This is a genomic window from Gordonia sp. 11cp (genome assembly GCF_057767225.1).
Genome location: NZ_CM173437.1, coordinates 2,123,426 through 2,354,111, shown reverse-complemented (window position 1 = coordinate 2,354,111; position 230,686 = coordinate 2,123,426). Strand labels below are relative to the sequence as shown.

Annotated in this window: 217 protein-coding genes, 6 tRNA genes, 1 other RNA gene and 2 pseudogenes (2 of these 226 cut by a window edge); 111 read left to right on the top strand and 115 right to left on the bottom strand. The window is 67.3% G+C overall.

The genetic code is table 11. The features are described 5' to 3' along the window. Positions 1-689 carry the 3' portion of a Clp protease N-terminal domain-containing protein gene (locus AC3B6C_RS10465; RefSeq protein WP_488375933.1) on the top strand. The gene continues 79 nt to the left of window position 1, outside the view, so the window shows 689 of its 768 coding nt (coding positions 80-768); the start codon falls outside the window, past its left edge; the stop codon is at positions 687-689. A gap of 9 nt (positions 690-698) precedes the next feature. On the opposite strand, the gene AC3B6C_RS10460 is transcribed toward AC3B6C_RS10465, so the two are convergent. Then, a complete protein-coding gene (locus AC3B6C_RS10460; RefSeq protein ID WP_014925193.1) occupies positions 699-1,196 on the bottom strand; it encodes a DUF5709 domain-containing protein in 498 nt (165 codons plus the stop codon). A gap of 133 nt (positions 1,197-1,329) precedes the next feature. Between AC3B6C_RS10460 and AC3B6C_RS10455 the strand changes: the two genes are divergently transcribed. After that, entirely contained in the window at positions 1,330-1,911 is a 582-nt protein-coding gene (locus AC3B6C_RS10455; RefSeq protein ID WP_197282825.1) for a hypothetical protein, read from the top strand. Between the two features lie 4 nt (positions 1,912-1,915). On the opposite strand, the gene AC3B6C_RS10450 is transcribed toward AC3B6C_RS10455, so the two are convergent. Further along, positions 1,916-2,341: a DoxX family protein gene (locus AC3B6C_RS10450; protein ID WP_010844821.1), complete on the bottom strand. Its 426-nt coding sequence runs from the start codon at positions 2,339-2,341 to the stop codon at positions 1,916-1,918. A 222-nt stretch (positions 2,342-2,563) separates the two neighbouring features. On the opposite strand from AC3B6C_RS10450, the gene AC3B6C_RS10445 reads away from it, so the two are divergent. Next, positions 2,564-3,931, top strand: a complete 1,368-nt coding sequence (locus AC3B6C_RS10445) for a M1 family metallopeptidase (RefSeq protein WP_014925191.1) — start codon at positions 2,564-2,566, stop codon at positions 3,929-3,931. Positions 3,932-3,939: 8 nt separating this feature from the next. Continuing rightward, on the top strand, positions 3,940-5,217 hold the full coding sequence (locus AC3B6C_RS10440) for a polysaccharide biosynthesis protein (RefSeq protein WP_488375932.1): 1,278 nt from the start codon (positions 3,940-3,942) through the stop codon (positions 5,215-5,217). Positions 5,218-5,328: 111 nt separating this feature from the next. On the opposite strand, the gene AC3B6C_RS10435 is transcribed toward AC3B6C_RS10440, so the two are convergent. Further along, the gene (locus tag AC3B6C_RS10435) at positions 5,329-6,183 is read right to left on the bottom strand and encodes a glycosyltransferase family 2 protein (protein ID WP_488375931.1); all 855 of its coding nucleotides are present in this window, start codon (positions 6,181-6,183) and stop codon (positions 5,329-5,331) included. A gap of 91 nt (positions 6,184-6,274) precedes the next feature. Here AC3B6C_RS10435 and AC3B6C_RS10430 point away from each other — a divergent pair, with 91 nt between their 5' ends. The 5 genes from AC3B6C_RS10430 to AC3B6C_RS10410 all read left to right on the top strand — a co-directional run bounded on the left by AC3B6C_RS10430 (position 6,275) and on the right by AC3B6C_RS10410 (position 9,904). Further along, positions 6,275-6,976 carry a glycosyltransferase family 2 protein gene (locus tag AC3B6C_RS10430; RefSeq protein WP_010844817.1) on the top strand — a complete coding sequence of 234 codons (702 nt, stop codon included), beginning with the start codon at positions 6,275-6,277 and terminating at the stop codon, positions 6,974-6,976. Between the two features lie 7 nt (positions 6,977-6,983). Continuing rightward, on the top strand, positions 6,984-7,337 hold the full coding sequence (locus AC3B6C_RS10425; RefSeq protein ID WP_010844816.1) for a DUF2304 domain-containing protein: 354 nt from the start codon (positions 6,984-6,986) through the stop codon (positions 7,335-7,337). Between the two features lie 94 nt (positions 7,338-7,431). Continuing rightward, complete coding sequence (locus tag AC3B6C_RS10420) at positions 7,432-7,974, top strand: EXLDI protein (RefSeq protein WP_055476986.1); 543 nt, start codon at positions 7,432-7,434, stop codon at positions 7,972-7,974. A gap of 170 nt (positions 7,975-8,144) precedes the next feature. Next, positions 8,145-9,101, top strand: a complete 957-nt coding sequence (locus tag AC3B6C_RS10415; RefSeq protein ID WP_488375930.1) for an ABC transporter ATP-binding protein — start codon at positions 8,145-8,147, stop codon at positions 9,099-9,101. An 8-nt stretch (positions 9,102-9,109) separates the two neighbouring features. Continuing rightward, entirely contained in the window at positions 9,110-9,904 is a 795-nt protein-coding gene (locus AC3B6C_RS10410; protein WP_010844813.1) for an ABC transporter permease, read from the top strand. A 59-nt stretch (positions 9,905-9,963) separates the two neighbouring features. On the opposite strand, the gene AC3B6C_RS10405 is transcribed toward AC3B6C_RS10410, so the two are convergent. Then, positions 9,964-10,581, bottom strand: a complete 618-nt coding sequence (locus tag AC3B6C_RS10405; RefSeq protein ID WP_488375929.1) for a dTDP-4-dehydrorhamnose 3,5-epimerase family protein — start codon at positions 10,579-10,581, stop codon at positions 9,964-9,966. Positions 10,582-10,596: 15 nt separating this feature from the next. Continuing rightward, positions 10,597-11,472, bottom strand: a complete 876-nt coding sequence (rfbA, locus tag AC3B6C_RS10400) for a glucose-1-phosphate thymidylyltransferase RfbA (RefSeq protein ID WP_014925184.1) — start codon at positions 11,470-11,472, stop codon at positions 10,597-10,599. Positions 11,473-11,603: 131 nt separating this feature from the next. Between rfbA and rfbB the strand changes: the two genes are divergently transcribed. Continuing rightward, complete coding sequence (rfbB, locus tag AC3B6C_RS10395; protein WP_488358558.1) at positions 11,604-12,608, top strand: dTDP-glucose 4,6-dehydratase; 1,005 nt, start codon at positions 11,604-11,606, stop codon at positions 12,606-12,608. Between the two features lie 48 nt (positions 12,609-12,656). Then, positions 12,657-13,676: a UDP-glucose 4-epimerase GalE gene (gene galE, locus AC3B6C_RS10390; RefSeq protein WP_488375928.1), complete on the top strand. Its 1,020-nt coding sequence runs from the start codon at positions 12,657-12,659 to the stop codon at positions 13,674-13,676. A 15-nt stretch (positions 13,677-13,691) separates the two neighbouring features. Here the strand turns inward: galE and AC3B6C_RS10385 are convergent, their stop codons facing one another. The 4 genes from AC3B6C_RS10385 to AC3B6C_RS10370 form a co-directional block, all read right to left on the bottom strand. Continuing rightward, positions 13,692-14,528 carry an MBL fold metallo-hydrolase gene (locus tag AC3B6C_RS10385; protein WP_488375927.1) on the bottom strand — a complete coding sequence of 279 codons (837 nt, stop codon included), beginning with the start codon at positions 14,526-14,528 and terminating at the stop codon, positions 13,692-13,694. A 362-nt stretch (positions 14,529-14,890) separates the two neighbouring features. After that, positions 14,891-16,966 (bottom strand): DUF6541 family protein, encoded by a 2,076-nt coding sequence (locus tag AC3B6C_RS10380; protein ID WP_488375926.1) that lies wholly within the window; start codon positions 16,964-16,966, stop codon positions 14,891-14,893. Positions 16,967-17,084: 118 nt separating this feature from the next. Beyond that, entirely contained in the window at positions 17,085-18,350 is a 1,266-nt protein-coding gene (locus AC3B6C_RS10375) for an MFS transporter (RefSeq protein ID WP_488375925.1), read from the bottom strand. Continuing rightward, positions 18,347-19,012 (bottom strand): GntR family transcriptional regulator, encoded by a 666-nt coding sequence (locus AC3B6C_RS10370; RefSeq protein ID WP_014925178.1) that lies wholly within the window; start codon positions 19,010-19,012, stop codon positions 18,347-18,349. Before AC3B6C_RS10370 ends, AC3B6C_RS10375 begins: the two co-directional genes overlap by 4 nt. A gap of 269 nt (positions 19,013-19,281) precedes the next feature. On the opposite strand from AC3B6C_RS10370, the gene AC3B6C_RS10365 reads away from it, so the two are divergent. After that, complete coding sequence (locus AC3B6C_RS10365) at positions 19,282-20,478, top strand: NAD(P)-dependent malic enzyme (protein ID WP_014925177.1); 1,197 nt, start codon at positions 19,282-19,284, stop codon at positions 20,476-20,478. A gap of 119 nt (positions 20,479-20,597) precedes the next feature. On the opposite strand, the gene AC3B6C_RS10360 is transcribed toward AC3B6C_RS10365, so the two are convergent. From AC3B6C_RS10360 to AC3B6C_RS10335, 6 genes are read right to left on the bottom strand one after another with little or no spacing between them, the layout of a single operon-like run. Beyond that, complete coding sequence (locus tag AC3B6C_RS10360) at positions 20,598-21,713, bottom strand: TIGR03364 family FAD-dependent oxidoreductase (protein ID WP_488375924.1); 1,116 nt, start codon at positions 21,711-21,713, stop codon at positions 20,598-20,600. 37 nt (positions 21,714-21,750) lie between these two features. Continuing rightward, entirely contained in the window at positions 21,751-22,764 is a 1,014-nt protein-coding gene (locus AC3B6C_RS10355; protein WP_488375923.1) for a zinc-binding dehydrogenase, read from the bottom strand. Then, positions 22,740-24,335: a phosphonate ABC transporter, permease protein PhnE gene (gene phnE / locus AC3B6C_RS10350; RefSeq protein WP_488375922.1), complete on the bottom strand. Its 1,596-nt coding sequence runs from the start codon at positions 24,333-24,335 to the stop codon at positions 22,740-22,742. The genes AC3B6C_RS10355 and phnE overlap by 25 nt, the downstream gene beginning before the upstream one ends. Next, on the bottom strand, positions 24,332-25,141 hold the full coding sequence (locus tag AC3B6C_RS10345; RefSeq protein WP_488375921.1) for a phosphonate ABC transporter ATP-binding protein: 810 nt from the start codon (positions 25,139-25,141) through the stop codon (positions 24,332-24,334). The genes phnE and AC3B6C_RS10345 overlap by 4 nt, the downstream gene beginning before the upstream one ends. A 1-nt stretch (position 25,142) precedes the next feature. Continuing rightward, entirely contained in the window at positions 25,143-26,108 is a 966-nt protein-coding gene (locus tag AC3B6C_RS10340) for a phosphate/phosphite/phosphonate ABC transporter substrate-binding protein (protein WP_010844224.1), read from the bottom strand. Between the two features lie 47 nt (positions 26,109-26,155). Beyond that, a complete protein-coding gene (locus AC3B6C_RS10335) occupies positions 26,156-26,899 on the bottom strand; it encodes a phosphonatase-like hydrolase (protein ID WP_488375920.1) in 744 nt (247 codons plus the stop codon). A gap of 107 nt (positions 26,900-27,006) precedes the next feature. Here AC3B6C_RS10335 and AC3B6C_RS10330 point away from each other — a divergent pair, with 107 nt between their 5' ends. Next, positions 27,007-27,723, top strand: a complete 717-nt coding sequence (locus AC3B6C_RS10330) for a GntR family transcriptional regulator (protein ID WP_044505748.1) — start codon at positions 27,007-27,009, stop codon at positions 27,721-27,723. Here the strand turns inward: AC3B6C_RS10330 and AC3B6C_RS10325 are convergent, their stop codons facing one another. The 5 genes from AC3B6C_RS10325 to AC3B6C_RS10305 all read right to left on the bottom strand — a co-directional run bounded on the left by AC3B6C_RS10325 (position 27,724) and on the right by AC3B6C_RS10305 (position 32,294). Further along, complete coding sequence (locus AC3B6C_RS10325) at positions 27,724-28,395, bottom strand: VOC family protein (RefSeq protein WP_010844227.1); 672 nt, start codon at positions 28,393-28,395, stop codon at positions 27,724-27,726. It abuts the gene before it with no gap. A 50-nt stretch (positions 28,396-28,445) separates the two neighbouring features. Continuing rightward, the gene (locus AC3B6C_RS10320; protein WP_488375919.1) at positions 28,446-29,153 is read right to left on the bottom strand and encodes a hypothetical protein; all 708 of its coding nucleotides are present in this window, start codon (positions 29,151-29,153) and stop codon (positions 28,446-28,448) included. Between the two features lie 6 nt (positions 29,154-29,159). Further along, positions 29,160-29,633 carry an enoyl-CoA hydratase gene (locus AC3B6C_RS10315; protein WP_488375918.1) on the bottom strand — a complete coding sequence of 158 codons (474 nt, stop codon included), beginning with the start codon at positions 29,631-29,633 and terminating at the stop codon, positions 29,160-29,162. Between the two features lie 1,074 nt (positions 29,634-30,707). Further along, positions 30,708-31,895 carry a hypothetical protein gene (locus tag AC3B6C_RS10310; RefSeq protein WP_488375917.1) on the bottom strand — a complete coding sequence of 396 codons (1,188 nt, stop codon included), beginning with the start codon at positions 31,893-31,895 and terminating at the stop codon, positions 30,708-30,710. Between the two features lie 45 nt (positions 31,896-31,940). After that, entirely contained in the window at positions 31,941-32,294 is a 354-nt protein-coding gene (locus AC3B6C_RS10305) for a DUF8176 domain-containing protein (RefSeq protein WP_231632825.1), read from the bottom strand. 740 nt (positions 32,295-33,034) lie between these two features. Between AC3B6C_RS10305 and AC3B6C_RS10300 the strand changes: the two genes are divergently transcribed. The 4 genes from AC3B6C_RS10300 to AC3B6C_RS10285 all read left to right on the top strand — a co-directional run bounded on the left by AC3B6C_RS10300 (position 33,035) and on the right by AC3B6C_RS10285 (position 36,011). Next, on the top strand, positions 33,035-33,616 hold the full coding sequence (locus tag AC3B6C_RS10300) for an ASCH domain-containing protein (protein ID WP_055477202.1): 582 nt from the start codon (positions 33,035-33,037) through the stop codon (positions 33,614-33,616). A gap of 50 nt (positions 33,617-33,666) precedes the next feature. Next, complete coding sequence (locus AC3B6C_RS10295) at positions 33,667-34,518, top strand: esterase/lipase family protein (RefSeq protein ID WP_488375916.1); 852 nt, start codon at positions 33,667-33,669, stop codon at positions 34,516-34,518. A 102-nt stretch (positions 34,519-34,620) separates the two neighbouring features. After that, a tRNA-Thr gene (locus tag AC3B6C_RS10290) sits at positions 34,621-34,696 on the top strand. A 157-nt stretch (positions 34,697-34,853) separates the two neighbouring features. Next, positions 34,854-36,011 (top strand): hypothetical protein, encoded by a 1,158-nt coding sequence (locus tag AC3B6C_RS10285; protein ID WP_488375915.1) that lies wholly within the window; start codon positions 34,854-34,856, stop codon positions 36,009-36,011. Between the two features lie 22 nt (positions 36,012-36,033). Here the strand turns inward: AC3B6C_RS10285 and AC3B6C_RS10280 are convergent, their stop codons facing one another. Together AC3B6C_RS10280 and AC3B6C_RS10275 are read right to left on the bottom strand one after the other, a co-directional pair. Further along, positions 36,034-36,801, bottom strand: a complete 768-nt coding sequence (locus AC3B6C_RS10280; protein WP_488375914.1) for a phytanoyl-CoA dioxygenase family protein — start codon at positions 36,799-36,801, stop codon at positions 36,034-36,036. 248 nt (positions 36,802-37,049) lie between these two features. After that, positions 37,050-37,613 carry a TetR/AcrR family transcriptional regulator gene (locus AC3B6C_RS10275; RefSeq protein ID WP_010844235.1) on the bottom strand — a complete coding sequence of 188 codons (564 nt, stop codon included), beginning with the start codon at positions 37,611-37,613 and terminating at the stop codon, positions 37,050-37,052. 150 nt (positions 37,614-37,763) lie between these two features. Between AC3B6C_RS10275 and AC3B6C_RS10270 the strand changes: the two genes are divergently transcribed. Beyond that, positions 37,764-38,606 (top strand): alpha/beta fold hydrolase, encoded by an 843-nt coding sequence (locus tag AC3B6C_RS10270; protein ID WP_488375913.1) that lies wholly within the window; start codon positions 37,764-37,766, stop codon positions 38,604-38,606. A gap of 93 nt (positions 38,607-38,699) precedes the next feature. Here AC3B6C_RS10270 and AC3B6C_RS10265 read toward each other — a convergent pair whose 3' ends face one another. From AC3B6C_RS10265 to AC3B6C_RS10250, 4 genes are all read right to left on the bottom strand, one after another. Then, on the bottom strand, positions 38,700-38,876 hold the full coding sequence (locus tag AC3B6C_RS10265) for a hypothetical protein (protein WP_488375912.1): 177 nt from the start codon (positions 38,874-38,876) through the stop codon (positions 38,700-38,702). Positions 38,877-38,979: 103 nt separating this feature from the next. Further along, positions 38,980-39,501 (bottom strand): SRPBCC family protein, encoded by a 522-nt coding sequence (locus AC3B6C_RS10260; protein WP_488375911.1) that lies wholly within the window; start codon positions 39,499-39,501, stop codon positions 38,980-38,982. Next, on the bottom strand, positions 39,498-39,887 hold the full coding sequence (locus AC3B6C_RS10255; RefSeq protein ID WP_488358551.1) for an ArsR/SmtB family transcription factor: 390 nt from the start codon (positions 39,885-39,887) through the stop codon (positions 39,498-39,500). The genes AC3B6C_RS10260 and AC3B6C_RS10255 overlap by 4 nt, the downstream gene beginning before the upstream one ends. 78 nt (positions 39,888-39,965) lie before the next feature. After that, positions 39,966-41,252, bottom strand: coding sequence for a DNA polymerase III subunit delta' (locus tag AC3B6C_RS10250; protein ID WP_010844240.1), 1,287 nt, complete (start codon positions 41,250-41,252; stop codon positions 39,966-39,968). Between the two features lie 172 nt (positions 41,253-41,424). Here AC3B6C_RS10250 and AC3B6C_RS10245 point away from each other — a divergent pair, with 172 nt between their 5' ends. Beyond that, on the top strand, positions 41,425-42,885 hold the full coding sequence (locus AC3B6C_RS10245) for an adenylate/guanylate cyclase domain-containing protein (protein ID WP_010844241.1): 1,461 nt from the start codon (positions 41,425-41,427) through the stop codon (positions 42,883-42,885). Between the two features lie 55 nt (positions 42,886-42,940). Here AC3B6C_RS10245 and topA read toward each other — a convergent pair whose 3' ends face one another. From topA to AC3B6C_RS10230, 3 genes are all read right to left on the bottom strand, one after another. Then, complete coding sequence (gene topA / locus AC3B6C_RS10240; protein ID WP_488375910.1) at positions 42,941-46,000, bottom strand: type I DNA topoisomerase; 3,060 nt, start codon at positions 45,998-46,000, stop codon at positions 42,941-42,943. Positions 46,001-46,185: 185 nt separating this feature from the next. Beyond that, a complete protein-coding gene (locus tag AC3B6C_RS10235; protein WP_010844243.1) occupies positions 46,186-46,770 on the bottom strand; it encodes a hypothetical protein in 585 nt (194 codons plus the stop codon). Positions 46,771-46,953: 183 nt separating this feature from the next. Beyond that, positions 46,954-47,157 (bottom strand): cold-shock protein, encoded by a 204-nt coding sequence (locus tag AC3B6C_RS10230; protein WP_004022110.1) that lies wholly within the window; start codon positions 47,155-47,157, stop codon positions 46,954-46,956. A gap of 335 nt (positions 47,158-47,492) precedes the next feature. On the opposite strand from AC3B6C_RS10230, the gene AC3B6C_RS10225 reads away from it, so the two are divergent. Then, entirely contained in the window at positions 47,493-49,820 is a 2,328-nt protein-coding gene (locus AC3B6C_RS10225; protein ID WP_014925150.1) for a DEAD/DEAH box helicase, read from the top strand. Next, positions 49,813-50,364, top strand: a complete 552-nt coding sequence (locus tag AC3B6C_RS10220) for a hypothetical protein (RefSeq protein ID WP_035718080.1) — start codon at positions 49,813-49,815, stop codon at positions 50,362-50,364. The genes AC3B6C_RS10225 and AC3B6C_RS10220 overlap by 8 nt, the downstream gene beginning before the upstream one ends. 34 nt (positions 50,365-50,398) lie before the next feature. Here the strand turns inward: AC3B6C_RS10220 and AC3B6C_RS10215 are convergent, their stop codons facing one another. The 7 genes and pseudogenes from AC3B6C_RS10215 to AC3B6C_RS10185 form a co-directional block, all read right to left on the bottom strand. Beyond that, positions 50,399-50,770, bottom strand: coding sequence for an Rv3654c family TadE-like protein (locus AC3B6C_RS10215; RefSeq protein WP_488375909.1), 372 nt, complete (start codon positions 50,768-50,770; stop codon positions 50,399-50,401). Then, a complete protein-coding gene (locus AC3B6C_RS10210; protein WP_488375908.1) occupies positions 50,767-51,159 on the bottom strand; it encodes a TadE family type IV pilus minor pilin in 393 nt (130 codons plus the stop codon). The genes AC3B6C_RS10215 and AC3B6C_RS10210 overlap by 4 nt, the downstream gene beginning before the upstream one ends. Then, entirely contained in the window at positions 51,159-51,419 is a 261-nt protein-coding gene (locus tag AC3B6C_RS10205; RefSeq protein WP_010844247.1) for a DUF4244 domain-containing protein, read from the bottom strand. Before AC3B6C_RS10205 ends, AC3B6C_RS10210 begins: the two co-directional genes overlap by 1 nt. A 148-nt stretch (positions 51,420-51,567) precedes the next feature. Continuing rightward, positions 51,568-51,942 carry a VOC family protein gene (locus tag AC3B6C_RS10200; RefSeq protein WP_488375906.1) on the bottom strand — a complete coding sequence of 125 codons (375 nt, stop codon included), beginning with the start codon at positions 51,940-51,942 and terminating at the stop codon, positions 51,568-51,570. A gap of 34 nt (positions 51,943-51,976) precedes the next feature. After that, positions 51,977-52,579 (bottom strand): type II secretion system F family protein, encoded by a 603-nt coding sequence (locus tag AC3B6C_RS10195; protein ID WP_488358759.1) that lies wholly within the window; start codon positions 52,577-52,579, stop codon positions 51,977-51,979. Positions 52,580-52,590: 11 nt separating this feature from the next. Next, positions 52,591-53,445 carry a type II secretion system F family protein gene (locus AC3B6C_RS10190; RefSeq protein WP_488375905.1) on the bottom strand — a complete coding sequence of 285 codons (855 nt, stop codon included), beginning with the start codon at positions 53,443-53,445 and terminating at the stop codon, positions 52,591-52,593. After that, a pseudogene (locus tag AC3B6C_RS10185) lies at positions 53,442-53,636 on the bottom strand (TadA family conjugal transfer-associated ATPase); the annotation flags it as partial. The pseudogene AC3B6C_RS10185 and the gene AC3B6C_RS10190, both read right to left, overlap by 4 nt. A gap of 168 nt (positions 53,637-53,804) precedes the next feature. Here AC3B6C_RS10185 and AC3B6C_RS10180 point away from each other — a divergent pair. The 10 genes from AC3B6C_RS10180 (at position 53,805) to AC3B6C_RS10135 (ending at position 65,438) form a co-directional block, all read left to right on the top strand. Next, on the top strand, positions 53,805-54,536 hold the full coding sequence (locus tag AC3B6C_RS10180) for a hypothetical protein (RefSeq protein ID WP_455410505.1): 732 nt from the start codon (positions 53,805-53,807) through the stop codon (positions 54,534-54,536). Positions 54,537-54,600: 64 nt separating this feature from the next. Then, a complete protein-coding gene (locus AC3B6C_RS10175) occupies positions 54,601-55,839 on the top strand; it encodes an ImmA/IrrE family metallo-endopeptidase (RefSeq protein ID WP_455410506.1) in 1,239 nt (412 codons plus the stop codon). Positions 55,840-55,848: 9 nt separating this feature from the next. Beyond that, the gene (locus AC3B6C_RS10170; protein ID WP_455410507.1) at positions 55,849-57,060 is read left to right on the top strand and encodes a tyrosine-type recombinase/integrase; all 1,212 of its coding nucleotides are present in this window, start codon (positions 55,849-55,851) and stop codon (positions 57,058-57,060) included. Beyond that, positions 57,041-59,362 (top strand): tyrosine-type recombinase/integrase, encoded by a 2,322-nt coding sequence (locus tag AC3B6C_RS10165; protein WP_488375903.1) that lies wholly within the window; start codon positions 57,041-57,043, stop codon positions 59,360-59,362. Before AC3B6C_RS10170 ends, AC3B6C_RS10165 begins: the two co-directional genes overlap by 20 nt. Continuing rightward, entirely contained in the window at positions 59,359-59,757 is a 399-nt protein-coding gene (locus tag AC3B6C_RS10160; RefSeq protein ID WP_488375902.1) for a DUF6262 family protein, read from the top strand. Before AC3B6C_RS10165 ends, AC3B6C_RS10160 begins: the two co-directional genes overlap by 4 nt. Before the next feature lie 212 nt (positions 59,758-59,969). Continuing rightward, positions 59,970-60,200, top strand: a complete 231-nt coding sequence (locus tag AC3B6C_RS10155) for a hypothetical protein (RefSeq protein WP_455410509.1) — start codon at positions 59,970-59,972, stop codon at positions 60,198-60,200. Beyond that, the gene (locus tag AC3B6C_RS10150) at positions 60,197-61,138 is read left to right on the top strand and encodes a DNA-methyltransferase (RefSeq protein ID WP_455410510.1); all 942 of its coding nucleotides are present in this window, start codon (positions 60,197-60,199) and stop codon (positions 61,136-61,138) included. Before AC3B6C_RS10155 ends, AC3B6C_RS10150 begins: the two co-directional genes overlap by 4 nt. Positions 61,139-61,174: 36 nt before the next feature. Next, positions 61,175-63,028 carry an AAA family ATPase gene (locus AC3B6C_RS10145; protein WP_488375901.1) on the top strand — a complete coding sequence of 618 codons (1,854 nt, stop codon included), beginning with the start codon at positions 61,175-61,177 and terminating at the stop codon, positions 63,026-63,028. A gap of 1 nt (position 63,029) precedes the next feature. Next, the gene (locus AC3B6C_RS10140) at positions 63,030-64,232 is read left to right on the top strand and encodes an McrC family protein (protein WP_455410512.1); all 1,203 of its coding nucleotides are present in this window, start codon (positions 63,030-63,032) and stop codon (positions 64,230-64,232) included. 60 nt (positions 64,233-64,292) lie between these two features. Then, the gene (locus AC3B6C_RS10135) at positions 64,293-65,438 is read left to right on the top strand and encodes a hypothetical protein (RefSeq protein ID WP_455410513.1); all 1,146 of its coding nucleotides are present in this window, start codon (positions 64,293-64,295) and stop codon (positions 65,436-65,438) included. A 478-nt stretch (positions 65,439-65,916) separates the two neighbouring features. On the opposite strand, the gene AC3B6C_RS10130 is transcribed toward AC3B6C_RS10135, so the two are convergent. From AC3B6C_RS10130 to AC3B6C_RS10120, 3 genes are all read right to left on the bottom strand, one after another. Next, on the bottom strand, positions 65,917-66,999 hold the full coding sequence (locus AC3B6C_RS10130) for a TadA family conjugal transfer-associated ATPase (protein WP_488375900.1): 1,083 nt from the start codon (positions 66,997-66,999) through the stop codon (positions 65,917-65,919). Continuing rightward, complete coding sequence (ssd, locus tag AC3B6C_RS10125; RefSeq protein ID WP_488375899.1) at positions 66,996-68,057, bottom strand: septum site-determining protein Ssd; 1,062 nt, start codon at positions 68,055-68,057, stop codon at positions 66,996-66,998. Before ssd ends, AC3B6C_RS10130 begins: the two co-directional genes overlap by 4 nt. A 952-nt stretch (positions 68,058-69,009) precedes the next feature. Next, complete coding sequence (locus tag AC3B6C_RS10120; RefSeq protein ID WP_010844253.1) at positions 69,010-69,765, bottom strand: hypothetical protein; 756 nt, start codon at positions 69,763-69,765, stop codon at positions 69,010-69,012. 404 nt (positions 69,766-70,169) lie between these two features. Between AC3B6C_RS10120 and acs the strand changes: the two genes are divergently transcribed. The 3 genes from acs (at position 70,170) to AC3B6C_RS10105 (ending at position 73,861) form a co-directional block, all read left to right on the top strand. Further along, positions 70,170-72,110, top strand: a complete 1,941-nt coding sequence (acs, locus tag AC3B6C_RS10115; protein WP_055476951.1) for an acetate--CoA ligase — start codon at positions 70,170-70,172, stop codon at positions 72,108-72,110. Positions 72,111-72,286: 176 nt separating this feature from the next. After that, on the top strand, positions 72,287-72,793 hold the full coding sequence (locus AC3B6C_RS10110) for a phage holin family protein (RefSeq protein WP_014925140.1): 507 nt from the start codon (positions 72,287-72,289) through the stop codon (positions 72,791-72,793). A 3-nt stretch (positions 72,794-72,796) separates the two neighbouring features. Next, complete coding sequence (locus AC3B6C_RS10105) at positions 72,797-73,861, top strand: alpha/beta fold hydrolase (RefSeq protein WP_488375898.1); 1,065 nt, start codon at positions 72,797-72,799, stop codon at positions 73,859-73,861. On the opposite strand, the gene AC3B6C_RS10100 is transcribed toward AC3B6C_RS10105, so the two are convergent. From AC3B6C_RS10100 to nth, 4 genes are read right to left on the bottom strand one after another with little or no spacing between them, the layout of a single operon-like run. Continuing rightward, the gene (locus AC3B6C_RS10100) at positions 73,776-74,969 is read right to left on the bottom strand and encodes a MarP family serine protease (protein ID WP_010844257.1); all 1,194 of its coding nucleotides are present in this window, start codon (positions 74,967-74,969) and stop codon (positions 73,776-73,778) included. The two genes, AC3B6C_RS10105 and AC3B6C_RS10100, sit on opposite strands and share 86 nt — an antisense overlap. Continuing rightward, positions 74,966-75,802, bottom strand: a complete 837-nt coding sequence (locus AC3B6C_RS10095; RefSeq protein ID WP_488375897.1) for an NUDIX hydrolase — start codon at positions 75,800-75,802, stop codon at positions 74,966-74,968. The genes AC3B6C_RS10100 and AC3B6C_RS10095 overlap by 4 nt, the downstream gene beginning before the upstream one ends. Then, on the bottom strand, positions 75,799-76,530 hold the full coding sequence (locus AC3B6C_RS10090) for a TlpA family protein disulfide reductase (RefSeq protein WP_010844259.1): 732 nt from the start codon (positions 76,528-76,530) through the stop codon (positions 75,799-75,801). The genes AC3B6C_RS10095 and AC3B6C_RS10090 overlap by 4 nt, the downstream gene beginning before the upstream one ends. Then, positions 76,527-77,216, bottom strand: coding sequence for an endonuclease III (nth, locus tag AC3B6C_RS10085; RefSeq protein WP_488376246.1), 690 nt, complete (start codon positions 77,214-77,216; stop codon positions 76,527-76,529). The genes AC3B6C_RS10090 and nth overlap by 4 nt, the downstream gene beginning before the upstream one ends. A 332-nt stretch (positions 77,217-77,548) precedes the next feature. Here nth and AC3B6C_RS10080 point away from each other — a divergent pair, with 332 nt between their 5' ends. Together AC3B6C_RS10080 and AC3B6C_RS10075 are read left to right on the top strand one after the other, a co-directional pair. Next, complete coding sequence (locus tag AC3B6C_RS10080; protein WP_014925136.1) at positions 77,549-77,812, top strand: hypothetical protein; 264 nt, start codon at positions 77,549-77,551, stop codon at positions 77,810-77,812. A gap of 183 nt (positions 77,813-77,995) precedes the next feature. Next, positions 77,996-78,670 carry a Crp/Fnr family transcriptional regulator gene (locus AC3B6C_RS10075; protein ID WP_004022089.1) on the top strand — a complete coding sequence of 225 codons (675 nt, stop codon included), beginning with the start codon at positions 77,996-77,998 and terminating at the stop codon, positions 78,668-78,670. Between the two features lie 103 nt (positions 78,671-78,773). On the opposite strand, the gene AC3B6C_RS10070 is transcribed toward AC3B6C_RS10075, so the two are convergent. The 7 genes from AC3B6C_RS10070 to sp36 form a co-directional block, all read right to left on the bottom strand. Continuing rightward, positions 78,774-79,595 (bottom strand): MBL fold metallo-hydrolase, encoded by an 822-nt coding sequence (locus AC3B6C_RS10070; RefSeq protein ID WP_010844262.1) that lies wholly within the window; start codon positions 79,593-79,595, stop codon positions 78,774-78,776. Between the two features lie 78 nt (positions 79,596-79,673). Beyond that, on the bottom strand, positions 79,674-80,816 hold the full coding sequence (locus tag AC3B6C_RS10065; RefSeq protein WP_488375896.1) for a flotillin family protein: 1,143 nt from the start codon (positions 80,814-80,816) through the stop codon (positions 79,674-79,676). Positions 80,817-80,990: 174 nt separating this feature from the next. After that, positions 80,991-81,221, bottom strand: coding sequence for a hypothetical protein (locus AC3B6C_RS10060; protein ID WP_010844264.1), 231 nt, complete (start codon positions 81,219-81,221; stop codon positions 80,991-80,993). A 38-nt stretch (positions 81,222-81,259) separates the two neighbouring features. After that, positions 81,260-82,510: an MFS transporter gene (locus tag AC3B6C_RS10055; RefSeq protein WP_488375895.1), complete on the bottom strand. Its 1,251-nt coding sequence runs from the start codon at positions 82,508-82,510 to the stop codon at positions 81,260-81,262. Between the two features lie 60 nt (positions 82,511-82,570). After that, on the bottom strand, positions 82,571-83,332 hold the full coding sequence (locus AC3B6C_RS10050) for a TSUP family transporter (RefSeq protein WP_488375894.1): 762 nt from the start codon (positions 83,330-83,332) through the stop codon (positions 82,571-82,573). A gap of 8 nt (positions 83,333-83,340) precedes the next feature. Further along, positions 83,341-83,814 (bottom strand): RidA family protein, encoded by a 474-nt coding sequence (locus AC3B6C_RS10045; RefSeq protein ID WP_101821005.1) that lies wholly within the window; start codon positions 83,812-83,814, stop codon positions 83,341-83,343. Positions 83,815-83,816: 2 nt separating this feature from the next. Continuing rightward, on the bottom strand, positions 83,817-83,981 hold the full coding sequence (sp36, locus tag AC3B6C_RS10040; protein WP_004022081.1) for a Sp36 family protein: 165 nt from the start codon (positions 83,979-83,981) through the stop codon (positions 83,817-83,819). Between the two features lie 43 nt (positions 83,982-84,024). Between sp36 and bagA the strand changes: the two genes are divergently transcribed. Together bagA and bagB are read left to right on the top strand one after the other, a co-directional pair. Further along, entirely contained in the window at positions 84,025-85,122 is a 1,098-nt protein-coding gene (gene bagA / locus AC3B6C_RS10035; RefSeq protein WP_004022080.1) for an ATPase BagA, read from the top strand. After that, the gene (gene bagB, locus AC3B6C_RS10030; protein ID WP_004022079.1) at positions 85,122-86,216 is read left to right on the top strand and encodes an ArsA family ATPase; all 1,095 of its coding nucleotides are present in this window, start codon (positions 85,122-85,124) and stop codon (positions 86,214-86,216) included. The genes bagA and bagB overlap by 1 nt, the downstream gene beginning before the upstream one ends. An 18-nt stretch (positions 86,217-86,234) precedes the next feature. On the opposite strand, the gene AC3B6C_RS10025 is transcribed toward bagB, so the two are convergent. After that, on the bottom strand, positions 86,235-86,543 hold the full coding sequence (locus tag AC3B6C_RS10025; protein WP_004022078.1) for a WhiB family transcriptional regulator: 309 nt from the start codon (positions 86,541-86,543) through the stop codon (positions 86,235-86,237). Between the two features lie 312 nt (positions 86,544-86,855). Between AC3B6C_RS10025 and AC3B6C_RS10020 the strand changes: the two genes are divergently transcribed. The 4 genes from AC3B6C_RS10020 (at position 86,856) to AC3B6C_RS10005 (ending at position 91,308) form a co-directional block, all read left to right on the top strand. Continuing rightward, positions 86,856-89,303 carry a penicillin-binding protein gene (locus AC3B6C_RS10020; protein ID WP_488375893.1) on the top strand — a complete coding sequence of 816 codons (2,448 nt, stop codon included), beginning with the start codon at positions 86,856-86,858 and terminating at the stop codon, positions 89,301-89,303. Between the two features lie 84 nt (positions 89,304-89,387). Next, positions 89,388-90,395 carry a metallophosphoesterase gene (locus AC3B6C_RS10015; protein WP_055476958.1) on the top strand — a complete coding sequence of 336 codons (1,008 nt, stop codon included), beginning with the start codon at positions 89,388-89,390 and terminating at the stop codon, positions 90,393-90,395. Beyond that, positions 90,392-91,117: a haloacid dehalogenase type II gene (locus tag AC3B6C_RS10010; protein ID WP_488375892.1), complete on the top strand. Its 726-nt coding sequence runs from the start codon at positions 90,392-90,394 to the stop codon at positions 91,115-91,117. Before AC3B6C_RS10015 ends, AC3B6C_RS10010 begins: the two co-directional genes overlap by 4 nt. Continuing rightward, complete coding sequence (locus AC3B6C_RS10005) at positions 91,114-91,308, top strand: hypothetical protein (protein WP_010844121.1); 195 nt, start codon at positions 91,114-91,116, stop codon at positions 91,306-91,308. The genes AC3B6C_RS10010 and AC3B6C_RS10005 overlap by 4 nt, the downstream gene beginning before the upstream one ends. Positions 91,309-91,378: 70 nt before the next feature. On the opposite strand, the gene AC3B6C_RS10000 is transcribed toward AC3B6C_RS10005, so the two are convergent. Further along, positions 91,379-91,452 (bottom strand) — tRNA-Pro (locus tag AC3B6C_RS10000). Positions 91,453-91,652: 200 nt separating this feature from the next. Between AC3B6C_RS10000 and AC3B6C_RS09995 the strand changes: the two genes are divergently transcribed. Both AC3B6C_RS09995 and AC3B6C_RS09990 read left to right on the top strand, forming a co-directional pair. Then, positions 91,653-92,078 (top strand): DUF7144 family membrane protein, encoded by a 426-nt coding sequence (locus AC3B6C_RS09995; RefSeq protein WP_010844120.1) that lies wholly within the window; start codon positions 91,653-91,655, stop codon positions 92,076-92,078. Positions 92,079-92,228: 150 nt separating this feature from the next. Continuing rightward, entirely contained in the window at positions 92,229-92,843 is a 615-nt protein-coding gene (locus tag AC3B6C_RS09990; RefSeq protein WP_488375891.1) for a lipocalin family protein, read from the top strand. 64 nt (positions 92,844-92,907) lie between these two features. Here AC3B6C_RS09990 and AC3B6C_RS09985 read toward each other — a convergent pair whose 3' ends face one another. Next, positions 92,908-93,351, bottom strand: coding sequence for a helix-turn-helix transcriptional regulator (locus AC3B6C_RS09985; RefSeq protein WP_010844118.1), 444 nt, complete (start codon positions 93,349-93,351; stop codon positions 92,908-92,910). Between the two features lie 212 nt (positions 93,352-93,563). On the opposite strand from AC3B6C_RS09985, the gene AC3B6C_RS09980 reads away from it, so the two are divergent. After that, entirely contained in the window at positions 93,564-94,631 is a 1,068-nt protein-coding gene (locus tag AC3B6C_RS09980; RefSeq protein ID WP_488375890.1) for an acyl-CoA dehydrogenase family protein, read from the top strand. Between the two features lie 15 nt (positions 94,632-94,646). On the opposite strand, the gene AC3B6C_RS09975 is transcribed toward AC3B6C_RS09980, so the two are convergent. The 3 genes from AC3B6C_RS09975 to AC3B6C_RS09965 form a co-directional block, all read right to left on the bottom strand. Next, positions 94,647-96,029, bottom strand: coding sequence for a M20/M25/M40 family metallo-hydrolase (locus AC3B6C_RS09975; protein ID WP_488375889.1), 1,383 nt, complete (start codon positions 96,027-96,029; stop codon positions 94,647-94,649). Positions 96,030-96,073: 44 nt separating this feature from the next. Then, entirely contained in the window at positions 96,074-97,465 is a 1,392-nt protein-coding gene (locus AC3B6C_RS09970) for a DUF2252 domain-containing protein (RefSeq protein ID WP_488375888.1), read from the bottom strand. Between the two features lie 117 nt (positions 97,466-97,582). Further along, positions 97,583-99,079 carry a serine/threonine-protein kinase gene (locus AC3B6C_RS09965; RefSeq protein WP_488375887.1) on the bottom strand — a complete coding sequence of 499 codons (1,497 nt, stop codon included), beginning with the start codon at positions 99,077-99,079 and terminating at the stop codon, positions 97,583-97,585. A 182-nt stretch (positions 99,080-99,261) separates the two neighbouring features. On the opposite strand from AC3B6C_RS09965, the gene AC3B6C_RS09960 reads away from it, so the two are divergent. Then, positions 99,262-99,801 (top strand): hypothetical protein, encoded by a 540-nt coding sequence (locus AC3B6C_RS09960; protein WP_055476964.1) that lies wholly within the window; start codon positions 99,262-99,264, stop codon positions 99,799-99,801. Positions 99,802-99,884: 83 nt separating this feature from the next. Here the strand turns inward: AC3B6C_RS09960 and AC3B6C_RS09955 are convergent, their stop codons facing one another. The 5 genes from AC3B6C_RS09955 to AC3B6C_RS09935 all read right to left on the bottom strand — a co-directional run bounded on the left by AC3B6C_RS09955 (position 99,885) and on the right by AC3B6C_RS09935 (position 105,129). After that, complete coding sequence (locus AC3B6C_RS09955; RefSeq protein WP_010844112.1) at positions 99,885-100,364, bottom strand: Dps family protein; 480 nt, start codon at positions 100,362-100,364, stop codon at positions 99,885-99,887. Positions 100,365-100,580: 216 nt separating this feature from the next. Further along, entirely contained in the window at positions 100,581-101,315 is a 735-nt protein-coding gene (locus AC3B6C_RS09950; RefSeq protein WP_488375886.1) for a hypothetical protein, read from the bottom strand. 64 nt (positions 101,316-101,379) lie between these two features. Then, a complete protein-coding gene (locus AC3B6C_RS09945) occupies positions 101,380-102,669 on the bottom strand; it encodes a lipase family protein (protein WP_488375885.1) in 1,290 nt (429 codons plus the stop codon). A gap of 529 nt (positions 102,670-103,198) precedes the next feature. Then, entirely contained in the window at positions 103,199-104,593 is a 1,395-nt protein-coding gene (locus tag AC3B6C_RS09940) for a GntP family permease (protein WP_488375884.1), read from the bottom strand. 2 nt (positions 104,594-104,595) lie between these two features. Next, complete coding sequence (locus tag AC3B6C_RS09935; RefSeq protein ID WP_488375883.1) at positions 104,596-105,129, bottom strand: gluconokinase; 534 nt, start codon at positions 105,127-105,129, stop codon at positions 104,596-104,598. A gap of 124 nt (positions 105,130-105,253) precedes the next feature. On the opposite strand from AC3B6C_RS09935, the gene AC3B6C_RS09930 reads away from it, so the two are divergent. Beyond that, positions 105,254-105,976, top strand: a complete 723-nt coding sequence (locus tag AC3B6C_RS09930) for a FadR/GntR family transcriptional regulator (protein ID WP_488375882.1) — start codon at positions 105,254-105,256, stop codon at positions 105,974-105,976. A 6-nt stretch (positions 105,977-105,982) separates the two neighbouring features. On the opposite strand, the gene AC3B6C_RS09925 is transcribed toward AC3B6C_RS09930, so the two are convergent. Next, complete coding sequence (locus tag AC3B6C_RS09925; protein ID WP_010844104.1) at positions 105,983-107,008, bottom strand: aspartate-semialdehyde dehydrogenase; 1,026 nt, start codon at positions 107,006-107,008, stop codon at positions 105,983-105,985. 2 nt (positions 107,009-107,010) lie between these two features. After that, positions 107,011-108,276, bottom strand: coding sequence for an aspartate kinase (locus AC3B6C_RS09920; RefSeq protein ID WP_010844103.1), 1,266 nt, complete (start codon positions 108,274-108,276; stop codon positions 107,011-107,013). Positions 108,277-108,424: 148 nt separating this feature from the next. Between AC3B6C_RS09920 and AC3B6C_RS09915 the strand changes: the two genes are divergently transcribed. After that, a complete protein-coding gene (locus tag AC3B6C_RS09915; RefSeq protein WP_488375881.1) occupies positions 108,425-109,774 on the top strand; it encodes a hypothetical protein in 1,350 nt (449 codons plus the stop codon). Positions 109,775-109,826: 52 nt separating this feature from the next. Here AC3B6C_RS09915 and AC3B6C_RS09910 read toward each other — a convergent pair whose 3' ends face one another. The 7 genes from AC3B6C_RS09910 to AC3B6C_RS09880 form a co-directional block, all read right to left on the bottom strand. Next, positions 109,827-111,239 carry an MFS transporter gene (locus AC3B6C_RS09910; RefSeq protein WP_488375880.1) on the bottom strand — a complete coding sequence of 471 codons (1,413 nt, stop codon included), beginning with the start codon at positions 111,237-111,239 and terminating at the stop codon, positions 109,827-109,829. Between the two features lie 45 nt (positions 111,240-111,284). Continuing rightward, positions 111,285-112,517, bottom strand: a complete 1,233-nt coding sequence (locus AC3B6C_RS09905) for an acyl-CoA dehydrogenase family protein (protein ID WP_488375879.1) — start codon at positions 112,515-112,517, stop codon at positions 111,285-111,287. Positions 112,518-112,560: 43 nt separating this feature from the next. Continuing rightward, the gene (locus AC3B6C_RS09900; RefSeq protein WP_488375878.1) at positions 112,561-113,340 is read right to left on the bottom strand and encodes an SDR family NAD(P)-dependent oxidoreductase; all 780 of its coding nucleotides are present in this window, start codon (positions 113,338-113,340) and stop codon (positions 112,561-112,563) included. Then, positions 113,337-114,377: a phosphotransferase family protein gene (locus tag AC3B6C_RS09895; protein ID WP_488375877.1), complete on the bottom strand. Its 1,041-nt coding sequence runs from the start codon at positions 114,375-114,377 to the stop codon at positions 113,337-113,339. The genes AC3B6C_RS09900 and AC3B6C_RS09895 overlap by 4 nt, the downstream gene beginning before the upstream one ends. 158 nt (positions 114,378-114,535) lie before the next feature. After that, positions 114,536-115,198 (bottom strand): TetR family transcriptional regulator, encoded by a 663-nt coding sequence (locus tag AC3B6C_RS09890; protein ID WP_488375876.1) that lies wholly within the window; start codon positions 115,196-115,198, stop codon positions 114,536-114,538. A gap of 34 nt (positions 115,199-115,232) precedes the next feature. Then, positions 115,233-115,922 (bottom strand): type 1 periplasmic-binding domain-containing protein, encoded by a 690-nt coding sequence (locus AC3B6C_RS09885; protein ID WP_488375875.1) that lies wholly within the window; start codon positions 115,920-115,922, stop codon positions 115,233-115,235. Then, positions 115,919-117,265, bottom strand: a complete 1,347-nt coding sequence (locus AC3B6C_RS09880) for a phenylacetate--CoA ligase family protein (RefSeq protein WP_488375874.1) — start codon at positions 117,263-117,265, stop codon at positions 115,919-115,921. The genes AC3B6C_RS09885 and AC3B6C_RS09880 overlap by 4 nt, the downstream gene beginning before the upstream one ends. A 163-nt stretch (positions 117,266-117,428) precedes the next feature. On the opposite strand from AC3B6C_RS09880, the gene AC3B6C_RS09875 reads away from it, so the two are divergent. Further along, a complete protein-coding gene (locus AC3B6C_RS09875) occupies positions 117,429-118,169 on the top strand; it encodes an SDR family NAD(P)-dependent oxidoreductase (RefSeq protein ID WP_488375872.1) in 741 nt (246 codons plus the stop codon). Positions 118,170-118,206: 37 nt separating this feature from the next. Here the strand turns inward: AC3B6C_RS09875 and AC3B6C_RS09870 are convergent, their stop codons facing one another. Continuing rightward, positions 118,207-118,869 (bottom strand): TetR/AcrR family transcriptional regulator, encoded by a 663-nt coding sequence (locus tag AC3B6C_RS09870; protein ID WP_488375871.1) that lies wholly within the window; start codon positions 118,867-118,869, stop codon positions 118,207-118,209. Positions 118,870-118,991: 122 nt separating this feature from the next. Here AC3B6C_RS09870 and AC3B6C_RS09865 point away from each other — a divergent pair, with 122 nt between their 5' ends. Genes AC3B6C_RS09865 through AC3B6C_RS09855 form a run of 3 tightly spaced genes read left to right on the top strand, consistent with a single transcriptional unit; the run spans position 118,992 to position 122,145 of the window. Then, the gene (locus AC3B6C_RS09865; protein WP_488376245.1) at positions 118,992-120,584 is read left to right on the top strand and encodes an MFS transporter; all 1,593 of its coding nucleotides are present in this window, start codon (positions 118,992-118,994) and stop codon (positions 120,582-120,584) included. 29 nt (positions 120,585-120,613) lie between these two features. Next, a complete protein-coding gene (locus tag AC3B6C_RS09860) occupies positions 120,614-121,195 on the top strand; it encodes a nitroreductase family protein (protein WP_488375870.1) in 582 nt (193 codons plus the stop codon). Positions 121,196-121,254: 59 nt separating this feature from the next. Next, on the top strand, positions 121,255-122,145 hold the full coding sequence (locus AC3B6C_RS09855; RefSeq protein ID WP_488375869.1) for a glycoside hydrolase family 16 protein: 891 nt from the start codon (positions 121,255-121,257) through the stop codon (positions 122,143-122,145). 166 nt (positions 122,146-122,311) lie between these two features. Here AC3B6C_RS09855 and AC3B6C_RS09850 read toward each other — a convergent pair whose 3' ends face one another. Beyond that, positions 122,312-123,715, bottom strand: a complete 1,404-nt coding sequence (locus AC3B6C_RS09850) for an MFS transporter (protein WP_488375868.1) — start codon at positions 123,713-123,715, stop codon at positions 122,312-122,314. Between the two features lie 360 nt (positions 123,716-124,075). Here AC3B6C_RS09850 and leuA point away from each other — a divergent pair, with 360 nt between their 5' ends. From leuA to AC3B6C_RS09820, 6 genes are all read left to right on the top strand, one after another. Further along, positions 124,076-125,926 carry a 2-isopropylmalate synthase gene (gene leuA / locus AC3B6C_RS09845; protein WP_035718024.1) on the top strand — a complete coding sequence of 617 codons (1,851 nt, stop codon included), beginning with the start codon at positions 124,076-124,078 and terminating at the stop codon, positions 125,924-125,926. A 105-nt stretch (positions 125,927-126,031) separates the two neighbouring features. Next, on the top strand, positions 126,032-127,051 hold the full coding sequence (locus tag AC3B6C_RS09840) for an LLM class flavin-dependent oxidoreductase (protein WP_488375867.1): 1,020 nt from the start codon (positions 126,032-126,034) through the stop codon (positions 127,049-127,051). Positions 127,052-127,197: 146 nt separating this feature from the next. Next, entirely contained in the window at positions 127,198-127,518 is a 321-nt protein-coding gene (locus AC3B6C_RS09835) for a putative quinol monooxygenase (RefSeq protein ID WP_010844094.1), read from the top strand. Between the two features lie 169 nt (positions 127,519-127,687). Next, the gene (locus tag AC3B6C_RS09830; protein ID WP_488358540.1) at positions 127,688-128,881 is read left to right on the top strand and encodes a thiolase family protein; all 1,194 of its coding nucleotides are present in this window, start codon (positions 127,688-127,690) and stop codon (positions 128,879-128,881) included. Continuing rightward, positions 128,874-129,542: a TetR/AcrR family transcriptional regulator gene (locus AC3B6C_RS09825; RefSeq protein WP_055476272.1), complete on the top strand. Its 669-nt coding sequence runs from the start codon at positions 128,874-128,876 to the stop codon at positions 129,540-129,542. The genes AC3B6C_RS09830 and AC3B6C_RS09825 overlap by 8 nt, the downstream gene beginning before the upstream one ends. Before the next feature lie 47 nt (positions 129,543-129,589). After that, entirely contained in the window at positions 129,590-130,741 is a 1,152-nt protein-coding gene (locus AC3B6C_RS09820) for an acyl-CoA dehydrogenase family protein (RefSeq protein ID WP_488375866.1), read from the top strand. Positions 130,742-130,823: 82 nt separating this feature from the next. Here the strand turns inward: AC3B6C_RS09820 and AC3B6C_RS09815 are convergent, their stop codons facing one another. Continuing rightward, positions 130,824-131,705: a LysR family transcriptional regulator gene (locus tag AC3B6C_RS09815; protein WP_014925105.1), complete on the bottom strand. Its 882-nt coding sequence runs from the start codon at positions 131,703-131,705 to the stop codon at positions 130,824-130,826. 71 nt (positions 131,706-131,776) lie between these two features. On the opposite strand from AC3B6C_RS09815, the gene trxA reads away from it, so the two are divergent. Continuing rightward, positions 131,777-132,139 carry a thioredoxin gene (gene trxA / locus AC3B6C_RS09810; protein WP_010844089.1) on the top strand — a complete coding sequence of 121 codons (363 nt, stop codon included), beginning with the start codon at positions 131,777-131,779 and terminating at the stop codon, positions 132,137-132,139. An 83-nt stretch (positions 132,140-132,222) separates the two neighbouring features. Then, positions 132,223-133,218 (top strand): EamA family transporter, encoded by a 996-nt coding sequence (locus AC3B6C_RS09805; protein ID WP_488375865.1) that lies wholly within the window; start codon positions 132,223-132,225, stop codon positions 133,216-133,218. Here AC3B6C_RS09805 and AC3B6C_RS09800 read toward each other — a convergent pair. Further along, positions 133,207-134,298, bottom strand: coding sequence for an alpha/beta hydrolase (locus AC3B6C_RS09800; RefSeq protein ID WP_014925103.1), 1,092 nt, complete (start codon positions 134,296-134,298; stop codon positions 133,207-133,209). The two genes, AC3B6C_RS09805 and AC3B6C_RS09800, sit on opposite strands and share 12 nt — an antisense overlap. A 75-nt stretch (positions 134,299-134,373) precedes the next feature. Here AC3B6C_RS09800 and AC3B6C_RS09795 point away from each other — a divergent pair, with 75 nt between their 5' ends. Next, entirely contained in the window at positions 134,374-135,675 is a 1,302-nt protein-coding gene (locus AC3B6C_RS09795; protein ID WP_488375864.1) for a MurT ligase domain-containing protein, read from the top strand. Continuing rightward, positions 135,672-136,394: a type 1 glutamine amidotransferase gene (locus AC3B6C_RS09790; RefSeq protein ID WP_010844085.1), complete on the top strand. Its 723-nt coding sequence runs from the start codon at positions 135,672-135,674 to the stop codon at positions 136,392-136,394. Before AC3B6C_RS09795 ends, AC3B6C_RS09790 begins: the two co-directional genes overlap by 4 nt. A 120-nt stretch (positions 136,395-136,514) precedes the next feature. Here the strand turns inward: AC3B6C_RS09790 and AC3B6C_RS09785 are convergent, their stop codons facing one another. The 8 genes from AC3B6C_RS09785 to AC3B6C_RS09750 all read right to left on the bottom strand — a co-directional run bounded on the left by AC3B6C_RS09785 (position 136,515) and on the right by AC3B6C_RS09750 (position 142,331). After that, entirely contained in the window at positions 136,515-137,237 is a 723-nt protein-coding gene (locus AC3B6C_RS09785) for a uracil-DNA glycosylase (protein ID WP_488358535.1), read from the bottom strand. A gap of 13 nt (positions 137,238-137,250) precedes the next feature. After that, on the bottom strand, positions 137,251-137,793 hold the full coding sequence (locus tag AC3B6C_RS09780) for a uridine kinase family protein (protein WP_010844083.1): 543 nt from the start codon (positions 137,791-137,793) through the stop codon (positions 137,251-137,253). Between the two features lie 14 nt (positions 137,794-137,807). Continuing rightward, positions 137,808-139,439 carry an alpha/beta fold hydrolase gene (locus AC3B6C_RS09775; RefSeq protein WP_488375863.1) on the bottom strand — a complete coding sequence of 544 codons (1,632 nt, stop codon included), beginning with the start codon at positions 139,437-139,439 and terminating at the stop codon, positions 137,808-137,810. A 42-nt stretch (positions 139,440-139,481) separates the two neighbouring features. Then, positions 139,482-140,093, bottom strand: a complete 612-nt coding sequence (recR, locus tag AC3B6C_RS09770) for a recombination mediator RecR (RefSeq protein WP_010844081.1) — start codon at positions 140,091-140,093, stop codon at positions 139,482-139,484. A gap of 66 nt (positions 140,094-140,159) precedes the next feature. Continuing rightward, a complete protein-coding gene (locus AC3B6C_RS09765) occupies positions 140,160-140,576 on the bottom strand; it encodes a YbaB/EbfC family nucleoid-associated protein (RefSeq protein WP_197282795.1) in 417 nt (138 codons plus the stop codon). Further along, entirely contained in the window at positions 140,554-140,883 is a 330-nt protein-coding gene (locus AC3B6C_RS09760) for a hypothetical protein (protein WP_010844079.1), read from the bottom strand. Before AC3B6C_RS09760 ends, AC3B6C_RS09765 begins: the two co-directional genes overlap by 23 nt. Before the next feature lie 26 nt (positions 140,884-140,909). Then, positions 140,910-141,875 (bottom strand): pseudouridine synthase, encoded by a 966-nt coding sequence (locus AC3B6C_RS09755; protein WP_488375862.1) that lies wholly within the window; start codon positions 141,873-141,875, stop codon positions 140,910-140,912. An 18-nt stretch (positions 141,876-141,893) separates the two neighbouring features. Beyond that, complete coding sequence (locus tag AC3B6C_RS09750; RefSeq protein ID WP_488375861.1) at positions 141,894-142,331, bottom strand: SRPBCC family protein; 438 nt, start codon at positions 142,329-142,331, stop codon at positions 141,894-141,896. An 81-nt stretch (positions 142,332-142,412) separates the two neighbouring features. On the opposite strand from AC3B6C_RS09750, the gene AC3B6C_RS09745 reads away from it, so the two are divergent. From AC3B6C_RS09745 to AC3B6C_RS09735, 3 genes are all read left to right on the top strand, one after another. Further along, positions 142,413-143,795, top strand: a complete 1,383-nt coding sequence (locus AC3B6C_RS09745) for an FAD-binding oxidoreductase (RefSeq protein ID WP_488376243.1) — start codon at positions 142,413-142,415, stop codon at positions 143,793-143,795. Then, positions 143,792-145,114, top strand: a complete 1,323-nt coding sequence (locus tag AC3B6C_RS09740; RefSeq protein WP_014925095.1) for a class I SAM-dependent methyltransferase — start codon at positions 143,792-143,794, stop codon at positions 145,112-145,114. The genes AC3B6C_RS09745 and AC3B6C_RS09740 overlap by 4 nt, the downstream gene beginning before the upstream one ends. 199 nt (positions 145,115-145,313) lie before the next feature. Then, a complete protein-coding gene (locus tag AC3B6C_RS09735; protein WP_488375799.1) occupies positions 145,314-146,399 on the top strand; it encodes an IS110 family RNA-guided transposase in 1,086 nt (361 codons plus the stop codon). 493 nt (positions 146,400-146,892) lie between these two features. Here AC3B6C_RS09735 and AC3B6C_RS09730 read toward each other — a convergent pair whose 3' ends face one another. The 6 genes from AC3B6C_RS09730 to AC3B6C_RS09705 all read right to left on the bottom strand — a co-directional run bounded on the left by AC3B6C_RS09730 (position 146,893) and on the right by AC3B6C_RS09705 (position 153,569). After that, positions 146,893-147,684 (bottom strand): M15 family metallopeptidase, encoded by a 792-nt coding sequence (locus AC3B6C_RS09730; protein WP_488375860.1) that lies wholly within the window; start codon positions 147,682-147,684, stop codon positions 146,893-146,895. A gap of 54 nt (positions 147,685-147,738) precedes the next feature. After that, positions 147,739-150,219, bottom strand: coding sequence for a DNA polymerase III subunit gamma and tau (locus tag AC3B6C_RS09725; RefSeq protein ID WP_488375859.1), 2,481 nt, complete (start codon positions 150,217-150,219; stop codon positions 147,739-147,741). A gap of 43 nt (positions 150,220-150,262) precedes the next feature. Continuing rightward, positions 150,263-151,756 (bottom strand): glycosyltransferase 87 family protein, encoded by a 1,494-nt coding sequence (locus tag AC3B6C_RS09720; protein WP_488375858.1) that lies wholly within the window; start codon positions 151,754-151,756, stop codon positions 150,263-150,265. A 153-nt stretch (positions 151,757-151,909) separates the two neighbouring features. After that, positions 151,910-153,184 carry an aspartate aminotransferase type Ic gene (locus AC3B6C_RS09715; protein WP_488375857.1) on the bottom strand — a complete coding sequence of 425 codons (1,275 nt, stop codon included), beginning with the start codon at positions 153,182-153,184 and terminating at the stop codon, positions 151,910-151,912. Positions 153,185-153,254: 70 nt separating this feature from the next. Next, an RNA gene (gene ffs, locus AC3B6C_RS09710) (signal recognition particle sRNA small type) lies at positions 153,255-153,349 on the bottom strand. A gap of 131 nt (positions 153,350-153,480) precedes the next feature. After that, a tRNA-Ser gene (locus AC3B6C_RS09705) sits at positions 153,481-153,569 on the bottom strand. A gap of 78 nt (positions 153,570-153,647) precedes the next feature. On the opposite strand from AC3B6C_RS09705, the gene AC3B6C_RS09700 reads away from it, so the two are divergent. Beyond that, on the top strand, positions 153,648-154,496 hold the full coding sequence (locus tag AC3B6C_RS09700; protein WP_488375856.1) for an NmrA/HSCARG family protein: 849 nt from the start codon (positions 153,648-153,650) through the stop codon (positions 154,494-154,496). Positions 154,497-154,514: 18 nt separating this feature from the next. Here the strand turns inward: AC3B6C_RS09700 and AC3B6C_RS09695 are convergent, their stop codons facing one another. Next, positions 154,515-155,600: a DNA polymerase domain-containing protein gene (locus AC3B6C_RS09695; RefSeq protein ID WP_035718298.1), complete on the bottom strand. Its 1,086-nt coding sequence runs from the start codon at positions 155,598-155,600 to the stop codon at positions 154,515-154,517. A 2-nt stretch (positions 155,601-155,602) separates the two neighbouring features. Continuing rightward, a complete protein-coding gene (locus tag AC3B6C_RS09690) occupies positions 155,603-156,655 on the bottom strand; it encodes an ATP-dependent DNA ligase (RefSeq protein ID WP_010844762.1) in 1,053 nt (350 codons plus the stop codon). A 135-nt stretch (positions 156,656-156,790) separates the two neighbouring features. Here AC3B6C_RS09690 and gluQRS point away from each other — a divergent pair, with 135 nt between their 5' ends. Then, complete coding sequence (gene gluQRS / locus AC3B6C_RS09685) at positions 156,791-157,699, top strand: tRNA glutamyl-Q(34) synthetase GluQRS (protein WP_488375855.1); 909 nt, start codon at positions 156,791-156,793, stop codon at positions 157,697-157,699. 114 nt (positions 157,700-157,813) lie between these two features. Here the strand turns inward: gluQRS and AC3B6C_RS09680 are convergent, their stop codons facing one another. Then, positions 157,814-158,827: a hemolysin family protein gene (locus AC3B6C_RS09680; protein ID WP_488375854.1), complete on the bottom strand. Its 1,014-nt coding sequence runs from the start codon at positions 158,825-158,827 to the stop codon at positions 157,814-157,816. After that, positions 158,820-160,268: a hemolysin family protein gene (locus tag AC3B6C_RS09675; protein WP_488375853.1), complete on the bottom strand. Its 1,449-nt coding sequence runs from the start codon at positions 160,266-160,268 to the stop codon at positions 158,820-158,822. The genes AC3B6C_RS09680 and AC3B6C_RS09675 overlap by 8 nt, the downstream gene beginning before the upstream one ends. A 265-nt stretch (positions 160,269-160,533) precedes the next feature. On the opposite strand from AC3B6C_RS09675, the gene AC3B6C_RS09670 reads away from it, so the two are divergent. From AC3B6C_RS09670 to AC3B6C_RS09655, 4 genes are all read left to right on the top strand, one after another. Next, entirely contained in the window at positions 160,534-161,193 is a 660-nt protein-coding gene (locus AC3B6C_RS09670) for a class II aldolase/adducin family protein (RefSeq protein WP_488375852.1), read from the top strand. Beyond that, positions 161,190-162,146: a carbohydrate kinase family protein gene (locus tag AC3B6C_RS09665; RefSeq protein ID WP_488375851.1), complete on the top strand. Its 957-nt coding sequence runs from the start codon at positions 161,190-161,192 to the stop codon at positions 162,144-162,146. The genes AC3B6C_RS09670 and AC3B6C_RS09665 overlap by 4 nt, the downstream gene beginning before the upstream one ends. Positions 162,147-162,196: 50 nt before the next feature. Then, positions 162,197-162,907: an SDR family NAD(P)-dependent oxidoreductase gene (locus AC3B6C_RS09660; protein WP_488376242.1), complete on the top strand. Its 711-nt coding sequence runs from the start codon at positions 162,197-162,199 to the stop codon at positions 162,905-162,907. 129 nt (positions 162,908-163,036) lie between these two features. Then, the gene (locus AC3B6C_RS09655) at positions 163,037-164,707 is read left to right on the top strand and encodes an HNH endonuclease signature motif containing protein (RefSeq protein WP_488375850.1); all 1,671 of its coding nucleotides are present in this window, start codon (positions 163,037-163,039) and stop codon (positions 164,705-164,707) included. A 39-nt stretch (positions 164,708-164,746) separates the two neighbouring features. On the opposite strand, the gene tgt is transcribed toward AC3B6C_RS09655, so the two are convergent. Continuing rightward, the gene (gene tgt / locus AC3B6C_RS09650) at positions 164,747-166,021 is read right to left on the bottom strand and encodes a tRNA guanosine(34) transglycosylase Tgt (RefSeq protein WP_488375849.1); all 1,275 of its coding nucleotides are present in this window, start codon (positions 166,019-166,021) and stop codon (positions 164,747-164,749) included. 91 nt (positions 166,022-166,112) lie between these two features. Between tgt and AC3B6C_RS09645 the strand changes: the two genes are divergently transcribed. From AC3B6C_RS09645 to gad, 3 genes are all read left to right on the top strand, one after another. Next, entirely contained in the window at positions 166,113-166,619 is a 507-nt protein-coding gene (locus AC3B6C_RS09645) for a hypothetical protein (protein ID WP_488375848.1), read from the top strand. 78 nt (positions 166,620-166,697) lie between these two features. Continuing rightward, positions 166,698-167,462 (top strand): MerR family transcriptional regulator, encoded by a 765-nt coding sequence (locus tag AC3B6C_RS09640; protein ID WP_055476055.1) that lies wholly within the window; start codon positions 166,698-166,700, stop codon positions 167,460-167,462. A gap of 45 nt (positions 167,463-167,507) precedes the next feature. After that, on the top strand, positions 167,508-168,932 hold the full coding sequence (gene gad, locus AC3B6C_RS09635) for a glutamate decarboxylase (protein WP_488375846.1): 1,425 nt from the start codon (positions 167,508-167,510) through the stop codon (positions 168,930-168,932). Between the two features lies 1 nt (position 168,933). On the opposite strand, the gene AC3B6C_RS09630 is transcribed toward gad, so the two are convergent. Further along, positions 168,934-170,247, bottom strand: a complete 1,314-nt coding sequence (locus AC3B6C_RS09630) for a UDP-N-acetylmuramoyl-tripeptide--D-alanyl-D-alanine ligase (protein WP_488375844.1) — start codon at positions 170,245-170,247, stop codon at positions 168,934-168,936. A 78-nt stretch (positions 170,248-170,325) separates the two neighbouring features. Here AC3B6C_RS09630 and AC3B6C_RS09625 point away from each other — a divergent pair, with 78 nt between their 5' ends. The 18 genes from AC3B6C_RS09625 (at position 170,326) to AC3B6C_RS09540 (ending at position 190,143) form a co-directional block, all read left to right on the top strand. After that, positions 170,326-171,402, top strand: a complete 1,077-nt coding sequence (locus tag AC3B6C_RS09625) for a D-alanine--D-alanine ligase family protein (protein WP_488375843.1) — start codon at positions 170,326-170,328, stop codon at positions 171,400-171,402. Between the two features lie 84 nt (positions 171,403-171,486). Continuing rightward, a complete protein-coding gene (locus AC3B6C_RS09620) occupies positions 171,487-171,894 on the top strand; it encodes a hypothetical protein (protein WP_014925076.1) in 408 nt (135 codons plus the stop codon). 160 nt (positions 171,895-172,054) lie between these two features. After that, positions 172,055-172,459 carry an NADH-quinone oxidoreductase subunit A gene (locus AC3B6C_RS09615; protein ID WP_010844709.1) on the top strand — a complete coding sequence of 135 codons (405 nt, stop codon included), beginning with the start codon at positions 172,055-172,057 and terminating at the stop codon, positions 172,457-172,459. Positions 172,460-172,499: 40 nt separating this feature from the next. Continuing rightward, positions 172,500-173,054, top strand: a complete 555-nt coding sequence (locus AC3B6C_RS09610; RefSeq protein WP_010844710.1) for a NuoB/complex I 20 kDa subunit family protein — start codon at positions 172,500-172,502, stop codon at positions 173,052-173,054. Then, entirely contained in the window at positions 173,051-173,758 is a 708-nt protein-coding gene (locus AC3B6C_RS09605) for an NADH-quinone oxidoreductase subunit C (RefSeq protein WP_488375841.1), read from the top strand. The genes AC3B6C_RS09610 and AC3B6C_RS09605 overlap by 4 nt, the downstream gene beginning before the upstream one ends. Beyond that, positions 173,758-175,071 (top strand): NADH dehydrogenase (quinone) subunit D, encoded by a 1,314-nt coding sequence (gene nuoD / locus AC3B6C_RS09600; protein WP_010844712.1) that lies wholly within the window; start codon positions 173,758-173,760, stop codon positions 175,069-175,071. Before AC3B6C_RS09605 ends, nuoD begins: the two co-directional genes overlap by 1 nt. Continuing rightward, positions 175,068-177,083 (top strand): NADH-quinone oxidoreductase subunit NuoF, encoded by a 2,016-nt coding sequence (gene nuoF, locus AC3B6C_RS09595; RefSeq protein ID WP_488375839.1) that lies wholly within the window; start codon positions 175,068-175,070, stop codon positions 177,081-177,083. The genes nuoD and nuoF overlap by 4 nt, the downstream gene beginning before the upstream one ends. Next, a complete protein-coding gene (locus tag AC3B6C_RS09590; RefSeq protein WP_488375838.1) occupies positions 177,080-179,506 on the top strand; it encodes an NADH-quinone oxidoreductase subunit G in 2,427 nt (808 codons plus the stop codon). Before nuoF ends, AC3B6C_RS09590 begins: the two co-directional genes overlap by 4 nt. Then, positions 179,503-180,837, top strand: a complete 1,335-nt coding sequence (gene nuoH, locus AC3B6C_RS09585; protein ID WP_010844715.1) for an NADH-quinone oxidoreductase subunit NuoH — start codon at positions 179,503-179,505, stop codon at positions 180,835-180,837. The genes AC3B6C_RS09590 and nuoH overlap by 4 nt, the downstream gene beginning before the upstream one ends. After that, entirely contained in the window at positions 180,830-181,393 is a 564-nt protein-coding gene (gene nuoI / locus AC3B6C_RS09580; protein ID WP_055476067.1) for an NADH-quinone oxidoreductase subunit NuoI, read from the top strand. The genes nuoH and nuoI overlap by 8 nt, the downstream gene beginning before the upstream one ends. Next, a complete protein-coding gene (locus AC3B6C_RS09575; RefSeq protein ID WP_010844717.1) occupies positions 181,390-182,178 on the top strand; it encodes an NADH-quinone oxidoreductase subunit J in 789 nt (262 codons plus the stop codon). The genes nuoI and AC3B6C_RS09575 overlap by 4 nt, the downstream gene beginning before the upstream one ends. Beyond that, entirely contained in the window at positions 182,175-182,474 is a 300-nt protein-coding gene (nuoK, locus tag AC3B6C_RS09570; protein ID WP_010844718.1) for an NADH-quinone oxidoreductase subunit NuoK, read from the top strand. Before AC3B6C_RS09575 ends, nuoK begins: the two co-directional genes overlap by 4 nt. A 10-nt stretch (positions 182,475-182,484) precedes the next feature. Then, a complete protein-coding gene (nuoL, locus tag AC3B6C_RS09565; RefSeq protein WP_488375836.1) occupies positions 182,485-184,398 on the top strand; it encodes an NADH-quinone oxidoreductase subunit L in 1,914 nt (637 codons plus the stop codon). Further along, positions 184,395-185,999, top strand: coding sequence for an NADH-quinone oxidoreductase subunit M (locus AC3B6C_RS09560; protein ID WP_488375835.1), 1,605 nt, complete (start codon positions 184,395-184,397; stop codon positions 185,997-185,999). Before nuoL ends, AC3B6C_RS09560 begins: the two co-directional genes overlap by 4 nt. Next, positions 185,999-187,783, top strand: a complete 1,785-nt coding sequence (gene nuoN / locus AC3B6C_RS09555) for an NADH-quinone oxidoreductase subunit NuoN (RefSeq protein ID WP_488375834.1) — start codon at positions 185,999-186,001, stop codon at positions 187,781-187,783. Before AC3B6C_RS09560 ends, nuoN begins: the two co-directional genes overlap by 1 nt. Before the next feature lie 187 nt (positions 187,784-187,970). After that, on the top strand, positions 187,971-188,321 hold the full coding sequence (locus tag AC3B6C_RS09550) for a hypothetical protein (protein WP_488375833.1): 351 nt from the start codon (positions 187,971-187,973) through the stop codon (positions 188,319-188,321). After that, positions 188,318-189,613, top strand: coding sequence for a phage head morphogenesis protein (locus AC3B6C_RS09545; protein ID WP_488375832.1), 1,296 nt, complete (start codon positions 188,318-188,320; stop codon positions 189,611-189,613). The genes AC3B6C_RS09550 and AC3B6C_RS09545 overlap by 4 nt, the downstream gene beginning before the upstream one ends. Before the next feature lie 35 nt (positions 189,614-189,648). After that, the gene (locus tag AC3B6C_RS09540; protein ID WP_488375831.1) at positions 189,649-190,143 is read left to right on the top strand and encodes an LpqN/LpqT family lipoprotein; all 495 of its coding nucleotides are present in this window, start codon (positions 189,649-189,651) and stop codon (positions 190,141-190,143) included. Positions 190,144-191,320: 1,177 nt separating this feature from the next. Here AC3B6C_RS09540 and AC3B6C_RS09535 read toward each other — a convergent pair. Both AC3B6C_RS09535 and AC3B6C_RS09530 read right to left on the bottom strand, forming a co-directional pair. Next, positions 191,321-191,642: pseudogene (locus AC3B6C_RS09535) on the bottom strand (HNH endonuclease); the annotation flags it as partial. A 225-nt stretch (positions 191,643-191,867) separates the two neighbouring features. Continuing rightward, on the bottom strand, positions 191,868-192,710 hold the full coding sequence (locus tag AC3B6C_RS09530) for an alpha/beta fold hydrolase (protein WP_488375830.1): 843 nt from the start codon (positions 192,708-192,710) through the stop codon (positions 191,868-191,870). A 55-nt stretch (positions 192,711-192,765) separates the two neighbouring features. Between AC3B6C_RS09530 and AC3B6C_RS09525 the strand changes: the two genes are divergently transcribed. The 3 genes from AC3B6C_RS09525 to AC3B6C_RS09515 all read left to right on the top strand — a co-directional run bounded on the left by AC3B6C_RS09525 (position 192,766) and on the right by AC3B6C_RS09515 (position 196,438). Continuing rightward, the gene (locus AC3B6C_RS09525; RefSeq protein WP_014925067.1) at positions 192,766-193,644 is read left to right on the top strand and encodes a LysR family transcriptional regulator; all 879 of its coding nucleotides are present in this window, start codon (positions 192,766-192,768) and stop codon (positions 193,642-193,644) included. Further along, positions 193,641-194,597 carry a serine hydrolase gene (locus tag AC3B6C_RS09520; RefSeq protein ID WP_488375829.1) on the top strand — a complete coding sequence of 319 codons (957 nt, stop codon included), beginning with the start codon at positions 193,641-193,643 and terminating at the stop codon, positions 194,595-194,597. The genes AC3B6C_RS09525 and AC3B6C_RS09520 overlap by 4 nt, the downstream gene beginning before the upstream one ends. 68 nt (positions 194,598-194,665) lie before the next feature. After that, positions 194,666-196,438, top strand: a complete 1,773-nt coding sequence (locus AC3B6C_RS09515; RefSeq protein ID WP_488375828.1) for a penicillin-binding transpeptidase domain-containing protein — start codon at positions 194,666-194,668, stop codon at positions 196,436-196,438. A 70-nt stretch (positions 196,439-196,508) separates the two neighbouring features. Here the strand turns inward: AC3B6C_RS09515 and AC3B6C_RS09510 are convergent, their stop codons facing one another. Then, entirely contained in the window at positions 196,509-198,107 is a 1,599-nt protein-coding gene (locus tag AC3B6C_RS09510; protein WP_488375827.1) for an alkaline phosphatase D family protein, read from the bottom strand. 132 nt (positions 198,108-198,239) lie between these two features. Here AC3B6C_RS09510 and AC3B6C_RS09505 point away from each other — a divergent pair, with 132 nt between their 5' ends. From AC3B6C_RS09505 to AC3B6C_RS09490, 4 genes are all read left to right on the top strand, one after another. Beyond that, on the top strand, positions 198,240-198,464 hold the full coding sequence (locus AC3B6C_RS09505; protein ID WP_010843269.1) for an amphi-Trp domain-containing protein: 225 nt from the start codon (positions 198,240-198,242) through the stop codon (positions 198,462-198,464). A gap of 146 nt (positions 198,465-198,610) precedes the next feature. Then, on the top strand, positions 198,611-199,129 hold the full coding sequence (locus AC3B6C_RS09500) for an OsmC family protein (RefSeq protein WP_488375826.1): 519 nt from the start codon (positions 198,611-198,613) through the stop codon (positions 199,127-199,129). Between the two features lie 132 nt (positions 199,130-199,261). Then, positions 199,262-199,678: a DUF3761 domain-containing protein gene (locus tag AC3B6C_RS09495; protein WP_488376241.1), complete on the top strand. Its 417-nt coding sequence runs from the start codon at positions 199,262-199,264 to the stop codon at positions 199,676-199,678. 22 nt (positions 199,679-199,700) lie between these two features. Beyond that, positions 199,701-200,426: a GNAT family N-acetyltransferase gene (locus AC3B6C_RS09490; RefSeq protein WP_488375825.1), complete on the top strand. Its 726-nt coding sequence runs from the start codon at positions 199,701-199,703 to the stop codon at positions 200,424-200,426. 19 nt (positions 200,427-200,445) lie between these two features. Here the strand turns inward: AC3B6C_RS09490 and AC3B6C_RS09485 are convergent, their stop codons facing one another. Beyond that, a complete protein-coding gene (locus AC3B6C_RS09485; protein WP_488375824.1) occupies positions 200,446-201,402 on the bottom strand; it encodes a hypothetical protein in 957 nt (318 codons plus the stop codon). Between the two features lie 151 nt (positions 201,403-201,553). On the opposite strand from AC3B6C_RS09485, the gene AC3B6C_RS09480 reads away from it, so the two are divergent. Continuing rightward, positions 201,554-203,305, top strand: a complete 1,752-nt coding sequence (locus AC3B6C_RS09480) for a DUF3556 domain-containing protein (RefSeq protein ID WP_488375823.1) — start codon at positions 201,554-201,556, stop codon at positions 203,303-203,305. Positions 203,306-203,332: 27 nt separating this feature from the next. On the opposite strand, the gene AC3B6C_RS09475 is transcribed toward AC3B6C_RS09480, so the two are convergent. Further along, positions 203,333-204,292, bottom strand: a complete 960-nt coding sequence (locus AC3B6C_RS09475; protein WP_488375822.1) for a DMT family transporter — start codon at positions 204,290-204,292, stop codon at positions 203,333-203,335. Between the two features lie 36 nt (positions 204,293-204,328). Here AC3B6C_RS09475 and AC3B6C_RS09470 point away from each other — a divergent pair, with 36 nt between their 5' ends. The 3 genes from AC3B6C_RS09470 (at position 204,329) to AC3B6C_RS09460 (ending at position 207,313) form a co-directional block, all read left to right on the top strand. Beyond that, positions 204,329-204,925, top strand: coding sequence for a TetR/AcrR family transcriptional regulator (locus AC3B6C_RS09470; RefSeq protein WP_044505695.1), 597 nt, complete (start codon positions 204,329-204,331; stop codon positions 204,923-204,925). 101 nt (positions 204,926-205,026) lie between these two features. Then, entirely contained in the window at positions 205,027-205,503 is a 477-nt protein-coding gene (locus AC3B6C_RS09465; protein WP_044507520.1) for a hypothetical protein, read from the top strand. 73 nt (positions 205,504-205,576) lie between these two features. Next, the gene (locus AC3B6C_RS09460; RefSeq protein ID WP_488375821.1) at positions 205,577-207,313 is read left to right on the top strand and encodes a SulP family inorganic anion transporter; all 1,737 of its coding nucleotides are present in this window, start codon (positions 205,577-205,579) and stop codon (positions 207,311-207,313) included. A gap of 22 nt (positions 207,314-207,335) precedes the next feature. On the opposite strand, the gene AC3B6C_RS09455 is transcribed toward AC3B6C_RS09460, so the two are convergent. From AC3B6C_RS09455 to AC3B6C_RS09440, 4 genes are all read right to left on the bottom strand, one after another. Further along, complete coding sequence (locus AC3B6C_RS09455; RefSeq protein ID WP_488375820.1) at positions 207,336-208,661, bottom strand: PucR family transcriptional regulator; 1,326 nt, start codon at positions 208,659-208,661, stop codon at positions 207,336-207,338. Next, entirely contained in the window at positions 208,658-210,079 is a 1,422-nt protein-coding gene (locus tag AC3B6C_RS09450; protein WP_488375819.1) for a phytoene desaturase family protein, read from the bottom strand. The genes AC3B6C_RS09455 and AC3B6C_RS09450 overlap by 4 nt, the downstream gene beginning before the upstream one ends. Next, positions 210,076-211,938, bottom strand: a complete 1,863-nt coding sequence (locus tag AC3B6C_RS09445) for a DUF3556 domain-containing protein (protein ID WP_488375818.1) — start codon at positions 211,936-211,938, stop codon at positions 210,076-210,078. The genes AC3B6C_RS09450 and AC3B6C_RS09445 overlap by 4 nt, the downstream gene beginning before the upstream one ends. A 121-nt stretch (positions 211,939-212,059) precedes the next feature. After that, the gene (locus AC3B6C_RS09440) at positions 212,060-213,526 is read right to left on the bottom strand and encodes a class I adenylate-forming enzyme family protein (protein WP_488375817.1); all 1,467 of its coding nucleotides are present in this window, start codon (positions 213,524-213,526) and stop codon (positions 212,060-212,062) included. A gap of 273 nt (positions 213,527-213,799) precedes the next feature. On the opposite strand from AC3B6C_RS09440, the gene AC3B6C_RS09435 reads away from it, so the two are divergent. Continuing rightward, positions 213,800-215,302 (top strand): sigma factor-like helix-turn-helix DNA-binding protein, encoded by a 1,503-nt coding sequence (locus AC3B6C_RS09435; RefSeq protein WP_488375816.1) that lies wholly within the window; start codon positions 213,800-213,802, stop codon positions 215,300-215,302. A gap of 16 nt (positions 215,303-215,318) precedes the next feature. On the opposite strand, the gene AC3B6C_RS09430 is transcribed toward AC3B6C_RS09435, so the two are convergent. Next, the gene (locus AC3B6C_RS09430; protein ID WP_488375814.1) at positions 215,319-216,005 is read right to left on the bottom strand and encodes an AMP-binding protein; all 687 of its coding nucleotides are present in this window, start codon (positions 216,003-216,005) and stop codon (positions 215,319-215,321) included. A gap of 294 nt (positions 216,006-216,299) precedes the next feature. On the opposite strand from AC3B6C_RS09430, the gene AC3B6C_RS09425 reads away from it, so the two are divergent. Both AC3B6C_RS09425 and AC3B6C_RS09420 read left to right on the top strand, forming a co-directional pair. Then, entirely contained in the window at positions 216,300-216,968 is a 669-nt protein-coding gene (locus AC3B6C_RS09425) for an MspA family porin (protein WP_055476106.1), read from the top strand. A 47-nt stretch (positions 216,969-217,015) separates the two neighbouring features. Next, on the top strand, positions 217,016-217,696 hold the full coding sequence (locus tag AC3B6C_RS09420; protein WP_488375813.1) for an MspA family porin: 681 nt from the start codon (positions 217,016-217,018) through the stop codon (positions 217,694-217,696). Between the two features lie 65 nt (positions 217,697-217,761). On the opposite strand, the gene AC3B6C_RS09415 is transcribed toward AC3B6C_RS09420, so the two are convergent. The 5 genes from AC3B6C_RS09415 to AC3B6C_RS09395 form a co-directional block, all read right to left on the bottom strand. After that, a tRNA-Ser gene (locus AC3B6C_RS09415) sits at positions 217,762-217,849 on the bottom strand. A gap of 77 nt (positions 217,850-217,926) precedes the next feature. Then, entirely contained in the window at positions 217,927-218,136 is a 210-nt protein-coding gene (locus AC3B6C_RS09410; protein ID WP_010843246.1) for a CsbD family protein, read from the bottom strand. A 171-nt stretch (positions 218,137-218,307) separates the two neighbouring features. Beyond that, positions 218,308-218,577, bottom strand: coding sequence for a hypothetical protein (locus tag AC3B6C_RS09405; RefSeq protein ID WP_488375812.1), 270 nt, complete (start codon positions 218,575-218,577; stop codon positions 218,308-218,310). Positions 218,578-218,699: 122 nt separating this feature from the next. Beyond that, on the bottom strand, positions 218,700-219,164 hold the full coding sequence (locus AC3B6C_RS09400; RefSeq protein ID WP_193748601.1) for a nucleoside deaminase: 465 nt from the start codon (positions 219,162-219,164) through the stop codon (positions 218,700-218,702). 19 nt (positions 219,165-219,183) lie between these two features. After that, positions 219,184-219,726 (bottom strand): tRNA adenosine deaminase-associated protein, encoded by a 543-nt coding sequence (locus AC3B6C_RS09395; RefSeq protein WP_014925043.1) that lies wholly within the window; start codon positions 219,724-219,726, stop codon positions 219,184-219,186. Positions 219,727-219,804: 78 nt separating this feature from the next. On the opposite strand from AC3B6C_RS09395, the gene AC3B6C_RS09390 reads away from it, so the two are divergent. Further along, the gene (locus tag AC3B6C_RS09390; RefSeq protein ID WP_488375811.1) at positions 219,805-220,779 is read left to right on the top strand and encodes a prephenate dehydrogenase; all 975 of its coding nucleotides are present in this window, start codon (positions 219,805-219,807) and stop codon (positions 220,777-220,779) included. Between the two features lie 13 nt (positions 220,780-220,792). On the opposite strand, the gene AC3B6C_RS09385 is transcribed toward AC3B6C_RS09390, so the two are convergent. Both AC3B6C_RS09385 and AC3B6C_RS09380 read right to left on the bottom strand, forming a co-directional pair. Beyond that, positions 220,793-221,347: a putative glycolipid-binding domain-containing protein gene (locus AC3B6C_RS09385; protein WP_010843241.1), complete on the bottom strand. Its 555-nt coding sequence runs from the start codon at positions 221,345-221,347 to the stop codon at positions 220,793-220,795. 161 nt (positions 221,348-221,508) lie between these two features. Further along, positions 221,509-222,291 (bottom strand): hypothetical protein, encoded by a 783-nt coding sequence (locus tag AC3B6C_RS09380; RefSeq protein ID WP_014925041.1) that lies wholly within the window; start codon positions 222,289-222,291, stop codon positions 221,509-221,511. A gap of 571 nt (positions 222,292-222,862) precedes the next feature. Here AC3B6C_RS09380 and helR point away from each other — a divergent pair. Then, positions 222,863-225,010, top strand: a complete 2,148-nt coding sequence (helR, locus tag AC3B6C_RS09375; RefSeq protein ID WP_488375810.1) for an RNA polymerase recycling motor ATPase HelR — start codon at positions 222,863-222,865, stop codon at positions 225,008-225,010. A gap of 223 nt (positions 225,011-225,233) precedes the next feature. Here helR and AC3B6C_RS09370 read toward each other — a convergent pair. Beyond that, positions 225,234-225,309: transfer RNA gene (locus tag AC3B6C_RS09370), tRNA-Arg, on the bottom strand. A gap of 53 nt (positions 225,310-225,362) precedes the next feature. Then, a tRNA-Ser gene (locus AC3B6C_RS09365) sits at positions 225,363-225,454 on the bottom strand. 118 nt (positions 225,455-225,572) lie between these two features. Here AC3B6C_RS09365 and hisC point away from each other — a divergent pair. Beyond that, the gene (hisC, locus tag AC3B6C_RS09360) at positions 225,573-226,640 is read left to right on the top strand and encodes a histidinol-phosphate transaminase (RefSeq protein WP_488375808.1); all 1,068 of its coding nucleotides are present in this window, start codon (positions 225,573-225,575) and stop codon (positions 226,638-226,640) included. A 31-nt stretch (positions 226,641-226,671) separates the two neighbouring features. Here the strand turns inward: hisC and AC3B6C_RS09355 are convergent, their stop codons facing one another. Then, positions 226,672-227,649, bottom strand: coding sequence for an alpha/beta hydrolase (locus tag AC3B6C_RS09355; protein ID WP_488358518.1), 978 nt, complete (start codon positions 227,647-227,649; stop codon positions 226,672-226,674). 190 nt (positions 227,650-227,839) lie between these two features. Between AC3B6C_RS09355 and AC3B6C_RS09350 the strand changes: the two genes are divergently transcribed. Further along, positions 227,840-228,349 (top strand): acyl-CoA thioesterase, encoded by a 510-nt coding sequence (locus tag AC3B6C_RS09350; RefSeq protein ID WP_488375807.1) that lies wholly within the window; start codon positions 227,840-227,842, stop codon positions 228,347-228,349. Here the strand turns inward: AC3B6C_RS09350 and AC3B6C_RS09345 are convergent. After that, positions 228,323-229,570, bottom strand: a complete 1,248-nt coding sequence (locus AC3B6C_RS09345; RefSeq protein ID WP_014925036.1) for a hypothetical protein — start codon at positions 229,568-229,570, stop codon at positions 228,323-228,325. The two genes, AC3B6C_RS09350 and AC3B6C_RS09345, sit on opposite strands and share 27 nt — an antisense overlap. A gap of 152 nt (positions 229,571-229,722) precedes the next feature. Between AC3B6C_RS09345 and AC3B6C_RS09340 the strand changes: the two genes are divergently transcribed. Continuing rightward, on the top strand, positions 229,723-230,686 hold the 5' portion of the coding sequence (locus AC3B6C_RS09340) for a magnesium transporter CorA family protein (protein ID WP_488375806.1). It continues 125 nt past the right edge of the window; the window shows 964 of its 1,089 coding nt (coding positions 1-964); it begins with the start codon at positions 229,723-229,725; its stop codon lies beyond the right edge, outside the window.

The following is a 230,686-nucleotide window of genomic DNA, read 5'->3' as shown; positions in this document are numbered from 1 at the left end:
AGTTGTCCGACGCCGTGGTCGCGGCGCAGCACCTGGGCGACGTCGCAGACAGTCTCATCGGGCACTTCGTCGACCAGGCCCGTCGTTCCGGGGCGTCGTGGACCGCGATCGGCGCCAGCATGGGCGTGAGCAAGCAAGCCGCTCAGAAACGCTTCGTCGATCGCGTGTCGCCGGTGAGCGGGACCGAGGCAGCGGCGGCGGACAACCCGTTCTCGCGCTTCACCCCGCGCGCGGCGAACGTGCTGATGACCGCGAACGCGGCCGCCGCCGCCGACCGGGCCGAGCACGTGACCCCGGCACACATCGCACAATCCCTGACCGCCGAACCGAAGTCCCTCGTGTTCGTCGTCCTGCAGGAGCTGGGCGTCGGCATCGACGCATGGCGCACCGCCGTCGCCCCGCTGATCCCCGCGACGCGCGAGATCGCCGACGACGAGGCGACCAGCGTGGTGCCTTACGACGATGCGGCCAAGGCCGTCCTGGAGGCCACCGTCGGTGTCGCCCTCGACCTCGGGCACAACTACATCGGCACCGAGCATCTCCTGCTCGGATTCTTCGCCGACCCGGCACTGGCCGACGTGATGACCGGGCTGGGACTCACGGCCGACGCCATCCGCGCGACGATCGTCGACGCGCTGGCTCAGGTGCTGGAAGGGTTGCCGTCGACCGACCGGGCCGACGAGGCCTGATCCGGCCGATCAGTCCGGGGTGTCGGAGATGTAGTGCACGGCAGCCTCTTCGGCAGAGGCGCCGGCGCCGTCGATCCCGGCGTCCTCGGCGAACGCCTCGGACTCGGTGTCGATTCCCGACCCGGCATCCGGCGCGATCAGTCGACCGGCACGCCGGTCCCCGACCTCGTCATCCTCCTCGAACTCGTCGTCCCGGTCGGAATCGTGTGCGCGCCAATCGGTCCGGGAACGCTCCTCGGCGGTGATCTCATCGAGCGGGTCGACCGCCCCGACGTCGGGCTCCTCCTCGGCCAGTCGCTCGTCGAGCGTCTCGCCCTCGGCCTGCTCGCGTGACGTCAGCCCGTGGACGGCACCCTTGGGCACACGGTCGGGAGGCGAGTACCCCTCGTCGAGGACGTCGTCGACGCCGCGGTCGACCAGAGTGTCCTCCGGCTGGAGCTGATCGTCCTCGTCCAGGCTGTACTCGCCGTCCGAGCCCTCCGGGGTACTACCGATGTCGTCCTTCATCCTTGCCACGATGCCAGTCCGCCGGAAGTCGCGCCAGGACGACCCCGGGCGGTGAGACGCGGCGGGTCGTCACCGGGCCGGGGTCGGCCCCTTTCGGCCGAATCGCCGATGCCGGGGTACGGGATCGGCGACAATGTCGAGGGTGATCGAGGAAATGCAGGCCGAGGCCCAGGCGCTGCTCTCGGCCGGTGAATACGACCACGCGCTGGCCGAGTTCTCCGTGCTCCGCGAGATCAGGTCGCGCCGCGAGGGACCGTATTCGGTGATGTACCTGTCCAACCTGCACGACTGCGTCCGGTGTATGTCGCATCTCATGCTGTGGTCCGACGCGAGCCACCTGTGTCGCGAGTTGCACGGCAAGTACGTGCGCACACACGGCCGGGCCGGGTCCGACACGGTCGATGTCGCGAAACACTGGGCCTGGGCGCTCGTGCACCTCCACGACTACCCACCGGCCGTGCGGCTGTACCTGCTCACCGCCGATGCGCTCTGGGATTCCGACCCCGGACAGGCGCAGCGTCTCCTCGGCGCGGCGGTGATCCACCGGCACGACACCGATCCCCTCGCCCTGCTCTCACCCGGCCTCATCGACGGCGTCGGTCTCCGGCACGCCGACGAGGAACGCGAGACGATCGCACGCCTGGTGGCCGCCCTCGCCGACACCGGTGCGGTGTCGACGAGTACGGCCACCATCGACGGCCTGGCCTTCGCCTGAGGCCTCAGACGACGTCGCGGCGTCGTCGTCGCATGATGTAGCTGTCGGCACCCATCCGGCCGGCCGAGGTGTAGCCGACCGCCAGCAGCCCCGCGATCAGTGCGAGCGGCCACTCGTAACCGCCGTCCATGTTCCAGAACCCGGCGTCCCAGTGCACGAACACGATCGCGCCGATCATGTCCGCGATCAGCAGGGTCGCGACGATCGGCAACAGCAGCCCGAGGATCAGCAGGATGCCGCCGATCAGCTCGACCCAGGTGGCGTAATACGCCGCCAGCTCCGGGTACGGCACGTCCATCCCGCCGGGGCCGAAAGCCGTCTTGGTGGCGTCCATGCCTTGCGTGAACAGCTTCTGCCAGCCGTGGGCGATGAAGATGATGCCGAGTATCAGGCGCGCGAGAAACTGCGCCACACTACCGAATCCGCTCATTCCGCACTCCTCGAATCGATCGGGCGGGCCGGCTGTGCCGCCGCCAGGTACTCTCTCAGTGTCCGGGACAGCATCGCCCCGTCGCGGGTGAACTGCCGAATCGAGACATCACCACCCAACCGCAACCGCTTCGTGACCGGTCGCAGCGCGTCGTCGACGCGACCCGTCGAGGCGCACCACCGCACGTCGGCCCGCCGGGGCAGAACGGAGTAGGAGTCGAGAGTGCCGGGAAAGTTTGGGCTGGGTTCGCGAGGCAACTCCGGGCAACCCGTGCTGGGAGCACCCGCCGACGTCCTCGACCCGTACCTGCCCGACAACGGCAATCTCGGTTATCGGATCTCCCGATACGACCTGGAACTCGAGTACAAGGTGGCGAGCAATCGGCTCGAGGGCACCGCGGTCCTGACCGCGACGTCGTACGCCGAGCTCAAGAGATTCACCCTCGATCTGGCCGGCTCGCTCTCGGTGCAGCGGGTGTCGGTCAACGACAAGCGCGCCCGCTATTCCCACCGCCGCCACAAGCTGACCATCACCCCGGACAGTCCCCTCCCCCCGGGTGGTGCCATGACCATCACGGTCCGCTACCACGGCAGTCCCCACCCGATCCGCGGTCCTTGGGGTGAGGTCGGCTGGGAGGAACTGACCGACGGCGCGCTCTGCGCGAACCAGCCCAACGGGGCGGCGTCGTGGTTCCCGTGCGACGACCACCCGAGCGCCAAGGCGCCATACCGGATCTCGATCACCACCGACAGCCCCTACCACGCTCTGGCGAACGGCGTCCTGGAGTCCAAGCGTGTCCGCGCCGCACACACCACCTGGGTCTACGAGCAGGTGGAGCCGATGCCCACCTACCTGGCGTCGATCCAGATCGGTCAGTACAAACAGATTTCGTTGGCGTCCAAGCCGATTCCGGTCGCGGGTCTCATTCCCGCGCGGCTCGAGGAGAACTTCGGCGTCGACTTCGGCCGACAGACCGAGATGGTCTCGGCGTTCGTCGAGATGTTCGGACCATACCCATTCCCCCGGTACACCGTCGTGGTGACCGACGACGACCTCGAGATCCCCATCGAGGCACAGAGTTTCTCCACCTTCGGCGCCAACCACTGTGACGGCAGCCGGCACGCGGAGCGGCTGATCGCTCACGAACTGGCACATCAGTGGTTCGGCAACTCGGTGACCGCGGCCCGATGGCGAGACATCTGGCTCCACGAGGGTTTCGCCTGTTACGCGGAGTGGCTGTGGAGCCAGCACTCCGGCGGCCGAAGCGCCGACGAGTGGGCGCGCCACTACTACCAGAAACTCGAATCGTCGCCGGTGCGTGTGCCACTCGCCGATCCGGGTCCGCGCAAGATGTTCGACGACTGGATCTACAAGCGCGGCGCACTCACACTGCACGCCTTGCGGCTGACCATCGGTGACGGGGATTTCTTCGCACTGCTGCAACGGTGGACCGACAAGTACCGCTACGGGTCGGTGACCACCGAGGACTTCATGGCGCTCGCCGCGACCCATTCGTCGAAGCCGCTCAAGGGACTCTGGGACGAGTGGCTGTTCACTCCCGAACTGCCGCCGTTCCCCGGTCCTTCCTGACTCGTTCGATGACAACCGATCCGACGACGCCGGGTCCTCAGGCGGGGCCCGCGAGCCCGCCCGGTGACACCGATGCGGCGTCGCTGGGACGGGTCACGATCGCGACCGGCGTCGCGGCCGCGTCGGGGTACATCGTCCTGCTGCTGGCGGCCCGCCATCTCGGCGCCGTCGGTTATGGCGTGTTCGCGGTGTTCTGGGCTGCCTATGGTCTGGTTACCGGCGCGCAGAACGGCCAGCTGCAGGAGACGACGCGCGCGGTCCGGACCGCCGAGTCGGAGGGGCACGCCCGGTCGCGGCCGCTGCTGGTGAACACGGGCATCGGACTGGGCCTGGCCGTTCTCGTCATCGCGACGTCACCGCTGTGGAGCGCGCGCGTGTTCACCGACGATCGCGGATTGTCGGTGCTGCTGCTCGCCGTCGGCGTGGCGAGCTTCGCGGTGTACGCGCACCTGTGCGGCGCGTTGTCGGGACGGTTGAACTGGTCGTCGTTCGCGGCGTTGCTGTCGGTCGATGCGCTGATCCGGCTCGCCGGTGCCGGGATCGCGGTGGCGGCCGGCTGGGGCACCACCGCGTTCCTCGTCGTCACCGTCATCGGATCGGTGTCGTGGTGCGTGTTGCTTGCGACGTCGGCGTCGGCCCGCCGCGCGATCGGCGTCGCCGGCGACATCCCGCCGCGGCGTCTGGCGGTCAACACCCTGACCGCGATGGCCGCGGCCGCCGCGAGCGCCGTACTCGTCATGGGTTTTCCGGTCCTCATCAACCTGACCACCGATCTGCACGGCGGGCCCGACGCCGACGAGACCCGGACGATCGGCGCGCTGGTCCTCGCCGTCACCCTCACCCGCGCACCACTGCTGGTGCCGCTCAACAGCTTTCAGGGCGTTCTGATCTCCCGATTCGTCGACCGCCGGGATCGTCGCCTCGCCTCCCTCGGTACGCCACTCGGGATCGTCGCGGTCGTCGGCGGCGTGGGGGTCCTCGGCGCGTGGCTGGTGGGTCCGTGGTTGCTCAGGTCGGTGTTCGGCGCCGATTTCGATCTCGACGGGCTGGTCGTGGCGATGCTGACACTCGGGGCGACCTGCCTGGCACTGCTGACGGTGACCGGCGCCGCCGCGATCGCCGCCGGCGCCCACCGCTGGTACGCGGCCGGATGGTGGGTGTCGACCCTCGTGGCCGTGGCCGTGTTGCTACTGCCGTTCGACGTCGCGACCCGGACCTGTCTCGCCCTCGTCGTCGGCCCGGTCATCGGTCTCGGAGTGCATCTGGTCGGGGTACTGCGGGCCTGACCGACCCACCTCCTGCTCCCTCATCCGAAAGAGCGACCCACCCCCTGCTCCCTGAGGAGCGCCCGGAGCCTGCGGAGGGCGCGTCACGAAGGGTCCCCGCAGCTCCCACCCCTAGCTCCCGGACGGACCCCGCAGCCGGCCGATGCCCGCGCCCACGCGGGCCGAGAGATGGTTGAGCCGCGAAGTGGCGTGCCATCGCGCGGCGCGCGCCGCCTTCGGCCAGCCGCGCGCGGCGCAGCGCTCGGCTTCCTCGGCGAAGAACCGGTTCTCCTCGGCGAATCGCCGGCCGTCGACGGCCTGCACCGAACTCACCGAGGCGCTGTGCCTGCGGTAGGAGAAGACCACCTCGGGGTCGTAGACGAGCGATCCGCCGGCGCCGGCCAGGTCCACGAGCAGCGCAAGGTCGAGGACGATCTCCAGTCCCGGACGGAACCCGACCTCTCGTACCGCGGCGGTCCGCCACAGCAGGGACGGGAAATAGGTCCAGTTGCCGTGGTACAGCGTCGTCGCGAGCCGTTCCCCTGCCAGAACGGTCGCCCGCGGCGGCGCGAGAACCGACTTGATCCGATCGCCCAGAGGTGTGACGGGCTGCCCGTTCTCATCGATGACGTCGACGCCGGGCGCGATGACCGCGGCGTCGGGGTGGTGACGGGCCAGCGTTCGGACGGTGGACAGGTAGTCCCGGTGCATGAGGTCGTCGCAGCCCATGACGACGAACCAGTCGGCGGTCACCAGGTCGACGCACCGCCGGAAGTTCCCGTTCACGCCGAGGTTGGTCTCGTTGCGCAGGTAGTGGACCCGGGCATCCCCGAGCGAATCCAGCCACCGTCGCGGCGTCGGATCGGGATGACAATCGTCGACGACCACCAGGCGCAACTCCGGGTCGTCCTGCTCGAGAACACTGGTCACGGCCTGTTGAAACTGGGCGACGTCGCCGTAGAACGGCATCATCACGTCGATCGTCACCGGACAAGACTAACCGGGTCCGAAGCCTCCGCCGCGCACGAGGCGTGCCGGACGACAGGCGCCACGCGCATGCGGGTTAGGGTTGTTGACCATGGCCGACCCCACCACCAACGCCGACGTGTGGCTGGTGGTACCCGTTTTCAACGAGGGCCAGGTGATCCGCGAGGTGGCGACCAAGGCCCGCGAGACGTTCCCCAACATCGTCTGCGTCGACGACGGCAGTTCGGACAATTCGGCCGACGAGATCCGCGCCGCGGGCGTACACCTGGTGCGGCACCCCGTGAACCTCGGCCAGGGCGCCGCCATCCAGACCGGCGTCGAGTACGCGCGCCGCCGGCCGGGGGCCCGGTTCTTCGTGACCTTCGATGCCGATGGGCAGCATCAGGTCGACGACGTGTCGGCGATGATCGAGCGGCTGCGGCGCGAGCCCGTCGACATCATCGTCGGGACGCGGTTCGCCGACGGTCGCAGTGAGTCGGTTCCGCTTCTTCGCCGAATGGCGTTGCGCACCATCGTGTTCCTGAGTCCGCGCACACGCCGCCTCGGACTGTCCGACGCGCACAACGGACTTCGGGCCTTCAACAAGACCGTGGCCGATCAGCTCGATCTCTTGATGAGCGGGATGAGCCACGCATCGGAGTTCATCGCGCTCATCGATCATCACCGGTGGCGGGTGGCCGAGCAACCGGTCACGATCCTCTACACCGACTATTCGCGGGCGAAGGGGCAGTCGCTGATCAACGGGGTCAACATCGTCGCCGACGGCCTGTTCCACACGCGGATGAGGAAGTGATGTCACGATGATCTGGTTCCAGGTCCTCGCGATCCTCGGCCTGATCGCGCTCGTCGGCTTCTTCGTCGTGAACCGCGGCACCGCCCGCGCTTCGGCGGGTGTGAAGCTGCTGTTCGTCGCGTTCATCGGCTTCGGCGTCTACGCGATGCTGCGTCAGGACGATGTCACGTGGGTCGCCAACAAGATCGGCATCCAGCGCGGCCTCGACCTGGTGCTGTTCCTGTTGGTCATCGCATTCGCGTTCACGACGGTGTCGACCTACCTACGATTCCGCGATCTAGAGGTCAAGTACGCACGGCTGGCCCGCGCGATCGCGCTGCAGGACGCCGAGCGTGAGAACCGCGGCGGAACGGGCGACTAGCCTCCGACCGTCATCCGCTGGCCGCTCCACCATCGGCCGTACATATTTCGAGACCACCCTTGCATCTACGTATACATCTACTCATAGTTAGCGCATGCCGAACAAGACCATCTACGTCTCCGACGAGGACATCAAGGTCCTCGAACGCGCCCAACAGGTGTCGGGAGGCAATCTCTCCGGCGCGGTCGTGGAGGCATTGCGCGCCTACGTACGAGCAGCGGACTACCGCGACGCCGGGTACGAGGAAGTGGTTCTCCGGGACGGCCCCGACGGCGTCCGCCGCAAACGGTTCTTCGGCAGACTCCTCGCCGAAGAGACCGAGTACGACGAGACCACCGGCAACGCAACCAAATTGAGCTCCTACGAGGGCCGGACCGGAAAGATCGTCCTCGCGGTCCACCACGTCGACTGGGCGAATTACGGGGTGACACATCGACAGAAGACCGGTAACTGGCTCAAGGACCTGACCGGACTGCCCAGCGTCCGCAGTCTGTTCACCGCCGACCTGCCCGACTGGGGAGACTACCGCGTCGACATCGTCGACACCGCCGAGCAACTCAAACCACTTGTGCCCGAACGTTTCTACGCACGAACCGCGGCAGCCCTACGACCCGAGGTCGAAGACCTGGACGTGTGACCCCCTCCCGACAGCCCTTCTAGAGCCCTTTCCAGAACAACCGAGAACCTCCGGCGACGTCCACCAGGGACGTTCGTCTACCAAAACATGCATATATGCGCATGTCTTTATCTGTTCCGCAGTCGTCACCACCACCACCACCACCACCACCGATACAAGGAGCCTCGACCATGACACCAACGGCCATCAGCGCGGTGGGACTCACCAAGTCCTTCGGCGACCACACAGTCCTCGACGGCATCGATCTCCGGGTACCCGCCGGCAGCGTGTTCGCACTACTCGGTCCCAACGGTTCGGGAAAGACGACCACGGTCAAGATCCTGTCCACGTTGTCGCAGCAGGACGCCGGGGACGTGGAGATCGCCGGCCTCGATCCGCGTACCGACCGCGCGGAGATCTGCGCACAGATCGGCCTGACCGGGCAGTTCGCCGCGGTCGACACGTTGCTGACCGGACGCGAGAACCTCACCATGGTCGCCCGGTTGCGACACCTCTCGAAGACCGCAACCCGCGAACGCGTCGACCGGTTACTCGACGACTTCGACCTCACCGAGGCCGCGGACCGCCGGGTCGCCGACTACTCCGGCGGCATGACCAGACGCCTCGACCTGGCCATGACACTGGTGGGCGAACCGTCGATCATCTTTCTCGACGAGCCGACGACCGGCCTCGATCCACGGTCCCGCCGGGCGGTCTGGGACACCGTCCGCGGCCTCGTCGCCGGTGGCACCACCATCTTCCTCACCACGCAGTACCTCGAGGAGGCAGACCATCTCGCCGACCGGATCGCCGTGCTCGACCGAGGCCGAATCGTGGCCGAGGGCACGGCGGCGGAACTGAAGCGACTCGTCCCGGGCGGGTACATCCGAATCGACTTCACCGACGCCGACGACCTCGAGCGGGCACGGGCGCAGTTCCCGTCGGCGATCGACACGCCGGGCGAGAACACCCTCGCGGTACCCGGTGGCGCCGGCATCGGCGCCGTCCGGGACGTCCTGGCCACCCTCGACCAGGCTCGCATCGACGCCGCCGGGATCTCCGTTCACACACCTGATCTCGACGACGTGTTCCTCACCATCACCGGCCGCACCGCCGCGACCGCCACCGCCACCGCCACCGCCAACTAGGAGAAGTCATGACCACCACCCTCGACCACACCTTGTCCGACTCCGCGGTGATGGTGCGCCGCAACCTGATCCGGTTGCGGCGCTACCCCACCATGATGTTCTCGACCATCGCCATGCCGGTCGTGATCCTGCTGATGATGACCTACTTCTTCGGCGGCGCCATCGAGAGCGCGCTCGCCGCAGACGGACCGCTCGACGGCAAGTACATCAACTATCTGCTGCCCGGCCTCCTGCTCTTCGTGCCGTCGTTCCTGACGGTGGCGGTGGCCGTCTCGGTCAACCAGGACGTCACCGAGGGGATCATCAACCGGTTGCGATCGCTGGCCACACCGCCGACGGCGATCCTGGCGGGGCACTTCGTCGGCGCGCTCATCCAGGGCATCGTCGCAGTCGTCTTCCTGCTCGCCGTCGCCTTCGCGCTGGGCTTCCGTGCCGACGCAAGCCTTCTCGACTGGTTCGCCGCCGGCGGTCTGCTCCTGCTGCTGACGGCGGGACTCGTGTGGATCGCGGTCGCGATGGGGGTGGTGGCGCCGAATCCGGAGAGCGCCAGCAACATGCCACTGCCGCTGCTCTTCCTGCCCTACCTGGGCAGTGGGCTGGTCCCGACCGACAGCATGCCGAACGGAGTCCGTCAGTTCGCCGAATACCAGCCGTTCAGCCCCATCGCCGACACACTGCGCGGACTTCTCATGGGTCTCGACATCAGCGATCGCTGGCCGTGGGCGCTGGGGTGGTGCCTGCTGTTCCTGGTCGTCGGCTACGTCTGGGCCGTCACCGCGTTCCGGCGGTCGACGACCGGCTGAGTGCCACCGACCCCGTCACGTGTACGGCTCAGCCGTACACGTTTCGGCGTGTGGATGCCTCAGTCGCGTCGCGAGCGGAGGTAGTCGGCCACCTCGTCGTAACGCGGGAGCAGACCCGACTCACGGGCCTCCGAGAGACCCGGCGCGGCGGTGTCCTTCGGGGAGAGTTCGAATTCCAGCGGTGAACCGTCGCGCGCCTGCGTCGGCCACTCGATGTCGAGTTCGGGGTCGAGCGGGTTGATGCCGTGTTCGCCGGTCGGGTTGTATCCGGTGGAGCAGAGGTAGGTCACGGTCGAGTTGTCGGCGAGTGAGCAGAACGCGTGTCCGAGGCCTTCGGAGAGGTAGACCGCTCGACGGTCGACATCGTCGAGCAGGACGGTGTCGTAGGCGCCGAAGGTGGGTGAGCCGACGCGGATGTCGACGATGACATCGAGGATCGCGCCGGCGGGGCAGGTGACGTATTTCGCCTGTCCCGGTGGGACGTCGGCGAAGTGGACACCGCGGAGCACGCCGGCGGCGGAGACCGAGAGGTTCACCTGCGCGAGGTCGAAGCGGTGACCGATGGCCTCGGCGAGGACATCGGCTTTGAACGCCTCGGCGAACAACCCTCGGGCATCACCGTGTTGGACCGGGGTGAACTCCCAGGCGCCCTCGACGGCGAGTGGGCGGACCTTCATAAGAAGCCTTTCACGTCAAAAACCCTTGCCTCGCGCAAGGAGTTCCAGCAGATAGTCACCGTAACCGGACTTGCGCAGTTTGTCGGCCCGAGCCCGCAGCTCGTCGTCGTCGAGATAGCCCTGCCGCCACGCTATCTCCTCCGGGACAGCGATTTTCAGACCCTGCCGCTGCTCGACGGTGCGCACGAAGTTGCCGGCGTCGAGGAGGCTGTCGAACGTCCCGGTGTCGAGCCAGGCCGTTCCCCGCGGCAGGACGGTGACCGACAACTTGCCGCGTTCCAGGTAGTGCGCGTTGACGTCGGTGATCTCGTACTCGCCGCGGGCGCTGGGCTTCAGATCGCGGGCGATGTCGACGACGTCGTTGTCGTAGAAGTACAGACCCGGAACCGCGAAGTTCGACTTCGGTTGTGCCGGCTTCTCTTCCAGCGAGATCGCGGTGCCGTCGGCGTCGAAGTCGACCACGCCGTAGGCCTCCGGGTTGGCGACCCAGTACGCGAACACCGCACCGCCGTCGACGTTCTCGAAACCCTGCAACCGGCTGCCGAGCCCGGGTCCGTAGAAGATGTTGTCGCCGAGGACGAGTGCGACCGACTCGGTGCCGATGTGATCGGCGCCGAGAACGAAGGCCTGGGCGAGGCCGTCCGGCGAGGGCTGGGTCTTGTAGGTGAGGTCGATGCCGAACTGGTCGCCGTTGCCGAGCAGGTTCTCGAACGCCGGGGCGTCGTGCGGGGTGGTGATGATCAGGATGTCGCGGATCCCGGCCAGCATGAGCGTCGAGAGCGGGTAGTAGATCATCGGCTTGTCATAGACCGGGACGAGCTGCTTGCTCACCCCCTGTGTGATGGGGTGCAGCCGCGTGCCCGTACCGCCGGCCAGGATGATCCCTCTCATGGCGATCAGGGTAATGCCCGACGCCCTCGGCGACGGCATGCGAGTCGAGCCGCCGCGCGCTGACCCGAGGCGGGGCGCCGGCTGCTCGGTAGAGTGATTGCGACCATCGACCTCGACGAAAGGCGTCGCACGTGCGTGTTCTCGTGACCGGGGGTGCCGGGTTCATCGGCGCCAACTTCGTGCTGCGCACCCTGGACACCCGCCCCGACACCTCGATCCGGGTTCTGGACAAACTCACCTACGCCGCTAACCCCGACACCCTCGCGCCGGTCGCCGACCGCGTCGAACTCGTCGAAGGCGACATCACCGACGCCGCCCTGGTCGACCGCCTCGTCGCCGAGACCGACCTCGTCGTGCACTTCGCCGCCGAATCCCACAACGACAACTCCCTGGCCGACCCCTCGGCCTTCGTCTCCACCAACCTCGTGGGCACCTACACCCTGCTCGAAGCCGTCCGCGCCCACCGGGTGCGTTACCACCACATCAGCACCGACGAGGTCTACGGCGACCTCGACCTCGACGACCCCGCCCGCTTCACCGAGACCACCGCCTACAACCCCTCGAGCCCCTACTCCTCGACCAAAGCCGGCTCCGACCTGCTCGTACGCGCCTGGGTGCGGTCCTTCGGCGTGGCCGCGACCATCTCCAACTGCTCCAACAACTACGGCCCCTACCAGCACATCGAGAAGTTCATCCCCCGCCAGATCACCAACGTGCTCTCCGGAGTACGCCCCAAGCTCTACGGCGACGGCCGCAACATCCGCGACTGGATCCACGTCGACGACCACAACGACGCCGTGTGGACCATCATCGACCGCGGCCGCATCGGCGAGACATACCTCATCGGCGCCGACGGCGAAGTCGACAACCGCACCGTCGTGGAAACCATCCTCGAACTCCTCGACCAACCCACCGACGCCTTCGACTTCGTCACCGACCGCCCCGGCCACGACCGCCGCTACGCCATCGACTCCACCCGCCTGCGCACCGAACTCGGCTGGACCCCCGCCTACCTCGACTTCCGCGCCGGCCTGGCCGCCACCATCGACTGGTACCGCGACCACCCCGCCTGGTGGCAACCCGCCAAAGAAGCAGTCGAACAGAAATACGCCACCACCGAACGCGTCACCGGCTGACACGACACGCCTGGCCCGTTCTCAGGGTCGCCGCCTACGGTGGTCGTCATGCGCGTACTCGTGAGCGGAGGCGCGGGCTACATAGGCTCGCACACCGTCATCCAATTGATCTCGGCCGGACACGACGTGGTCATCGTCGACGATTTCAGCAATGCCAAGCCGACTGTCGTCGGCCGGCTCGAGGCGTTGACCGGGCGTTCCATCCCGGTGCACGCCTTCGACCTCGCAGACGTCGACAAGACCGAACACTTCTTCGCCCACGAGGACATCGACGCGGTGATCCATTTCGCCGGTTACAAGGCGGTCGGCGAATCCGTGGCGAAGCCGCTCGACTACTACCAGAACAATCTCGGCACGACGTTCGCGCTGCTCCGCGCGATGGAGCGCCACGACGTGCACACACTCGTGTTCTCGTCGTCGGCGACGGTCTACGGCGCCGAGCCCGAGCTGCCGATGACCGAGGATCTGCCCACGTCGGCGACCAGTCCGTACGGCTGGACCAAGGTGATGATCGAGCAGATCCTGCGCGACATCGCCGCGAGTTCGGAGGTGTGGCGCATCGCGGCGCTGCGCTACTTCAATCCCGTCGGTGCACACCCGAGCGGACAGATCGGTGAGGACCCGTCGGGCATCCCCAACAACCTCATGCCCTTCGTCGCGCAGGTCGCGGTCGGCCGGCGCGAAAAGCTGGCGGTGTTCGGCGACGATTACGACACCCCGGACGGCACGGGCGTACGCGACTACATCCATGTCGACGACCTGGCCGCCGGGCACGTCGCGGCGCTCGACCGTATCAGCAACGGCCAGACCGGCATGTCGACCTGGAATCTCGGTACCGGCCAGGGCGTTTCGGTCTTGCAGGTCGTGCACGCCTTCGAGGAGGCCAGCGGACGGCCGATCCCCTACGAGGTGGCCCCGCGACGCGCCGGCGACATCGCCGCCTCCTACGCCGATCCGAGCCGTGCGAACGCCGACCTGAACTGGCATGCCACCAAGACCATCGACGATATGTGCGCAGACACCTGGCGGTGGCAGTCGGGCAATCCGTCGGGGTACCCCGACGCCTGAACCGGCCGTTGAGCCTCAGGCCGGCGCGTGCGGATCGTCGGGGTCGACGATGCCATCGGTGACCCAGCCGATGTAGTGCGCGGCGGATGTCTCGACCACCTCCCGTGCACCTTTCTCCACGACGACACCGAACGCGTCGTAGAGGCGGTCGAACCGGAGTTCGCCGACGCGGTCGGCGATCCCGCGCACGAGTCGCGGTGACAGCGGGATCATGTTCGGGTAGCTGCGCATGAAGGTCACCATGCCCGGTTGCATCACGCCCTTGATGGTGTCGCCGGTCAGCAGCGCTCCCCGGCCGCCTGCGGCGTCGGGCACATGCAACACCGCGCTCCCGGGGAAGTGGCCGCCGCACCGGACGAGCCGGACCCCGCCGAGGACCTCGACAGAGTCGGACCAGAAGCGCACGACGGGGTCGGGCCGGGTCACCCACCTCCGGTCGAAGTCGTTGTAGTACACCGGGACCCGACCGAATCGATGACTGAGGGAGATGCTCGCGCCGACGAGGTGGGGATGGCTCGCGGCGATGGCGGCGACGCCGCCGTGGGCGTCGAGCCAGTCCACCAGCGAGGGCCCGAGGAAACCCGGTGGCTCCCAGAGGATGTTGCCCTCGGAGGTGGTGACGAGCAGGGCGCGCTGACCGATCCCGACGGACGGCCGCACCGACAGCGCGGTGAGTCCGGGTTCCACATCGTCGGCGGTCAGAGCGTTGTCGGCGGTCTCGTCGAGTGGGGCCCAGCTCGGCCCGCTGACGGGGAGCCATTGCCGGTCGTCGTCGCAGATCGGACACATCGCGGGCGGCGTCTCGCCCGGAGGGAACTCGTTGGCGCAGAAGACACACATCCAGGGCCGCATGCCCCGACGCTAGCCCCTGCTCGTGGGGCGAACGGGTGAATGGCCGCGTCTCTCCTCCGGCCCTGAGGGGGGGGTGACGGCCTCCTGCTCCCTGAGGTGCGAGCTACGGCCTCCTGCTCCCTGAGGTGCGAGCGACGGCCTCCTGCTCCCTGAGGTGCGAGCGACGGCCTCCTGCTCCCTGAGGTGCGAGCGAAGCGAGCCTCGAAGGGTCCGGTGACTAGCCTCACCAGGCCCTTCGAGGCTCGTCGCTTGCGCTCCTCGCACCTCAGGGAGCAGGGGGTCTCGTCGCTTACGCTCCTCGCACCTCAGGGGGCGGGGGGGCCGATGGGTCCGTCGTTCTTTCGGGGGGCAGCAGCAGCCGATCAGGGGGCGGGCGGCGGGTAGACCAGGTCGTTCACGCGGTAGATCACCGCGTCGCCGCGACGGAACACCTCGGTCAATCCGGGTGCGCCGTGTTGCCGCAGCGCCAGGAACGGGTCTCCCTGGTGTCCGCGAGCCGGGTCGGGCATACCGCGCTGGAACTCCCAGTAGCTCGGCGGCGAGTCGATCACGTAGTGCACGTTCATGTCTCGCACGATCTGATCGATCGCCGGGTCGGCGCCGATCTCCGACACGCCCCAGAACAGGTCGCGCTGCCGCTCGGAGAACTCGTTGGCCCGATAGAAGGGGAACATCGGCGTGACACCGGTGACGGGGTACAACCAGCCGGTGCCCTGGTCGAGGTTGTTGAGGACGAGTACGTCCTGGGCGTCGGGCTGTGCGGCCAGCCACTCATAGGCGGCGAGGTCGTCGGGGCCTACGTACTTACCGCCCCGCTCCTTCGACGCGATCTGCGCATTCGGCGGATACCGGACGACGGCGGCACCGGCGATCAGCGCCAGCAACACCACGTACGTCGCGGCCACCAGCCAGCGCGCCTTCGCCGACGTTGCCCCGCCCGGTTCCGGATCGCCGGTGTCATCAGATGCCACACGGCGTCGGACGAGCCCGGCGACGCCGAGCGCCAGTGCGCCGAGCGCGACACCCGCGGCCGCGGCCGAGATGATCGCTACGACGAACGTGAGGCGATGCGGCGAGTTGTAGAAGTAGCCGCCGATCACCCCGAGCGGATATGACAGCGGACCGAGGGACACCATTGCGTTGGCCGTGACCAGCGCGAACACGAACCAGGCGACCAAGCCGGCCCAGCACCGCAACCAGGCGAGCGCGATCAGACCGAGCAGGGTGACCGCGATGAGCGGCCAGACCGGGAAGTGCTCGAGCTCGAGCGGAATGGTCCCGTTGAACGCCCCCTTGACCAGCCCGTCGAGAACTCCGATCGTGTCCTCACGGAAATCGAAGAACGGCAGTTCGTTGGTGTCGGCGACCCGGATGGTGCCCAGCACCACCGGTGCGATCAGGACCAGCGTCGCCACCGCCGTGACGGCCAGGGTCGCGAGATCGCGCAGACGCCCGGCGACCGGACGCCAGAGACCTTCACACAGCCACCAGAGGCCGACGATCACGCCGACGACGATCAGGGCGGACGGGTGGGTGGCGGTCACACCGGCGACGGCCAGCGCTGCCGGCAGCACGCGCGATCGGTCCGACACCACGCTCATCACGAGTACGGCAGCAACCGGCGCCAGGCTCACGCCCACGGCGTTGGGCACGGAGGTCAGCTGCACCTCGACATACGGCAGTGACGGGAACAGCGCACTCAGCGCTCCCGCGGTGCCCGCGATGAGGGCGGCCGAGTCGACGTCGTACCGGTGCCGCGCGAACCAGTACGCCAGGGACGCGACGCCGAGCGGCACGGTGACCGCCAGCACCGCAGGCGAATACGTGTTGTAGAGCTCCACCGGGTCGGCGCCGGTCAGCGGAAAGAGCAATGCCCCGAGCGCATGCCAGGTGTTGGGGTAGTAGTTGAAGCCCTGGGTGTCGTAGTTCATCAGCTCGCCCATGCGCATGGCCGAACCGATGCCGGTCTCGTGAATCCAGCGCAGAGAGCTGGCGTGCCACAACGAATCCCACACCTGCGAGATGTTGCCGAGACCGGCGAAGGCGGTCGTCGCGACCGGTCGGATGCAGGTGACGGCGATGACGAGTCCGCCGAGCCCGAGACCCGCGGCGACCCGCACCGTCGCGGTCCGTCCCACACGGGGTCCGGCGGTGTCGGGCGCCGGCGCCAGCCGCTCACCCCAGCGGGTGACCAGCAGCGCCGAGTAGATCCAGCCGGCCCCGACCGCGAACACCAGGCCCACGAGCGCCGACACGGCGTTCCATTCGAAGCCGACGATCGAATACAGCACCGTCAGGATGGAGACCAGGGCGAACGTGATGGGCGGGCCCGCGGCCAGTGCCACGGGCCACGGGAGATTCATCCGCCGGCCGACGAACGCGCCGGGCAGGATCAGCACGAGCGCGGACACGACGACGACCCATGCACCAAGCATCATCGCCCGCGCCTTTCCACACTCACCCGCTGCACTCCCCATCGCACCCGCGGCCGCACTGCCCGGGTGTGCCTGACCAAACTCCCAGCAGGTTACCGGGTGGCCGCGCCGGGCCGTCGTGTCACCGTGCCCGGACGGCTCCGGTTCTATCGGTCGCCGCAACCGCCGCACCATGTGCGGCGTCGTCGACCGAACCCCAGCGTCGATGTCCGAGGAGGGCGACGATCAGGCTTCCGGCCGCGGCCACGGCACCGAAACCGAACATGACCGGGTAGGTGATAGTGACCCAGCTCTCCGAGATCCAGGCCAGCACGGCCGGAACCCCGAAGCCGAGGTAGGTCACGCCGTAGAAGACGGCGGTGAGCCCGGCCAGATCGTCGGGTCCGGCGATTCGCTGCACCTCCAGCAGGCCGACGATCATCGCCATGCCATAGCCGCACCCCAGCAGCGTCGCCGCGGCCAGCGACACCCAGACCGTCAGCACGTGGGCCGCGACCGCGGCGAGGATCATGCCGGCGACGAGCACGACGAGCGCGACGATCACGCCCCGCGGACTGCCCGGCACGTCGATTCGGCGGCCGAGGGACTGGATGGCGAATCCCGCGCTGAGACCGAGCACACAGCACAGCCCCGCGAAGGCGATGGGCGCGCCCGCGGTCCGCGCCGACATCAGTGCCGGGATCACGGCGTACGCCGAGGCGGCGGCTCCGAAGACCCACGGCGCGAGCGGCACCACGACGAACAGGAAGCGTCGGTGGCCCGCGGCCGGGATGCGCAGGTCGTCGCGCAACCGTCCCGGCGATACCTGCCGTGGCCGCGTCTCCGGCACCAGTGCAACGAGATTCGCGGCGATCACCGCGACCGCGATGTTCACCAGGTACGGGAGCACATGCGGCCATGGCCCCCATTGCGCCAGCACGCCGGCCACCCCCGCGCCGACACCGAACCCGGCGGTGAGGCTCATGGCCGCGCGACTCGCGCCGGCACCCGTTCGCGCGCCGTCGCGGTCGGAGAGTTCCTTGATCCAGCTCCCGCCCACGGCCATCGAGAGCCCCAGGGCGATGCCACTGCACACCCGTCCGGCAGTGAGCAGTGCCACCGACTCCGACCCTGCAGCGAGCAGCCCCGACCCCACTGCCGCGAACAGCGGGGCGGGCAGCATCAGCGGGCGGCGGCCCAGCCGGTCCGACAACGGACCGCCGATCAGCAGCGCGGGCACGATGCCGAGGACATAGGCGAAGAGCAGTGCGTCGACCACCACAGGCGACAGATCGGTGATCTGTCGGTACATCACCAGCAGCGGGGTGAACTCGTTGCCGCCCCACGCGGTGGCGAACACGGCGAGCGCGACGGCCGGCCACCCGAAGCGCGCGCGATCGGCGCTCACGCCGGCGCCCCGGGAAGGTCGTGCCCGGGGAGATCGTGAACCGCGACGAGATGCCCGGCGAGCAGCTCGTCGAATCGGTCGGCGTCGGCCGCCTCGATGGCGCCGAGGAGCGCGCTGTGGTCGTCGAGGATTCGCTCGGCGACGCCCGCGTCCCGGTGAACCGAGGCCGTCGTCATCCGACGATGCCGCTCCCCCAACGTCACGTAGAAGGCCGAGAGCAACGGATTGTCGCCGGCTGCGGCGATCAACTGATGGAACTCGGCGTCGATGCGCGAGAACTCCTGGATGTCGGCGGCGTCGGCCCGGCGATGTGCGGCCAGGTTGTCGCGCAGCCGGGCCGCCAGTCCGATGACCGCTGCCGGCCGCGCGACGACAGACCGCACCGCGTGCCGTTCGAGGAGCAGACGCGCGTCGACGACGTCCCGGATCTCGCGCTCGCCGATCGGCACCACGAGCGCACCGCGCTTCGGGTAGAGACGCATCCAGCCTTCCGTCTCCAGGCGCAAGAATGCCTCCCGCACCGGAGTACGGCTCACCGCGCACCTCGCGGCGATCTCACCCTCACTGATCAGCTCACCGCCGGCGATCTCGTTTGTGAGAATTTGCTCTTTGACCTCGGCATATACCCGCTCAGCAGCGGATTCGGAAGTCGCATGCAACATAGACACAAGTTGTACCTTACCAATGATCATTGTGTGCCTCACCTGGCCCGACCCACCTTCCGTCCCGATCCCAGACGGTGAGACACTTAATCCGGCCGTAACGAGCGTCACCCCGCTCACACGCGCCCGGCCCGCCTCCGCTGAGCGCACCTCGCTCGCGTCGATGCGGATCACTTCTAGCTCGCGGGCAGCGTGGCCGGCGAGACGATGCAACCCGCACATTTCGCGGCATTCCAGGAGGACCCGTGACGAGCACGGAGGACACACGTATGGGTGAGACCCCCTACACCGAACCCACAATCGCCGATCACCCCATCACCGACGAAGAGATCTTCTTGGCCCACGTCGGCGGCAAGCTCTCGGTGGAGCTGCGCGCCCCCATCGACACGCAGCGCGACCTGTCGATCGCCTACACCCCGGGTGTGGCCCAGGTGTCGCGCGCGATCGACACCGACGCCACTCTGGTGAACAAGTACACCTGGACCGACCGTCTGGTGGCCGTGGTCAGCGACGGTTCGGCGGTTCTGGGACTCGGCGACATCGGCCCCCGCGCCTCGCTGCCCGTCATGGAGGGCAAGTCCGCACTGTTCCGCAGCTTCGCCGGACTCAACTCGATCCCCATCGTCCTCGACACCCAGGATCCCGACGAGATCGTCGAAACCCTCATCCGGCTCCGCCCGAGCTTCGGGGCCGTGAACCTCGAGGACATCTCCGCGCCGCGCTGCTTCGAGATCGAGCGTCGCGTCATCGAAGCGCTCGACTGTCCGGTCATGCACGACGACCAGCACGGCACCGCGATCGTCGTCCTCGCCGCCCTCAAGGGCGCGACGACCCACCTCGGCCGCGACCTCGCCGGCCTGAAGGTCGTGATCTCCGGAGCCGGAGCCGCCGGCGTCGCCTGCGCGAACATCCTTCTGGCAGTCGGTATCTCCGATGTCGTCGTGCTCGATTCCAAGGGCATCGTGTCCCAGGGACGTGACGGACTCAACGAGTCGAAGTCCGAGCTGGCCTCCCGCACCAACCCGCGCGGGCTGACCGGCGGCGCGGTCGAGGCCCTCGCCGGCGCCGACGTCTTCATCGGCGTCTCCGCGGGCCTGATCCCCGAACCACTCATCGCCTCGATGAACGACGACTCGATCGTCTTCGCGCTGTCGAACCCCGACCCGGAGATCCACCCGGAGGCCGCGGCCAAGTACGCCGCGATCGTCGCGACCGGTCGCAGCGACTTCCCGAACCAGATCAACAACGTGCTCGCCTTCCCCGGCGTCTTCAAGGGCGCGCTGGACGCCGGCGCACGCCGCATCAGCGAGGGCATGAAGATCGCTGCGGCCGAGGCCATCTTCTCGGTCGTCGCCGACGACCTGCGCGCCGACCGAATCGTGCCCAGCCCGCTCGACGACCGGGTCGCCCCGGCCGTCGCAGCAGCGGTCGCCGACGTCGCCCGCGCCGAGGGGCACTGCTCCTAGGCGAGGCCTCACCCACCCGAGACCGCCCCTGAAAGCCGCCCTTCACAAGCGACCCGACGCCATATAGCCGCCGGTCGCCCGCTGACGGGTGGTTTCCAGGCGCTTTCGGTGCGGGCCGGTCACCAGCCCATCAGCCCCGCCGACTCTTCGGCGATGGCCGGGCCGAGGGTCATCCCGCGGCCACCGGGGCCGGTGACCGCCCACACCCCGTCACCGATCGATTCCCGGCACACGATCCGATCGGGTTCGGTGCACTGGCTGTAGACACCGGCCCAGCGACGCTGGATTCGGGGTAGCGGACGGCCCAGCAGGCCCTCGGTCACCTCGACGAGGTGACCATACGGATCCTCGTCGACGTCGAAGGTGAACGGTTCTACGTACTCGTGGGTGTCGCCGATCGTCAGTCCACCGTGAAGGCGTTGGACGCAGAGCAACTGCATGCCGTTCGCCGCGGCCGTCGGACGTTGGGGTTCGGTTCGACGCAGCTCCTCGAGAGCGGGCCCCGCGAACCCCGGGTAGTACCGCAGGCTGTCGCCGTCGGCGATCGACGTCGTGAGGCTCGGTCCGAGTGGGGCCGTCTGCATCATCTGCAGTCGGACCCGGCGCACCGGCAACTCGCCGAACACCTCACGGAGCAGTCCTCGGTGAGTTGCGCCCGGGCACAACACGACACAGTCCCCGGCATGAACGATCCCGGTGTCATCACGGACCGAGGTGCCGGTGATCCCGCGTACCTCGACTCCCGGGACGAATGTGTATCGTCCGGACTTCTCGAGTCGAGATCGCATGGCGGGCATCGCTTGCCGGGATTCGACGGCGGCGTCGGATGCACAGTGCAGTCCGGCGAGGTAATTCCCCTGTAGCGCGGGGTTCTTCTCCGCGACCTCGAACCGTCGGAGCAAGGTGAACCCGCGGCGCTGCGCATCGTCGCGAGCGACGACCTCTTCGGCGACGGCGACCTCGGCTTCGGTGCGCAACAGAGTGATCGAACCGTTCGCCCGGAATCCGACCTCCGGGACCTGCGCACCGATCTGCTCCCACAGGACGCGGGAGCGCAGTGCGATGTCCAGTTCGGGAGCCGACCGCCCGGAGACCCAGACGAGCCCGAAGTTGCGGACGGTGGCGCCCCGCGCGTCGAGTTCGCGGTCGAGGTGGATCACCTCGTGCCCGCGTTCGACGGCCATCCAGGCGTGTGCGGTTCCGATGATCCCGGCACCGACGATGATCACGCGCATGTGTTCTGATCTCCTCTTCGACTGATGTTCTGCCGCGTCACGGCGCAACCGCGACGCGTAGCGCGGTGCCCGGCGCTGGTTGCAGGGCGTGCTCGATCTGTTCGAGCGGAAGCGGTGAGGTCACCAACTCCGACCACGGGTGTCGATCGGCGGTTCGCCCGAGGAAGTCGACCGCCTCGTGCAGGTGACGTGGTTCGTAGTTGTGGACCCCGGTGAGGGTCCACCAGCGCCGGACCACCTGCTCTGGATCGACGTTCAGGGACGGCCCCGGGGTGACCGAACCGGCCAGGACGAGGGTTCCGGCGATCTCCAGCCGCGACAGCCCATCGCGGAGGAAGTCCGAGGATCCGGTGAAGTCCAGCACGACGTCGACGTTCTCGCCGTCGTCAGCACATGCACCGAAACGGATCGCCTGGGTGACGCGCGCGACGTCGCGGTCGGCGATCCGGACCTCGGCGCCGCGGACGGCGCAGACCGCCGCCGCCGTCGTCCCGAGCATCCCCGCTCCCCCGACGAGCACCCGGCGACCGGACAGGTGACCGGCCCGTTCGACGACGGCCATCACCGTGGCCGTCGCACATGCAGCGGGCGCGGCGACGGCATCGCCCAGAGCGTCGGGAACAGCGACCACCGTTGTGCCCCTGGGTAACACGATGTGGCTCGCATAACCACCGGACAGCGGCCAGTCGCCGTCGAACGGTTCGTGTCCGATTTTTCGGACCCGACGGCATTTGGCGGTGACTCCCCGCCGGCACCGATCGCAGTCACCGCACGACACCGTGACCGACCAGACGACGCGGTCGCCCAGCTGTGCCGACGCGCCGTCGCCGATGCCGACGACTTCACCCACCGCCTCGTGCCCGAGAACGGACGGACACGGCGAATCCCGGCGTCCGCTCACCGTGTGCAGGTCGCTGCCGCACACCGTCGCCAGCCGAACCCGGACCAGGAGTTCACCGGGACCGATTGCGGGAAGCGGTGTTTCGATGATGTCGACCCGATCGCCGCGCCAGACGGCGGCGCGGGTCAGACCAGTCGTGAGCGTATCCAACCGGACAACCTTTCGATGGCGAAAACGATGACGAAGATGACGAGCACGATGGCCCCGGCGACCTCGAAGTCCAGCGTGCGGATCGACTCGAACAGCAGGAAGCCGATTCCGCCGGCCCCCACGATCCCCAGGACCGTGGACGTGCGGATGTTGACGTCGAGCAGATACAGCCCCGATCCGACGATGGACGGCATGGCCTGCGGGATCACCGCTGCGAACAGCGTTTTCCACCAACCACAACCGACCGAGCGGGCGGCCTCGACGGGACCCGGATCCGTTTCCTCCACGGAGTCGGCGACGAGCTTGGCCAGGAAGCCGACGGAACCGATTGCCAGCGCACAGGTTCCCGCCACCGGGCCCAACCCCAGCGCCGCGACGAACACCACGGCGAGGATGAGTTCCGGCACCGCCCGGACGACGAGAATCCAGGTCCGCGCCACCCAGTACACACCCGGGTGCGGGGTGACGTTGCGAGCAGCGAGGATTCCGACCGGGATCGACAACACGGCACCGATGGCGGTCGAGACCACGCCGATCGCGACCGTCTGGACTGCGGCGTCGAACAATTCTGTTCCGAGAGCGGTGAAATCGGGCGGGACCATGCGCCCGAACACCTCGAAGGCAGGTGGTATCCACTCGACCAGTGCCCAGGGCGTGATCTCCAGTACGACCATTGCCGCGACGGTCGCCACGGCCACGAGCAGCCCGAAACCCGTACGGACCAGGCGTTCGAGACCCGGCCGCATCGGCGACGGTGTCAGCAGCACACGCCGTATGCCGATGGCCAGCAGTTCCATTGCCGTGATGATCACGAGGATGACCAGGACGATCCCCAGCGCACGTGGGTAGATCAGCCCGCGCAGGGCGTCCTGGAGCGCGAACCCGATGCCACCCGCCCCGACGAAACCGAGGACGACCGACATCCGCAGGTTGATGTCGATGCGATAGACGAACGCACCGATCCACGCCGGAACGCACTGCGGGACGACGGCATTGATCATCTCACGCACATATCCGACGCCGGTGCTGCGTACCGCTTCGCGTGGCCCGTCGTCGACCTGCTCGATCGCGTCGGCGAACAGCTTGCCCAGCATGCCGATCGAATGCAGCGCCAGGGCCAGGATGCCGGGCAGTACACCGATACCCAGGGCGCGGACGAACAGTACCGCGAACAACAGGTCCGGCATGGCACGACAGAAGGTGATGATGCCGCGCGCAACGGCCTGGACCGCAGGGTGGGGGCTGGTGTTGCGTGCGGCCAGGAACGCCAGCGGCACCGAAGCGACCGCGGCGAGAACGGTTCCCAGCACAGCCATCAGCAGTGTCTCGAGCGCCAACACGCTGATCCGCCCGGGATCTCCGAGCCGTGGTGGCAGCATCCGCTCGATGAGCGCGACGATGTCCTCGATGCCGTAGATCAGCGTCGCAGGCGCGAAGTCGATCCACCAGGCGCAGACCAGCGTGGCGACGAGACCGCCGACCGCGATCCCGGGCAGGACCGCACGGTCCCACCCGGGTCGCATCCGGGATGGCGATCCCGCCCGCGGACGGTCCAGGAGCGGGGTGTTCATCGGCGTCGTACCGCGTTCGACGACGCCGCCACCGGGTCGACCCGCTGATAGACGTCCATCACCTCGTCGCGGTCAAGGCCGACCGTGGAGCGGTCGAGAACCTTCTGCCCGCCCCGCAACCCGACGATGCGGTGCGCCCAACCGAGCGCCAGATCCACCTGATGCAGGGTGCAGAGGATGGTCAGCTTCTCCTCGACGCACACCTGGAACAACAGATCCATGACGACGCCGGCATTCTCCGGGTCCAGGGAGGCCACGGGTTCGTCGGCGAGCAGCAGCACCGGCTTCTGCATCAGCGTGCGCGCGATGGCCACGCGCTGCTGCTGTCCGCCGGAGAGGGTGTCGGCCCGGCGATCGGCAAGGTCGGCGAGACCCACGCGATCGAGATGCTCCAACGCTTCCTGCCGCATGTGCTTCGGGTACGTCAGCGCACCGTAGCGAGGACACCGCAACCGCCCGAGCCCGCCCAGCAGCACGTTCTCCAGGCAACTGATCCGGCCGACGAGGTTGAAATGCTGGAAGACGAAACCGACGTCGCGCCGCAGTGCTCGCATCTCGGCGCGACCGGCGAGATCCACCCGGCGCCCCACGACGTCGACGACCCCGCTGCTCGCCGGATGCAAGCCGTTCAGGCAGCGGAGGAATGTGGACTTGCCGGAGCCGGACAGGCCCAGGAGCACGACGAGTTCGCTGCGACGGACATCGAGCGACACGCCGTCGACCGCGAGCGTGTCGCCGAATCTCTTGGTGAGTCCGTCGACATGGACGACGAGATCGTCGCCGGCGACCGGTGGCTGCGCGGCCATGTCAGCTCGCACACTTCTCGGACTTGGTGACCTCACAGACATGCCGGACACCGGCGTAATCATCGTCGGAGGCGGGCACGACGCCCCAGGCGCGCTCGTCGGTGATCAGGCACTCATCGCCCGAGCAGAATCCCGCCGCCTCCATGGACTCCTTGTTGACTTTCTCGGTGAAGACCTTGGTGAGGGTGTCGATGGCCTCGGGTCCGAGCGAATTGTTGGCCGCGAAGACTGATCCCGCGATCATCTCCGACTTCCAGACCGTCTTCAGCTGTCCCTGCTGGAGATCGCCCTTCTCGACGAGGGTCTCGTCGACCATCGAGTCGAAGGCGAAGCCGGCTTCGCAGTCACCGGACGCGACCGACAGCGCCGACGCGTCGTGCCCGCCCGCGTAGATCGGCGTGACACCCGCGGCGAGGTCGGTCTCGGTGCCGGACTTGATGACGCCCGCCTCGATGAGACCGGCGCTCGGGTACAGGAAGCCCGAGGTGGAACCGGGATCGACGAAGCACACCGTCTTGCCCGCGAAGTCCTTGATGCCGTTCACAGACGCGTTGTCCGCCTTCGCGATTCCGTATGACTGGTATCCCGGTTCGGCGCCCTTCTCCGACACCACCGCACCGAGCGGGGTGATCTCGGCGCCGTTGAGGCCGGCGACCACGTAGGCGAACGGGCCGAAGAAGGCGAGGTCGACGTTGTCGGCGATCATGCCCTCGACGACGCCCGCGTAATCGGAGGCCTGGACGAACTCGACCTTCGAACCGGTTTCCTGCTCGATCACCTTGATGACCGGGTCGTAACTGGCTTTGAGATCGGTGGAGTTCTCCGCGGGGATCGCGGCGAGAGTGAGGGTTTCGGGGAAGCCGTTGTCGTTGACGGCCTCGGAGTCGCCACCGGAACATCCGGCGAGCACGAGGGCCGTGGTGGCGAGAGCGGCAGTGATCGCCAGCGAGGACTTACGAATTGTCATCGGGGGTCAACCTTTCGGGACGTCACGGGGTCGGGGTGAGGAGCGGATCAGGGGGTGGTGATCAGGGCGGTCAGGTCGGCGACGGACGCCAGGACACGGTCTGCACCCGCGTCGAGAAGGGTCTGCTCGTCGTGCGCCCCGGTGAGCACGCCGACCGACAGACCGGCACGAGCACGTCGGGCGGTCTCGATGTCGCTCGCGGTGTCGCCGACGACCACCACGTTGGCCAGGTCGTCGACCTGGGCGGTGAGGGCAGCCGCGAGGACCAGATCCGGGTAGGGGCGGCCGCGCAGGCCGGCGGTGGGGGCGAGAACCTGGTCGACCGCGTCGGCCCAACCGAGCGAGTCCAGGATCCGTTGCTGCGTGGCAGGGCTGAATCCGGTGGTGAATGCCGTTGCGATGCCGCGCGATCGGAGGTCGGCAAAGGTCTCCACCGCCCCCGGGATCGCGTCGACACCGTCGTCGATCAGCTCGCCGTAGGCCTGTTCGAACGCCTGGTTGGCTCGCCGGGCCGCGTCGTCGGAGCCCAGCAGAGCGCGGAAGACGGCGATCTTGGACTGGCCCATCGTGTCGAGGACGTAGATGCGGGCACGGTCGCGCTCCTCGCCGTGCTCGGGGATGCCGACCGCGGTCGCGGCGACCTCGAAAGCCTGGGTGACCAGCCCGTCGTCGACGATGGTGGTGCCGGCCATGTCGAAGACGACGAGTTGGACCGGTGAAACACCGCTGGTGGATGTGGTGGTGTCTGCACCTTTGCGTGCGGGTGTGGTGGCGTCATCAGTTGTGCGCATGGGCCAACTGTCTCGTTTGGTATAGACCAATTCGGGTGCGTTGGCCGAACACGAGGTGAACACTCGGTAGCCATTTGGTCTAGACCAACATCTGGTATGTTCGGCCCATGACGCTGTCGGAACAACCTCGCGTTCTCAAGCATCAGGTGGTCAGGTCACAGCTGGAGGAACTCCTGGCGGACCTCGTCGAGGGGGATCCGTTCCCCGCGGAACGCGATCTCGCCGAGAGCTTTTCGGTGTCACGCGAGACCGTCCGGCAGGCGTTGCGGGAGTTGTTGCTGGACGGCAGGATCGAGCGCCGCGGCCGGATGACGGTGGTCGCCGGACCCAAGATCCGGCAGCCGCTGTCGATCGGCTCCTATACCGAGGCGGCCCGCGAACGGGGCATGGAGACCAGCCGCATCCTGGTGGGCTGGAAGCGACTGACGGCCGACGCGGTGCTCGCGGATCGACTGGCAATAGCCATCGGCGATCCGGTCATCCAGCTCGAGCGTGTGTTCACCACCGACAAGGTGCGCGTGGCCCTGGAACGTACCCGACTGCCCGCGTACCGGTATCCCGACCTCGAAGCCGACTTCGAGGTGACGTCGTCGCTGTATGCCGAATTCCGCAGGCGCGGGGTGCGTTTCGGACGGACCGAGGACACGATCGAGACGACGCTGCCCGACGCCCGCGAGGCCGCGCTGCTCCACGTCGACGCACGGACGCCGATGTTCTTGCTGAACCGGTTGTCCTACGACAAGGACAACACCCCGATCGAGTACCGGCGTTCGCTGTACCGAGGCGACCGGATGGCGTTCACACAGACGATGTACGCGGACTGATCAGTAGTTCTGGTCCTGCCAGGTGCACAGGCACACCTCGTTGCCCTCGGCATCGGCGAGCACCCAGAACGCGGGGGCGTACTCGTCGGTGAGCAGTTGTCCGCCGGCGGTGATCGCCGACTGCAACCTCTCGTGCAACTCGTCGGTGGGGACCCACAGGTCGACGTGCATCCGGCTGCGCTGCGGGCGCGGTTCGTCCATCTGCTGGAACCAGACGCTGGGTAAACGGCCGGCGGGATCGACGAGGTCGACGGGCTCGCGTTCGGTGGCCTCGCCGTAGCCGAGCACGGCTTTCCAGAAGGGCCTGATGGCCGGGATGTCGAGGGCGTCGATGGCCAGGTTGAACTGGGTGACGGGTTCAGCGGCCGGTTCGAGACCGAGGTCGGTGGCGATGCCCGTGATCTTGTTGGCCAGCGCGACATCGGCTTCCGTCAATTGGTGCGCACTGTGTGTCGTCAGCACGAGATGCACCGTGCCGTAACGGAGGTCGATGTCGGGGTGGTGATTCGCTTCCTCGGCGGCGTCGATGATCTTGGCGACGAACTCACCACCGCGCACCATCGACCCGGTTTTGTAGGCGGCCGCGAGTCTGTCGGCGATCACGCGCCACGGATCGGCCACCATCTCGGCGGCCTGTGCGGGAGTGAGCGGTGAGCGAGTGGAGCCGGTCATACTGCCCCATGCTGCCCCCTTCACCGGTTTCGCGAAAGGGTGGCCGCGGTTCAGCTCCGATTGGTGGTCGCGGCGGCGAGTGTCACGATCGATTGGTGTGTCGCCGGGAGGAACCCGCGTCGGGCATCGTGGTCGAGGGCGGTACCCGCGCCGATGACGGGGTCGTAGTCGAGGCCGATCACGCCACCGACCGCGCCCGACACCACACTGACCAGCATGTCGGCGAGTCCGTCGTTGTGCGTGGTCGGCACCTGCGAGGAGATGACGACGATCGTCTTTTCCAGTACGCCTGCCCGGTCCCATTCGGTGAAGACGACGCGCGCGCGGTTGAGCAGGTCTGGTCTCGCCGCGATGACGAGCACCGGCGTGAGGTTCGGGAGATCGTCTTCGGCGAGCTCAGGCAGCAACGTGAGCGGATGTGCGCCGGCGTCGACGACGGGAACGGCGCCCTGCCTCCAGGTCTCGACGACGGCGTCGGTGACCGTCGCATCGTCGGGCGGGAGCCACAACCCCGTCCCCGACGCCGTACGCAGCAGTTCTTGATTTCCCGAGCCACGCAATCGCAGCTCGATGTCACAGTCGTTGCCCGACGCGTCGACCCACCACGACAGAAGCCCGAGCGTCGACGACGCCCGATGCTCGGCAAGCAAAGCCGAAACAACCGACGTACCAACGCCGCCGGCTGTTCCGCACACGACGACGGCCCGCTCGGCCCAGGCCTGCGGGTCGCCGTCGCGTGGGGTGGTCGGGTTGGTCATACGGGGTCAGGGAACCAGCATGTGGAACCCGACGAGTCCGCCCGTCGGTGTCCGGACAGGGTTGTTGATGGCATAGGTCGTGATGCCGATGGTCGCCGGCCCCGACCCTGTCGGGACATCCCACACCTTCTTCGATCCGGGACGGGAGCCGAACGTTGCCGGCACCCACTTGTGCAGCGCGTAGCCCCGGATGCTTGTGTAAGTCGTCTGAAATAGCACGCGGCAGCTCGGATTCCGTTTCCAGCTGGCACCGTCCCCACCAAAGCCATTGGACCGCGCAGTCACCCGCACGACACCGCGCTTGTTTTGCGGCGTCTTTATAGTGACGTTCAGGGTCCCGCGGCAGAGGGAGTGGTCTCCCATTGTGCCCAGGTTGTTCCCGTAGAGCGCGATGTTCGGGATCGGCGCCGCAGTCGCCTGACCTGCCCCCGCCATACATAGCGCAGCAACAACAAAGCCGACGACGACGGCCGAGAGCATTCTTCTCATTCGATCCTTCTATGTCTTCCGCAGATGCTCATTTATGGAACCAACAGGTAAAAACCCGCCCCGTACGACTGAGGTGCTGCGATCGGACTGTTCGCCGAGTAGGCCGTAACACCGAAGACAACGACGCCCGAACCCGTAGGAACGTCCCAACTTTTGCTCTCGCCTCGTCGCGGCCCGAAGCTAGCTCTCACCCATTTCTGGATGTTGAGTCCTCGGCCGCTCGTATACGTGGTAGCGAAAAGGACCCGACACTTCGGATTCTTCTTCCATCCTGGGCCGTCTCCCGTGAACCCGTGCGACCTGGCGGTCACTCGAACCACACCGGGTTTCCCCGCCGGGGCGTCGAGACCGATATTGACGGCGCCCCGACAGAAGGAGTGGTCACCAAAAGTGCCGAAATTGTTGCCAGTAGTCGACAACTGCGGGATAGGCGCTGCTACTGCGGGACCACCGCCAGCGAAGGTAGCCACACTCGCGAAGGCGAGCGCGGCCACGAATACCAATAGTCTTTTCATTATTTCCTCATGATTGAGTTTGATTTGAAAGGTTAAAGCGCATCCGCGAACGTACTACACTCGCGCCTGCAAGCGACCGTCAAGGAACGAGCATGTAGTACGACAGACCCAATGATTGCTGTACACGGATCGGACTGTTGCGTGCGTACGACGACAGCTGAAGCTCGACCACACCGGATCCCGTCCTAATATCGCGCACCACCTGCTACCCACGTTTCGGACCGAAATCCACGTTGAAGAAACTCCACTGCGTGCAACCGATCGCACTGGTGTGCACCACGCCGATCAGGAGTTTGCACACCGGGTTGCGCTTCCAACTCGGCCCATGCCCGGTGAATCCTTGGGATGTGAGCCCGACACGGACGAAGCCTGGTTTTCGCGGAGCTGCAGTAAGACTGACGCGGAATACGCCATTGCAAAATGAGTGACTTCCCACTCTCGGGTGCTGCGGTGCTATCACCTATTCCAGCGACCAATCCGGCGAGCACGGCGGCAATCGTGGTCAACACGACCGCGAGGCGCCTTGACATCAAAACTCAACTCACTCTCGTTAGCGTTCGGCGGCATCTGCGCCGGCGTGTTCGGACGGCCAGGCGACGTCGCTGCCTGGAATCGCGGTCCTCAAACTCTCTGCCTGCCCTCGCGTCCAATCACGGACCGATTTCTCGGCGTGAGGACCTAGAACGGCGTACGGCGATCGGGCTTGAACACCTGACCAGCCGAAGGTGGAGGTCCCAATCTTTGCCTCAACATCGCCGCGATGATTGACGACGTAGTCGACAGCAGGCAGTCCCGAGCGCCGCGCCTGCTCTGATGTCAGGTGGAACTCGAATTGGTTCGGGCCGTCAGCGTCGGGCAACGCATGTCGTGGACCGTTCTGACGCCACGGCTCATCGGGGTTCGCGCCGGGGTCACCCGCCCCAAGCGCATAGGCGAGAGCTCCGCCAGCCGTCCCGCCGATTGCGAAACCGACTATCGCACCTGCAGCACCAGCCCCGGCACCACCAACACCGGCGCCGATCAGCGCGCCAACACCTGCCTGGAACGGCTGCGGCGGGAACGCGGAGCCGATCAGTGCGCCCACTCCCGCACCTACTCCCGCCCCCACAACCGCCGACGGAATACCAAGCGCGACAGCACCTGCGGTGCCACCGGCCATCACACCGATGATCGTGGCGGCAGCACGGCGGGTGGCCTCATCCTCGGGAACACCGGCAGAGATCAAACCCTGCGCGATCTTCGCCTCGCCATACGCCGACCACGCATTGATCGAGTTCACATCCCGCTTCGACATACCCTCCGGAATGTCGGTCACGAAGTTGCCCACACGGATCTTCTCCGGCGGCGGCGCGATCGGCCGCACCGGCGGCGCAACACGAGGAGCCACCCGATTGTTGATCAGCGGAGTGTAGGGCTCGTCATAGGACTGCGACCCCGGCGCGGTGTACGCCCGATACGGCGCCTCCACCGGCGGACCCGGGATACTGCCCGGACCAGGAACCACGATCGGCTCGACCGTCGCCTCGGCACCGGCACCACCGTCAGGGGACACATCCCCCGGACTCGTACCGCCCTGACCGGGCGCCGTGTCACCAGGGCTGGTCCCGCCCTGCTCCGGCACCGCGAACGCCGCTCCCGCACCCGCGGTGATCGACACAGCGACAACCGCCGACGTCACCGACAACAACGGACCACTCGGCACACGACGCTTCCGATGCCGACCCCGACTATGACTCATGGTGCTTCTACCTCTCTCGGTGCCCGGAACAGGCTGGGCGGGAACTCATTCGACAGACCTGATGGACTGGATGTAGGACTTGCCGCCGGTGGTCGTCGTGCGGATGACCTGGCGATAGGTGATGGGCGCAGCGTCGGGCTGCAGTTCGGTGAGCACGACCGAGTACTCGCCGGGCCCGCGGTCGGAGACGATCAGGCAGTGCCGGGTCCCGAGCGGTCGCTGGTTGATGTACTGCTGCATCACGTACTCGGAGGCCACCGCGCCAGGGGCCGCGACAGCGCGGGCCGCCCTCGCCGAACGCAACACGTAGTAGGCGTGGTTGAACGCACGGATCGCTCCGGCGCCCGACTCCTGGTTGCCGGCGTCGTCACCGTCGGACACCGTGGTCCCCGACCCCACCGGACGCTGCGTACACACAGGCTCACTCGCGACAGCCGACGTGGACGGCATCAGAGAGTCAGCGGCATCGCTGCTCGATGCTGAAGCCGTCGTCGGAGCAGGCTCGCTGCTGCGAGTGAGAACCACGCCCAGAACTGTGGCCACAATCACAACAATCGCCGCTGCCGCACCCGCGATTCGTAGTGGTGAACCGAAACCCGAGCGGCGTTCTCCGCGCGTGACCGGCCCGTTCTTGCGCTTCGCACGCACCGACTTCTCGGCTTCGGCCAAGAACGCGTCGAGCTCGGACGAGGGACGGGGAGCAGCTGGGTCCACCGCGCGGGCCGGGGCCCGGGTCGGCTCCTCGACCACCGGCACCGGACGCTCGAGGACGGCCACTGCCGCTGGCTGCGAAGTGGTGTGAGCTGGGCGTACGGAATGGTGTCGGGCCAGGTGAGCGGCCAGATCGGCGGCGGGTGTCGCCTCGACGGCGGGCCACGGCGGGACGTCGGGAAACCAAAATGCGGGAACACGTGGCGGCACCAAAGATCCCTCCCCCCGGCCGGTGATCATGTCGTGAAGTTGCGCTCGACGACGGCACGACGCAGGGGGTCCCCCGAATACGTCGGCATTGCCGTCGCTGACCTCGGGTCACCCTACAACAGCTCTCAGCGGCCTCTCAGCTGTCATCCACAGAGGTGACACGCACGTCGGACCGCAGGTCATGCACGACATCGACCCGCTCGCTAAGGTTGAAGACTGTGCTTCTCACGGCCGCAGTCGTTCGCGGGGTCGCCGACGGAACCGTCGACCTCGCCTTCCGGCGATGGGGCCATCCGCGCATCCATCCGGGCTCGAGCTTCATAGCGCTGACGCACGTGATCGAGGTGACGTCCCTGGAGCGCGTCGACCCCGAACGGATCACGCAGGACGAAGCGCGTCGCGCAGGCTTCGAGGACGCGGACGCCGTGCGGGCCACCTTGTGCGTCAACGTCCACAACCCGACCTACCGGATCGGACTGCAGTGCATCGGCGAGGACCCGCGGATCGCTCTGCGCGCCGATGACCATCTGTCCGACGACGATGTGGACGAGATCCGCACCCGCCTCGATCGCATGGACGCGCGGTCCACGCGCGGACCGTGGACGCGCGAAGTCCTCGACGTCATCGCCCGCCGCCCCGGTGTGGTGTCGACCGATCTCGCGGCCGAACTCGGCCGGGAGAGAGCAGGATTGAAGCAGGACATCACCAAGCTCAAGAAGCTCGGACTGACCGACAGCCTCGTCGTCGGTTACGAACTGTCGCCGCGCGGCGTCGAATTCCGTCGTCGCGACTCCGGGTAGCAGTCGCCGAAACGCCGTGCCGGACCGTCCGGTCGACGACAATTCTCTTCATGAACCGCATCCGAGCCGGGGTCGCGTCGGCCATGACCGCGGTGGCGGCGATGAGCCTGTGCCTCGTCGCGGGCACCGCGCACGCCGCGCCGTTCCCCGTCACGACCGACGCGGCGACCGCCATCGCCTCTCGGTACCTCAGCCCATCGTCGGCGTCGCCTGCCGGCTCGAATCGTTTCGACTGCCGGGACCGCGAAGACCGCAACCCCGTGGTGCTGCTGCACGCGACGGCCATGAACCAGGGCGCCAACTGGGCGTACCTCGCGCCCATGTTGGCCAACGCGGGTTACTGCGTGTTCAGCCTGACCTACGGTCAGACCAGTTGGAGCGGCAACACCGGAGGCCTGGGCAACAAGGAGGAGTCCGCCCGTGCGGTCTCCTCCTTCGTCGACCGAGTCCTGGCCGCGACCGGTGCCGAGAAGGTCGACCTCGTCGGCCACAGCCAGGGTGGCGCGATCGCTCAGCTCGTCACCCAGATACCCGGACGCGCGGCACACGTGGGCACGATCGTCGGACTGTCCGCGTCCAACCGCGGATACTCACGTGTCGGTTCGATCACCGACCGGCTGCCGGCCCGCGCTCCCGGTCAGAGCTACTGGGGTCCGCGACACCCCTCGATCCGGTACGTCAATCTCGCGACGCGGTACGACGAGATCTCGACCCCATACGTACTGACCTTGATGCCGCCGGGGCCCAACATCACCAACACCGTGGTGCAGGATGTGTGCCCGGCGTCGAGGATCGGTCATGTCGGGATGGCCTACTCGCCGACCGTCGGGACGCTGGTCCGCAATGCGCTCGATCCGGAGCGTCCGGTGCCGGTGGTCTGCGGTACCGACTTCCCGGGTTGACCCGATCGACGCTCCGGCGGAACCATCACCTGCCGTCGACGACCCGGGTTTTGTTCGTTCTCCGACCCTCGCTAGACTCGTCAGCGCTGCCTCGCGTAGCACGCCGCCCTAGCTCAGTCGGTAGAGCAATTCACTCGTAATGAATAGGTCAGGGGTTCGATTCCCCTGGGCGGCTCCATTTCGGCCCCGGCTTGGCGCCTTCGACGACCGCCGAGCGACGTTCGAACAGTTACAACCCCGGCGCGTCGCGTAGATGTCCCGATTTGCGTCATTCAGACGACACCATGCCCCCCGCGCATCGTCTACTATCTGAGCGACAAAGAGGGGACCCAGGGGTGGCATCACATCGGCGCGGCACGCACCGCGCCGTCGACAACGACGGCGTCGGTCCTCTTCGGCGACCCTCGGGTTTCGCCGGCACGTCCCTCACCCTCGCCGCGCTCTCGCTCTGCACGGTGATCCCGACGGCAGTCGCGTCGATCAACACCACCACTCTGGTACACGCCTTCGCCGTGCCGGCCACCGTCCAGGTGTCGACCCAATCACCCGCCGCATCATTCGGTCCGAGCCGCGCCCCGACGTCGGAGGTCGGGACCGCCTCGCCGGGCACGTCACTCGCGGCGCCGTCGACCGACTCCGGCTCGCTCATCGCACGAGACGTGCCCGTCACGGGCGCACCTCGGACTGTGGTCATCGACCACCCGCAGTCGATCGGCCCCATCATCGCCAGTGGCCCCAGCACCCGCGCCGTACTCTCGACGGAGTTCGACGACGAGACCAAAGAACGCGCCGTGCAACAGAACCTGGCGGTGATGACCGTCATCGCCGGACTGGACGCGGACAGCCCGTTCGTCGTCTACACCGGCGATCCCCAGGCTTCCGGCGGCCCGGGCGGGACCGACGGCAACACGAGCCTGACCCCTCCGCCGAGTACCGGCGGGCCGGTCATCGTCCTGGTGTCAGATCCGCGGGGACCGTGGAGCATCCGCGCGTGGCTCGAAACCATCCCGCTCGTCTCGGCACTCCTGAGGTCGCTCGGACGAGACGGCGTCCCCCCGAGAACCGAACGGCCTCACGAGACACCACGGACCGACGTCGACACGCGCGGCGAGCCGGACACCGCCGAACCACCTCGGGGGCGGCCCATCGAGCCGAACCCCGACACCCGCGACACCACTTCCGACGCCGGAACCGATGTCGAGGCGTCCCGCGACCCCGTGGAACCGCGGCAAGTGGATCGAGAGACGCTGCCGGACATCGATGTCGACAGCGTCGAGGGCACGCCGGACGAGCGCGAGGACAGTGCGACCACCGACACCGATTCGCAGTCGGACGATGAGGGCGACGACAGGCAGCCGGGGGAATCCCGCGACTCGGAGTCCGGTGACTCAGCAGGCCATACCGGTTCCGAATCAGGCGACGACGGCTCCGCATCGAGCGACCGCTCCGGGAGCTCCGGTTCCGGCGGCGAGTCCACGGACTCCACAGCCTGATCCGACATCGGGGGTCAGCGGTTCAGCCGAACACGCACGCGAGCGGACCGGCCGAGTCCGGTGACAACGGCGAGGCGAGCATCACCGGCCCCTGAGCCATGAATCGCGGTGTCGCACCGCGGTGTTCGTCGGCTGCATGCACCGTGAACGGGTGGACGACATAGACGTCGCCGGGACTTCCGGTCGCGTAGGCGACCCGACGGTCACGACTCGCCGCATCGAGGAGCGGGCCGACCTCGAAGGCACTCTGCCCCTCGTCGTCGAGGACGTCGACGGCGTCGAGATGCGACCCCACCCGGATGCGCGTCGGCGCGTCGGATGGTCCGACCTCGGACAACAGGGTCAGGACCAGCACGGTGTGGGGCCGCCGGCTCACCACCCACGATCCGTCGTCGCACGGGGTGTTGGCGTCGATGTGCCAGCCTCGGTCATCGACGGTCGGCGGCACCGGGAAGCGAACAGGGATGTTGCCCAGCGCTCCACGCGGTGTCCAACCCCCGACGCCGCAGATCGCGTCGAGCGCCTCGGTCAGCTCCGGACTGTTGGTCAGCGCTCCGAACGGGCCGGCTCCCACCATGTCCGATGCCCAGCGCACGGGTTCGGTCCAGCCCGCGGGATCGTTCTCCGAGAGTCCGAGTTGGGCCCACAGACCCGCTCGCGCGCGGTCCGCCGCGCTTCGCAACGACGGACGCTCGATCTTGACGAAGCCGTTCTCGACGAAGGTCTCGGCGATGGAAGAGTCGGTGTCTGGGTCGATCACCGTCGCAGGATCGCACCGATCACGATCCATCGCCAGCGATTTTCACACCCCCCCGGCTGGGCCGCGATGAACGACCGCGGTCGATTCCGCACCGGCGAACGATGCACAGTCGACGAGAAACGACGCTCAGTCGACGGGAACTGGCGCCCAGTCAACGAGAAACGACGCACAGTCAACGAGAGACGACGCCCAGTCGATGGGAACAGACGCCCGGTCAACGAGAAACGACGCACGATCGACGAGGGCTCGCGGCGCGCAACGCCTCCCGTGGATCCACGTCAGCGGAGCGCCTGATCGATCAGGACTTCGGCGGCGGCACGCGCATCGTCGGCGGGACGGACCGAACCGGCGATCGCCGCCGTGGTCTGAGCACCTTCGGCGAGGATGGAGAGCTGTGCGCCGAGTCCGCCGGGGGCGCCCAACTCGGCGACCAGGCCGGCGACGTACTGCTGGAAGTCGGCTTTCTGGGCACGGACCGCCGAAGCCACGGACGGCATCTCGGCGCCGAGTTCGCCGTAGGCGTTGATGAAGGCACATCCGCGGAACTCGTCGGTGCCGAACCATTCGAGCAGGAAGTCGAACACGGCGAGAAGCTTGTCCCGCGGCGAGGACAGTCCGTCGGCGCACGCGGCGATCCCCGCGTTCCACTGCCGGGTCCGGTCGTCGAGAACCGCGAGGATCAGCGCTTCCTTCGACGGGAACATCGCGTAGATCTTCTTCAGCGACACCCCCGCGGCGTCCCGGACCTTGTCCATCCCGACGGCGTGGACACCGTGGGCGTTGAACAGCTGGTCAGCGGCACGGACCACTCGTTCACGCGGGTCCACGGCGTCGGTCACCACACACTCCTCTTCTGCCGATTCCCGGCTTGGGGTTGCGCAGGGAACGATCGTTCTCTAGTGTAGCAATCACCGGCGAGAACGACCGTTCTCCACACGCCGTATCCGATACCGATCCCGATCGGATCGCCTCATCAGAGAGAAGTGATCGCAATGGGTTACATCACCGTCGGCACCGAGAACTCCACCGACATCGAGCTGTACTACGAAGACCACGGAACCGGTCAGGCCGTCGTGCTGATCCACGGCTACCCGCTCGACGGCAACAGCTGGGAGCTACAGGCCCGCGAGCTGATCGACGCCGGCTACCGCGTGATCACCTATGACCGCCGCGGCTTCGGAAAGTCCAGCAAGGTCGGCACCGGTTATCACTACGACACCTTCGCCGCGGACCTCAACACCGTGCTGGAGACGCTCGACCTCCGCGACGTCATCCTCGTCGGATTCTCGATGGGCACCGGCGAATTGGCCCGCTACGCCAAGAACCACGGCACGGACCGCATTGCGAAGTTCGCGTTCCTGGCGTCGCTCGAGCCGTTCCTGGTCAAGACCGACGACAATCCCGAGGGCGTCGACCGTTCCGTCTTCGACGGCATCGCCGCGGCCGCGAAGGAGAATCGTTACGCCTGGTACACGCAGTTCTACAAGGACTTCTACAACCTCGACGACAACCTCGGCACCCGCATCACCCAGGAGGTCGTCGACGCGAACTGGAACACCGCGGTCAGCAGCGCTCCGGTCGCCGCCTACGCAGTCGTCCCGACCTGGATCGAGGACTTCCGGGAAGACGTTGCCGCCGTTCGTGACTCGGGCAAGCCGACGTTGATCCTGCACGGCACGGCCGACAACATCCTGCCGATCGACGCCAGCGGACGCCGCTTCCATCAGGCCGTTCCGGATGCTGAGTACGTCGAGATCCCCGACGCCCCCCATGGCCTGCTCTGGACTCACGCCGCCGAGGTGAACGAGGCGCTGTTGGGGTTCGTTCAGAAGTGAGCGCCCCGGGGTGAGTTCAGCCGCGAGCACACCCGCGTGGAGCAGGACGGCCGCCGGATGGTTTCCATCCGGCGGCCGTTTGTCGCATGCGCCCTACTTGACCTCGTCCTCGGCCTGCTCCGGGTCAGCGACCTCGTCAGACGCGTCCACATCCTTGTTGTCGGCGAGCGGGTCGTAGCCCGGGACACCCTCGAGCACCGTGAGTTCCTGGTCGATGGCGGCCGAGACGGCCTTGGCATCTTCCTTGATCTTGCGGATGAAGTCCGACATCGCCTACTCCTCGCTCATCGTCGCGCTCGCGGCTCGCGACCGTCGCTTCATGATAGGTCGCCGTCCGGGCCGGCCCCGGCGATCACGTCCAAGCGCGATCCGATCAGTCCCGGAACATGGCCGCGTAGGGCTCGGACAGCGCCGGGTAGTACACATCCCAGTCAATCGTCGCGACATCGCGGCCGGACTCCACGGCCACCAGACGATCCAGGTAGTACTCCCAACCGGGACCGACGTTCTCGGCGGACTCGGGTCGCGGCAGCCCTTGCGCGAAGACGAGGGTGGTCGTGCCGTCGGTCTCACTCAGATCGAGCTCGAGCAGCCACACCTCGTCGCCTTGTTCACCGGTGGTCGTCGACGTCATCGCGAGTCTCTGCGGCGGTACGCATTCCAGGATCGAGAACCGTTCGGACTCGACGTCGTCGCCTTCGGCGGTCATGCGGAAGTCGACGGACCCGGTCGCCGGATCACCAGTCCACGTGCCGATCCACCGTTCCATCCGCGACGGGTCGGTGATGGCCGCCCACACGGCGTCGATCGGTGCGGCGAACGTGCGCTCGAGGATCACATAGGGCACCCCCGCACGAATCTCCCGGCGGCCCGTCGCCGCGATGTCAGTACTCACCCTGTCTCCTTCTGTCTGCTGCTCGAACCTGCTGTCGGCGTGGCGTCGTCGGCGCTCGCCTGCTCACGCACCGTGCGCCGCACCTCGAGATCGAGGGCGTCGAGATGGTGCTCACCGAACCTGGGCGTGGCGGTACCGGCGTCCACCGCGTCGAGGAACTCGCGCACCTCGGCAAGGGCCCCGGGCACGAGTTCGTAATGACGCTCGCGCCCCTGGTCAACCGCGGACACGACGCCTGCCTGGCCCAGCACCCGCAGATGCCGCGAGATGGCCGGGCGGCTGATCGGATGGTCGGCGGCCAGGTCGACGACACGCGCGGACCCCCGAGCCAGGCGCGCGATGAGCGAGCGACGCACCGGGTCTGCGATCGCCTCGAATCCGTCCATACCCATTGGTAACACATCGGTTACCGATTTCCAAGGGTCTGCTCCCCGGGACTGAGACCGAGATTCAGCGGGCTTCGACTACACGTCGACCCGTCGCGCGAGCGCGAGTCCGATCCGCGCGACCATGTCGTCGACTGCGAACTTAGGCTTCACGTTCATGTCGAGTGCCTCCCGGCACGCGAGTACGGCCTCGACACACTGGAGCAGCTGCTCCGGCTTGGCGTAGCCGGCGAGCGGGTTCGCGATGTCCTCGGCCTTGTCCGGATGCATCGCGGTGACCTGAGCGCCCACACCGACGACGAGCGCGTCGCGGAAGAGCGCGGCGAGGTCGACCAGGGCGCGGTCGAGGACGTCGCGCCCGACCCGGGTGGCCCGCGACTTCTGTCGCCTCTCCAGCTCCTTGAGCGCGCCGGCACTACCGCGCGGCATCCGTGCGGTGCCCTTGCCGGTGCCGCCCGCACCCAGCGCGGTCTTCATCTCCTCGGTCTCGACCACGTCGAGCTCGGCACTGATCGCCTTGGCGGCCTCGTCGGCCGACCGGACCAGGTCCTCGGCGGCGGCGTAGGCCGTCGAATCCCGGGCCGCGGCACGTGCCAGCCCGAGAGCCTTCTCGCGTTGCGTGCGCGCCTCGGGATCGGTCGCCAGCCGACGCGCACGACCGATGTGGCCGCCGCACACCGACGCGGCCCAGTGCGCCTGCTCCGGGTCGAGGCCGTCACGCTCGACGAGGACGCGCTCGATGTCGGCGGTCGTCGGCGTGACGAGTGCGACGTGCCGGCAGCGGGACCGCAGCGTCACCGAGATGTCCTCCGGGTCGACCGACGGCGCGCACAGCAGGAACACCGTTCGCGACGGCGGCTCCTCGACGACCTTCAGCAGGGCGTTCGCGGCCTGCTCGGTGAGCCGGTCGGCATCTTCCACGATCACGATCTGCCACCGGCCCGTCCCCGGTCGGCGAGCGGCGGCCTGGACGATGTCGCGCATGGCCCCCACGGCGAGACTGAGCCCTTCCGGCACCACATGGCGGACGTCGGCGTGGGTCTTGGCCATGACGGTGACGCACGCGCGGCATTCGCCGCAGCCGACGTTCGCGGCGTCGGGCGACTGGCACTGGAGTGCCGCGGCGAAGCACTGCGCGGCGACCGAACGACCGCTGCCGGGCGGTCCGGTGAACAACCACGAATGGGTCATCGACGCCCGCGACCACCCCGCGTCGACGGCCGGGATCTCGTCGTCGGGCAGGAACAGGTCGTTCGAGGTCCCCGCGTCGAGCCTCACCGCGAGCACACGAGCGGCACGCGCGGCGGCTCGCAGATCGTCGGCGATGGCCTCTTGCCCGGTCAACCGATCGAAGACATTTGTCACAGCAACACCCTAATCCGCAGTTCGGACACGCCTCAGACACGGAACCGTGTTTAACGATTGCAAGCAGCCAGCTACCGTAGTCTCCGTGGTTCAACAACGGTCGCGGTGGTCAAAGGGCCTGCATCTGGCCCGATGGCTCATTCATACGCCGTGGCCGATTCTCGCACTCGACATGCTCCGGGCGAACCTCGTCGGCGCACTGTTCACCTTCGCGTTCCTGCGCTTCGGCATGCCGATCCAGGACTCGATCAGCCTCGACGAGATCACCGCGCTGAACCAGGTCATCTTCGCGGCCTACCTGCTGATCGCCATGGTCATCGGCGGCTTCGCCAGCATCCAGCTGTCCCTACCGGTGCTCATCTGGCATCGTCGCCGCACCCGACTCGACAACGAGGCCGCACGACGCCGCGCACTGGCCCTGCCGATGCTGCTCACCGCGGTCAACGCCGCGCTGTGGGTCGTCGGCGGCACGCTGTTCACACTGGTCAACCTGACCGTGTCGTCGAAGAACGCCTTCATCGTCGCGATCGCCAGCGCGATCGGCGCGATGGTCACGTGTGCGCTGAGCTACATGCAGGCGGAGAAGGTCATGCGGCCCATCACCGTCGCGGCCATGGCCAACAACCCCGACAACGCGATCGCGCCCAGCGTCACCACCCGCATCACCGCGTTCTGGGTGATCAGCGTCGTGGCTCCGATGCTGGTGATCATCGGGATGATCGTGCTCCATCGACTCGGGATCATCGAGGCCGACTCCACCGGCCTGGAACGCCCCATCCTGTGGATGGCCATCTCCGCACTCGCGTTCAGCGTCATCGCGATCGTGCGTGTCGTGGCCGCCATCAACGACCCGATCAAGCAGCTGCGCCGCGCGCAGTCCAAGGTCAGCGAGGGCGACCTCAACGTCGCGGTGAAGATCTACGACGGCAGCGACCTCGGCCTGCTGCAGGCCGGGTTCAACGACATGGTCGCCGACCTGCGCGAACGTCAGGAGCTGCGCAACCTGTTCGGCCGCTACGTCGGCGAAGACGTCGCGCGCCGTGCGATCGAGACCGGCACCGAACTCGGTGGCGAGGAACGGTACGTCGGCGTCCTGTTCGTCGACATCGTCGGCTCGACGCGGCTGGCGGTCAACCGGCCGCCACGCGAGATCGTCGAGCTGCTCAACGAGTTCTTCCGAGTCGTCGTCGGTGTCGTCGGACGTCATGGCGGGTTCGTCAACAAGTTCCAGGGCGACGCCGCGCTCGCGATCTTCGGGGCTCCGCTCGACCTCGACGACTTCGCCGGCCGCGCCCTCGCGTCCGCGCGCGAGCTGCGCGCCGAGCTCTACGAGTCCCTCGGTGACACCGACATCGGCATCGGCGTGTCGGCCGGCAAGGCAATCGCCGGACACATCGGCGCCGAACAGCGACTCGAGTACACCGTCATCGGCGACCCGGTCAACGAGGCGGCCCGCCTGACCGAACTCGCAAAAGACGAACCCACACGCGTTCTCGGGTCGGCACGCGCCGTGTTCCTGGCATCCCACGAAGAAGCCGAGCACTGGGAGATCGGCGAGGGCGTCGAACTCCGCGGGCGCGGGATCGAGACACTTCTCGCTCGCCCGCACCTCGAGCCGGACCGGCAGGGCTGAGCGACTCGCCCCGAGGCTGCGAGCTGCAGATCACCGCTGCTCCTACGCGGTACCCCTACTCGGCGTCCGGGGTCGCCTTCTTGGCCGCGGTCTTCTTGGCGGTCGCCTTCTTCGTCGCGGTCTTCTTGGCGGTCGTCTTCTTGGCTGCGGCCTTCTTCGCGGTCGTCTTCTTCGCCGCCGTCTTCTTGGCCGGAGCCTTCTTCGCCGCCTTCTTGGTGGCCTTCTTGGCCGGCCCGCGCGCCCGGCGATCGGCGAGCAGCTCCATCGCGCGTTCCGGCGTGATCGAGGCGACCTCGTCACCCTTGCGCAGGCTGGCGTTGGTCTCGCCGTCGGTCACATAGGGTCCGAACCGGCCGTCCTTGATGACCATCGGCTTGCCGCTGACCTCGTCGTCCTTGCCGAGCTCACGCAGCGGCGGTGCGGCCGCCTGCCGACCGCGACGCTTGGGCTCGGAGTAGATCTTGAGCGCCTCGTCGAGGGTGATCTCGAAGAGCTGCTCCTCGGAACCGAGCGATCGCGAGTCCGATCCCTTCTTGAGGTACGGGCCGTACCGGCCGTTCTGCGCGGTGATCTCGTCGCCGGACTCCGGGTCGACGCCGACGACGCGCGGCAACGACAGCAGCTTCAGGGCATCGTCGAGGGTGACCGTCGAGATGTCCATCGTCTTGAACAGCGAGCCCGTGCGTGGCTTGGGACCGGCCTTCTTCGCAGCCTTCTTCGCGGTTTTCTTCGCCGCGGGCTTCGTCTTCGTGGCCGTGCCGCCACCGGGCGCGTCGAGTGGGACGACATCGGCGTCGGCGGAGTCGCCGGCGCCACCGCCCGCCCCACCGTCACGCGGTGTCGGGCCCGCGGGAATGGTCGCCGGGGTGTCTCCGTCGTCGTCATCGTCGTCCGACGGCAGGACCTCGGTCACATACGGGCCGAATCGGCCCTCCTTGGCGACGATCTCGTGACCGGTCGCCGGGTCCGTCCCCAGCGAACGGCCCTCTTGCGGTGTGGCAAAGAGCTTTTCGGCCACTGCGAGGGTCAACTCGTCCGGGGTGATGTCGGCGGGCAGGTTGGCACGCTGCAGGTCGGGCTCCGCGTCGGGCGACGTGGCGACGTTGCGTTCCAGGTACGGACCGAATCGGCCGACCCGCACGTAGATCGGGCGTCCCTCCTCGTCGTCGAACAGACGGATCGAGTTCACCTGCCGGGCGTCGATCTCCTCGAGATTGACACCCACGAGCTTCTTCAGACCGCCGTGCTGCGCGATCGCCGACTGGGCGGAACGGCTCTCGCCGTCGGCGGCGCTGCGATCCTCACCGAAGTAGAACCCCGACAGCCACCGCGTCCGGTTCTCGTTGCCGGTGGCGATCTGGTCGAGATCGTCTTCGAGGGTTGCGGTGAAGTCGTAGTCGACGAGGTTCTCGAAGTACGCCTCGAGCAGCCCGACCACCGCGAAGGCGATCCACGACGGCACCAGGGCGTTGCCCTTCTTCACCACGTAGCCGCGGTCCTGGATGGTGCCGATGATCGAGGCGTACGTCGACGGCCGGCCGATGCCGAGTTCCTCGAGGACCTTGACCAGCGACGCCTCGGTGAAACGCGCGGGCGGGTTGGTGGAGTGGCCGTCTGCGGTGAGGTCGGTCGCGGTGAGCGCCTGCCCCTCCGTCAGCTGCGGGAGTCGGTTCTCGGCGTCGTCGGCCTGACCGCCGGTCTGCTCGTCGACGGTCTCGACGTAGGCCGACAGGAAGCCGGGGAAGGTGATCGTGCGTCCCGACGCGGCGAACGTCGCGCGCTCCCCGGAGGAAGCCGTGCCGGCGATCCGCAGGCTCAGCGTTGTGCCCTTGGCGTCGGCCATCTGCGAGGCGACGGTGCGCTGCCAGATCAGCTCGTAGAGGCGGAACTCGTCGGCCTCGAGCTGTCCGGCGACCTGCCCCGGGGTGCGGAAGGTCTCGCCGGCGGGACGGATCGCCTCGTGCGCCTCCTGCGCGTTCTTGACCTTGCGCGTGTACTGCCGCGGCGTCGGGTGGACGAAACTGTCGCCGTAGAGCTCGCGGGCCTGGTTGCGCGCGGCGTTGATCGCCGACTCGCTCAGGCTCGTCGAGTCCGTACGCATGTAGGTGATGAAACCGTTCTCGTACAGCCGCTGGGCGATGCGCATCGTGCGATCGGAGGTGAACCGCAGCTTGCGACCCGCCTCCTGCTGCAGCGTCGACGTCATGAAGGGCGCGTACGGACGGCGCGTGTACGGCTTCTCCTCGACCGACGTGACGGTCATCGCCGCGCCCCGCAGGCCGGCGGCGAGGCTCTCGGCACGATCGGCGTCGAGCACGATCACGCCGTCCGACTTCTTCAGGGCACCCGTGGCCTCGAAGTCGCGTCCGGTGGCCACACGCGCGTCGTCGACGTTGACCAGTCGCGCCTTGAAGGTCTGCGGGTTCGAGTCGTCGGCGCTCTCCGCGTCCATCGTCGCGGAGATGTCCCAGTATTCGGCCGACACGAACGCCATGCGCTCGCGTTCGCGCTCGACGATGATGCGCGTGGCCACCGACTGCACGCGGCCGGCCGACAGCTTCGGCATCACCTTCTTCCACAGCACCGGCGAGACCTCGTAGCCGTAGAGGCGGTCGAGGATACGGCGGGTCTCCTGGGCGTCGACGAGGTCGATGTCGAGGTCCCGGGGATTCTCGGCGGCTGCCCGGATCGCCGGTTCGGTGATCTCGTGGAAGACCATCCGCTTCACCGGGATCTTCGGCTTGAGCGTCTCGAGGAGATGCCAGGCGATCGCCTCCCCCTCGCGGTCACCGTCGGTGGCGAGGTAGAGCTCGTCGACGTCCTTCATCAGCGCCTTCAGTTCGCTGACGGTCGACTTCTTGTCCGGGGACACCACGTACAGCGGTTCGAAGTTGTCGTCGACGTTCACGCCGAGGCGTGCCCAGGGCTGGCCCTTGTACTTGGCCGGGACGTCGGCCGCGCCACGCGGAAGATCGCGGATGTGCCCGCGGGAGGACTCCACCACATAGTTCGACCCGAGGTAGCCGGCGATCTTGCGGGCCTTGGTCGGGGACTCGACGATCACGAGGCGTCGAATGCCCCCACTCGAGCGGGATGCGGTGCTGGTCTCTGCCACCGGGGCGTCCTTTGGTTGACTGGGTGGAGAACGTTCCTGCGTGTCAGGTCAGGTGTGTTCGTTGGGTTTGTACCTTATGTATAGCGCCGTTTGCACATTTGAATTCCGCGACGGATCGGCCCGGGCGACGGATCCGCCGCCACATTGACACGTTCTACCAGCTCAGAAGCCCGAGTGTGGGATGGCTAATGCTCGTCCACCGGCGGCCAGTCCGCGACGGCCTCGGCGCAGGGCGGCACCCCGACGTACTCGTGCAGGCGCGACAGGCGTCGATGGCCGGCGATCCGCAGTGCCGGCGATTGCCCGCGCGTACCGACGAGGGTCGGCGCGATCCCGACTCGCATCAACGCGGTCGCGAGGGCGGCGTGCGACTCCGGGGCGTGGGGATCCAATCCGAGTTGATAGCGGCCGGCATCGCTGTGACCTGCGGCGATCACCCACAGACGCAGCGCCCGATAGCTCGGGACCCAGCCGGACGGCATCGCCTTCACCGCGCCGGACGACCATGCCCTGTGCAACGGGTCCAGCTCATGACAGGAGGCGGTGCGTGCCAGGGGCGTGCCCTCATCCGACGTCGTCGACTCGGCGTCGAGGCCGGCGGCACGCATCTCGACGACGATCTGCTCGGCTCGCCAGCGATCGGCGACCACGATCGAGACCCGCGTACCGGTTTCGGAGCGGACGGTCTGTCCGTGCGCCGCGAGCAGCCCCGCGAGGTCGGTGTACGCGGGCTGTTCGGTCTCCGCGGAGAAAAACGACAACTGGCCCACGAGTCGAGACTAGGTCGTCCCCGGGGCCGGAGCCGGGGTTTGGGGTCGGCGGGTTCACGACGCCGCGGAGGACGTGCCGCCCGCGCACGCCGGGCACAGACAACAAACCGCTCCCGCCTCGACGAATCGAAACGGGAGCGGTGGTTTGCCCCGACTGCGTGGTGCAGTCACACGCGGGTGTTCTCAGACGGCGCGGACGCCAGTGGCCTGCGGACCCTTGGTGCCCTGACCGACCTCGAACTCCACCCGCTGGTTCTCCTCGAGGGTGCGGAAACCGGATCCCTGGATCTCGGAATAGTGGACGAACACGTCGTCGGAACCCTCATCAGGCGCGATGAAGCCGAAGCCCTTTTCCGCGTTGAACCACTTCACAGTTCCCTGTGCCATTCTTGCAATCCTTTACATATCAACTGTCGCGACACGATGGGTCATCGTGTCGTGGCCGGTCGACCGCCATACCTCAAAGAGCCCCGCGAAGATCTGCATCGATCCGCCAAACTAACCTCAGTACCACGGCTGCAACATGCTTGTCGCCCACCGGGCGGTGGGTCGCGAAAGCTGCGGCCGGAACCAGTCAATCATGTTCGGCCCCCCAGCGATAGTCACACGAACCAAAGTGAGTGAAAACCTCGTCAAACTTCAGATCAACGACATCAGCCGGTAACATCGCCGCAGGTCAGGGACCACGCAGCGACACTATTTCGAAGAGTTGTCACCAGAAGATGCAGTACTCCACATTCGGGACAGGGCTGCTGGCCCGGACCCTCGCGGGTTCCGACGCCGACCCCTCCCCTCTCACTCACCTGTCGGTAATCCCGTCGCGCTCAGCATCTTTCGACGACTGGCCGGAGTGGGTGCCGCAAGCTCTGATCGACGCCTATGCCGACAACGGCATCGAGAAGGTGTGGACTCACCAGGCGCGCGCGGCCGACGCCGCATTCCACGGAAATCATGTCGCTATTTGCACGGGTACCGCCTCAGGCAAATCGTTGTCGTATCAAATGCCCATTCTCACCGCTTTGCTGAACGAAAAGAATGCGACGGCGCTATACCTCGCACCGACAAAAGCACTCGGCGCCGACCAGATCCGGGCGGTGTCGTCGATCATCGCCGGACGGCCGGAGTTCGGGCATCTGCAGCCGTGCGCATACGACGGCGACACCGACCCCGAGATCCGTCAGTGGGCGCGCGCCCATTCACGCTGGATCTTCACCAACCCCGACATGTTGCACATCGGGATTCTGTCCCATCACCACCGCTGGCGGCAGTTCTTCCGGCATCTCCGATTCATCGTCGTCGACGAATGCCACCACTATCGTGGGGTGTTCGGGTCCCATACCGCGTTGGTGATGCGGCGATTGCTGCGCATCGCGCGGGCGGCCGGCGCCGATCCCATCGTCATCGGGGCGAGCGCGACGGTCGCCGAGCCGGCAGAGGCGCTGGGCAGGCTGATCGGCGAGCCGGCCGTCGCGGTGACCGAAGACGGATCTCCCCGCGGCGAGCGGACCGTCGCCCTCTGGGAGCCCGACTTCCTGCCCGTGGTCACCGGCGAGAACGGCGCACCGGTCCGCCGTTCGGCCGGCGCCGAATCCGCCCGCCTGCTGGCCGATTTCGTGGTCGAAGGGGCTCGCACGCTGTGCTTCGCCCGTAGCCGGCGGGGTGTGGAACTGACGGCGCTCAGCGCGCGGCACCTGTTGTCGCAGAGCGCCCCCGAGCTCGAGTCCCGGATCGGCGCCTACCGGGCGGGTTATCTCGCCGACGATCGACGGCGTCTCGAGAAAGCCATCTCCGACGGGGAGCTGCTGGGCGTGGCCACCACCAATGCGCTCGAACTCGGCGTCGACATCAGCGGGCTCGACGCCGTCATCGTCAGCGGTTATCCCGGGACGGTCGCCTCGTTCTGGCAGCAGGCGGGGCGGGCGGGGCGCCAGCGCGAGTCCGGCGACTCGCTCGTCGTACTCGTCGCGCGCGACGATCCGCTCGACACCTACCTCGTCCACCATCCCGAGTCGCTGCTCGGCAAACCCGTCGAGGCCACGGTCACCGACCCCGCCAACCCGTACATCCTGGGTCCGCATCTGCTGTGCGCCGCCATGGAGAAACCGCTGTCGGACAAGGAGATCGACGCCTGGAACGCCCGCGACGTGGCGCACGACCTGGCGAGCGAAGGTCTGCTCCGCAAACGCAAGTCCGGGTGGTATGTCACCGCCGGGACCGAGCCCCACGCCGACGTCGACATCCGCGGCGGGATCGGCGGACAGGTCCTCATCGTCGACACCACGACATCGCAACTGCTCGGTACGGTCGACACCGGTCGTGCCATGTCGACCGTGCACCCCGGCGCCGTCCACATCCACCAGGGCGAAACCTATCTCGTCGACGAACTCGACCTCGACGACGGTCTCGCGCTGGCCCACCCGGAGGATCCGGACTGGACGACGTCGGCGCGGGAGACGACCGACATCACCATCACCGCCACGCTCGCGAGCCGACGATTCGGTCCGCTGACGGTTGCGTTCGTCGAGGTCGACGTCACGCACCAGGTCGTCGGGTATCTGCGCACGTTGCGGACCGGCGAAGTACTCGACGCCGTCGAACTCGACATGCCCGAACAGACACTGAACACCCGCGCCGTGATGTACACCCTCACACCGGAGTCGCTGGCCGACGCCGGAATCGACGAGACCCGGTTGCCGGGCTCGCTCCATGCCGCCGAGCACGCGGCGATCGGCCTCCTTCCACTGGTGGCGACCTGCGACAGATGGGACATCGGTGGTCTCTCCACCGACCTCCACCCCGACACCGGGCTGCCGACGGTCTTCGTCTACGACGGCTACATGGGTGGCGCCGGTTTCGCCGAGCGAGGGCACTCGGCTTTCCTGACCTGGATCGACGCCACCCGCGACGCCGTCGCCAGCTGTGGTTGTGAGAGCGGCTGCCCATCGTGCGTCCAGAGTCCCAAATGCGGCAACGGTAACGATCCGCTGGACAAGAATGGCGCAGTAGCCGTCCTGGATCTTCTCCGTCGGGAATACTTGGCCCATGCATGACGAGGCATCCGACCGGGGGACACATACCTATCGTCAGGTCACTCGACCCTCCCGGGCCTTCTTCTTGCTCGCCCGACCAACGCAGAACACCGACCAGTTGCCGTCCTCCATCGGCGAACGCGATGTGTTCTTCTCCGAGGAGGAGGCACTCGACGCCCTGGACCTCCACTACGCGTGGTGCGCCGCCCGTTCCGGAGGATTCACCGACGTCGTGACGACAGCGCAGTGGTACCTCCAGACGGCGATGGTCGGCCCGCGGGTCACCGCGTCACTCGGCGAGGTCTACCTGGCGTCGTCCGATGCGCAGTCCGGCGAGACGTGGGCAGCGGCAGGAGGTTTCCTCACCGAAGGAGAGCTCATCCACTGGTCGTCGTTCGTTCGGGCCGCCCGGACGTGGATCCCGATGAACACCGGCACCGATGCCTTCGAACTCGCCTACCGCGGTGACACCGACGTGCACTTCCACCAATTGTGGTTTGCTCCCATGCAATCCATCCGGGTGTATCCCAAACGGATCTCGGTGGACGCGGACGGGCGCGGCTAGGTCCGGCGTCAGCAGTCTCCGACCCGACATCGACTCAGCCGACGGGTCCCGCCCGGGCCTGTGCCGTCGCGTCGTTCGTACCGAAGCTCCCGAGTTCGACCGGCACCCGTACGGTCACCACCACGTCCTCCCCGACGATGCGGCACCCGACGAGTTCGGCGCCGGAGGATTGCCGCCCGGCCAGGTCTCGCGCGGACGCACACGGATCCACCTCACCGGCGACATGATCGATTGCCGCGGCCAGCGCCGACAGATCGGCAGCCGACTGGGCCCGATGACGCGCCAGCACAGCACCCCCGACGTAGATCACCATCACGAGGACACCGGCCAACGCCGCGATCACGAACGCACCCAGCACCGTCGCGTGACCCTCGTCGTCGGCGACCAGACCCCGACCGGCCCTCACGGTCCGACCCCGGGTGCGAACACCACCTCGTCGGCACCTGTCGGCTCCTTCGCCGCCACTGCCCGCGCCGAGATCGTCAACCCCGGCAGCATCGCCACGTCTGACCGGACCTCGACGACGACATGCTCCTCCGAGGCCGAGATCGACACCCGGGCATCGTCTCCGGCGAGCTGTTGCGCAGCCTCTCGCGCCGCGGCATCTCCCGCGGCGGACAATCGCGCCACCTCGCGCGCCGCGTCGGTGCATCGGATCTGCGTGGTCACCGCGGCGATGGCGCCGACGGCGATCAGTACCATGACGACGATCGCCGCGACGGCGTACGCGGCCTCGACGGTCACCATCCCCGATTCGTCGGCGACGAAGCGTCTCAAGCGATTCCGACGACTCATCAGCCGACCGAGGTGTTGAGCGCCTTTCCGATGATGCCGGTCAACGCACTCACGATGTTGTCTCCGGTGACCACGGTATAGAGGATCGCACCGAAGGCGGCCGCGGCGATCGTCCCGATCGCGTACTCCGCGGTCGACATTCCTTCCTCGTCGGTCATGAGTCTGGTCATGTGTGCGCCGAGACGTCCGATCGTGGCGCCGCGATCGTGCCCCGCAGCGGCAGGGGTGTCGTCGTGAGTCCGGAACATGATGCGTGACATGGTCTCTCCTGGGAGTCGATGGAACCGCGGGAAACGGTGTTGCAAGTACTTGCGGTGTTACAGCTACTTGGACGCACCGCGTCCCGGTTCGGATCCCTCGGATTTCGAGACCATGCCGGGCCTGCGGGCAGACCCGGCCGGAGGTCGGCTACGAGGTCGTCCACACCCCGAGTTCGTTGCCGCTCGGGTCCGTGAAATGGAACCGGCGGCCGCCGGGAAACGCGTAGGGCCCGTTGACGATCTCACCGCCCGCGGCACGCACCTGCTCCGCGGTGGCGTCCAGGTCGTCGGAGTAGAGCAACACGAGCGGGCCACCGCGAACGGCGGCGGTGTCGCTCGTCGCGAGGCCACCGACCTCGGGCAGATCCGGGCCGCCCGGATTCACGATCCCGGCGTACGCGGGCCCGTAGTCGTTGAACTCCCAGCCGAACGCCGCGGCGTAGAAGGCCTTCGCCTCGGCGGCGTCGGTGACGGTGAGTTCGATGTAGTCGATCGCGTGGTGTCGAGATCCCGAGTCGCTCATGGAGGCCATTGTGCGTCGGTGTACCGACAGTGCGTCAGACCGAACCCAGAACCGTCGAGGCGAGCCCGACGACGACCGGGACGATGCCGAGGCAGATGAACGCCGGGAGGAAGCACAGTCCGAGCGGGCCGCTGATGGCGACACCTGCCCGCTCCGCGGCCGCGAGGGCGTCGTCGTGCGCCCGGCGCCGCACGTCCTCGGCGAGTTCGGCGAGTCCGCCCGCAAGTGACGAGCCGGCCCGCGCCGAACGGCGGGCCATCGCGGCGAGCGCATCGAGATGGTCGTCGGACGACTCGCCCCCGTCGGTGAGGACCGACCATGCCGCGTCCGGATCGGCCCCGAGTTGCAGCAGGTCCGCGACGTGCGCGAGTGGGCCGGCCATCGAGGCCGGCGCGCGTTCGGCTACCACCGACGCCGCGGTCCCCACCGGCAACCCGGCGCGCAGGCACACCGCGAAGAGGTCGAACGACGACGCGATCGCGAACGGGTCGTCGGGGGCGGGCCCGGCACCCAGCCACCGCGGCGTGCGAGCAGGGGGTGTCGGCGGCTCGGTCACGCGATACAACAGCCACCGGGGCGCGGGCCAGATCCACAGCGCCGCGGCGAGCAGGACCGCCGAACACGCCGCACCCGTCATCCCACCGGGGGTCAATGCGCCAGCACCTTTCCGGTGATGCGCTCCGACCAGCCGATGCCCGCAGCCACCAGGCCGCACCCGGCCATCAGCAGAATGCCACCCAGCCCTCCGCCGAGGAGGACCTGGATCGGTCCCGCACCCGTTGCCTGTCCCAGCGCTATCCCCAGGAGCGGCAGACCGGCCAGGACCGCTGCGGTCGCCCGTGGCCCCGACAGTCCGGCCCGGGTTCGATCGGCGAAACCCCGCCGGGCCTGCAGATCCGAACGCACCGCACCGAGGAGGTCGACCATCGGCAGACCGCGATCGTCGGCGGTCTGCCAGGCCACTCCGATGCGACGCCACGACTCCCCGTCCGTTTCCCCGCCCACGCGGACGTCGGCCCCGGACGCCGGGTCGATCACCGAACCGCCCAGTGCGGCACGACAAGCCATCGCCTCCAGCCCGTCCGCGATCCCGGTCCCGGAGCCCGCATCACCCGGATCACGACGACGGAGTTCGGCGACCGCGACCTCACAGGCCCGCACCGGCGGTGCGCCGACCGACAGTTCGGCGATCATCAACGACAACGCGAGAAGCAGTTCGTCCATCCGGCGATCACGTCGCTTCTCGGCCCGTCGCCGTCGGCGGACCCACAGCACGATCGTCACGACGATCCCCGCCGCGACGGCGGCCGGTAACCCGCCCACCAGGAGGGCACCGAACGGCGCCGTCATCGGGAGCAGCACGGCCGGTGTCGACGACCACGCAGGTGCGGTGTGTCCGCACACCGCGAGGAGCCGGGGGGTCGCCCGAGGCGGTGCGGACATCAGCACCGCGACACCCGCGGTGCCCAGCACCAGTGCGACCGCGGCCGGCGTCGACATCATCGACCATCCCCCGACACCGGCCCACCGGCGGCGACCAGCGCGTCGAAGTGTCGACGATCAGCGGTGAACCCCCTGTCGCGCAACCAGATCGGCACGATCGTCACGCGCCCTGCGTCGTTCCGGCGAACGACCCCGATCTCGACGAGACCTCGTGTGCCGCCTGCGTTCCGTGCCACCCCGAGTACCACCTGCCCAACTTATCTGGGGTTGAGACCAAAACTGGTGGCAAATCGGTGCGATACCAGACTATTCCCCGTGGGTTACATGTAACCTATTACCCATGCGTGCGCCATCGGACAGAGAACTACTGCGGCGTGTCACCACGACCAATGGAGGGTTAGGGGGTAAATTTTTGCCCCATGGAACTACACGACGATCCGGTGCGGATGCTGCTGAAGTTTCGCGAGCAGCACGAGTTGGTGTTGGGCGAGCTTCATGGCGACATGGTCGCCCGCGCCTCAGAGACCGATATGCGATTCGAGGACCAGGGCGAGCCTCGTCGTATCATTCGGTCGGCGTCGCTTCTGGAAACCGTGCTCAAGTCGCGGGAGCGACGGCAGACCAAGGAGTCCACGCTTCAGGCTCGGGGAAGCTACGGATTCTCGATGGTCCTCGAGGACGGACACGGCACCGTTGTACGCACGAAGTTGTTTCCGCGCGGCGACGATGGCGAGCGACTCAGACCAGTCCCGTATCTTCCTGGGCGTCAACCGACCCGGCGGCCGGACGAGCAGCAGCTGAGCTTCGAGGACGAGCTCGGCGAGCCGTTTGGAGTGGACGACCCGATGGCGCCTCCGCCGGGGTTCGGGTTCTACGTGCTTTGGTGGCCCGGCAGCCTGGGGCTCGGTGGTGCGGAACTCGCTGCGGGGTGGGTCAAGAACAAGATGGAGCCGGTCCTCTACGCGACCCTTCCTCTACCCGATGCCATCATGGAAGTTCGCGACGCTTCTTCGGCTGCGCCTGGGATCGCACCAACTCCGTTGGTGGCGGCATCGACGGCCGGCAAGGGCAAGAAGCCTCGTCGCATGGACGACGACTTCGATTCGGTCGTAGGTCCAGAGGAAGCTGCCCCGCCGCAGTCACCGTCCTAGGTGGCCGCGTGGAGGGTGGGCCGCGGCTCCGAGCGCGGCCCGATGATGTTGAATCGAGCACACGATGATTGAAGTATTTGGTGCACGAGTCAGGCAGGCCCGGGTGTTGCGGCGAATGTCGGCGACATCGGTGTGTGAGTCCATGGGGTGGAGTCCCAACCGGCAGACGAAACTAGAGAAGTCCTCGATTCTATGGTCCACGCCGGAAGAGGTCGAACTTTTCTCTGCCCTGTTTGGCTTTCCTGCAAGGTTTTTCAGTACCGAGCCTCGAACGCGGCTTACAGCCGGGGAGTTGTTGTTCCGCGCGCCCAAGTCGATGACGAAGGGTGAGCAAGAGTTCTTGGCGGTGTTCGCATCACTGGTTGGTGACATCCTGGGTGATCTCGATGACCACTCGACGCTCCCGCCTGTTCGGGTACCGGCAATTCAGGGCGGCCCGTCCGCGGGAGTCCCCATTGCTTTGGCGGCGCTACAGCTTCGCGAGGCGATGGGGCTTGAGGCTGATGAGCCTTTCGACGATCTGATGTATGAGGCGGAGCGTGTGGGCGCGCCCGTCATTGTGCGCCGTCGAGAGCGTGGTGAGTGGGATGGGGAGTTCGCAGCGTCAGCTGCGTACGCGCGTACTGAGCGGCATCTGGGTTATTCGAGCTGGGTCGGTGAGCATCGTGATCGGCCACTTGTGGTGCTTCGGGAGTCCGAGTCGTGGGAGCGAACTCGTTTCACGGTGGCTCATGAGTTGGGGCACTTGGTCTTACATAGCCGGACTTCCTGTGTGGTGGGTTCCGATCAGGAAAATGAGGCCGACCGGTTCGCCGCAGAGCTTCTAGCACCTATTGCGGCGGTGGCAACCGAACTACCCTCGATGATGTCGCTGCTGAACCTCAAGCCGCTCAAGGACAAATGGGGAATATCGCTGGGTGCCTTGATCCGCCATATTCGTGATGCACGTCTGATCGATCCGGTCCGCGCCGAAATGCTGACCAAGCAGTTGTACTCGCGGGTCAACCCCGATACGGGGCACACGTGGGGTGTGACGGAGCCGGGTTGGCAGGATCGCCAACCTGAGCGTCCGCGACTGGTCAGCAAGTTTGTGGGTCGCTGCTATGGGGCGGTTTCGTTGGGAGAGTTGGCAGCCCAGGGCACCACTGCTCTGCCGCTCGACGTGCTTGATTGGATTCTGGGGACGCAGCGTTCTGCGCCGTCGGTTCTTAGGCCTCAGAGCGCGAGCGCTCCGCGTCGACCGGACGTGACGTATGGCGCAGCTGATGTAGTGGCGCTTGATTCACGTCGTCACCGGGTGTGAGGCGTTGCGGTGGCCAGAGTGCAGCGATTGACGTTTCCTGATCGGACGCACTCGGTCACTGTCGTCGGCGCCGACCGGTTACCCGTGCCGCAGGCCCGCGAGTACCTGCGGTTTCTCGCCGGTGAGGGCGCGTCTCCCAATACGGTGAAGTCCTACGCGTACGGCCTGGCTGCGTGGTGGACGGTCCTGGAGCACACCGGTCATGCGTGGGATGACTTTCCCACCACGCTGTTCGGCGAGTTCCTTCGCTACCTCCGCAGCGGTGATCTCCCAGACACGGCGCGGATTGGTCCACCGGCCGACGATGCCGGTATGGCCGATTCGTCTCTTCAGCCTCGCGGCGCGGCAGTGCTGTCGATGTATCGGTACTTCGCCGACGCCCATGACCTCACCCGGCCCTATCGCAGGCTCTACTCGTCCCACGCCCGCACCGCACGTCGCAATCCATATTCGCCGTTCCTGACAGGAGTCGGCCCACAACAGACACGCGATCAACCCATCTACCGGCGTCGGGCACCCAATCGAGCAGAGACACCAGTCCTGCTGCCGGGCCAAGTCCTTGCGATCCTTGACGCCTGCTCGATGCAGGCTGAGCAAGGCTGGTCCGGGAGCGCCTCAGGTTTGCGCGACCGGCTACTATTCGCAGTTCTCGCGGAAACGGGGATGCGCCTGGGAGAAGCTTTGTCTCTGCGCCACCACGACTTTCACATCAGCGGCGGTGACACTCCATATGTGCAGATCGCGGGCCGAAACGACCACCCACACGGCGTGCGGGCGAAGTCAGGTGCACGTCGAATCTACGTCGGTGACGACCTGGTCGGTCTCTACAGCGAGTTCGTGTGGCAGCTGATCGCTCAGGGAGCCGAGGTCGCCGTCACCGACCTTTCGACACACTTCGTGTTCGTGAACCTCGCCAGAGGCGAGCGGTACGCAGCGATGCGCCCCGAGACCGTGTACGACAAGGTCAACACCATCAGCACAGCAAGACCTGATGTGCCAGAGCAATGGACACCACACTGGTTTCGGCACACGCACGCAACAGCACTACTCCTCAACGGCGTCCGCGAGCACGTCGTCATGAGACGACTGGGGCACGCCGACGTGCAAACAACTCTGTCGATCTACGGATGGGTGACCGAGGACGCCGAAATGCGTTCCGTCGCAGAGTGGAAGAACTACGTCGCGGGGTGGAAGGGACTGCATGACAACGGACAGGAATAGACCATCTGGCTCGCGGGCACGCCGCCCCGCCACTCCTGGCCTGGAACTGACCGATCTGGTGTGGGGTCGCGAATGGGCACGAGTGCCCGAGAAATGGCGCACGCTGCAGTACAGCATCGACACTGGCCCGGCGAACACAGTGTTCCTGCAGAATCAGCGCTACATGACAGCCAACCGCGCCGCCGAGTTCCACGACTTCACACCATCGTCTGTGCCGCAACGGTTCTGCGACGAAATTGCCTGGTGGGTATGGCTCTGCGGACACGAAGGAATCCGCAAGATCGAACCGTCACTGTTGAAGTGGTGCGGTCGCGCGCTCGAAGCCGCCGTCGCGGAATACCTGGCCACACACCATCGCGAACCAACGAGCATCGCCGACCTCGACGTGGCACCCCTGATCCGCCATGCACTCATCGGATTTGAACGTCGCAACCAGCGACTACCCAGCACCGGCGCCCGCCGCAACATCACCCACCTGATCGAGCAACTCCACCTCTACGTCTCTGTACGCTGCACAGCGAAACCTTGGTGGGCCCACGATGTGTGGGACCTACGCGCCGACCCGCGCATCCCCGTACGAGAACATGAACCCACCCACGACAAGTCAGTCCGACTCAGACCGATCGAACCGGTTTGGTTCCGCGAAGGCATCAGATTCTGGCTACGCACCTCGCTGACCGGCGAACTGCTGCGCTGGTCATCGGTGACCGAGCGTGCCCGCGACGCCGCCCGCCACCTCGGTCCGTTTCTGGCCTCCCACGGGATCGACGACCCGATCATCGCTGACAACCGTGCATCGCTGCGCCAGTTCTTCTCCGACTTCTCCGACTACCTCGCGTCACCAGATGCCGGATTCAGACCAGATAAACCACTGTCGGACAGCGCAATCGATGCAACCCAGTCTCAAACTCAGGTGTTCTACACGTTCATGGCCGACAACGCCGACGAAGCAGCGCTGGCGACCGGCAACAACGGATGGGCGGCGCTGACCGACTCACACACCCGGCTGTGGGGGCCGGCGTTCAAAGGCCGCCGAGGAAAGAACCAGCGTGAGCTGACGTGGTTCTCCACCTCCGAGCTGCAGCAGATGCTCTGCTACCTCGACGTACTCGCCGGTGATCGCGGAGTGCCCGTCGCCATCACTCACCCCGACTCGACGATCTCCCTGGTCGACGGCCTCGGCGACCCTCAAGCAGCCCGCACTTGGCTTCTGCAGGCACTGACCGGTCGGCGGGCATCCGAGATCCTGATGCTCGATTTCGACCCTCTCCTGCCGATTCCGGGCCAGGAACGCCCCAACGAGTCTGACGACCCTGACGCATTCGTGGCGAAGCTGAGATACCAGCAGACCAAGGTCGACGGGGTCCTACCGACGATTCTGGTCGAACAAGCAGTCGTCAACGTCATCCACGAACAGCAGACATGGATCAAACGTCGCTACCCGGAAATGACGCCGAAGTACTTGTTCCTCGGAATAAGACACCAGCATCAAGGGCAGCGTCCACGCACCTACCATTCCTACCGCGAGAAACTGAGCAAGCTCGATAGGATTCACGGTCTCACCGACACCGCAGGACTTCCACTGCGGTTCTCCCAGACGCATCGGTTGCGGCACACCCGCGCCACAGAGCTACTCAACGATGGTGTACCCATCCACGTCGTACAGCGCTACCTCGGGCACGCCTCACCGGAGATGACGCTGCGCTACGCAGCCACGCTCGCGGCCACTGCAGAGGCAGAGTTTCTGCGACACAAGAAGATCGGCGCCGCCGGGGTGGATATCGGTATTAGCCCCACCGATATCTTCGACATGACCCAACTGTCCCAGCGCACCGACCGGGTACTGCCCAATGGGGTCTGTCTACTGCCACCTCTGAAGACCTGCGACAAAGGCAACGCGTGCCTGACCTGCGGACACTTCGCTACCGACGCAACACATCTCGACGAGCTGGAGGACCAGCGCACCAAGACGCTCACCCTCGTCGACGTACGGCGCCGCCAGTACCTCGACCGCACCGGCCGCGAGCTCACCGACGACAACGTCTGGATCCACGAACGTCGCCGCGAGATCGCTTCTCTCGACGCAATCATCGAGCGCCTGCACACTGACGCGGCAGCCGACAGTGACGGCCGGAGCGTCAGCGGAGCCGGTACCGCAAACCGGTCGCCGCTGCTTCAAGTCAAGACCCGAGGAAGTCACGAGTCCGTGCTGCGCAAGGCCGAAGCCGCTTCCGCAGACACGACCCCAAGTCCCGATCCCGCGACCTTTGATCCCGGCGACCGTTCAGGTGAGTCCCAGTGAGCGCACCGAAGCCTCCCCCGCCAGGGGAGAAAGCGCAGCGCGGTCTCGCCCGCTACCGCGACACGGTTGCTGCCACCAAACGCCGAGACATCGACAAAGCACTCCGGGACCTGCGCAAGTCCAATGCACCGATTACGGTCGCGGCCGTCGCTGCACGGTCGGGTGTCTCCCGCAAGACCATCTACAAGCACAAGGACGTCGTAGCAACGATCGACCAATATCGTGTCACCCACCGTACGAACTCTGTTGCCGACCCCAGCAGTCGTGATCCGGCGATCGTGGCGGCACTACGCCGCAAGATCGCAGCGTGCGAGGCCGAGAATAAGCAACTGAGATCTGTCATTGCCGATCAGAAACAAACGATCGAGCTGCTGTACGGCCAACTCGACCGTTAGCCGTCAGGACTTTCACCACTTCGTCGAACGGGACGAGAAAGGTTCGGTGGCTCATGACCGCTCACTTCACTGAGCACATTGCGTTGCGCTGTGACTTGCGACACGCCCGTGGCCCCCTTTGTCGACTATAAGACGTCTAGACGTCTATAGTCAGTGCCCATAGCTAAGCTCACTCCCGCTACGCCACAACACGAATTCGGAGGTCGGCCACGATGACAAACAGTACCCGCAGGGGGCCAGGCGTCGTCCGCGATGCGATCATCAGGGTGTTTGAGGCCAAGAAGACAGAGCTCACCGTAGCCGAGCTCCGCGAAGCTGTCTGCGCCGACCTGCAGACCGAGGTCCCGGCGTCGAGCGTGCGGTCGTATCTGAACATCAACACGCCTGAGAAGTTCTCGCGCACCGGCAGGGGCCGCTACACCCTCAACAGGGCAAAGCGATGAGCCCAACGAAGACGAAGGACACCGAGACTCAGCCGTTCCGAACCGGGCATACCGAACTGCATACGGCCGATTGCCTGGACTGGCTCGGCAACCGCGCAGAGAAGTCCATTGCGGCCGTGGTGACTGACCCGCCCTACGGCCTGCACGAATACAGCGACAAGCACCTCGCGAAACTGCGTGCCGGCAAGGGCGGCGTATGGCGCGTACCCCCCTCCTTCGACGGCAACCAGCGTGCACCACTGCCGCGCTTCACCACAATGTCTGCATCCGACCTGGCCGCGCTGCACGAGTTCTTCACCACCTGGGCGACAACCCTTTTTCCGGCCCTACTTCCCGGAGGCCATGTCATACTCGCTTGCAATCCTCTTGTCTCGCCATATATTTCGATGGCGCTGAACAAAGCGGGACTCGAACGTCGCGGCGAGATCGTGCGCCTCGTACAAACCATGCGCGGCGGTGACCGGCCGAAGAATGCCCACGAGGAATTCGACGATGTCTCCGTCATGGCTCGCGCGCAATGGGAACCATGGCTTGTCTACCGTCGGCCTATCGAAACACGCACTGTCGCCGATAATCTCAGGAAATACAAGACCGGTGGACTACGACGGATCAGCGACGCCCAGCCGTTCGGGGATGTCATTCGTTCGAGCCCGACTCCCAAGAAGGAGCGCGAGATCGCACCACACCCGTCACTCAAACCGCAATCCTTCTTGCGGGCAGTGGTACGGGCATCGCTGCCGTTGGGCGAGGGTATCGTGCTCGACCCGTTTGCGGGGGCTGGGTCGACGTTGGCAGCCGCAGAAGCACTGGGCTACCAATCCATCGGAATCGAACGCGACCCGGTCTACGCGGAACTCGCGAGAGGCGCCATCGCTAAACTGTCGCAACTCGCCGTTCCTGGCGCTGAAAACGTGAGCGCACCCATACCATCCACCTAGCATCTCGCCCCACCTTGCTGGTCTAGTGTGCTCAATGTGGCGGACATCGACGAGCTGATCTTCGGCGAACTCATCGGCAACCAACGCGGCATCGCTGACACGCAGAACTGGCGCTACCGAGTCCTCATGGCTATCGCCGACTGCGGCGCGCATGGGTCGACCGACCATGAGCTCGACGAACGCCTCAAACCACCCGGCGGTGCGAGTAACATACGGCCTCGCCGCGGTGAATTGCTACAAAACGGCTACATCGAGGACTCGGGGACCAAGCGCAAGACCCGATCCGGTTCCCCGGCGACAGTCTGGAGGCTCAGCGCCGGAGATCAGCCAGTTCTTACTGTGGCATACACCTCCAGTGACTGCCTTCTTGCGGCCCAGGTGGCGCAGAGCGCATCGGGCGGTCCACCGCTGTCGAGCAGCGACCGGGCACGCGGCGAACGACTTCGTGCGCGGTTGGCCTTGCTTGGTCGCATCGCACGGCTCGCTACCAACGACATGGATCGCCCGGTGTCGATCGAAGCCCCGGCGCCGGGACCGATCGCGATCATCCTGACAAGACCCGAGAGCGGCGCCGCTGGCTTTCGACTGGCCGTCTCCCTCGATGATCAGGGCATGCGGTTGCGAACAGAGATCGACAGGGCGGACACGGCATCACCGAAAGCAAACGAGCGTGCCCAACGTTTCCGGCGAGCGTTGGCGGGGCTTCCGGCCGGTGATATCGATACGCTGGACGCACTACGGCAGGACGGCTGGGTCTTCACCATTTCCACGCCCAACGGCACGTCAACGCAGTCCGCTTCCTCGCACGATTGGGTGGCAGACTTAGCCGCCGACCCCGCCACCACCGGTGGCGTCGAGTTGCTTGTCGACCCGCAGTCACTGGACGCGGCTGGCGCATCGATCGCTGACCAGTTGCGCAGACATCTGCAGTTCATCGTGCCGCTCGACAGCGCGGCGCAAGGGACTGCGCACGACCCGATCCAAACACTCGTTGACGACCTTCTCTGGGACGAAGGTCGTGCACGCAGGCTCGTCGCACTCACTGGTAGAGCGCGACAACTACTCTTCTCCGGCCCACCCGGGACCGGCAAGACCCTCGCCGCACGCAGACTTGCCACAGCCATGACCGCACCCACGCGGATCAAACTTGTCCAGTTCCACCCGACCTACGCCTACGAGGACTTCGTCGAAGGAATCCGACCGGTCATGGCAGCCAACAACCCCAACAACGGCGACGCAGATGGCACAGAGAACAGTGATGGCGCAACGCAATCGACAACATCACAGGCCGACCCAGCCAACAGCGCCCTTCGCTACGAACTGCGAGATGGCATCTTCAAAACGATCGTAGCTGAGGCTCAAACCAATTACCCTGCACCGTATTTCGTGATCGTGGACGAGATTAACCGCGCCAATCTCCCCCGCGTCTTCGGAGAACTCCTCTTCGCACTGGAGTACAGAGGCGAAGACAACACAGTCAGCCTCGCCTACAGCAACGATAGGTTCTACATCCCCGACAACCTCTGGCTGATCGGGACAATGAACACGGCCGACCGGTCAGTGTCGTTGCTCGACGCAGCAATGAGACGGCGTTTCAAGGAGGTTCAGTTCGGAGTCGACTACGCCGCGATTGAACGTTGGCATGACCGCTACACCACGAAAGCGCTCGGACTCGAGGCTTCTGGCCGGCTCCGAAGCCTCAACGACCAAGTCACAGAACTACTCGATGATGACCGGGTGATAGGCCACGCGTTCCTCATTCGAGCTGATCTCGCCGACGTTGGTTTCGAGACCATCTGGGACGAGGACCTCGAACCCGTGCTCCGCGACCACCTACTGGGTCGCACCGATGACCTACCGGACCTCCGAAATGCCTTCCTGAGTAGTTAGAATGGCTGAAACACTTCACTTCACGGAGACCGACCCAGCCCAGGAGCACGAATTCTCTCGTGCGGAAATGCGGGCACTTCGCCGCGCCCGACACGGACTGCACGTGATAGAGGTGAGCGCAAGCGGAGCATCAGTTCTCGCGCGAGTCGGCCCCAAGACCGGGTACGCCGGGAGCGTCACGCTCCCCGGCGGCCGAGGAATCGTAGTGCAGCCAAAAGCTGCCATCAACAACCTGCCCGAGATGCTGGCGCTCGCGTACCGGACACTCGCCCCGCCGCCACCAGCTGGAATCACCAGCGTGACCGATACCTCCCCGTCTGACTGGCTCCTCATTCAGCTCGCGAGCGAGGTCAACACACTCATGGCCCGTGGATTGCGTCGAGGATACGTTGAACGGCGAGAGCAACTTCCGTTCGTACGCGGCCGCACACGGCCAATTACGAACCCAGCGAAGCTCCCCTTCCTAGATTGCGAGTACACCGACTTCGTGGTTGATACCCCGGAGAACCAGCTGCTCCGCGCGGCGCTGGATCTGCTCGCTCCGACTGTACGCAACCGCAACGTCCGGCGGATGTACGACGACGCCCTACACCACCTCAGCAATGTTCGCCCGACCAGATTGACTCTGACACAATTTGATCGGGTACAACTCACCAGATTGAACCAGCACTATCTGCCCAGCCTCCGGCTGGCGCGACTTGCCCTGGAAGGCGCCGGTGTCACCGACCTCGCAGGGTCTCTTACCGCGCCAGCATTCTTCGTACTCATGTGGAAAGTCTGGGAGAACACCATCGAATCTGCCCTTGCTGATGCCGGAATCACAGCACTCCGCTCGAAGCCTCGTTATCGAGAGGCGTTCGTACACAGCGGCGGGAAGCCCGACCTACCGATCACGATTGAACCCGATCTGACCATCGGTCCACGAACACACCCACGCTTGGCCATCGACCTGAAGTGGGGACCAGCCCTCATCAAGTCGCGTCACGGCAAGGTCGCCTTCAACAATGCTCATCTGTACCAAATCGGCACGTATGCAACAGCTCTCGGATGTGATGGCCTACTCCTGTATCCCCAGATGACCTCCCCGGTGGACGTAACGTACACATTCAACGGTCATGAGATTCACATACGAACGGTCGATCTGAACGTCCCGGACCTCTGTGAGCTTCGAGCCGAAGCCCAGAGAGTGGCCGACAGCCTGTGATTGACTGCGCTCAGGAAGACTCTCACCCGAACCCAGTCGGGCATGTGGAAGCATGGGGACATGGCATCGACCCGTGGTTCTGACGACGCTCCGGGCCTTCAGGAGTTCACGATCCATTCACTGAACAACTACTCCAACATCGCCTTTACCAGCCTCATCGACCGCTTCGACCTGCAATGCGATCAGGTGCAGACAATGCTCCGTCATGACCACAAGCTCCTGGTGGCGCAGCTGAAAGCTAAATCGATCGATTACGGCCAGCTGTCAAATGCGCTTGTGCCCAAGGCCGGACGCCACGAGGTTGCGTTCGTGTTCGATTCGATGCGATCTGAGCGAGCATCGTACGGATACGATTTCGCGCAGAGTTGGGTACCAGTGCTACGACAGTACGGCTCCGACAAGAGCGCCCTGAGAGCCGGTGACGTTGCTGGACTACCCGATCGATTCTTGTGGCAAGAGTTCGCGCATCGCCTGGTAGGTCCCGGCATTTGGCCTCGGCTACCTGCGAGTTGCTATTTCATCGTCTACATGACGAATCTGTCTGCAGCGCAGCGTACGAATATCGCTGCAGCACTGTTGAATGCATCCGGTGGATACCTCGGCTACGTTGACTGTTCTACATGGAGCCCACTCAAAGCGGGCCTGTACTTGCCGCAAGTGGGTCTACGTCTGCACGACGACATCATCTGTGATATGGATCTCGATGGCGACGTGAATCTATTTGGATATCCCTACGAGGCAAGTGGTTTCAGAGTCATTGGTATTGACGAGAGTCTGTACGGACCATTTCTCACGCACCGCCTTGACAATGGAATCCCGGAGTGGGCCGACGTCGATAGCTCGGTAGCGTTGAGCCTGCTTGGAGGCAAGCTTCAGCCAGCCACGACAACGCGGGTGGTGATCGACGAGCGGCGGATCACTTACCTCAACCGAGAACACCACAACTCACTGCGCACGGCGGGCCTCTCTGACCTGAATATCAACGCTTTGGCAGATGCCATCAAAGCGAAACTGACCAACGGAATCATCTACAACTTGCGATTCAGACTCGGCACACGCAACGACCAGCCCGCACCCGAGTTGGACGCGATGATGTATAGCGTCCAAGTCGAGTTTCCTGACGACGGTGGACTCGTTCGGCGGTATCAGGTCGGAATGAAGTACACCGCCGAAACGCACACAAGCGAGATGGTAACGTTCTACTAACTCCCCGAAGGTTTGATCATCTGAAAGTACCCCTGCTGCAACAGATACGAGATGCAAGTATCGGGCGACATCGCTATGCGTCTGCTCTCGGCGACCAGCTGTCGAGTCTTTCCCAACTCCCGAACGACGGGCGTTCCGCCGCTACTACGACGATACCGCCCGGTCCGACCGGATGGGACAGCACACTTTCGACCTCGAATTCGATCCCAGGTGCGTCACACGGAAATATCCAGGTGCCTTCTTCCAGCGCCGACCAGACATCGTTATCGTCCATCACCGGAGCCATGCTGGTCTCTACGACCGCCGTAGGACCTCCGTCGACGCGTCTCCAAATGCTGCTGCCGGGGCGTGGGGTGATCACCGTACCCGGCCGTTCTCGCGGGGTACGCCGGTGGCAGCCGCGCCGGACGTTCCGTGGCGTACGCCACACGCCCTGCCATCCGCAATCGGTAACAGTGGTCTCTGGAGGTGTACCCGGTTAGGCCGGCGGGGCGGCAGCAGGCCCATCGGTAACAATCAGTAACAGTAAACTCTCAACCCCAGATAACAACGCGGCACCCAGCTGACTGTGGAGCGCGTCGCGAGCCATACCTCCCAGTGCGGCAAGCGCTTCCATACGGGCCGGCACCTCCGACGTCGAGTTCGCGTGAACCGTCCCGGCGCTTCCGTCGTGCCCGGTGTTGAGCGCCGTCAGGAGGTCGATGACCTCACCACCGCGCACCTCCCCGACGATGATCCGGTCGGGTCTCATCCGAAGTGCCTGTCGGACCAGGGTCCGTACCGGGACCTCGCCCACACCCTCGACGTTCGACGCCCGCGCGACCAGCCGCACCACCTGCGGATGCCGCGGGGCGAGTTCGAGGGCGTCCTCGACGCAGACGACCCGCTCGCGCGGATCCATGGCACCGATCAGCGCGTTGAGCAGCGTCGTCTTCCCCGTTCCGGTGCCGCCGATCACGAGGAAGGCCACGCGCTTCCGGAGGATGTCGGCGATGACCGGCACGACCTCGGTCGGGATCGCGCCGCTGTCGACGAGGCTCGGCAGGTCCTTGGACGCCGACCGCAGGACCCGCAACGAGATACAGGTCCCATCCGCGGCAAGTGGCGGGATGATCGCGTGCAGCCGCACGGTGTACCCGCGGCGCCCCACGTTCGACAACTGCCCGTCCACCCAGGGCTGTGCGTCGTCGAGACGGCGCCCGGCGCCGAGTGCCAGCCGACCCGCGAGGCGTCGTACCGATGCCTCGTCCGGAAATCGGATGGTCGTCGACTCGAGTCCGGAACCGCGGTCGACCCACACCTCGTCGGGTCCGGACACCAGGATGTCGGCGATGTCGGGTTCGGCGAGGAGTTGCTCGAGCTTGCCCGCCCCGGTCAGCTCGGTCTGCAGGAATCGAAGTGCGGCGAGCAGGTCGGTGTCACCGAGCACTCCCCCGGCCTCCGCGCGGATCGCGTCGGCGATGACCGCCGGACTTGGGTCGGCCGCGTCGGCGGCCAGGCGCGAGCGGACCCGGTCCAGCAACGCCTCGTCGGCCTGGCCGTCCGTTCGGGAACGCGTCACGACGCGAGCCGTCCGCGCTCGGCGACCCTCGTGTACACCGTTCGTGCCGCACGACCGAGCGGACCGCGAGGTCGCAGCCGCAGCGGGCCGCCCTCCAACCGCACCGCCAGGCGGGGCTCCGGTCGATACGCGGCGAGCAGCGGCAGTCCGATCGCGTCGGCGACCTGCTGTGGGCGCAGACCGCCGGGCGAGGGGCCCCGCACCGCGAGCTCGACGGCCACCTCGTCGCCGACGACACGATCGACGATGCGCCGGGCCGCGGCGCATCCGCCGACGGTGGGAGTGGTCACCACGACCACGACGTCGGTGGACGCGATCGCCGCGCGCACCACCGGGTTGTCGCATCTGGGCAGGTCGAGCACGACGAGATCACCGTGGGTGTGGCCGGCATCGATGACCGCGGTGACCGCCTCGACACTCAACCCGGCAGCCGGGAGGCGCTGAGAGGTCAGCACCGCGAGACCGTCGCCCGCACTCGGCAGCGCCTGGTGCAGTGCCGTTCCGCCGACGACCCCACCGTCGAGCGAGAGATCCTGCCATCGCAGCCCTCGACGACGTTCGAGGCCGAGCAGGAGGTCGGCACCCGCGCCCATGTCGTCGAGGTCGAGCAGCAACGTGGGCGAGCCGGCGTCGGCCGATGCCAGCGCGACCGCGGCGGCCAGTGTCGAGGCCCCGGCACCGCCATGGGCCCCGATGACGGCGACGACGCCGGCAGGGCGGCGTCGCGGTACCCGGCACTCGGTCAGTACCCGGACGAGGCGTCCCTCCTCGGCCGGCAGCGTCGACGCGTCCTCGGCGCCCAGGTCCATCGCCATCCGCCACGTGTGCGCACCCGGTTCGGTTGCACTCACCAGCACCAGACCGGGCCGGCGGGGCGGGCGGACGCGGCTCAGGACAGCGATGGCGGGCGGGTCGACGACCACGGCGCGGGCCGTCAGCCATTCCCGCCGGCAGTCATCGGCGGGTGCCGTCTGTACGAGGTAGCCGGCCGCCGCGGCGCACCGCGCGACATCGTCGTGGAGGTCGGGATCTACGAGAACCAGGAGTTCGTCGGGCATGCGGACGATCATGCGGCCGGAGGAGCCCGTCGACCGGTGGGATTCCGGCGGTCTGGGGATGGGGCCGAAGCCTGTGGACAACGTGCCGCGCTCAGCGCGTTCCACGGGTAGAAAAGACCCCAGACAGAGGACAACCCCGGCCAGGGGGGGGAGGAGGCCGGGGTCGTCACGTTTCAGCCCCGGGGGGTCGGGCTGAAACGCACCGGTATGAGAACCGGGTAAGGATGACTATACACACGGATTCGGATTCTTTGCAAGCACAACAATCGCTTTCGCGAATGTCCGTTCTACTCCAGGGTAACAAGATGCGCGAATGGGCAATCCGAGTTGGGCGTTATCCGAGAAACGCGATTCCGGCGCGGAAAGTACGCAACGTCTTTGCAACGTTCCCTTTGACCACCCCGCGGGCCGGGATCGTGCGCGATCAGACCCCCATGCACCCATTCCTTCTCCGAACCCGCTGGGCAACAACATTTTTCACTGAAGCACGCAAGTTGTCCGACATTCCGACACTGAACGCTTGATGTGACCGGCATCACGGTGTAGAACAGTGGTTACGGAAACTCGGAAGGCCAAGTTCGATCCGGAAGAGAAGGAACGGACCCCCACGCCGAGCACTTCCCAGCACGGGCGGCAAGCACCCACGCGGAGCACGCCGCATATGGCAAAAGTGTTGTGCGCCTGCGACATCGCAGTCAGGACGACCGACCGCCACACTCGTTGCGCCATCGCCTTCCTCCCCTGAGGCGCCAGGCCCGGGAGGAACGGCACACAGCTGGCAGCACGTGGACGGTCCGCAATCCCGACTCGCGGTCAATCGCCGAGGCGGTAACCACAACCCACCAAGCACGCTTGGTAACTTGAGTCCGTGCTACGCGGGCGGCAACCGCGTCGTTTACGACGCCGGCGGCCGCCCGCAGCGCTGTCCGGGACAGATGCGCAACCCCGACCGCTATCCCGCCCGTGCCGCGTCGGCGATCGACTTCGCCTCCGCCGCACCGGCTTCCAGAGCCTCGCAGCAGAACACGATCCAGTCCCGCAGGCCGGCTTCGGTACCTGTCCCGAAGCTCGTCGCCAGCGTGCGATACTCGCCGACCCGCTTGAACCAGGTCACCTCCGGCACGCCGAGGCAGTGCGGGTCCAACCCGGTGGCGGCGGCGACGAGTCGAGACGCGGCGCGGGCGACGACGCCGTTGGCGGTCGGAAAGGCATTCATGGCCAGCAGCTCGCCGTGGACCACCGCGACGAGCACGGGCGCCGGAACCGACGTCGCCCCGGTTGTCAACTGCCCCAACAAATTGAGACGTTCGCCGACATCCGTCCCACTCCGTGGCCGCCCGAGCTCATCGGGGTCGTCGACGAGGTCGGCGGCGGCGAGAGTGTGCAGCCGCGCCAGAGCCTGGGCCGGCGCCCGCCGGATCACCGAGGTCATCGTGACCAGGGAGTCGCCGTCGAGTGCCTGCGACACCCGCATCGCGCCCGCGAGGATCGGGTCGTCGAAGTCGCCGTCACGCCGGAGCTCGACGCTTCCGCCGTCGATGGCGGCCGAGGAGCGACCGGCCCGCCACGAGGCCTCGGTGGCGGTCTTGTCCCATCCTCGCAGGTTGGCGGGGTGCCGGTGGACCGCGGAGAGGGCGTCACGCGCGCGATCGGCAGCCGAGGAGACGCCGGGTAGCTCCAGCAGGGGCAACAATGGGTCGGTGGTCACGAACCGACGATAGTTGCGTCGACGGCCGTCCCTTCCGGGACACCCTCGGTCTCGCGCGGTACGGCGGCGACAGAGGCCAGAGGCGCTTCCCCGTTCCCTCGAATCCGGAATTAATGAACCCTCATTGTTAGTCGCCGTTTCGAAATTCCGTGCGGCCTATTGTTCGTACCGCCGAGTCAGTCGCCCGGCTGAAACGAAGCGTCGCCGACTCCGGTCGCCGCCGACAGGCGTCCTACCGTTCGTCGTCACCCACCGGCCGTTCGTCGCGAATCGGTTGCGTTCGCATACGGGACGGTTCCTGGGTCGACGTCGACGTGACTACGCTCACACTGTTTCCCCGTACTGACGTCGGGTCACCTTACTGTTGAGTGACCGCCGTCGACAGCGAAAGGCCCTTCTCACCGATGTCCTCCACCGTCCAGGCATTCCCACCGTCCGACGAGTTCGCCGCCCAGGCCAACGGCACCGCCGAGATGTACGACCATGCTGATGCCGATCGCCTTGAGTTCTGGGCCGAACAGGCCCGGAGGCTGGACTGGGCCACCGACTTCACCACGACCCTCGACTGGTCCGGCGCCCCCTTCGCCAAATGGTTCGTCGGCGGCACCCTCAACGTCGCCGTCAACTGCGTGGACCGCCACGTCGCCGCAGGTAAGGGCGACCGAGTCGCCATCCACTGGGTCGGGGAACCCGGCGACACCCGGGACCTCACCTACAGCCAGCTGCTCGCCGAGGTCAGCAAGGCGGCCAACTACTTCTCGTCCATCGGACTCGTCGCGGGCGACCGCGTCGCCATCTACATGCCGATGGTCCCCGAGGCCCTGATCTCGATGCTCGCCTGCGCCCGCCTCGGACTCACCCACTCCGTGGTGTTCGCCGGCTTCTCCTCGGGAGCGTTGCGCTCGCGCGTCGACGACGCCGAGGCCAAGCTCGTGATCACCACCGACGGGCAGTACCGCCGCGGCCAGCCGGCACCGCTGAAGACCCAGGTCGACGAGGCACTCGGCACCGGCGACGACGCCGCGAAGTCGGTCGAGAAGGTTCTCGTGGTCCGTCGGACCAACCACGACCCCGACCTCAACTGGGTCGAAGGCCGCGACGTGTGGTGGGAGGACACCGTCGACGAGCAGTCCGACACCCACGAGGCCGAGGCGTTCGACGCCGAGCACCCGCTGTTCCTGCTCTACACCTCGGGCACCACCGGTAAGCCCAAGGGCATCGTCCACTCCTCGGGCGGCTACCTGACCCAGGTCAGCTACTCGTTCCACTACGTGTTCGACCACAAAGAAGGCCGGGACGTCTTCTGGTGCGGCGCCGACATCGGCTGGGTGACCGGCCACTCCTACCTCGTCTACGGCCCGCTCTCCAACGGCGCCACCGAAGTCGTCTACGAGGGAACCCCCAACTCCCCCAACGAACACCGCCACTTCGAGATCATCGAGAAGTACGGCGTCAGCATCTACTACATCGCCCCGACGCTGATCCGCACCTTCATGAAGTGGGGACGCGAGATCCCCGACGCCCACGACCTCTCCACCATCCGGCTGCTCGGCAGCGTCGGCGAACCGATCAACCCCGAAGCCTGGAAGTGGTACCGCGAGGTCATCGGCGGCAACTCCGCGCCGATCGTCGACACCTGGTGGCAGACCGAGACCGGCGCCATCATGATCTCGCCGCTGCCCGGGGTGACCGCGACCAAACCGGGCTCGGCGATGAAACCGCTGCCCGGCATCAGCGCCAACATCGTCGACGACCAGGGCAACCCCGTCGGCGCCGGCGAGCAGGGCTACCTCGTGCTCGACCAGCCGTGGCCGTCGATGCTGCGCGGCATCTGGGGCGACGAGGAGCGCTTCCGCGAAACCTACTGGTCGCGCTTCGCCGAGCAGGGCTGGTACTTCGCCGGCGACGGCGCCCGCTACGACGAGGACCACGCGCTCTGGGTCCTCGGACGCGTCGACGACGTCATGAACGTCTCCGGTCACCGCATCTCCACCGCCGAAGTCGAGTCGGCCCTCGTCGGCCACTCCGGTGTCGCCGAAGCCGCGGTCATCGGCGCCGCCGACGAGACCACCGGCCAGGGCATCGTCGCCTTCGTCATCCTGCGTGAAGGCGTGGAGAACACCGGAGACCAGCTGATCGCCGAACTGCGTCAGCAGGTGTCGGTGGAGATCTCGCCGATCGCCAAGCCCCGCGAGATCAACGTCGTGCCCGAACTGCCCAAGACGAGGTCGGGCAAGATCATGCGCCGCCTGCTCAAGGACGTCGCCGAGGGACGCGAACTCGGCGACACCTCCACCCTCGTCGACCCGTCGGTCTTCGAAGCCATCCGCGCGAAGAAGGCCTGATCCCGCCCGGACGACCGTCCCCTGCGGGGCTGTCCTGACCCGATGCGCCACCAGCGAACTCCCGCCGGTGGCGCATCGCACGTTCGGGCACTCCCCGACGCACCCATGGGTGGGCCGCCACGTCAGCGGCGCTCGCATGGCAACATATGGCCATCAGCCGAACAACGGAGGATTCTGTGAGCCCCAACGAGCACGGCCTGCCCGACGCGGGCCGAGACTCCGTCCCGTCGATCCCGCTCTCCGACGCCAATGCCGGCCGTAACGGTGAGCCGACGATCGGAAGCCTGGTCAAGGACGCGACCACCAGTGTCTCCACCCTGTTCCGATCCGAGGTCGCGCTCGCCAAGGCCGAACTCGTCACCGAGGCGAAGAAGGCCGGCGCGGGCACGGGGCTGCTGATCGTCGCCGGTGTGATGGCGCTGTACTCCAGCTTCTTCTTCTTTTTCTTCCTCGCCGAGTTGCTCGACGAGTGGGTCTGGCGCTGGCTGGCATTCCTCATCGTGTTCCTCATCCTGGTGACGGTCACCCTGATCGCGGCCTTTGTGGGCTATCTGTTCTTCAAACGGGTTCGGGGACCGAAGAAGACGATCGAATCGGTCAACGAACTGCCGACCGTCCTGCCGAACCGTCACGCAGAGCACGAGACCTCGCACCCGAGAATCCCGCCCGCCCGCGAAGGGTGATCCGTGAGCGAGGAGCCTGACCCCTCGAGCGTTCGACTCCCGGGCGACTGGGAGCATTTCGACGTCCGCGCCAACGGAGTCCGGTTCCACGCCGTTGCGCCCGCAGGCGTCCCCGCCGGCGACCGCCCGCTTGTGCTGCTGCTCCACGGCTTCGGCGAATTCTGGTGGAGCTGGCGACATCAGCTGACCGCGCTCACCGAGGCCGGCTTCCGCGCCGTCGCGGTCGACCTGCGCGGCTACGGCGACACCGACAAGCCCCCACGCGGCTACGACGGCTGGACCCTGGCCGGTGACACCAACGGACTCATCCGCGCGCTCGGGCACACCCGCGCCACCCTCATCGGGCATTCCGACGGCGGACTGGTCTGCTGGGCGACCGCCACACTGCACCCACGAGTCGTCGACCGGATCATCGTCATCGCGTCCCCACACCCCCGCGCCCTCCGCCGACGCGTACTGCGCGACAAGACCCAGCGGGCACGGTTCCTACCGCTGTTCCTGCGCAACCAGATCCCCCGGTTCGGCGAACGACAGATCACCCGCGACGACGCGGCCTTCGTGTCCGACTACTTCGCGGAACGGTCGTCGGCTTCCTGGCGAGCCCAGCCCGACTACGCGCACACCGTGGAACTCAACCGATCGGCCATGCTGATCCCCAACGTCGCCCACTGCAGCCTGGAGTACCGGCGCTGGGCGTTCCGTTCACAGTTCCGACCCGACGGCGCCCGCTTCATGGAACTCATGGATCAGCGGCTGCATCTCCCCGTGCTCGCCCTCCGCGGCCGCGACGACCCGTACATCCTCGACCACGCGATGGCCGACAGCCACCGGTGGGCGGCGCACCAGATGTACCGGCAGGTCGAGGACAGCGGTCACTTCGTCCATCAGGAACAACCGGCCGCGGTGACGGAGTACGTCCTCGAGTTCCTACGCCACGAGCCCGAACCGACCTCGGACGGCCCCCGCCGACCGGCCCGGAAAGTCAGGCGAGGACGCAGCGCTGTGTACTCACCCGTTCGCTTCGCCGCTCGGATTCGTCGAAGTCGGAGCGCACCTGACGGGCGGTGAGCACGAAACCGGTTTCATCGGCGGCGTTCTCGGCCGCCCCGAAGACCACTCCGAGCACCTCGCCGTCCGAGTTGAGCAGCGGCCCACCCGAATTGCCCTGCCGGATCAGGCCACGGACGGCATACACCTCGCGGGTCACCTGTCCGGTGCGGTAGATGTCGTCGCCGGTGTGCGAGAACGTCGCACGCACCCGCAGGGGGCTCACGTAGAAGGGGCCGGCCTCGGGGAAGCCGAGGGCGATCGCGTCGTCCCCGGTGGATGCGGGGCGTGAGGCGAACCGCAGGGCCGGCGCACGCAGGCCAGGGACGTCGAGCACCGCGATGTCATTCTCGCTGTCGAAGAGCACCACCCGCGCGGGGAGCTGTGCCCCGGTCGAGGTCTGCACCTCCAGCCGCTCGGTACCCGCGACCACGTGCGCGTTGGTCATCACACGCTCGGGAGAGACGACGAACCCGCTGCCCTCCAGCGCCTGCCGGCAGCTCGGCGCCACACCCTCGATCTTCACGACGCTGGGCCGGGCCTGCGTCACCACCGGCAGTTCGGCCAGCGCCTGATCGGGAGGGTCGACGTTCGTCGACGGAGTGCTGACGAACGGGAACTTCGGGAGCCCCGAACTGTCCAGGAGCGCCTTGAAGTCGTCCGGCAGGTCGTCGACCCACTGCGGCGACACCGTGTCGACGCCGGTGAGCACCTTGGAGTCACGCACCGCCCCGGCGATCGCCGGATCGGCCGACTCCCGCAGCGGGATCGCCAGCAGACCGGCGGCCAGCAACACCGCGACCACCTGCAGAAGCGAACCGACGCCGCTGTCGACAGCACGCAGCCCGGGCGACCGGATACCACCGCGTGCGGCACGTCCCAGGACCATGCCGGCCACCTCGCCCACGACGACGAGCACGACCAGAACCAGGATCCCGGCGAGCACCCGCACCTGCAGGTCGTCGAACTGTTCGATCAGGCGAGGCGCGAGCAACAGGCCGGCGACGGCACCCAGTGCGACGCCGATGAACGCCAGCGCCGAGGCGACCGCACCCGATCGGTACCCGCTGGCCGCGGCGAGCAGAGCGATGGCGATCACGATGACGTCGACCCAGGTCGAGCCGGTCATCGCGAACCTCCGGACTCGACATCGGTCGCGTCGACGACCTCCCGGTCGTCGTGGTGGAGTTCGGCGAACCCGGACTCCTGACGGCTGCCGGCGAGTTCGATCATCTTCTCCAGCGAACGCACGTCGTCGGAGTCCCACGGACGGTCCCAGCCGGACACCTCACTGATCGCGGCGACGAGCCCACCGGTGAATCCCCACACGAGCAGACGGTCGACGAAGAACGCCGGGCCCTTGTAGACGATGCCCACCGCCTTTCGCCGGACCTGGAACCGGTTGCCCGGGTCGAGCATCTCGCGCAGGTTGATCCGGTCCACCCGGGCGGTCTCTCCCTCGTCGACGACGCGCACCTCGCTCGGACGGTGCCAGTAGCCGATCACCGGGACGACGTCGAACCCCGAGACCCCGACCGGAAAGCTGGGGAGGGTCGCGAGGATGCTCACCCCGGATGCGTCGAGACCGGTCTCCTCGGCCGCCTCGCGAAGCGCTGTGCCCACCGGGAAGTCGTCGCCGGGATCGGCCGCGCCGCCGGGGAAGGCCACCTGACCACTGTGCTGGCGCAACGTCGGAGCACGCTCGGTCAGCAGCACCTCGGCGTCTGCGGGCAGACCACCCGGATGGTCGTCGGCCGCCTCCCAGGAGCCGGAGAACAGGATGAGTACCGCCGCCCCCCGCGACTTCGTCGGCAGCATCGACGCCCAGCGCGACCGGTCGCCGCCGCGACCGTCGACACTCCTCGCGACAGCGCTGACGTCGTCGGTGAGGGCTCGCAGCCAGGGCGGGATCTCATCGCGCGAGACCAGCGGCCCGGCGTCGGCAGAGCGACGCCCGCTCATATCCGCACGCCCAGGTGCTCAGCCACCGAGTCCGCGATCTCCTCCGGACTGTCGAAGACACCGGGATAGACCTCGGCCACCGAGCCGTCGGGTCTCAGGAACACGGTCGACGGGAACACCCGCGGCGCGCTGATGGCCGCGGCGACCTTCCCGTCGAGGTCGAGCACGGACGGCAAACGGACTCCGATCTCGGTGAGCAGCGTCAACGGGAAGAACGGATTGCTGCCGCCTTCCTTGGCGTGCAGGGCCAGCACGGTGACCCGGTCGCCGGCACGAGCGGCGAATTCCTCGAAGTAGGGCAACTCGGTCTTGCACGGACCACACCACTGCGCCCACACGTTGATCACCAGCGGGCGACCCGCCGTCGCCGCACCGAGGTCGTACGGCGCACCGGTGCCCAGACAGGGCTCGACGACGCCCGCGAGGACGGAATCGGGTGACTCCGGCAGACCCGTGACCGGGCAGTCCGGTAGAGCGGCGGCCTTCCGCGCCTCCGCCACGCGCGCCTCGTCGACCGGGGCGTCGATCGGGCGGGTCCCACTCGCCGACGGCGGCGCGCTCGACATCGGCGCCGGCTCGCCGCCGCGCGGCCAGATCGCCACGATCAGCGCGATCATCACGATCACGAACACGGCGCTCCACCGCGCGGCAGGCGGGAAACGGGAATCCTTCCGCGACGACGGACTCGCCTCGCTCCCGGCGGTCTCGGTGTCTGTGGTGTCGTTCACGGCGCGACGACCCCTGCCAACGCGAGAAGATGCTCGGTCTCCGGACCCTTCACCAGGGCGGCGGCCTCGGCCTTGTCGATCGGGCCGGTCCCCACCGACGGGCAGTCCTTGGCGAGGACGCACACACCGCAGGCCGGCTTGCGTGCGTGGCACACGCGGCGGCCGTGGAAGATCACCCGGTGCGACAGGTCCGTCCACTCGCGTCGCTCGATCAGCTCGCCGATGGCGTGTTCGACCTTCACCGGATCGGTCTCCTCGGTCCACTGCCAGCGCCGGACCAGGCGGCCGAAGTGGGTGTCGACGGTGATGCCGGGAACACCGAAGGCGTTGCCCAACACCACGTTCGCGGTCTTCCGTCCGAAACCGGGCAGAGACACCAGGTCCTTGAGGTTGTTCGGGACCTCCCCGTCGAACCTCTCGACGAGGGCCTGGCCGAGCCCGATGATCGAGTTCGCCTTGTTCCGGTAGAAGCCGGTCGGGCGGATCATCTCCTCGAGTTCGGTGCGGTCGGCACCGGCGTAGTCCGCGGCCGTCCGGTACCGGGCGAACAGCGCCGGGGTGGTCAGGTTGACGCGCACATCGGTGCACTGGGCCGACAGGATCGTCGCGACCGAGAGCTCGAGCGGATCGGTGAAGTCGAGTTCGCAGTACACGTGCGGGAAGGCGACCTTGAGGGTGCGATTCATCCGCCGCGCACGCCGGACCAATCCGAGATGGGTCTCCTGCTTGCGTGCCACGGCCGGTCCCGCGGTCGCAGTCTTGCGTGCGCTCACCTGATTCAGGTTAGCGATGTACTCCGCCAATCCCGATTCCACAGGCGCCCGACCCCGCGGCCCGACCGTGACAGCGCGGTCAGACTCCGCGTTTCCGCAGTTCAGAACGGCATCCATACCCTCCGGGAGGCCCCGCGAACGGCCACACCGCACAGCCGACCCACAACCTACGGTCAGGTAACAAGTCAGTGACGGCGGCCCTCCGGATGAGGATCCCGGCGGGTCCATTGTGTTTACTGGTCCCCATGCACGGTCTCGCGGCGCTGCTGTTCCCGGCTGTACTCATGCTTTTCGCCATGGGCATGGACAAGGTCCAGTCCCGGATCGACCGCTCGGCGGTCTCTCGCGACGAGGTCGAGGACTTTCTCGACTCGGCCGACGCCCAGAACGTCCAGACCCTCGCCCGCGAGGGGATGCCCGCGGCTCTCGACGAACTCCGCGACCGTCGCGTCACGCGTCACGAGTCGGCCGTCGCCGGCCACACCGAGTCGCCGCAACGGGCCAGCTGATCGGTCATTGCGGGTCAGCCGTCGTCTCGCCCCCGGACATCGCGTCGGCAGCTCGACGATCGGACACACGCGCAATGAGCTTCCAGTGACCCATCCAACACATATGCTTGTGCGCGGGGTAGCGTGTCCAAGGGCGCGATCTGACGCGTGGCTGTAGCAAAGATTTCGAGAAAGGTTCCCTAGGTGGAAGAAGTACTGGCGCGGGCGGGCATATTTCAAGGCGTCGAGCCTTCCGCCGTGGCGGCGCTGACCAAGCAGCTTCAGCCCGTCGACTTCCCTCGCGGACACGTGATCTTCCACGAAGGCGAACCGGGCGATCGGCTCTACATCATCATGTCCGGCAAGGTGAAAGTCGGCCGTCGCTCCCCCGATGGACGCGAGAACCTGCTGACGATCATGGGACCGTCCGACATGTTCGGCGAGCTCTCCATCTTCGATCCCGGTCCGCGTACATCGTCCGCGACGACCGTCACCGAGGTGCGAGCGGTGTCGATGGACCGCGACGCGCTGAAGGCCTGGATCAAGGACCGCCCGGAGATCGCCGAGCAGTTGCTGCGCGTGCTGGCACGTCGCCTGCGCCGCACCAACAACAACCTCGCGGACCTCATCTTCACCGACGTCCCCGGTCGTGTCGCCAAGCAGCTCCTGCAGCTCGCACAGCGCTTCGGAACCCAGGAGGGCGGCGCCTTGCGCGTCACCCACGACCTGACCCAGGAAGAGATCGCACAGCTGGTCGGGGCGTCGCGCGAGACCGTCAACAAGGCCCTCGCCGACTTCGCCCAGCGCGGATGGCTGCGCCTCGAGGGCAAGAGCGTCCTCATCGCCGACTCCGAGCGTCTGGCGCGCCGCGCACGCTGACAGCTGCGCCCGCTCCTCAGGGGACAGGTAGACAGCGCGCTCCTGAGGGACCAGGCACAACACGAAGGCCGCCCGCTCCGATGAGCCGGCGGCCTTCGTCGTGTCAGGCCTCTCGCAGATACTCCAACTGCGCCTTCACCGACATCCGCGCGGCGGGCCACAGCTTCTTGTCGACGTCGGAGTACACCTTGCGCACCACCTTCATCGGCTTCGCTTCGCGGGCCGACACCCCCATCGAGTCGAGGGCCGCGACGATCTGGTCGATCCGTTCCTCACGGTGAGCTTTGTAGTACCGCGCGACCGGTCCCAGGTCGGGATGGTCCGGGCCGTGCGCCGGGAGAAGCGACGCCCCTTCACCTTCGACGATGAGGCGGTTCAGCGAGTTCAGGTAGTCGCGCAACCCACCGTCGGCGGGATCGAGCACGGTCGTACCACTCCCGAGGATCGTGTCTCCGGTCAGGACCGCGCGCTGCCCGTCGTGTTCGACGAGGAAGCTGACGGAGTCTCCCGTGTGCCCAGGCGTCAACAGCACCGTGATCCGTAGGCCCGCGGCCTCGATCACCTCACGATCCCGGAGCGGAGCGCCTCTGCGACAGTACTTCTCGAGGCGAGCACGCACCGGAGCGCCGGTGCGCCGGTGCAGGCGCGACACCCCGCCGGTGTGGTCGTGGTGGCGGTGCGTCACCAACACCAGTGCGACCCCGGGTAGTTCGGCCAGGCGCCGGGCATGATGCTTGTACTTCGGCGGCCCCGGGTCGACGACCACGCATTCATCGCTGCCGGGCGCGCGCAGCACATAGGTGTTCGTGCCGTCGAGTTCCATCATCCCGGAGTTGTCGCACAACAGGACCGATGCGAACGGGGTCACCTCCCGGAGCACCCCGTAGGCCGGGTGTGTCGGTGCGGCGTCATTCGGTGAGCTCATGGTCTCCGAGCCTATCCACTCGGCGTGGTCGCCCGGGTGGACCCCGACGATCCGATCGTGCCGGGCCGAACCGCCTGGTCAGTTTTCGCGGACCGGGGTGCCGTTCACGTGGTGCTCATCGGCCGATCCGTCGACCATCGTCGGCACCACTTGGTCCTGCAGACTTCGCAGCAGCGCGGCGCCCTGGGTGATCACGCCGGTCATGATCTCGTTGACCCCCTCGGCGCCGTTGTACACCGTGAGGTTCGCGGTGCTCAGTCCCTTCGCGACCTCGCCGACGAGAGTCGGCAGGGCTTCGATGAGCTGCTGGTCGAGGGCGATCCGGTTGTGTTGAGCTGCCGCCGCCGATTGGATCTCGACCGCCTTGGCCTCTGCCTCGGCGATGATCTGACGGCGTAGCGCCTCTGCCTCGGCCGGCTTCACGACCTCCGAGATCAGTTCCTGCTCACGGAGTTCCGCCTGCGCCTGCGCGAGCACGGACTGTTCGCGGATGACCTCCTGGTTGACCCGGGCCTGAGCGAGGGGCCCGGCCTGGGCGGCTTCGGCGTTGGCCTTGTCGGTCTCGGCCTTGATCGCAGCCCGCTTGATCGCTGTCTCCCGTTCGTAATCGGCCTGATTGCGGAGCGATTCCTGCTGCGCCTTGGCCGACTCCTGGTCTGCGCGAGCACGTTCGACGGCGGCCTCGCGCTGCACTTTGGCGATGTTGGGAGCGGCCAGCGCGTTGATGTAACCGGAGTCCATGTCGTCGATCGACTGGATCTGGAACGAGTCGACGACGAGGCCTATCGATCCCATCTCACGTTTGGACGCGTCGAGCACCTGACGGGCCAGGGTGTCGCGTTCGCGGATGATCTGTTCGACGGTCATCGAGCCCACGATGGAGCGCAGATGGCCCGAGAAGACCTGTCCGGTCAGTTGGTTCATCTCGCTCTCCTGCTCGGAGATGAACCGTTGCCCGGCATTCACGATCGACGCCACGTCGTTGCCGACCTTGTGCGCGATGACCGCCCGCACGTTCAGTTGTATTCCCTGCGTGGTCACACAGACCTCACGAATCGTCGCTTCGTGCAGTGCCATCGACAGGAATCGGACCTTCCGGAAGAAGGGCATGACCCATTTGCCGTGTCCCACCACCACGACGAACGGCGCGTTGTCGGCGTCGGACTTGGCGCCCGAGATCAACATCGCCTCGTCGGGTTCGGGAACGTAGTAGCCGAGCATTGGTTTCTCCTCGTGTTCGGCGGAGTCGAGCGCGCCGTGTCTGGCAGTGCGGAAGCGAAGCGGGCAGAGTGTCGCCTGCTTCGCGACAAGGTGACCGATCGGGTGTGTCGGACTCAGATCCTGCCGCATCGAACGGCTCGCCACGATCGGTTGTTCACATGGCGTGGGGCCGGCTCACCGGGGCTCGGGTCCTGGGGTCCGCGCCCACGGTTCGACGTCGACGATGCGGCCGGGCCACTCGGCGATCACCAGGACTGCCTCGTCGAGTCCGATCGGCCCGGCGGCCCGCGCGAGGAACCGCTCGGTTCCGCCCGCAAACGGCAGTTCGACCTCGCCGAGGGGCTCGCCTCCCGGGATGGCCATCGTCACGGTCCCGGTGCGTCCGACGAGTTGCGGTACTGACATCCGACGCCTCCTCGAATCGCCCGACAGTGGACAGAACCCTAGGCCATCGAGGTCCGACGCCGGTCACGGACTCCGTCGAGCACGACGTAGGCCGCGGTCACCACGGCGACCACTGCGGCCCCGAGGACCAGCGCCGCGTAACCGAAGGTCCCGACGACTATCCCGGCGACCGCACCCGCGGCCGCGCCGGCCAGACTCATCGAGGTGTCCGAGACACCCTGTGCCGGTGCACGTCGTGCGGTGTCCACACTGTCGGTCAGGAGCGTCGACGCCGCGACCGTCGATGCCGACCATCCGACACCGAGGAGGACCAGCGCCACGACGAGGCCCGTCTGGGATTCCGCGAAGACGAAACCGATGACACAACTGACGACAAGCACCGCCTGCCCACCGAGGATCACCGGAATCCGGCCGGCCCGATCGGCGAGCAGGCCCATCACCGGTGCGAGCGCGTACATCCCGGCGATGTGCGCGCTGATCGACAGTCCGACCAGCGTCACCGAGGCACCCCCGTGATGCATGTGGACCGGCGTCAGCGCCATCACCCCGACCATGACCGCGTGCGCCGACACCACCGCAGCCATCGCCGCTCTCGCCGGCGGTGAGTGCACGATCGCCGAGAAGCCTTCGGCCAGAGACACCTTGGTGCGCGATCCGCCGGCTTCGCCGAGCGCCACGACGAGCGGATCGGGGCGCAGGCCGACGAAGAGCACTGCCGCCGCTCCGAAACACCCCGCGGCACCGACGAGGAACGGACCCGAGAGATCGGCCATCGCGAACCAGCCGGCGACGGTCGCACCCAGCGGGACCACCGCGGGTCCGATCACCGCGCCGACCATCGTCGTCCACACCACGAGCGAGAGATCGCGTCCGCGTGTGGCCGCCGACGACAGGTCGGTCGCGGCGAACCGCGCCTGCAGACTCACCGCGCTGCCCGACCCCACCGCGGCCATACCGACGAGCATCAACGCGAACCAACCGCGGTCGACGGCGACGGCCACGATCAGCGTCCCGAATCCGGCGATCAGCAGACCCGTCGTCAACGCAGGACGACGGCCGCGCCCGGCCGCCAGTGACGCCAGCGGCAGGCCCGCGGCGGCGGCGCCGAGCGTGACCACGGTGGTCGGCAGCCCGGCCAGCGAATCCGTCCCCGACAGCTCCTCACCGAGGATCGCGCCGAGCGCCAGTGCCCCGCCCATCGACAAGCCGGCGAGCACCTGGGCCACGCAGAGCAAGACGATGGTTCCCCGCTGCAGGGCGAGGCGGCCGGAGGCTACGTCGATCTTCACCCGATCAGCATCGACGCTGCCCCCTGCCTCCGCCAACCCCTGGCGGGTGACGGAGCGTGCTCACCCGGCGATCAGGTCGTACCCGAGCTTCCCGACCATGACCACCACCACCGCGAGCAGGACCCAGCGCACGAACGAGCTCCCCCGCCCGATCGCCATGTGGGATCCGATCTGGGCGCCGATGACGTTGGCGACGGCCAACCCCAGTCCCAACAGCCACAGCACATTTCCCTGCAAGCCGAACACCGCCAGAGCGCCGAGATTCGTGCCGGTGTTGATGACCTTGGCCATCGCCGAACTCTCCAGGAAGCTCGTCCCGACCAGGGCGGTCAGGCTGACGATCAGGAACGTCCCGGTCCCGGGCCCCATCACCCCGTCGTAGAAGGCGACGACGACACCGGCCAGTACGAGGCCGGCAATCGTCGAGATGCGCGACCGCGGGCCCGCCGACGCGTCACCGCCGAAGCCCGGGTTGAGCGCGACGAACAGTCCGACGCACACCAGCATCACCAGCACGATGGGCGTGAAGATCTCGGTGGGCAGGGCCACGGCCACCGTTGCACCGAGCGCCGAGAAGAACAGCGCCGCGGCGAAAACCGGGATCAGCCGACGAAGATCGATCCGAACATGACGCGTGTAGCGCCATGCCGCCGACGCGGTGCCGAACACCGCGGCGAGTTTGTTGGTCCCCAGGGCCGTCGCGGTGGGCAACCCCGGTTGAACGATCAACATCGCCGGGATCAGGACGAGTCCACCGCCGCCGACCACGGCGTCGACCCAGCCCGCCGCGGCGGCCGCGGCGATCAGGAGTGCGACGTCCAAGGCGGACGTCAGGCCACTTCGACGATCAGTTCCACCTCGACACACGCACCGAGCGGCAGTTCGGCGACACCGACGGCAGAGCGGGCGTGCACCCCGGCGTCACCGAAGATCTCGCCGAGGACATCCGAGGCTCCGTTGATCACGCCGGGCTGACCGGTGAAACCGGGGGCGGACGCGACGAATCCGACGACCTTGATCACCCGCACGATCGAGTCGATCCCGACCAGCGCGTCGATCGCCGCCAGTGCGTTGAGCGCGCAGACCCGGGCTGCCGCAGTCGCATCCTCCGGTTGAACGATGCCTTCGGCGCCCTCGTGGACCTTGCCCCGCGCCGACAACTCGCCGTCGACGACGGGCAGCTGACCCGAGGTGTAGACGAGGTTGCCGGTGCGCACCGCCGGGGTGTAGCTCGCCACCGGCGGCACCACGGACGGGAGCTCGATGCCCAGCTCGACGAGACGATCGGTCCACGTGGTCGCCATGGTCAGCCCTTCGGTCGCTTCAGGTATGCGACGTGCTGCTCGCCGGTCGGACCGGGCAGAACCGAAACCAGTTCCCAGCCATCGGCGCCCCACTGATCGAGGATCTGCTTCGTGGCGTGCGTCAGCAGCGGCACGGTCACGTATTCCCACGCGGTCACTTCACTCATGGACTCACCCTATCTGGCGACGGTGAATGGATAAGGTGTTGCCGTGGCCAATGAACAGGGCTCGCGATCCGGGTCGGGTGAGTCGCTCGATTCCGGCGTGACAGACGACGCTTCCGGCAGCGGTGCGACAGACGCTTCGTCCGTCGCGGGTGGGAACGAGTGGCCTGCGGCCGCCGCCCGCGCCCGCCTGCACTTCGTTTCCGGCAAAGGCGGCACCGGCAAGACCACGGTCGCGGCCGCGCTGGCGCTGGCGCTGGCCGCCGACGGCAAGAAGGTCCTCCTCGTCGAGACCGAGGGACGGCAGGGCATCGCGCAGGTCTTCGACATCCCGCCGTTGCCGCCGACCGACACCCGCATCGCGACGGCCGAGGGCGGCGGCGAGGTGTCCGCGCTGGCCATCGACATCGAGCATGCCCTGCTCGAGTACCTCGACATGTTCTACAACCTCGGCTTCGCCGGCCGCGCGATGAAGCGGATCGGTGCCATCGACTTCGTCACGACCGTCGCTCCCGGCCTTCGCGACGTGTTGCTCACCGGCAAGATCAAAGAGCGGATCATCCACACCGACAAGCAGGGCAACCGTGTGTACGACGCGGTGGTCGTGGATGCCCCGCCGACCGGACGCATCGGGAACTTCCTCGACGTCACGCAGGCGATGGCCGATCTCGCCAAGACCGGCCCGATCCGCAACCAGAGCGAAGGCGTGGTCCGGCTCCTGCATTCGGAGGAGACGATCATCCACCTCGTGACGCTCCTCGAGGCGATGCCGATCCAGGAGACCATCGAGGCCATCGACGAGCTCCGGGGCAAGAACCTCACTCTGGGCAGCCTCGTCATCAACCGCGTGAGCGCGCCCCATCTGCCCGCCGACGTGATCGACGAGATCGCCGAGGGCCGGATCGACGCGGGGCGAGTGGAGGACAGCCTGACCGCTGCCGGACTCAAGCTCGCCGACGGGGATCTGGCCGGCCTGCTCACCGAGACCATCGAGCACGCAACCCGGCTGCAGGCGCAGCAGATCGCCAAGGCGCAGCTCGACGAGGTCGAATTGCCGACGCTCGAACTCCCGTCCCTCGGCGACGGCGTCGACCTGGGATCCATCTACGAGCTGGCCAATCTCCTCCAGAAAGCGGGTGCGTGATGCCACTCGACCTCAAGATGGGCTCGGTGCTCACCGATCCGTCGACGCGCGTCGTGATCTGTTGTGGCGCGGGCGGAGTCGGCAAGACGACCACCGCGGCCGCGATGGCCATGTACGCCGCCGAGCAGGGCCGGACCGTGGCGGTGCTGACGATCGACCCGGCCAAGCGTCTGGCCCAGTCCCTCGGGATGTCCGAACTCACCAACGATCCGCAACCGGTGGCGATCGACGGCAAGGGCACGCTCGACGCGATGATGCTCGACATGCGACGCACCTTCGACGAGATGGTGCTCGAGTACTCGTCCCCCGAGCGGGCCGAGGCGATCATGGAGAACGCCTTCTATCAGACCGTGGCCTCGTCGTTCTCCGGCACGCAGGAGTACATGGCGATGGAGAAGCTCGGCAAGCTGCTGGAACAGGACCACTGGGATCTGATCGTCGTCGACACCCCGCCGTCGCGGAACGCGCTCGACTTCCTCGACGCGCCACAGCGACTGGGTTCGTTTCTCTCCGGCCGCCTGATGAAGGTGCTGGTCGGCGGCGGCCGCGGGGTCGGCCGCATGGTCACCGGCGCGATGAGCCTGGCCATGCGCGGTGTCGCGACGATCATCGGCGGCGACATGCTCCGCGACGTCGCGATGTTCGTGCAGTCGCTGGACTCGATGTTCGGCGGCTTCCAGGACCGTGCCGCGAAGACCTACGCCCTGCTCAAGCAGCCGGGCACCCAGTTCGCGGTCGTCGCCGCCGCGGAGGCCGACGCCCTGCGGGAGGCCGCGTTCTTCGTCGACCGCCTGTCCGAGGAGTCGATGCCGCTCGCCGGGTTGATCCTCAACCGGACCCATCCGAACCTGACGTCGATCCACGAGGAGGCCGCGTTGGTCGCCCTCGACTCGGTGACCGACGACCTCACCCGGGGAGTCCTCCGGATTCACGCCGATCGGGCGGCCACCGGCAAGCGCGAACTCCATCTGCTGCAACGGTTCACCGCGTCGCACCCGCGGGTGCCGATCGTCGGTGTACCCGCTCTGCCGTTCGAGGTGGCGGACGTGACCGCGTTGCGCGCGGTGGCCGAGCAGATCACCGGCCGGGGCTGATCACTGCTCCCCCTGAGTTCAGACCGCGTCGCGGTGGCGCCGACGCTGCGCGGCGAAGAACGCCGACCAGGATGTGACCTCGGGGTGCTGGCGGAGGAGTGCACGGCGCTGGCGTTCGGTCAATCCGCCCCACACGCCGAACTCGACGCGGTTGTCGAGTGCGTCAGCGCCGCATTCGAGCTGCACCGGGCAGTGGCGGCAGATCGTGGCGGCTTTGCGCTGGGCCGCGCCTCGCACGAACAGATCGTCGGGGTCTCCCCCTCTACACCGCGCCTGAGCAACCCACGCCAAGCGATCCTCTTCGTTGGAAACTGCCGCTGTCGCCATCCGCCACCCCTACCTGTCGTATCTGCGTAGCTGCGAGAACGTCTCAACCTCGCTGCTCAAGCCACATTTGCAGCAAACTGTTAAGTGAGTCACATTCTGCACTCAATCTAGGGATCTGTGCTGGGGGGCGCAACCCCTGGAAGCAACAAAGTGGGACAACCGTGCAAACTCATCTGTTCGGACGGTCCGCGATCACCCTGTCGCGCGGACGGACCCCGCCGCCCCGGGAACGCCGGTCGAGCCGGTCGTCGCCGTCGCCGCGGGCGAGTGCAGGGAGGTGTTCGGGAGGAACGCACGTATCCTGTCGGGGTGATGTCGAAGAAACTGTGGTCGCTGGCGTGGGCGAGCCTGCTGGCCGGAGTTCTCGTCGCCGGTCTGCTCTATCCCGCGGCCAGCGGAATCGGCGTCGTCTCCAACCGAGCGGCGGCCGCAGTCGAGAACGTGTCCTCTGAACTCCTCAACGGCACGTTGCCAGAGGTCACCACGATGACCGATGTCGACGGAAAGCCGATCGCGGTGCTGTTCGACCAGTACCGCTACCAGGTGGGCTACAACGACATCTCCCCCGACATGATCCGCGCGATCATCTCGGTCGAGGACCGACGGTTCCTCGAACACGACGGCGTCGACTGGAAGGGCACCATCCGTGCCGCTCTGAAGAACTCGTCGTCGGGCGAGGTCCAGCAGGGTGCGTCGACCCTCGATCAGCAGTACATCAAGAACTACCAACTCCTCGTGCTCGCCCGGACCGAGGCCGATCGCCAGGCCGCGGTGGAGACCACGCCCGCGCGCAAGCTCCGCGAGGTGCGGATGGCGCTGACCCTCGAGCAGACGCTCATCGATCAGGCCAAGCGCGACAAGGGACTCGACGACGCCGCTGCCAAGCAGGAGGCGAAGAAGCAGATCGTCACGCGGTACCTGAACGTGGTGCCGTTCGGCAACAACGCCTACGGCATCGAGGCCGCCGCGCAGACCTACTTCGGCATCCCCGCCAAGGACCTGCGGGTCGAGCAGGCCGCGTTGCTGGCCGGCATGGTCCAGTCCAGCTCCGCGCTGAACCCGTACTCCAACCCCGAGGCCTCCCTCGCCCGCCGGAACGTCGTGCTGGACACGATGATCGAGAACTTCCCGGAACGGCGTGACGAGCTGATCGCGGCCAAGGAGAAGCCGCTCGGCGTGCTGCCGCGTCCGCAGACCCCGACGCAGGGATGCATCGCGGCGGACAACAACGGCTTCTTCTGTGACTACGCGCTGCAGTTCCTGGCCGAGAACGGCATGTCCCGCAACTCGGTCCTGCGCGGCGGCTACATCATCCAGACCACGCTCGACCCCGAGGTCCAGCGCTCCACCGTGCGGGCGGTGAAGGCTCAGGCGAGCCCGACCGCCGACGGTGTCGCCGACGTGATGAGCACCCTCCGGCCCGGCAAGAAGTCGCACGACGTGCTGTCGATGGCGTCGAGCCGCGACTACGGGCTCGACCTCAATCGCGGCGAGACGATGCAACCACAGCCGTTCTCCATGGTCGGTGACGGCGCCGGCTCGGTGTTCAAGATCTTCACCGTCGCCGCCGCGATGGAAAAGGGCCTCGGCGCGGGGTCCAACATCCCCGTCCCCGGGTCCATCGCCGTCGAGGGCATGGGCAACAGCGGCGGAACCAACGGGTGCCCCGCCAACGCCTACTGCGTCAAGAACGACGGCCGCTATCCGGCGTCGATGTCGGTGACGAACGCCCTGGCACAGTCGCCGAACACCGCGTTCGTGAAGCTGCTCCAACAGGTCGGCGTCAAGCCGGCGGTCGACATGGCGGTCCGCCTCGGCCTGCGTTCGTACACCATCCCCGGTTCGTCGGGGTATGGCGAGAAGAGCATGGCGCAGTACGTCAAGGACGGGAACTTCGGCTCCTTCACCCTCGGCCCCCTGCCGCTCAACGGCCTCGAGCTCGCGAATGTCGCAGCCACCCTCGCGTCGGGCGGTACATGGTGCCCGCCCAACCCGATCAAGTCCATCAGCCGGATCAATCGAGACCAGTACGGCAACCCGGTGATGGGGCCCGACGGGCAGCGCGCCCTGACGGCCGTCCCGTTCACGCCGCCGCCGTGCGAGCAGGTCGTGGACGAGGGTCTGGCGCACACCCTCGCCAACGCGATGAGCAAGGACGACGTGGGCGCCGGCACCGCTGCCGGTGCGGCCGGATCCGCGGGCTGGACGCTGCCGATGGCGGGCAAGACCGGCACCACCGAAGCGCACCGCTCCTCGGCGTTCGTGGGCTTCACCAACCAGATCGCCGGCGCCGCATACGTCTACAGCGACGGCCCGAACCCGCAGGGCGTGTGCAGCAGCCCGCTGCGCTCCTGCTACGACGGCGACCTCTACGGCGGCATGGAACCGGCGCGCACCTGGTTCCAGGCCGTCAGACCGGTGGCGACGAAGTTCGGTCCCGTCAGCCTGCCCCCGATCGACCGTGAGTACTGGAACGGCAGCGACCGCGGTCGCATCCCGCAGGTCAGCGGCCTGCCTGCGAGCGAGGCGACGTCCCGTCTGCAGGGCGCCGGATTCAAGGTCAGCGAACTCGAGGTCGACAGCGGGCGTCCGCAGGGCACCGTGGTCTTCACCGCTCCGTCCGACTCGGCCATGCCCGGCAGCACCGTGACCATCTATGTCAGCAACGGCCGCCGCGCCGGTGGTGACGAGGGCGGTCCCACCGAGACCACGGTCGTGGTGCCCGGCGTCGGACCGGTGGTGATCCAGCTACCCGGCTGACCGCGATCGGTGAATCGACGCACCCGTCCGCGCCGCTGGAGAAACCGGGACGGAACCGTCGCACGGGATGCGTATTCTGGGGTGATGCAGCACTCCGAACTCGACTTCGCACGCCTCGGCATCCCCCGCCTCGGTACGTCCGGTTCCGGGGTACCCGCCCGCGCTCTGGCCGGCGTGGCGGGGCTCGCCGCGGCCGGGCTGTTCTACTCGACGGTGATCGAGCGCAACGCATTCGCGCTGCGTCACACGACGCTGTCGGTACTCGAACCCGGCGCCACGCCGCTGCGGGTCCTGCACATCAGCGACCTGCACATGATGCCCGGCCAGCGTCTCAAGCAGGCATGGATCGCCGAGCTCGAGGCGCTCGAACCCGACCTCGTCGTCAACACCGGTGACAACCTCGCACACCCGCAGGCCGTGCCGTCGGTGATCCAGGCGCTCGGCGGGCTGCTGTCGCGGCCCGGTTTCTTCGTGTTCGGGTCCAACGACTACTTCGGCCCCAAACCCAAGAACCCGCTCAAGTACTTCAAGAAGAACCATCAGCGCACCCAGGGCGAACCCCTGCCGTGGCAGGACCTGCGGGCGGCGTTCACCGAGCGCGGGTGGCTCGACGCGACACACACGGTCCGCGAGCTGGAGGTCAGCGGGGTGCGGGTCGTCGCGGCCGGCGTCGACGATCCCCACATCGAACGGGACCGGTACGAGACGGTCGCCGGCCGCCCGAATCCGCTGGCTCACCTGCGGCTCGGACTCACCCATTCACCCGAACCGCGCGTCCTCGACCGGTTCGCCGCCGACGGCTACGACCTGGTCATGGCGGGCCACACGCACGGCGGGCAGCTCTGTCTGCCGTTCTTCGGCGCGCTGGTGACGAACTGTCAGCTCGATCGGTCCCGGGTCAAGGGCCCGTCGAACTGGGGGTCGTCGATGAAGCTGCACGTGAGTGCAGGCCTGGGCACGTCGCCGTACGCCCCCGCGCGTTTCTGTTGCCGCCCGGAGGCCAGCCTGCTCACCCTCACCCCGGTGTCGCACGGTGACGCCGACTACGACGCCGACCAGTCGCTTCCGCAGCTGGCCCGGGAGACCATGTGAGCGCTGACCTTCATCCCCGTGTGAAGGTCCTTGCTTTCGACACGTTCGGGACGGTCACCGACTGGTACACCGGCATCTCCGGTGCCGTCCGGGCGATCGTCCCGGGTGTCGACTCCGCAGCGTTCGCCAAGGAGTGGCGACGCCGGTATTCGCCGATCCTGGCCCGGGTCGAGGCCGGTGAACTACCGTGGCGGCGCCTCGATGATCTGCAGACCGAGACGCTGCACGACGTCGCAGCGCTGTACGGGATATCGCTCGACGACGCGCAGGCACGCTCTCTCGTCCGCGCCTGGCGGACGATCCCCGGCTGGCCCGACGCCGCCGAGGGCCTCCGGCACCTGAAACGCGACCACATCATCTGCGCGCTGAGCAACGGCACCGTCGCGCTGCTCACCGACATGGCCCGCCACAACGGATTCCCCTGGGACGTCATCGGCGGCTCCGACCTCTGGCGGCACTACAAACCGGCGCGCGAGACCTATTGCGGGCTGGCCGATCTGCTCGAGGCCGAGCCCGCCGAGGTGATGATGGTGGCGACCCACCAGAGCGATCTCGACGCCGCGCGGTCCTTCGGGCTGCGGACGGCGTTCATCGAGCGACCGGATGAGTGGGGCGGGGACGAGAAAGACGACTCCGGCTCGCCGGACAACGACTTCCACGCGACGGATCTGCTCGATCTCGCGCGGCAGCTGAGCGGCTCCGAGAGCGCACCTCTCGGATGACACTCGACGACCTGCTGCGCTGGGAGGACTCCGGGGCGTCGTGGCGGGTGGTCCACCACGGACCGGACGGGGTCACGCTGGGTCTGCTGCGATGCGACGGCGGCGAGGAGGTCGACCGCATCCTCACCGACGACCCGATCATCCTGGCCCACATCGGCGGACGGGTCTCGTCGGACGAGGACCTCGACTGACCTGCAGAAACGAGGAGGCCCTGACCGGATTTCTCCAGGCCAGGGCCTCTACTGCTTCTCAACCAAAGCGTCGGGGTGGCGGGATTCGAACCCACGACCTCTTCGTCCCGAACGAAGCGCGCTACCAAGCTGCGCCACACCCCGTGTGTAGCCTGCGATAGCTTATACCCCACTTCGGGCGAGTACTAAATCGCCTGGTCAAAGATGTGCCCGGTGTGGCTCAAACACTGTGCGGAAGTGTGTCGCACACCCCATTCTTGTTGTGGTCCATCCGTACCAGAGCCGCCGCGCCGTCGGTCGGGACCAGGAGTCGGCGTACCACCACTGAAAGGACACGCCAAACCATGAGCGCTTCCCCTGACCAGCAGGCCAACTCGTCTGCCAAACAAGGCTTCGCTTTCGGGATCGCGATCGTGGCCGCCGCGCTGCTGTTCGTAGCCGGTCTGGTCTCGATCTTCCAGGGCATCTCCGCGATCGCGAACGACGATCTGTTCGTGGCCAGTCCCAACTACATCTTCGAGTTCGACCTCACCACGTGGGGCTGGATTCACCTGATCCTGGGCATCGTCGGCATTCTCGTCGCCGGTGGTCTCGCCGTGGGCGCCGACTGGGCGCGCATCTCCGCGATCATCATCGCGTCGTTGTCGATCATCGCGCAGTTCCTGTGGCTGCCCTACTACCCGGCGTGGGCGATCCTGATCATCGTCCTGGATCTGATCGTGATCTGGGCCATCTCCACGTGGAACCCCACCAACGAGTACAACCTGTGACCGACCGGCTCTGAGTCGGTGACAAAAAGTCGCTGAGACGAGGCCTGCGGGGGACCGACCAATCCACGACGCGCATCGGGTCCGAATCGTCTGATGACGCTGCTCCACCGAGGGAGCGGCGCGAACGACGTATCGCACGAAAGGAACACCATGCGCATCACCCGGTCCCTTGCAGCCCTTGTCGCGGGCGTACTCCTCAGCGTCGGCTTCGCAGCTGGGGCGGGGTCGGCCCAGGCCGCGCCGCTGGCCCCGGTGGCGAAGGTCGAGGTGGACCGCTACCTCGGCACGTGGTGGCAACTGGCAACCGTGCCGTCGTTCTTCGGCGTCACCTGCGCCCGGGACACCAGCGCCACCTACACCTACATCGATGCCAAGACCATCGGTGTCGACAACAAGTGCACCGGCCCGACCGGCATGCGAGGCGGCGTCGTCGGACGTGCGACCGTCGTCGACCCCCAGACGAATGCCCAACTGAGCGTTCGTTTCCCGCAGACCCCGGGGAGCATCAACCCCGGCAGCGCACCCAACTACATCGTCGCCTACCTCGAAGACGGTGCCGACCCCACCGGGCCCTACCAGTACGCGATCGTCGGTGACCCCAGCCGCGGATCGGGATTCCTGCTCTCGCGCGACAAGGTGGTGCCCAACTCGGAATTGCGTCGCCTGACCACGGAGATCGAGAAGGTCGGGTACAACCCGTGCACCTTCCTCGTGTCCCCGACCACCGGCGGGCGCAGCGACTACTCGCCCTTGTGCACTATGTGATGGCCACAGTCAGACGATGACCAGGTTCCGGCGCAGGCATGAAAATGCTTGCGCCGGAGTCGTTTCAGCTCGCCTCGGCGTCCGGTCCCGAGACCGGTGCCATGCGGCGGAATTCGTCGGGGGTGCACCCGAACTTCGACCGGAAGCGATTGCGCATCGTGGCCGTCGAGGCGAATCCCGATGCGTGCGCGATGGCCTCGAGTTTCAGGTTGCCCGGACCCAGGAGCAACCCCTGCGCCCATTCCAGGCGGCGGTCGGCGATCATCTCGGCGAGCGAGGTGGTGCCGCCGGCGAGTACCCGGTAGAGGTGGCGGCGACTCACGTGCAGGTGCCGGGCGACGATCTCGACACTGAAGTCGGGATCACGGAAATTGCGCTCGATGAGGTCGGTGACCGCGGCACGCAAGTACCGCTCACTCGTCCGCATGTCCGACCGTTGAGCACCCGAATTCGATTCCGGCACAACACGTATCGACTGCATGTCCCGACCATTGAGGATTGCGGTCACTGGGTTCCTTCCACACGAGAGCCTGCTCCCACCCGATACCGAGTTTATCGACGCGCACCCTCCTGGTCTTGGGCCTTTGGTCCCACTTTCAAGGATTCTGGTCCCGGGATCGTGCTGCGCGACGACGATTTCCGTGCCACGCGACGACGAGAGACCTGGTCGGGCGTCCAACATCAGGGCCCGGCCGGAACACTCGTCGTAGGGTGTGATCCGTGACCACCGACGACGCCGCAGCCGCTCGACGGACCGAGCTCCGCACGGCCGCGATCAGGGTCGCCGACCAGGTCTTGTTCCCGGCGGCCGGTGAGACCGACCGCACCGGCTCGGTGCCCGAGTCCCACTGGCAGGTACTGGCCGACGCCGGTCTGTACGGCATCGCCGCACCGGTCGAGGCCGGCGGGCCGGGACTCGAGTTCGGCGAGGTCACCGAGATCCTGGAGGTGCTGACCAGCGGTTGCCTCGCCACCGCCTTCACCTGGATTCAGCATCACGGCGTCGTGCTCTCGCTGTCCCGGACCCCGAACACCGACCTGCGCGCGGAACTGCTCGATGCGACAGTGGCCGGGCGGCTGCGCGCGGGAGTCGCCTATGCCGGGGTCGTGCCCACGCCGCCGCGAATGACCGCAACCGCCACCGACGGCGGCTGGATCCTCACCGGCCACGCACCGTTCGTCAGCGGCTGGGGCGTGGTCGACCTCCTGCAGATCTCGGCGCGCGACGCCGCCACCGATGACGTCGTGTCCGCGATCCTGCGCATGCCCGACCTCCTCGACGGCGCGTCGGCCGGTGCGGTCCGGGCCACGCCCGTCGACCTGTCCGCGGCCGCCGCGACCCAGACGGTGTCGCTGCGCGTCGACGGCCTGACCGTCCCCTCCGATCGCGTCGTCACCCGCCTGGGTCTCGAGGAGTTCTCCGCGACCCAGAACGTCGGCGTCCGACTCAACGGGACGCTCCCGTTCGGCCTCGTGCGCCGCTGCACCGCGCTGCTCGATGTCGGCGGCCACAGTCGGGAAGCGCGGGCCCTCCGTGAGCGTGCCGACATCGTCCGGACCGCACTCGACGCGGGTATGGCGGATGCCACCGCGCTGCTGGCAGCCCGGGCCGACGCCGCCCGCCTGGCACTCGACGCGGCCGCCGCGCTCGTGGCAGCCACCGGGGGTCGCGCACTCGTGCGCGGGTCCGACCCCGAACGCCTCTTCCGCGAAGCCGCGTTCGTCCTGGTCGCCGCCAGCCGGCCGGAGCTGAAAGCTGCGCTGGCGCAGCGATTCAGCGGCCTCTGAGTCGTACGCTGAGTGTTACCTGCGGGCCGGCGCCCCGCGGGCGCCGAAGTCGCGTAGGAAGATGGCCTCGGCCAGCGCGGTCCGTTCGATCTCCGACGGATCGACGCTCTCGTTGGGCGCGTGGATCAGACACCGCGGTTCCTCGACACCGAACAGCATGATCTCGGCCTCGGGGAACAGCGACTGGAGGACGTTGCACAACGGGATCGACCCGCCCTGTCCCTGGATGAGGACCTCACTGCCGTAGGCGGTCGACAGCGCGTCGGTCAAGGTGTCGTACGCGGGGCCGTCGGTGGAACCGACGAAGGGCGACCCCACGGCCTCACGCTCGAAGGACACTCGCGCGTTCCAGGGCGTGACGCCGCGAAGGTGTGCGATGAGCGCGTCCTGCGCATGCACGGGGTCCATCCCCGGCGGCACCCGGAGGTTGATCCGCGCCCGCGCCCGCGGCTGCACCGCCGCCGATGAGCCGACCACCGGCGGGCAATCGATGCCGAGCACCGTGGCGGCCGGGCGGGCCCACACCATGTCCGAGACCGATCCCGAACCGACCAGTCCGACTCCGTCGAGAACCGTTGCATCGCTGCGGAACCGGTCGGGCGGATAGGACACACCGGGCCATCGGGCGTCGGCGTCGAGTCCGCTGACGGTGGTGTTGCCGTGCTCGTCACGCAGGGTGGCGAGCATCGAGATGAGGGCCGCGAGTGCATCCGGGGCGGCACCGCCGAACATCCCGGAGTGCATGGCCGACTCGAGGGTCTCCACCGACACCACGATGTTCGCGATGCCGCGCAGCGTGGTCGTCAGGCTCGGCTTCCCGACGGCGAAGTTGCCGGAGTCCGCGATCAGGATCGCGTCGGCGCGAAGCAGTTCCGGGTTCCGGACCGCGAAGTCCTCGAGGCCACCGGTCCCCTGCTCCTCCGACCCCTCGCCGATGATCTTCACGGTCACCCCGGCGCGGCCGGCGAGCGCCCGCAGCGCGGTGAGGTGTACGACGATGTTGCCCTTGCAGTCCGCCGCTCCGCGGCCGTACCAGCGCCCGTCACGGTCGGTCAATTCCCAGACGGGAGAGTCCCATTCGTCATCGCCGAGGGGCGGCTGCACGTCGTGGTGAAAGTAGAGGAGGACGGTCGGCGCACCGTCCGGGCCGGGAATGGACCCGGTGATCGCCTTGCTGCCGTCGCTGGTCACGTGTGCGGTGACGTCCTCGACACCGACGGCATGGAACGCTTCCAGCAGCCAGTCGACCATCCCGTCGCACTCCTCGACCGGGAACTGGTCGGGGTCGTGTACCGAACGGAACCCGACCATCTCCGCGAGATCCGATCTCGCCTGCGGCATCAGCTCGGCCACCCGCTCCCGCAGTGCTGTCTCGGTCTCTCGCGCAGTCGATTCCACCGGCGATCTCCCCTCTGTCGTCGAATCAGGCGGTTGCGGCCGGCTCAGCTCTTTCCCTCTGCCGCCAGGTCGTACACCTCGAGCTCACCCCGGCCGATGGCTTCCATCATCCTCGAATGATCGGAGTCGTTGAGATCCGCGTAGCCGATCGAGAACTCCGCGATGGCGTCGCTGAAACCCCTCGCCGTCTCCAGGTACTGGGCGATCTGCGAGCGACTCGCGGTGCGCGCATGGGCCTGACCGAGGACCAGTCCGCACAACTGCGCGTACAACTTCATCCCGTCCGGGCTCAGGGCCTCGACGACGACCGAGCCCTTGCCGTCACGAAGCTGGCGCACGTAGAAGTCGCGTCGCTCGCCGTTCTCGTCGGTCCCTGTCGACCAGCCGAGGAACAGGTCGCTGGTCGCCTGGAGCAGCCGCTGACCCTCGACCACCCGCTGCCCCTGATTGTCGAACCCCGACGCGGGCACATGGTCGGCGAGAACCGACCGCTGCGCCTCCTTGACCTGGAGGAACAGCGGGTCACCCATCTCCTTGCCGGTGAGCAGGATTATCCATGCCCGCGTGCCGACGCTGCCGACGCCCACCACCTTGAACGCGATGTCGACGATCTCGAACTGGTCGAGGAGGGCCTGCACGTGCAGCGGCACGGTGTCGCGGTAGGCCTCGATCCGCTCCCGGACCCTCTCGGCGACGATGTCGGCGGTCTCGGCCGGAAACCGTTCGTGCAGCGGCACCAGCAGCGGCGGTTCGCTGCGGATGTGCGCGGACCCGTCGGCATCGACCACGCAGAGCTTCGCGAGGGCCTGAGCACTGTCACGATGCCGGGCCTTCTTGAGCGCCTTTTGCGTGCGCTCGCTCATCGACGTGTCCAGCTTCGGTCCGAAGTCCGTCAGAAAGGCGTCGGCGTCGATCCCGGCGTACCAGTTCTCGAGCGTCGTCTGGGTGGCGCTGCGAGCGATGGCCCGCCGATACGCCTTGGCGACGGTCTTGGCGACCTTGCGGTTGGTCGCGTCGTCGAAACCGTTGTTGCGTCCGGCGATCGTGAAGCTCGCCGCGAGACGTTTCACGTCCCACTCGAACGGACCGACATGGGTCTCGTCGAAGTCGTTGAGATCGAACACCATCCGACGTTCGGGGCTGAAGAACAGACCGAGATTGCTGAGGTGCGCGTCGCCGCACAGTTGCGTGATGATCCCGGTGTTCGGGGTTCGCGACAGATCGTCGGACATCACGGCTGCCGCACCGCGATAGAAGGTGAACGGGGTGGCCGACATCCGCGCGTGCCGCACCGGGATGAGGTCGGCGACACGGTTCTGCGCCTGTGCCGCGAGGATTTTCAACGGGTCGGCCCGCTCGGTCGGCGTGGGGCACGCGGCGAGTTCGGCAGCGGCGGGCAGCGTGGACAAGGGTGTCGCCACGGGGTGCTCCTTCATATCGGTGCGGCCCCGCCACCGGCGGAGTAGCAGTTCTCCGGGTCCCGACCGGGGCCCGCGGGAGAACTGCCGCGAACGACGTCCGTCGGGTCCGGGCCGCCCGGTGACGTCACAGAGTCACTGGTACGACACGAACCACGGTGACGGGCGCACCGCCAGCGTGGTCGCGGGCGAGAACGTCGGCTTGTCCTCCGTGTAGAAATTCTTCCAGCCCATCCACATCCCCGCCGGGAGATCGGTGACCAATCTGCGCCACGTTTCCATCTTCACGTCTGGTGTGCCGTGTCCGTCGGCGTGCAGGACCACCTGCAGTTCCTCGCGACCGGTGACGATCGCCGGCCGGTCGTCGAGCATCCCGGCGTCGAACTGGTGCAGGACGAACAGTTTCTGCGGCAGGTGCCGGCTTCGGACGAGTCCGGCGAGCCATTCCGAGGTCCGGTTGACCTCCTCGGCGCCGACCGAACCGATCTGCGTGAGGTGGACCTGATCAGGTTCGAGTCGCCACTCGGGGTCCAGCGCCAGCCCGACGTGGGGTTGCGCCAGCAGGTCGGCGTAGCGACGCGCCTGCGTCAGGAAATCCATCCGCCCGGGCTGCAGATCGAGGGTGACGTAGACCCCGGCGCGGCCGGCGGCCTCGACCCACGGCCGGAGGGTCTCCGGATCGATCATGTTCGTGTACGTCGACCCCGGGCCCGGCTCGGCCGATGCGACGGAGGCTATGATCTCGAATGCCGGGATCACCGGTTCGGCACTCACCCGCTGGTAGTCGGCGGCGAGGCGGCGCACCCGGTCGATCGACGCCGCGATGCCCTGTCGTCCGAGCGGACCGAGCGCGGGCGCGCCCGGCGATCCGTACAGCGCGACCATCCGCCTGCCCGGGAAGACGATCTGCCCGCCGCCGGGCAGTTGCGGTGTGCCGCGGGCTTGTTCGGCGCGCCGGGCGAACTCGTCGGCCGAGCCGAACCCGGGTCCGACCGCCCGCACGGCGGTCCGTTCGGTCGCCGCCGCCTCGATCGTGGCCACCGATTCGGCGGTCGCCCGCGGATCCGGTACGGGCACCTCGACCACCCGGGCCGCCGACCGTGCCGTCATGATCGCGTCGGCTGGGGCGTCGCGGGTCAGCATCACCAGCGGGGCGGCCCCCGACCTCGGAGCGTTTCCGCGTAGGTCGTCGAGATCCGCGGCGGAGCGCGAGTCCGACACGCCCTCGACCCGGCCGAGACGGACCTGGGTGTTCACCCCGAGCCGTCGGAGCTCGTCACCGACGCTCGACGCCGTCTGCGACGTCACGGCCAGCACCGGCACGTGCCTGTCCTGCGCGACGCGCGCCGCAGCGGTCCGGATGGCGGCGTCGTCGAGGGCATCGCGACCCAGCAGGATCGCCTCGTCGGAGCGGGCATACAGCTCGCGACTGAGCAGGACCGCCTCCGGTGCATGACCGGACAGCACGTCGACACCCGGAGCCGGGCTCGTGTACGCGCCGCTCCCCGAGGGCCCGATCCCATGGGCACCGACACCCGTGGCCGAGGCACTCACGACGAGGCCCACGACCGCGCACAGGATCGACGTCCAGATCATCCGAGCCCTCACCCGCACATCCCTCCCGTTCGTCATCGAACCTCTCGCGCCGGCGGCGCCGGGCTCTTCCCGGTCGGCTCCGTTCCGGCACAGACGGTCGCCCAACCTAGCAGCGCCCGCACCCCGAGCCCGACCGTCGGCGGGGGCAAGGCCGTGACCGGCCACGACGAGGGCACCCTGTGACCCGCTTCACGACTGCAACAGGTTCTAGTTGTAGCGTGAACGCCGTGGACTACTGGGGTGTGATGGTCGGGTTGGGACTCTTGGCTACGGCGTTCGGCGTCGTCGGGTTCGTGCGATACCGGGAACGGGAATCGACGACCCTGCAACGCCAGACCCAGCTGGCCCGGGAACTGCGCGACCTCGCGGGCGACGACGAGGTACGGCTGGCCGCGGTCGACGAGTTCTCGCTGACCATCTACCAACGGCTCTTCTACGCCTCGGTGGTCGCACCGTGGATTCGCAGTGCCGCGTGGGCGCTGCTCGGCGCTGTGCTCGCCGGCGCCGGGGCGTTGGCGGTGGGTCCACTCGACGGCGCCTTCGCGACCGTCGTGCATGTCGCGGCCATCGTGGCCACCGGGATGTTCGCCGTGGCGACCCTGGTGTACACGGGAATCGCGCTGTACCACTCGGCGACCACCCCGAGGGTGTCCTTCAGCGACTCCTACGCCACCGAGGACACCGATCCGGACCCGGACGGTCCGGCGTCGGAGGTGCCGGACCCCGACGCCGGGGTCTCCGCGCGGTCCGTCGACTGACCGAGCCATCCGAGACACAACGAACCCCCGCCGGGCCGGAGCTCGGCGGGGGTTCGTTGCTGTGAGAGGGTCAGGCGTTCTCGCTAGGCGATCTGCGCCTGCCACATCCAGTGCAGCTGTTCGAGTTTCGAGGCGAACGAGATCAGCAGATCCTGGGTGACCGGATCGGCCTGCTCGGTGACCCCGATTCGTTCGCGGAGACCCGCGACCACTGCCTTCAGATTGGCGACGATCGCCTCGACGACGTCGCTGTCCTTGGTCCATCCCTCACCGAATCCCTTGGTGTGGGCGGTCTTCGCGACGGTCTCGGCGCGACCGTCGGGGCTCACGCCGATCGCGGTGGCCCGTTCGGCGGCCGCATCGGTGAACTCCCTGGACACGGTGACCAGTTCATCGAGGTCGAGATGCACCGAGCGGAACTGCTTGCCGACCACGTTCCAGTGCGCCTGCTTCGCGATGAGCGACAGGTCGATGAGGTCGACGAGAGTGTCCTGCAGCGCCTTTCCGGCGACGGACTGCTGCTCGTCGGTGAGTGTGCTCGTGATCGGGGTGGTGGTGGTCATGATCAAGAACTCCCTTCTTGTCATAGCTGCGTGCAGTCGTGATCCGACTGCCGCTGTGCGGCAAGGGCTGCGGTGCGATCACACGTGAACGGTGACCGCCGAACCGGTGTAGCCCCTGATCGCCTGTTCCAACCCACCCCGTCCGCGGAACATTCCGGCGACACCGTCGCCCGCGGGGTGATGATCACGACACCGGCGTGCGACGTCGGCACGCCACTAGCGTCCGCGCATCACCCGTGTGGGTTTCATCCGGGTCGACTCCGGCAACCACTGGTTGACCGGGCGCCGGAGGGTGCAGAGGGCAGCGACGACCAGGAGGCCGAACTGGACGTAGCTGAGGACGACCATGCTCGACGACACGTCGGGGTACCGGAACAGAAGGTCGACGCCGACGGGGATGCACAGCAGATGCACGACGACGGCTGCCAGGAAGAAGTTGCGGAGATGGCGGCTGTGCTGGGTCGCGGCGGCCACCAGACATGCGTACTCGATGGCCAGCACGACGACGATCATCGCCAGCATGAACGGCGGGAAGAATCCGGCGAGTGTGTCGACCTCGCTCTCCGGAGCGGAGTTCGCCGGATCTGCGACCACACCCTCGAGCAGCCGGCCACGCAGATCGTCGGTGATGGTCCCCAGGTTGAAGAAGCCGTAGATCGTCAGCACGAGCCCGATCACGGCAGCGCCCCACCACGCGAGGCGCGCATGCACCGCGAGCGCGTCCGGCGGCGGTCCCGGATCACCCGGCCGTGCCGGGTAGAGCGCAGCCAGGTCCCGATCGCGCGAGGATCGTTCGAGGGCGGCCAGGTCTTCGGCGTCCAGCTCGGCCTGGGTCGGGACACGGTCGGGGTCAGGCCCGGCTGGGTCACGGCCGGCTGGGTCACGGCCGGCTGGGTCACGGCCGGCTGGGTCGCCGGACGCACCACCGGTCGGGTCCTGCGGATCCGTCATGCCCCGATCCTGCCACTCGCCCCGGCGGGCCTCCAGCGTCGACGAGCGTGCGGCACCGTCCGGCCTATTTCCGGAACTCGGTCAGGACGAATTCCATGCCGGGAACGAACGTGCCGAGCATGGGCACGACATGGTTGACGATCGACTTCGTCAGGATGGGCGGGGTGGGATCGGTGACGAAGGTGACGTCGGCACCCTGTGCCCGCCAGTCCGCGGCGAGTTGCGCGACCTGGCCGTACGGGATCACGTCGTCGTGCAGTCCGCCTTCGACGAAGACGGGCGCATTCGGCTTGAGGCGCCCGATCCGCTGGTCCCGGACCACATCCTGCAGACCCGGGGACCGTGCGATGAGGGCCGACAGCGTCTCCCCGGTACGGGTCCACGTCTCGACGCGGCGGAAACCGAACGCCGGGATGATATCGCCGATGCAGCTGGTCGAGATCTGCTTCAGAGCGGCCTTGCCGGTCGGGTTGGTCTCGCGTCGCACCACGTCGGCGACGTCCGGGTATCGCTCGGTCAATCCGTTGATGGCGAAACCGATCGCCCCGGCGATCGTGGTGCCGTCGATGGCCGGGATGACCTTCTCGAGGTCGGCGGGGGGCGCGCCGGCGTAGGTGGCCCGGACGTTCAGTTCGGGCGCATACGTCTCGGCGAGTTCGGCGGCCGACGCCGCGGCTCCCCCACCCTGCGAGTACCCGGCGAAGCCGACCGGCGCATCGGCGGGCGCACCCGAGACGTCGAGCGCGGCCCGCGCACCGTCGAGCATCGCCTGTCCGGATTCGGCCCGATTGACGTAGGTGTGGACGCCGGGCGTACCCATGCCGACATAGTCGGTGATGAAGACACGGACACCGTGGACGAGCATGTAGTACATCTCCGGCGCGGTGTAGTTCACGCCGATGCTGGGCTTCGTGAGGTCGACCGCCAGCGGCAGACCCATCAGCTTCGACGGAGCGCACTGGTCGCCCTGACCGATCGTCCCCGACCCGACGACCAGCGTCGGTCGCGGACCCTTGCCGCGCCACGGCGCCGTCGGCTCGACGACGGTGCCGGTGACCGGGGTGGGCGTCCCGTCCTGGAGACGCGAGGTGTACATCACCGTGCGGGCCGTCCCCGGCCATTGGCCGGTCATTCCGGGGATCTGGAGCAGCAGCGGAGTCGGCTGGCTGCGGATCACCGAACCCGGCTCGGACGCGAACCGGGCCGGCGGGGTGTAGAAGTTCCCCGCCGCCGCGGCACCGACCGCCGCCGGGATCAATGAGGCCGCGCAGGCCGCCACCAGCGCCCCGGCGATACCGACGATCCGTCTCGAAGTGCTGCGATGAGTCACGATTCTCCCCGACCTCCCGTTCATGGAACTGTAACCTACCGCACAGTAACTTGAGTCAGGTGACTGGTGTCGCCCCGGGGGTGTGCTCGTCTTGCTGCCCAGTTCGACGACGGTGTCGGTGTTCACCCGCGTGGGCACCAACTGGACGTCGCCGACCCCGACCCTCACGCACCGGATCATCAAGAGCGTGCTCGCCTCCTCATGCGCCACCCCGGGTACGGTGACGTCTCCGGGAGGTGCGGCAACCGCGGCACGACACCCCGTCGAGCCCGTCGGCCGCCACGTCTTCGGCTCCCTCCACGCCCTCGACCTCAGCCCCACCGGACCGCGATCCCGATGTGGGACAAGCCGACCCGGAGACCACGAGTTCGTCCGCGCCGTCGACGGCCGCGGGATACCGCTGAGTCGGTCAGCGGGGTGCCGGTCGGTCCGAGCCCGCGCAGAAATCCGCCCCTGAAATCCACCCTCCACAACCTGCTCGACGACGATATGTCGACGGCCTGGGTCCTGAGGGCGGTTGTCAGGGGCGGATTTCAGGCGCTGCCGCGCACGCTCAGATGACCAGGCCGAGGGCGAGCACCACGATCAGTCCGGACACCGAGAGGACCGTCTCCATCATCGACCAGGCCTTGAAGGTCTGTCCGACGGTCATCCCGAAGTACTCCTTCACCAGCCAGAAACCGGCGTCGTTGACGTGGGACAGGAACACCGAACCGGCACCGATCGCCAGTACGACCAGTGAGAGCTCTCCCGAACCCATCCCATCGACCAGCCCCAGGATCAACGACGACGCGGTGATCGTCGCAACGGTCGCCGACCCGGTTGCCAGGCGGATCAGTGCCGCGAGGGTCCATGCGAGCAGGAGCACCGAGACGTTCGCGCCCGTCGCCCAGTCCGCCAGCAGTGTGCCGATTCCGGTGTCGACGAGAACCTCTTTGAAGCCGCCGCCCGCGGAGACGATGAGCAGGATTCCCGCGATGGCGGGCAGGGCCGCGCCCGTGCACTTCGAGATCGTCTCGCGGTCCATGCCGGAACCCCGTCCGAGAGTGAACATCGCGACGATGACGGCGATCAGAAGCGCGATGAGCGGTGTGCCGAGGATGTCGAGGACCTTGCGCACGGGCTGATCCTCGTCGGCGATGAAGATCTCGGCCAATGCTTTGCCCAGCATCAGCACGACGGGCAGCAGGACGCTGAACATGGTGATCGCGAACGAGGGGCGCTTCGTCGTCGGACCGTCGGCCGGATCGACGTCGAAGGTCGTCGGTGCCTCGACCGTCACCCACCGGCCCGCGAGCACCCCGAACAGGGGCCCGGAGACGATGATGGTCGGAATGGCCACCAGCACACCGAGTCCGAGTGTCGTGCCCAGGTCCGCACCGAGGGCGTCGATCGCCACGAGCGGGCCCGGGTGCGGCGGGACGAAGCCGTGCATCGCCGAGAGACCGGCCAGCGCGGGTATGCCGATCGGGATCAGACCGAGACCCGAGCGCCGGGCCACCAGGTAGATCACCGGCATCAACAGCACGAGACCGATCTCGAAGAACATCGGCAGCCCGATGATGGCGCCGACGAGGGCCATCGCCCACGGCAGCATCCGGGGTGACGCATGACCGACGATCGTGTCGACGATCTCGTCGGCACCGCCCGAATCCGCGAGGAGTTTGGCGAACATGGCGCCGAGTGCGATCAGGATGCCGACACCTGCTGCGGTGGTGCCGAATCCGGCGGTGAACGACTCGAGAACGGTCGGGATGGACTCACCCGCGACGATGCCGACGGTCGCGCCGCCGCCCACCAGAGCGAGGAAGGGGTGGACCTTCGCGATCGTGATCGCGACGACGATGACGGCGATACCGGCCAGCGCCGCGACGATGAGTTGCCAGCCGGGGGCAACGGGTTCGGGTAGATCCGCGCCGGCGGCCAGGATCGTGGTGGTCGGCAACATCGTCAGTTCTCCTCGCCGTCAGGGTCCGGGTCGTTCGAGTTGGGATCTTCCGGGAGGGACGCGACCAGCTCGTCGACGATGGCGTCCACGCTCTGGTCCACGTCGACGGTCAGGCCGCGTTCGTCTCCGGTCAGCTGTTCCAGGGTCTCGAACTGCGACGCGAGGAGCGCCGGGGGCATGAAGTGCCCCGGCCGCGATGCCTGGCGTCGAGCGATGACGTCGACCGAGCCGGCCAGATGCGCGAACAGTGTCGTCGGCGCGTGCTCACGGAGGCGGTCACGGTAGTTCCGTTTGAGGGCGGAACAGCTCATGACCCCGCCGTCGCCGTGCTCGGCAAGCCACTCGCCGATCGATTCGAGCCAGGGTCGACGATCGTCGTCGTCGAGCGGCTGCCCCGCCGACATCTTGGCGATGTTCGCTGCGGGGTGGAAGTCGTCAGCGTCGGCGAACGGCACTCTCAGGCGCTGTGCCAGCGCGGCTCCGACCGTCGACTTCCCGGACCCCGACACCCCCATGACGACTACGGGCGATCGCATGTTCACTCCTCACGACACTGTGCTGCTGATCACGTAGGCTGCCTCAATGATCATACTTTTGCAAGCCCGGTCGTCATTAAGTACGCAGATTCAGCAAGACCTCGACGAATGAGAAGATGAAACAGTGAGTCAGGGCACACGGAACGCGGGCGAGCGTCACGATGGGATCCTCGCCGCCATCGGTAGACGCATCGTCTCGGGAGCACAGCCGGCCGGGAGCGTACTGACCCTCGAGTCCATCAGCGCCGAACACGGCGTCTCCCGGACGGTGTCACGCGAGGTGATCCGGGTTCTCGAGTCGATGGGGCTCGTCGAGTCCAGACGTCGCGTCGGCATCACCATCCAGCCGCGGGCCCGCTGGAGCGTGTTCGACCCCCGGCTGATCCGGTGGCGCCTCGACGGCGCCGACCGCGCCGAGTTCCTGGCGACTCTGTCAGAGTTGCGGCGAGGCTTCGAACCGGTGGCGGCGGCACTGGCGGCCGAGCGGGCCGACGAACATCATTGCCGCATTCTCGCGGCGGCGGTGTCGGACATGTCGGTACACGGACGCGACGGTGACCTGGAGTCGTACCTGTTGGCCGACAAGGTCTTCCACCGAACGCTGCTCGAGGCGAGCGGCAACGAGATGTTCCGCTCACTCACCGGTGTGGTGAACGAGATCCTGGCCGGACGCACCCATCACGGGATGATGCCGGCGACCCCCAACCCGGCCGCCATCGCGCTGCACGACGACGTGGCCAGAGCAATACGCCTCCGCGACCCGGAGGTCGCGGAGGCGTCGATGCGAGCGATCATCACCGAGGCCGCGGCGGCCGTCTCCGAGGAGAACGGTCCGCCACCCGGCTGAGCTCCTCTAGACGAGCAGTTCGGCGATCTGGATCGTGTTGAGGGCCGCGCCCTTTCGGAGGTTGTCCCCCGAGACGAACAGCGCGAGGCCGCGCCCCTCGGGAACACCCGGGTCCTGCCGGATCCGGCCGACCAGCGAGGCATCCCGGCCCGCTGCGGCGAGCGGTGTCGGCACGTCGGTGAGCTCCACACCGGCTGCCGCAGAGAGGATCTCCTGTGCCCGGGCCACCGACAGCGGGTTCGCGAACTCGGCGTTGATCGACAGGGAGTGACCCGTGAAGACCGGCACGCGCACGCAGGTTCCGCTGACGAGCAACTCGGGGAGACCGAGGATCTTGCGCGACTCGTTGCGCAGCTTCTGATCCTCGTCGGTCTCGCCCGACCCGTCGTCGACGAGCGACCCGGCGAGCGCGATGACGTTGAACGCGATCGGGGCGACGTACTTGTTCGGAGCGGGGAAGTCCACTGCCGAACCGTCGTGGACGAGCTTCTCGGCATCGTCGGCGACCGCCCGCACCTGGCCGGCGAGTTCCTCCACGCCCGCGAGCCCGCTGCCCGAGACCGCCTGGTAGCTGGAGACGATGAGGCGCTGCAGGCCGGCCTCGTCGTGCAGCGGCTTGAGCACCGGCATGGCGGCCATGGTGGTGCAGTTCGGGTTGGCGATGATGCCCTTCGGCGGGTTCTTCGCCAGCTCGCCGTTGACCTCCGAGACCACCAGTGGCACATCGGGGTCCTTACGCCACGCCGAGGAGTTGTCGATGACGGTCACGCCCGCCTCGGCGAAACGGGGGGCCTGCTCGCGCGACATCGTGGCGCCCGCGGAGAAGAGGGCGATGTCGAGCCCGGACGGGTCCGCCGTCGAGGCGTCCTCGACGACGATCTCGCCGTCGCCCCAGGGCAGCTTCTTGCCCGCCGAGCGCGACGATGCGAAGAACCGCACCTCGTCGGCGGGGAAGTTGCGCTCCGCCAACAGCGTTCGCATGACGGCGCCGACCTGACCGGTCGCACCCACGACTCCGATACGTACACCCATCCTCATCGCCCCGTTCCGGCGTAGACGACGGCTTCTTCTTCGCCGCCGAGATCGAAGGCGGCGTGCAGCGCGCGCACCGCGTCGTCGAGTTCGGTGTCGCGGCACAGCACCGAGATGCGGATCTCCGAGGTGGAGATCAGCTCGATGTTGACGCCGGCCTCGCTCAGGGCCTCACAGAAAGTGGCCGTGACGCCCGGGTGCGACTTCATACCCGCGCCGACGAGCGACACCTTGCCGATGTGATCGTCGTAGAGCAGGTCGGTGAAGCCGATCTCCTCCTGGAGCTTGGTGAGCTTCTCCACCCCGAGCGGTCCGAGCTCGCGCGGGAGGGTGAAGGTGATGTCGGTCTTGCCGGTGTCGACCTTCGAGACGTTCTGGAGCACCATGTCGATGTTGATCTCGGCGTCGGCGACGGCGCGGAACACCCGCGCCGCGTAACCGGGCTTGTCGTCGAGTCCGACGACGGTGATCTTGGCCTCGCTGCGGTCATGTGCGACGCCGGTGAGAATGGCTTCTTCCACGGGGATGTCCTCCATCGATCCGGTCACCACGGTGCCGGGTTTGGTCGAGTACGACGAGCGCACGTGAACGGGAACGTTGTAGCGGCGGGCGTATTCGACGCAGCGCAGCATCAGCACCTTGGCACCACAGGCGGCCAGTTCGAGCATCTCCTCGAAACTGACGGTGTCGAGGCGCCGGGCGTCGGGCACGATGCGCGGGTCCGCCGAGTAGACGCCGTCGACGTCGGTGTAGATCTCGCAGACGTCGGCCTCGAGCGCCGCCGCGAGCGCGACCGCGGTGGTGTCGGAGCCACCACGGCCCAGCGTCGTGACGTCCTTGGTGTCCTGCGAGACGCCCTGGAAGCCGGCGACCAGCACGATCTTGCCCTCGTCGAGGGCGCTGCGGACACGTCCGGGCGTGACGTCGATGATCTTGGCCTTGCCATGGCTGCTCGTCGTGATCACACCGGCCTGGGAACCGGTGAACGACTGCGCCTGCGCGCCCATCGAGCTGATCGCCATGGCCACCAGTGAGTTCGAGATGCGCTCACCGGAGGTCAGCAGCATGTCCATCTCGCGGGCCGGTGGCGCCGGATTGACCTGCTGGGCGAGGTCGAGCAGTTCGTCGGTGGTGTCGCCCATCGCCGACACGACCACGACGACGTCGTTGCCCTGCTTCTTGGTCTCGACGATGCGCTCGGCGACGCGACGGATGCGTTCGGCCGTTGCGACCGAGGATCCGCCGTACTTCTGCACCACGAGGGCCACGTCGAGTTACCTCCCGCCGGCCAGAGTGCCGGTCGATAGACGTCAACTTGCCGGGACAACCTTACCGGGGAGTCTGAGGATGCCCTGACCTGGTCTCTGTCTGCCCCGTCCGGGCCGCGGCGATCCGATCCGCTCTAGGATCTCTCGCGTGGCCTCCCCTACCGACGTCGGCGATACCGGAGGCGGCGCCGATGGTCGGACCGGACGCCGCACCGACGACGACGTGGCGACAGCCGGAGGCGTGTCCGCCGGGACGGGTCGTCGGCTGAGGGCGGCGACCACCGCGTTCTTCGGTCCGCTGAGCTCGTCGCCCGCCGGACTCCGTAGCTATCGCTGGTGGCTCGACGCACTGGTCGTCTTCCTCGTCATCCGGGCCGTCGGCATCCTGGTCCTGGCCCGGTTCGCCGACCTCCGGGGCACCACGCTGGGCGATTCCCTGGCGGTGTGGGACGGACAGTGGATGATCGCGATCGCGACCCACGGCTACGACGGCGTGCCCTACGCCCTGACGGACGCACGGGGTCTGCACACGGCCGACACCGCGTACGCGTTCTTTCCGGGCTACCCGTATCTGGTCGGTCTGATCGCGAAGTTGCCGGGCCTGAGCCCCTTCGGTGCCGCGGTCACGGTGAACCTGGTCCTCGGGTGCGTGGCCGCGGTCGGCGCGGCACGGCTGGGCATGGTGTGCGCGCGGCTCATGGCGCGCCGGTCACCGATCGGCCCGGCGCCCGAGCGCGGAACCGGTTTGTTCCTGGTGGCGCTCTTCGCGGCGACGCCGATGTCGATCGTGCTGAACATGGCCTACACCGAGGCCCTGTTCTGTGCGCTCGCAGTGTGGGCGCTGGTCGGGGTGCTGGAGAAACGCTGGCTCCTCGCCGGCGCCGTGGCGGCGATCTGCGGGCTGTGCCGGCCGACGGCAGCGGTCCTGATCGGGGTCGTGATGCTCGCGGCCGTGGTGTTCCTGTGGCAGGCACGCGGGACCGCCGTGCCGAGAGGGGTGCGGGTCCGCGCGATCGTCGCCATCGTGATCAGCCCACTCGGCTACCTCGCCTACCTGAGTGTGGTGTGGGCGCACACCGGATCACCGACCGGGTGGTTCCGGATCCAGACCGACGGTTGGGACACCCAATTCGACTGGGGCGCGGCCGCGTTCCGCTTCGTCAACGAGATGCTCGTGCATTCGGCGGAGATCGCACCGGTGGCCACATCGTGGATCGTCCTGAGCACGCTGGTGATGCTGGGCGTCGCGGTGTGGTCTCGGATGCCGTGGCCGGTCCTGCTGTACGGTTCGCTGCTCGTCGCGCAGATCGTGCTGTCGAGCGGGCTGATGATGAGCCGGCCGCGACTGCTCCTACCCGCGTTCGTCTTGCTGATCCCACTGGCGATGGCGCTCGCCCGGATGCGACCGGCTGCCGCGGGCCTCGTCGTCGTGCCCATCGTGGTGGGTAGCTCGTGGTTCGGCGCGCACATGCTGACGGTCTTCCCGCATGCCATGTGACACCGGCGCATCTGCCGGGTGACGGTGGTTCGGAGATCCGCCGGTCCGGTCCCTACCGCTCGGATTCGCGACCGAGAGTCTGCGTTGCGCCGGCGCGACTCGACATCAGCACCGCCACTGCCGCCGCGACGACCAGCCAGCCGAGCGTCATGTACCACCCGACGAACGAGGGGCCGAGCGCGGTCAGCGCGGCCGACAACGTGAAGGGGACCACGATGTTGCTCATACGCCCGGCGCCGAAGGCCAGCCCACTGCCGGTTGATCGCAGGCTGCTCGGGAAGCTCTCCGCCATGAGCGCCGCGAGAAGCGGAGCGAACCAGGCGATCATGACGAAGTGTCCGAATGCGGCACCCGCGATGATGCCGGCCACGGGCACGGCGCCGTAGATCGCGGTGCAGACAGCCGCCCCGATGGCGGTGCCCACCATCAGGACTCGGCGAGAGACGCGATCCGCGATCAAGAACGCGAGCAGACATCCCAGGGGCGAGCCGTAGATCGCGATCGCGTTGATCGTCAGCAGCGACTCACCACTGAAGCCCCGGAGTTGGAGGATCGTCGGCAGCCAACTGCTGAAGGTCTGCGTGATCGACGCGTACACGATCCAGATGAGGCACAGCAGGATGGTCGTCCGCAACAGGCTGCCGCGGAACAAGTCCTGCCATCGTCCCGAACTGTTCTCGTCCTGGACCTGGACGGACGCGTTGGACTCGGTGGTCTCGACCGGCGGGAGTGGTTCCAGCTTCGCAGTGCCACGCTCGAGTCGTGTCAGCGCCGCTTCGGCGTCGTCGAATCGTCCCCGACTGTGGAGCCACAGCGGTGACTCGGGAATCCCGCGCAGGAACGGGACGACCAGCACACCGAACACGCCGAGCGCGAAGAAGACACGCCACCCGTCCGGCCCACTGGGAATGATGAAGCGGGACAACGTGGCGATGACGGCCGATCCGCACATTCCCGCGAAGTAGGTCAGCGCGGTCCGTGACCCGCGGCGGTGCAGCGGACTGATCTCGACGACGTAGGACAGGGCCGTCACGAAAAGTGCGCCCATTCCGAGTGCGGCGAACACCCGCAGGGCCATGAAGACACCGAGGGTCTCTGTCAGGGCATGCAGTCCCGAGCCCACGGATGCAGTCGTCAGGGCCGCGATGATGACGGGAATACGTCCGAACCGGTCTGCGGCGCGGCCGCCGAGTACCGCACCGAGGAACAACCCTGCGTACGTACATGACACGAGGACAGCGATGTCGCCGAGTTCGAAGCCCAGTTGGGCGCGGAGCGTCGGGGCCACGATGCCGAGGATGCTCTGGTCGGCGAGGTCGAAGAAGAAGGCCGCCCCCATCACGAGCAGTATCCGTCTGCTCACACCGCGCAGCGGTAACCGATCGAGGCGGGCCGAGATCTGTTCGACGGTCAGATCCGTTGCGGCGCTGGATGAGGGGTGAATGGGAGCGCGTCCAGAAGACATCGGGTTCCTCGATCAGGGCTGTGTGGGCGGACGGATGGTGTGGTGTCAGAACAAGTTGCCGCCGGCGGCCGGCGCGGTCGTCCCGTGTTCTTCGAACGCCGCGAGGACCTTCTTGCCGACTCGCCAACGGTGGACTTCATCCGGCCCGTCGACCAGGTGCTGCATGCGCGCTTCCGCGTACCACGCGGCGAGAGGGGTGTCCATCGTGTACCCCAACGACCCGTGCAGTTGCAGGGCGGTGTCGACGACCTTGCTCAGCATGTCCGCGATGAAGTTCTTGGCCATCGAATTCTCCTGCGAGATGTCGATCCCGTGTTCCATGCAGTAGGCGATGTGGAGGACCATCAACCGCGCGATGTACAGGTCGCGCGCGCAGTCCGCGAGCATCCACTGGACACCCTGACGGTCGCCGAGCGGCTTTCCGAATGTGCTGCGGGACAGCACTCTCTCGGTGGCGAGATCGAGGGCCTGTTGGGCGCGCGCGATACTCCACATCCCGTGCCGGATGCGTCCGTACCCGAGACGATGCTGGCCGGATGCGAACCCGCCACCGCGTTCGCCGAGGATGTTGCCGGACGGGACGCGCACGTCGGTCAGGGTGATCTCGGCATGGCCCGTCACGAATTCGCCGTTCCAGCTCGGTTCGACTCTGTCGTGCAGTGTGGGCACGTCACGCACGATGTCGAACCCGTCACAGGGCAGTTCGACGAGGAAGGTCGTGAACTGCCGGTGCCGCGGGGCATCGGGATCCGTCTTGGCCATCAGCAGGACGAGGTCCGAACGGCTCGCACCACTGGCGAACCACTTCTCCCCGTTGATGATCCAGTCGGACCCGTCCTCGACGGCGAGCGTCTGCATCCCGGTCGCGTCCGCCCCGGCCGCCTTCTCGGTCATCGCGAAGCAGACGCGGAGTTCACCGTTCACGAGCGGGCGGAGGTACTTCTCCTTCTGCTCCTCCGTGCCCAGCTCGAGCAGGGTCAGCATCGTCGCGTCCTGCGGTCCCATACAGTTCATCGCCCACGCGGCGAGGGGTGTGCGGCCGATCTCCAGTTGGATGACGGCATTGTCGACGTGCCCCAACCCCATTCCGCCCCAGGCAACCGGGATGAACGGGCACCACAGACCGGCGGCTCGAGCCGATTTCTGCAACTCGGCGACGATGTCGGCGAACGGTCGCTGTCCGACCTGTTCTTCGTAGGGGAGGACTTCGGTGTCGATGAACTCGGCGACCCGGGCTCGGAGAGCCGTGGTCTCGGCCGGAATGGAAAAGTCGATCATGATGTGGCTCCGTGGTGGTGGGTGGGTGTGCGGAGTGCCGACCTCAACTGGTCTGGCGATACCGTCCGCCGTCGATCCGGATCAGTGCGCCGGTCACGAACGCTGAGGCATCGCTCGCCAACCAGGTTGCGGCGCCGGCGAAATCGTCGGGCGTCCCGATGCGGTTCAGCGGCGTCCCGGAGATCGCCTCGTCCAGCATCCCCGGCGGCCAGTTGGCGGCTATGTCCGTGGCCACGCCGCCCGGAAGGATCGCGTTCGTACGCACATGCGGTCCGTAGGCCTCGGCGAGACCGACCGTCAGGGCATTCAATCCGGCCTTCGCGCAGGCGTATACGAGCTCATCCGCACCGGGTCGAAGCGAACCGATGGTGCTGACGTTGATGATGCTCCCGCGCCCGTTCGCGGCCATCAACTCTCCGAAGAGAGCGCTGAGGCGGAAGGGTCCCTTGAGATTCACGGCGGCGACCTTGTCGTAGTACTCCTCCGTCACCGAGACGAGCGACTCGTACCGCGGAGACATCCCCGCGTTGTTGACGAGGATGTCGCAGCGTCCGAACTCCGATGTCACGGCGTCCAGCAGGTTCTGGCAATCGTCCCAGTGGCCGACGTGACAGGCGACTGCGGAGGTGGGGTTCCCGGTGCCGGTGTGGATCGTCGACGCCGCGCGTTCGCACGCGTCCAGCTTGCGGCTCGCGATCACGACGGACGCACCCGCCTGTGACAGGGCGTCGGCGATCGCGAATCCGATCCCCCGACTGCCTCCGGTGACGACCGCGACTCGACCGGTCAGATCGAATGAGCCCGGTACGGGCGCCGGCGTCATCGGCGTGCACCCGAGGCGAACTGCCGGCCGAAATCGACGAGCCGATCCACCATGCGGGACCATTCGGCTGCTTGGCTCGGCGACGCCGCGCGCCCGACACGACCTTCGAGGATCGACGCCAGCTTGAACAGGGCCAGCGCCTGATAGAACGGGAGTTCGGCGAGGTCTCGGCCGGACCGCTGCGCGTACCGCTCTGCCATCTCACGCCGAGTGGGCAAGCCCTCACGGAGCGCCGCCACCCCGTCACCGATGTCCCAGGTGCCGATGGCCGGCTCCTCACCGGGTTCGGTCCAGCGCGCCAGCAGGTGGGCGATGTCGAGCAGCGGATCACCGATCGTGCCGGTGTCCCAGTCGATCACAGCGGCGAGTCGCGTGGTGTCGTGCGGCGATGCCATGACGTTGAACGGGCTGTAGTCGCCGTGCATCAGTCCGGCCTCGTTGTCGGCCGGACGGTTGTCGTCCAGCCAGGCCGCGAGTGCGCTGTAACCGGGGATGTCCCGCGTGCGGTAGCTGTCCACCTGTCGGCTCCACCGGGAGACCTGTCGCTCGAGAAAGCCGGCGGGCCTCCCGAGATCGGCGAGACCGCGGTGGACGTAGTCGATGCGCCCCAGATCCGCTGCGGCGTCGACCATCGCGAATGCCAGGTCTCGACGTGCTGCGGGCGAGGTGTAGGGACTCGGCAGCGTCCCGACGGGGGTGAAGCCGTCAACCGCACCCATGATGAGGAACGGCACGGACATCGGACAGCCCTCGGCATCGCCGAACAACAACGGGGTCGGGTGCGGCACGTCTGAGCCCTCGAGCGCCGTCAGGATCGACCACTCGCGGGTCATGTCCGATGCCCCCGGGGTGTTCGTGACGGCCGGTGGGCGACGAAGCACCCACACGGCGGTGCCACGTCTCAGCCAGAACAACTCGTTGGCGACCCCGGTGCCCGGCGCCATCCGCTCCACCGAGAGCTCCTGGCCGAAACCGGGGAGTCGGTCACCGATCCAGTCGTCCAACGCAGTTGCGTCCAGTTCGGTCAGCACGGTCACGGTCCGCTCCTTCTCGTCGCTTGGCCAGCCTTTGATGATTTATATAACTATATGTCAGTGGCTGTCAATGGCTGTCCGGGCAGGAACGACTCAGGGCCGCAATCCACTGGATGCGGCCCTGATCGATTGATTGTTGCTGTCCCGGAGCGGGTTACGGACTACGAGTCCCCCTCCGCAGGACCGTCCCAGCCCTCGGCCCATCGAGACCCGGCGATGGCGAATGCACGCCGAAGCGTGTCGGCCGGGTTGCTCGCACCGGAGCCCTCGACCCAGGTGGTCCACGCTTCGGTGGCCACCGCGGACATCGCGACGGCGAGAATGCGCAGTGCCCACTCCTCGTCGGGTCCCATCTCGTCGCCGTATCGCTGTTGCAGGACACCGGTGATCGCGTCGACACGCGACTGCCGCTCTCCCAATGCGCGGCTCCGTAGGCCGGGCGACGCCGACAGGAGGCGTCCGCGCCGACGCACCTTGTCCCGATGCCGAGGTGGTGTGTCGGCGGTTTCGATGTACGCGTTCATCAGTGCGATCCGCGGCGGCTCGGCGGGAGGCCGGTGGGCCAACGCGTCGACGAGGCGGGCGTCGAGCGCTCGCTCGTACTGCAGGACGACGTCGTCCTTCGACTGGAAGTACCGGAAGAAGGTGCGTTCCGACATGCCCGCGGCCGTTGCGATGTCCCCGACCGACACGGCGTCGAACGACGACTTGTCGAACAGTTTCAACGCGGTGTCGGTCAGCGCAACGCGAATCGCCTCGGTCCGGCGTTCGCGCAACCCCGCCGTGACGCTGGTGGTCGGTGTGCCTGGAGAGCGCTCTGTCATACGGCGACGCTACCGCCGGCACCAGCGCCGATCCTCACAACGTGACGAGGATGTCCGACCCGGAGCGATCGACCACCCCGGTGAGCCCGGTCGCGATGTCGGTGAGCCGGGAGGAACGTCGCTCCGTTCCCGAGACCACCAACCCGTGCGATCCCGCAGCGACCTCCCACTGAGAGCCGTCGACGTACATGGCGTCACCCGAGCCCGGAAGGCCGATGCCCATCGCCGGGCCGATCGGTGACATCGGGTGGCAGTCCACCCCTTGGCGTCGCAGGGTCCGATGAGCGCCGGGACGGGCCCAGATGAGACGGGGCTTCGACGCGAGCAGCGCAACGGTGTCGGCATCGGCGGAGATCGCGTCCAGCGTCTCCGACGGGAGTCCGAAGACCACCGTGATGGGCAGCCTTTTCAGCATCGAGGTGAACCGCGGCGCGTCCCAGCCGTGTTGCTCGACGGGGACGTACGTCGCACCGACCTCACGGAATGCGCGGATGAACGGCCCTGTCCACGGCAATTCGTGGTTCGGGGTGATGCTGAGGACGAGATCTCCCGATCCGATGCCGGCGCGGGCGACGACGGTGCGCGCCCATGCGCAGTCGCTCTCGTAGTCGTCCCAACTGATCTCGTACTCCAAGTCGACGCCGCCGATCTCGGTCACGACGATGCCGTGGATCGGGGCACGCGCGATAAGGTGCGTCGCCTGGATCATCGATGAACGTGTCATTTCTTGGCCACCCTGGGGAACTTTGCGACGCTGGAGCAGTACGTGAAGATCTCGTCGGTCGTCATCAGGTGCAGGTCTGTCCCGACCCCGAGCGACGACTCGAGTGTGTGCACGATCCGGGATTCGAGCTCACCCGGGTCGTCGGTCACCTCCGGCGCATAACCGACGCGGATGCGGAGTCGATCCATCGTCGTCGCGTGCTTGATGATCTGGAACAGAGCGTCACTCGTCTCCGGAAACACCTCCAGCATCCGCCAGATCTCGGCGACCACCACGGGTTTACCCGCGACCACGAGCTGGTCGCCCATCCGTCCGATCACCCACATACGCGAGTGGTTGCGCCCGAGACGGGACGTCGACCTCGTGCGACGTACGAGGTCACCGGACCTGAAGCGGATGTAGGGCGCCACCCGATTGTCGAAATCGGTGCAGACGAGTTCACCGATCTCGTTGTCGTCGACGGCGCGCAAGGACATCGGATCGATGACCTCGGGGAGGATGGTGTCCTCCCACAGGTACATTCCGTCGAGATCGGTGCCCTCCCAGGCCAACCCGCAATCACCGGCGCTGGTGTACATCGCGATGCGCACGCCCCAGTCCTCGGTGACCTTACGGCGCAGAGCGTCCCCCATCGGTTGTCCGGCGAACGCCGCGAACTTGAGGCTGGACAGCATTTCCCGCATGTCGTAGTCGTGTTCCAACGACTCCAGCTCGCGGACCAGTGGCATCACCAGCTGGACGTAGGACACCTCGTACTTGTGGATCATCTGCAGCAGGCGTTCGGCGTTGCCGATCCATGAGTCGACGTAGACCGGTACGACACCCATGGCGGAATACAGCGTGTCCCAGTAGTTCTTGAAAGTCCCCGCGGCGGCGATCACGCGATCGCCCGGACGCAGACCCCACTCCCACATGTCGCGAAGGCACACGGCGGGGATGGGTGGGATCTCGCTCCACACCTCGGCCATCAGCTCCGGTTCACCGGATGTGCCCGAACTCGTGACCACAGACGTCAATTCGCTCGGGGGTACACACAGGAGGCCGCCGAAGGAATCACCCGTCCGATCGCGGTACGCCCGGATGTCGTCCTTGGTCATCAGCGGGATCTTCTCGGAGAAATCCGCGATCGACGTGATGTCCGCGGGAGTCACTCCCGCGGCACCCCAGAACTCCCGGTAGAAGCCGGAATTGGCCCAGGCGTAATCGACGAGATCCAATACCCGCCGCTCCTGCTCGGCCTCGATCTCGGCGCGCGACAGCAGTTCGACGTGTGGTTCGAGGAAGTGCTCGTCGACTACACCGGCGCCTGCCGCGCCGGTTCTGTGATCGAGTTCGGCATTCATTCGCATCACCTTCTCCATGTGATCGTGTTTCGAGTCGTCGACCGACGGCGCCGGAGACCTGGGCAGCTCTTCAATCAGATGTATGATTGCACGACATGACAGTCGGTGTCACAGAAATCGCCGAACGGACGACAGGTCGTTCGCAATCATCAGGAGTTGAGAAATGACAAACCGTCTATTGGGGAAGTCCGCAATCGTCACCGGTGCCGGTTCAGGGATCGGGCGGGCAATCGCGCTGCGCTTCGCCGCCGAAGGCGCCACCGTCCTCGCGGCCGACGTCAATGAGGGGGTCGATGCTGTCGCACGTGACTCGGAGTTCATCGTCCCGTTCCGATGCGACGTCAGTATCGACAGCGACGTTGCCGCGCTGGAGGCCGAGGCGCAGTCCAGGTTCGGTGGCCTCGACATCCTGGTGAACAACGCGGGTATCGGCGGAGCGTCCAACACCCCGCTGCACGAGTACCCGATCGAGGTCTTCGACAAGGTCCACAGCGTGAATCTCCGCGGTGCGTTCCTCGTGCTGCAGGCCGGTCTCCGCCTGATGCTGGCCAGCGGCGGGGGGTCGGTCGTGAACACCGCCTCCACCGGCGGCTTCCGGGCGACCCCGGGCTCGAGCGGTTACATCATCTCCAAGGGCGGGATGGTGATGATGACGCGGCAGGCCGGCTATGAGTATGCGGCTCAGGGTATTCGGGTCAACGCGATCGCGCCGGGCACGATCCGCACGCCGATCCTCGACAGCGCCCCGGACGAGGTCGTCGCGAGGCTCGAGAGCCGGTCTCCCGAGGGGCGCCTGGGTACCGCGGACGAGGTCGCGAACCTGGCGCTCTTCCTGGCGTCCGACGAGGCCACTCACATCATCGGTCAGTGTTATGTCATTGACGGTGGCCGAACAGCGGGCTGACACCGACGGCGCCCTCGGTGTGGGCGGGACCTCCCCCTCACACCGCCGACGCCGCGAATCCCAGACAGAGATAATCGATTCCGGCGTCGAGCCGCGCGCGGGGATCGAGGAGCCGGCCGGCGTCGCGCCGGCCGGCCAGACGAGCGAGGTGCGACGGGACCTCGACCTCGGACTCGCCCGAGATCACCTCCGCGAGCCCGGCGGACGGCAGCAGCGAATCGTCGTGGAGCAGTTGATCGCTCACCGCGACGAGTGCGACACCGTGGACGAAACTCCAGACGGACAGCGCCATGTCGGTGGCTCGTTCGATGCCGACACCGAGTTCCAGGAACCCGGCCGCGAGCCAGTCGAGGCACGCCAAGGAATCCTCGCCGTAGCTGTGCCGTGGCGACGAGTAGGCCAGGACGACCCATGGGTGCCGGGTGTAGAGCTCCCAGTCGACGTCGACGGCGACCTGCACCCGTGCGCGCCATCCGGGCTGGGTGTCCACGGGATACGGGAACCGGCGTCCCACCTCGGTCGACATCGCCTGCAACAGGGCGTCCTTGTCCGCGACGTGGCGATACAGCGACATCGCCCCGACCCCCAGTTTCTCGGCGACCCGCCGCATCGACAGCGAGCCGATTCCGTCGTCGTCGGCGACGGCGATCGCGGCGTCCACGATCGTCGCGGTCGACAGTTTCGAGGTGTCGGACGTCACTGCGCGGTTCCTCCTGCTCAGAGCGGGAATAAAGCGATTGCGTACAGCGTACCCATCCCCGTACGCTGATCCGCGTACACCGTACGCGTAGGTAGCAGTCGTCTACCGCGAAGGAGGCAATGATGTCCGCCCAGCTCGACCCGTCGAACCGGCTACACCCGACCACCCCGGGTGCCGCCGACCGACGAACGTGGCTGGGACTGGCCGTGCTGACCCTCCCGGTGTTCCTGGTCTCGATGGACGTCTCGGTGCTGTACCTCGCGATCCCGTCGATCACCGACGCGCTCGCGCCGTCCGCGGCCCAGCAGTTGTGGATTCTCGACATCTACGGGTTCCTCATCGCCGGACTCCTCATCACGATGGGCAATGTCGGTGACCGCATCGGCCGTCGTCGCATCCTGCTCGCCGGCGCCGGCCTGTTCGGCGTCGCCTCGGTCATCGCCGCCTTCGCACCCACGGCCGGGATCCTGATCGCGGCGCGTGCCCTGATGGGCATCGGCGGGGCGACCCTGCTGCCGTCGAGCCTGTCGCTCATCGCCAACATGTTCTCCGACGCCCGTCAGCGCGGTCGCGCGATCGGCGTGTGGACCGCGGCGTTCGCCGGCGGCAGCGCGGTCGGCCCGGTCATCGGAGGCGTTCTGCTGCACCACTTCTGGTGGGGCGTCGTCTTCCTCATCAACGTGCCGGTACTCGTCCTGCTGTTCGTCTTCGGGCCGCGCCTGATCCCCGAGTACCGGGCCGCGACCAACGATCCCTTCGACGTCGTCGGCGTCGTGCTCTCGATGGCCGGAATCCTCCCGCTCGTCTACGCGATCAAGACGGTGGCGAGCGACGGTGCCACGACAGCCGTGGTCCTCGCCGGGGTGGTGGGCGCCGCGCTGCTCATCACGTTCCTGCTCCACCAGCGGCGAGTCGCGTCACCGCTGCTCGATCTCACCTTGTTCCGGAACGCGCAGTTCAGCAGCGCGGTCGCCGTCGCACTCATCGGGATGATGGCACTCGGCGGCATGTCGTACCTGACCGGCGTGTACCTCCAGTCGGTCATGGGCCACGACGTCCTGGCCGCGGCGATCGCCGGCCTCCCGATGGCCGTCGCGGTGGCGGTGTTCTCCATCGGCGCGACCAAGGTCGCCTCGTTCCTGGGCACCCGGCTGGCCTTCGTCGGTTCCGTCGGCCTCGCCGCCGCCGGCAACCTCGGCATGCTGACCCTCGGCACCTCGTCGCCGGTCTGGGTGTACGTGCTGTGCACGACGATCGCGGGCGTCGGCTACGGCATCCAGTTCAGCCTCGTGTCGGTCGTGGTCGTCGGCTCGGTGCCACCGGAACGGTCGGGTGCCGCGTCCGGCATCTCGGAGACGAGCTTCGAGCTCGGTACCGCGATGGGGCTGGCCCTGCTCGGATCGCTGGCCACCCTCGTCTTCCGGGACGGCGACCAGGGCTGGGCGTTCGGCGACACCCTCGGCGAGACGCTGCACCGCTCGACCGACATGGGCCCCGCCGGTGAGGGTCTTGCCGCCGCCGCGAAACAGTCGTTCGTCGACGGTATGCACGCCGCGTCGCTCGCGAGCGGTCTCGCACTCCTCGTCCTGGGTGCCATCCTGCTCGTCGTGATGCGTGACGAGCCCACCGATCCGCAGGCCGAGGTCGCCGACGTCCGGCTCCCCGACTCCGAGCTCCCCGACTCCGAGCTCTCGACGTCGGCACGCGCCGAGTAGGACCACGCGACACCGCTACCCTCGGGCGGATGCACGAACTGATCTCGGGGCGCTGGAGTGCCCGCGGCTACGACCCGTCGGCGACCGTCTCCGTCGAGGACATCACCACGATCGTCGACGCCGGACGCTGGGCGCCCACCTGGGGCCGGGTACAACCGGTGCGATTCATCGTGGGCCTGCGCGACGACCCGACCTTCGCAGCCCTCTGCGGCGTCCTGACCCGGGGAAACTCGGGGTGGGCGCCGCGCTCGGCGGCGCTCGTCCTGGTCTGCACCACCGATGATCCCGACGACGCGAAGGCCGACACCTACGGGGCGGTCGACTGCGGGCTCGCGGTGGCGCAGATGATCCTGCAGGCCGAGGCCCTCGGATTCAACGCGCACCCGATGGCCGGTTTCGACCCCGTGGCCGCCCGCGACAGCTTCGGCATCCCGGCGGACAAGCGGCCGCTGGTGTTGCTCGGCATCGGCGTACTCGCCGCCGACCCGACGTCGCTTCCCGAGGAGATCCGTGCCCGCGACGAGAAGCCCCGGTCACGGCTGCCGCTCGGCGAGGTGGCCTTCGCCGGCCACTGGGGACGTGCAGCGTTTTCCGAACCCCCGAAGGCTTGACCGGGGAATGTGACGAACGAGGCATATGAGGCAGAAGTTACTTGTGGTACTTCTTCTCCATGACTGTCTCACCTCCACGACGAGGATTCTTCCGTCGGCTGGGATCGCACGTCGCTCCCGTCGCCGCCGTCACGGCGCTGTCGGCCGCGGCAGCACTGTCCCTGCCGGCCACCGCCCACGCCGACGAGCCGTTCAGCCTCGAGTTCAACGGCGCGGCCGGCACGTTGCCGTCGGCACTGCAACACGAGACCGGCGCAGGCGGCTGGGGCAACAACGAGGTGCAGAACTACACCGCCGACCGTCTCAACTCGCGCCTGGACGGCAACGGCAACCTGCTCATCGAGGCTCGCCGCGCCTCGACGGGCGGCTGGACATCGGCCCGGCTGACCACCAAGGACAGCTTCGAATTCACCTACGGGACGATCTCCGCGCGCATCTCCCTGCCGCAAGGCCGCGGGCTGCACCCGGCGTTCTGGTTGCTGGGGAGCGACATCGACTCCGTCGGTTATCCGGCGGCCGGTGAAGTCGACATCGCGGAGACGATCAACACCTCCGACTGGGTGCACGTGGGCGTACACGGGCCGACGGCCCTCGGAACCGCCACCGGGTCCCTCGACATCTCGCTGACCGATCTCCTCCCCGGACTCCCGCTGCCGGGCCCCCTCGCCGGCCGCTGGGAGCGGGGCCACGATCTCACCGGCGTTGACCCCGGCGACTTCCACGAGTACGCGGTGACCAAGACGTCGTCGCAGATCCGCTTCACCATCGACGGCAACGCCGTCTACACGATCAACCGGTCCTCGCTCACCGGCGATGAACGATGGGTCTTCGACAAGCCGATGTACGCACTGCTCAACGTCGCCGTCGGTGGCCTCTGGCCCGGCCCGCCGTCGTCGACGACCCCGAGCCCGGCGACGATGACCGTCGACTGGTTGCGTTACACCCCGTGAGCCGTCGGCTCGTCTGATCCGAAGGGACCGCAGACCCACCGCTCCCTGAGGAGCGCCCGGAGCTTGCGGAGGGCGCGTCACGAAGGGTCCGGCCGCTGCCTCATCACGACTCCGCCCCGAGCCATCCGGCTCGGGGCGGAGTTGTGTGGGGTTGTGGAACAGTCGGTTACGCCACCAACACCTGCTCGTCATCGGTAGCCGACGCGCGCATCGTCTTGTCCTTGGTCTCGACGATCATGATCGTGCACACCACGCTGAGTGCCGACAGACCGGCGAGCAGGACACCGACCCAGATCGCACCGGGACCGGCGATCAGCGGGGCGGCGATCAGCGGCGGGATCGCCCCGCCGAGGATGCCGGCCAGGTTGTAGCCCATCCCCGCACCGGTGTAGCGGTACCGCGCCTCGAACAGCTCGGGCAGGAGCGCACCGGCGGGTCCGTAGGCGATGCCGAAGATGAGCAGCGTGCCGAGGAGCCCGATGACGAACGCGAGACCGCCGCCGATCTCGAGGATCGGGAACAGCACCAGCGACCACGGGATCGCGACGGCGCACGAGGTGAGGATGACGCGTCGACGACCGACCCGGTCCGACCACACCGCCGACGCCGCGGTCGACAGTCCGAACACCACGGCCGCACCCATGCCCGCGGTCAGCACGAAGGTCCGGGACAGCTCCAGCGACTTCGTGCCGTAGTTCGTGAGGAACGCCGTGCCCATGTAGAACAGCGAGAACAGGCTCGCCAGCGCGCCGCCGGCGATGAGGATCTCGCGCCACTGGTGGCGGAAGGCATCGAGGAACGGCAGGGCGGGGCCGTCGGCCGCGGCGTCGCCGGTCGCCTTGCGCTGCTGAGCCTCCCGGAACACCGGGGTCTCCGCGACCGCGAGTCGGACCCACAGCCCGACCGCGACCAGCGCGAAGGACAGGATGAACGGGATACGCCAGCCGTAATCGAGGAAGGCCGAACTGGTCTCGCCGAGGGTCAGGCTCGCGATGAGGAACGTGAGGCTCGACAGGAAGAAGGCGAAGGCGGGGCCGAGTTGCGGGAACATCGCGTAGAGCCCACGCTTGCCGGCCGGGGCGTACTCGGCGGTGAGGAGTGTCGCGCCCGCCCACTCGCCGCCGACGGCAAAGCCCTGCAGGAACCGCAGGAACACCAGCGCGATCGGCGCGGCGATGCCGATACCGGACTCGGCGAAGCCGAAGACGCCGGTCTCGTACCCGGGCAGGAGCCCGATCGCGACCGTCGCCAGCCCCATGATCAACAGGGTCCAGACCAGGGTGCGCTTGCGGCCGATCCGGTCGCCGAAATGCCCGAAGAGCATCGCGCCGACCGGCCGTGCGAAGAAGGCCACGGCGAAGGTCGCGAAGGAGGCGATCGTCCCGGTGACCTCGTCGGCGGATGGGAAGAACACCGTCGGGAAGACCAGGGCGGCGGCGGTGCCGTAGATGAAGAAGTCGTAGAACTCGATGGTCGTACCGATGGAACTCGCGGCGGCCACTCGTCGAAGGCTCGTACGCTTGCCCTCCGGCGGATCGGTCACCGGGGGCTCGGCGGGGATGGTCGTCACTGGCGTTCGTCCCTTTCTGCTGACGGCCGCGTCGGGGTGGGCGGCACGTATCCCGGACGGCGAGACCTCCGGGTCGCCCCTGTCGGCCGCCTGGATGAATTGGGTCACTCCGGCTGCCGACTGAGAGGCATGTCATAGTCTGGGACGTGGTCGGACGAGGCGGCACCCTCCGAAGAGGGGGAGCCGTTTTCCGTCTTCACCTGCAGCTTTGGCCGCTTCGTCGCCGGGGAGTACAGTCAAGCGCATGCAGCGCGCACTCCTCCTCGGTTGCCGCGGCGGGGTCTGAACCGACCGGCCCTCCGTCGCGGGGCCCGATCACGCGCCGGTCACTTTCCTTCCACACACGGAGAATGACCACCGATGGCACCAGCAGACACCTTCACATCCGGCGCGAGCCGAATCGTCGAGCCCGCGGGCCCGATTCCCGCCGGACAGCCCGTATGGAACCCGCAGCGCAGTTCGGCGATGCCGGTTCACCGTTACCGCCAGTTCGCCGACGAGGTCGAGACGATCTCGGTTCCCGACCGCACCTGGCCCGACAAGGTGATCACCACCGCCCCGATGTGGTGCGCGGTCGACCTGCGAGACGGTAACCAGGCACTGATCGACCCGATGAGCCCGGCTCGCAAGCGCCGCATGTTCGACCTCCTGGTCCGGATGGGCTACAAGGAGATCGAGGTCGGCTTCCCGTCGGCCAGTCAGACCGACTACGACTTCGTCCGCGAGATCATCGAGGACGGCGCCATCCCCGACGACGTGACGATCCAGGTGCTGACCCAGTGCCGCGACGAGCTGATCGAGCGCACCTTCGACGCCTGCCGCGGCGCGGCCAACGTCATCGTGCACTTCTACAACTCGACATCGGTCCTGCAGCGTCGGGTCGTGTTCCGCGCGGACAAGGCGGCCATCACCAAGATCGCCACCGACGCCGCGCACAAGGTCCTCGAGGTCCAGCAGAACTACCCCGACACCAACTGGCGCTACGAGTACTCCCCGGAGTCCTACACGGGCACCGAGCTGAGCTTCGCCAAGGAGGTGTGCGACGCGGTCACCGAGATCATCGCTCCCACGCCCGAACGGCCGATGATCCTCAACCTGCCGGCCACCGTCGAGATGGCCACCCCGAACGTCTACGCCGACTCGATCGAGTGGATGCACCGCAACCTGGCCCGCCGCGATTCGGTCATCCTGAGCCTGCATCCCCACAACGACCGCGGAACCGCCGTCGCGGCAGCCGAACTCGGCTATCAGGCGGGCGCCGACCGGATCGAGGGATGCCTGTTCGGCAACGGCGAGCGCACCGGCAACGTCTGTCTGGTGACCCTGGGCATGAACATGTTCAGCCGCGGCGTCGACCCCCAGATCAGCTTCTCCGACATCGACGAGATCCGGCGCACGGTCGAGTACTGCAACCAGCTCAACGTGCCCGAGCGTCACCCCTACGGCGGCGACCTGGTCTACACGGCATTCTCGGGCAGCCATCAGGACGCCATCAACAAGGGCCTCGACCAGATGAAGGTCGACGCGGACAACGCCGATGCCGACGTCGACGACATCACTTGGGCCGTACCGTATCTGCCGATCGATCCCAAGGACGTGGGCCGCAGCTACGAAGCGGTCATCCGGGTGAACAGCCAGTCCGGCAAGGGCGGCGTGGCCTACATCATGAAGGCCGACCACGGCATGAACCTGCCGCGTCGTCTGCAGATCGAGTTCAGTCGCGAGATCCAGAAGATCACCGACGGCGAGGGCGGCGAGGTCAATCCGAAGGAGATGTGGGATGTCTTCGCGGAGAACTACCTCCATCCGATCTGGCCGCTGGAGCGGATTCGCCAGAAGGTCGACGCCGCCGAGGTCGACGGCGGCGACGACCACATCACCGCGGTGGTGAAGGTCGAGGGCACCGAGCGTGAGATCTCCGGTTCGGGCAACGGTCCGCTGGCGGCGTTCGTCGACGCGTTGAGCAACGTGGGTTACGAGGTCCGGGTCCTCGACTACAGCGAGCACGCACTGACCGCGGGCGGCGATGCCAGCGCCGCGGCGTACGTGGAGACCGAGGTCAACGGCGAGACCGTGTGGGGCGTCGGTGTCGCGTCGTCGATCACCACCGCCAGCCTGCGCGCGGTCGTGTCGGCGGTCAACCGCGCATACCGGGTCACCTCGACACCGGTTGCCGAGGACGAGACCGCCCCCGGCACCTGGGCTCCCTGAGCTCACACTCCCGCCACGCCGTTTCCTTCCCGCTGATCGGATCTCATCGGCGGGAAGGAAACAGCGCCGCCGGAACAAAACGGACCCGAGTATCATTTACCGATCATGAAGAACATCGGTTTCCTGTCGTTCGGCCACTGGTCGGACGCCCACGGGTCCCAGGTGCGGTCCGGCGCTGACACCCTGCTCCAGTCGATCGACCTGGCGGTCGCCGCCGAAGAGCTCGGCGCCGACGGCGCGTACTTCCGCGTCCACCACTTCGCACGGCAACTCGCCTCGCCGTTCCCGCTGCTGGCAGCAGTGGGAGCCAAGACCAGCCGGATCGAGATCGGCACCGGGGTCATCGACATGCGCTACGAGAACCCGCTGTACATGGCCGAGGACGCCGGGTCCGCCGATCTGATCTCGGAGGGCAGGCTCCAGCTCGGCATCAGCCGGGGATCGCCCGAGCAGGTCATCGACGGCTACAAGTACTTCGGGTACGTCCCGCCGGAGGGTTCGACCGACGCCGACATGGCGCGCCAGCACACCGAGGTGTTCCTGCGGGTCATCGGGGGCGGCGGTTTCGCCACCCCGAATCCGCGACCGATGTTCCCCAATCCCCCGGGCCTGCTGCCCATCGAGCCGCAGTCACCCGGTCTCCGGGATCGCATCTGGTGGGGCGCCGGTAGTCGGGCGACCGCCGAGTGGACGGCACAGCAGGGCATGAACCTGATGAGCTCGACGCTCCTGACCGAAGACACCGGGGTGCCCTTCCATCAGTTGCAGGCCGAACAGATCCAGCGGTTCCGCAAGGCCTGGGCCGACGCCGGACATCCGCGGGAGCCGCGGGTATCGGTGAGCCGCAGCATCTTCGCCATCGTCGACGACCGGGACCGCGCCTACTTCGGACGCGGTGGCTCCGAATCCGATCAGGTCGGCGTCATCGACAACACCGTCGCCCGATTCGGACGGAGCTACGCCGACGAGCCGGACAAGCTCATCGAGCAGCTGCGCGAGGACGAGGCGATCGCCGCGGCCGACACCCTCCTGCTGACCGTGCCGAATCAGCTCGGCGTGGACTACAACGCGCACGTCCTCGAGTCGATCCTGACTCACGTCGCGCCGGCACTCGGCTGGCGCTGAGTCGGCGGCTCTGTATTCGGCCTGACGAAACCGCCACATCGGGCGACTCGCTGACCTAGCGTCACCGGAGTGCCCGATTCCGCCGTCCGCCACCGACGTACGGTCGAAGTGCACACCCCGTTGCCACCCGAAATGGAGTCACCCGAATGTCCGAAGTCATCGTCGTCGCCACCATCTCCCCCAAGCCCGGCGAGGAGCAAGCCGTCCGCGATGCCGTCCTCAAGGCCATCCCCCAGGTGCACGACGAGCCCGGATGCGGGAAGTACGCGCTGCACGAGGCCACCGGCGACTCGACCGATCTGGTGATGATCGAGCGCTGGGAATCCACGGAGGCCCTGGCGACCCACGGCTCCGCACCAGCGCTCACCGAGCTCGGCAAGGCGATCGGCGGCCTGCTGGCCGGACCCCTCGACGTCCGTACGTTCACCGCCGTTCCCGCAGGTCAGGACGACAAAGGCGCGATCTGACACACGATGGCGACGCCCTCACCCGGACCCCGGGTGGGGGCGTCGTGCATTTTCGCCCGTCCGTCCTGTTGATTCCGCAGCCGATCGCGTGCTACACCGGGTATAACGATCGTTAGATAAGTGACGCGAGCCATGCACACGCCGCGTCGCGCACCCGAGAGGAAACCCCATGCCCGAAGCCGTCATCGTCGACGTCGTCCGTCTCGCGTCCGGAAAGGGCAAGCCCGGCGGCGCGCTGTCGGAGACCAAGCCCGTCGAGTTGCTCGCGCATGTGCTGCGCTCACTGGTCGAGCGTAACGACATCGACCCGGCCCTCGTCGACGACGTGATCGGCGGCTGCGTCGGCCAGGCCGGCGAGCAGGCGCTGAACATCTCGCGGACCGCCCTGCTGTCCGCGGGCTTCCCCGAATCGGTGCCCGCCACCACCGTCGACCGCCAGTGCGGATCGAGCCAGCAGGCCGCCCACTTCGCCGCGCAGGGCATCATCGCCGGCGCCTACGACGTGGTCATCGCCGCCGGCGTCGAATCGATGAGCCGCGTCCCGATGGGCTTCACCACCGCCGGACGCAGCCCCTACGGTCCGAGCATCGCCGAGCGTTACCCGGACGGTCTTGTCGGACAGGGTATCTCGGCCGAGCTCGTCGCCGCGAAGTGGAAGTTCGACCGCGAGGCGCTCGACGCCTTCGCCGCCCGGTCCCACCAGCGCGCTGCCGCAGCGGCCGCCGAGGGCTTCTTCGACCGCGAGATCCTGCCCATCGACGTCGCCGACGCCGACGGCAAGACGTTCACCCACAACACCGACGAGACCGTGCGTGCCACCACCACCCCGGAGGGCCTGTCCGGGCTGAAGTCCTCGTTCTACAGCGAGGACTTCGCGAACCGCTTCCCCGAGATCAACTGGCACATCACCCCCGGCAACTCGTCGCCGCTGACCGACGGCGCATCGGGCGCCCTCATCATGAGCGACGTCATGGCGTCGAAGCTCGGACTGACCCCGCGCGCACGGTTCCACTCGTTCTCGGTCGCCGGTGACGACCCGATCTTCATGCTGACCGCACCGATCCCGGCCACGCACAAGATCCTCGCGCGTTCGGGCCTGTCCATCGACGACATCGACGCCTACGAGGTCAACGAGGCCTTCGCCTCCGTGCCGATGGCCTGGGCCCACGAGTTCGGCGCCGATCCGGCCAAGCTGAACCCACGCGGCGGCGCGATCGCTCTCGGCCACGCGCTCGGGTCGTCGGGTACCCGCCTGCTGGGCACCCTCGTCAACCATCTCGAGGCGACCGGCGGTCGCTACGGCCTCCAGACCATGTGCGAGGGCGCGGGCATGGCCAACGCCACCATCATCGAACGTGTCTGAGCCGGCCCGGACGGCTCCCACCAGGAAGCTGACGATCGAGACCGAGGGCCTGGACTGGCGGCGGCGCGAACCGGTGCCGCTGCCGACCACCCTCGTCGCGGCGAAGCACGCCTTCTACGAGCGGGGCTATCACGGCACCTCGATCCGTGACATCGCCTCGCGGGCCGGGGTGTCGCTGCCGACGCTGTACTACCACCACGACAACAAGCTCGGCATCCTCGTCGAGTTGCTCGAAGCGGCGATGACCTCGGTGCTCGCCTGGGTCGGCGCGGCGATCGAGGAGGGCAGGACTCCGAGCGAGCAGTTGTCCAATGCCATCGAATCGATCGTCCTGCACATGACCAGCGACGTCGAGCTGGCCAGTGTGGCAAGCGAGTTCCGTCATCTCGATTCCGACGACCCACGACGCGAGACCTACGTCGCGATGCGGACCGAGACCGAGGACCTGCTCGCCGACGTCATCGCCCGCGGCGTCGAATCGGGCGAGTTCTCGTTCGAGGAGGACGTGAAAGACGTCCTGCGCTACCTCTTCGGCGCGTGCCAGGCGGTCACCACCTGGTATCGCCCCTCGGGTGCCCGGACACCTGCCGAGGTCGCGGCGTCGTATGCCCTGATCTCGCTGCGCGTCGTGGGCGCGCACGGGCACACCGACGACGACTGATCATCGACCGACATCGAGTACAGACTCACTCACGAAAGGGAGAAGCCATGAAACGCACCATCTTCGAAGACGAGCACGAGGCCCTGCGGGAGACCGCACGCCAGTTCCTGCAGCGCGAGTGCGCTCCGTACACCGAGGAGTGGACGCGGGCCGGTCAGGTCGATCGCATCGCGTTCAAGAAGGCTGGCGACGCAGGCCTTCTCGGCTTCAACATCCCCGAGGAGTACGGCGGCGGCGGCGCGATGGACGACTTCCGGTTCAACGCCGTGGTGGTCGAGGAGTTCGCGAAGTTCGATGGCGCGGCGCCCGGCCTCAGCCTCCAGAACGACGTCGTCGCACCGTACTTCGTGCACCTCGCCAACGACGAGCAGAAGAAGCGCTGGATGCCCGGGATCGCCACCGGGGAGACGATTCTCGCGGTCGCGATGACCGAGCCGGGTGCCGGCTCCGACCTCGCGGGCATCAAGGCCTCGGCGAAGCTGGAGGGCGATCATTATGTCCTCAACGGCAACAAGACGTTCATCTCGTCGGGCATCAACTCCGACCTCGTCGTCGTGGTGTGCCGGACCAATCCGGATCCCGAGGCCGGCCACAAGGCGTTCTCCCTGCTGGTCGTCGAGCGCGGCATGGAGGGCTTCGAGCGTGGTCGCAAGCTCGACAAGATGGGCCTCAAGGCGCAGGACACCGCCGAGTTGCACTTCAACGACGTGCGCGTACCCGTCGAGAACCTGCTCGGACAGGAGGGCATGGGCTTCTACCACCTCATGCAGAACCTGCCGTCGGAGCGGCTGTCGATCGGCATCGGCGCCATCGCCGGCGCACGCGCGATCTTCGACGAGACGCTGCAGTACGCCAAGGACCGCAAGGCCTTCGGTCGTCCCATCGGCACCTTCCAGGCGAATCGCTTCACCCTCGCCGAGATGGCGACCGAACTCGACATCGCCGAGGTGTACATCGATCGCTGCCTGCAGGGCGTCCTCGACGGCGAACTGAACGCCGTCGACGCCTCCAAGAACAAGTGGTGGTGTACCGAGCTCGCCAAGCGGGTCATCGACAGCTGCCTGCAGCTGCACGGCGGCTACGGCTACATGAACGAGTACCGGGTTGCCCGGGCCTACACCGACTCTCGTATCCAGACGATCTTCGGCGGCACCACCGAGATCATGAAGGACATCGTCGGCAAGAGCCTGGGCGTCTGAGTTCTCCGACGACGTTCTCCGACAACCGCCGACAGCCCGGGGCACACGCCCCGGGCTGTCGGCGGATGCGGGCCGGCGACCGTCAGCCCTGGTCCACTCCCACGGCGCGCAGGTGGTCGACGACCTGCTGCACGGCCCCACGCGAACGCGGCCGGGCGAGTGCCTCGTACACCCGGGCGGCGCGAACCCCCTTGAGCACCAACCGTTTCACGTCGGGGTGGCGTACCGCGAAGCGCGGCATCAGCGCGATGCCGTGCCCGTGGGCCACGAGCGCCTCGATCGTGGTGAAGTCCAGCATCCGCTGGGTCACCCGCGGCGCCACTCCGGTCGCCGCCGAGATCGACAGCAGCACATCGTCGACCGGGAACCCGCCTTCGACACTGATCCAGTCGTGGTCGGCGAGTTCGGTGACGGCGACCTGGTCTCGCAGGGCCAGCTCGTTGTCGGCGGCGACGATCACGTCGACCGGTTCGCGCATCAACTCGGTGACCCGGACCCGGGGCTCGTCGATCGCCGGGGTGCGTTCGTCACGGTGCGTGACCACGATGTCGTGATCCGCGAGAGCCGGTGCGGCATCGTGATATCCGACGTCGAGATGCACCGCGTGCACGTCGATGCCCGACGCCGCGGCCCGCTCCAGGACCGACGGCAGCAGCAGGGTCGCACCGGACGGGAACATCGCCAGCCGGACACGCGCCTTGCCGGACCGGTACGACGCCATCTCCTCCTGCGCCCGATCCACCGCCGCGATCACATCGTCGGCGCGCAGCACGAGTGCACGCCCGGCCTCGGTCAGGCGGATACGCCTGCCGTCGGGTTCGAACAGCGCGACCCCCGCCTCCTCGGCCAGCACCTTGAGTTGCTGCGACACCGCCGACGGGGTCATGTGCATCGCCTCGGCCACCGCGCCGATCGATTCGCGGTCGGCGAACTCGCGCAGCAGCCGTAGACGCCGGACCTCCATGGGACAACGGTACTCATCCCGACCTCGAGCCTGTCCGGAATGTCTGGGACCCCGCCACCGTTGTGGAGTGCATGGCATCGCAAGAAATCACCCTGGAAACCTTCGAGGACACCATCGCCTCGGACGGCATCGTCCTGCTCGACTTCTGGGCTGGCTGGTGCGGTCCGTGCCGGCAGTTCGCGCCCGTCTTCGAGAAGGCGTCCGAAGCGCATTCCGACATCGTGTTCGGCAAGATCGACACCGAGGCCGAGCAGCAGCTGTCCGGCAGCCTGGGCATCCGGTCCATCCCGACCCTCATGGCGTTCCGCGACGGCATCCTGGTCTTCAACCAGCCCGGCGCACTTCCCGCGGCCCAACTCGAGGAACTGATCGGCGCCGTCGAAGGTCTCGACATGGACGACGTACGCGCGAAGGTCGCCGCCGCGCAGGAGTGACGCGGCGAACATTCAGTAAAACTGAATAATCCGTCCGTCTAAATTCGATTGTTCTTCAATTCTCCACGACCGACGATGGGGCCATGTCCACTCGTGATCGCCTCCTCGCGTTGTTCGTCGTCGTCCTCTGGGGACTGAACTTCATCGCGATCCGTCTCGGACTGGACCACTTCCCGCCGTTCTTCCTCGCCGCGTTGCGTTTCGCGGTGCTCGCGATACCGGTGATGCTCTTCGTCAGGTTCCCGAAGGTGCGTCTCAGGTGGTTCCTGCTGTACGTGGCCGGCTTCGGCAGCATGCAGTTCATCCTGCTGTTCCTGGCGATGGATCTGGGTATGCCCACCGGCCTCGCGTCCCTGGTCCTGCAGACGTCGGCGCCGTTCACCGTCGTGCTCGGCGTGCTGTTCCTACGGGAACGGATGACCCTCGGTCAGGTCCTCGGACTCGCGATCGCGGTCGCCGGCATGGCGGTGATCGCGCTGGACCGGGTCCGCGGGAGCGACCTCGGTGCGGCCGCGCTGCTCCCGATCGGTCTCACCGTCCTCGGTGGTCTGAGCTGGGCCGCCGGCAACATCGGCGGCAGACTCGCCCGTCCCGACGATTCTCTTCGGATGACGTTGTGGATGGCCGTCGTCGCCACACCGCCGCTGTACGTGGTCAGTCTCATCGTCGAGGGTCCGGCCGCCGGGTTCGCGGCGCTCTCCACACTCGGTACCGACAGCGGCCTCCGGGCCCTCGGTGGTCTGGTCTACCTCGCGATCTTCGGGACAGTCATCGGCGCGGGACTGTGGACCACGCTGCTCGGGCGCAACGACGCCAGCCGGGTGTCGCCGATGTCGCTGCTCGTGCCGGTGGTCGGGATCACCGCGGCCTATCTCGTCCTCGGCGAGGTCCCGACCGTCGGAGAGATCGTCGGCGCGATCATCGTCGTCGCCGGATGCGCCGCCGGGGTGATGGCGCGGCCGCGGGGTCCCCGACATTCGGCGGCCGACGCCCAATCGACGACGGTCTCACCCGATTCCGAGCCGGGCGACGTGTCTGAACTCAGCGGCGGGAAGACCCCGGTGCGTTCAGGCCGGTGACGTCGTCCCCGGCGGCGGCGTCGCGGCCAGCGCATCGCGCACCACCGCGCACAGGCGATCGACAGCGGCGCGGGCCCCTGGACTGATGAGGGTCATGTTGACGAACCCGTGGATCATCGCGCCCTCGCGCCGGACCGTGACCGGAACGCCGGCCTCCTCGAGCCTGCGCGCGTACGCGAGGCCCTCATCGCGCAGCGGGTCGAAGCCGGCGACCATGACATGAGCAGGCGGGAGACCGGAGAGATCGTCGGCGAGCAGCGGCGAGCACCGCGGATCGCTCCGCTGCGCCACGTCGGGCAGGTAGCGGTCGGTGAACCAGGCGATGCCGTCGGCGGTGAGGAAGTACCCGGACGCGAACTCTCGCCGGGAGGGGGTGTCGGCGGACTGGTCGGTCACCGGATAGATGAGCAGCTGGAAGACAGGGGTCACGGAGTCGTCTCGGACCTCCCGGGCGACGACGGTCGCGAGGTTCCCGCCCGCGCTGTCCCCGGCGACGACGATCCGGTGGGGATCGAGACCCCACCGCGGCGCGACCTCGACGGCGAAGCGCCAGGCCGCCAGCGCGTCCTCGACAGCCGCCGGAAACGGCGCCTCCGGGGCGAGGCGGTACTCGACGGACAGGACGTCGAGTCCGGTGCCGTGCGCGAGGCGACGGACGAACGCGTCGTGGCTGATCCGGCTGCCGGTGACGAAGCCGCCGCCGTGGTAGTAGACGAGCAGCCCCTCCGACTCGGTCGAGGAGCGGTACCGGGTGGCCGGGATCGGGCCGGCGGGCCCGTCGATCACGAGGTCCTCCTCCACTGCCATCGGCGGCAACACCTCTGCCATGGAGGCGCCGCTCTCGTCGGTCTGCGCCCGCGACTGCGCCACCTCGCCCTGGAAGGGATTCAGGCCCGGCACGTGGTCGTTCGCCCAGCCGATCGCCGCGAGTTCGGGGGCAACCCGCTCGCCGTCGGAGTTGACCGGTGCCCGACGCCCCAGAACGGCCAGCGCGCCCGCTGGGATTCGCGCGGCGGCGAGCAACACTCCGCGTTGCACTCGAGCGGGCAGGGACAGACGCAGTTGGGTGTCGCGGCTCACAGGCGCAGAGCCTACGCGGCACCGGCGGATGGCACGACCACTCCCGCCGGATCGGCCTGTGACACACTCGTGCGCATGCCCGACCGACTCTCTTCCGCCGGTTCCGCAACCCGCACGAACACCCGCGTTCCCGCCCGCACCGCCGTCGCCCTGGGCGCTGCCGCGGCCGCCCGGTGGGCGTCACGAACCGCGGGACGAGGCAAGGGGTCGATGATCGGCGGTCTGGTGGCCGCGAAGATCGACCCCCAGATCATGGGCCGGCTCGCGGCGGGCAAGCGCACCGCGATCGTCACCGGAACCAACGGCAAGTCCACGACCACCCGGATGACCGCGGCCGCGATGGCCGAACTCGGTGAGGTCGCGACGCAGGCCGACGGCGCCAACATGGACGCCGGGATCATCGCCACCCTCACCCTCAGCCGGACGGCGCCGTTCTGCGCGCTCGAGGTCGACGAACTCCATGTCCCGCACGTCAGCGACGCCGTCGACCCCGAGGTCCTCGTGTTGCTGAACCTCTCTCGGGATCAGCTCGACCGGGTCGGCGAGATCAACATGATCGAACGCCGGCTCCGCGAGGGCATCGCGCGGCACCCCGAGACCACGGTCGTCGCCAACTGCGACGACGTCCTGGTGACCTCCGCCGCCTTCGACGCCCCCGACGTGGTCTGGGTCGCGGCCGGCGCGAGTTGGGTCGGCGACTCCGTCAGCTGTCCGCGGACCGGCGAGCCCATCGTCCGTTCCGCGGACGGGTGGCGTTCGACCGGTGACGACAACTTCCGCCGTCCCGCGCCCGACTGGTGGTTCGACGACGAGAACATCTACGGCCCAGACGATTTCAGCGCCCCCCTGGAGCTCGCGGTGCCAGGCAGGGCAAACCGCGGCAACGCGACCCAGGCGGTGGCCGCGGCCGTCGCGATGGGTGCCGACCCGCGCAACGCGGTGGCGGCCGTCGGCACGGTCGGCGAGGTCGCCGGCCGCTACGGCATCCACCAGGTCGGCAATCACTCGGTCCGAACACTTCTCGCGAAAAACCCGGCCGGATGGCAAGAGGCGATGTCCATGATCGACCAGGACGCCGACGGGCTGGTCATCGCGGTCAACGGTCAGGTTCCCGACGGCGAGGACCTGTCCTGGTTGTGGGACGTACGTTTCGAGGCCTTCGAGACCATGCAGGTCGTCGCGGCCGGCGAGCGCGCCGCCGACCTGTCCGTGCGGCTGCTCTACGCCGGCGCCGAGCACACCACCGTCCCCGACCCCATGGCCGCCATCGCGTCCTGCCCGCCGGGACGCGTGGAGGTCCTGGCCAACTACACGGCGTTCCGCGACCTCGGCACCGCCCTGGAACGCGCGGCACGATCGCGAAAGGCTGAGCAGTGAGCGAATCGACTCTGCGGATCGGCCTCGTCCTGCCCGACGTGATGGGCACCTACGGGGACGGCGGGAACGCCCTCGTCCTGAAACGTCGTGCACTGATGCGCGGCATCGACGCCGAGGTCGTCCACATCACGCTCGACGACCCCGTCCCCGACTCGCTCGACGTCTACACCCTCGGCGGCGCCGAGGATTACGCGCAGCGACTCGCCACCCGGCATCTCACGCGCTATCCCGGCCTGCAGCAGGCGGCGGCCGCTGGACGTCCGGTGCTGGCCATCTGCGCCGCCATCCAGGTGCTCGGCCACTGGTACGAGACGTCGGCGGGTGAACGCGTCGACGGCATCTCCCTCTTCGACCTCACCACGGCCCCCCAGGCGACGCGGAGCATCGGCGAGCTGCTCGTCGACCCGGCCCTCCCGGGACTGTCACAACCCCTCACCGGCTTCGAGAACCACCGCGGGGGAACGACTCTCGGCTCCGACGCCGCGCCGCTGGGGCGGGTGCGGCACGGCGTCGGCAACGGAGTCGGCGACGGCACCGAGGGTGTCGTGCAGGGAAGCGTTCTCGGCACCTACATGCACGGTCCGGCCCTGGCCCGCAATCCCGAACTCGCCGACCACCTCCTGGCCACCGCGCTGGGCGTGGAATCCCTTGCTCCGCTGGATCTTCCCGAGGTCGACCGGCTCCGTCGGGAGCGCCTCGCCGCCGGTCGCCGGCGGTAGTCCCTCCGCTCCCTGAAATGCGAGGAGCAACGGCCGCCTCCGCTCCCTGAAATGCGAGGAGCAACGGCCGCCTCCGCTCCCTGAGGTGCGAGGAGCGCTAGCGACGAGCCTCGAAGGGCCTCACCCACTCTCGATCCCCGCCGACCCCGCCGCCGCCGTGAGCACGTCCACGACCATGTCCACCGTGAGCCGCCCGGTGAAGGTGTTCTGCTGACTCACGTGGTAGCACCCGAACACCTCGAGTTCGGCACCGTCGCGGACGAGCGTCGTGGAGACGCCGTGCCCGAACTTCGGCAGTGGCCTGGGCACCGTCCAGCCGAGCTTCGCGAACGTGCGAAGCGTTGACTGCCAACCGAATCCACCGAGTGTGACCACCGCGCGGACCGTCGGTGCGAGGAGTTCCAGTTCGGCGTGCAGCCAGTACGAACAGGTGTCGCGTTCGGCGACCGTCGGTTTGTTCTGGGGCGGCGCACAGTGCACCGGCGCGGTGATCCGCGTGTCGAAGAGCTCCAGGCCGTCACCGATGGCCACCGAATGAGGTTGACTCGCAAGGCCGGCGAGATACAGCGCGGAGAACAGGACATCGCCGCTGCGGTCACCGGTGAACATGCGTCCGGTGCGGTTGCCGCCATGCGCCGCGGGCGCGAGCCCGACGATCAGCAGTCGCGCGTCGGGCGGGCCTATGCCGGCCACCGGCCGACCCCAGTACTCCTCGTCGGCGTACGCGCGACGCTTCTCGCGGGCGACGAGTTCGCGCCATTCGACGAGGCGCGGGCATGCGCGACACTCGATCAGCTGCGCGTCGAGCTCCGCCAGATCGCGGAAGCGTCGTCGGGTGGCCATACCTCGACACTAATCAGTCGAGGACCACACACCGTTCCCGCGTGCGATCCACGCCGAACCAGCCGCGCTCGAACTCCTGCCACGCCTCCAGATGTGCCCGCGCGTCCTCACCGTCGCGGGCGACCGTCCGTTCGAGCCGTTCGCCGGGGGTTCCGCCGTCGAGCCAGAGCGCGTGGGAGAGGCGGTCGGCGATGCGTCGTCGTGCCGAGGACACCCCTTCGATGATGAGCAGCGGCTGCCACTCGATCCACACGCGGGGCCCGGGTGTCGGGATGCCGTCCTGCCAGACGCGTGGCCGGTACCGGTAGTCGCGGCGTCGTGTGAAGGGATGCAGCACATCTGCTTCCAGCTCCGGCCACCACGCGACGGGGTCGTCCCACGTCGCGAAGTCGTCGGTGCGGACCAGGGTCACACCGACTCCCCGGGCCCGCAGGTCCGCGACCAGGAGGTCGGCGACCGTCGACTTCCCCGCGCCGGACGGTCCGTCGACGGCGACGATCCCCGTGTCGAGTCGATCGGCCAGTTCGGTGATTCGGGCGCGGGTCTGCGGGTTCACCCCATCAGGATGGGTCACCGACCGGCCACACCAGACGCCAACGCCGGCGGCAACTGTGTCAGCGGGGCCGTGATCGGTGCCTCGGCGACGCGCTGCACGCTGGTCCGGCCGGTGCGGAGGTACTCGACGATCGCGTCGTCGAGAGGTTTGTTGCCCCGGCCGAGCTGCGCGTGATCGCCGCCGCCGACCGTGATGAGGTGACTGCGCATGAGTGACCGCATCGTCAGAGCACCGCGGTAGGGGGTCTGCGGGTCGCCGACGCTCTGGATCTGCAACGGGGTCACCGCCAGTCCGCGATTGCGGATCTCGACCGGACGGGCCAGGGCCGGTGCACCTGCGCAGGCGAGTCCGGACTCGTAGGCGAGACCGGGCGCCTCGAACGGATCCCCGGTGACATAGTTCGCGATGAACGCCTGGAAACCGAGCGACGGCTGCGCGGGCACCCGATTCTCGTTGCACAGGATCGTGGCCTGCATGTCCTGTGAGACCTGCGCGGCTTCGAGTACGGCGGGCGCGGGCTTGGGCAGCGCCAGGCGGGGCTTCGCGGTCATCAACGCGACCGTGGGCCAGGAGTTCCGGTCGGGGGCGAAGGCGCGGGTCAGTGCCAGCAACGGCGAAGTCAGTTGCAGTGAGCCGGGAGTGAGCAGGGTGGCGACGAAGTTCTCGAACCTCGCCCGTGCGTCGGCGGTGAGGTCGGTGCCTGCGATGTACAGATCGGCGAACGCCCGCAGCCCCGGGGGCACGTCCCCCACCTGGGCGGGCGGCGCCAGGAGCGAGGGCGGCACGCCCGCCTCCGCGCTGACCCGGTCGCTCCACTTCCGGTACACCGCGAGCGGCGTCTTCCCGAGATGGTAGATCCGGTCATGGCGCGCGATCCACGCCATCATCGCGTGAACTCGGGCCTTGTATCCGGGTGTCTGAGCGGAGAGGAGGCTGTTCCACACCAGCCCGGGGTCGAAGCCGGAATCGAGGACCATGCGGTCGACCCGGTGCGGGAACAGCGTCGCGTAGGTCGACATCAACAGGGTGCCGTAGGAGATGCCGTAGAGACTGACCTTCGATTCGCCGAGAAGGCCGCGGACGACTTCCATGTCGCGGGCGGTGTTCTCGGTGGTGAGCGTCGCGCCCAGGCCCGGTGTGCGGGCCTCGCAGCGATCGCGGTTCACCTTGCCGAGCGCCGTCATCAGTTCGGGTTCGTCGCCGGTGATCGGTTCGCAGCGCAGCGGGGTGCCCGACACCAGACCGCGCGGTTGCACAGCCACCAGGTCCCATTCGTCGAGCATCGCCGCGGGCGGGGGCACCTGGCTGAACATCGCGATGCCGTCGCCACCCGGCCCTCCCGGGTTGCCCATCACGACACCGCGCCGGCGGGACTGGTCTCGCGCCTGGATACGGCTGACGCCGATCTCGATCGTTTCTCCATCCGGCTTGCGGTGGTCGAGCGGGACCTCGACCGTCGCGCACCGGACCGTCGCGGGGACGCCGTGGACCGCGGGACAGGCCCCCCACTCGAGTGCGGGCGCCGCAGACGCCGCCGGCGTCGACGCGACGTGACCCGCGGTCACCGTCCCGGCCACGACCACCGCCGTCAGGCCCGCTGCCACACCCCGAATCCGACGACGCCACCGACTACGCGAGTTCACCACCTGACAGTAGCCGTCCGGTTTGCCGGGTCCGACGGCCGGACCTCACGCCAGGATGCGACGACCCGACAATGCACGGCCGAGGGTGAGTTCGTCGGCGAACTCGAGGTCGCCGCCCATCGGCAGTCCCGACGCGAGCCGGGTGACCGACAGACCCGGGAAGTCCCTGAGCATGCGCTGGAGGTAGGTCGCGGTCGCTTCGCCCTCGGTGTTCGGATCGGTGGCGACGATCACCTCGGAGACGTCGACCCCGTCCTCCTGGTTGGCCAGCCGGCGCAGCAGTTCGCGGATGCGCAACTGGTCGGGTCCGATTCCCGACAACGGGTCGAGCGCACCCCCGAGCACGTGATACCGCCCGGTGAACTCCTTGGTCCGTTCGATCGCGTGCACGTCCTTCGGCTCCTCGACGACGCAGATCTTGCTGGCGTCGCGACGCGAATCCGAACAGATCCGGCAGAGGCGGTTCGCCGACACGTTCCCGCACTCGGCACAGAACACGACATCGTCGCGGACCCGGCCGAGCGCGGCGATGAGGCGATCGATGTCGGACTTCTCCCCGGCCAGCAGGTGGAAGGCGATCCGCTGCGCGCCCTTCGGACCGAGCCCCGGCTGTTTGGCCAGTTGGTCGATCAGGTCCTGGATCGGTCCCTCATACATGGTGATCTGCGTCCACGGTGTCCGGGGTTTCTACTAGTCGGTCGGCGTCGTGCGAGTGCGCTGTGCTCAGCCGCCGAGTCCGGGGAGGCCACCGCCGAGACCACCGGCGAGCGGGCCCATCTTCTCGCTGGCCAGCTGCTCCCGTTTCTCCGACAGGTCGGCGAGCGCCCCGAGCAGCAGGTCCTGCAGGGTTTCCACGTCGTCGGGATCGACGACCTTCGGATCGATCGTCACCGCGGTCACCTCGCCCGTGCCGTTGCCGGTCACGGTGACGAGTCCGTTGCCCGCGCTGCCGACCACCTCCGTCGCCGCGATCTCGTTCTGCGCGGACAGGAGCTTCTCCTGCATCTGCTGCGCCTGAGCAAGCAGTCCGGCCATCGGGTTCTCCCCGCCCTGACCGCCGCCGAACAACGCGCTGGGATCGAATGGTTGCGTCACCCGGCCCAGGGTAGTCGCCGCGTCAGCGCAGCAACCGATCGACATGCGCGGCGATGTCGTCGACGGTCGACTCGTCGGCGGCCGCGACCTCGAAGGACAGGACATCGTCGCCGAACAGCCGACCCGCTCGCGCCGTCAGCGCGAACTCGAACCGGTCGTCGACGCGGCGCCACTGCGTGATCGCACCGTAGACCGGCGCACTCGCCCCCGTCGTGACGCAGTACTCGTCGGCGCGCGGTCCCCCGACGAGGTCGCGCTGGATCTGGAAACACGCCAGCGACTCGTCGTCGATGAAGACCACGGCCTCGCAACCCAGGTCGGGATGCCGCTCGTAGGACGCTCGGATGGTCATGCGGCCAGGGTAGATCGCGGGGCTCCCTACCCCGCCGACACCGTCCGCATGCTCTCGAACCTTCGGTGCTCACCGGTCAGCGGGTCGGTGAACTCCAGGACCCGTGCCAGAAGCCGCAACGGCCGCGAGAAATCCCCGTGATCGGGGCGCGCCGCGAGATCCGGACGCACGTCGGGGTACAGCGGGTCGTCGACGATGGGTACTCCGAGCGACGCCATGTGCAGCCGGAGCTGATGCGTGCGGCCGGTGTGCGGCACCAGACGGTAGACGCCGTGGTGGCCTGCTCCGTCGACGAGCGTGATGTCACTGATGGCGTTGACGGGCCCGTCGACGACGAGAGCACGCAGGTCGCCCGCGGTCTTCTCGATCCGGTCCCGGACGGTCACGCTCGTGGCGAGCGCCTCGTCGGCCGGTGCGAGCGCGAGGTATTCCTTGCGAGCGGTCCGGGCTGCGAACAGGTGCTGATAGGCCGCCCGCACTTCGGGCCGGAGGGTGAACAGCAGCACTCCGGCGGTGAGCCGGTCCAGCCGGTGGGCCGGCGACACGGTGTCGGAGCCCAGCTCCCGGCGCAGCCGGACGAGCGCGGTCTCGGTCACGTGCCGACCCCGGGGCATCGTGGCGAGGAAGTGCGGTTTGTCCACGACGACGATGTTCTCGTCGCGGTAGAGCACCGGCAGGTCGAACGGAACCGGCACCTCGTCGTCGAGGTCACGGTAGAGGTACAGCGAGATGTTGGGCCGCGACGGCGAATCGAGATCCGCGGGGCGGCCGTCGGCGTCGACGATCTCACCGGCGGCGGACCGTCGACGCAGGTCCTCGGTGGTCAGTCCGGCCAGACTGGGCGCTGCCAGCAGCGCCTGGCCCACCGTCACCTCCGGCCCCGACCGCAGGACCACGCGCGTTGCGTCGACTCCGTCGCGGATGGGCAAGGGCGACTGTCGCGCCCGGCCACGGCGGCGTCGGGCCAGATCCGGGCGCCCCGCATCGTTCATCGGTCCGGCCGGGACGCGTCAGCTCTCGAGGCGTTTCTTCAGGTTGCCGAGCACCTCGGCCTGAATTCGATTGAGACCCTTCGGCGCAAACGTCTTTTCGAAGAACCCGCCGATGCCCCCGGCACCCTGCCACATGGTGGTGGTCGTGACGCGCGAACCGCTTCCCGACGCCGCGACGGTGTACGTGGTCACCATCGTCGAGTTGGCGTCGCGCTCGGTGACGGTGTCCGGGGTGACACTGACGGTTGCCTGCACGTCGCGTTGCCGCTTCGACGTGGCCTGCAGAATCCAGTGCACGACGGTGCCGTCACCGTTGCCGCCGCTGATCACCCGGTAGTCGCGGTACTGCTCCGGGAGAATGGCCGGGCGCACCTCGTTGTAGTCGGCGAGAGCTCCGACCACGGCGTCCGGGGCGGCGGCGATGTCGAGCGACTGCGATGCGGAAACCTGACCCACGATTGGACACTCCTCAGTACGAAACGATTGGCGGGCGAACTGATCAAGTCCTAGGCTAACCGGGTGAGCAACCGGCTGGAGATGGGGGGAGCGGCATTCGACCAGGGGGTGTCCGACCTTCTGGCCAGCTATCGTGCCATTCCACCGCAGGCAACCGTGCGCCTTGCGAAGAAGACGTCCAACCTCTTCCGCAAGCGCGCCGCCAATCCACATCCCGGACTGGACGTCTCCGGACTCGACCGGGTCATCTCGGTGAACCCGGATGCGCGGACCGCCGATGTCGCCGGGATGTGCACCTACGAGAACCTCGTCGCGGCCACCCTGCCGTACGGTCTCGCACCCCTGGTCGTCCCGCAGCTCAAGACGATCACCCTCGGCGGCGCGGTCACCGGGCTCGGCATCGAGAGCACGTCGTTCCGCTCGGGCCTGCCCCACGAGTCGGTACTCGAGATCGACATCCTCACCGGCGACGGCGAGATCCTGACCGCGACGCCGACCAACGAACACGCCGATCTCTTCTTCGGTTTCCCGAATTCCTATGGCACGCTCGGATATTCGGTCCGCCTCCGCATCGAGCTGGAGCCGGTGAAGCCCTACGTGGCGTTGCGTCACATCCGGTTCTCGTCGATCGCCGAGCTGCAATCGACGATGGACGCGATCGTCACCACGAGAAACCACGACGGCGAGCCGGTCGACTATCTCGACGGAGTCGTGTTCTCCGCCAACGAGTCCTACCTCACGCTCGGTCGCCAGACCGACGACGAGGGCCCGGTCAGCGACTACACCGGGATGGACGTCTTCTACCGATCCATCCAACAGAAGACGACCGACCGGCTCACGATCCACGACTATCTCTGGCGCTGGGACACCGACTGGTTCTGGTGCTCACGCGCATTCGGCGCGCAGAATCCCAAGATCCGGCGCTGGTGGCCGAAGCGGTACCTGCGCAGCAGTTTCTACTGGAAGCTGATCGGCCTCGACCAGCGGTTCGACATCGGCGACCGGCTCAACGCCCGCAAGGGTCTGCCTCCGGGCGAGCGGGTCGTACAGGACATCGAGGTGCCCATCGAACGCACCGCCGAGTACGTGGAGTGGTTCCTCACCGACATCCCCATCGAGCCGATCTGGCTGTGCCCACTGCGACTTCGGGAGCCGGCGCTTCCGGGTGCCGATCCGGTACGCCCCTGGCCGCTGTATCCGCTTGCCCCGCAACGCACCTACGTCAACGTCGGCTTCTGGTCGGCCGTGCCGGCCACCCCGGGCGATCCCGGGCACACCAACAAGATCATCGAACGCAAGGTCGCCGAACTCGACGGCCACAAGTCGCTGTACTCAGAGAGTTTCTACACGCCGGAGGAGTTCGACGAACTCTACGGCGGAGAGAGTTATCGGCTCCTCAAGAAGCGGTACGACCCGCGCGGCCGTCTGCTGGACCTCTATGCGAAAGCGGTGAAACGCCAATGACCACGTTCAAGGACAGCACGCCGTCGAGTGTGGACTCACACGCCGGCAGGATGACCCTGGCGGAGATCTTCGAGACACTCCTCGGCGGAAATCTCTCGATCCGGGTCACCGCTTATGACGGCAGCACCGCCGGACCTGCCGACGCACAGTACGGCCTCAACCTGAAGACCCCCCGCGGGACGACCTACCTCGTCACCGCGCCCGGCGACCTCGGGCTCGCGCGCGCCTACATCGCAGGCGATCTCGAACTCATCGGCGCGCACCCGGGCGACCCGTATCCCGCGCTGAAGGCCATCGCCAGCAATCTGCAGTTCCACCGCCCGTCCCCGCTGGCACTCGCACACATCGCCCGCTCACTCGGCATCGACCACTTCAAGCCGATCGCGCCACCTCCGCAGGAGGCCGTGCCGCGCTGGCGTCGATTCGCGGAGGGACTGCGGCACAGCAAGTCTCGCGATGCCGAGGTCATCCACCACCACTACGACGTCTCGAACACGTTCTACGAGTGGGTCCTCGGGCCGTCGATGACCTACACGTGCGCGGTGTACCCGGAGCGCGAGGCATCGCTGGAGACCGCGCAGGAGAACAAGTACCGCCTCATCTTCGAGAAGCTCCGCCTCAAACCCGGCGACCGTCTCCTCGACATCGGTTGCGGTTGGGGTGGAATGGTCCGTTATGCCGCACGGCGTGGCGTCCACGCGATCGGGGCGACGCTGTCCGCCGAGCAGGCGCAATGGGCACAGAAGGCCATCGCCGACGAGGGGCTCGGTGAGTTCGCCGAGGTCCGCCACAGCGACTACCGCGACGTCACCGAGAGCGGATTCGACGCAGTGTCGTCCATCGGCCTCACCGAACACATCGGCGTCCACAACTACCCGGCGTATTTCGGTTTCATGCGCGACAAGCTCCGCCCCGGCGGCATGCTGCTGAACCACTGCATCACCCGGCCCGACAACGCGAGCCGCACCAAGGCGGGATCGTTCATCGACCGCTATGTGTTCCCCGACGGCGAGCTCACCGGCTCGGGCAAGATCATCTCCAAGCTGCAGGACATCGGCGGCATGGAGGTCATCCACGAGGAGAACTTCCGCGAGCACTACGCGATGACGCTGCGCGACTGGAACGTCAACCTGGTCGAGCACTGGGACGAAGCAGTCGCCGAGGTCGGCGAGGGCACCGCACTGCTCTGGGGCCTCTACATGGCTGGTTGCCGAATCGGCTTCGACCGCAACATCATCCAGCTCCATCACGTCCTCGCCACCAAGCTCGACGAGGACGGCAGTCATCAGGTCCCGCTGCGCCCGTGGTGGGACGCCTGACGGAGACCCGGCCCTGACAACCGCCCCCCTCTGCTACCTGAAGGAGCGCAGGCGACAGCCCCGCTCCCTGAGGTGCGAGGAGCGATAGACGGTATGAGGGCCTTGGGGCCGAAGGCCTCAAGCTGCAAACACATCGTGGGTTGCTACTGCTGAGTTCACACTCGGCGGTAGCACCACATTGCAGATCAGGAGGCCTCCGGTGATTGTTCAGGGTACAAGTGTCGGATTGGATGTTCACGCACGTTCGGTGGTCGCTCACGCCATCGATGAGGACAGCGGCAACGTGATTCGGGAGACGTTGGTTCCCGATGCGGCGACCATCGTGAGCTGGCTTCACAGCTTGGCTCCGCCTGTGCGGGTTGCCTACGAGGCCGGTCCGACGGGTTTCGGATTGGCTCGGGCGATCACTGCGGCCGGGATGGAGTGTGTGGTTGCCGCGCCCTCGAAGCTGCAACGGCCAGCCGGGGACCGCGTCAAGACCGATGCCCGAGACGCTGCGCACCTGGCGAAGTTGCTGCGCCTGGGCGAGGTAGTCGCGGTCGGTGTGCCCGAGGAGGGTACCGAAGCGGCCCGTGATCTGGTCCGCGCCCGCGAGGACGCTCGCAGCGACCTGATGCGGGCGCGGCATCGATTGTCCAAACTGCTTCTGCGCCAGGGGATCGTCTACTCCGGCGGGAAACCCTGGACCGGTGTTCATCAACAGTGGCTGCAGCGTCAACGTTTCGAGCTGCCGCTGTTGCAAGCCGCCTTCGACAACGACCTGGACGCGGTGTTGAGCGTGACCGCACGCCGAGACCGCCTCGATGAGCTGATCGAACAGACCGCGGCCACCGATCCGTGGCGGGCTGTGGTCACCCGATTGTCATGTCTGCGGGGTGTGTCGACGCTGACCGCGTTCGCTCTGACCGTCGAGATCGGCGACTGGTCGAGGTTCAGTGGCGCCACGATCGGCCCCTACGCCGGGTTGGTGCCCTCGGAATACTCGACCGGCGGTACCCGCAGTCAGGGATCGATCACCAAGGCCGGGAACGCCCACGTGCGGCGGTTGCTGGTCGAGGCGGCCTGGCAACACCGGCGGCCCTACGGCACGCCCGGACAGACCATGCGCCGTCGGTGGGAGGCCGCCTCACCCTCGGCCCGCGCCCGTGGCCATGCCGGCAACCGACGGCTACACAAGCGTTGGCAACAATTCGACCGCCGCAGCAAACATCCCTGCGTGGCCAACACCGCGATCGCTCGTGAGCTCGCCGGCTGGTGCTGGTCGCTGGCGGTGCTCGACGACTAACCAGCACTGACACACAATCTTGGCCACCCGCCGCGACTGCGCTGTGGTGAACAGGGAACGAATCCACGGCGTCGCTATGTGCGCCAGCACCTCTGGGTGCACGGTACGCACGCTTACATAGACCCGTCGGTCAGCGTTTTCATCTCCTGTCGAACACCGTTGAGCGGTAACCAACCCGCGTATATCAGTCCGACAACACCGTCGCGAGTAACGACCACCACACACCGCGGCGGGTGGCCAACCCCCACTACAGCCCCCTAGCAAGGAGGCCAACTCGCCATGGAACTTGACAAAGCAGCACTACATATCAGCGACGAGCCTCGAAGGGCCTGGTGAGGCACGTTGCGATGCCCTTCGTGGCTCGCTTCGCTCGCACCTCAGGGAGCAGAGAATTCGGACGCTCACTAAGGTTCTTTCGGAGTCTACGAGCCGCCAGGCCGCAGATACCGAGGTGCGAGGAGCGCAAGCGACGAGCCTCGAAGGGGCCCGACGCTCAGGCGACCGGCACGTCGATGACCGGGCGGCGCACGTCGGCGCCGGGGCCGTCGAAGTGCCACCACTCCCCCGCGTAGACCGTCAGCCCACCGGCAGCCATCGCGTCGCGCAGGCGGGTTCGCGCGGCCCGCGCCGGCGCCGCCACCCCGTCCGTCGCATACGCGGTGGCCCGCGGGGTGAACGAGTCGAAGTCGGTCCCCATGTCGAGACGACAATGACCTCCGACGACACGAGTCGGCGGACAGTCCGGGCTCCGGACGGCAAGGGTCACGTCGACCGAACGCCCGGCCTCGTGACTGGTCGAATACGGCCCCGGCCGGGCCACCCACGCCGGATCGGGCACCTTCTCGAACATCCTCTGCTGCACCGAGTGTGGTCGATAGCAGTCCCAGAACACCAAGACTTCGCCGCCGGCCCGCAGCATCCGCGCGGCGGTCCGGAGACCCGGGATCATCGATTCGTGGACGAGGCAGCGGGCGTTCGGCGGGTACAGCCGCTCACCGACGAAGTTGTCGGTCGTCGCATACCGCAGGTCGAGAACGGCATCGGGAACCGCGGTCCGCACATCGACGAAGCCGACCGCGCTGACCCGCCGGTCGACGGGCATCCGTACCGACGGGGCGGGCCCGGGCGCGGGTGCATCGACCACCGATCCCGGTGTGCCGCCGCCGGGCGACGCACCATCCACCGGTGTCTCGGTCGGGGTCGCCGCAGCGCACGCCATCGACATCGTGAGTGCTGCCGTCACCGACATCAGTGACAATCCGATGCGTACCGTTACTCGTCGCATCTGTGCGTTCTACCACGATGAGCAGTGCACGAGCGTCGTGCGCGGAGCGTCCGCTCACTCGAGCGGCCGGGCCCCCAGCTCCGACTTGAGCAGTTCCAGCGCCACCTGGTCCGGGTCGAGCCGCTGCTCGGGGTTACCGGTACGCGCATCGGCCACCATCTCCGCGCGCTCGTCGGGCGGGATGTCCTCGTCGGCACGTGGCGGCTCGGGCTCCTCCGGTTCGGCAACCGGTTCCGGCGCGGGCGCCGGTGTCGCCGACTGGTCTCGTGCGCGACTCGGACGTGAGTACGACTGCCGCGCCTTGGCCGGCTGCTTCGACGGCGGTGCGGTGGCCGTATCCGTGGGAGCGGCGGCACCCGGCGCCTGGTGCACCGTCCGTACGTCGAGTTCGGTACCGAAGACCTCGGTCAGCGCCTCTCGGATGATCGTGACCGCGTGCGGCGCGGACAACCGCCCGACCAGCACCTCCACCGGATGCGAGAGCACCACGGTCGTTCCGTCGACGTCGGCGATGACCGCCGCCGACAGCATCGGCTCCAGACTCTTGGAACGCTCCCGCACCGCGGCCCGGAATTCCTGATACCGCTTGCGAACGGAGTCGGCGTCGAGTCCCGCGGGCGCCTCGGGTTCGGGTTCGGGCTCCGGTTCCGGTGTGGGTTCGGGCGCGCGGGCGCGTACCGGCGTCACGTCCGGCGGCGGGACCTCGTACTCGTCGACGGGCTCGTCGGGCAGCGGGATGTCGTCGTACGGGGACGTCGACGCGGGTTCGGCGGCCGGTTCCGGCGAGGGCGCCTCCCGAGGGCGCGACGGTGGCTCGGGGGCGGATGGAGTCCGCTCGGCCCGCGAACGGGGCTGCGCGGGCGTCTCGTGGGCCGGGACCTCGACCAGGGTCGGCGCCGGATCGACCTCGACCGCCTCGTCAGACGGCGGTTCCGCGATCAGCTCGTCGAACATCGATTCGTCGTCGGCAGGGCCTTCGGCCGGTTCACCGACCGCCAGGTCCTCGGTGGGAACCGTGGAGTCGACGACCGCACCGTCGAGGGACGTTCCCTCGTCCGCCACCGGTTCGGATGGTTCAGGTTCCGATGCAACAGGCTCCGCTGTAACCGGCTCCGGGACAACCGCTTCTGCCGCAACCGGTTCCGGGACAACCGGTTCCGGGACCTCGGGCTCTTCGACGACAGGAGCGGCCACCGCAGCCGGCGCCTCCTCCTCGCGACGGGGCGCGGGCTGAGCGGTGTCGGCCTCCACTGCCTCGGCAGCCGCGCGGTCGGAGTTCTCTGCGGCCTTGGCGTCTTCGATCGCCTTGCGTTGCGACGGCCGCACGAACTTCGGCTCCGGTTCCGGCTCAGCCGGTTTCGCGGGTATCGGGATCGACGTCGTACCGATTCCCGATTCGAGCCGTTCGAGTCGCTGCAGCAGCGCCGCGTCGTCGGCGGAGACCGCGGGTAGCAACATCCGCGCGCACATCACCTCGAGCAGCAGTCGTGGCGACGTGGTGCCCCGCATCTCCCCGAGCGCGTTGTGCACGATCTCGGCGAATCTGGTCAACGACGCCGGGCCGAGGGTCTCGATCTGGGTGCGCATCCGGGCGAGCTGGTCACCTGGCGCTTCGACGAGCCCGCGGTCCGCGGCATCCGGAACCGCTTGCAGCAGAATCAGATCGCGGAGCCGCTCGAGCAGGTCGACGGCGAACCGCCGCGGGTCGTGTCCGGCGTCGACCACCTTCTCCACGGTGCCGAACAACGCCGACCCGTCGGCGTCGGCGAGTGCGTCGACGGCGGTGTCGATCAGCGCGACGTCGGTGACGCCGAGCAGGGCCAGAGCGCGCTCGTAGGCGACCCCCTGATCGTCGGCCCCGGCCAGCAGTTGATCGAGGATCGACAGCGAGTCGCGCGGGGACCCGCCGCCCGCCCGGATGACGAGCGGGTACACCTCGGGGGCCACCGTCACGCCCTCGCGCTCGCAGATCTTCTCCAGCAGGCCACGCATGACCGGCGGCGCGAGCAGCCGGAACGGGTAGTGGTGGGTCCGCGACCTGATGGTCGGGAGCACCTTCTCGGGTTCGGTGGTCGCGAAGACGAAGATCAGATGCTCGGGCGGCTCCTCGACGATCTTGAGGAGCGCGTTGAAGCCCGCGTTCGTCACCATGTGCGCCTCGTCGACGATGAAGACGCGGTAGCGCGACTCGGCGGGTGCATAGAACGCGCGGTCGCGGAGTTCGCGGGTGTCGTCGACACCGCCGTGACTCGCGGCGTCGAGTTCGATGACGTCGAGGTTGCCCGGGCCGCCCGGCGCGAGGGCCACGCACGAGATGCAGGTTCCGCACGGCGTGGAGGTGGGCCCCTCCACACAGTTCAGCGAACGAGCCAGGATTCGCGCCGACGACGTCTTGCCACACCCCCGGGGACCGGAGAAGAGATACGCGTGATTGATGCGTCCGGAATCCAGGGCGCGGCTCAACGGATCGGTGACATGCTCCTGCCCCACGACGTCGGCGAAGGTAGCCGGGCGATAGGTGCGATACAGAGCCACGCGTCGAGACTACCGGCGACCCGTGACACTCGATGAGTGTGCCTCACACTGGCGGAGGGGGCCCCTGATCCGGTGTCTCGTTGACGGGTTCGCCATCGGTTCCGACCAGGTCATCGGCCATGCCGTGGGCGTGGTCGGTTCGATCGGACGCACCCTCGGCCTCGCGTGGTCCGGACCCGTCCGCGTCTGTCTCTGCCTGTCGCCGGTCCTCGCCCCCGGAGCTGCCCGCGTCGCCGGTCGGCAGGCCGCCGTCGGCGATGACAGCGGCCGCCACGCCGGCCGGGATGATCGGGTCAGAGGACGTCGACGACGTCTCGCGGCTGCCGACCATCCGCAGGCCGACGATCGTGGCGACCAGCACCCCGAGATACGCCCAGAGATACGGGCTGACGGTGAACCAGTTGAGCCACGTGATGTGCGTCTTGACGTACAACCCCGTGTAGTAACCGTCGGGGATCAGGGCGGGCACATGCGTCGGCCACGGGAACGCGAGGAGCACCAGCGCCGCCACACCCGCGCCTGCCCACAGCCTCGGCGCGCGCGGGCGCCGTACGTCGAGGACCAGGTGGACCCCGATGACCAGGACCGGGATGAACCAGACCCAGTGATGGCCCCACGACATCGGCGACACCACGCACGCGGTCATGCCGACGATGCTGACGGCCAGGAGTTCGTGGCCATGTCGATGTGCGTACGTCGCCACCGCAAAGCCGACCGCGAGCACCGCCAGCACCACCACGAACCACAGCAGCGTCGGCGGATTGTCGGTGTCGAGATGGTTGGCGAGCATGCCCCGGAGGGACTGGTTGCCGCGCAACTGCGCCGACCCCACCCGGTCGGACTCGAACAGTTTCCCCGTCCAGTACGACCACGAGTCCCCCGGCAACACCACGAACCCGACGAGCACGGTGGTCGCGAAACCGCCGACGACACCGGCAAGAGCACGCCAGTTCCGCTGCACGAGGAAGTACCCGGCGAAGATCAGCGGGGTGAGCTTGATACCGGCCGCGACCCCGGTCCAGAAACCCTTGAGGCGTCCACCGTCCGGACGCGTCAGGTCGGCCAGGATCACGAGCATCAGGAAGACGTTGATCTGGCCGTACCAGATGGTGGTGCGCACCGGCTCGAAGAGCATCGCCACCGCCACCAGCGACGCCGCGATCACCCGCAGCGGCCAGGTCACCGGCCGGCCCAGGCTGCGGAAGCTCAGCATGATCACGAAGTAGAGCGCCACGACGACGCCCGCGGTCCACAGCGGCCGTGCGAGGTCGAAGGACATCCAGGCCAGCGGAGTGAAGAGCAACGCCGAGAACGGCGAGTAGGTGTAGTCCAGGTCGCCGACCATCTTGACGTCGTACAGGCTGACGCCGTTGGTCACCGACCGCGCGCCCGCCTGGTACACGGCGAGGTCGATCTGATTGTTCAGCAAACCCCAGAATTGGGCGCCCAAGGGTACGACGACATCCTGGAGTGCCAGTGCGATGACCCCCACGACGGCGAAACCGGTTGCGAGAAGAACCGGCCTGGGCAGATTCACGATTTGAAAGCCTGTCACAAAGTGGCGTGCACGCCAGCGCACTCGCCGGAGAATGAGAGCAATCTAACGCCGCAGTCGGCGCGTTGCCGGTGTGTCGGCGTCGTCCGCGCCGCCCGCGGCCGCGATGTCGGCGGCCGCGGTGCGGGCGAGAGGTCAGCTGGACCGGGCGAGCAGGGTCTCCGCGGCGGCCAGCAGGACACAGGTGGACACCCCGTCCATGGCGGCACGCAGGTCGTCGGTGTTCGGGAACGTCGGCGCGAGGCGGATGTTCTGATCGCGCGGATCGGTCTTGTACGGGAACGCCGAGCCGGCACCGGTGAGCGCGATACCCGCCTCTTTCGCCAGCTCGATGGTGCGTCGTGCAGCGCCGTCGACGACGTCGAGGCTGATGAAGTAGCCGCCCTCCGGCTCCGACCACGACGCGACCTTCGACTCCGAGAGCCGATCTTCGAGGATGTCGAGGACGAGCTGGAACTTCGGGGCCAGGATCTCCCGGTGGCGGGCCATGTGCGCCCGCACGCCATCGGCGTCGCCGAAGAATTTGAGGTGCCGCAGCTGATTGACCTTGTCGGGCCCGATGGTCTTCAGCGACAGGTACTTGCTGAACCAGGCCAGGTTCGCCGGCGACGATCCGAAGAAGGAGACGCCCGCGCCGGCGAAGGTGATCTTCGACGTCGAGCCGAGGACGTACGCGCGGTTCGGGTGCCCGGCCTCCGCCGCCATGTCGAGGATCGGCAGGGCCGTCGGCGGGGTCTCCACCAGGGTGTGGACGACGTAGGCATTGTCCCAGTAGATCCGGAAGTCCGGCGCCGCGGACATCTCGAGCAATCCCCGTGTGACCTCCTCGGAGAAGGTGACACCGGTCGGGTTGGAGTAGGTCGGCACGGCCCACATGCCCTTGATGCTCGGATCGGCGGCCACGAGTTCGGCGCACACCCGCACGTCGGGACCGTCGGGCAGCATCGGCACCGGGATCATCTCGACGCCGAGGCTCTCGGTGATCGCGAAGTGGCGGTCGTAACCGGGCGAGGGACACAGGAACTTGATCGGCTGACGTCCCCACGGCTCGTCGGAGTCGGCCGTGCCGTGGAGCATCCCGAACACGGTGAGGTCGTGCATGATCTCGAGGCTCGAGTTGCCGAGCGCGATGAGGTTGTCAGGGTCGACGGCGAGGAGTTCGCCGAAGATCCCGCGCAGCTCGGGGAGTCCGTTGAGCCCGCCGTAGTTGCGGGTGTCGGTGCCCGCGCCATCGCGGTACTCGTCGCCGGGCAGGGACAGCAGACCGTTGGAGAGGTCGAGCTGCTCGGGGGCCGGCTTGCCGCGGGTGAGGTCGAGCTTGAGGCCCAGCGCGCGCAGCGACTCGTACTGCTTGGTCAGATCCGCCTGGGTGTCGCGGAGCTGGTCGGCACTCATCGAGTGGAAGTTCAACGTTGGCCCTCTCGCGGCTCGACGCCGGTGCGGGTGGCCGACGCCGCAGACCTAGAAAAAGTGAATCGGATATAGGGGACCCCGCGCACCCGAGAGAGCCCGTTGACCCTTGCTGCCTTCCGGCCCTGGGGGAGTTCACAGGATGCACGCCGCGCGGGATCCGTCGTCCAGTGTAGCGAGGGGTTCCGGCGGCATGAGCAGGGGTCCTCGAAGCCGTTCCGGAGGCCGGTCGGGTCATGGAAAACGACGAAGGTCCGCGGTGCACCCGGCGTGCGGGCGTCACTGCGGACCTTCGGTGGCGGAGGATAGGGGATTCGAACCCCTGAGGGCTGTTAACCCAACCCGCGTTCCAGGCGAGCGCCATAGGCCACTAGGCGAATCCTCCAACGTCGAGATGATAGCCGCCGAGCGTGCGCACACCCAAACCGTCCGGCGGGCGTTGGCGACCGCTAGGGTCGACGACATGGCGGATTCCTCTCCCATCGTCGTCGTCGGAGCCACCGGAGGGCAGGGCGGCGCCGTGCTCGACGCGCTGCTCGAGGCGGGTTTCCCGGTCCGGGCGGTGGTCCGCGACGCGGTCTCGTCGAAGGCCGCCCGCCTCGCCGACCGTGGCGTCGAACTCGCGGTCGGCGACATCGTGAGCGGCGCCGGTCTCGCCGAGGCCTTCGCCGGTTCGGCCGGAGTCTTCGCCCTGACCACACCGTTCGAGTCCGGCGTCGAGGCGGAGATCGCTCAGGGCACGGCGCTGATCCAGGCGGCCACATCCGCGTCGATCCCGTACCTGGTGTTCTCCTCGGTCGCCTCGGCCGATCGGCACAGTGGGGTTCCCCACTTCGATTCCAAGTTCGAGGTCGAGAAGATGCTCGCGGACACCGACATCCCGCACACCATCGTCGGTCCGGCCTACTTCTTCGACAACCTGCTCGGCGGGGCGGACGCGCTCGCGGCGGGCGTGATGCCGATCGCGATGCCCGCGGACAAGCCGCTGCAACAGGTCTCGCGGCGCGACCTCGGCCGGCTGGTCGCCGAGCTGTTCGCCGCCCCCGACGTCCACGTCGGGCAGCGCATCGACCTCGCGTCCGATCAGCCGACGCCGGCCGAGATGGCTCGCATCATCGGCGAGGTCCTCGGCACCACGGTCACGGCGGAGTCCTACGACCCCGAACGCATCGAGTCCGAGGACATGCGGGCGATGTTCACGTTCCTGAGCGAGCGCGGTTACGAGGTCGACATCCCCACCCTGCACCGCCGCTTCCCCGATGTCGGCTGGCAGAGCTTCGCCACCTGGGCCGCCGAGGCGCTGCGCCGCTGAGCTGACCGCTCGCGCTAGTCACCCGTCGGTGCGCCGGTTGCCTTTCTCGTCCCAGTGCTCGGCGACCTTCTTGCTCGGCTGTACGCGCGGCGGCTCGCCCGGCATCTTGGGGTAGCTGGGCGGATAGGGCATGTCGCCCAGGCCATTTGCGTCATCGGCCTGCACCATCTCCAGCAGCTTCTCGATGCCGCGCCGATGATCGGCGATGTCGGCCCACGGGTCGCCGCGATCCGCCAGGAGCTTCGGGACGGTCGCGATGGTGCAGTCGTCCGGGTCGACGTCGGCGAGTTCGTCCCAGGTGACCGGCGTCGAGACCCGCGCACGGGCGCTGCGCCGCACCGAATACGGTGACGCCATCGTGCGGTCGCGGGCATTCTGGTTGAAGTCGATGAAGATCCGTTCTCCCCGTTCCTCTTTCCACCACGACGGGGTGACCGCGTCCGGGTCGCGGCGTTCGAGTTCGCGGGCGATCGCGATGACGCAGCGTCGGGTGGCGATGAAATCCCACAGCGGTTCGATGGGCACGTACACGTGCACTCCGCGCCCGCCGGAGGTCTTCACGAAACCGGCGAAGCCCAGTTCGTCGAGCAGCGGCTTCAATCCCTCGAGCGCCACCCGCCGTACATCCTCGAAGGTCGTGCCGGGCTGCGGATCGAGGTCGATGCGGAGCTGATCGGGATGGTCGTTGTCGGGGTGCAGGGTCGGCCAGGTGTGGAAGGTGACGGTGCCCAGGTTCGCACCCCACACGAGATCCGCGGGCACCGTGGGCCGGATCGCATCGCCGGTTCGCTTCGACGGGAACACGATCGGGGTGGACTGCACGTGCTCGGGCCGCTTCTTCGCGATGTGCTTCTGGTAGATCTCGTCACCCTCGACGCCGTCGGGGAACCGCTGGAGGAACGTCGGCCGGTCGCGGGTGGCGCGCAGCAACGGACCCTCGCTTCCGTCGTCGACGCCCAGGGCCACGGTGCGGTAGTACCCGACGAGATCGCGCTTGCGGCCACCGTTTTCCCCGAGTTCGGGGAAATAGATCTTGTCCGGGTTGCTCATCCGGACGGCGACGCCGTCGACGTCGAGTTCTTCGGCGGGAGAACGAGATGCCATGGTCATTCCCCTTCGAGGACGTCGTGGAGGTCGTAGGTCAGCGGGACGTCGAGCTGGTCGTAACCGCAACTGCGTGGCTCCCGATCGGGTCGCCATCGAAGGAACTTCACCGTGTGCCGGAACCGGTGGTTCTCCATCTGGTCGTAGGCGAACTCCGCGACCAGTTCGGGTCGGATCGGGATCCACTCCCCCGACTTCTCCGACCGCCACCGCGTCGGTTCGCCCGGTGATGCATTCTCCGGGTCCAGCCGCATCGGCTCGAACATCTGCTGCAGCTCGATCCGCTTGGCGTCGGAGAAGGCACCCGCCCCGCCGACCATCCGCAATTCGCCGTCGTCGCCGTACAATCCGAGCAGCATCGAGCCGATCCCGGTTCCCGACTTGTGGATTCGATACCCGAAGATCACACAGTCCGCGGTCCGCTTGTGTTTGATCTTCAGCATCTCGCGCTTGTTCTCGACGTACACGCCGTCGAGTCTTTTGGCGACGACACCGTCGAGTCCGGCCCCTTCGAAGGCGGAGAACCAGTCCTCGGCGACCGCCGGGTCCCTCGTCACCCGGCTGACATGCACCCGACGATCCCGCCCGCCCGGACCGACGGCCCGCAGCAGGGCCTCCCGGCGCACCTCGAAGGGCTCGGCCATCACGTTCGTCGACTCCAGCGCCAGCGCGTCGAATCCGATGAAGATCGCCGGGGTCTTCTCCGCGAGCATGGTGACGCGCGATTCCGCCGGATGAATCCGCTGCGCGAGGGAGTCCCAGTCGAGCCGATGGGTGTCGCCGATGAGCGCGGGAACCCCGATCTCGCCGTCGAGGACCACCTTCTCGGGCAGTTCCTCCTTCACCGCCGCGACGATCTCGGGGAAGTACCGTGCGAGGTCCTTCCCGCCACGCGATCCGATCGAGACCTCGTCGCCGTCGCGGAAGATCAACGCGCGAAATCCATCCCACTTCGGTTCGTACGACCACGCCACCGAACCGTCCGGCTGTGGCGGCACGCTGGTCACCGCCTTGGCCAGCATCGGCGCAACAGGCGGCATGACCGGGAGATCCATGAAACTCATCGTTCCTCACTCGTCGACGCGACCGCAACGCCAACGCGCCGCCGCGTACCCGGCGGTCGTCGTCCGGGCCGCACAGGCAGACCGGTCCCGGCGCCGATTCTCATCGCCGGCGGTAATCTCGACGCGATGTCGACGCAGCGAGCGGGCCGGTATGCGCCCTCCCCCTCCGGGGACCTCCACGTCGGCAACCTGCGGACCGCCCTGCTCGCCTGGCTCTTCGCGCGCACCACCGGCCGACGGTTCCTGATCCGCATGGAGGATCTCGACCGGGCGGCTCCGGGCGCCGACTCCCGGCAGCTCGCCGACCTCGCGGCCCTCGGCATCGACTGGGATCCGCCTATCGTCCACCAGACCGACCGGATCGGCACGTACCGCTCGGTCATCGACGGACTGCGCGAGGACGGTCGCACCTTCGAGTGCTTCTGTACCCGCCGCGAGATCCTCGAGGCGCCGTCCGCGCCGCACGCACCACAGGGCGCCTACCCCGGCACCTGCCGCGATCTCACCGCGGCCGAGCGCGACGAACGCCGTGCCGTCCGGCCGCCGGCCATCCGGCTCCGCGCCGACGTCGAGGTGTTCGGCGTCGACGACCTTCTGCACGGTGCGTATTCGGGCACGGTCGACGACTTCGTACTGCAGCGTAACGACGGCACCCCGGCCTACAACCTCGCGGTCGTCGTCGACGACACCGCGCAGGGAGTCGACCAGGTCGTCCGCGGTGACGACCTCTTGTCGTCGGCGCCCCGGCAGGCCTACCTGGCGACGCTGCTCGGGGCGATCCCGCCGACGTACGCGCACGTCCCGATGGTGCTCAACGCCAACGGGATACGACTCAGCAAGCGGGACGGGGCGGTGACGCTGGCCGACCTCGCCGCCGACGGCGTTCCGACGTCGACGGTGTTGTCCCGCATCGCCCATTCGCTCGGCATCGCGGATCGCGACGAGCCCGTGACCCTCCCCCGGCTGACCGATCGTTTCGACCCGGCCGCCCTTCCGCGGGAATCGTGGTTCCTCACCTCCGACGAGTGGACTTAGCGGCCCACTTCCCCGCTCCCTAATCCGAAAGAACGCATGACCCCTGCTCCCTGAGGTGCGAGGAGCGCAAGCGACGAGCCACGAAGGGCCAGCGACGCACGCTCGTCAACCCTCCTACGCCGTGGTGGCCAGCAACCGCTGGAGCACGTCGTTGAGGGTGATGAGCCCGACCGCACGGCCGCCGTCGGTGACCAGCGCGAGGTGGGCGCGCTGTTCCCGCATGGCGGTGAGCGTCTCGTACACCGGCTGGGTCGACTCGACGCTCAGGACAGGGCGCATGAGATCGGCCGCGGTGGCGCCCGGCGACGCACTCAGACTGTCGCGCACGTGCACGACGCCGCGGACTGGCGCGCCGGACGCATCGTCACGCACGAGCAGTCGTAGGTGCCCGGACGTCCGGCCGGCCGTCTGGATCCGATCGGCGTCCGCGGTCGGATCGACGACGGCCAGATGGTCGTTGGGTGTCACGACATCGCCGACGGTCAGCGACTCCAGTTCCAGCGCGCTCGTCAGGTGAGCGTGATACCGCTCGTCGAGCGTGCCCACGGTGGCCGAGTGCTCCACCAGGTGTCGCAGGGCGTCGCTGTCCTGTCCGGTCGCGACCTGATCCACCGGTTCGACACCGACGCGCTTGAGGCACCAGTTGGCGAGGTGGTTGAGCTGCACGATGAGCGGGCGCGTGACCCACATGAAGGCGCGCATCGGCAGGGCGAGCATGATCGCCGACTTCTCGGGGTGTGCGATGGCCCACGACTTCGGCGCCATCTCGCCGACGACGAGGTGCAGGAACGTGACGAGGATGAGGGCCAGGACGAAGCCGATCACGTCGGCCGACCAGTACGGCAGGCCCCAGCCCGCGAACAGCGGTGTGAGCCAATGGTGCACGGCGGGTTTCGTGATCGAGCCCAGTGCGAGCGTGCACACCGTGATGCCGAGCTGCGACCCGGCGAGCAGTACGGACAGTTCCGACGCGCTGCGGAGCGCCGCACGGGCGCTGCCGCTGGTCGCGGCCGCATCCTCGAGCCGGTGCCGGCGGGCCGCGATCAGGGCGAATTCGACCGCGACGAAGAAGGCGCTGGACACGATCAGGGCGGCGGTGATGGCCGCCACGACCCACGGGTTATCCATTGTCGCCCTCCTGTCCGTTCTCGGCCGGATGCTCGGCGCCGGTGGTCTTCCCGTCTGTGACCTTCTCTGTCGGCGCAACGCTCATCGACAACAGCGCGGGCACTCGCTTGTCCACCTCGAGCACCGTGGCCCGGACGGTGCGGGGTTCCGCCTCGTCGTCGTCGAGCAGGGTCGACGGGTCGGGGTCGATCGTGATGGTCACCGTGTCGCCGACCTCGGGGAGCCCGACGAACTCGGCGATCACGAGTCCGGCCATCGTCTCGTAGTCGCCTTCGGGGAGATCCCAGCCGACGGTCCGGGAGACCTCGTCGACGTGTGCGTCACCTCGCACGCGCCAGCCCTCGGGGCTCTCCTCGATCGCGACGGTCGCCTCGGAGTCGTGTTCGTCGTCGATCTCGCCGACGAGTTCTTCGGCGATGTCCTCGGCGGTCACGACGCCGGCGAAGCCACCGTATTCGTCGATGACCACGGCCATCTCGTCGTGTGCGGCCGCGAGGTTCTCCAACACCTCGGGCAGCGGGAGCGTCGAGGGCACCACGACGGCGGGACGACTGAGGTTGACTGCGGTGGCCTTCGGATCAGCCTGCGGGGGTTGTTTTTTCAGCGCGTAGCTCCACTCGAGGAGGTCCTGTAGGTGGATCACGCCCCGCACCTCGCCGTCACCACCTGCGAGCACGGGGTAACGCGTGTGACCGGTACTCATCAGCGTCAGCACGTCACCGGCAGGCAGATCCGCGTCGACGTGATCGGTGTTGGGGCGCGGGATCATCGCGTGTTCGGCTGTGCGCGTGGGGAACTCGAGCACACGGTCGAGCAGGACGGACAGATCGTCGGGCAGGTCGCCCGCGTCCCGGGACTCGGCGACGATGTGCTCGAGGTCGCGCACCGACGCCGAATGCTCGACGTCGTGGACGGGTTCGATGCGCAACGCGCGGAGCAACACGTTCGACGACTTGTCGAACAGGGCGATGAGCCAGCCGAACACGGCGAGGTAGATCGTGGTCGATCGCGCGAGCGACCGTGCGACCGGCTCGGGCCGTGCGATGGCGAGGTTCTTGGGGAACAGCTCGCCGAAGACCATCTGCACGACGGTGGAGAAGATGATCGCGATGATCGTGCCGATCGCGACACCCACGCCCACCGGGATGCCCACGCCGCCGAGTAACTCGCCGACGCCGGAACCGATCAGGGGTTCGGCGACGTAGCCGACGAGAAGGCCGGTGACGGTGATGCCCAGCTGCGCGCCGGAGAGCATGAAGGACGTGCGGCGGGTGACGGCGAGCGCGCGTTTCGCGGCGGCGTCGCCTGCTTCGGCACGGGCTTTGAGGCGGGACCGGTCGACCGCCATGTAGCCGAATTCCTGGGCCACGAAGTAACCGGTGAGGGCGGTGATCAGGAAGACCACCAGAATTCCGAGTCCGATTCCGAGGACGGTCAGCATGTGACCGTCCCGGTGTCGGTGCCGGGCGGAACTCCCGGATGATTCAGTTCACAACTGGGGGCCGACGGGTGTCGTCGACGTTTTCGGCGCTTTCCGCGTCTCATCGTCTCTCTCGCTGGTGCTCGGGTGTTCCATACCGGGTGCCGAGCGCTGAGGCATGTGGGTAAATGTCCGGTATGAGGTCCCAACGTACCCAACTCGCCGCTTGTTCCGCGAGACGGCCGGCGATCGTCGGGGTCGGCCGGGGGGTCGACACGCGATGCCGATGAGCGCCTCGTCGCTGCGTGAGCAGGTCGCCGAAGCCGCTCGACGTCTGGCCGCCGAAGGCCTGCTGATCGGCACCGCCGGAAACGTCTCGGTACGAGAGGACGACCACCTCGCGATCACCGGAACGGGGGTCGTTCTCTCGGACTGTTCGGCGTACGACGTCACCGTCGTGTCCCTCGCCGGCGACGTCGTGGACGGGTCGGTTGCGCCGTCCTCGGAGCTCGACCTGCACCGTCGTGTGTACGAGCGGACGGATGCGCAGGCGATCGCACACACTCACGCACCCTTCGGCACCGCGGTCGCCTGCGTCAGCGGGCTGACGTCGCTGCCCGTGCTGCACTATCAGCAGCTCGGCCTCGGCGGCGCGATCCCGATCGCGCCGTATGCGACATTCGGAAGCCCGGAACTGGCCGACATCGTCGCCGACGCACTGGTCGACACCCAGGTCGCGCTGATGGCGAATCATGGTTCGGTGGCACGGGGCTCGAGCCTGGCCGACGCCGTGGAGAATGCGCTGCTGCTGGAGTGGCTGGCCACTCTCTTCCACCGGACCTGCAGCATGGGCCGGCCCCGTGAGCTGACCGCCGACGAGCAACAGTCCACCGTCGCCCAGGCGATCCGACTGGACTACGGGACGCCCCAGGAGAAACGCACGTGACACCCACCTCGCCATCGACCGTCCCGCTCACGATCGCGACCGTGGGCGTCCACGTGCTCGACATCCACGTCGTCGGGATCGAGGCCATTCCCCAGGGCTCCGACGGCGCGCTCGTCGAGTCCATCGGCTTCTCCGCAGCCGGTACCGCGGGCGGCACCGCGCTCGTCCTCGCCCGGCTCGGCGCCACGGTCCGAACCCACGGTGCGATCGGCGCCGACTCGATCGGGCGTTCGCTGACCGCCTTGCTCGACGCCGAAGGCGTCGACACACGCGGGCTCGTTCCGAAGGCGGGGGTCCAGACGTCGTCGTCGGTCATTCCCGTGCGGCCCAACGGGGACCGTCCCGCCTGGCACTGCATCGGCGCCAACGCTCAGTTCGTACTCGACGACCTCGATCCCGGGGCGCTCGACGGGCTGGATCACCTGCACCTCGGCGGCCCGGAGTTCCTCGGCGGCCCGGTGGCCGCCGAGCTCCTGGGCCGAGCCCGCGACCGCGGGATCACGACGTCGGCGGACCTGCTGTCGGGTGGCGACCCCGGGCTTCTCGAATGGATCGGCGACGCCCTTCCCCACATCGACTACCTGATGCCCAACGACGAACAGACCCGTGGGCTGACCGGTTCGGACGACCTCGCGGACGGTGCGCGCGCGCTGGTGGACCGTGGCGTCGGATGCGTCGCGCTCACCCGCGGCGCCGACGGCGCACTGGTCGTGACCGGCGACGACACGGTCGCCGTACCGGCGTACTCGGTGGACGTGGTCGACACCACCGGCTGCGGCGACGCGTTCTCCGCCGGTTTCATCACCGGCCGGCTCCGCGGGCTCGGCCTCGCCGGCTCCGCCGAACTCGGTTGCGCGGTCGCCGCGCACGTCGCCCAGGGCATCGGGACCGCCGCCAACTCCTACGACCTCGACGCGATCGAGACATTTCGGCGGGCCCACGCCGCCGACTGAACACTCGCCCGACCGGCCGCCGGTTTGGCCGACTCCCCCTCGGGTAGGCGATCACCACTGTTGCCGACAGGACGGGAGAGGTGCTCGACCGCTTCGGCTCCATCGACGTATGGGTGAACAACGTCGGTGTCGGAGCGGTCGGATACTTCTGGGACATCCCGATCGAGGACCACGCCCGCCTCGTCGACGTGAACCTCAAGGGGTTGATCTACGGCGCACACGCGGCGCTGCGCGTCTTCCGGTCGCAGGGTCGCGGCACGCTGATGAACGTAGGGTCGGTCGACAGCGCGGTGCCCATCGCACTCCAGAACACCTATGCGGCAACCAAAGCGGCGGTCCGCAGCCTCGGACACTCGTTGAGCGAAGAGCTACGTATCGCCGGCGACTACGACATCAAGGTGGGCACCATCATGCCGTGGGCGGTGGACACCCCGTGGTGGGTCCACGCCGCCAATTACACGGGGCACGAACCGCGCATGTCCGCTATGGACGATCCGCAGATCGTCGTCGATGCGATCGTCGCCGCCTGCACCGACCCGAAGCTCGACCAGCCGGTCGGCTACAAGGCCAAGGCCGCCAACGCTTCTCATCAGGTCATGCCGGGACTCACCGAACGGTTCTCGGCGGTGGTCGCGAAATCGGAGACCGAGAAAGGAATTCCCGTCGCGCCGCATCCGGGAGCGATCCACGACCCGAACCCGGACAGCACGGGTGTCTCCGGCGGCATCCGCGAACGGATGGTCGCCGAGGACTCCCGCTGAGACCAGCCGCCGACACCACCGACCTCGAACTCGTTGGCCTGTCAGTACGTCTTGGTTCGATTTGTAGGCCGTCCGAGAGCAGGGCAGATCAACCCTTGACTCGAACGCATGTTCGAATAGTATGGAGGTATGTCATCGGGGGCGGGGGCGGAATCCACCACATCGGTGGATGCATCATGCGATTCCGTCGAACCGCGCCTGCGCGCCGACAATGAGCTTTCTGCCGCCGAACTCGTCGAGGTTCTGAATCACTGTGCGGGACTGGCTGCGTCGGCGGCGCATCGGATGATGACCGTGGCCAGCCTCATTCACGACGAACGTGCGATGGACTACGCCCAGCGGCGCGCCGAGGTGCACAGCGGTGAACTCGACTCCCTCGAAGCCTTCGACGCGCTGTCGGCGCGGGTGGCCGCCGGCGAGAACCCCTACGAACAGTTCGGGCCCGACGGGCTCGAGCAGGCCATCGCCGAAGTCGGCGCCACCCTCACCGTCACACCGGCCGAGGCGAAAGACCTCATCATGGCCGGTGACGCCCTGCGCTACCGACTGTCCTTCACTGGACATGCCTTGGCCTGCGGGCGAATCGACAAGCGCCGCTTCCTCATCGCACTCAAACGCACCGATCTGATCACCGACGCCGACGAGATGCAAACAGTGGACGCCCACCTCGCTGAGGCGATCTTCGCCCGCGCACCCATGTCCACAGCACGCTTCACCGCCATGGTCGACGCCATCGTCGCCGCGTGGGCACCTGATGCGGTCCGGCGCCGCAAAGAGCGGGTGACCGCCGACCGCAACGTGTCCATCACCCCCGACCGGTTCACCCCCGGCCAGTCCCGGATCTCGGGCACGTTGCCCGACGCCGACGCCGCCGAGTTCGACGCCCGCCTATCGGCGATGGCCACCGCCGTCCACGCCGGTGACCCACGGACCCTGCCGATGCGACGTGCCGACGCCCTCAAAGCACTCGCTCGCGGCGAAGTCGCCCTGACATGCCGCTGCGCCGACTGCGACGCTGCCGCAGCCGAACCCGACACCACTGCGGGACAGGAGCTCGACGAAACCAGGGGCGACACCGACACTCTCGCCGACGCACCAGCCGTCGACGCGATCGTCGCCGAGCCGCACGAGCCGGCCACTTCGTCGTCGCCGTCGCACGCGCCGCGCGCGACCTTCCACATCGTGGTGAACCTGTCGACGTTGATCGGCCTCGACGACGACCCCGCGTTCCTCGACCGGCACGGCATCATCGACGCCGACACCGCCCGCCGGCTCCTCGCCGAAGCCCGACGCACCTACATCCAGCCCACCCCCGCCGACCCCGACGCGCCACCGGGACCCGCCGCAAACAGTTCAGTGACCCGGTACACCCCGTCGAGAAAGCTCCAGGCGCTGGTGCGTGCGGGCGAGTTGTGCTGCACCTTCCCGGGCTGCAATGCGCCGGTGTGGCAGATCGACCTCGACCACACCGACCCGTTCGACCACACCGACCCACGTCGCGGTGGCCGCACCGAAGCGCGCAACCTCAAACCGCTGTGCCGGTTTCACCACCGGATCAAGACCTTCACCAGCTGGCAGGACCACCAGGACGAGTTCCTGACGGCCTGGTTCACCACACCCACCGGCCATATGTTCGTCGGCAACGCCTACAACGGACGCGACCTGTTCACCCGGCTCGCTCCCGGCCGGCCTGCCGACCACCCGGCACGGGACACACTGGACACGTTGCGCACCAACGACTTCCGACGCCAACAGTGCGCCGAGAAACGCTGGAACGACGCCAACCCGCCACCCTTCTAGACACCGCCGGTCACGACAACACCGACGCGGTGGGCGAGATCATGAATTCCGGGAAGCTCCGTAGTAGCGGCGCAGGAACTCGTCGCGGTACTCGGCGTAGGTGCCGTTCTCGATGGCTTCGCGGGCCCGGTCGACGAGGGTGACGATGAAGGACACGTTGTGCAATGTCGCCAGGGTTGCACCCAACCCCTCCTTGGCCTTGAACAGATGGTGCAGGTAGGCCCGGCTGTATTGCGACGTGTAGTTCTCGATCTCGGGGTCGAGCGGCCGGAAGTCGCTGCGGTACTTGGCATTGGTGACGTTATACCGGCCGTCGAGTGAATAGATCGCACCGTTGCGGGCGACCCGGGTCGGCGACACGCAGTCGAAGGTGTCCACGCCGTTCTCGATGGCGGTGAAGATGTCGTCGGGTTCACTGATCCCGAGCAGGTGTTTCGGCGAGTCCTCGGGGAGCTCGTCGTTCACCCAGCCGACGATCGTGCCGAGGTTGTCCTTCTCGAGCGCCCCGCCGATGCCGTAGCCACCGAAACCCTTTCCGCCGACCGCGCGGTCCGCCTCGCTCAATGCGACGAGATCGCGGGCCGCCTTGCGACGAAGGTCCTCGTACTGGGCGCCCTGGATGACACCCCACAGCGACTGCTGGGGACGATGAGCGCGCTCGACACTCAACCGGTTGTGTTCGTCGAGGCACCGGATCGCCCACAGGCGGGTTCGCTCCAGCGAATTGACCTGGTACTCGCGGGTGTTCATCAGCGTGGTCAGCTCGTCGAAGGCGAAGATGATGTCTGCCCCGAGCTGGTGCTGGATCTGCATCGACACCTCCGGCGTGAACCGGTGGGCCGACCCGTCGAGGTGCGACTTGAAGGTCACCCCGTCGTCGTCGACCCGCGAGAGCCGTTCCTTGCCGTTGGCGGTGAGGTCGTCGTCTGGGGTGCCGGTGGCCTCCATCGAGATGACCTTCTTGAACCCCGCACCCAGCGACATGACCTGGAAGCCGCCGCTGTCGGTGTAGGTGGGACCACGCCAGTTCATGAACGCCCCGAGCCCACCGGCCGCGTCGATGATCTCGGGACCCGGCTGCAGATACAGGTGGTAGGCGTTGGCGAGCACGGCCTGGGCGCCGAGGGCGGAGACAGATTCCGGCAGGACCGTCTTGACCGTCGCCTTGGTGCCGACGGGGACGAACGCAGGGGTGCGGATCGGTCCGTGCGGTGTGGTGATCGTCCCCGTGCGCCCGCGGGTGCCGGCCAGGGTGGTGCCGACGACGTAGGTGGGGTCGGCGATATCGGTTCCGGTACTGCTCACGTCCAGCATCTTCGCAGGTCGAGGGCGCCCACCCCAAACCGGCGCAAGGCACCGGCGACCTGTTCGGCCGGTGGCATCCCGTTCGCTACGGTGGTGAACCATGTCGCGCAGAACTCGTCCCACCGGTGCCACCACGAGCCACTCTCGCCGATCGATCAGGGTTGCCGCGGCGGCCGTCGGCCTCGCCGCGGCGATGTCGACGCTCCTCGGATGCGGCGCGGAACAGGACGTGACCACCGCGTCGTCGACCACCCAGGCCGGCGCCGCGGAGTCGGGACCGCAGTCCGCCGAACAACCCGCCACCTCGCCTCCGGTGGTCCCCGGTCGCAAACCCGTGTCGTCGACGCAGACCTCCAGCGCGACGCAGTCCGACGACTCCGACACCACCTGCGGCACCATCCCCGGCCCCGACGGCGCGCTGCGCGTGCTGATCCTCGCCGGCGACGTCGCCTGCGACTCGGCGACGAGCATCGCCGCCCAGTACGGGCCGAAGATCGCGAGCGGCCAGCAGCAGTCGGTGGCCGGATGGACGTGCGCACCATCCCAGCTCGAAGGCGTCCTCGCCGCCTGCCAGAAGGGCACCGCGGTCATCGGTTTCGCACCCTGATCCTCGCAATGGGCTTGACCCTCACGTGACGTGAGGCAGCAGGGTGTCGATGTGAGCGAGGACAAGCACACTTCGAAGATGGATGCCCGGGAGCTGACCGTGGGTGTCGTCGCCGGCATGGTCGGCGTCAGCATCCGCACGCTGCACCACTATGACCAGATCGGTCTGGTGGTGCCATCCGGCCGGACCCCGGCCGGATACCGGGTGTACGACGACACCGACGTCGAACGACTCCACCAGGTACTCACCTATCGAGAGCTGGGCTTTTCCCTCGAGCAGATCGCGACCCTGCTCGACGACCCCGATGCGGACCCGCTGAGTCATCTGCAGACCCAGCGTGCGCTCCTCACCGACCGGATCGACCGCTTGCTCCGGATGGTCGCAGCACTGGAGGAGATGATGAACGCCAAGAACGAGGGCATCTCGCTGTCGGCGAGTGAGCAGGCCGAGATCTTCGGGGACGACTGGCTCGGGGACGAGTACGCCGCCGAAGCCGAGGAGCGCTGGGGGAACACCGAGGCGTGGACGCAGAGCCAGAAGCGGTCCGCCCAGTACTCCAAGGACGATTGGCAGCGGATCAAGGACGAGACCGACGATCTCGAGCGCCGTCTCGCCGAGGCGATGCGTCGCGGGGTGACACCTGGAACCGCCGAGGCGAATTCGCTCGCCGAGGAGCACCGCGCACAGATCGGCCGCTTCTACGACTGCGACCACGACATGCAGGTCTGCCTGGCCGACATGTACGTCGCCGATCCGCGCTTCACCGAACACTACGACGCCCAGGCTCCGGGCCTGGCCGTGTATCTGCGGGAGGTGATCCGCGCAAACGCGGGCCAAGCGTGAAGATCGCCGCCCGCCGGGCGTCGTGGTCGATTAAGTTACCTGTTCATGACCACTGACGAGGGCGTCCACAACCAATCCGGCGGAGCGCGCGCGACGACCAACATCGGCGATGCGATGTCGTTGCGGACCGTCTTCACCCGGACGGGCGAGGCCACCGAGCTCCCCAAGTTCTCGCTCAGTGACTCGATGTTGTTGCCGGAGACGGCATATCAGATCGTCCACGACGAGGCGATGCTCGACGGCAATGCGCGACTGAACCTCGCGACCTTCGTCTCGACGTGGATGGACGGCGAGGCGCAGAAGCTGTATGCCGAGACCGTCGACAAGAACATGATCGACAAGGACGAGTATCCGCAGACCGCCGCGATCGAGGACCGGTGCTGGCGCATCCTCGCCGACCTGTGGCACAACCCCGACGTCGAGAATGCCATCGGCACCTCGACGATCGGGTCGTCGGAGGCGTGCATGCTCGGCGGACTCGCCCTCAAGCGGCACTGGCAGACGCGGCGCCGCGCCGAGGGCAAGTCGACCGAGAACCCCAACATCGTGCTGTCGACGGCGGTGCAGGTCTGCTGGGAGAAGTTCTGCAACTACTTCGAGGTCGAGCCGAAGTGGGTGCCGATCAGTCCCGACCACCTCGTCCTCGACGGTCACGAACTCGAGAAGTACGTGGACGAGAACACCATCGGGGTCGTCGCCATCATGGGGCAGACCTACACCGGCATGTACGAGCCGGTGACCGCGATCGCGGCCAAGCTCGACGAGATCCAGGCCGACACCGGCCTCGACGTGAAGATCCACATCGACGGTGCGTCGGGTGCGATGATCGCCCCCTTCTGCCAGCCCGACCTCGAATGGGACTTCCGGGTCGACCGGGTCGTCTCGATCAACACCTCCGGCCACAAGTACGGTCTCGTGTACCCGGGCGTCGGGTGGATCGTGTGGCGCGACACCGAAGCACTACCGGAGAGCATGGTGTTCCACTGCTCCTACCTCGGCGGTGACATGCCGACGCTGGCGCTCAACTTCTCCCGACCCGGCGCCCAGGTCTTGCTGCAGTACTACATGTTCCTGCGGCTGGGCCGGGACGGCTTCACGCAGGTCCAGCAGGGCTCCCTCGATGTGGCGCAATGGCTTTCCTCGCAGATCGCCCAGATCGACGGGCTCGAGTTGGTGAGCAAGGGCGACACCATCCCGGTCTTCGCGTGGAAACTGAAGGCCGGGCACACCGAGAACTGGAATCTCTACGACCTGTCCGACCGGCTGCGCATGAAGGGCTGGCTGGTTCCCGCCTACCCGATGGCCGACGATCTCGCCGACCTGACCGTGCAGCGAATCGTCGTGCGCGCCGGGCTCAGTCACGATCTCGCGCGTGCACTCATCGCGGACATCGAGGCCGAGGTGAAGTTCCTCGACCGCCTCGAGAGCCCGATGCCGCGCGAGGGCGACGGGTCACACTTCCACCACTGAGCTAGTCCAGCAGCGCCTGTGCCACGCGCTCGAGCGCGGCGACCCGACTGCCCTTGACCAGCACCGCGGCGCCCTCCTCGAGGGTGCCGAGTTCGGTCGCCACGCCGTCGACGTCGGAGACGTGCCGGGCGGAGTCGCCGTAACCGGCCTCGGCGACCGCGATGACCTCGATCCCGAGGTCACGGGCCTCGAGCGCGATCGCGTGATGCTGGGCGGGTGAGTCGGCGCCGAGTTCGGCCATGGTGCCGAGGACTGCCACCCGTCGCGTCGCGGGCAGGGCGGCCAGCGACCGTAGTGCCGCCGACATCGACGTCGGGTTCGCGTTGTAGGCGTCGTTCAGCACCACCACGCCGCGCGACGAGGTCGTCAGTTCCATTCGCAGGCCGGACAATTGCGCACCGAGCAGGCCGGTCGCGATGTCCTCGACAGCGACCCCGAGACCGCCGCCGGCAGCCGCGGCGGCGAGCGCGTTGGGGACCTGATGTTCGCCGCGTGCGCCCAACCGGACATCGGTCGATCCCCACGGGGTGTGCAACCGGAACGACGCGCGTAGTTCGTCGTCCATCACGATGTCGGAGGCGTACACATCGGCGTCCGGTGAGAGTCCGTAACGCAGGACGCGAGCCGAGGTGCGGTCCGCCATCGCCGCGACGTACCGGTGGTCGGCGTTGAGCACCGCGATCCCGTCGGCCGGTAGCGACTCGACCAGTTCACCTTTCGCGCGCGCGACGGACTCGATGTCGCCGAACAGCTCCAGGTGGACGCCCTCGACGCGGGTGATGACGCCGACCGTCGGATGCGCGATGGAACACAGCAGGTCGATGTGCCCGATTCCGCGTGCGCCCATCTCGAGGACCACCGCCTCCACGTCGTCGGCGGCCGCGGCGAGGGTGATCGGGAGTCCGAGCTCGTTGTTGAACGACTTCTCGCTGGCTGCGGTCCGATAGGTGGTGCCCAGAACTCCGGCGAGCAGATCCTTGGTCGAGGTCTTGCCGACCGAGCCGGTGATGCCCACCACGCGATCGGGGATCCGTGTGCGGACGGCCCGCCCGAGGTCGGCGAGCGCGAGTGCGGTGTCGGCGACGCGGATGGCGGTTCCGCCGACCGGATCGGTCCGTGAGGTGAGGTAGGCGCCGGCCCCGCCGTCGATGGCCGCCGGGATGAAGTCGTGGCCGTCGCGCTCGGCCACGATCGGTACGAACAGCTGACCCGGCCGGATGCTCCGCGAGTCGATGCTCGCCCCGTCGATCTGCACGTCGGGCCCCAGGAGTTCCCCGCCCACGGCCTGCGCGACCTCGCTCGCTCTGAAATGCACGGTCTCACGCTAGCCGACGAGCACTGCCGCCCCGCACACGGCGAGAGCCCGATCGCAAGGGGCCGTATCGTGACAGTCATGTCTTCTCGGCTGCTGCGTCTGGTGGTTCTCTACGGTGGCGTCTCCGCCGAGCACGATGTGTCGCGGGTCACCGCGGCGCACGTCCTGGCCGCCGCCGACCGGGCCAAATACGACCTGGTCCCCATCGGCATCGCCAAGGACGGGGCGTGGCTTCGCAACGACAAGGCGATCGCGGCCATCGCCGACGGGACGCCACTCCCCGACACCCTCGAGGTCGCCGGGACCGCCGTCGACCCGCTGACCGAACTGCGAGGTCACGCCGACGAGGCCATCACGGTCGTCCTTCCGCTTCTGCACGGTCCGCACGGCGAGGACGGCACCATCCAGGGGATGCTCGAGCTGTTCAAGCTGCCCTATGTCGGCGCCGGTGTGCTGTCGTCGGCGGTCTGCATGGACAAGGCGATGGCCAAGATCGTCGCCGAGCAGGCGGGCATCCCGCAGTGCCGCTGGGTCGAGTTCCGCGACGGCGTCGACGACCCGGAGACGGTCACCGCCCGCGCGATCGACGCCCTGGGGCTCCCGGTGTTCGTCAAGCCGGCGAACCTCGGCTCGTCGGTGGGCATCACCAAGGCGCACGACGAGGCCGAACTCGACGCGGCGGTGAACCTCGCGCTCCGCTACGACAACGTGGTCATCATCGAGGAGGCGGTGACCGGTCGCGAGATCGAGGTCGCCGTTCTCGGCGACACGGCACCCGAGACCTCGGTGCCGGGCGAGATCAAGCCCGGCAGCGAGTTCTACGACTACGAGGACAAGTACGTCACCGGTGCCGCCCAGCTCGTCATCCCCGCCCCGGTGTCCGACGCGGCGGCCGCCGAGGTTCGCGAACTCGCGGCGAAGACGTTCACCGCGATGCGGTGCAGCGGCATGGCCCGCGTCGACTTCTTCTACGAGGAGTCCGGCCGTGGCTGGCTGCTCAACGAGGTCAACACCATCCCCGGATTCACCCCGGGGTCGATGTATCCCAAACTGTGGGAAGCGAGCGGCGTGTCGTACCCGCACCTGATCGATTCGCTGGTGACCTTCGCGCTCGAGGTGCACCGTCGCCGCGTGGGTTTCTCCACCGAACACTGATCCACCCGGTCCGTGGCGGACATGTGCACATAGCGCGCACGTTTTCCACAGATCGCGAGCGTGTCGGGTTGTAGCATCGCAACCGTGACCCACTCCCAGTCTGCGCGGGCCCTGCGAGTGCTGGTCTATTCCGACGACGCGCAGACCCGCGCCCAGGTCATCGGCGCGATCGGCAGCCGCCCGGACCCCGGGATCCCGCCCGTCAGCTACATCGAGGTCGCCACGGCCCCAATGGTGTTCGCGCAGCTCGACGCCGGTGTCATCGACGCCGTGATCGCCGACGGCGAGGCCACCCCGGCCGGCGGCATGGGCCTGGCCAAGCAGATGAAGGACGAACTCGATCCCAGCCCGCCGGTGCTCGTCCTCCTCGGACGCGCCGACGACCGGTGGCTGGCGGACTGGTCGCGCGCCGACGCCGTGTCCGTGCTGCCGGTCGATCCGATCGCCCTGCCCCGTGCGTTCGTCGAGATGGTCGGAAACGCCGAACTCTAGAAAACAGTGACTCGCGCCACACACTCACCTAGGCTTGTGTTGCAGCTCACATTCGTACTGGCGGACCAGATCGGCAGCCGGCGCGGATAGGACGAACACCCGGGCCGGCCGCACCGAACAGGTGCACTCCGGTCGCCACAAGCGAGGAGGGGTCCGCGCTTTGAACGCCTACGTCCCGATCATGATCCTCGGGGCAATCGGCGTGGCGTTTGCCGTTTTCAGCGTCTTCATCGGCATCGCGATCGGTCCGAAACGGTACAACCGCGCCAAACTCGAGCCCTACGAATGCGGCATCGAGCCGGTCGAACAGAGCCTGCTCTACCCGACGCGACGCACCGCGGGCGGCGCCGTGGCGACCGGTTCGGTCCAGCGCGTGCCGGTCAAGTACTACCTCACCGCGATGCTCTTCATCATCTTCGACATCGAGATCGTGTTCCTCTACCCGTGGGCCGTTGCCTTCGACTCACTCGGGTGGTTCGGCCTCATGGCCATGCTCTTGTTCATCGTCAACGTGTCCGTCGCGTACGCCTACGAATGGCGCCGCGGCGGACTGAGTTGGGACTGAGAGCTTTTCGCACGATCCGACACCGGCAAGGAGGTCACCCATGGGACTCGAGGAGAAACTCCCCAGCGGATTCCTGCTGAGCACCGTCGAGGATCTGGCGGGCTTCATGCGCAAGGGCTCGCTGTGGCCGGCGACATTCGGGCTCGCCTGCTGCGCCATCGAGATGATGGCCACCACGTCGGGGCGCTATGACCTCGCACGCTTCGGCATGGAGGCGTTCCGGGCATCGCCACGTCAGGCCGACCTCATGATCGTCGCCGGCCGGGTCAGCCAGAAGATGGCACCCGTCCTGCGGCAGATCTACGATCAGATGCCGGAACCCAAATGGGTTCTCGCCATGGGGGTCTGCGCGTCGTCGGGCGGGATGTTCAACAACTACGCGATCGTCCAGGGCGTCGACCACGTGGTCCCCGTCGACATCTATCTGCCGGGCTGCCCGCCGCGTCCGGAGATGCTGCTGCACGCGATTCTGAAACTGCACGAGAAGATCCAGGAGATGCCGCTCGGGGTCAACCGCGAGGAGGCCATCTGGGCGGCCGAACGCGCAGCCCTCCAGGCCACCCCGACGATCGAGCTCAAGGGGTTGCTCCGATGACGACGCCCGCAGGCCACCAGGATCCCGAGAATCCGGCGCCTCCGCCCCCCGATTCCGAACAGATCGGCGTCCGGCACGGCCTGTTCGGCCCGCCCGGAACCGGCGACACGTCGGGATACGGCGGGCTGGTCCGGCCGGTCACGCTGCCGCCCAGCTCGTCCCGTCCGTACGGCGGCTACTTCGACGAGATCGCCGATCGCCTGCGAGACGAACTGGGCGATCGTCACGACGACGCGATCGAGAAGGTCGTGGTATTTCGCGACGAGATGACCATCCACGTTGTGCGCCGGCATCTCCCGGCCGTTGCATTGGCTCTTCGCAATGCGCCCGCCCTGCGCTTCGAACTCTGCCTGGGGGTCAGCGGTGTCCACTACCCCGGCGATGCGGACCGGGAACTCCACGCCGTCTATCCCCTCGCATCGCTCACGCACGGTCGACGAGTGCGGCTCGAGGTCGCGGCTCCGGACGCCGATCCGCACATCCCGAGCATCTGTGACATCTACCCGACCAACGACTGGCACGAACGCGAGACCTACGACTTCTTCGGCATCGTCTTCGACGGCCATCGATCTCTGACCAGGATCGAGATGCCCGACGACTGGGAGGGGCATCCCCAGCGGAAGGACTACCCGCTCGGCGGAGTCCCCGTGGAATACAAGGGAACCCGCATCGACCCGCCCAACCGGAGGAGGTCGTACAACTGATGACCGACACCCACACACGCACCTACACCGTGTCCGGGCAGGACTGGGACTCGATCGTGTCCGACGTCCGCACCCGCGCCGAACAACAACCCGGTGACGAACGCATCGTCGTCAACATGGGTCCGCAACACCCGTCGACACACGGGGTCCTGCGTCTGATCCTCGAGATCGAGGGCGAGACCGTCACCGAGGCCCGCTGCGGAATCGGATACCTGCACACCGGGATCGAGAAAAACCTGGAGTACCGCAACTGGACTCAGGGCGTCACGTTCGTCACGCGGATGGACTACCTGTCGCCGTTCTTCAACGAGACCGCCTACTGCCTCGGCGTCGAGAAACTCCTCGGCATCACCGACGACATCCCGGAGCGTGCCACCGTCATCCGGGTCATGCTGATGGAACTCAACCGCATCTCCAGCCACCTCGTCGCATTGGCCACCGGCGGAATGGAACTCGGTGCCGTCACGGCGATGTTCCTCGGATTCCGCGAACGGGAGATGATCCTCGACCTGTTCGAACTCATCACCGGCCTCCGGATGAACCACGCCTACATCCGGCCCGGGGGTGTCGCACAGGACCTCCCGGCGGATGGTGTCGAACGTGTCGCCGAGGTGATCCGACAACTCCCCGGCCGCCTGGACGAACTCGGAGATCTGCTGACCGACAACTACATCTGGAAGGCGAGGACCCAGGGCGTCGGTTACCTGGATCTCACCGGCTGCATGGCACTCGGGATCACCGGCCCGGTGTTGCGGTCGGCCGGGTATCCGCACGACCTACGCCGAGCCGAACCATACTGCGGTTACGAGGACTACGAGTTCGACGTCATCACCGAGGACACGTGCGATTCGTACGGCCGCTACCTGATCCGCGTCCGGGAGATGCGTGAATCGATCCGCATCGTCGAACAGTGCCTGGAACGCCTGCGTCCGGGGCCGGTGATGGTCGCCGACCGCAAACTCGCCTGGCCTGCCGACCTCGCGCTGGGGCCGGATGGACTGGGCAATTCGCCCGAGCACATCGCGCGGATCATGGGGACCTCCATGGAGGCTCTCATCCACCACTTCAAACTGGTCACCGAGGGCATGCGCGTCCCGGCCGGCCAGTGTTACATCGCCGTCGAATCACCGCGGGGCGAACTCGGCGTCCACATGGTCAGCGACGGCGGCACCCGTCCGTACCGCGTCCACTTCCGCGACCCGTCGTTCACGAATCTGCAAGCGGTCGCCGCGATGTGCGAAGGCGGGATGGTCGCCGACGTCATCACGGCGGTGGCCAGCATCGACCCCGTGATGGGAGGCGTGGACCGATGACCGATCCCGTGTTCGTGGACCTGAGCACCGCACCGCCGCCGGAGGGATCGGCGCCGGCGCACGCCACCCCGGTCCCACCCATCGTCTTCGACGGCCCGACGGACTACCCGGTCGAGGTCGCCGAGCACCTCGCCACACAGGCCCGGCCGATCGTGGCCCGCTACCCGCAGGCTCGATCGGCGCTGCTGCCGCTGCTGCACCTGGTCCAGTCCCAGGACGGCCGCCTCACGCGCGCCGGCATCGAGTTCTGCGCCGCGCTACTGGATCTGACGCCCGCACAGGTGGCCTCGGTCGCCACCTTCTACTCGATGTACCGGCGCACACCCACCGGCGAGTACCTGGTCGGCGTCTGCACCAACACCCTCTGCGCGACCCTCGGCGGCGACGAGATCCTGCGCTCGGTCTGCGACCACCTCGGCGTCGAACCCGGGGACACCACAGCCGACCACCGCATCACCGTCGAACACGTCGAGTGCAACGCGGCCTGCGATTTCGCGCCGGTGGTGATGGTCAACTGGGAGTTCTTCGACGACCAGACCCCGGAGTCGACCATCGAGCTGATCGAGGACCTCCGTGCCGGCGTCGAGGTCACCCCGGCTCGCGGAACCGGTCCGGTGCGATCGTTCCGAGAGACCGAACGGGACCTTGCCGGGGTGGTCGCGCCGGCCCCGGCCGAGCAGCCGACGAGTGCAGCACCCGACCCCGAGCCCGAACCTCCGGAGGCCCCGGTCCTGTCCCGCCACTGGAGCGAGCCGGAATCCTGGACCCTCGACAATTACCGACGCCACAACGGCTATCGCGCGTTGTCGACCGCGTTGCGGACTCCGCCCGACGACATCATCGAGATGGTCAAGGCCGCCGGACTCCGCGGCCGCGGCGGTGCCGGCTTCCCGGTGGGCATGAAGTGGTCGTTCATCCCCCAGGGCGACGAGACCATCCCGCACTATCTCGTGGTCAACGCCGACGAGTCCGAGCCCGGCACCTGCAAGGACATGCCGCTGATGCTCGCCTCACCGCACACCCTCGTGGAGGGCGTGATCATCGCGGCCCATGCCATCCGGGCTCACCACGCGTTCATCTACGTACGCGGCGAAGTCGCCTCGGTTCTCCGGCGATTGCGCACCGCCGTCGACGAGGCCTACGCCGCTGGTTATCTCGGCGCCGACATCCTGGGTTCGGGCTTCGACCTCGAACTGGTCGTCCACGCCGGCGCGGGTGCCTACATCTGCGGCGAGGAAACCGCACTGCTCGATTCGCTCGAGGGCCGACGGGGACAGCCCCGCCTGCGCCCGCCCTTCCCGGCGGTCGCCGGGCTGTATGCGAGTCCGACGGTCGTGAACAACGTGGAGTCGATCGCGAGTGTCCCGTCGATCGTCCGTAACGGCGTCGACTGGTTCCGATCCATGGGCACCGAGAAGTCGCCCGGGTTCACCCTCTACTCGCTGTCGGGCCATGTGACCCGTCCCGGACAGTACGAAGCGCCGCTGGGAATCTCGCTACGGGAACTGCTCGATCGCGCCGGCGGGGTGCGCGCCGGTCACGAGCTGAAGTTCTGGACGCCGGGCGGGTCGTCGACGCCGATGCTGACGCCGGAGCACCTCGACGTCCCGCTCGACTACGAGGGCGTCGCCGCGGCCGGGTCGATGCTCGGCACCAAGGCCCTGCAGATCTTCGACGAGACGACGTGTGTGGTCGGCGCTGTTCTGCGGTGGACGGAGTTCTACGAACACGAGTCCTGCGGGAAATGCACCCCGTGCCGCGAAGGTACGTACTGGCTGGTGCAACTGCTCCGTCGTCTCGAGCACGAGGGCGGGACCGCCGCGGACCTCGACACCCTCGCCGACGTCACCAACAGCGTCGTCGGCAAGTCGTTCTGCGCTCTCGGGGACGGCGCGGGCAGCCCGATCGTGTCGTCGTTGGAGTACTTCCGCGACGAGTATCTGGCTCACCTCGACCACGGGTGCCCGTTCGATCACTCACGGTCGACCGTCTGGTCGGGAGGCGTCCGATGACACTGGTTCACGGCAGCGGTCCGGCGACCGAGACAGACAACCTGGTGGGCATCACGATCGACGACCGTGCTGTCCGGGTTCCCAAGGGCACCTTGGTCATCCGTGCGGCCGAGCAGATCGGGATCACGATCCCGCGGTTCTGCGACCACCCGCTCCTGGAACCGGTCGGCGCCTGCCGGCAATGCCTCGTCGAGGTCGAGGGACAGCGGAAGCCGCTCGCGTCGTGCACGACCGTGGCCACCGAGGGGATGGTCGTGCGGACACAGCTCAGTTCCGAGATCGCGGCGGGAGCCCAGCGCGGGGTGATGGAGCTCCTCCTGATCAATCACCCCCTGGACTGTCCGGTGTGCGACAAGGGCGGCGAGTGCCCCCTGCAGAACCAGGCGATGTCGGCCGGGCGCGCGGAGTCCAGGTTCGACGGCGTCAAGCGGACCTTCACCAAGCCGGTCCCGCTGTCGTCGGAGGTCCTGCTCGACCGGGAGCGGTGCGTGCTGTGTGCCCGCTGCACCCGATTCTCCACGCAGGTCGCGGGTGATCCGCTCATCGAGCTCGCGGATCGCGGTGCGCTGCAACAGGTCAGCATCTACGCCGACGAGCCGTTCGACTCCTACTTCTCCGGGAACACCGTCCAGATCTGCCCGGTGGGTGCGCTGACGGGCGCGCAGTACCGGTTCCGCGCACGTCCTTTCGACCTGGTGTCGACGCCGAGCGTGTGCGAGCACTGCGCCAGTGGCTGCGCCCAGCGCACCGATCACCGCCGCGGCAAGGTCCTGCGACGGCTCGCCGGCGACGACCCCGAGGTCAACTCGGAGTGGAACTGCGACAAGGGACGCTGGGCGTTCGCGTACGCGTCGTCGGCGGAGCGGATCACCGCTCCACTCGTCCGGGACCGGCACGGCGAACTGCGTGAGGTGTCCTGGGCGCACGCGGTGCGCGTCGCGAGCGAGGGGTTGTCCCGATCGCTGGGCAACACCGGTGTTCTCACCGGCGGCCGGCTGACCGTCGAGGACGCCTACGCGTACTCACGATTCGCGCGGACCGTGTTGCGCACGAACGACGTCGACTTCCGCGCCCGCAGCCACAGCGCCGAGGAGGCCGCCTTCCTCGCCGCCCGCGTCGCCGGGCGCGGACTCGAGACCACCTACGAGGACCTGTCGAGCGCGCCCGCAGTGCTGCTCCTCGGGTTCGAACCCGAGGAGGAGTCCCCGATCGTCTTCCTGCGTCTCCGGCGCGCGGTCCGCACCTCGGGTCAGCGCGTCGCGACGCTCGCCCCGTTCGCGAGCCGGGGCGCAACCAAACTCGACGCCACGCTCTTCCCGACCGTGCCGGGTGACGAGGCCCGGATGCTGCGGTCGGAGGCGGTGCTCACCCACCTCGAGCCACCCGGTTCGGTCATCGTCGTCGGCGAACGGCTCGCCACCCGGCCCGGTGCGCTGCTCGCGGCCACGCAGCTGGCCGAGCGCACCGGCGCCCGACTGGCGTGGATCCCGCGACGCGCGGGCGAACGGGGCGCACTCGAGGCGGGAGCCCTGCCGGGACTCCTGCCCGGAGGGCGCCCGCTCGACGACGACGCCGCCCGTACGCCGGTGGCCGACGTCTGGGGCACCGACCTCGACCCACGGCCCGGCCGAGACACCGCCGGGATGATCGATTCCGCGCGCTACCACGGACTCTCGCTGCTGATCGCCGGTGTGGACATCGACGACCTCCCCGACCCCACCGCGGCGACCGAGGCGCTCGCCGCCGCCCCGTTCGTCGTCAGCCTCGAGCAACGCCACAGCGCCGTCACGCGATCCGCGGACGTGGTGTTCCCGACCGCCGTCGTCGCCGAGAAAGAGGGCACGTTCGTCGACTGGGAGGGCCGCCCGCGGAGCTTCACCACCGCCCTGAAGGATTCCGGCCATCTGTCCGACCACCGCATCCTCGACGCGATCGCCCGGCAGATGGGTGTCGACCTCCGATGTGGCGATGTGGCGACCATCCACATCGACCTGCGACGGATCGGTGGGTGGTCGGGCCGGCGGCCCGCCGTCGACGCCGTCGACATGCCGCAGCGCACTCCGGCCGCCGGCCAGGCGGTCCTGGCCGGATGGCACATGCTGCTCGACGAGGGACGGATGCAAGACGGGGAGCCGTACCTCGCCGGTACCGCCCGCCCGCCGGCGGCTCGGCTGGCGCGCTCCACCGCAGCCGAAGCCGGTGTCGCGGCGGGTGGCCGTCTCCGCGTCAGCACCGCCGACGGCGCCATCACCCTTCCGGTGGAGATCACCGACATGCCCGACCGGGTGGTCTGGCTCCCGCTGTTCTCACCCGGCTCGCACGTCCACGCGGCGCTCCGCGCGCAGGAGGGGGATCTCGTCGCCCTCGCGCCCGCTCCAGCACCGGTCGACATCACAGACGACACCGCAGGGGGCGCCCCGTGACACTCGCCGTCGACTACCCCACCCTCGACGACTTCGGGCTCGATCCGATCTGGCTCGTCGTCGCCAAGGCGGTGGCGGTGTTCGCGTTCCTCGTCGTCAATCCGCTCGTCGCGATACTGCTGGAACGAAAGATCATGGCCCGCATGCAGACCCGGATCGGTCCGAACCGGGTCGGCCCCAAGGGAATCCTGCAGAGCCTTGCCGACGGGGTCAAGCTCGCACTCAAGGAAGGGATCATCCCCACCGGCGTCGACAAGGTGATCTACCTGCTGGCGCCGATCATCGCGGTCGTTCCGGCGGTGATGGCCTTCGCGGTCATCCCGTTCGGGCCGATGGTGTCGGTGTTCGGTCACCAGACACCGTTGCAGCTCACCGACCTCCCGGTCGGGGTCCTGTACGTCCTGGCCGTGACATCGGTGGGCGTCTACGGGATCGTGCTGGCCGGCTGGTCGTCGGGCTCCACGTATCCACTGCTCGGTGGCCTCCGGTCGACGGCCCAGGTCATCTCCTACGAGATCGCCATGGGACTCACCTTCGCCGCGGTGTTCCTCGACGCCGCGACCATGTCGACATCGGGAATCGTTGCCGCGCAGGAGCACCACTGGTATGTACTGCTGCTCCTGCCCTCGTTCGTCATCTACGCCATCTCGATGGTCGGTGAGACCAACCGGGCACCCTTCGATCTGCCCGAGGCCGAGGGCGAGCTGGTCGGCGGGTTCCACACCGAGTACTCGTCGTTGAAGTTCGCGATGTTCATGCTCGCCGAGTACATCAACATGGTCACCGTCTCCGCGCTCGCCACCACGCTGTTCCTCGGCGGTTGGCAGGCGCCGTGGCCGGTGAGCGCCTTCGACTGGGCCAACTCCGGTTGGTGGCCCGTGCTCTGGTTCACGCTGAAGGTGTGGGTGTTCCTGTTCGTGTTCATCTGGCTGCGAACCAGCCTGCCGCGCTTGCGGTACGACCAGTTCATGAACCTGGGCTGGAAGGTCCTGATCCCCATCTCTCTCACCTGGGTGATGGTCGTCGCGATCATCCGGGCCGCGTTCGCCGGTGAGGACGCCGACCTCACCCGGGCACTCGTGTCCGCGGGAGCCGGGCTCGTGGTCACGGGTCTGATCGCCTACGCGGTCTTGCGGCTGATGAGGATTCCCGACACCCCTGATGCGGCGGATGAGTCCGGAGACCCGGCCGCACCCGACGAGTTCGACCCGATGGCAGGCGGATTCCCCGTTCCGCCGATGCCCGGTCAGGTGATCCAACCGGGGACCACATCCGAGCCGGGCACACCCGTCACCGATCCGACAGCGAACAGGGAGACCACCGATGCCTGACTTCCTGAAACCCGTGAGCGGTTTGCGTGTCACCTTCGGCGGCATGTTCCAGCCGACGATCACCGAGCAGTATCCAGAGGAGAAGCGACCCACCGCCGCGCGATACCACGGCCGCCACCAGTTGAACCGGCATCCCGACGGCCTGGAGAAGTGCATCGGGTGCGAGCTGTGCGCCTGGGCCTGTCCGGCGGATGCGATCTATGTCGAGGGCGCCGACAACACCTCCGAGGAGCGCTACTCACCTGGCGAACGGTACGGCCGCGTCTACCAGATCAACTACTTGCGGTGCATCGGTTGCGGGCTGTGCATCGAGGCGTGCCCCACGCGAGCGCTGACGATGACCAACGACTATGAGCTCGCCGACGACAATCGCGCCGACCTCATCTACGAGAAGGACCGTCTGCTCGCTCCGCTGGAACCCGGCGTCGAGGCGCCGCCGCATGCGATGGCACCGGGCTCCACCGAGGAGAACTACTACCGGGGTGAGGTGAGTGCCGACGGCCGTGTGGACCTGCCGGTTCCGACGGTCCGGGGTCACCGGGAGACGCAACCATGACCGCCGCGGACACCCTGTGGCTCGCCGACGAGGCGGTTCGCACCTCAACCGGTGAGGCGATCCAGTTCTGGGTTCTCGGAACCGTCGCCGTCGCAGGCGCTCTGGGCGTCGTCTTCGCCACCAAAGCCGTCTATTCGGCGATCTTCCTGGCCACCACGATGATCGTGCTCGCGGTCTTCTACGTCGCGCAGGGGGCACTGTTCCTGGGTGTGGTGCAGGTGGTGGTCTACACCGGCGCGGTGATGATGCTGTTCCTGTTCGTCATCATGCTGATCGGCGTCGACTCGTCGGACTCGTTGCGCGAGACGTTGCGCGGTCAGCGGGTCTCCGCCGCGTTGATCGGACTCGGCTTCGGGGTTCTGCTGATCGCCGGGATCGGCAGCGCCACCGTCGGAGTCGTCACCGGGGCCACCGCCCCCGACGCGATGGCCGCCGGCAGCGACGACGCCGTCGAGGCCATCGCCGAGCTGATCTTCGTCCGCTACCTGTGGGCCTTCGAGCTCACCGGCGCGCTCCTCATCGCCGCCACGCTGGGCGCCATGGTGCTGGCGCACCGGGAACGCTTCGGACCGCGGCTCACCCAGAAGGAACTGTCGCAGGCGCGGTTCCGCAGTGGGGTGAACCTGACCCCGCTGCCGACACCTGGCGTCTACGCGCGACACAATGCAGTCGACGTGCCGGCACGCCTGCCCGACGGCTCCCCGTCGGACTTGTCGGTGAACGCCATCCTGGCCGCGCGGACACTTCGCGCCCACACACCCGAGGAGCCGGGGGGTGGCCGGTGAACCCGGAGAACTACCTCTACCTCGCGGCGCTGCTGTTCACCATCGGCGCCGCCGGAGTACTGCTGCGACGCAACGCGATCATCGTCTTCATGTGCATCGAGCTGATGCTCAACGCGGCCAACCTCGCCTTCGTCACCTTCGCCCGGATGAACCAGTCGTTCGACGGCCAGGTGATCGCCTTCTTCACGATGGTCGTCGCCGCGGCGGAAGTGGTGGTCGGGCTGGCGATCATCATGACCATCTTCCGATCGCGCCGGTCGGCGTCGGTCGACGACGCGGATCTGCTGAAGCGGTAGAGGAGGATTGGTGAACGCCGAACTCACTGCGTCACTGCTCTGGTCGATCCCCGCACTGCCGCTCGTGGGTGCCGCGATCCTGCTCCTCGGCGGACGCGCGACCGACCGGTGGGGGCACCTGCTCGGTACGGGTCTGGCGATCGCGTCGTTCGCGGTCGTGCTGATCATGTTCACCGGCATGGTGTCCCGTTCCGCCGACGACCGCGCCGTGTCGGACGTCCTCTTCAGTTGGGTACCGGTTGGCGAGCTGCAGGTCGACTTCGGGTTGCGCCTCGACCAGTTGTCGATGTGCTTCGTCCTGCTGATCACCGGCGTCGGTTCACTCATCCATGTCTATTCGATCGGCTACATGCAGCATGATCCCGATCGTCGTCGATTCTTCGCCTACCTCAATCTGTTCCTCGCGGCCATGCTGGTGCTCGTCCTCGCCGACAACTACCTGGGTCTGTATCTCGGCTGGGAAGGCGTCGGGCTCGCGTCTTACCTGCTGATCGGCTTCTGGCAGTACAAGCCGTCGGCGGCGACCGCCGCGAAGAAGGCGTTCGTCGTGAACCGGGTCGGCGACATCGGGCTGGCCGTCGGGCTGATGATCATGTTCGCCACGTTCGGATCGGTGTCCTTCACCGCCGTCTTCGACGGCGCCTCGCAGGCGGGCGAGACCACGCTCACCGCACTGGGTTTCGTGCTGCTCCTCGCCGCGTGCGGCAAATCGGCGCAGGTACCGCTGCAGTCCTGGCTGGGCGACGCGATGGAGGGCCCGACACCGGTGTCGGCCCTGATCCACGCCGCGACCATGGTGACCGCGGGCGTCTATCTCATCGTCCGCTCGGGCCCGATCTTCGACCTCGCCCCCGCCGCCCAGGCAGGGGTCGTGGTCGTCGGCGCGGTCACCCTGCTGTTCGGCGCGGTCATCGGTTGCGCGAAAGACGACATCAAGAAGGCGCTGGCCGCGTCGACGATGAGCCAGATCGGGTACATGGTCCTGGCCGCCGGGCTCGGGCCGGCCGGTTACGCGTTCGCCATCATGCACCTGCTGACCCACGGCTTCTTCAAGGCGGGGCTGTTCCTGGGCGCAGGTTCGGTGATGCACGGGATGAACGACGAGACCGACATGCGCCGCTACGGTGGCCTGCGCACCCTGATGCCGATCACGTTCGCCACCTTCGGTGTCGGCTATCTCGCCATCATCGGCGTACCGCCGTTCGCCGGCTTCTACTCGAAGGATCACATCATCGAGGCGGCGTTCGGAGCCGGTGGCGCCAAGGGGCTGATCCTCGGTGGCGCCGCACTTCTCGGCGCCGGGATCACCGCGTTCTACATGACCCGGGTCATGCTGCTGACCTTCTTCGGCGACAGGCGCTGGCACGACGGCACCGACGCGCCGGTACCGCATCCGCACGAGTCGCCGCGGGTGATGACCGGTCCGATGATCCTGATCGCGCTCGGCTCCGTCGCATCAGGCGGCCTCCTGGCCATCGGCGGATCGCTGGAGACGTGGCTCGAACCCGTTGTCGGAGAACACACCGCGCACCACCTCATCCCGGTGTGGGCGATGACCGCGATCATCCTCGTCGTGGTCGCCGCCGGCGTTGCCGTCGCCTACCGTCAGTACGCGACCCGTGCGGTGCCGGTGACCGCACCCGAGGACGTGTCCGTGCTGACCGTCGCCGCCCGCCGCGATCTGTACGGCGATGCCGTCAACGAAGAGCTGCTGATGCGGCCGGGCCGGCGCCTCACCTCCGGGTTGGTCGCGGTCGAGTCCGACGGGGTCGACGCACTCACCAGCGGCGTCGGCGATGCGGTGACCGGTGCGTCGGGTCGAATACGGGGCTGGCAGAACGGGTATGTCCGGTCCTATGCCCTGTCGATGTTCGCGGGCACCACGGTGATCGTGGCCCTGGTGATGGCGGTGAATGTCCTGTGAGCATCCCCTGGCTGACCGTCCTCTGGGTCGCGCCCGCGGTCGGCGCGGCGCTTGTCCTGGCGGTGCCGGCGCACCGGGCGACCGCCGCGAAGTGGTTCGCTCTCGTGATGTCCGTGGCGGTTCTCGTCCTGGCGATCGGCCTCGCTATCGGTTTCGATCCCGGTGGCGAGCGCTACCAGTTCGTCGAGGATGTCAGCTGGATACCGGCGCTGGGCACGCGGTACGCGCTCGGTCTCGACGGCATCGGACTGGTGTTGGTGCTGCTGACCGCGGCGCTACTGCCGCTGCTGCTCGTCGCCGGCTGGCGCGATGCGGAATCCGTCGGCTCGCTGGACAGCTCGGGCGGTCGCGCGCAGAAGGGTCCGCACATCTATCTGGCACTGTTCCTCGCGACCGAGGCGATGGTGCTGATGAGCTTCGTCGCCCTCGACGTGCTGCTGTTCTACATCTTCTTCGAGGCGATGCTCATCCCGATGTACTTCCTGATCGGCGGGTTCGGCACCGGGCCGAACCGATCGGCCGCGGCGGTGAAGTTCCTGCTGTACAACCTCTTCGGCGGCCTCCTCCTGCTGGCCGCGGTGGTCGGGCTCTACGTGGTGACCGCGCAGGACGGGGTGGGCGCGGACGGTGGCGGGACCTTCGCGCTGCAGGACATCGCCGCCGCGGTCGCCGGCGGACAGATCGACGATTCGACCGGGCTGGCCAAGCTGCTGTTCCTCGGCTTCCTGTTCGCATTCGCGGTGAAGGCGCCCCTGTGGCCGCTGCACTCGTGGTTGCCCGACGCCGCGGTCGCAGCCACTCCCGCCTCGGCGGTACTGATGATGGCTGTCATGGACAAGGTCGGGACCTTCGCGATGCTGCGGTTCTGCATGCAGCTGTTCCCGGATGCGTCACAGTATTTCGCGCCGCTCGTCTGCGGACTCGCCGTGGTCGGCATCGTCTACGGCGCGATCCTGGCGATCGGCCAGACCGACGTGATGCGGCTGATCGCCTACACATCCATCTCCCACTTCGGCTTCATCATCCTCGGGATCTTCGTGATGAACGACCAGGGTCAGACCGGCTCGGCCCTCTACATGGTCAACCACGGGATCTCCACCGCGGCACTGTTCCTCATCGCCGGGTTCCTGGTGTCGCGCCGTGGGAGCACCCTGATCGCCGACTACGGAGGGGTGCAGAAGGTCGCACCGGTCCTCGCGGGCACCTTCCTGGTCGCCGGGCTCGCCACCCTCTCGCTCCCCGGGCTCGCCCCCTTCATCAGCGAATTCCTGGTTCTCATCGGCACATTCACCCGATACCCGGTGGCCGCGGTGGTCGCCTGCTCGGCGCTCGTCCTCTCGGCGATCTACATCCTCTGGACCTATCAGCGCATGATGGGCGGGCCGCCTAAGACGCCCGACGCCCGCTCGTCGCCGATGCGGGACCTGGCGGGACGCGAGCTGGTGGTCGTCGCACCGCTCCTCGCCCTGCTCATCGGGCTGGGGGTGTACCCGAAACCGATGATCGATCTGATCGATCCCGCGGTGCAGGCAACGCTCACCACCGTCGGCGTCGAATCGCCCGAACCGGCTGTGGCCGAGCCTGATGCGGAGGGCAACTGATGAATCCGAACACCCTCGTCGGAGACTCGATGACGCTCGCTGCCATCGACACCCCCAGCGTCGAGTACGCATCACTGTCACCGATGCTCATCGTGTTCGGCGCCGGGGTCGTCGGGGTGCTGGTCGAGGCGTTCGCGCCGGGACGCCTGCGCTATCCCATGCAACTGTCTCTCTCGCTCGGCGGACTGGTCGTCGCATTCGCTGCGCTGATCACGCTGGCGGTCGCGCAGACACACGATGGCGCGAACGGTGAGTTCGCGATGTCCGGCGCGGTCGTCGTCGACCGGCCGGCACTGTATCTGCAAGGACTGCTGCTGATCATCGCGATCGTTGCGGTCGGGTTCATGGCCGAACGTCGGCTCGAGCGCGTCGTGGCGCCCGTGACGATGCGCAGACTCGCCGGGGTCGGCGGGGCCGAGTCGGCGGCCGGCGCAGGCACCGCCGGCGTCGGTCCGAACGGTGGTGGGGTCGACGCGGACATGTTCACCCCCTCGGGAGCCTCGGTGCCCAACACCGACGCCGAGTTCGAGGCCACCCGCGCCGGTGCGGTGACCACCGAGGTCTTCCCGCTGGCCCTGCTCGCGGTGGGCGGGATGATGTTGTTCCCGGCGTGCGGTGATCTCCTCACGATGTTCATCGCGCTGGAGGTGTTCTCGCTCCCGCTGTATCTGCTGTGCGGACTCGCGCGGCGGCGGCGCCTCATCTCGCAGGAGGCCTCGCTCAAGTACTTCCTGCTGGGTGCGTTCTCGTCGGCGTTCTTCCTGTTCGGCTCGGCGTTCGTGTACGGCGCCACGGGTTCGCTCAACCTCTCGACGATCGGTGCGTCGATCTCGGCGGCCGCCGGCAGCGGCGGAGATACGACGCTGGCACTCATCGGACTGGCTCTCCTCGCCGTCGGCCTGCTCTTCAAAGTGGGTGCGGTGCCGTTCCATTCGTGGATACCGGATGTCTATCAGGGCGCGCCGACGCCGGTCACGGCGTTCATGGCCGCAGCAACCAAGGTCGCCGCCTTCGGCGCGCTGCTTCGTGTGTTCTACGTCGGCTTCCCCGCACTCCGCGAGCAGTGGGAACCCGCACTGTGGGCGGTGGCGATCGCCTCGATGGTGATCGCCTCGGTGATGGCGGTGACCCAAACGGACGTGAAGCGCATGCTGGCTTACTCGTCGATCGCGCACGCCGGGTTCATCCTGCTCGGCCTGATCGCCTTCGACGACGCCGGGCTCGGCGCCACGCTGTTCTACCTCGCCGCCTACGCCTTCACCACTCTCGGCGCGTTCGCCACGGTCGCCGTGATCCGCGAGCCCGACACAGACACCCGGACCTCCGCTCGCAATGCCGTCGTCCACGGCGCGACACCGACACCGCGCAACCCCCACCTGTCCGGCCGCGAGGCCACCGACCTCACCCAGTGGTCGGGGCTGGGCCGCCGATATCCGCTTGTGGGTGCCATGTTCGCGGTCTATCTGCTCTCGTTCGCGGGCATCCCACTGACCAGTGGCTTCATCGCCAAGTTCGACGTCTTCGCCGCAGCAGCCGGTTCCGGCGGCGGCGTACTCGTGGTCATCGGCGTCATCAGCAGCGCGATCGCCGCATACGTTTACATCCGCATCATCGTCGCCATGTTCTTCGACGACGTACCCGCCACCGGCGCCCCGCACGTGGTGAAACCCAGTGTGCTGACGACGTCCGGCATCGCCCTGTGCACTCTCGTGACGGTGGCCCTCGGCGTCTTCCCCCAACCGCTGCTCGATCTCGCCGATTCGGCGTCGGTGTTCTTGCGCTGATCTGGCGACACCTGGCCTTCTTCTGGGAACTTACCGGGCTCGCGGCGCGTCCGCCTGCAGCGAACGATCTGAATCAGAACTTGTCCACAGGCGATGATCTCTTCCGCCGCGGGAGTGTCGGTCCACTACTATCGCTACGGGTCCGAACTATTCGGACTCGCGAACGTGTCTCATCTTGGGGGGTCGCATGAGCGAGAAACTGTCGGTTGATCCTGCAGATCTACGCTACGGGGGTCATCAGCTCGGGGGTTGGCACGACGAGACCATCGACGTGTTGCATGGCGGATTCCGGACGGTGGGCGAAGCAGCCGACGCCGGCTGGGTGGGTGCCTCGGCTCGAGCATTGGAGGAGAAGCTAGGCGCACTGCAATCGTCGGCACGGAATATCACCACTCGTCTCGGTGACGACTCAGCTCGGTTTGTTGCGGCTGCGCGCCGGTACGAGGTCGATGACACGATCTTGGGTGCCGAGATTGCAGGCGCCGATCACAAGCACTCACCTCCGGTTGAACCCCAGGGCCGGATTCTCAACCTGTGATTTCGATCTCGGACATCGACCGGTGGAATGTAGCTGATATCGAACAGGTCTTTCGTGTTTGTACAGCCCAGGCCGAACACTGTACTTATCAGTCCTCCAACCTGAGGAATCTCGACACTTTCTCTACTTGGGACGGCGACGCCGCCGCAGCCGCGAAGCGTTCTGTAGGTCGTACCCGAGTGGACTTCGATGCTCACGGAAATCAAGTCACAGTAATCGCCGCCGCGGCACGGGCCGCTGCAAATAAGGTCGACACAATAAAGCACGTCCTCGGCCGGATCCGTGGTGACGCGTATGCCGACGGCTTCAGCATCGAAGACGACGGCCGGGTGATATCGACCTTGCAGACTGTGATGTCTGCCGAAGATTCCGGTAATAGAGAGGCACGCCGGACGGCTTTGCAAATTCGGATCAACCAACTCCTGATTAATGCTGAGGCAGTCGACGATGACCTAGCCGCCGCCATCAGGGCCGCGGACGGGGAGATTCGGCCAGACCAGATACCACCGGGAGCATTCGACGGTACTTACGCGGGAGTCTTCGGTATCGCATCGCTGGGTCTTCCACAATACCCGGATGGATCGCTGACGATTTCCGAGACTCGAAATTACTACGCGGAGGCCGAGAGGAGGTTGAAGTCCCTCAATGACACATTGGCGAAGTCCGACATGCCGATAGATCAACGGGCATTGATCGCGCAAGATCTGCGGAACGAGATCCGCACCAAAGCCCGAGTCCTCATGTCCGATCAGGCGCTCGCATCCGAGCTGTTTCGTAAAGAGCCAAATAAAACCATGGAACAGCTCATTGAACACAAAGCCCAAAAATACGGAATGAGCCGCGAGCAGGCACTGGAAGACATAATCAGGTCCTCGTCCACGAGCCGTGAGGCTGTGAACACGCATCTCGGAGTTAACCCGGAGAAGCCGGTTCTGCCAGACCTGAAGGACGTTGAATCTCGGGCACCTCGAGCGGGCCCAGTAGAATCGACACCCGACCGGGTCGGTGCGACAGCTACGAAGGTCGCAGCGAAGATCGCTCTACCGGCGGCTGTGGCTTTCGAGGTTTACGACGGATACAACCAGGTCAAGACAGGTGAAGAGAGCGTCCCAGAAGCGGCGGGGAGTGGCGTTGGGGCCGTCGGTGGGGCATGGGCCGGCGCCGAGTACGGTGCGTTGGCAGGCGCAGCGGGGGGTCCTGTCGGTGTTGGCATTGGGGTAGTCGTCGGCGGCCTTGCCGGCGGACTAATCGGAGGAACATTCGGAAAGCAGATTGGCGGCTTGTTCGATTGAGCGAGAATTGGACACTATACGACAGACTCGAACGGATGGCGGTAGTTCAGTCACGCGTCACCGATCCACGGACGCTCGCGGGAGACGTGCAGCTTGCGATCGACGCGAACTACCGAGCCGATCCATCGGGCACGGACATCGGACTACTGGGCCTTTACTTTGCGGAAAACCCTGCGGAGCCCCTGTTCAAGGACAACGTCGCCTTGATACTGACACGTTGCGTAGTGGATGCAACGGTAGACGTTAACGACCTGTTTGATCACGCGTTCGCCGAAGCTCGCGCGTTGTCCGACTGGACGGAACAGCGCGCAGATCGATTCCCGATCAGCACCCGGACGCAGGGCTCAACTGTGCAAGCGGGAAGCTATCGCCACAACGGCGCGTGGCTTTTCACGGTGAATAAATTCGAGGCATACCAGCGAGGAAACGTGGTCTATCTGCTGCAGTGCACCGCTACCACTGCCTCTACCGAACTCGCGACCTGGTCGACACTGATTGACACTGTCGTCTCCGCGCGTTTCGACGACTAAACAGTGAAGGAGCAGGTGTGGTAACACGCGCATCATCTGTCGCGGACCTCGACAAGGCACATGCCACGCGAGTCGAGTTCGTCGCGGACCCGCAAGACGAGTCGTGGTACGTCGGAACTGTGGATGGAAGTCCGATTTACGTTCGTATGGGCAACTTCCCAGACGAGGAGGCATATTCACTCTACCTCGGCCACGGTCGTTGGATGGACTTCAGCCGCGTTCCAGACAACTGGACCATCACGACTCCATCGGAAGGATGGCCGTCAACTGCTCGACGCCGACTACCTAAAGGCGAGTTCCATGTTTGACGATGGCTGCCCTTACCTGAGCAGACCCGATCGGGAATTTCTCATCACCCGATGGAGCGAGCCGCACCGTCGATACCACGACGTTCAACACTTACGTCAAATCCTCGCATCGCTACGTGTACTGCAATCCGCAGGCACAGACTTCGACGACGAAGCAGTTACTTTGGCGGCATGGTTCCACGATGCGGTGTACGCGATCGGCTCGTCTGACAATGAGGAGGACTCAGCGCTCCTGGCAGAGTCGATGTTGAAGGGTCGAGCGTGTGCCACGGAAGTGGCCCGACTTGTCCGGGTCACTTCTAGCCATGCCACCGAGCGTCGGGATCTGAACGGAGCAGCACTATGCGACGCGGACCTTTCGGTATTGGCCAGTAGTCCGGCCGATTACGCCGTCTACTGTTCCAGAGTTCGCGATGAGTATTCGTCCGTGACAGACGACGCCTATCGGACCGGTCGAGCGAATATACTCAATGGCCTCCTGCAAATGGACTGGTTGTACAAGACGGACTTCGGCCGCGTTCACTGGGAACGTCCGGCCCGTGAAAATTTGCAGGTCGAATTGTCGCGACTCCGACGCTGACCGAAGCCTGTGTCCGCTATCCGCAGACTCGAAACGAGCGCAGCGGCTCTCCATTCGAACAAACCATCCCCCGGTGGAGATCATCTCCGAGGTCCATACAGTTGCCGACTGATCGTAGCTAGCGAGCAACCATGACTGATCGCTGGAGCTGCCGCGACCGCGGGTGGTCACTATGAAATTGTGAAAGGTCTCGCACGGTCCCGGCTCTCGGGCCGCGGTCGGGGTTGGGAAGGGGCAGTTGTGTCCGGTATGCGGCACAAACTGCCCCAACGTCAGAGGCTGCGGCCCGTCAGGCCGCGTCGTCGAGTCGCATGGTGCGACGGTTGTAGGCGGGCAGGGGTTGGCGTCGGGGGTCGATGTCGGCAGGCGGAATGAGCCACGGGTGTCGGTCGAAGCCCATCGCGACGTCCCCACCCGCTGTGGTGAACCTGCGTGTGACACCTCTGGCACTGTAGGCACCCGTTGTCCAGGGATGTCTCTCCACCGTCAGCCCAGTGCACGAGATGGTGGACCTGCGTATGCGAGGGCGGTGCACCGTATTTGACGCAACACCGATCCCGAACGACGATCGCTGTGCGTAGATGTGCCGGGACGATCCTCTTCAGATGTCCATCTGCAGAAACACCGTCCCGCCACCCCCGGTTGCCGTAAAAACTGCTCAACAACCGTTTTCGTACCCGATTCCCAGACTTCCTTCCGTCCATGCGAGCTCGTTTCGGTCAGTGGTTCACTTCTGAATCGCAAACTCGGACCAATCGAACCAATTTCGTGCCCCCGATATGTCCCAGAATAGATCTCGCATGAACACTTGGCGGCCGGGACCACACCCCATCAGCTCAGTCGGTGCTGACACTCGCGACGTGTCGAATGATGTTCTGTGTCAATGTGTCCGGCTCGGACTCCGGTAGCCAGTGCCCACCGGCTATCTCGCGGACGTCCAGCCCGCGAACGACATCGGCTGTCTTGCGCATCACGTCCACACTGAAGAACGGATCGTCCCGACCGTAGATGTACGTCGTGGGCACAGGCTGTTGCGATGCAGGTGGCCGGGGATGCTTCGGCGGCCGCAGTCGCTCGAACAGCATCCGTCGATACCAGTTGACCGCGCCACGCGCGACGCCATCCGACCTCATGCGTTGCTGATAATGATTCGCACGTTCCGCGGAGAGGCCGGACCGTTCCAGGAACCGGGCCAGGTGCCGCGTCAGCACATGTTCCGGTACCGCAGGCAGCACCAACGCGAGCATGTACCAGCTCCGCACCGCCTGTCCTGTTCGTAGCATTCCCCATGCCAGGGCCTGCGGGTGCGGGGTCGACACGATCGTGGCGGTACGCAGTCGGTGCGGGTGAGTTCTGCGGATCGTCCACGTCAGAGCACCGCCCCAGTCGTGTCCGACGACATGAGCACGGTCCACGCCCGCGGCGTCGAGCAGCGCGATGACATCGGCAACGAGCCGCGGCGACCCGTACCGCGACACCGACCGCGGGCACGCCTCAGGCGAGTAGCCACGCAGGTTCGGGATGAGAACCCGAAAACCATATGTGGCCAGCGACTGCCCCACTTCGTTCCACGCCGTACGGTCCTGCGGGAATCCGTGTAGAAGTACTATCGCCGGGTCGTCGGCAGCTCCGAGATCGGTCACCTCGAAGGTGAGCCCGTCGGCTGAGAACGTGTCCACGTGGCATTTCCTCCTCGGATGATCCAGTCGTACCAACCATGCCATCCTGGAACCCGTGGATCTGATCAGGCACTTGCGGTTCTTCGTCGCCGTGGCCGAGGAGGGTCACTTCGGTGAGGCCGCTGCCCGTCTGGAGATGACGCAGCCGCCCGTGTCGCAGGGTCTGCGTCGCCTGGAGAAACAGCTGGGGCTCCAGCTCATCCGACGCACCACGCGCGGCGCCGAACTCACCGACGCCGGTCGCGAACTCCTCCCCCGCGCTCGCCTGCTCGTCGACGACGCTTCACGATTCATCGGCGAGGCCCGCCGGTTACACGAGCACACCGAGGTATTACGTTGGGGCGCTGCGTCACTGATCGGACCGACGATCACAGCCACCCTCGCACATCGCATCGCCGGCGTGGCGTCCGGACAGGACGCCGTCAGCGCATCGACAGTGAATCTCGTCGAACAGGTGTCGGCCGGCTCACTCGACTTCGCCGTCGTCGAAGCCCCCTGTGTCACCGGATCCTTGACCAGCGGGCCGGTTGTCGTCGTCAAACGCTCGGTGGTGGTGCCTGCGACGCACCCGGCGGCATCCGCCGACCGGCCCCGCTTGCGTCAACTGGCGGGTCTGCACTTCTGCCACACGCCACGGTCGTTCAACCCGCCCGCACACGACCAGCTGATCGATCGGTTCCGCGAGTCAGGACTCGACCCGCGGTTGTATCCGGTGACCTCAGCCGACCAGGTGCTGGCCGCGGTCGCTGCCGGGAACGCCTTCGCCCTGACGGTCGATCGCGACGTCCTCGCCGCGGTCGACGCCGTCCGCTGTCTTTCCATCGGCCGGGACGCCACGGCGCTACGCCTACGCGTCGTGTATCGCGAACCCGGTCTCAGCGAGGTGGCAGGAATCGTCACCGCCGCCCTCTACCGAATGGGCAAGGCCTCGTGAGCGCATCGACGTCCCTACCCGCGCCGGTCCGCGCCGAACTCGACCGCGTCATCCGCGAAACCTTCGCCGATGCAGGGTGTTCGGGCTGCGTGCATGCACGGACGATCGGGCCGACGCCGGTCGAGTTCAGCCACGATGCCGATGCGCCAGTCGTCCTGGCATCGGTGTACAAACTGGCGGTGTTGATCTCGTTGTGCCGCCTGGCAGATCGCGGTGACATCGACCTCGCCGCATCGATCACCGTCGAGCCCACGCGGTGGGCTCCGGGACCGACCGGGCTCGCGCTGTTCACCGACCCGGTGACCATGACCTGGCGCGACCTGGCCACGTCGATGATGACCGTCTCCGACAATGTCGCCGCCGACGTCATCCTCACCCACATCGGGTTGCCGCGGATCCACGCAGACCTGAACCAACTCGGCCTGGCGCACACCCGCATCGTCGGCGGCGTCGCCGAACTGCACGAGCGCCTGCAGCGGGAGACGGGCACGAGCACCGTCGCCGAGGCTTTCGCAGCACTGGCCGATCCCGACATCGACCCGTCGGTCAGCGCCTACGACGCCGCGTACTCCAGCTCCGCGACGCCCCGAGACTGTACGACGCTGCTCGACGCGATCTGGACCGACCGCGCAGCGTCCGCCGCGTCGTGCGAGTTCATTCGGCAGACGATGAGAAAGCAGGTCTTCACCTCGCGACTGGCATCGGGCTTTCCGTTCCGCCGGGTCAGCGTCGCGGGCAAGACAGGCACACTCGTCGCTGTCCGCAACGAAGTCGGCGTCATCGAGTTCCCGGGCGAACTGCCGGTCGCCATTGCGGTGTTCACGATGAGCGCGAGGTCCGAGATGGCGCTGCCCGAGGTCGATCGCGCCATCGGGGAAGTCGCCCGCGCGGTGGTCACGGAACTACGAACGCCGACGACTGATCACAAACCACCGTTTCAGCAGCGACCATAGCGAACCGCTATCGACCCATTGCGTGCCGAAACTTGGCATCGCGGGGCTTCGATGGGTTGGCTCGGGGCATGCGTCGATGGTGGGCACTCCTGAGTGCATGTGCGGTGATCGTGGGTACGGTGTCGGGCTGCTTCCTGTCGTCGGAGTCGCCGGAGGACGCGCTGCGGTCCTTCGCCGCCGCCCTCCAGGAGGGTGATCCCTCCGGCGCCGCTGCACTCACCGACGATCCGGTCGCGGCGAACGCGGCGATCGCTGCGATGTTCGACGGCATGGGTCAGACGCCGAAACTCTCGGTCACCGGCAGCCTCGTCGACGACAAGGAGGTCAGTGGCACCCTCGATCACCGGTGGCAGATCCGCGATCGCAGCGTCGCGTATCAGACCTCCGTCGTTCTCGCCGAGACAGATTCTGGATGGCGGATTCGGTGGCAACCATCCGTGCTCCACCGGCAACTCCGTGCCGGAGAGTCGTTCTCCTACAGCGATGACCGCGCATACCGAACCCCGGTTCTCGACGCCCGCGGTCGACCGCTGATGACGTGGCAGCCTGTCACACTGGTGAATCTGCAACGCGCGCAACTCGGTTCGGCAGATGCGCTCGCACGTGCACTCCGGCCCATCGAACCGGGCATGACCGCTGCGGGGATCCGCGCGTCCTTCGACGGCAACACTGCTCCGCAACAGACGGTCATCCGACTTCGCAGCTCCGATCTCGTCCGGGTCGAGCGCGACGTCAAGGCCATTCCCGGCGTCACGCTCAGTGAGCAGGGCGCACTGCTCAGCGCGACGAAAGCTCTTCATTCACCGGCGATGTCGGGACTCGAGGACATCTGGCGTGCGACCATCGACGCCACGGCCGGCTGGTCCGTCCAGATCGTCGACGCCGAGGGCACACCCACCCACCTCGTGGACTCGGCGCAGCCCGGTGCGACGCCCCCGGTGCGTACCACCCTCGATCGGGACATCCAGACCCGCGCGCAGCTCGCCGTCGACAATGAACGACGCCCGGCCATGATCGTCGCCCTCGAACCGTCGACCGGCGGAATTCTCGCCGTCGCGCAGAACGACGCCGCGGACAGGTCGGGATCGGTGTCGCTGTCCGGCCTGTACCCACCCGGGTCGACATTCAAGACCATCACGACCGCCGCCGCTCTGGATGCCGATGCGGTTCAGGTCGGTTCGCAGGTGCGCTGTCCGGGACGCGCCACCATCGAAGGCCGGACCATCCCGAACGAGGACGACTTCGATCTCGGGACCGTGCCACTGCCCACCGCGTTCGCACGGTCGTGCAACACGACGATGGGCGCCCTCGCGAACAAGCTCTCCGACGATGCCCTGACCACGATGGCGCGGCGATTCGGCATCGGCGCGGACTTCACCGTCCCCGGCCTGACAACCGTGACCGGTTCGGTGCCCAGGGCCGACTCCCCCGCGTTGCGGGTCGAGAACGGTATCGGTCAGGGCACCGTGACCGTGAGCCCCTTCGGCCTCGCCCTCGCCGAGGCGAGCCTCGCTCGCGGCGAGACCGCGGTTCCCACCCTGGTTCAAGGGCAACGAACGACGGGAGACGTCGAACCCCAACAGATCTCCGATGGTGTCGTCCGAGCGCTCCGAAGCATGATGCGGGACACGGTCACTCGTGGTACGGCGACTGCGCTCCGTGATATCCCCGGACTCGGCGGCAAGACCGGCACCGCGGAATACGGCGACAACAAGAACCCGCATGGCTGGTTCGCCGGGATCGTCGGGGACCTGGCGTTCGCGACACTTGTCGTGGGCGGCGGGTCATCGGGTCCTGCGGTCGAGGTCACGGGTGAGTTCCTGCGCCCCTTGCGGAATTAGAGGCGTCCTCGACAGTGTCTGATTCGTAACGGTTTCCGGCACTGATCCCGCACTCCGCGGGCCCCGGGTCTCAGCGCGCCGGTTCCAGCGCCTTGCGGTACAGCGTCCTGCCCGACGCGTCGACGAGATCCACGCTCAGCACCTTGGTCCTACCGTCGATCGCCACCTCCCCGAAGTGCTGGAATCCCTCGGCCGGTGACACATTCGACTCGGTCGGCGCGTGCACGAACTCGTACTCGGCGCCGAACGTGCCGTCCAGCGGACTCTCGGGGAACGCGCCTGCATGCAGCGGTCCGGCGACGAATTCCCAGAAGGGCGAGAAGTCCTTGAACGACGCGCGATCCGGCTCGTACGAGATCGCTGCGGTGTAGTGGACGTCGGCGGTCAGGAACACGACGTTCGGCACGTTCTTCGTCTCCGAGAGGATGCGCGCGAACGCGATCTCCCGACCCAGCGGGTCACCGTCGTCGCCCTGGGCGACGGCCTCCATGGCCTTGGGGCCGTTCGCCGGTGTCGTGTTCTTGTCCCCGACAACAATACTCAGCGGCAGGTCGTTGGCGACTACCTTCCATGTCGCGCGCGAACCCCTCAATCCGTCGATGAGCCACTGCGTCTGCTCGGCGCCGAGGAGACCGTTGACGTTGCCTCTCGACCAGGCATCCGGATTCGGGTCCTTGTAACTACGCATGTCGAGAAGGAAGACATCGAGCAGCGGGCCGTAGGAGATGGTGCGATACAACCGATCCGACGCGCCGACCTCGACGGGTTGCCACTCCTGCCATGCCTGGCGTCCGTTGCGCGCCAGTACGTCGACGCTCATCTCGGTGTAACCCTCGCGGCCCTGTCCGGACAGGCTCTCGCCGGGGAACCAGTTGTTGACGACCTCGTGATCGTCCCACTGCACGAGCTGCGGGACCGATCCGACGAAGCGTCGGAAGTGTTGGTCGGTGAGGTTGTAGGCATAGTTGCCGCGGAACTGATCCACGGTCTGTGCCACCTGTTCCTTCGCCGGACTGGTGATGTTCCGGTAGAGCTTGCCGTCGTTCTGCTCCTGCGTCGGCTCGACGGGGTTGTCGGCGTAGATGGCATCGCCGGAGTGGATGAAGAACTGCGGGTCACGGTCGGCCATGGTGGAAAAGATCGTCAGGCCGCCCATGTCGGGATTGATACCCCAACCCTGGCCGACCACATCGCCGGACCATTGGAACCTGATGTCGCTCTCGCGCACCGGCGCGGTCGTGAAGGTGCCACTCACCGGTTCGGAGCGCGCTCCGTTCTCACCTTCGAGGGTCACGCGATAGTGCACGACCTGTCCCGGTTCGAGGCCGGCCAGACGTAACCTCCCGGTCCCGTCGGTTGCCGGAGTCAACACCGGACCGCGGAGTGTGCGTGCACCGCTGAAGGATTCGGTCGATGCGGTCTCGACGATCATCGTCGCCGGACGATCCGACCGCGCCCACACCAACGCTCCGCCGCTGGTCACTTCCCCGGTGGACACGCCGTGGGTGAGAACGGGCCGGTTCCTGACCAGGCTCGGCGACGCCGCGCTCGGGTTCGACGATCCGCAGGCCGCGAGTGCCGATCCGACCGGGACGAGGAGCGCGCCCGCAGCGGAGATCCGCAGGATGGTACGTCGTGACGTCGGGCCGACTCGTTGAGATTGGGTCATGGTCGTCAGGGTCGCGCAACACTTCCAATGCATCGTGAAGCGCGGGTGACGAGAAGGTGTCCGCATGGCGATCCGGTGTTTCCGGCACGCCTGCCGCTTGACCGGACATACCCGGTCGGCTCAGATGGACTGATGAGTGACGAATTGTTCGAGCACAAGACCAAGACCGAGCTGTCCCGTGAAGAGGCCGCGAAGAAGATCCACGAACTCGCGGACGCGATCGCCCGCCACAACGAAGTGTCCTTCGTGGAGAACAACAAGACCGTGCGCGTCGACATCCCGGCCACGGTGCAACTGAAGATCGAGATCGAACGCGGTGAGGACGAGTCCGAACTCGAGATCGAGATCACCTGGTAGACCCGCCTGATCAGGGAACGTCGGCCGCGCAGGATGCCCCTCCTGGCAGCAACATCCAAGTGTTCCGCTCACTCTGACGCAGAACGTCGTCGTACTGGGCGGTGACAGATAGCTTCGTCGGCAAACCGCACTGTCGAAGGAGCACCATGACCGAGACCGCCACCCGCCTCAATAACGTGGACATCGCCGCTGTCGGCCAACTGGTCGAGGCGATCCAGGGCGACGCCACCAAGGCGCAGACGACGTGGGCCGCGCACGTCCAGTGGAACGGCTCGTTCGCATCCGAGGCGCGGATTCGCAACTTTTCGCCGGTCGCGTCCGACGAACCCGCCGCGCTCGGCGGCAGCGACACGGCACCGAACCCGGTCGAGCAACTGCTCGGCGCCTTGGGCAACTGCCTCGCCGTCGGCTATGCAGCGAATGCCACGGTGGCGGGCATCGAACTCAAGGACCTGCGGATTGATGTGAAGGGCGACGTCGACCTCCACGTCTTCCTCGGACTGGCGGAGGGACACGCCGGCTTCGAATCCATCACCGCGAAGGTGACAATCGACTCCGACGCTCCGCGCGAGAAGCTCGACGAGCTGCACGCCAAGGTCCAAGCCAGCTCACCTGTGGGACACACTCTCGGCAACGCGGTGCCGGTGGAGATCGTGTTGAGCTGACGCATTCCGATCTGGCCGATTTCCGACTTCATCGACTCTGGGCACGTCTGACCGCGACCTCCGTTCTGCAGATCTGTGCCGGATCAGCCGAAGACCGACACACGAACGCCCTCAGTCGATGACGATGGCCCGATGCCTACGATGACAGCGCGGCGAATCCTTGCTGGGCTCGCCGCAGTATTCGCACTGACCCTCGGCCTGTTGTTCACCGGAGCAGCCGCTGGAGGTGCGCCTGCGCACGCGAGCCCTGCCGTTCACGATGTCGATTACACATGTGGATCGGGATATTACGAGAACTCAGAGGGTAGCTGCATACCAGGTCCTGATGGTTCGCCGACCGGAATCCGCTGCAACGACGGAACATACAGTCACGCCGAGAACCGACAAGGTGCCTGTTCGCGGCACGGCGGCATCGCAGATGATTCTGGTGAGGCCGGAGCAGGGGGCGACGGAAGCGGCAGCGCCGAACTCGGCTTCGGCAGTGCCGTGATCGGCAGTTCCGTGATCGGTATCGGATTCCTCAGCGCGCTGCTCTTCGGAAGCAGCTGACCTTCTCGAGTATCGTCGCCGTGTGACCGACCGCATCACCGACGAACGAGCCCCCGAACACGGGGCTGCAGGTCACCCGCTGCTCGACAACCCGGCCCTCGCGGCCCTCACCGGACCGCACGCCCGCTTCGCCCAGCGGCACGGCGGGGCCCTGCGGTATCACCCAGACGTCTGCCCCATGGCGGCACTCCCCGACTCTCCCACCGAGCAGGACTGGTCAGATGCCGCCGAGCTCGTCGGCCCGGGCGGTTCTCTGTTCCTGCCGGTGGTCTCGAATCGCCCACCCGCCGACTGGGATACGACAATGGACCTGCCCGGCGTGCAGATGATCGACGTCGGCGCCGACGCGAGACCAGACGACGAAGCCGTGACGCTCACGACTGCGGACGTGCCGGAGATGACCGACCTGGTCCAACGCACCCGCCCTGGACCTTTCCGCCCGCGCACCATCGAGATGGGCACCTACCTCGGCATCCGACGCAACGACCGGCTCATCGCGATGGGCGGCGAACGGTTGAGCCTTCCGGGTTACACCGAGATCAGCGCCGTCTGCACCGCCCCGGAATTTCGCGGTCTCGGGCTCGCCTCACGACTCGTACTCGATCTGGCACACCGCATTCGGAATCGCGGCGACACCCCGATCCTCCACGCCGACGCCCGAAACGTCGGCGCGATCCGGTTGTACCAGCAACTGGGGTTCGTCGTTCGCCGAGAGGTTCTGTTCCAGGTCTTCACTGCACCGCAGTGACCGCACCGACCGATCTCGATCAGTTCCGCTTCAACGACTTCGCCAGCGGGGCGATCTCATCGAGGTAGATAGAAGCCAGCACGTCCGATTCGTCGGCCATGTGCCGCACCCGATCGGCCTCCGCTCGATCCCATTCGGTGGCGACGACGTGCTCGAAATCGTCGATCCCACCGACACGGTCGAGCCACTCCTGCTTCTCCTGACGCTGCTGGATCTGCGCGACGATGTGCCAGTAGCCGGCGAACGCCTCCAGACGCCGTACGAGTTCGTCGAGTCGGCCTGACAGCAGGAGCGACTTCTCGGCAAAGGTGGAAACCACTTCCGGGTCCGAAGCCAGGTGCCCCGACGGGGCCTCGCCGAGTATCGCGAACTGGTCTCGGAGGCCGACGGCAGCGTTCGCGATCGCGGTGACCTCGCCGGTCAGGTCGACGCGCACGGAGTGGCGATCGAAGAAGTCCAGCCGCCACGCGGGGATGTCACTGATGCGCTCGGCAACCGCAGCCGTCATCCACGCGATCTGTCCTACCGGGTCGGATGACAGGCGGCCGAGTTCGTCCGCCCCATGTCCGCCTCGGCCATCGGCATCGTCGGGTCCGTCGTCGCCGCGCTCCACCGATCGACCACACCAGATGTCCGAGGCCAGGACGACGAACCCGCCGGCATCCCTCGCCCCCTCGTCAGCGCCAGGGTCAGCGCTGTCCAGTCGATCCCGAATCGCCCGGCACGCCCCCTGGCGCCGCGCCTGCGCCGATCGAAGGGTGGCGTCGAGGTCGCCCAACGGGTCGACCGGGGAGCTTTCGGGCCCCTGCGCCGGGAGTGGGTTGTCCGAGGTCACCCGTGCGGCCGCCCTCCGGTTGCGGATGTCGTCACGCATACCGCTGAACATCGCCGAGAACGCGCCGATCGCCATGCCCAGCAAGACCACGAGAGCAGCCGCGAGCACCACCACGAAGACGGCGACCACGACGTAGGTCATGGATCCAGTGAACCACGACCCTCGGGCTCGGTGGTCGGATTGACAGCGAGGTCCGAGCCCTGTTCAGCGCGCGACCGAGAGCCGCGACCACGAACGAAGATCATCGCGAAGCGGTACCAAGCAAGCACTTGGTTTGCTAGGTTCTCCGTCGATGGGATTCCTGAAACAGACCACCCCGGAGATCGACTTCCCGACGTGGAGTCGCGGAACGCGCGCGGAGAAGATCAAGCCGATGGCCCGGCACTGGGCCGAAGTCGGGTTCGGGACGCCGGTGGCACTGCATCTGTTCTATGTGGGCAAGATCCTCGCCTACGTCCTCGTCGGCTGGGTCATCGTGATCAGCACCCCCGGCATCGACGGCTTCTTCGACGTCACCACCTGGTACGACGAGCCGATCGTCTTCCAGAAGGTCGTGTTGTACACGATGCTGTTCGAGGTCGTGGGCCTCGGATGCGGATTCGGTCCGCTGAACAACCGGTTCTTCCCGCCGTTGGGATCGATCCTGTACTGGTTACGGCCGAAGACCATCCGGCAGCCGCCGTGGCCGCGAATCCCGCTGACAGCCGGCGACTCCCGCGGTCCTGTTGATGTCGTTCTCTATGGCGCGCTCCTCGTCGTACTCGTCATCGCGTTGTTCAGCCCGGGGTCCGGTGCGATCCCCGAACTGGGCACGACGGTCGGCGTCCTTCCCAGCTGGCAGATCTGGGCCGTCGTGGGTCTGCTCGCGGCAGTCGGGTTACGCGACAAGACCGTCTTCCTCGCGGCGCGCGGCGAGGTGTACGGCGCGTTCGCGGTGGCGTTCCTGTTCAGCGGTGTCGACATGATCATCGCCGCCAAGTTGGTGTTCCTCTGCATCTGGCTGGGGGCGGCGACGTCGAAGCTGAACAAACACTTCCCGTTCGTCATCGCGACGATGATGTCCAACAATCCGATCTGGCGGTCCCCGAAGATCAAGCGCAAGTTCTTCGAGCACTTTCCCGACGACCTGCGTCCGGGGCGCCGCTCGCGATGGATCGCCCACTTCTCCACGGCCATTGAGGGACTCGTCCCGCTCGTCCTGTTTTTCTCGCACGGCGGGTGGGTGACTGCCGTCGCGGCATCTATCATGCTGATCTTCCACTTCGGCATCCTGTCGTCGATCCCGATGGGCGTGCCCCTGGAGTGGAACGTCTTCATGATGTTCGGCATCGTGGCGATCTTCATCGGTCATCCCGGCATCGGACTCACCGATCTCCAGTCACCCTGGCCGATCGTGCTCTTCGCAGCCTCCGCAGGTACGGTCATCGTCGGAAATCTGCTGCCGCGCAAGGTCTCGTTCCTACCGGGTATGCGATACTACGCCGGCAACTGGGACACGGGCCTGTGGTGCATCAAGCCGTCGGCGTCGGCCAAGATCGAGAAGGGCATCGTCGCCATCGCGTCCATGCCGGCCGCGCAACTCGAACGCTTCTACGGCAGCCCCGAAGCGGCCCAGATCCCGCTGTACATGGGATATGCGTTCCGCTCGTTCAACAGTCACGGCCGCGCATTGTTCACGCTGGCGCACCGCGCGATGCGACCGATGCCCGAAGAGCAGTATGTGTTGACCGACGGCGAACGCATCTGCAGCACCGCGATGGGGTGGAACTTCGGCGACGGGCACCTCTCGAACGAACAACTCATCGAATCCTTGCAACGGCGTTGCCATTTCGAGCCAGGCGAGGTTCGGATCGTGCTGCTCGACGCGCAACCGATCCACCGCCAGACCCAGGAGTATCGTCTCGTCGATCCGGCGGTCGGTGAATTCGAACGGGGATACGTGCGTGTGGCCGACCTCGTCACCCGGCAACCGTGGGACGACCAGGTTCCGGTCACGGTCACCTGGCGCGCCGACGTAGGCCAGGCGGACGAACACGCCGGGTGAGAGCGGCAGTGGTCTGTGTTTTCCGAATCAGGGAGCGGCAGTTGCGGTACGCGCTTCCGCCTCGCGCCGATCGCGGGCTTCTGATGACGGCGGACGATTCACCACCCAGGTGGCGCCGCAGGCCATCGCCAGACCGAGACCCGTTGCCCAGCCGAAGGGTTCGCCGTACATCGCCGTCCCCCACAATGCCGTGACGGGCGGCATGAGGAACATCAGCGTGTTGACCGAGGTGACGCCGGATCGTCGTAGGAGCACCCAGTACAACCCGTAGCCACCGAGTGTGGACAGAACAGTCAGCCAGGCGATCGCCAACCAGAAGGTGCCATCCGCGGGCGGTACCGCCACTCCCGCGAGAAGTCCTGCCGCGGTGAAGATCACCGCGGACGCCCCGCAGTGGATCGCCAGGACGACCGTGGGTGAGGGCGAGTCGTCGACGCGTCGTTCGAGAAAGGTGGCCGCGACGAGTGCAGCCATTCCGAGCAGGGGTATGAGGTAGGCCCACCAGGGCGCAGCTGCCGAGGACGCCGCGTCCGACCAGGTCACGAGAACGACACCGGCCGCACCGACGAGCAGACCCCACCACTGGCGTCGATGGGTGACCGCACCGAGCAGCGGACCCGCCAGTGCGGCGACGACGAGCGGTTGGACGCCGTCGATCAGTGCGGTCGTCCCGGTGCTGACACCCAGCGCGATCGCCCAGTACACCGTGACCGTGTAACCCGCTTGGGAAAGACCCCCGACCACGAGCTGAGAACCGAACCACCTCAGAGACATCGGCGCCAGACCCCGCCGACGCCACAGGAAGTACACAGCGCCGCCGAGCACAGCCGCCACCACCAGGAATCGCCACATGAGGATGGTGAGCACCGACGCCTCGGCGGCTCCCAGCTTCGCCCCGATGAATCCCGACGACCAACAGACGACGAACGCCGCCGACATCGCGAAGGTCACCCACCGCGCCGGTATACCGATCTGTGAAGTCTGCATGGATGCGACTTTACCGATCGGTGTAGTGTTTGTCATGTGACCGCCGAGACCGCACCCCCGACCGTGGACTGGACACCCAAGGCCCGACTCATCCTCGAGGCGGCCTCCGAGCTGTTCTACGAGCGCGGAATACATGCGGTCGGCGTGGACTCCATCGCGGAGGCCGCGGGCGTCACGAAACGCACGCTCTACGACCGCTTCGGTTCCAAGGAGCAGGTGGTCGTCGAGTATCTACGCGCCCGCAACGCCGCCTGGCAGGAGTTCCTCCGGTCCCGACTCGACGCAGCCGACCCGACGCCGGGCGCCCGACTCGCGGCGGTCTTCGACGCGACGCGGGACTGGTCGGCCGCCCGAGGCCACAAGGGGTGCGCGATGATCAACGCGCACGCCGAGATCAGCGATCCCGACCACCCGGCGTATCCGATCATCGTGGGGCAGAAGCACGATCTGCGTGACCTTCTCACCTCGATCGCCACCGATGCCGGGAGCCCCGATGCGAGCGCACTGGCACGACGGTTGTTCATCCTGCACGAGGGCGCGCTGGTGACCGCCGGGATGGGAGTCGAACCCGATGCCCTCGACGCCGCTCGGGACGTCGCGCTCGAGATGATCGGCGGGCCGCAGGCGAATTGACGAACTCTTAGCGGCGAGATGTGTTCCGCAACAACGCCGTGCGGAGTAGATCTGATCCGGTGACCTTGTTCGACCTACTGCCCTCACTGAAAGGCGTCACCGTGACCAGAACGTTCGAAACCGCAACGTGGGGAACCGAGCTGCGCTCCTGCGGCGCGGACGTCGTCGCCGGCGACCTCTCGCTCCGCGCGGAATCGCTGCATCGCAAGATCGCGTTCTACCTCGATGCCGATGGTGAACCGGTCTGCCAGTCCTTGTGCCCTACCTCGGTGTGGTTCCCCACGCTGGTCACCCGGATCACCTCTGCGGTCGTCGCACGCGGTCGCGTCGTCGTCCACGTCGACGCCACTCTCCCGCTCCACTCCGCGCTGCTCGACGTCGCGTTCCCCGGGTCGCACCTCGCAGGCGCCACCATGGCCGACATCACCGTGGTCGATCTCTCCCGGCATCGTCGCACCATGCACGCCGAGGTCCCCGCCCACCTCACGGTCACCGGCACCATCGCGCTGGCGCTGTCGCCCGTGATCCCGCCGCGGACACCGACCCAGCGGAACGTCTCTCGGTCCGTCACCGCCTGACCCGTTCGAACCGGGCACGATATCGACTCGGCAAAGAGAAGCCGAAACCGCCGCAAAGGCCCATAATCGCTTGATGCAACCGGAAACGGTGTCACGGTTCCTGCCCGGGCTGGGAGTACTCCGCGGCTACGAGAGGTCGTGGTTGAAGGGCGACATCGTCGCCGGCATCGTGCTGACCGCCTTGCTGATCCCCGCAGGCATGGGATACGCGGAGGTCGCCGGCCTTCCACCGGTGACCGGCCTCTACGCGACGGTGATCCCACTGCTCGTCTACGCCGTCGTCGGACCGTCGCGCATCCTCGTCCTCGGCCCAGACTCGTCGCTGGCCCCGATCATCGCGGCGTCGATCATCCCGCTCGCGGCCTTCGACGCGGAGCGGATCGCGCTCGCCGGAGTCCTCGCCATCGAGGTCGGCGTGGTCCTGCTGATCGGCGGACTGCTCCGACTCGGTTTCGTCACCGATCTCCTGTCGAAGCCGATCCGGATCGGTTACCTCAACGGGATCGCGCTGGTCGTCGTGCTCAGCCAGTTGCCGAAACTGTTGGGCTTCGGCGTCGACGGCGATTCGGTCATCCAGGAGGCGATCAACATCGTCAAGGGCGTCGCGTCCGGTGACGCCGAATTGCTTCCGTCGGTCATCGGCATCGCCTGTCTCATCCTGATCTTCGGGCTCAGGTATTGGCGCAAGGCCATCCCGGGTGTACTCGTCGCGGTGGTTGCCTCGATCGTCGCGGTGGCGGTGTTCGGCTGGTCCGACGACCTCCCGGTCGTCGGCGCCATGCCTCGCGGCTTCCCGTCGCCGTCTCTGGAAGGCGTGACACTAGACGACGTCATCAGCCTCATCGGCCCGGCAGTCGGTATCGCGCTGATCGCCTTCGCGGACACCAGCGTGCTGTCGCGGACCTTCGCGGCTCGCGCCGGCGACCAGGTCGACGGCAGCCAGGAGATGGCGGCCATCGGCACCGCGAACATCGCCACCGGATTCCTGAGCGGATTCGCGATCTCGGCGTCGTCGTCCCGGACCCCGGTGGCCGAACAGGCCGGGGCCAAAACGCAACTCGCCTCGGTCGTCGGGGCGCTCCTGATCGTGGTGTTCATCTTCATCGCACCGGGGGTGACCGCCTACCTCCCGTCGGCCGCGCTGGCCGCCGTGGTGATCGCCGCAGCGATCTCTCTCATCGACATCTCCGGCGTGGTCGCGCTGTTCCGCGCCAACTGGGTCGAGGGCGCGCTGTCGATCGCCGCGTTCCTGGGTGTCGCGCTGATCGGTGTCCTGCAAGGCATTCTGGTCGCGATCGGCCTGTCGTTCATCGCGTTCGTGAACCTCGCGTGGCGTCCGTACCGGACGGAACTCGGCCGGGTTCCTGGAGTGCGCGGCTACCACGACGTGACCCGCCATCCCGAGGCCGAACGCATCGACGGCGTGCTGATCATCCGTTTCGACGCACCACTGTTCTTCGCCAACGGCGGCATGTTCGACGACTACGTCCGCGGCAAGGTCCGCGAGGCGAGAAAGGCCGGGCGAGAACTGCACACCGTGATCATCGCTGCCGAACCCATCGTCGACATCGACGCCACGGCGGTCGACGAACTCGTCGAGCTCGACGACTATCTCCGCACCCACGACATCACACTCGTCTTCGCGGAGATGAAAGACCCGGTGCGAGACATACTCCGACGCTATGACCTCCGTGTCGACGGCGAACCCCGGTTCGACGACTCGCATTTCGCGCCCACGACCGGTGCGAAGATCGACGAGATCACCGGGCAACCCCGGCGGGACATCGAGCGATCGGAGGACCAGGCCTGACGCCACGACCGGCCACCGACACTCAGCGCGCGAACATCACCGGGCCGAGGAACTCGCAGACCGTCAGCGCCAGAGCGAGATCCAGGCGGTCACGGTCTCCCGGGACCTCGGCGAGTGCCTTGCCGATGCGGTACTTCACCGTGTTGCGATGAAGGTTGAGTCGTTCGGCGGTGTGGAGATGGCTCTCCTTGGTGGCGAGGTACACCGAGAGCGTCTCCCGCAACATGGAGGCGTTGGCGGTGTCCTCGGCAAGCCCACCGAGGACCTCGTGGACCCAGGCACGCGTCGACTCGAGATCCTGCGCCAGAAGAGACACCACGGCCACGCCCCGGTCACCGAATCCGATCACCCGGCCCGCCGCACCACCCGGCATGGACGCCACGGAGTAGGCGGCGCGCGCCTGCTCGTGCGTTCGTCGAAAGCCCCGTGCCCCGGATGCGGGCATCCCCACCGCGACGCGGACACCCGCCGGAACGGTTGAGCGAACCGTGATCACCGACGAGTCGTCGGTGACGTCCCTACCGGTCAGCGGAATCCACGCCCACACGGTCGAACGGTCGATGGCGGTGACGATCGGCGTGACGCCCCCGCCGAGTCGGGCGCCGAGTTCGCGGGCCGCATGGGTGAGCCCGATGAGTTCGCGCGGTTCGTCCTCGGACGACCAGAGGATCAGCGCAAGATGACGCCGGTCGAGCTGGTACCCGGTCTCGGACTCGAATGCGCGCTCATCGGGTTCGGCACTGTCGAGGAACGAGAGGATGGCCGCTGACTGGACGTTCCCTTCGACCCCCAGCCAACGCCGGCGCTCGTCCTCGTACGCCTCGAACACGTACAGGGAGATCCAGTCGATGTAACCGAACAGCACGTCGGAGATGTGCCGTGTCAGCGCCATCGATTCCCCCGCATCGAGGTCGAGATCTTCGACCAGTCGATAACATCGGCGCATCACGCTGTTCTGCCCCAGATGGTAGGCCCGGACGAGCGAGTTCGAGGGCACGTCCCGTTGTGCCAGTCGCAGTGCGTATTCCACCGCGGCTGTGGTCGGTTGCAGGTGCTCGATCGGGATGTCGTTCGCGAGGACGTGGATGATCGTGGAGACGTTGCCGTGCACACTCGCCTCGAGCAGTTCCACGAGCTTGGGGTCTGTGTCGAGCTGATCGATCTCGCGGGCCATCATCGCACTCAATTCCGAAACGATGTCGGACACGTTGTCCTGCAGTGCCTTCGCGATCACAGCTGCTTGCTCGAGCAGTTCGGACCCGGCGGACGCGGGAACTCCCGCAAGCCGGTCGCGCGCGGCGTCCCCCGCCGGAGTCCGCAGCGCCCGCGACGGTCGCGAGGCGGTCATCGTGACGACCGCGCGTACCGCAGCGCCGACTCCGCGGCGTGGTAGCCGCACAACCCGTGGATACCGGCACCCGGCGGACTGGCCTGTGAGCAGATGTACACGCCCGGAACGCCGATCGCGTACGGATCGAGCGCTGCCCGGGGCCGCAGGACCATCTGCAGGCCGTCGTTCGCGCCGCCGATAATGTCCCCACCCGCGAAGTTGGCGTTGGATGCGTGAAGCTGTTCGGTACCCGCGCTCGCCGTCGCCACGATCCGGTCGCGGAACCCGGGCGCGAACCTCTCGATCTGGGCGACGACCTGTTCGGTGGCATCACCGTCGAAGCCACGAGGGACGTGCGCGTAGGCATAGATCGGATTGAGCCCGCCCGCGCTGCGACCGGGGTCGGCGATGTATTGCTGGCCGAGCAGGACGAACGGCCGCGGAACCATCACCCCTGCCGCTCGCTGTCGCTCCGCGTGCGCGATCTCGTCGAAACTTCCGCCGAGGTGCACTGTCCCGGCGCGCAGGCACTCCGGATTCGACCACGGGATGTCACCGTCGATCGCGAAGTCGACCTTGTATGCCGACGACCCGATTCGAAAACGCCGGTACGAGCGGCGAATTCGGGTCGGCATCTCGTCGCCGAAGATCGAGAGAACCTGGGCCGGGGACAAGTCCAGCAGCGTGATGTCCGCCGGCGGCAGGTCGGCACGCGAGCTCACCCGGACCCCGGTCTCGATCTTGCCGCCCGAATCCCGCAGCGCCCCGACGATCGCCGCGGTGATCGCTCCCGATCCGCCTTCGGCCACCGGCCAGCCGTAGCGGTGCCCGCTCGCCGCGATCATCAGCCCGAGGGAAGCGGTGAGGGGCCGGTCCAAGCGGGAGAACAGGTGTGCCGCGATCCCGCCGTAGAGCGCACGGGCCCGCTCGGTGCGGAACCAGCGGGCGAGCGCGGTGGCCGGCAGGATGGCCCGGGGCCCGAACGACGCGAGCCGGATCGGGTGACCGGGTACGCGGACGATCGGGCGGAGCAGATCGTCGCCGAGGTCATCGAAATGCTCGGCGAGATCACCGAACATCGCCTTCCAGCGCGGTCCGTCGGCGCCCAATCCCGCCGCCGTGGCGTCGATCGACCGGAACAGGAGGCCGGCGTCGCCGGAATCGAGAGGATGTGCACAGTCGGCTTCGGGCCACTTCCACACCAGCCCGTATCGTTCGAGACCCACCTCGGCCCAGAACGGCGAGCCCACGCCCAGCGGATGAAAAGCCGAACAGTGGTCGTGGATGACGCCCGGCACCGTCAGTTCCCCCGACCGTGCCCCACCGCCGACGGTGTCGGCCGCCTCCAGGACCTGCACGTCGACACCGTTGCGCGCCAGGTGCAGAGCGGCGGCGAGCCCGTTGGGCCCGCCGCCGACCACGACAGCTGTGGTCACTGCGGCGCCTGATCGGTCAGCCGGACCGGCGTCGCGCTGCGATCATCGGAGCGCATCTGCGGTTCATGCACCACCTCAGGATCGGTGACGGCGCGGTGAGCGTCAACGTCGAGGGTCCAGTCGACCTGGAACGGAATGGGGCCGTTCGGCAGCCACGGCTGCTCGTTCACCGCATCGGTCACCCGGTAGGTCCCGGTCTCGATCACACCCAGCGCCGCGTCGATCACCTTGAATCGCTGTGTTCCCCGGTGGATCGGCTGGGACTCGATCCATGCCACCGTGAACTCGCCCGGCGCGAAGTCACACCGCCTCTGCAGAGCCGCGATGAGCCGTTCGTCGTGGAGGTGCCCGTCACCGAAGTTGAAGGCCACCAGGGAGTTACACGAGAACTCCGCCTCGCGCAGTGTGTAGGTGTCGATGTCCGAGCCGAGGTGACGGATCATCAGCGAATACAGCGCTCGGCCCTGACTGTGCAGAGAACGCCACGCCAGCAGCTGGTGCATCACGACGTCGGCCACGTCTGCCGGATAGGACCCGAGCAGCTGGGTGCGGGTGTTCTTCGCGGGACGCACGATGTGCTGGTCGAGCTTCTCTTCGGCACCGGGTGCGAACGCCCAGGTGGCCGATGCCCAGTTACCCGCGTACTGCCGCATCGACGGAAGGAACGAGACCAGGTCTGGACGCAGGTTGCCGAGTACGGGGAAGAAGCAGAGCGCAACACCGATCAGCACCATCGCCCACGGCATCGATGTGTCGGATAGCGCGTAACCGTCCCAGGCCGGAAAGCCGAGGAACAGGAACACCGAGGCATACGCGAAGAGCAGGTTCCATTCGAGCGGAACGGCCAGGGGAAAGGTCGACAGGATGAACAAGTGGAAGCACACCATGAGGACGACCGCGGCCACGGTGAGCGTCTTGCTGGTCGAGAACAGCAGAACCAGCGGCGTGACGACCTCGACGATGGTGCCCAGGACGTGCCCGACGCCCCCGGCCAGCTTCGACGGCCGCATGTCCTCGGGGAAGTTGCGATAGTGCGCCCGCTTGATCTTCGTGCTCGGCACCCACGGGGTGTTCGACAGCATCGGTGGGATCACCATCGAAAAGTGATGTCCCAGCTTGGAGACACCGGCGCCGACCCACACCGACACGATGAGCAGTTTGAGCGCCAGGATCATGTCGAGGAACGGCAGGAAGCCGAAGAAGATCATCGCCGGGAGATACTGCTCGGAGCGCGCGGCGATGAAGATGACCTTGTCGCGCAGGCCGATCACGACGAGCATCGCGATGAGCGGGTACATCAGGACGGGGTTCACCAGGCCCTGGTTGTCACTCATCGCTGAGTCCAGTGAACTCGATGCGACTCCCGGAAGCGCGATCGCCACAGCGAGATTCGCGAGGATCAGGGCGTAGACCGCGATGTCGAACGCGGTGCGGGAGTCCCCCTTGGTGAAGGGCACCTTCCCCGGCCACGGTGGGAGCCGGATGGTCTGGGGACGAAGCCAGTACAGAAACCCACCGGTCATGGGTTTGAAATGACCGGCCAGTGGTCCCCACGACCCCCCGATACCCAGGACCTCCACCAGAACGGTCCACAAGACCAACTTCTGATAGACGACCGGCTGGTTCCACCACTCGGCCACGTGCAGCGGATCGAGTCCGGATGTCAGGGTCGCGAGCGCGATCCCGACGCCGCCGTAGAAGACGAAGACCTTCATCAGATAGATCAGATGCACCATCTTCGGCGTGCCGAAGCCATGATCGGCCCAGTGTGCCCCGAGGACGCGGATCCGGTCGAAGAACGGCCGCTGGAGAAATGTCTCCGGTTCCACCTGGGGAAAGTCTGGTTGGGTGAATCCCATTGCTGTGCACTCCTTGTCGTTTGTCTGTTGTCGGGTGGTGCGCCATCGCCGGTGTCGGCGCGCGGTTCACCGCCCTCGGCGTCGGGGTCGAGCGTCGGGGTCGGGCGGGGTGAGTGAGGGATCAGGCGGTCTGCGGACTTCGGAGACCCGATCGCAGCGCGGGCTTGTCGATTTTCCCGACAGGATTGCGCGGGAGTTCGTCGACGATGTGGATGATGCTCGGTCGCTTGATCTTTGCCAGCCGGTCGGCGAGGTGATCACCCAGGACCTCCGCGTCCACTCCGCGGTGCGGGTATGCGACGACGAACGCGGCGGGCAGCTCGCCGTAGAGTTCGTCCGGCGCCCCCACGACCGCGCACTCGAGTACGTCGGGATGGGTGGCGAGGGCGTTCTCGATCTCCTTGGGGTAGATGTTCTCCCCGCCCCGGATGATCATGTCCTTGATCCGGTCCACCAGCGTGAGGTAGCCGTCCCCGTCGAGGCGGCCCACGTCACCGGTGTGCAACCGGCCGTCGACGATGGTCGCAGCGGTCTCCTCAGACCGGTTCAGATAGCCGCGCATGACATTCGGTCCACTGATGACGACTTCACCGATTTCGCCGACGGGCACCTCCGCGCCCTGTTCGTCGACGATCACGATCCGCTGACCCGGAAGCGCAGGGCCCACGGTCCCGAGTTTGCGGACCCCGTCGATCGGATTGCAGGCCGACGCACAGGTGCCCTCCGTCAGGCCGTAGCCTTCGACGACTGGTATTCCGAAGGCGCCCTCGACCCGGTCGAGCAGTTCCCTGGAGATCGGGGCGGCCCCACACACCGCGAACCGGAGGGGACCGGTGGCCTCGGCGGTGAGCCCGTCCTGCGATACGAGAAGCGCGTAAATCGTTGGTACGGCCGAGAAATACGTCGGGGTGAGTCGTGCGACGTCATCGAAGAACCGGGACGGCGAGAATCGTCCGGTGATGCTCAGCTGTCCGCCCGCGAGCATCGGGGCCAGAAAGCTGACGCAGATGGCGTTGACATGGAACAGCGGCAACACCAGGAGCGCATGGTCGGCCTCGGTGAGACCGAAGTGCGTCACCATCGTCGACGCCATGTAGTGCAGGTTGCCGTGCGACAACCGGACGCCCTTGGGCCTGCCGGTGGAACCGGAGGTGTAGACCAGCAGTGCGTCATCATCGGCAGCCGGCGGATCCAACCCCCGCCAGTCCGGACTCGGCGCGGTCGCCAGCTCATCGGCCACGAGATGGACACGGCCGGGCCCACTTCCTCCGGCGCTGGTGCCGATCACGACTCGTGTCCCGGAGTCCGCCAGCTGATACTCGGCCTCCTCGGAGGTGAAGGCCGGGTTGACCGGTGTGGCGACCGCGCCGATCCGCCATGCCGCCATCAGCGTCACGAGGAGTTCGACCCTGTTGGGCAGGAAGGTCGCCACCACGTCCCCCCGTCGAACGCCAAGGCTGGTGAGCTGTTCGGCGAGACCCTCGACACGCCGGGCGAAGCCGGCGTAGTCCAGCGCGAGAACATCATCGCGAACACACGGGGCGTCGTCGCGGTGGGTCAGGTCCCATGCGAAGTACGTGCTGGTCACCGGGGTGCCTCCAAGATCCTCGTCGTCGATGTGATCCAGAACACTATGAAAAGGCGAGCGGAACGGAAACGGTCGCGGAGGCCAGACTTCGTCCGGACCTTTGTGCTCGGGGGACAATCCGGACCGAGGGCACCGTCGTCCGTTCGAGCGGTCCATCCGCCATGTCCCGGTAGCCTGTGATGTGCTCAGCGCGGGCCCCACGAGCGCTCCCCGAACTCGAGCCGGGCCATCGTTCCACCGACGTCACCCAGACCCGTTGAGGAAGCCTCACCGATGACCGCGCACGCCGACGGACCCTCGTCGTCGAGACGATCCCCGGGCGACCTGCGCGCGCTCGCCGCGGTAGCCGAGTTCGACGCCGCACTCACCGACCAGGAGCGGCGGGTACTCACCGAGCGCATCTACGCCGGCAGACCTCGTACGCAGGCCGAGGTCGCCGACCTCCTCGGACTGTCGCGCGAGCGCGTCACCAAGATCGACCGGTCCATCCGACACCGCCTGGCCTCGCTGATCGACGCGGATCGTGCTCTCGCCCAGTTGTCGGCGACGATCAACCTGCGGGCCGCTCCACTCGCGGACGCCGTCCAGCTCACCGCGGACTCGACTCTCGCGGGATCGCCGGTGGGCGACGCCGAAGCCCCCTGCTGGCGGGTGGTGGCCGCGGCGTCGGGTTTGCGTACCAGCGAGGACTGGATCATCCGGGGCACCTTGCGCTCGGTCGCCGAGTTCACGAAGTCGGCCGTCTCGGAGGCGGCGCTTCCCGGTGGGGTGGCTCCGATCACCACGATCGCCGATCATCTGGGTTTGTCCGACGATTCGGCCGCGCGATGGCTGCGGCGGGTGGGGTACGAACTGATCGACGGTCATGCGATCGCCACGCGGGCGACCACGGGCGAGATCGTCGCCGCGGTGCTCTCGATACGCGGCGCGGCAATGACCTTCGCCGAGATCGTCGATGCGACTTCCGCGATTCCGCGCGCCCACAACAGTATTCGCAACGCACTGGCGTCGGATTCGCGTATCGTCAAGACCGACCGCACCCGCTACGGTCTCGCCGAGTGGGGCCTTCCGCGATACGAGCCGGTGCACCTGCAGATCGGTGCGATCCTGGCGGACGGTGACGGGGCCGCACCCATCGACGAGGTCATCGCGACGATCCGCGGCCGACACGACGTCAGCGAGGCCACCATCCGCGCATACGCCGGCGCCGGTGAGTTCCAGATACGCGGCGGCGTCGTCACCCGGCGCGAGCGGGCGCACCGCCCCCGGCGAACCCCGGGACGGACGCGGGGTCTGTATCGCGAGGACGACCTCGTGCACTGGGCCACGACGATCACGCCCGCACAATGTCGCGGAACGGGATTCAACATCCCCAGCGCCGTCGCCGGCCTCCTCGGCATCGGACCTGGTTCCCCGGTCACCCTCGAGACCTCGCTGGGTACGCAGACTTTCACGTGGGCGTCGGTCCAGGCGCGGTCCGGTTCGATCCGACGGTTCATCGACGCACTAGAACTCGCACCGGGTACACCGGTGTTCTTCGACTTCGGGCCGCGCACGTTCGCCGTTCGACGGGCCGAGCTCTCCACCGCGTCGCCGACCGCCGCCATCCTGACTCGAATAGGCCGTCGCCCGGCACGGCTCACCAGACCTCGCCTCATCCGAGTGCTCGCGGAATCGCTCTGGCTCCCAACGGATTCGACACTCGACGACGTTGTCGACCTCCTCGTCCGACGCCGTGAGGCCGACCTCGCCGACCTGGTCGCCGCGATGCGCTGAGGCTTCGGACGCCCGGTCACCGAGCGGCCGGGGCTCCCCAGTCGGGCACCCCGAACGGGGCATCGACCGCAACGCACGCGCCGGCCGACGCACAGGCGAGGATGCGGACCATGGTCTCGCGGGTGCCGAGATCCCCTTCGAGTCCGACACGTGCACCACGATGCAACCCGTCGTGCTCGGCCACCCATTCCGCCTCGGCGACGAGTTGGCGCGCAGTGTCGAGAGACCCCGCGTCGAGGTCGGCGAGCAGGCCACCCTCCCCACGCACCGGATCGGGTCCGCCGAGAGCGGCGAGTACGAAGTCGTCGGCAACCCGGTACATCGCGCGGGAGCGACTCTGGTGCACAACGGTTTCGACGAGGACCTCGACCTCGACGCACTGGTCGATGTGGGCGAACACGAAGCCGATGTCGTCCGATCCGGCCGGTGCGCGGCGTGGGTCGAGGACGATCGGCACGGTCACGGCGTCGACCTCGAGAAGTGAATGCCAGGCGAGGATGAACTCCCAGCCCGTGTGGATCGCGAGACCCACCCGGCTCCCCGGGGTGACCCCGCAGGAGGCCAGCTGCTCGGCCATCCACTCCACGGACTCATAGAACCGTTCGTAATCGATGACGGCATCACCGGTGTGCACCGCGGGCAGCGCACCGTGGGAGTCGTGGGCTGCACTCAGCAGTGAACACGATACCGGTGTCCGAATCACACGTCCCCGCTTGTACAACGAGTTCGCCTGCAAATCAACCGAACTCGAGACCTTCGCGTGCGAGACCACCAGCGCGCGCCGGCAAGATCCTCACGCCTTGCAAAGGTTAGGCTACCTTTACCAGTTGGGATGGTGTCAACCCCCTACATAGTTTTTCACTCATCTCGTATTTAGGGTACGTTCACCAACGATCGCCACCCTGCCGCAGCTGACGGGCTCATCCCCCTGCGATGAGTTCTCGACGCATGCGACATCCCGTCCTCGGGCGGGTAGATGAAACGAGGAGAGCACGAGATGACACAACGAACCTTGCGGGCCGTCGGACTGTCCGCACTCATCGGCGGATCGGTGACCGCCGCGCTGCTCGCCGGCGCCGCGTCGGCGGGTGCGGACGCTTTCGTCCGCCTACCGGACGGCACCGCGACCGGTGACGGCATCCGGATCGTACGGTCCGAGGAGAGCGCACGGGTGTCTGCCTCGATGGCCGCCAACGGCGTGTCCAGGACCACCTGGGTCAGCGGTCAGATCACGCTGTATGCACCGAATCTCAAGCCTGCCAAGGCAGGACCGAGCGTCGGCGCCGCCGGCGAGACGACACTGCCCGGGAGCAACGGCACCGCGACGAACGGCGCCGCCGCCACCCTATCCACCGGTTACATCATCGGATGCCAGGTGAACATCAAGGGCCTCCAAGGCGGTCTGTCCGGATCGCTGACCCCGACCGCACCGTCCCTGTCGGGGACCCTGACCGTTCCGCTGGCTGCAGGCGACGTGACGTTCGTGGTGTTGAACACCAAGAACATCGAGAAGGCCGGCACCTACCACCTCGGCTACGACGACGCGCAGATCGATGTGCAGAACTGCGGCGGATACGCCCAGGCGCGTGCGTTCACCACGATCGAGACGACCGGCGAGGTGCACCAGAAGGTGAACCTCTACGGCAAGCCGTTCTCCATCGGCTGACCGCGAAACCGTTGACCATGACCATGACTCGCCGAATCGGAGCTCCCATGACCGCCCCCCAGCGCCACACCGCGCGCACCCGTATCCTCGCGGCCACAACCGCACTCGCCTGCGCGGCACTGGTACCCGCGTTGACCGCGGCACCCGCACAGGCCGACACCGTCGTCGCACTCCCCGGTCAATCCGTCACGAAGACGTTGAAAGACGGTACGACAGTGACCATCACGCGCAGCAACGAATCCGCGCGGATCACCCCGTCGATGGGCAGCACGCCCCTGCACCGCAATGCGTGGGTGTCCGGCAAGTACGTGGTGTCGACGTCCGACAAGGCGGCGAAGATCGGCGTCGGGGCGGGCTACATCGTCGGCTGCCAGCTCACGCTCGGCGGTAACTCGAACAGCCGGGCCGGCGCTTCCGCGCCCAACTACGACCTCCAGAGCGCGACCGCGACTGCCGAGACCGGCGCCGGCGTGACCATCGGCCCCGGCCAGGCGGTCAACTACGTGATCAACGACCGCGAGTACAAGGACGCGTTCGGCGCGGCCGGCCACTCGTCGTCGATCAGCTTCGCCGGCGGCAAGGGAACTCTCGCCTACACCAACGAGACCATGATGGTGAACGGCTGCGCCGGCTACGCACAGGCCCGGTCGTACGCCAAGGTGAGCGTCACGACCGACAACGTGTCGCAGTCGATCGCCGTGTACGGAAAACCGTTCAGCCTGGGCTGATTCGACGGCGCAGACCCGGACAGCGAAATGGCCCCCCACCCGTGAGGATGGGGGGCCATTTCCGGCGGTGGCGGAGGGATTTGAACCCTCGGTACGGGGTTACCGCACACAGCATTTCGAGTGCTGCACCTTCGGCCGCTCGGACACGCCACCGCCGAAGACTGTACCGCAGACCTGCGGTCAGACTTAAATCGGCTGGTCAGGCGTACAGGCGCCGAGCGGCGGGTGTACTAGTGGCCGGTCAGCTTGTCCTTGACGTCGTCGATCTTGCCCTTGACGGCATCAGCGGCCTCGGTGACCTTCTGCTTGCCCTGGGCCTGCGCCTGGTCGCCCTTGCCCTCGTTCTTGAGGTCCTGATCGTCGGTGAGGCTGCCCGCAGCTTCCTTGCCGCGACCCTTGAGCTCTTCGGCCTTGTTCTTGGCGTCGTCCGTGGTTCCCATGAAGCCTCCTGGGTTGAGGTTCGGCGCGGCCGGGTGCCGTCCGATGTGGAAGAACTCGGCGACGACCGACGCGCCGGCTGCTCGACACTGGCGCCGCCTGAGGAGCGGACTCCTGCCTCCCACCGTGCCACAGGTGCACACTGAGCTGCAGGAACGCAGGTCAGCGGCCTGTCAGCGGCTGGTGAACTTCTCCGACACCTCGTTCAGCTTGTCCTTGGCGGTGCTGAACACCTCCTGGACCTTCTCGTTCTCCGCGAGGTCGTTGAGCTTGTCCTTCGCGGTGGCCAGGACATCCTGGACCTGCTTGCTCTCGACGAGCTCGTCGATCTTGTCGCGGGCGGTTCCCAGCGCCTCCTGCACCTTGCCGCTCTCGGCGAACTCGTTGATCTTGGCCTTGGCGGTGTCGAAGGCCGCGGTCACCTTGTCGGACGGATCGGTCATGACTACTCCTCGCGGGTCGGGTGCTGCATTCCAATCTGCCAGGACCGCGCAGCGACGACCACCGGTCCGCACCCTGAGATCTCACCGATCTTGTCCTTGCGTGACCCCGAGACCGCGCGCGATCACGGGTGTCGGCGGGTGGCGAAGAAGTCGACCATGAGCGCGCGGCACTCGTCTTCGAGGACGCCGCCCTTCACCTGGGGGCGATGCGACAGCCGTGGATCGCGCACGACGTCCCACAACGAGCCGACCGCACCCGTCTTGGGCTCCCACGCTCCGAACACGACGGCGTCGACCCGAGACAGCGTGATCGCGCCCGCACACATGGTGCAGGGTTCGACGGTCACCGCGATCGTGCACCCCGGGAGCCGCCAGCCGTCACCGAACGCCCGCGCCGCCGCACGCAGCGCGAGGACCTCGGCGTGTGCCGTCGGATCGCCATCGGCCTCCCGGCGGTTCGCCGCGCGGGCCAATTCGACGCCCTCCGGGTCGAACACGACCGCACCGATGGGTACGTCGTCGGTCCCCGACAGCGTCGCCGCGTCGAGTGCGGCACGAACCATGGATTCCCAGGGGGGCGCACTCATCGCGCGGATGCCGACAGGCTCAGTGGCCGAGCGAATCGAGGACCTTGCCCAGCTCGTCGGCGAAGCCGAGCCGTGCGGCGATCATGCCGAGTTGCTCGTCGGCGTAGAGATCGGTGTCGCCGACGATGACGCTCATGACCGCGTCGGGCAGTCCCAGGTCGGCGAGCAACCCGAGATCCCCTTCTTCCCACGGATCGATCTGGTCGAGTTCGTCCGGATCGATGTCGGGCACCTCGACGTTCAGGGCGTCCAGCGCGTCGACCGCGATGTCGTAGTCGACGGAGGCGGTCGCGTCGGAGATCAGGAGACGCGCTCCCGTCGGGGACGGCCGCACGATGATGAAGAACTCGTCGTCGACATCGAGGAGCCCGAACACCGCGCCCGCGGAACGCAGCTCACGCAATTGGGTTTCGGCGTCCTCGAGGTCGGAGAGCGCAGACGGCTTCATCGCGGTGACCTTCCAGCCACTCTCGTCGCGTACGACCGCCACGGCAAAACCGTCGATGTCGTCGTCCACGTCCTGCGCGTTCGACCCCGACTTCCCAAATCCGGCACCGGCCATGCAGGAAACCGTAGCCCCTATCACCGGTACTCCCAAGTCCCGGTTCACCGTGCGTGACCGGTATGGGAACGTGTCAGGGTGACTGCCGCGCCGTCGTCCCCCGCTCTCACCCTCCCCCGACCGGTATGCGTGCTGGGCCTGGGCCTGATCGGCGGCTCGCTCGTGCGGGCCCTGCACGACGCCGGACACGAGGCGTTCGGCTACAACCGGTCGACGGCGACCGTCGATGCCGCCACGCGCGACGGATACGACGCGTCTTCGGATCTCGTTGCGACACTTGGCCGCGCGGCGTCGTCGGACGCACTGGTCGTGCTGGCGACACCCGTGACGACGATCGAGCCGCTGGTGAGCGCCATCGCCGAGCACGCCCCCGACGTCCTTGTCACCGACGTCATCAGCGTCAAGCAGGAAGTCGCGCGCGTCCTCGCCCACCTGCATCCCGGTGGCCGGTATGTGGGCGGTCATCCGATGGCGGGGACCAGCTCGTCGGGCTGGGCAGCAACCGACGCGACCCTCTTCGACGGAGCCATGTGGGCCGTCACCACAACAGACGACACCCCGTCCGACGACTGGCTCACGGTGGCCGCGCTCGCCGTGGCCGTCGGCTCACGGGTGGTGCCGGTCGCCCCCGATGCGCATGATCGGGCGGTCGCCGCGATCTCCCATCTACCGCACCTGACCGCCGCGGCAACGGCCGCCGTCGGGGCCGGTGAGAGCGACCTCGCGCTGCGCCTGGCGGCCGGTAGCTTCCGCGACGGCACCCGGGTCGCCGGCACGGCACCCGCCCTGCAGCGGGCGATGATCGAGGCCAACGGCATCGCCGTGCTCAACGTCCTCAGCGAGACCATCGACCGCCTCATCGCCGTGCGCGACGAACTGCGCGACCACGGAACCGTCGAAGTGCTCGTCGACGACGGACACCGCGCCCGGGCTGCGTACGAGCAGCTGCACTCCGGGACCGCGGAGGTCATCTCCGGGGTGACCGTCGGCGACGACGGCTGGCAGCAGGAACTCCGCCGTCAGGCCCACCAGGGCCGGGTGTGGGTGGGCTGAACCCGGGCAGGGCTCAGACGCGCCGCGCGAGACCCGGATAGTCGACGACGAAGTTGTTCTCGTCGACCGTGATCGTCGTCGTCGCGAGCGGCGACACCACGCGGAACCCGTCTTTGCCCGGGGTGTACGACATCGTCGCCGGCTTCACGTCGCCGCTGGGCAGATACATGTAGGCGACCGGGACCTCGACCGTTGTGGGCGTCGACGCCGACAGGCCGCGGCGTCGGATCGGCAGAGAGTTGAACATGGGCGACAGCGCGAGGTCCACGTCTTCGGCGCCGTCGAAATCCGAGCGGGTGGTCTCGCCGTCGGGGCGGCGGATCAGCCACGTGCCCTCGTCGTCGCGGGTGATGCCGAACTGCGTCTCCCCGTCCGCGCGCACCAGGTGCACGGTCAGCCGCTTGACCACACCGGCGTCGGTGGTCTGCAGCTCATAGGACGCGGAGAACGCCTCGTGGTCGGCGGTCGCCGCGGCGATGATCCGTCCGTATGCCTTGAGGCGCGCGCCGGACACGACCAGGCGGACCTGTTCGAGTCGATCGGTGTCTTCGCCTCGCCACGTGAGCATCGTCTTGAACTCGTCGTTGGGGGCGGAAGACTGACCACTGTCTGGGGCTGTCTGCGGGGAACTCACGTGACCAAGGTAGCGAGCCACGGCCCCGATCACACATCGGACGAGCAGGTCACCCCACCGACACGCGGGATTCGCGATGACGGGAACGTGACGGCTCAGGCGATGCAGGACGCGGTGCGACGCGTGGACGACGGCGTCACCGTGTCCTCCACCACCACCTCGCCGTCGACGGTGATCGAGCAGGTCACCGCACTACCCGTCCCCGCGATCACCAGCAGACGCAGCGGATTGATCCCGCCGGTGAACTGGACGGTCCACGGATTCGTCGGGGCGAACTCGGAGCGCAACCCGGCATCGTCGACGTACAGGATGGTGGCCTGCCCGTCGATGGTCGCCTCGTAGGTCACCGGTTTGTTCTGCGGGTCGATCCGCTCACCGGGTTGCCCCGGGAGCTGTTGTCCCGGCTCGGGCGGGGTGAGGCTGGGCGGTTCGAAGGTACGAGGGATCGGCATCGTGTCGGTGGTGAGCGGCGAATCCGCGAGGGGTTCTTCGGCCCCCTGACGGAGTCCGAGGAATCCGACGAAGGCCACCACGAGCAGCACCACCATCCCCGAGGTCAGGACCAGGGTCGCGGTGGGGACTCCGAGAACGCGGGAACCCGCCCGGCCGTCCGCGTCGTCGGCCTCCCGCTCGGCGGTCGCAATCCGCTCGCCCTCGGCACGCTCGGCGCGCTCGGCCATGGTCAGCTCGGTGTTCGTCGGCTGGCCGGGACGGAACAGCGGGGTGCCGTCGGAGGCGTACCCGAGCGGCGGATAGAGCTGCGGTGCGACGGGCTGTCCGTACAGATCACGCGGGGACCCGCCGGTCTGACCGCCGGCATCGTCGCGGTGCCGCGGATCGCGGGCGCCGGGGTCACGGCCCCCGTACGGCTGTCCCATCGTCGGCCTCCGGTCGAGATCGTGAGCGTCGTCGTCGACGACGCGTCGAGGCACCGGCTGCAACCGGGCGGACCGGCGCGACGCCGCGTGTCATTCCATCTCCGACCTTACGACGCGGGTTCGGATGCTCATCTCGGCGATCGGAAAGCCGCAGGCCACGACGACGCCACGGCGACAAAGGACCAGTTGGTCGAATGAGTCCCGGAACGGGAGAGATGACCGGGAATGGAGAACCGTGGCCGCGCTGCCGCCCCACCCCCAGATCTTCGGGGGCGGCAGCCCCCTGACAGGCCCCACCGATAGGAGTTCACCGTAGTGAACTGACAGTACTTTCACATACAGCACACCAGGCTGCAACAGGTGATGGGCTGATCGGGTCAAGTGGGACTGGAGTCCGTTTCACCCGCGCGAGCGGCGATCTCTTTTCCCCTTTCACCATAAGCCCTGGACAGGGGCTTGCCGCAAGACCCCCCTCGCGGTGCAGAATCGCTCTCTCACCTGCCGAGACAACCCCGCCGCCTGCCGATTCGGAGCCCTATCTGTGCCCTCAGTACCCGAAGCCCCTGCCGACGTGAGTTCGACGACCACCGTTGTGTTCGCCCTCCCCGACCGCCTGTCCCCGAAGAACGATCCCGTCCTCATCGCCGACGACACCCGACATCTCACCTCGATCACCACGAGTCTGCGGCGCACTCTGACGGACGCCGAGGAACGCCTGCAGGGACTGCTGCGCGAAGCCGGCGGCAAGGGGCGGCGGGCCGTCGACCGCGACATGGAGATCCATCAGCTCGGCTCTCGCATACGATCCCTACGGCGCTTCGGCCTCGACCTGTGCCTGGGCCGGCTGGTCCGCGACGACGGGGACATCCTGTACGTCGGGCGGATCGGACTGACGGATTCCGCCGGCGAGACCCTGCTCGTCGACTGGCGCACCCCGCTGGCCGCGCCGTTCTTCGCCGCCACCCGTCGAGACCCGATGGGACTGGTGAGCCGACGCCGCTACCGCTGGACGCACGGCCGGATCACCGACTACTGGGACGAGGTCTTCGTCGACGACCCCGCGGTGCTCGCCTCGCACGCCGCGCTCGACGAGCAGTCGGCCTTCCTCGCCGACCTCGGCGCCAGTCGATCCCCGCGGATGCGAGATGTCCTCGGCACCATCGCCACCGATCAGGACGCGATCATCCGAGCCGGCTCGCACGGCGCCCTCGTCGTCGACGGTGGTCCCGGGACCGGAAAGACCGTCGTCGCGCTGCATCGTGCCGCCTACCTCGTCTACGCCGATCCGCGCCTTGCGGGCAATCGCGGCCGGCTGCTCGTCGTCGGACCCCACCGGCCCTACCTCTCCTATGTCGCCGATGTGCTGCCGAGTCTCGGCGAGGAGAGCGTCCAGACATGCACTCTCACCGATTTCGTCGTCGAAGGTGGTTCGGCGACAACCGAAACCGACGTCGACGTGGCGCGATTGAAGTCATCGGTTCGGATGGTCGAGGCGGTCGAACCGGCGGTGAGATTCTACGAACAACCGCCCACGACGCCCTTGGTGGTCGAGACTCCGTGGGCGGAGACGACTCTGACACCGACCGATTGGGCGGACGCCTTCGACGTGCCGGAACACGGTACAGCGCACAACGATGCCCGCGACGAGGTGTGGGAGGAACTGGTGTCCATCATCGCCTCGCGACACGACGACGACGTGCCCCACCACGCGCTGCGTCGTGCGTTGGCGGCGAACGCCGAACTCGTGACGGCATTCTCGCGCGCATGGCCGGTGCTCGACGCCGCCGAGATCATCGGTGACCTGTGGTCGGTGCCGGCATTCCTCCGCATGTGCGCGCCGTGGCTGTCCCCCGCCGAGGTACGCGTGCTCCAGCGCGCCACCCCACACGCCTGGACCGATGCAGACCTGCCGGTCCTCGACCGCGCACATCGGCGAATCGGGGATCCGGCGGCGGCGGCCCGACGTCGCAGGCAGCGCACGGCCATGACGGCCGAGCGCGAGAAGATCGACCAGGTGGTCGACGACCTGATCGCCGCGGAGGTCCACGACGACGGCGAGGGACTGATGGCGATGCTGCGGCACGAGAACCTGCGTGACAACCTCGGGGACGAGATCGTCGGTGAGACCGCCGGGCCGCTGGCCGGGCCGTTCGCGCACATCGTCGTCGACGAGGCCCAGGAACTGACCGACGCCCAGTGGCAGATGCTGATCGATCGCTGTCCGTCGAAGAGTTTCACCGTCGTCGGAGACCGCGCGCAGGCCCGGCGCGGGTTCACCGAATCGTGGGAAGAGCGACTTCGTCGCGTCGGGTTGGGTGACGTCACCGAGGCGGGACTCACGATCAACTACCGGACCCCGGAGGAGATCATGGATGCGGCCGCACCCGTCATCCGCGCGGCGCTCCCCGATGCGAATGTCCCGACTTCGGTTCGGCGGTCGGGCATTCCGGTGACCTTCGGCGTTCGCGCCGACCTCGACACGGTGATCGCCGACTGGACGTCGACACATCGAGACGGGATCGCATGCGTGATCGGCGAACCGGACTTCGCGGGGACCGAGCGCGTGCGGTCGCTGACCCCCACGCTCACCAAGGGACTCGAATTCGATCTCGTGGTGCTCGTCGATCCGGACTCGTTCGGCCCCGGGACCGAGGGTGCCGTCGACCGCTACGTGTCGATGACACGGGCGACACAGCAGCTGGTGATCCTCCGCGCGTAGTCGCCCCCGCACCGATTGGGGTAGTGCCGTACTCGTGTCGACGCCACGGACACCGGCGAGGATGGATGGCATCACGGCAGATCATCGGAACCGACGGGGCTACTCCGATCGCCGCCCGATGTTCGCCGTGACCCAGAACGTGTGCACCGGCACCTCGTCCACCCACCCAGGGTTCCGGCGTGCACAGAAGAGGCCCGCCACCGGGATCGGTGACGGGCCTCTGTGGTGCGCCCGTAGGGATTCGAACCCCAAACCTTCTGATCCGTAGTCAGATGCTCTATCCGTTGAGCTACGGGCGCGTGATATTCAGTTGTCGTGCTCTTCAGTTGTACCGCGGTCGGCCGACTGCGGTTGGCGGAGGCGAGAGGATTTGAACCTCCGGTCCCGTTTTAGCGAGACAACTCATTAGCAGTGAGTCCCATTCGGCCGCTCTGGCACGCCTCCTCGGCGGAGTCCTTTCGAACTGCCGAGTCGAAAGGTTACACACCCTTCGCGGCCACAAGCAAACCGGTTGGTCAGAGCCGGTTTCCGCCCATACGCGACCGCGGCCTACATTGGTCGGGTGAGCCTGCGAATCCGCCCCGATCTCGACGACCTTCCCGTGTACGTGCCGGGCAAGACGTTTCCCGGAGCGGTGAAGCTGGCGAGCAACGAGGTCACCGAGGGTCCGCTGCCGAGCGTCATCGAAGCCATCGCCGCCGCCGCTGCAGCCGTGAACCGCTACCCCGACAACGGGATGGTCGAGCTGACCGCGGCGCTGGCCAAGAGCCTCGGCGTCACCGAAGACGAGATCCAGGTCGGGTGCGGGTCGGTCATCCTCTGCCAGAACCTCATCCTCGTCACCAGCGGACCGGGCGACGAGGTGGTCTTCGGGTGGCGGTCCTTCGAGACCTACCCCCTCGCGACCCGCGTCGCGGGCGCGACACCGGTGCAGGTCCCGCTCACCGGCGACCTGACCTACGATCTGCGCGCGATGGCCGACGCGGTCACCGACCGCACGCGGCTGATCTTCGTGTGCAACCCGAACAACCCGACCGGGACCGTGGTCGAGGCGGCCGACCTCCGTGACTTCCTGCAGCGCGTGCCGTCGGATGTCGTCGTCGCACTCGACGAGGCGTACTTCGAGTACCTGCGCCTGCCGTCGAACCAGGCGTACGACGCGCTCGAACTCCGGCGCGAGTTCCCCAACCTGGTGGTGCTGCGCACCTTCTCCAAGGCGTACGGACTGGCCGGCCTGCGCGTGGGCTATGCGATCGCCGACCCAGAGGTCATCACTGCCCTGGGAAAGGTCCACGTCCCGTTCTCGGTCAGCAGCGTCGCGCAGGCCGCGGCGCTGGCCAGCCTCGATGCCGGCGACCAGCTACTTGTCCGCACGGACGCGGTCGTCGCCGAACGCGCCCGCGTCACCACCCGACTGCGCGAGGCCGGATACCGGGTGCCCGACTCGCAGGCCAACTTCGTGTGGCTCGACCTGGGCGCGGCGTCGTCGGAGTTCGCACGCGCCTGCGTCGACGCCGGGGTGGTGGTCCGCCCCTTCGCCGGTGACGGCGTGCGGGTGACCGTCACCAACACCGACGAGGTCGATGTGTTCCTGCGGTTCGCCGAGAGCTGGGACGGCCCCCGGAGCTGACCCTCGTGGTCGGCCCGCTCCCGCGGCCGGACTAGAGCCCGCGACCGATGGTCGGCCAGAGGACCGCGAGGTCGCGCTCCCAGTACGCCCAGGTGTGGGTTCCGATGAGGCGGAACCCGTCGGTGTAGGGCACCCCCGCGGCGCGCAGCGTGATGGCGAACTCGAGCGAGCACCGGTAGGCGCCCAATTCGAGCGCCGACGACGACGCGGTCACGACCTCGCGCGGACCTTCGTCCGGCTCGATCTGCCGCTGCAGGTCGAGAGGTCCGATGGCACCCGACCCGGCCGAGATGAAGATGTTCTTGCCCCGCAGCCGGTCCAGATGGAGGCTCGGATCGTGCGCGCGCCAGCCCGCCGACCCGAACGGGCCCCACATGTTGGTGGCGTCACCGCCGTCGCGGCCGACGGTGGTCCGGACATACGCCTCGTTGACCGGTCCGGACACCGGCGGGCAGCCGCTGAGCGAGGCGACCCCGGTGTACATCTCGGGATGGCGGATGGCCAGCGAGAAGGCGGCCTGCCCGCCCATCGACAAGCCGATGACCGCATTGCGTCCGTTGCCGTCGAATCTGTCGTCGATCAGCGGGGGCAGCTCTTTGGTGAGGAAGGTCTCCCACATCGGCTTGCCGAGCGCCGCGTCTTTCTTCTGCCAGTCGGTGTAGAACGTGCCCTTGCCGCCGGTGGGGAGCACGACGTTGACGTTCTTGTCGGCGAAGAAGCGACCGGCCCGGCCCTTGGTGATCCAGTCGCTGACCTCGCCCTCGGCACCCGCGCCGTCGAGCATGTAGACCGTCGAGCGCGGCGTCGAGCCGCCGACCGGGGTGAGCACCGACAGCTTGATCCGCTCGTTCATCGCCGGCGAGAACACCCAGATGTCGGTACGCAGTGCACTCAGCTTCTCGGACTTGGCGATCCGCGCCACCTGTCTGGGAGCAGCGTCGGCGATGGCCGGGGTCGACAGAATCCCCACCATCAGGCACACCAGGCCCGCGATCAACCGCCTCGACATCTCGCCAACTCCCTCGCCGACAGTCCCCCCGAGCGCACCCGGACCCGTCGTGTCACCACGTGCGCGTCCGCGCCGGTCGGAATCCGAGCGGCGCGGACATCTAGACTCACAGACTACCCGGCGTACAGCGGAGTGGAAGGTCGTGACCACGGCATCTCACGGACACCGGGACCGCCGAGGAAAGTCGACGATGCCCAGTTCACGTTCTGTTCACCATCAGCGCCCCGGACCGGACGAGACATCGCCCACCGAGGGACTCGGCCCGAAGGACTTCGCCTTCGTCGCCGAAGTCGGGGTGCGGTGGTCGGACATGGACGCCTTCGGCCACATCAACCACGCACGGATGGTCACGCTGATGGAAGAGGCGCGCATCGCGTGGCTGTTGAGCGCCGGCGAGGACTACGCCCCGCTGATCACGAGCGCGATGATCGTGCACGTCGACATCCGGTATCAGGCCCAGCTGCGCCACGACGATTCCCCGTTGCGAATCGGGATGTGGATCAAAGGTTTTCGCTCGGTGGACTTCACCATCGGATACGAGATCCGCGGCGCCGGAGCCGAACCCGCCGGCCGGCCGGCGTGCGTGGCGAGCACCCAGATGGCCGTCGTCGACATCGAGAAGCACACCCTGCGGCGGCTGACGCCCTCCGAGAAGAACTACCTCAGCGCCGCCTCACGACGGCTCGTAGCGGGCGGGTAGCTCCCGCGGCACCGCCGGCGAGATTCGGGCGATGTTGCCCTGCAACACATCTCGATAGATCCGCAACTGCTCCTCGCCGCTGCGGACCTGCTCGGTGAGACGTTTGGCGTTGTCGACGGAGATCTCCCGGTCTCCAGACCTCGCGATCAGCGCGTCGATGCGATCGTCCAGGGTGGCCGCCTTGTTGTACTCGGCGAGAACCTGGAGTTCGACGGCCGCGGACTCGACGACGTGCGCCACCTCGCCGAGCGCCTGGACGCGGTCGATGAGCTCGGTCCACACCGGCCGCAGCGTCGTCTCCCGCTGATCGATCTGCGCGGCGAAGGTGCGGTCGAAGCCGCCGTTTCGCTTGGCCCGGTCGAGATCGATGCGCACGGCTCGCAGCGCGATGACGTCGGCGGCGATCTCGGCGACCTCGGCGTGCAGGTTCACCTGGGTGCGCTGGACCTCGAAGTGGTCGGAGCGCCACGCGGGGTTGCCGAGGATGCGGTCGTAGTAATGACCGGTGATGAACAACAGCGTCTCGTAGCCGTCGACGAAGGCCGCGGCGCGCGGCGCTCCGGCCGGGGATGGACCGCCCGGCGCCTCGCGCACGCCGGACAGGAATTGGTCAGCCCACTGCCCCGCCTGCGAGTTGCCCGACTTCGCGGCCACCTGGCCGACCACGCCCGCGATCCGGTCGAAGGCGGCGGTTCCGGCGCGTCGGACGTAGCTCGACGTGTTGACGTTGGGGGTCGGGGTGCACAGCAGACCGGCGAACAGGCGGTCTCGTTCCTCGATCTCGAGATAGACGTTCTCCCGACGCTCGCGCCGGATCGCCCTGGTTCCGGAGGCGAACACGCCCTTGGCGGCGACGATCTGTTTCCGGGCGTCCTCGCGGCGCCGCTGCAGGCCGTTGAGCCGGTTGCGCATCACGGCGCCGACCACGCCGGGCACGACCGGACTCGACAGCTGGTGTTCGATCTGGACGATCGCGCGCTGCAGGCGGCGGAGGTCGCCGAAACCCGCGGACATCGACGGCATCGGCCGGCCGGTGGAGATCCGGCGCACCACGATCGCCCGACCACCCGGGGTGAGATATCCGGACGCGATGAGCAGCGCCGCGGTGTCCGACAGCTCACGACGTTCACCCGGCACCGCCGAACGATCGCACCACTCGCGGATCTGTTCGCTCGTGCGCGCGGGCATCAACCGATGTCCGCGGGGATTGCTGTCGACCATGTCGTCGCCGCCTTACCTGGAGAATCGGTGCCCGCGCCCGTCCACAGACACCGATTTCGATGCTACCCGCGGACGACGACCATCCGGTGTGGCCGACATCGCGACTGCCTGTCGCACCGCCGGAACACGCCCGGCGGTGTCACGATGGCCACATGACTGTGCCCTCTGACGCGTCGGAACCTCGCGGCGTCGAACGCATCCGCGGTCAGATCTGGCGGAACGGGGAGCCGGTGGACGGCTTCGACCTCGGGGAGATATCCACCTGTCTCGAGGATTCGGACAAGCTGATCTGGGCGGATATCGAATGTCCGACGCATGAGACGCTGTCCCGGCTCGCCGCCGAACTCGATCTCGATCCGTTCGCGATCGAGGACACCGTCGCGGCGGCCGAACGCGTGAAGACCGTCACGTACACCGGGCACACCTTCGTGATGGTCTACGCGGTCTCACTGCACGACGGCGACACACCGTCCGACGACCAGGACGACCAGGACCGCGGTTCCACGGCGACCGAATTCCGCTCCTCCGCGAACGGTCGGGCGCGGATGTTCGACCTGCACCGCATCTCGGTCTTCGTCAAACACAACGCGCTCATCACCGTGCGACCGACCCCGGCACTCGACATCGACGAGGTCGTTCGCAGATGGTCGGACAGCGGGGCCATGCAGTACGGGATCGGCGCGCTCGTGCACGGCTTGCTCGACGTCGTCGTCGACGGGCATTTCGACGCCGTGCAGCGCCTGGACGACGAGATCGAGGATCTCGAGGCCCTGCTCTTCGACGAGCGGATCCCCGGTCGCGAATTGCAGCGCCGAACCTACGACCTGCGCAAGGACCTCGTCGTCCTACGACGGGTCGTCCTGCCGATGCGTGAGGTGATCGCCGGTATCCAGCGACGGCGGTTCGACAACCAGGCGCCACCCGAGCTCGACCCGCATTTCTCCGATCTCTACGACCACGCACTGCGTGCGTCGGAGTGGACGGAGTCGTTGCGGGACATGATCACCACCGTCTTCGAGACCAACCTGACCCTCGCCGACGCCCGGTTGAACACGGTCATGAAGAAGCTGACCGCGTGGGCGGCGATCATCGCCGTGCCGACCGCCATCACCGGCT

Coding starts and splice junctions, on each gene's coding strand:
- AC3B6C_RS10315 (WP_488375918.1), bottom strand. CDS start 29,633: ATGCTCTCGGCCGTCGTCGTCGGCTTTGTTGTTGCTGCGCTATGTATG.
- AC3B6C_RS10065 (WP_488375896.1), bottom strand. CDS start 80,816: ATGCTCGGCTACTACGTTCCCGAACCCGACGAGGCGATGTTGATCTCG.
- AC3B6C_RS10210 (WP_488375908.1), bottom strand. CDS start 51,159: ATGAGTCGTCGGAATCGCTTGAGACGCTTCGTCGCCGACGAATCGGGG.
- AC3B6C_RS09640 (WP_055476055.1), top strand. CDS start 166,698: ATGGATGCCCGGGAGCTGACCGTGGGTGTCGTCGCCGGCATGGTCGGC.
- AC3B6C_RS10360 (WP_488375924.1), bottom strand. CDS start 21,713: ATGCGCGTGATCATCGTCGGTGCCGGGATCATCGGAACCGCACACGCC.
- AC3B6C_RS09695 (WP_035718298.1), bottom strand. CDS start 155,600: ATGGCATCTCGTTCTCCCGCCGAAGAACTCGACGTCGACGGCGTCGCC.
- AC3B6C_RS10015 (WP_055476958.1), top strand. CDS start 89,388: ATGCAGCACTCCGAACTCGACTTCGCACGCCTCGGCATCCCCCGCCTC.
- AC3B6C_RS09460 (WP_488375821.1), top strand. CDS start 205,577: ATGCAACCGGAAACGGTGTCACGGTTCCTGCCCGGGCTGGGAGTACTC.
- AC3B6C_RS10230 (WP_004022110.1), bottom strand. CDS start 47,157: ATGGCACAGGGAACTGTGAAGTGGTTCAACGCGGAAAAGGGCTTCGGC.
- AC3B6C_RS09395 (WP_014925043.1), bottom strand. CDS start 219,726: ATGGCCGGTGCCGGATTTGGGAAGTCGGGGTCGAACGCGCAGGACGTG.
- AC3B6C_RS10225 (WP_014925150.1), top strand. CDS start 47,493: ATGCAGTACTCCACATTCGGGACAGGGCTGCTGGCCCGGACCCTCGCG.
- AC3B6C_RS09900 (WP_488375878.1), bottom strand. CDS start 113,340: ATGACGCCGGCGCCCGTACCGGGCTCATTCGATCTGACCGGTCGAGTC.
- AC3B6C_RS09405 (WP_488375812.1), bottom strand. CDS start 218,577: ATGACCGATCCGTCCGACAAGGTGACCGCGGCCTTCGACACCGCCAAG.
- gluQRS (WP_488375855.1), top strand. CDS start 156,791: ATGTCGACGCAGCGAGCGGGCCGGTATGCGCCCTCCCCCTCCGGGGAC.
- AC3B6C_RS10330 (WP_044505748.1), top strand. CDS start 27,007: ATGACGCTGTCGGAACAACCTCGCGTTCTCAAGCATCAGGTGGTCAGG.
- AC3B6C_RS10080 (WP_014925136.1), top strand. CDS start 77,549: ATGCACGGTCTCGCGGCGCTGCTGTTCCCGGCTGTACTCATGCTTTTC.
- AC3B6C_RS10045 (WP_101821005.1), bottom strand. CDS start 83,814: ATGGCGACCACGTGGACCGATCGTCTCGTCGAGCTGGGCATCGAGCTC.
- AC3B6C_RS10025 (WP_004022078.1), bottom strand. CDS start 86,543: ATGGCGACAGCGGCAGTTTCCAACGAAGAGGATCGCTTGGCGTGGGTT.
- AC3B6C_RS09785 (WP_488358535.1), bottom strand. CDS start 137,237: ATGGCCACCCGACGACGCTTCCGCGATCTGGCGGAGCTCGACGCGCAG.
- AC3B6C_RS09550 (WP_488375833.1), top strand. CDS start 187,971: ATGAGCGAGAAACTGTCGGTTGATCCTGCAGATCTACGCTACGGGGGT.
- AC3B6C_RS09970 (WP_488375888.1), bottom strand. CDS start 97,465: ATGAAGGAGCACCCCGTGGCGACACCCTTGTCCACGCTGCCCGCCGCT.
- AC3B6C_RS09885 (WP_488375875.1), bottom strand. CDS start 115,922: ATGACACGTTCATCGATGATCCAGGCGACGCACCTTATCGCGCGTGCC.
- gad (WP_488375846.1), top strand. CDS start 167,508: ATGACCACTGACGAGGGCGTCCACAACCAATCCGGCGGAGCGCGCGCG.
- AC3B6C_RS09955 (WP_010844112.1), bottom strand. CDS start 100,364: ATGACCACCACCACCCCGATCACGAGCACACTCACCGACGAGCAGCAG.
- AC3B6C_RS10295 (WP_488375916.1), top strand. CDS start 33,667: ATGAACCGCATCCGAGCCGGGGTCGCGTCGGCCATGACCGCGGTGGCG.
- AC3B6C_RS09875 (WP_488375872.1), top strand. CDS start 117,429: ATGACAAACCGTCTATTGGGGAAGTCCGCAATCGTCACCGGTGCCGGT.
- AC3B6C_RS09840 (WP_488375867.1), top strand. CDS start 126,032: ATGAAGAACATCGGTTTCCTGTCGTTCGGCCACTGGTCGGACGCCCAC.
- AC3B6C_RS10440 (WP_488375932.1), top strand. CDS start 3,940: ATGACAACCGATCCGACGACGCCGGGTCCTCAGGCGGGGCCCGCGAGC.
- AC3B6C_RS10335 (WP_488375920.1), bottom strand. CDS start 26,899: ATGCGCACAACTGATGACGCCACCACACCCGCACGCAAAGGTGCAGAC.
- phnE (WP_488375922.1), bottom strand. CDS start 24,335: ATGAACACCCCGCTCCTGGACCGTCCGCGGGCGGGATCGCCATCCCGG.
- AC3B6C_RS09500 (WP_488375826.1), top strand. CDS start 198,611: ATGACCGAGACCGCCACCCGCCTCAATAACGTGGACATCGCCGCTGTC.
- AC3B6C_RS09905 (WP_488375879.1), bottom strand. CDS start 112,517: ATGATCGACTTTTCCATTCCGGCCGAGACCACGGCTCTCCGAGCCCGG.
- AC3B6C_RS09690 (WP_010844762.1), bottom strand. CDS start 156,655: ATGGATCTCCCGGTCATGCCGCCTGTTGCGCCGATGCTGGCCAAGGCG.
- sp36 (WP_004022081.1), bottom strand. CDS start 83,981: ATGAGTGAAGTGACCGCGTGGGAATACGTGACCGTGCCGCTGCTGACG.
- AC3B6C_RS09730 (WP_488375860.1), bottom strand. CDS start 147,684: ATGCGACGAGTAACGGTACGCATCGGATTGTCACTGATGTCGGTGACG.
- AC3B6C_RS10205 (WP_010844247.1), bottom strand. CDS start 51,419: ATGTCACGCATCATGTTCCGGACTCACGACGACACCCCTGCCGCTGCG.
- AC3B6C_RS10455 (WP_197282825.1), top strand. CDS start 1,330: ATGTCGAGGGTGATCGAGGAAATGCAGGCCGAGGCCCAGGCGCTGCTC.
- AC3B6C_RS09815 (WP_014925105.1), bottom strand. CDS start 131,705: ATGGAGGTCCGGCGTCTACGGCTGCTGCGCGAGTTCGCCGACCGCGAA.
- AC3B6C_RS09740 (WP_014925095.1), top strand. CDS start 143,792: ATGACCACGTTCAAGGACAGCACGCCGTCGAGTGTGGACTCACACGCC.
- AC3B6C_RS10460 (WP_014925193.1), bottom strand. CDS start 1,196: ATGAAGGACGACATCGGTAGTACCCCGGAGGGCTCGGACGGCGAGTAC.
- AC3B6C_RS10345 (WP_488375921.1), bottom strand. CDS start 25,141: ATGGCCGCGCAGCCACCGGTCGCCGGCGACGATCTCGTCGTCCATGTC.
- AC3B6C_RS10005 (WP_010844121.1), top strand. CDS start 91,114: ATGACACTCGACGACCTGCTGCGCTGGGAGGACTCCGGGGCGTCGTGG.
- AC3B6C_RS09480 (WP_488375823.1), top strand. CDS start 201,554: ATGGGATTCCTGAAACAGACCACCCCGGAGATCGACTTCCCGACGTGG.
- AC3B6C_RS09820 (WP_488375866.1), top strand. CDS start 129,590: ATGAAACGCACCATCTTCGAAGACGAGCACGAGGCCCTGCGGGAGACC.
- AC3B6C_RS09455 (WP_488375820.1), bottom strand. CDS start 208,661: ATGACCGCCTCGCGACCGTCGCGGGCGCTGCGGACTCCGGCGGGGGAC.
- AC3B6C_RS09940 (WP_488375884.1), bottom strand. CDS start 104,593: ATGTTGCCGACCACCACGATCCTGGCCGCCGGCGCGGATCTACCCGAA.
- AC3B6C_RS09540 (WP_488375831.1), top strand. CDS start 189,649: ATGGCGGTAGTTCAGTCACGCGTCACCGATCCACGGACGCTCGCGGGA.
- AC3B6C_RS09965 (WP_488375887.1), bottom strand. CDS start 99,079: ATGACGAACGGGAGGGATGTGCGGGTGAGGGCTCGGATGATCTGGACG.
- AC3B6C_RS10095 (WP_488375897.1), bottom strand. CDS start 75,802: ATGAGCGGGCGTCGCTCTGCCGACGCCGGGCCGCTGGTCTCGCGCGAT.
- AC3B6C_RS10135 (WP_455410513.1), top strand. CDS start 64,293: ATGGCATCGACCCGTGGTTCTGACGACGCTCCGGGCCTTCAGGAGTTC.
- AC3B6C_RS10450 (WP_010844821.1), bottom strand. CDS start 2,341: ATGAGCGGATTCGGTAGTGTGGCGCAGTTTCTCGCGCGCCTGATACTC.
- tgt (WP_488375849.1), bottom strand. CDS start 166,021: ATGCTGGACGTGAGCAGTACCGGAACCGATATCGCCGACCCCACCTAC.
- AC3B6C_RS09835 (WP_010844094.1), top strand. CDS start 127,198: ATGTCCGAAGTCATCGTCGTCGCCACCATCTCCCCCAAGCCCGGCGAG.
- AC3B6C_RS09475 (WP_488375822.1), bottom strand. CDS start 204,292: ATGCAGACTTCACAGATCGGTATACCGGCGCGGTGGGTGACCTTCGCG.
- AC3B6C_RS09670 (WP_488375852.1), top strand. CDS start 160,534: ATGAGCGCCTCGTCGCTGCGTGAGCAGGTCGCCGAAGCCGCTCGACGT.
- bagB (WP_004022079.1), top strand. CDS start 85,122: ATGCCACTCGACCTCAAGATGGGCTCGGTGCTCACCGATCCGTCGACG.
- AC3B6C_RS09645 (WP_488375848.1), top strand. CDS start 166,113: ATGTCGCGCAGAACTCGTCCCACCGGTGCCACCACGAGCCACTCTCGC.
- AC3B6C_RS09700 (WP_488375856.1), top strand. CDS start 153,648: ATGGCGGATTCCTCTCCCATCGTCGTCGTCGGAGCCACCGGAGGGCAG.
- AC3B6C_RS10365 (WP_014925177.1), top strand. CDS start 19,282: ATGGGTGAGACCCCCTACACCGAACCCACAATCGCCGATCACCCCATC.
- AC3B6C_RS09485 (WP_488375824.1), bottom strand. CDS start 201,402: ATGACCTACGTCGTGGTCGCCGTCTTCGTGGTGGTGCTCGCGGCTGCT.
- AC3B6C_RS09350 (WP_488375807.1), top strand. CDS start 227,840: ATGCCCAGTTCACGTTCTGTTCACCATCAGCGCCCCGGACCGGACGAG.
- AC3B6C_RS09435 (WP_488375816.1), top strand. CDS start 213,800: ATGACCGCGCACGCCGACGGACCCTCGTCGTCGAGACGATCCCCGGGC.
- AC3B6C_RS09495 (WP_488376241.1), top strand. CDS start 199,262: ATGCCTACGATGACAGCGCGGCGAATCCTTGCTGGGCTCGCCGCAGTA.
- AC3B6C_RS09855 (WP_488375869.1), top strand. CDS start 121,255: ATGACTGTCTCACCTCCACGACGAGGATTCTTCCGTCGGCTGGGATCG.
- acs (WP_055476951.1), top strand. CDS start 70,170: ATGTCCTCCACCGTCCAGGCATTCCCACCGTCCGACGAGTTCGCCGCC.
- AC3B6C_RS10325 (WP_010844227.1), bottom strand. CDS start 28,395: ATGACCGGCTCCACTCGCTCACCGCTCACTCCCGCACAGGCCGCCGAG.
- AC3B6C_RS10320 (WP_488375919.1), bottom strand. CDS start 29,153: ATGACCAACCCGACCACCCCACGCGACGGCGACCCGCAGGCCTGGGCC.
- AC3B6C_RS09675 (WP_488375853.1), bottom strand. CDS start 160,268: ATGCTGACCGTCCTCGGAATCGGACTCGGAATTCTGGTGGTCTTCCTG.
- AC3B6C_RS10060 (WP_010844264.1), bottom strand. CDS start 81,221: ATGTCAGTACCGCAACTCGTCGGACGCACCGGGACCGTGACGATGGCC.
- AC3B6C_RS09625 (WP_488375843.1), top strand. CDS start 170,326: ATGTCTTCTCGGCTGCTGCGTCTGGTGGTTCTCTACGGTGGCGTCTCC.
- AC3B6C_RS09880 (WP_488375874.1), bottom strand. CDS start 117,265: ATGAATGCCGAACTCGATCACAGAACCGGCGCGGCAGGCGCCGGTGTA.
- galE (WP_488375928.1), top strand. CDS start 12,657: ATGCGCGTACTCGTGAGCGGAGGCGCGGGCTACATAGGCTCGCACACC.
- AC3B6C_RS09890 (WP_488375876.1), bottom strand. CDS start 115,198: ATGACAGAGCGCTCTCCAGGCACACCGACCACCAGCGTCACGGCGGGG.
- AC3B6C_RS09515 (WP_488375828.1), top strand. CDS start 194,666: ATGCGTCGATGGTGGGCACTCCTGAGTGCATGTGCGGTGATCGTGGGT.
- AC3B6C_RS09385 (WP_010843241.1), bottom strand. CDS start 221,347: ATGCTCACGTGGCGAGGCGAAGACACCGATCGACTCGAACAGGTCCGC.
- AC3B6C_RS10020 (WP_488375893.1), top strand. CDS start 86,856: ATGTCGAAGAAACTGTGGTCGCTGGCGTGGGCGAGCCTGCTGGCCGGA.
- AC3B6C_RS10425 (WP_010844816.1), top strand. CDS start 6,984: ATGATCTGGTTCCAGGTCCTCGCGATCCTCGGCCTGATCGCGCTCGTC.
- AC3B6C_RS10140 (WP_455410512.1), top strand. CDS start 63,030: ATGGCTGAAACACTTCACTTCACGGAGACCGACCCAGCCCAGGAGCAC.
- rfbA (WP_014925184.1), bottom strand. CDS start 11,472: ATGAGAGGGATCATCCTGGCCGGCGGTACGGGCACGCGGCTGCACCCC.
- AC3B6C_RS10385 (WP_488375927.1), bottom strand. CDS start 14,528: ATGCGGCCCTGGATGTGTGTCTTCTGCGCCAACGAGTTCCCTCCGGGC.
- AC3B6C_RS09590 (WP_488375838.1), top strand. CDS start 177,080: ATGACACTGGTTCACGGCAGCGGTCCGGCGACCGAGACAGACAACCTG.
- AC3B6C_RS10370 (WP_014925178.1), bottom strand. CDS start 19,012: ATGTTGCATGCGACTTCCGAATCCGCTGCTGAGCGGGTATATGCCGAG.
- AC3B6C_RS10220 (WP_035718080.1), top strand. CDS start 49,813: ATGCATGACGAGGCATCCGACCGGGGGACACATACCTATCGTCAGGTC.
- nth (WP_488376246.1), bottom strand. CDS start 77,216: ATGAATCGCACCCTCAAGGTCGCCTTCCCGCACGTGTACTGCGAACTC.
- AC3B6C_RS10195 (WP_488358759.1), bottom strand. CDS start 52,579: ATGACGGGTGCGGCGTGTTCGGCGGTCCTGCTCGCCGCGGCGCTGTGG.
- AC3B6C_RS10190 (WP_488375905.1), bottom strand. CDS start 53,445: ATGATGTCGACGCCGGCCGCGGTCGCACTGGTGCTGGGCACCGCGGGT.
- AC3B6C_RS09805 (WP_488375865.1), top strand. CDS start 132,223: ATGTCCACTCGTGATCGCCTCCTCGCGTTGTTCGTCGTCGTCCTCTGG.
- AC3B6C_RS10340 (WP_010844224.1), bottom strand. CDS start 26,108: ATGACAATTCGTAAGTCCTCGCTGGCGATCACTGCCGCTCTCGCCACC.
- AC3B6C_RS09680 (WP_488375854.1), bottom strand. CDS start 158,827: ATGGATAACCCGTGGGTCGTGGCGGCCATCACCGCCGCCCTGATCGTG.
- AC3B6C_RS10245 (WP_010844241.1), top strand. CDS start 41,425: ATGCTCCGGGCGAACCTCGTCGGCGCACTGTTCACCTTCGCGTTCCTG.
- AC3B6C_RS10155 (WP_455410509.1), top strand. CDS start 59,970: ATGACAAACAGTACCCGCAGGGGGCCAGGCGTCGTCCGCGATGCGATC.
- AC3B6C_RS10420 (WP_055476986.1), top strand. CDS start 7,432: ATGCCGAACAAGACCATCTACGTCTCCGACGAGGACATCAAGGTCCTC.
- AC3B6C_RS09510 (WP_488375827.1), bottom strand. CDS start 198,107: ATGACCCAATCTCAACGAGTCGGCCCGACGTCACGACGTACCATCCTG.
- AC3B6C_RS09410 (WP_010843246.1), bottom strand. CDS start 218,136: ATGGGAACCACGGACGACGCCAAGAACAAGGCCGAAGAGCTCAAGGGT.
- AC3B6C_RS10175 (WP_455410506.1), top strand. CDS start 54,601: ATGATTGAAGTATTTGGTGCACGAGTCAGGCAGGCCCGGGTGTTGCGG.
- AC3B6C_RS09995 (WP_010844120.1), top strand. CDS start 91,653: ATGAGCGCTTCCCCTGACCAGCAGGCCAACTCGTCTGCCAAACAAGGC.
- AC3B6C_RS09765 (WP_197282795.1), bottom strand. CDS start 140,576: ATGTCGATCGGTTGCTGCGCTGACGCGGCGACTACCCTGGGCCGGGTG.
- AC3B6C_RS10255 (WP_488358551.1), bottom strand. CDS start 39,887: ATGGACGGATTCGAGGCGATCGCAGACCCGGTGCGTCGCTCGCTCATC.
- AC3B6C_RS09655 (WP_488375850.1), top strand. CDS start 163,037: ATGTCATCGGGGGCGGGGGCGGAATCCACCACATCGGTGGATGCATCA.
- AC3B6C_RS09760 (WP_010844079.1), bottom strand. CDS start 140,883: ATGACCATCCGAGCGTCCTACGAGCGGCATCCCGACCTGGGTTGCGAG.
- AC3B6C_RS09380 (WP_014925041.1), bottom strand. CDS start 222,291: ATGGGACAGCCGTACGGGGGCCGTGACCCCGGCGCCCGCGATCCGCGG.
- AC3B6C_RS10200 (WP_488375906.1), bottom strand. CDS start 51,942: ATGAGCGACTCGGGATCTCGACACCACGCGATCGACTACATCGAACTC.
- AC3B6C_RS10410 (WP_010844813.1), top strand. CDS start 9,110: ATGACCACCACCCTCGACCACACCTTGTCCGACTCCGCGGTGATGGTG.
- AC3B6C_RS09910 (WP_488375880.1), bottom strand. CDS start 111,239: ATGTCTTCTGGACGCGCTCCCATTCACCCCTCATCCAGCGCCGCAACG.
- nuoD (WP_010844712.1), top strand. CDS start 173,758: ATGACCGACACCCACACACGCACCTACACCGTGTCCGGGCAGGACTGG.
- AC3B6C_RS09990 (WP_488375891.1), top strand. CDS start 92,229: ATGCGCATCACCCGGTCCCTTGCAGCCCTTGTCGCGGGCGTACTCCTC.
- AC3B6C_RS10100 (WP_010844257.1), bottom strand. CDS start 74,969: ATGACCGGCTCGACCTGGGTCGACGTCATCGTGATCGCCATCGCTCTG.
- AC3B6C_RS09425 (WP_055476106.1), top strand. CDS start 216,300: ATGACACAACGAACCTTGCGGGCCGTCGGACTGTCCGCACTCATCGGC.
- AC3B6C_RS09795 (WP_488375864.1), top strand. CDS start 134,374: ATGCCCGACCGACTCTCTTCCGCCGGTTCCGCAACCCGCACGAACACC.
- AC3B6C_RS09400 (WP_193748601.1), bottom strand. CDS start 219,164: ATGAGTGCGCCCCCCTGGGAATCCATGGTTCGTGCCGCACTCGACGCG.
- AC3B6C_RS10405 (WP_488375929.1), bottom strand. CDS start 10,581: ATGAAGGTCCGCCCACTCGCCGTCGAGGGCGCCTGGGAGTTCACCCCG.
- AC3B6C_RS10165 (WP_488375903.1), top strand. CDS start 57,041: ATGACAACGGACAGGAATAGACCATCTGGCTCGCGGGCACGCCGCCCC.
- AC3B6C_RS09345 (WP_014925036.1), bottom strand. CDS start 229,570: ATGGTCGACAGCAATCCCCGCGGACATCGGTTGATGCCCGCGCGCACG.
- AC3B6C_RS10280 (WP_488375914.1), bottom strand. CDS start 36,801: ATGGATCGTGATCGGTGCGATCCTGCGACGGTGATCGACCCAGACACC.
- ssd (WP_488375899.1), bottom strand. CDS start 68,057: ATGCCCGACGAACTCCTGGTTCTCGTAGATCCCGACCTCCACGACGAT.
- AC3B6C_RS09860 (WP_488375870.1), top strand. CDS start 120,614: ATGCACGAACTGATCTCGGGGCGCTGGAGTGCCCGCGGCTACGACCCG.
- AC3B6C_RS09445 (WP_488375818.1), bottom strand. CDS start 211,938: ATGGGATTCACCCAACCAGACTTTCCCCAGGTGGAACCGGAGACATTT.
- AC3B6C_RS09830 (WP_488358540.1), top strand. CDS start 127,688: ATGCCCGAAGCCGTCATCGTCGACGTCGTCCGTCTCGCGTCCGGAAAG.
- AC3B6C_RS09950 (WP_488375886.1), bottom strand. CDS start 101,315: ATGACGGATCCGCAGGACCCGACCGGTGGTGCGTCCGGCGACCCAGCC.
- AC3B6C_RS09945 (WP_488375885.1), bottom strand. CDS start 102,669: ATGAACGGGAGGTCGGGGAGAATCGTGACTCATCGCAGCACTTCGAGA.
- AC3B6C_RS09420 (WP_488375813.1), top strand. CDS start 217,016: ATGACCGCCCCCCAGCGCCACACCGCGCGCACCCGTATCCTCGCGGCC.
- AC3B6C_RS09925 (WP_010844104.1), bottom strand. CDS start 107,008: ATGGGTGTACGTATCGGAGTCGTGGGTGCGACCGGTCAGGTCGGCGCC.
- AC3B6C_RS10270 (WP_488375913.1), top strand. CDS start 37,764: ATGGGTTACATCACCGTCGGCACCGAGAACTCCACCGACATCGAGCTG.
- AC3B6C_RS10430 (WP_010844817.1), top strand. CDS start 6,275: ATGGCCGACCCCACCACCAACGCCGACGTGTGGCTGGTGGTACCCGTT.
- trxA (WP_010844089.1), top strand. CDS start 131,777: ATGGCATCGCAAGAAATCACCCTGGAAACCTTCGAGGACACCATCGCC.
- AC3B6C_RS09505 (WP_010843269.1), top strand. CDS start 198,240: ATGAGTGACGAATTGTTCGAGCACAAGACCAAGACCGAGCTGTCCCGT.
- AC3B6C_RS09610 (WP_010844710.1), top strand. CDS start 172,500: ATGGGACTCGAGGAGAAACTCCCCAGCGGATTCCTGCTGAGCACCGTC.
- AC3B6C_RS10415 (WP_488375930.1), top strand. CDS start 8,145: ATGACACCAACGGCCATCAGCGCGGTGGGACTCACCAAGTCCTTCGGC.
- AC3B6C_RS09355 (WP_488358518.1), bottom strand. CDS start 227,649: ATGTCGAGGCGGTTGATCGCGGGCCTGGTGTGCCTGATGGTGGGGATT.
- AC3B6C_RS09755 (WP_488375862.1), bottom strand. CDS start 141,875: ATGAACGATGCGGGGCGCCCGGATCTGGCCCGACGCCGCCGTGGCCGG.
- AC3B6C_RS09865 (WP_488376245.1), top strand. CDS start 118,992: ATGTCCGCCCAGCTCGACCCGTCGAACCGGCTACACCCGACCACCCCG.
- recR (WP_010844081.1), bottom strand. CDS start 140,093: ATGTATGAGGGACCGATCCAGGACCTGATCGACCAACTGGCCAAACAG.
- AC3B6C_RS10070 (WP_010844262.1), bottom strand. CDS start 79,595: ATGAGCTCACCGAATGACGCCGCACCGACACACCCGGCCTACGGGGTG.
- nuoN (WP_488375834.1), top strand. CDS start 185,999: ATGAATCCGAACACCCTCGTCGGAGACTCGATGACGCTCGCTGCCATC.
- AC3B6C_RS09935 (WP_488375883.1), bottom strand. CDS start 105,129: ATGCGATCGCCCGTAGTCGTCATGGGGGTGTCGGGGTCCGGGAAGTCG.
- AC3B6C_RS10380 (WP_488375926.1), bottom strand. CDS start 16,966: ATGATGCTTGGTGCATGGGTCGTCGTCGTGTCCGCGCTCGTGCTGATC.
- AC3B6C_RS10310 (WP_488375917.1), bottom strand. CDS start 31,895: ATGAGTCATAGTCGGGGTCGGCATCGGAAGCGTCGTGTGCCGAGTGGT.
- AC3B6C_RS10150 (WP_455410510.1), top strand. CDS start 60,197: ATGAGCCCAACGAAGACGAAGGACACCGAGACTCAGCCGTTCCGAACC.
- AC3B6C_RS09745 (WP_488376243.1), top strand. CDS start 142,413: ATGGGGGGAGCGGCATTCGACCAGGGGGTGTCCGACCTTCTGGCCAGC.
- AC3B6C_RS10265 (WP_488375912.1), bottom strand. CDS start 38,876: ATGTCGGACTTCATCCGCAAGATCAAGGAAGATGCCAAGGCCGTCTCG.
- AC3B6C_RS10180 (WP_455410505.1), top strand. CDS start 53,805: ATGGAACTACACGACGATCCGGTGCGGATGCTGCTGAAGTTTCGCGAG.
- AC3B6C_RS09575 (WP_010844717.1), top strand. CDS start 181,390: ATGACCGCCGCGGACACCCTGTGGCTCGCCGACGAGGCGGTTCGCACC.
- AC3B6C_RS09605 (WP_488375841.1), top strand. CDS start 173,051: ATGACGACGCCCGCAGGCCACCAGGATCCCGAGAATCCGGCGCCTCCG.
- nuoI (WP_055476067.1), top strand. CDS start 180,830: ATGCCTGACTTCCTGAAACCCGTGAGCGGTTTGCGTGTCACCTTCGGC.
- leuA (WP_035718024.1), top strand. CDS start 124,076: ATGGCACCAGCAGACACCTTCACATCCGGCGCGAGCCGAATCGTCGAG.
- nuoF (WP_488375839.1), top strand. CDS start 175,068: ATGACCGATCCCGTGTTCGTGGACCTGAGCACCGCACCGCCGCCGGAG.